Source organism: Thermalbibacter longus, from assembly GCF_023806485.1.
Lineage (GTDB): Bacteria > Chloroflexota > Chloroflexia > Thermomicrobiales > Thermomicrobiaceae > Thermalbibacter > Thermalbibacter longus.
The window spans coordinates 343,788-574,473 of the sequence record NZ_JAMSLR010000001.1; the positions used below are offsets into that span (position 1 = coordinate 343,788).

195 protein-coding genes, 3 tRNA genes, 1 other RNA gene and 1 CRISPR repeat array (1 of these 200 running past the window's edge) are annotated in these 230,686 nt (G+C 66.4%); of the genes, 102 read left to right on the plus strand and 97 right to left on the minus strand.

Features of this window, described 5'->3' with window-relative positions:
• The 3 genes in view from dmpG to NET02_RS01540 are tightly spaced (each overlapping or abutting the next) and all read right to left on the minus strand, a layout consistent with a single transcriptional unit that may run on beyond the window.
• Positions 1-323, minus strand: the beginning of a protein-coding gene (dmpG, locus tag NET02_RS01530) for a 4-hydroxy-2-oxovalerate aldolase (RefSeq protein ID WP_284055606.1). The gene continues 691 nt to the left of window position 1, outside the view; only the first 323 of its 1,014 coding nucleotides appear in the window; the start codon lies at positions 321-323; its stop codon lies beyond the left edge, outside the window.
• Positions 320-1,243 (minus strand): acetaldehyde dehydrogenase (acetylating), encoded by a 924-nt coding sequence (locus NET02_RS01535; protein ID WP_284055607.1) that lies wholly within the window; start codon positions 1,241-1,243, stop codon positions 320-322. Before NET02_RS01535 ends, dmpG begins: the two co-directional genes overlap by 4 nt.
• Entirely contained in the window at positions 1,180-1,998 is an 819-nt protein-coding gene (locus NET02_RS01540) for an IclR family transcriptional regulator (RefSeq protein WP_284055608.1), read from the minus strand. The genes NET02_RS01535 and NET02_RS01540 overlap by 64 nt, the downstream gene beginning before the upstream one ends.
• Before the next feature lie 884 nt (positions 1,999-2,882).
• Here NET02_RS01540 and NET02_RS01545 point away from each other — a divergent pair.
• Together NET02_RS01545 and NET02_RS01550 are read left to right on the plus strand one after the other, a co-directional pair.
• Positions 2,883-4,448 (plus strand): 4-hydroxyphenylacetate 3-hydroxylase N-terminal domain-containing protein, encoded by a 1,566-nt coding sequence (locus NET02_RS01545; protein WP_284055609.1) that lies wholly within the window; start codon positions 2,883-2,885, stop codon positions 4,446-4,448.
• Positions 4,449-4,586: 138 nt separating this feature from the next.
• Positions 4,587-5,582 carry a catechol 2,3-dioxygenase gene (locus NET02_RS01550; RefSeq protein WP_284055610.1) on the plus strand — a complete coding sequence of 332 codons (996 nt, stop codon included), beginning with the start codon at positions 4,587-4,589 and terminating at the stop codon, positions 5,580-5,582.
• 140 nt (positions 5,583-5,722) lie between these two features.
• On the opposite strand, the gene NET02_RS01555 is transcribed toward NET02_RS01550, so the two are convergent.
• On the minus strand, positions 5,723-6,538 hold the full coding sequence (locus tag NET02_RS01555; RefSeq protein WP_284055611.1) for an IclR family transcriptional regulator: 816 nt from the start codon (positions 6,536-6,538) through the stop codon (positions 5,723-5,725).
• 617 nt (positions 6,539-7,155) lie between these two features.
• On the opposite strand from NET02_RS01555, the gene NET02_RS01560 reads away from it, so the two are divergent.
• The 8 genes from NET02_RS01560 (at position 7,156) to NET02_RS01595 (ending at position 16,065) form a co-directional block, all read left to right on the plus strand.
• Positions 7,156-8,688, plus strand: coding sequence for a 4-hydroxyphenylacetate 3-hydroxylase family protein (locus tag NET02_RS01560; protein ID WP_284055612.1), 1,533 nt, complete (start codon positions 7,156-7,158; stop codon positions 8,686-8,688).
• Positions 8,689-8,708: 20 nt separating this feature from the next.
• A complete protein-coding gene (locus NET02_RS01565) occupies positions 8,709-9,689 on the plus strand; it encodes a VOC family protein (protein WP_284055613.1) in 981 nt (326 codons plus the stop codon).
• A 59-nt stretch (positions 9,690-9,748) separates the two neighbouring features.
• Positions 9,749-11,107: an ABC transporter substrate-binding protein gene (locus NET02_RS01570; RefSeq protein ID WP_284055614.1), complete on the plus strand. Its 1,359-nt coding sequence runs from the start codon at positions 9,749-9,751 to the stop codon at positions 11,105-11,107.
• Between the two features lie 169 nt (positions 11,108-11,276).
• Positions 11,277-12,221 (plus strand): amidohydrolase family protein, encoded by a 945-nt coding sequence (locus NET02_RS01575; RefSeq protein ID WP_284055615.1) that lies wholly within the window; start codon positions 11,277-11,279, stop codon positions 12,219-12,221.
• 108 nt (positions 12,222-12,329) lie between these two features.
• Positions 12,330-12,554, plus strand: a complete 225-nt coding sequence (locus NET02_RS01580; RefSeq protein WP_284055616.1) for a tautomerase family protein — start codon at positions 12,330-12,332, stop codon at positions 12,552-12,554.
• Positions 12,555-12,666: 112 nt separating this feature from the next.
• Entirely contained in the window at positions 12,667-13,620 is a 954-nt protein-coding gene (locus tag NET02_RS01585; RefSeq protein ID WP_284055617.1) for a phosphoglycerate dehydrogenase, read from the plus strand.
• 141 nt (positions 13,621-13,761) lie between these two features.
• Entirely contained in the window at positions 13,762-14,820 is a 1,059-nt protein-coding gene (locus NET02_RS01590; protein ID WP_284055618.1) for a M42 family metallopeptidase, read from the plus strand.
• 12 nt (positions 14,821-14,832) lie between these two features.
• A complete protein-coding gene (locus NET02_RS01595; protein WP_284055619.1) occupies positions 14,833-16,065 on the plus strand; it encodes an MFS transporter in 1,233 nt (410 codons plus the stop codon).
• A 177-nt stretch (positions 16,066-16,242) separates the two neighbouring features.
• Here NET02_RS01595 and NET02_RS01600 read toward each other — a convergent pair whose 3' ends face one another.
• The 5 genes from NET02_RS01600 to NET02_RS01620 form a co-directional block, all read right to left on the minus strand.
• Positions 16,243-17,568: an ABC transporter substrate-binding protein gene (locus NET02_RS01600; RefSeq protein ID WP_347710985.1), complete on the minus strand. Its 1,326-nt coding sequence runs from the start codon at positions 17,566-17,568 to the stop codon at positions 16,243-16,245.
• 475 nt (positions 17,569-18,043) lie between these two features.
• On the minus strand, positions 18,044-19,219 hold the full coding sequence (locus NET02_RS01605) for a site-2 protease family protein (RefSeq protein ID WP_284055620.1): 1,176 nt from the start codon (positions 19,217-19,219) through the stop codon (positions 18,044-18,046).
• A 174-nt stretch (positions 19,220-19,393) separates the two neighbouring features.
• A complete protein-coding gene (locus NET02_RS01610) occupies positions 19,394-20,011 on the minus strand; it encodes a DsbA family protein (protein WP_264297359.1) in 618 nt (205 codons plus the stop codon).
• A 107-nt stretch (positions 20,012-20,118) separates the two neighbouring features.
• A complete protein-coding gene (gene coaE / locus NET02_RS01615) occupies positions 20,119-20,721 on the minus strand; it encodes a dephospho-CoA kinase (RefSeq protein ID WP_284055621.1) in 603 nt (200 codons plus the stop codon).
• Positions 20,718-22,667, minus strand: coding sequence for an ABC-F family ATP-binding cassette domain-containing protein (locus NET02_RS01620; protein ID WP_284055622.1), 1,950 nt, complete (start codon positions 22,665-22,667; stop codon positions 20,718-20,720). Before NET02_RS01620 ends, coaE begins: the two co-directional genes overlap by 4 nt.
• A gap of 290 nt (positions 22,668-22,957) precedes the next feature.
• Here NET02_RS01620 and lysA point away from each other — a divergent pair, with 290 nt between their 5' ends.
• From lysA to NET02_RS01635, 3 genes are all read left to right on the plus strand, one after another.
• Entirely contained in the window at positions 22,958-24,307 is a 1,350-nt protein-coding gene (gene lysA / locus NET02_RS01625) for a diaminopimelate decarboxylase (RefSeq protein ID WP_284055623.1), read from the plus strand.
• Between the two features lie 67 nt (positions 24,308-24,374).
• On the plus strand, positions 24,375-25,955 hold the full coding sequence (gene rpoD / locus NET02_RS01630) for an RNA polymerase sigma factor RpoD (RefSeq protein ID WP_284055624.1): 1,581 nt from the start codon (positions 24,375-24,377) through the stop codon (positions 25,953-25,955).
• Between the two features lie 180 nt (positions 25,956-26,135).
• On the plus strand, positions 26,136-27,302 hold the full coding sequence (locus tag NET02_RS01635) for an acyl-CoA dehydrogenase family protein (protein WP_284055625.1): 1,167 nt from the start codon (positions 26,136-26,138) through the stop codon (positions 27,300-27,302).
• A gap of 659 nt (positions 27,303-27,961) precedes the next feature.
• Here NET02_RS01635 and moeB read toward each other — a convergent pair.
• Positions 27,962-29,155: a molybdopterin-synthase adenylyltransferase MoeB gene (moeB, locus tag NET02_RS01640; protein WP_284055626.1), complete on the minus strand. Its 1,194-nt coding sequence runs from the start codon at positions 29,153-29,155 to the stop codon at positions 27,962-27,964.
• A 236-nt stretch (positions 29,156-29,391) separates the two neighbouring features.
• Between moeB and NET02_RS01645 the strand changes: the two genes are divergently transcribed.
• A complete protein-coding gene (locus tag NET02_RS01645) occupies positions 29,392-29,847 on the plus strand; it encodes a PaaI family thioesterase (protein WP_284055627.1) in 456 nt (151 codons plus the stop codon).
• A 16-nt stretch (positions 29,848-29,863) separates the two neighbouring features.
• Here the strand turns inward: NET02_RS01645 and ispE are convergent, their stop codons facing one another.
• From ispE to lysW, 11 genes are all read right to left on the minus strand, one after another.
• A complete protein-coding gene (gene ispE, locus NET02_RS01650; protein ID WP_284055628.1) occupies positions 29,864-30,748 on the minus strand; it encodes a 4-(cytidine 5'-diphospho)-2-C-methyl-D-erythritol kinase in 885 nt (294 codons plus the stop codon).
• Complete coding sequence (gene rsmA, locus NET02_RS01655; protein WP_284055629.1) at positions 30,738-31,577, minus strand: 16S rRNA (adenine(1518)-N(6)/adenine(1519)-N(6))-dimethyltransferase RsmA; 840 nt, start codon at positions 31,575-31,577, stop codon at positions 30,738-30,740. The genes ispE and rsmA overlap by 11 nt, the downstream gene beginning before the upstream one ends.
• A 110-nt stretch (positions 31,578-31,687) precedes the next feature.
• The gene (selD, locus tag NET02_RS01660) at positions 31,688-32,752 is read right to left on the minus strand and encodes a selenide, water dikinase SelD (RefSeq protein WP_284055630.1); all 1,065 of its coding nucleotides are present in this window, start codon (positions 32,750-32,752) and stop codon (positions 31,688-31,690) included.
• A 174-nt stretch (positions 32,753-32,926) separates the two neighbouring features.
• Complete coding sequence (locus NET02_RS01665) at positions 32,927-33,334, minus strand: hypothetical protein (RefSeq protein WP_284055631.1); 408 nt, start codon at positions 33,332-33,334, stop codon at positions 32,927-32,929.
• 74 nt (positions 33,335-33,408) lie between these two features.
• A complete protein-coding gene (locus NET02_RS01670; protein WP_284055632.1) occupies positions 33,409-34,587 on the minus strand; it encodes an aspartate aminotransferase family protein in 1,179 nt (392 codons plus the stop codon).
• Positions 34,584-35,420, minus strand: coding sequence for a [LysW]-aminoadipate kinase (locus NET02_RS01675; protein ID WP_284055633.1), 837 nt, complete (start codon positions 35,418-35,420; stop codon positions 34,584-34,586). The genes NET02_RS01670 and NET02_RS01675 overlap by 4 nt, the downstream gene beginning before the upstream one ends.
• A 64-nt stretch (positions 35,421-35,484) precedes the next feature.
• Positions 35,485-36,540 (minus strand): N-acetyl-gamma-glutamyl-phosphate reductase, encoded by a 1,056-nt coding sequence (gene argC / locus NET02_RS01680; RefSeq protein WP_284055634.1) that lies wholly within the window; start codon positions 36,538-36,540, stop codon positions 35,485-35,487.
• Positions 36,541-36,565: 25 nt separating this feature from the next.
• Positions 36,566-37,456, minus strand: coding sequence for a lysine biosynthesis protein LysX (gene lysX, locus NET02_RS01685; RefSeq protein ID WP_284055635.1), 891 nt, complete (start codon positions 37,454-37,456; stop codon positions 36,566-36,568).
• Between the two features lie 2 nt (positions 37,457-37,458).
• Entirely contained in the window at positions 37,459-38,547 is a 1,089-nt protein-coding gene (locus NET02_RS01690; RefSeq protein WP_284055636.1) for a [LysW]-lysine hydrolase, read from the minus strand.
• Positions 38,548-39,405, minus strand: a complete 858-nt coding sequence (locus NET02_RS01695; RefSeq protein ID WP_284055637.1) for an ATP-grasp domain-containing protein — start codon at positions 39,403-39,405, stop codon at positions 38,548-38,550.
• A 4-nt stretch (positions 39,406-39,409) separates the two neighbouring features.
• Entirely contained in the window at positions 39,410-39,565 is a 156-nt protein-coding gene (gene lysW / locus NET02_RS01700; protein WP_284055638.1) for a lysine biosynthesis protein LysW, read from the minus strand.
• Between the two features lie 783 nt (positions 39,566-40,348).
• On the opposite strand from lysW, the gene NET02_RS01705 reads away from it, so the two are divergent.
• Positions 40,349-42,499 (plus strand): heavy metal translocating P-type ATPase, encoded by a 2,151-nt coding sequence (locus NET02_RS01705; RefSeq protein ID WP_284055639.1) that lies wholly within the window; start codon positions 40,349-40,351, stop codon positions 42,497-42,499.
• Between the two features lie 107 nt (positions 42,500-42,606).
• On the opposite strand, the gene NET02_RS01710 is transcribed toward NET02_RS01705, so the two are convergent.
• The 8 genes from NET02_RS01710 to NET02_RS01745 all read right to left on the minus strand — a co-directional run bounded on the left by NET02_RS01710 (position 42,607) and on the right by NET02_RS01745 (position 47,398).
• On the minus strand, positions 42,607-42,813 hold the full coding sequence (locus NET02_RS01710) for a hypothetical protein (RefSeq protein WP_284055640.1): 207 nt from the start codon (positions 42,811-42,813) through the stop codon (positions 42,607-42,609).
• Positions 42,814-43,018: 205 nt separating this feature from the next.
• Positions 43,019-43,321, minus strand: coding sequence for a MoaD/ThiS family protein (locus NET02_RS01715; RefSeq protein WP_284055641.1), 303 nt, complete (start codon positions 43,319-43,321; stop codon positions 43,019-43,021).
• Positions 43,318-44,433: a WD40/YVTN/BNR-like repeat-containing protein gene (locus tag NET02_RS01720; protein WP_284055642.1), complete on the minus strand. Its 1,116-nt coding sequence runs from the start codon at positions 44,431-44,433 to the stop codon at positions 43,318-43,320. Before NET02_RS01720 ends, NET02_RS01715 begins: the two co-directional genes overlap by 4 nt.
• Before the next feature lie 241 nt (positions 44,434-44,674).
• Positions 44,675-45,151, minus strand: a complete 477-nt coding sequence (locus NET02_RS01725) for a DUF1579 domain-containing protein (protein ID WP_284055910.1) — start codon at positions 45,149-45,151, stop codon at positions 44,675-44,677.
• Positions 45,152-45,237: 86 nt separating this feature from the next.
• Positions 45,238-45,714, minus strand: coding sequence for a hypothetical protein (locus tag NET02_RS01730; protein ID WP_284055643.1), 477 nt, complete (start codon positions 45,712-45,714; stop codon positions 45,238-45,240).
• 145 nt (positions 45,715-45,859) lie between these two features.
• Positions 45,860-46,267 (minus strand): VOC family protein, encoded by a 408-nt coding sequence (locus tag NET02_RS01735; protein ID WP_284055644.1) that lies wholly within the window; start codon positions 46,265-46,267, stop codon positions 45,860-45,862.
• Positions 46,268-46,556: 289 nt separating this feature from the next.
• Positions 46,557-47,036: a c-type cytochrome gene (locus NET02_RS01740; RefSeq protein ID WP_284055645.1), complete on the minus strand. Its 480-nt coding sequence runs from the start codon at positions 47,034-47,036 to the stop codon at positions 46,557-46,559.
• On the minus strand, positions 47,033-47,398 hold the full coding sequence (locus NET02_RS01745) for an SHOCT domain-containing protein (RefSeq protein ID WP_284055646.1): 366 nt from the start codon (positions 47,396-47,398) through the stop codon (positions 47,033-47,035). Before NET02_RS01745 ends, NET02_RS01740 begins: the two co-directional genes overlap by 4 nt.
• A gap of 214 nt (positions 47,399-47,612) precedes the next feature.
• On the opposite strand from NET02_RS01745, the gene NET02_RS01750 reads away from it, so the two are divergent.
• From NET02_RS01750 to NET02_RS01765, 4 genes are all read left to right on the plus strand, one after another.
• Positions 47,613-48,314, plus strand: coding sequence for an RraA family protein (locus tag NET02_RS01750; protein ID WP_284055647.1), 702 nt, complete (start codon positions 47,613-47,615; stop codon positions 48,312-48,314).
• A gap of 23 nt (positions 48,315-48,337) precedes the next feature.
• Complete coding sequence (locus NET02_RS01755) at positions 48,338-48,622, plus strand: hypothetical protein (RefSeq protein ID WP_284055648.1); 285 nt, start codon at positions 48,338-48,340, stop codon at positions 48,620-48,622.
• Between the two features lie 331 nt (positions 48,623-48,953).
• The gene (locus tag NET02_RS01760; RefSeq protein WP_284055649.1) at positions 48,954-51,632 is read left to right on the plus strand and encodes a valine--tRNA ligase; all 2,679 of its coding nucleotides are present in this window, start codon (positions 48,954-48,956) and stop codon (positions 51,630-51,632) included.
• A 50-nt stretch (positions 51,633-51,682) separates the two neighbouring features.
• Entirely contained in the window at positions 51,683-52,330 is a 648-nt protein-coding gene (locus NET02_RS01765) for a DNA-3-methyladenine glycosylase (protein WP_284055650.1), read from the plus strand.
• A 45-nt stretch (positions 52,331-52,375) separates the two neighbouring features.
• Here the strand turns inward: NET02_RS01765 and nhaA are convergent, their stop codons facing one another.
• On the minus strand, positions 52,376-53,671 hold the full coding sequence (nhaA, locus tag NET02_RS01770) for a Na+/H+ antiporter NhaA (protein ID WP_284055651.1): 1,296 nt from the start codon (positions 53,669-53,671) through the stop codon (positions 52,376-52,378).
• A 283-nt stretch (positions 53,672-53,954) separates the two neighbouring features.
• Between nhaA and mutL the strand changes: the two genes are divergently transcribed.
• Positions 53,955-55,715 carry a DNA mismatch repair endonuclease MutL gene (gene mutL / locus NET02_RS01775; RefSeq protein WP_284055652.1) on the plus strand — a complete coding sequence of 587 codons (1,761 nt, stop codon included), beginning with the start codon at positions 53,955-53,957 and terminating at the stop codon, positions 55,713-55,715.
• Between the two features lie 41 nt (positions 55,716-55,756).
• On the opposite strand, the gene NET02_RS01780 is transcribed toward mutL, so the two are convergent.
• A complete protein-coding gene (locus NET02_RS01780; RefSeq protein WP_284055653.1) occupies positions 55,757-56,503 on the minus strand; it encodes a response regulator in 747 nt (248 codons plus the stop codon).
• The gene (locus NET02_RS01785) at positions 56,500-57,588 is read right to left on the minus strand and encodes a sensor histidine kinase (protein WP_284055654.1); all 1,089 of its coding nucleotides are present in this window, start codon (positions 57,586-57,588) and stop codon (positions 56,500-56,502) included. Before NET02_RS01785 ends, NET02_RS01780 begins: the two co-directional genes overlap by 4 nt.
• A gap of 163 nt (positions 57,589-57,751) precedes the next feature.
• Here NET02_RS01785 and NET02_RS01790 point away from each other — a divergent pair, with 163 nt between their 5' ends.
• Positions 57,752-58,441 (plus strand): AroM family protein, encoded by a 690-nt coding sequence (locus NET02_RS01790; RefSeq protein WP_284055655.1) that lies wholly within the window; start codon positions 57,752-57,754, stop codon positions 58,439-58,441.
• Here NET02_RS01790 and dacB read toward each other — a convergent pair.
• The 3 genes from dacB to NET02_RS01805 all read right to left on the minus strand — a co-directional run bounded on the left by dacB (position 58,404) and on the right by NET02_RS01805 (position 61,691).
• Entirely contained in the window at positions 58,404-59,960 is a 1,557-nt protein-coding gene (dacB, locus tag NET02_RS01795; RefSeq protein ID WP_284055656.1) for a D-alanyl-D-alanine carboxypeptidase/D-alanyl-D-alanine endopeptidase, read from the minus strand. The genes NET02_RS01790 and dacB overlap by 38 nt on opposite strands.
• 129 nt (positions 59,961-60,089) lie before the next feature.
• Positions 60,090-60,890, minus strand: coding sequence for a dolichyl-phosphate beta-glucosyltransferase (locus NET02_RS01800; RefSeq protein WP_284055657.1), 801 nt, complete (start codon positions 60,888-60,890; stop codon positions 60,090-60,092).
• Between the two features lie 363 nt (positions 60,891-61,253).
• Positions 61,254-61,691, minus strand: coding sequence for an ester cyclase (locus NET02_RS01805; RefSeq protein ID WP_284055658.1), 438 nt, complete (start codon positions 61,689-61,691; stop codon positions 61,254-61,256).
• A gap of 584 nt (positions 61,692-62,275) precedes the next feature.
• On the opposite strand from NET02_RS01805, the gene cas6 reads away from it, so the two are divergent.
• From cas6 to cas2, 8 genes are all read left to right on the plus strand, one after another.
• Positions 62,276-63,043, plus strand: a complete 768-nt coding sequence (gene cas6, locus NET02_RS01810) for a CRISPR-associated endoribonuclease Cas6 (RefSeq protein ID WP_284055659.1) — start codon at positions 62,276-62,278, stop codon at positions 63,041-63,043.
• Positions 63,040-65,121, plus strand: coding sequence for a type I-B CRISPR-associated protein Cas8b/Csh1 (cas8b, locus tag NET02_RS01815; RefSeq protein ID WP_284055660.1), 2,082 nt, complete (start codon positions 63,040-63,042; stop codon positions 65,119-65,121). Before cas6 ends, cas8b begins: the two co-directional genes overlap by 4 nt.
• Positions 65,122-65,172: 51 nt before the next feature.
• Positions 65,173-66,150 carry a type I-B CRISPR-associated protein Cas7/Csh2 gene (gene cas7b, locus NET02_RS01820; protein WP_284055661.1) on the plus strand — a complete coding sequence of 326 codons (978 nt, stop codon included), beginning with the start codon at positions 65,173-65,175 and terminating at the stop codon, positions 66,148-66,150.
• Positions 66,151-66,158: 8 nt separating this feature from the next.
• Positions 66,159-66,884, plus strand: coding sequence for a CRISPR-associated protein Cas5 (cas5, locus tag NET02_RS01825; protein WP_284055662.1), 726 nt, complete (start codon positions 66,159-66,161; stop codon positions 66,882-66,884).
• Positions 66,885-66,886: 2 nt separating this feature from the next.
• The gene (locus tag NET02_RS01830) at positions 66,887-69,277 is read left to right on the plus strand and encodes a CRISPR-associated endonuclease Cas3'' (protein ID WP_284055663.1); all 2,391 of its coding nucleotides are present in this window, start codon (positions 66,887-66,889) and stop codon (positions 69,275-69,277) included.
• Positions 69,253-69,849, plus strand: coding sequence for a CRISPR-associated protein Cas4 (cas4, locus tag NET02_RS01835; RefSeq protein ID WP_284055664.1), 597 nt, complete (start codon positions 69,253-69,255; stop codon positions 69,847-69,849). Before NET02_RS01830 ends, cas4 begins: the two co-directional genes overlap by 25 nt.
• A complete protein-coding gene (gene cas1b, locus NET02_RS01840; protein ID WP_284055665.1) occupies positions 69,846-70,832 on the plus strand; it encodes a type I-B CRISPR-associated endonuclease Cas1b in 987 nt (328 codons plus the stop codon). The genes cas4 and cas1b overlap by 4 nt, the downstream gene beginning before the upstream one ends.
• 185 nt (positions 70,833-71,017) lie before the next feature.
• A complete protein-coding gene (cas2, locus tag NET02_RS01845) occupies positions 71,018-71,281 on the plus strand; it encodes a CRISPR-associated endonuclease Cas2 (protein WP_284055666.1) in 264 nt (87 codons plus the stop codon).
• A gap of 207 nt (positions 71,282-71,488) precedes the next feature.
• Positions 71,489-75,723: a CRISPR direct-repeat array (repeat unit 30 nt; unit sequence GTTTCGACAGTACCTATGAGGGCTTGAAAC).
• 1,184 nt (positions 75,724-76,907) lie between these two features.
• Here cas2 and NET02_RS01850 read toward each other — a convergent pair.
• Positions 76,908-78,410 (minus strand): aldehyde dehydrogenase family protein, encoded by a 1,503-nt coding sequence (locus NET02_RS01850; protein WP_284055667.1) that lies wholly within the window; start codon positions 78,408-78,410, stop codon positions 76,908-76,910.
• Between the two features lie 151 nt (positions 78,411-78,561).
• Between NET02_RS01850 and NET02_RS01855 the strand changes: the two genes are divergently transcribed.
• Together NET02_RS01855 and NET02_RS01860 are read left to right on the plus strand one after the other, a co-directional pair.
• Positions 78,562-79,068, plus strand: coding sequence for an SH3 domain-containing protein (locus NET02_RS01855; RefSeq protein ID WP_284055668.1), 507 nt, complete (start codon positions 78,562-78,564; stop codon positions 79,066-79,068).
• Between the two features lie 70 nt (positions 79,069-79,138).
• Positions 79,139-80,188 carry a prephenate dehydrogenase gene (locus tag NET02_RS01860; RefSeq protein WP_284055669.1) on the plus strand — a complete coding sequence of 350 codons (1,050 nt, stop codon included), beginning with the start codon at positions 79,139-79,141 and terminating at the stop codon, positions 80,186-80,188.
• A 190-nt stretch (positions 80,189-80,378) separates the two neighbouring features.
• Here NET02_RS01860 and NET02_RS01865 read toward each other — a convergent pair whose 3' ends face one another.
• Together NET02_RS01865 and NET02_RS01870 are read right to left on the minus strand one after the other, a co-directional pair.
• Entirely contained in the window at positions 80,379-81,221 is an 843-nt protein-coding gene (locus tag NET02_RS01865) for a sulfite exporter TauE/SafE family protein (protein WP_284055670.1), read from the minus strand.
• Entirely contained in the window at positions 81,222-81,671 is a 450-nt protein-coding gene (locus NET02_RS01870; protein ID WP_284055671.1) for a DUF1634 domain-containing protein, read from the minus strand. It lies immediately after the preceding gene.
• 294 nt (positions 81,672-81,965) lie between these two features.
• On the opposite strand from NET02_RS01870, the gene aroF reads away from it, so the two are divergent.
• Positions 81,966-82,991 (plus strand): 3-deoxy-7-phosphoheptulonate synthase, encoded by a 1,026-nt coding sequence (gene aroF, locus NET02_RS01875; protein ID WP_284055672.1) that lies wholly within the window; start codon positions 81,966-81,968, stop codon positions 82,989-82,991.
• 47 nt (positions 82,992-83,038) lie between these two features.
• On the opposite strand, the gene NET02_RS01880 is transcribed toward aroF, so the two are convergent.
• Both NET02_RS01880 and NET02_RS01885 read right to left on the minus strand, forming a co-directional pair.
• Positions 83,039-84,085 (minus strand): hypothetical protein, encoded by a 1,047-nt coding sequence (locus NET02_RS01880; RefSeq protein ID WP_284055673.1) that lies wholly within the window; start codon positions 84,083-84,085, stop codon positions 83,039-83,041.
• A 75-nt stretch (positions 84,086-84,160) separates the two neighbouring features.
• The gene (locus NET02_RS01885; RefSeq protein WP_284055674.1) at positions 84,161-85,168 is read right to left on the minus strand and encodes a phosphotransferase; all 1,008 of its coding nucleotides are present in this window, start codon (positions 85,166-85,168) and stop codon (positions 84,161-84,163) included.
• A gap of 200 nt (positions 85,169-85,368) precedes the next feature.
• Between NET02_RS01885 and NET02_RS01890 the strand changes: the two genes are divergently transcribed.
• The 3 genes from NET02_RS01890 (at position 85,369) to NET02_RS01900 (ending at position 89,045) form a co-directional block, all read left to right on the plus strand.
• Positions 85,369-86,787, plus strand: a complete 1,419-nt coding sequence (locus NET02_RS01890) for a M28 family peptidase (protein ID WP_284055675.1) — start codon at positions 85,369-85,371, stop codon at positions 86,785-86,787.
• Positions 86,788-87,036: 249 nt separating this feature from the next.
• Entirely contained in the window at positions 87,037-87,546 is a 510-nt protein-coding gene (locus NET02_RS01895) for a YciE/YciF ferroxidase family protein (RefSeq protein WP_284055676.1), read from the plus strand.
• Positions 87,547-87,806: 260 nt separating this feature from the next.
• On the plus strand, positions 87,807-89,045 hold the full coding sequence (locus NET02_RS01900; protein ID WP_284055677.1) for a glycosyltransferase family 4 protein: 1,239 nt from the start codon (positions 87,807-87,809) through the stop codon (positions 89,043-89,045).
• 7 nt (positions 89,046-89,052) lie between these two features.
• On the opposite strand, the gene NET02_RS01905 is transcribed toward NET02_RS01900, so the two are convergent.
• Together NET02_RS01905 and NET02_RS01910 are read right to left on the minus strand one after the other, a co-directional pair.
• Entirely contained in the window at positions 89,053-89,910 is an 858-nt protein-coding gene (locus tag NET02_RS01905; RefSeq protein ID WP_284055678.1) for a DUF429 domain-containing protein, read from the minus strand.
• On the minus strand, positions 89,907-90,335 hold the full coding sequence (locus tag NET02_RS01910) for a hypothetical protein (RefSeq protein WP_284055679.1): 429 nt from the start codon (positions 90,333-90,335) through the stop codon (positions 89,907-89,909). The genes NET02_RS01905 and NET02_RS01910 overlap by 4 nt, the downstream gene beginning before the upstream one ends.
• Before the next feature lie 243 nt (positions 90,336-90,578).
• Between NET02_RS01910 and NET02_RS01915 the strand changes: the two genes are divergently transcribed.
• Positions 90,579-91,499: an HpcH/HpaI aldolase/citrate lyase family protein gene (locus NET02_RS01915; protein WP_284055680.1), complete on the plus strand. Its 921-nt coding sequence runs from the start codon at positions 90,579-90,581 to the stop codon at positions 91,497-91,499.
• Positions 91,500-91,621: 122 nt separating this feature from the next.
• Entirely contained in the window at positions 91,622-92,077 is a 456-nt protein-coding gene (locus NET02_RS01920; RefSeq protein WP_284055681.1) for a hypothetical protein, read from the plus strand.
• Positions 92,078-92,084: 7 nt separating this feature from the next.
• On the opposite strand, the gene NET02_RS01925 is transcribed toward NET02_RS01920, so the two are convergent.
• The 6 genes from NET02_RS01925 to NET02_RS01950 form a co-directional block, all read right to left on the minus strand.
• Positions 92,085-92,843 (minus strand): redox-sensing transcriptional repressor Rex, encoded by a 759-nt coding sequence (locus tag NET02_RS01925; protein WP_430981063.1) that lies wholly within the window; start codon positions 92,841-92,843, stop codon positions 92,085-92,087.
• Between the two features lie 110 nt (positions 92,844-92,953).
• Positions 92,954-94,711, minus strand: coding sequence for an NAD+ synthase (locus tag NET02_RS01930; protein ID WP_284055683.1), 1,758 nt, complete (start codon positions 94,709-94,711; stop codon positions 92,954-92,956).
• A gap of 478 nt (positions 94,712-95,189) precedes the next feature.
• Positions 95,190-97,445, minus strand: a complete 2,256-nt coding sequence (locus NET02_RS01935) for a RelA/SpoT family protein (RefSeq protein WP_284055684.1) — start codon at positions 97,443-97,445, stop codon at positions 95,190-95,192.
• Positions 97,446-97,724: 279 nt separating this feature from the next.
• Positions 97,725-98,534 (minus strand): LppM family (lipo)protein, encoded by an 810-nt coding sequence (locus tag NET02_RS01940; RefSeq protein ID WP_284055685.1) that lies wholly within the window; start codon positions 98,532-98,534, stop codon positions 97,725-97,727.
• A 210-nt stretch (positions 98,535-98,744) separates the two neighbouring features.
• Positions 98,745-100,532, minus strand: a complete 1,788-nt coding sequence (gene thrS, locus NET02_RS01945) for a threonine--tRNA ligase (RefSeq protein WP_284055686.1) — start codon at positions 100,530-100,532, stop codon at positions 98,745-98,747.
• 404 nt (positions 100,533-100,936) lie between these two features.
• A tRNA-Val gene (locus NET02_RS01950) sits at positions 100,937-101,010 on the minus strand.
• Between the two features lie 213 nt (positions 101,011-101,223).
• On the opposite strand from NET02_RS01950, the gene mutS reads away from it, so the two are divergent.
• The gene (gene mutS / locus NET02_RS01955; RefSeq protein ID WP_284055687.1) at positions 101,224-103,833 is read left to right on the plus strand and encodes a DNA mismatch repair protein MutS; all 2,610 of its coding nucleotides are present in this window, start codon (positions 101,224-101,226) and stop codon (positions 103,831-103,833) included.
• Here the strand turns inward: mutS and NET02_RS01960 are convergent.
• Positions 103,828-105,042, minus strand: coding sequence for an MFS transporter (locus NET02_RS01960; protein ID WP_284055688.1), 1,215 nt, complete (start codon positions 105,040-105,042; stop codon positions 103,828-103,830). The genes mutS and NET02_RS01960 overlap by 6 nt on opposite strands.
• 376 nt (positions 105,043-105,418) lie before the next feature.
• On the opposite strand from NET02_RS01960, the gene NET02_RS01965 reads away from it, so the two are divergent.
• Positions 105,419-106,717 carry an ammonium transporter gene (locus tag NET02_RS01965; RefSeq protein ID WP_284055689.1) on the plus strand — a complete coding sequence of 433 codons (1,299 nt, stop codon included), beginning with the start codon at positions 105,419-105,421 and terminating at the stop codon, positions 106,715-106,717.
• Positions 106,714-107,064, plus strand: coding sequence for a P-II family nitrogen regulator (locus tag NET02_RS01970; RefSeq protein ID WP_284055690.1), 351 nt, complete (start codon positions 106,714-106,716; stop codon positions 107,062-107,064). The genes NET02_RS01965 and NET02_RS01970 overlap by 4 nt, the downstream gene beginning before the upstream one ends.
• A 132-nt stretch (positions 107,065-107,196) precedes the next feature.
• On the opposite strand, the gene gltB is transcribed toward NET02_RS01970, so the two are convergent.
• Entirely contained in the window at positions 107,197-111,729 is a 4,533-nt protein-coding gene (gltB, locus tag NET02_RS01975) for a glutamate synthase large subunit (RefSeq protein ID WP_284055691.1), read from the minus strand.
• A 1,176-nt stretch (positions 111,730-112,905) separates the two neighbouring features.
• On the opposite strand from gltB, the gene NET02_RS01980 reads away from it, so the two are divergent.
• From NET02_RS01980 to NET02_RS01990, 3 genes are all read left to right on the plus strand, one after another.
• Positions 112,906-114,063 (plus strand): AI-2E family transporter, encoded by a 1,158-nt coding sequence (locus NET02_RS01980; RefSeq protein ID WP_284055692.1) that lies wholly within the window; start codon positions 112,906-112,908, stop codon positions 114,061-114,063.
• Between the two features lie 75 nt (positions 114,064-114,138).
• Positions 114,139-114,879: a DsbA family protein gene (locus NET02_RS01985; protein WP_284055693.1), complete on the plus strand. Its 741-nt coding sequence runs from the start codon at positions 114,139-114,141 to the stop codon at positions 114,877-114,879.
• Positions 114,876-115,388, plus strand: coding sequence for a vitamin K epoxide reductase family protein (locus tag NET02_RS01990; RefSeq protein ID WP_284055694.1), 513 nt, complete (start codon positions 114,876-114,878; stop codon positions 115,386-115,388). The genes NET02_RS01985 and NET02_RS01990 overlap by 4 nt, the downstream gene beginning before the upstream one ends.
• Positions 115,389-115,425: 37 nt before the next feature.
• Here NET02_RS01990 and NET02_RS01995 read toward each other — a convergent pair whose 3' ends face one another.
• Genes NET02_RS01995 through NET02_RS02005 form a run of 3 tightly spaced genes read right to left on the minus strand, consistent with a single transcriptional unit; the run spans position 115,426 to position 117,501 of the window.
• Positions 115,426-115,998, minus strand: coding sequence for a YkoP family protein (locus NET02_RS01995; RefSeq protein WP_284055695.1), 573 nt, complete (start codon positions 115,996-115,998; stop codon positions 115,426-115,428).
• A gap of 59 nt (positions 115,999-116,057) precedes the next feature.
• A complete protein-coding gene (locus NET02_RS02000) occupies positions 116,058-116,774 on the minus strand; it encodes a glycosyltransferase (RefSeq protein WP_284055696.1) in 717 nt (238 codons plus the stop codon).
• On the minus strand, positions 116,746-117,501 hold the full coding sequence (locus tag NET02_RS02005; RefSeq protein ID WP_284055697.1) for a polysaccharide deacetylase family protein: 756 nt from the start codon (positions 117,499-117,501) through the stop codon (positions 116,746-116,748). Before NET02_RS02005 ends, NET02_RS02000 begins: the two co-directional genes overlap by 29 nt.
• A 271-nt stretch (positions 117,502-117,772) precedes the next feature.
• On the opposite strand from NET02_RS02005, the gene NET02_RS02010 reads away from it, so the two are divergent.
• The 11 genes from NET02_RS02010 (at position 117,773) to NET02_RS02060 (ending at position 128,116) form a co-directional block, all read left to right on the plus strand.
• On the plus strand, positions 117,773-118,246 hold the full coding sequence (locus NET02_RS02010) for an Hsp20/alpha crystallin family protein (protein WP_284055698.1): 474 nt from the start codon (positions 117,773-117,775) through the stop codon (positions 118,244-118,246).
• Between the two features lie 169 nt (positions 118,247-118,415).
• Positions 118,416-118,931, plus strand: coding sequence for a DinB family protein (locus tag NET02_RS02015; RefSeq protein WP_284055699.1), 516 nt, complete (start codon positions 118,416-118,418; stop codon positions 118,929-118,931).
• 92 nt (positions 118,932-119,023) lie between these two features.
• The gene (locus NET02_RS02020; protein WP_284055700.1) at positions 119,024-119,899 is read left to right on the plus strand and encodes an LLM class F420-dependent oxidoreductase; all 876 of its coding nucleotides are present in this window, start codon (positions 119,024-119,026) and stop codon (positions 119,897-119,899) included.
• 51 nt (positions 119,900-119,950) lie between these two features.
• Positions 119,951-120,151 (plus strand): hypothetical protein, encoded by a 201-nt coding sequence (locus NET02_RS02025; RefSeq protein ID WP_284055701.1) that lies wholly within the window; start codon positions 119,951-119,953, stop codon positions 120,149-120,151.
• A gap of 146 nt (positions 120,152-120,297) precedes the next feature.
• On the plus strand, positions 120,298-120,828 hold the full coding sequence (locus tag NET02_RS02030; RefSeq protein WP_284055702.1) for a PH domain-containing protein: 531 nt from the start codon (positions 120,298-120,300) through the stop codon (positions 120,826-120,828).
• Entirely contained in the window at positions 120,821-122,308 is a 1,488-nt protein-coding gene (locus tag NET02_RS02035; protein WP_284055703.1) for a PH domain-containing protein, read from the plus strand. The genes NET02_RS02030 and NET02_RS02035 overlap by 8 nt, the downstream gene beginning before the upstream one ends.
• A gap of 491 nt (positions 122,309-122,799) precedes the next feature.
• Positions 122,800-124,152 carry a magnesium transporter gene (mgtE, locus tag NET02_RS02040; protein ID WP_284055704.1) on the plus strand — a complete coding sequence of 451 codons (1,353 nt, stop codon included), beginning with the start codon at positions 122,800-122,802 and terminating at the stop codon, positions 124,150-124,152.
• An 83-nt stretch (positions 124,153-124,235) separates the two neighbouring features.
• Positions 124,236-125,183 carry an MBL fold metallo-hydrolase gene (locus tag NET02_RS02045; RefSeq protein ID WP_284055705.1) on the plus strand — a complete coding sequence of 316 codons (948 nt, stop codon included), beginning with the start codon at positions 124,236-124,238 and terminating at the stop codon, positions 125,181-125,183.
• 24 nt (positions 125,184-125,207) lie between these two features.
• Positions 125,208-126,419: an MFS transporter gene (locus tag NET02_RS02050; protein WP_284055706.1), complete on the plus strand. Its 1,212-nt coding sequence runs from the start codon at positions 125,208-125,210 to the stop codon at positions 126,417-126,419.
• A 24-nt stretch (positions 126,420-126,443) separates the two neighbouring features.
• Positions 126,444-127,190, plus strand: a complete 747-nt coding sequence (locus NET02_RS02055) for a hypothetical protein (RefSeq protein ID WP_284055707.1) — start codon at positions 126,444-126,446, stop codon at positions 127,188-127,190.
• A gap of 74 nt (positions 127,191-127,264) precedes the next feature.
• Complete coding sequence (locus NET02_RS02060; protein ID WP_284055708.1) at positions 127,265-128,116, plus strand: M55 family metallopeptidase; 852 nt, start codon at positions 127,265-127,267, stop codon at positions 128,114-128,116.
• A 37-nt stretch (positions 128,117-128,153) separates the two neighbouring features.
• Here NET02_RS02060 and polX read toward each other — a convergent pair whose 3' ends face one another.
• Both polX and NET02_RS02070 read right to left on the minus strand, forming a co-directional pair.
• A complete protein-coding gene (gene polX / locus NET02_RS02065; protein ID WP_284055709.1) occupies positions 128,154-129,926 on the minus strand; it encodes a DNA polymerase/3'-5' exonuclease PolX in 1,773 nt (590 codons plus the stop codon).
• A gap of 111 nt (positions 129,927-130,037) precedes the next feature.
• On the minus strand, positions 130,038-131,258 hold the full coding sequence (locus NET02_RS02070; RefSeq protein WP_284055710.1) for an MFS transporter: 1,221 nt from the start codon (positions 131,256-131,258) through the stop codon (positions 130,038-130,040).
• A gap of 253 nt (positions 131,259-131,511) precedes the next feature.
• Here NET02_RS02070 and NET02_RS02075 point away from each other — a divergent pair, with 253 nt between their 5' ends.
• A complete protein-coding gene (locus NET02_RS02075) occupies positions 131,512-133,302 on the plus strand; it encodes a cellulase family glycosylhydrolase (protein WP_284055711.1) in 1,791 nt (596 codons plus the stop codon).
• On the opposite strand, the gene NET02_RS02080 is transcribed toward NET02_RS02075, so the two are convergent.
• Positions 133,299-133,646 carry an MGMT family protein gene (locus tag NET02_RS02080; protein WP_284055712.1) on the minus strand — a complete coding sequence of 116 codons (348 nt, stop codon included), beginning with the start codon at positions 133,644-133,646 and terminating at the stop codon, positions 133,299-133,301. The two genes, NET02_RS02075 and NET02_RS02080, sit on opposite strands and share 4 nt — an antisense overlap.
• A 1,167-nt stretch (positions 133,647-134,813) precedes the next feature.
• Here NET02_RS02080 and secA point away from each other — a divergent pair.
• The 6 genes from secA (at position 134,814) to NET02_RS02110 (ending at position 144,842) form a co-directional block, all read left to right on the plus strand.
• The gene (gene secA, locus NET02_RS02085) at positions 134,814-137,423 is read left to right on the plus strand and encodes a preprotein translocase subunit SecA (RefSeq protein WP_284055713.1); all 2,610 of its coding nucleotides are present in this window, start codon (positions 134,814-134,816) and stop codon (positions 137,421-137,423) included.
• Positions 137,424-137,654: 231 nt separating this feature from the next.
• Positions 137,655-138,365, plus strand: a complete 711-nt coding sequence (locus NET02_RS02090) for a response regulator transcription factor (RefSeq protein WP_284055714.1) — start codon at positions 137,655-137,657, stop codon at positions 138,363-138,365.
• A 129-nt stretch (positions 138,366-138,494) separates the two neighbouring features.
• On the plus strand, positions 138,495-139,634 hold the full coding sequence (locus tag NET02_RS02095) for a sensor histidine kinase (protein ID WP_284055715.1): 1,140 nt from the start codon (positions 138,495-138,497) through the stop codon (positions 139,632-139,634).
• Positions 139,635-139,819: 185 nt separating this feature from the next.
• Positions 139,820-140,575 carry an ABC transporter ATP-binding protein gene (locus tag NET02_RS02100; RefSeq protein ID WP_284055716.1) on the plus strand — a complete coding sequence of 252 codons (756 nt, stop codon included), beginning with the start codon at positions 139,820-139,822 and terminating at the stop codon, positions 140,573-140,575.
• A complete protein-coding gene (locus tag NET02_RS02105; RefSeq protein WP_284055717.1) occupies positions 140,572-142,779 on the plus strand; it encodes an ABC transporter permease in 2,208 nt (735 codons plus the stop codon). Before NET02_RS02100 ends, NET02_RS02105 begins: the two co-directional genes overlap by 4 nt.
• 995 nt (positions 142,780-143,774) lie before the next feature.
• Positions 143,775-144,842, plus strand: a complete 1,068-nt coding sequence (locus NET02_RS02110; protein ID WP_284055718.1) for an SIS domain-containing protein — start codon at positions 143,775-143,777, stop codon at positions 144,840-144,842.
• Positions 144,843-144,845: 3 nt separating this feature from the next.
• Here the strand turns inward: NET02_RS02110 and NET02_RS02115 are convergent, their stop codons facing one another.
• From NET02_RS02115 to dapA, 3 genes are all read right to left on the minus strand, one after another.
• The gene (locus NET02_RS02115; RefSeq protein WP_284055719.1) at positions 144,846-145,781 is read right to left on the minus strand and encodes an LLM class flavin-dependent oxidoreductase; all 936 of its coding nucleotides are present in this window, start codon (positions 145,779-145,781) and stop codon (positions 144,846-144,848) included.
• Between the two features lie 321 nt (positions 145,782-146,102).
• Positions 146,103-146,894, minus strand: a complete 792-nt coding sequence (gene dapB / locus NET02_RS02120; RefSeq protein WP_284055720.1) for a 4-hydroxy-tetrahydrodipicolinate reductase — start codon at positions 146,892-146,894, stop codon at positions 146,103-146,105.
• On the minus strand, positions 146,894-147,799 hold the full coding sequence (gene dapA, locus NET02_RS02125) for a 4-hydroxy-tetrahydrodipicolinate synthase (RefSeq protein ID WP_284055721.1): 906 nt from the start codon (positions 147,797-147,799) through the stop codon (positions 146,894-146,896). The genes dapB and dapA overlap by 1 nt, the downstream gene beginning before the upstream one ends.
• Positions 147,800-148,529: 730 nt before the next feature.
• Between dapA and NET02_RS02130 the strand changes: the two genes are divergently transcribed.
• The 3 genes from NET02_RS02130 to NET02_RS02140 are packed head-to-tail and all read left to right on the plus strand — an operon-like array spanning position 148,530 to position 153,163.
• The gene (locus NET02_RS02130; protein ID WP_284055722.1) at positions 148,530-150,122 is read left to right on the plus strand and encodes a long-chain-fatty-acid--CoA ligase; all 1,593 of its coding nucleotides are present in this window, start codon (positions 148,530-148,532) and stop codon (positions 150,120-150,122) included.
• Positions 150,119-152,371 carry a 3-hydroxyacyl-CoA dehydrogenase NAD-binding domain-containing protein gene (locus NET02_RS02135; RefSeq protein WP_284055723.1) on the plus strand — a complete coding sequence of 751 codons (2,253 nt, stop codon included), beginning with the start codon at positions 150,119-150,121 and terminating at the stop codon, positions 152,369-152,371. Before NET02_RS02130 ends, NET02_RS02135 begins: the two co-directional genes overlap by 4 nt.
• A 9-nt stretch (positions 152,372-152,380) precedes the next feature.
• Entirely contained in the window at positions 152,381-153,163 is a 783-nt protein-coding gene (locus NET02_RS02140) for an enoyl-CoA hydratase/isomerase family protein (RefSeq protein ID WP_284055724.1), read from the plus strand.
• A gap of 62 nt (positions 153,164-153,225) precedes the next feature.
• Here NET02_RS02140 and NET02_RS02145 read toward each other — a convergent pair whose 3' ends face one another.
• From NET02_RS02145 to NET02_RS02170, 6 genes are all read right to left on the minus strand, one after another.
• Positions 153,226-153,930, minus strand: coding sequence for a B3/B4 domain-containing protein (locus NET02_RS02145; RefSeq protein WP_284055725.1), 705 nt, complete (start codon positions 153,928-153,930; stop codon positions 153,226-153,228).
• Positions 153,931-154,052: 122 nt separating this feature from the next.
• Positions 154,053-155,360 (minus strand): glycosyltransferase, encoded by a 1,308-nt coding sequence (locus NET02_RS02150; protein WP_284055726.1) that lies wholly within the window; start codon positions 155,358-155,360, stop codon positions 154,053-154,055.
• Between the two features lie 201 nt (positions 155,361-155,561).
• Positions 155,562-156,146 carry a ribosome hibernation-promoting factor, HPF/YfiA family gene (gene hpf / locus NET02_RS02155; RefSeq protein ID WP_284055727.1) on the minus strand — a complete coding sequence of 195 codons (585 nt, stop codon included), beginning with the start codon at positions 156,144-156,146 and terminating at the stop codon, positions 155,562-155,564.
• A 58-nt stretch (positions 156,147-156,204) separates the two neighbouring features.
• Positions 156,205-156,278 (minus strand) — tRNA-Arg (locus NET02_RS02160).
• Between the two features lie 71 nt (positions 156,279-156,349).
• Positions 156,350-157,618 (minus strand): metallophosphoesterase family protein, encoded by a 1,269-nt coding sequence (locus NET02_RS02165; RefSeq protein WP_284055728.1) that lies wholly within the window; start codon positions 157,616-157,618, stop codon positions 156,350-156,352.
• Positions 157,615-159,234 carry a helicase HerA domain-containing protein gene (locus tag NET02_RS02170; protein ID WP_284055729.1) on the minus strand — a complete coding sequence of 540 codons (1,620 nt, stop codon included), beginning with the start codon at positions 159,232-159,234 and terminating at the stop codon, positions 157,615-157,617. Before NET02_RS02170 ends, NET02_RS02165 begins: the two co-directional genes overlap by 4 nt.
• A gap of 128 nt (positions 159,235-159,362) precedes the next feature.
• Here NET02_RS02170 and NET02_RS02175 point away from each other — a divergent pair, with 128 nt between their 5' ends.
• From NET02_RS02175 to ffs, 3 genes are all read left to right on the plus strand, one after another.
• Positions 159,363-161,123, plus strand: coding sequence for a sensor histidine kinase (locus NET02_RS02175; RefSeq protein WP_284055730.1), 1,761 nt, complete (start codon positions 159,363-159,365; stop codon positions 161,121-161,123).
• A 30-nt stretch (positions 161,124-161,153) separates the two neighbouring features.
• Positions 161,154-161,951, plus strand: a complete 798-nt coding sequence (locus tag NET02_RS02180; RefSeq protein ID WP_284055731.1) for an enoyl-ACP reductase FabI — start codon at positions 161,154-161,156, stop codon at positions 161,949-161,951.
• 138 nt (positions 161,952-162,089) lie between these two features.
• Positions 162,090-162,353, plus strand: an RNA gene (gene ffs / locus NET02_RS02185) — signal recognition particle sRNA large type.
• Positions 162,354-162,430: 77 nt separating this feature from the next.
• Here the strand turns inward: ffs and NET02_RS02190 are convergent.
• The 5 genes from NET02_RS02190 to sdhC form a co-directional block, all read right to left on the minus strand.
• Positions 162,431-162,931, minus strand: coding sequence for a hypothetical protein (locus NET02_RS02190; protein ID WP_284055732.1), 501 nt, complete (start codon positions 162,929-162,931; stop codon positions 162,431-162,433).
• Between the two features lie 144 nt (positions 162,932-163,075).
• Entirely contained in the window at positions 163,076-163,771 is a 696-nt protein-coding gene (locus NET02_RS02195; protein ID WP_284055733.1) for a succinate dehydrogenase iron-sulfur subunit, read from the minus strand.
• Positions 163,771-165,498 (minus strand): succinate dehydrogenase flavoprotein subunit, encoded by a 1,728-nt coding sequence (gene sdhA, locus NET02_RS02200; RefSeq protein WP_284055734.1) that lies wholly within the window; start codon positions 165,496-165,498, stop codon positions 163,771-163,773. The genes NET02_RS02195 and sdhA overlap by 1 nt, the downstream gene beginning before the upstream one ends.
• A 3-nt stretch (positions 165,499-165,501) precedes the next feature.
• Positions 165,502-165,918, minus strand: coding sequence for a succinate dehydrogenase hydrophobic membrane anchor subunit (locus tag NET02_RS02205; RefSeq protein ID WP_284055735.1), 417 nt, complete (start codon positions 165,916-165,918; stop codon positions 165,502-165,504).
• A gap of 63 nt (positions 165,919-165,981) precedes the next feature.
• Positions 165,982-166,407 carry a succinate dehydrogenase, cytochrome b556 subunit gene (gene sdhC, locus NET02_RS02210; RefSeq protein WP_284055736.1) on the minus strand — a complete coding sequence of 142 codons (426 nt, stop codon included), beginning with the start codon at positions 166,405-166,407 and terminating at the stop codon, positions 165,982-165,984.
• Between the two features lie 352 nt (positions 166,408-166,759).
• Between sdhC and NET02_RS02215 the strand changes: the two genes are divergently transcribed.
• The 6 genes from NET02_RS02215 (at position 166,760) to NET02_RS02240 (ending at position 172,893) form a co-directional block, all read left to right on the plus strand.
• Positions 166,760-167,347, plus strand: coding sequence for a protoglobin domain-containing protein (locus NET02_RS02215; protein WP_284055737.1), 588 nt, complete (start codon positions 166,760-166,762; stop codon positions 167,345-167,347).
• A 136-nt stretch (positions 167,348-167,483) separates the two neighbouring features.
• Positions 167,484-168,107 (plus strand): MarR family winged helix-turn-helix transcriptional regulator, encoded by a 624-nt coding sequence (locus tag NET02_RS02220; RefSeq protein ID WP_284055738.1) that lies wholly within the window; start codon positions 167,484-167,486, stop codon positions 168,105-168,107.
• A 188-nt stretch (positions 168,108-168,295) separates the two neighbouring features.
• Positions 168,296-169,717 (plus strand): alpha/beta fold hydrolase, encoded by a 1,422-nt coding sequence (locus NET02_RS02225; protein ID WP_284055739.1) that lies wholly within the window; start codon positions 168,296-168,298, stop codon positions 169,715-169,717.
• A gap of 101 nt (positions 169,718-169,818) precedes the next feature.
• On the plus strand, positions 169,819-170,811 hold the full coding sequence (locus NET02_RS02230; protein WP_284055740.1) for a thiamine pyrophosphate-dependent dehydrogenase E1 component subunit alpha: 993 nt from the start codon (positions 169,819-169,821) through the stop codon (positions 170,809-170,811).
• 43 nt (positions 170,812-170,854) lie between these two features.
• The gene (locus NET02_RS02235) at positions 170,855-171,874 is read left to right on the plus strand and encodes an alpha-ketoacid dehydrogenase subunit beta (RefSeq protein ID WP_284055741.1); all 1,020 of its coding nucleotides are present in this window, start codon (positions 170,855-170,857) and stop codon (positions 171,872-171,874) included.
• 29 nt (positions 171,875-171,903) lie between these two features.
• A complete protein-coding gene (locus tag NET02_RS02240; protein ID WP_284055911.1) occupies positions 171,904-172,893 on the plus strand; it encodes an ATP-NAD kinase family protein in 990 nt (329 codons plus the stop codon).
• Here the strand turns inward: NET02_RS02240 and NET02_RS02245 are convergent.
• On the minus strand, positions 172,872-175,160 hold the full coding sequence (locus tag NET02_RS02245) for a lytic transglycosylase domain-containing protein (RefSeq protein ID WP_284055742.1): 2,289 nt from the start codon (positions 175,158-175,160) through the stop codon (positions 172,872-172,874). The two genes, NET02_RS02240 and NET02_RS02245, sit on opposite strands and share 22 nt — an antisense overlap.
• A 288-nt stretch (positions 175,161-175,448) precedes the next feature.
• Between NET02_RS02245 and NET02_RS02250 the strand changes: the two genes are divergently transcribed.
• Positions 175,449-176,000, plus strand: a complete 552-nt coding sequence (locus tag NET02_RS02250) for a DoxX family protein (protein ID WP_284055743.1) — start codon at positions 175,449-175,451, stop codon at positions 175,998-176,000.
• A gap of 16 nt (positions 176,001-176,016) precedes the next feature.
• On the opposite strand, the gene ppdK is transcribed toward NET02_RS02250, so the two are convergent.
• Both ppdK and NET02_RS02260 read right to left on the minus strand, forming a co-directional pair.
• Positions 176,017-178,656 carry a pyruvate, phosphate dikinase gene (gene ppdK, locus NET02_RS02255; protein ID WP_284055744.1) on the minus strand — a complete coding sequence of 880 codons (2,640 nt, stop codon included), beginning with the start codon at positions 178,654-178,656 and terminating at the stop codon, positions 176,017-176,019.
• A gap of 66 nt (positions 178,657-178,722) precedes the next feature.
• Positions 178,723-180,927, minus strand: a complete 2,205-nt coding sequence (locus NET02_RS02260; protein ID WP_284055912.1) for an ATP-dependent helicase — start codon at positions 180,925-180,927, stop codon at positions 178,723-178,725.
• Between the two features lie 823 nt (positions 180,928-181,750).
• On the opposite strand from NET02_RS02260, the gene NET02_RS02265 reads away from it, so the two are divergent.
• The 9 genes from NET02_RS02265 to NET02_RS02305 all read left to right on the plus strand — a co-directional run bounded on the left by NET02_RS02265 (position 181,751) and on the right by NET02_RS02305 (position 187,811).
• On the plus strand, positions 181,751-182,119 hold the full coding sequence (locus NET02_RS02265) for a hypothetical protein (RefSeq protein WP_284055745.1): 369 nt from the start codon (positions 181,751-181,753) through the stop codon (positions 182,117-182,119).
• Positions 182,120-183,085 carry a VPS10 domain-containing protein gene (locus NET02_RS02270; protein WP_284055746.1) on the plus strand — a complete coding sequence of 322 codons (966 nt, stop codon included), beginning with the start codon at positions 182,120-182,122 and terminating at the stop codon, positions 183,083-183,085.
• A 7-nt stretch (positions 183,086-183,092) separates the two neighbouring features.
• Positions 183,093-183,500: a BlaI/MecI/CopY family transcriptional regulator gene (locus tag NET02_RS02275; protein ID WP_284055747.1), complete on the plus strand. Its 408-nt coding sequence runs from the start codon at positions 183,093-183,095 to the stop codon at positions 183,498-183,500.
• Positions 183,501-183,502: 2 nt separating this feature from the next.
• The gene (locus tag NET02_RS02280; RefSeq protein WP_284055748.1) at positions 183,503-184,390 is read left to right on the plus strand and encodes a M56 family metallopeptidase; all 888 of its coding nucleotides are present in this window, start codon (positions 183,503-183,505) and stop codon (positions 184,388-184,390) included.
• A gap of 37 nt (positions 184,391-184,427) precedes the next feature.
• Complete coding sequence (locus NET02_RS02285) at positions 184,428-185,096, plus strand: SCO family protein (protein ID WP_284055749.1); 669 nt, start codon at positions 184,428-184,430, stop codon at positions 185,094-185,096.
• A gap of 631 nt (positions 185,097-185,727) precedes the next feature.
• Positions 185,728-185,970 carry a hypothetical protein gene (locus tag NET02_RS02290; protein WP_284055750.1) on the plus strand — a complete coding sequence of 81 codons (243 nt, stop codon included), beginning with the start codon at positions 185,728-185,730 and terminating at the stop codon, positions 185,968-185,970.
• A 156-nt stretch (positions 185,971-186,126) separates the two neighbouring features.
• A complete protein-coding gene (locus NET02_RS02295; protein ID WP_284055751.1) occupies positions 186,127-186,309 on the plus strand; it encodes a carboxymuconolactone decarboxylase family protein in 183 nt (60 codons plus the stop codon).
• 102 nt (positions 186,310-186,411) lie between these two features.
• Positions 186,412-187,572 carry a thiolase domain-containing protein gene (locus tag NET02_RS02300; RefSeq protein WP_284055752.1) on the plus strand — a complete coding sequence of 387 codons (1,161 nt, stop codon included), beginning with the start codon at positions 186,412-186,414 and terminating at the stop codon, positions 187,570-187,572.
• Positions 187,572-187,811: a Zn-ribbon domain-containing OB-fold protein gene (locus tag NET02_RS02305; protein WP_284055753.1), complete on the plus strand. Its 240-nt coding sequence runs from the start codon at positions 187,572-187,574 to the stop codon at positions 187,809-187,811. The genes NET02_RS02300 and NET02_RS02305 overlap by 1 nt, the downstream gene beginning before the upstream one ends.
• 8 nt (positions 187,812-187,819) lie before the next feature.
• On the opposite strand, the gene merB is transcribed toward NET02_RS02305, so the two are convergent.
• Positions 187,820-188,455 carry an organomercurial lyase gene (gene merB / locus NET02_RS02310; protein WP_284055754.1) on the minus strand — a complete coding sequence of 212 codons (636 nt, stop codon included), beginning with the start codon at positions 188,453-188,455 and terminating at the stop codon, positions 187,820-187,822.
• Between the two features lie 523 nt (positions 188,456-188,978).
• On the opposite strand from merB, the gene NET02_RS02315 reads away from it, so the two are divergent.
• The 7 genes from NET02_RS02315 to NET02_RS02345 all read left to right on the plus strand — a co-directional run bounded on the left by NET02_RS02315 (position 188,979) and on the right by NET02_RS02345 (position 194,102).
• Positions 188,979-189,560, plus strand: coding sequence for a hypothetical protein (locus NET02_RS02315; RefSeq protein WP_284055755.1), 582 nt, complete (start codon positions 188,979-188,981; stop codon positions 189,558-189,560).
• Positions 189,523-191,181 carry a mercury(II) reductase gene (gene merA, locus NET02_RS02320; RefSeq protein ID WP_284055756.1) on the plus strand — a complete coding sequence of 553 codons (1,659 nt, stop codon included), beginning with the start codon at positions 189,523-189,525 and terminating at the stop codon, positions 191,179-191,181. The genes NET02_RS02315 and merA overlap by 38 nt, the downstream gene beginning before the upstream one ends.
• Positions 191,182-191,219: 38 nt before the next feature.
• On the plus strand, positions 191,220-191,657 hold the full coding sequence (locus tag NET02_RS02325; RefSeq protein WP_284055757.1) for an ArsR/SmtB family transcription factor: 438 nt from the start codon (positions 191,220-191,222) through the stop codon (positions 191,655-191,657).
• A gap of 17 nt (positions 191,658-191,674) precedes the next feature.
• Complete coding sequence (locus NET02_RS02330; protein WP_284055758.1) at positions 191,675-191,914, plus strand: hypothetical protein; 240 nt, start codon at positions 191,675-191,677, stop codon at positions 191,912-191,914.
• 37 nt (positions 191,915-191,951) lie between these two features.
• Positions 191,952-192,308, plus strand: a complete 357-nt coding sequence (locus tag NET02_RS02335) for a peroxiredoxin family protein (protein WP_284055759.1) — start codon at positions 191,952-191,954, stop codon at positions 192,306-192,308.
• A complete protein-coding gene (locus NET02_RS02340; RefSeq protein WP_284055760.1) occupies positions 192,305-193,057 on the plus strand; it encodes a cytochrome c biogenesis CcdA family protein in 753 nt (250 codons plus the stop codon). The genes NET02_RS02335 and NET02_RS02340 overlap by 4 nt, the downstream gene beginning before the upstream one ends.
• Positions 193,058-193,298: 241 nt before the next feature.
• Positions 193,299-194,102, plus strand: coding sequence for a cysteinyl-tRNA synthetase (locus NET02_RS02345; RefSeq protein ID WP_284055761.1), 804 nt, complete (start codon positions 193,299-193,301; stop codon positions 194,100-194,102).
• Between the two features lie 159 nt (positions 194,103-194,261).
• Here the strand turns inward: NET02_RS02345 and NET02_RS02350 are convergent, their stop codons facing one another.
• Positions 194,262-195,572 (minus strand): MFS transporter, encoded by a 1,311-nt coding sequence (locus tag NET02_RS02350; protein ID WP_284055762.1) that lies wholly within the window; start codon positions 195,570-195,572, stop codon positions 194,262-194,264.
• A 92-nt stretch (positions 195,573-195,664) separates the two neighbouring features.
• On the opposite strand from NET02_RS02350, the gene NET02_RS02355 reads away from it, so the two are divergent.
• Positions 195,665-196,003 carry a cupin domain-containing protein gene (locus NET02_RS02355; protein WP_284055763.1) on the plus strand — a complete coding sequence of 113 codons (339 nt, stop codon included), beginning with the start codon at positions 195,665-195,667 and terminating at the stop codon, positions 196,001-196,003.
• Positions 196,004-196,076: 73 nt separating this feature from the next.
• Here NET02_RS02355 and xseB read toward each other — a convergent pair whose 3' ends face one another.
• The 17 genes from xseB to NET02_RS02440 form a co-directional block, all read right to left on the minus strand.
• A complete protein-coding gene (gene xseB / locus NET02_RS02360) occupies positions 196,077-196,427 on the minus strand; it encodes an exodeoxyribonuclease VII small subunit (RefSeq protein WP_284055764.1) in 351 nt (116 codons plus the stop codon).
• Positions 196,420-197,667 (minus strand): exodeoxyribonuclease VII large subunit, encoded by a 1,248-nt coding sequence (xseA, locus tag NET02_RS02365; protein ID WP_284055765.1) that lies wholly within the window; start codon positions 197,665-197,667, stop codon positions 196,420-196,422. Before xseA ends, xseB begins: the two co-directional genes overlap by 8 nt.
• Positions 197,664-198,158, minus strand: a complete 495-nt coding sequence (gene accB, locus NET02_RS02370) for an acetyl-CoA carboxylase biotin carboxyl carrier protein (protein ID WP_284055766.1) — start codon at positions 198,156-198,158, stop codon at positions 197,664-197,666. The genes xseA and accB overlap by 4 nt, the downstream gene beginning before the upstream one ends.
• A 6-nt stretch (positions 198,159-198,164) precedes the next feature.
• Positions 198,165-198,725 (minus strand): elongation factor P, encoded by a 561-nt coding sequence (gene efp, locus NET02_RS02375; RefSeq protein ID WP_284055767.1) that lies wholly within the window; start codon positions 198,723-198,725, stop codon positions 198,165-198,167.
• A gap of 216 nt (positions 198,726-198,941) precedes the next feature.
• Positions 198,942-200,042, minus strand: coding sequence for a M24 family metallopeptidase (locus tag NET02_RS02380; RefSeq protein WP_284055768.1), 1,101 nt, complete (start codon positions 200,040-200,042; stop codon positions 198,942-198,944).
• The gene (gene aroQ / locus NET02_RS02385; RefSeq protein ID WP_430981064.1) at positions 200,039-200,518 is read right to left on the minus strand and encodes a type II 3-dehydroquinate dehydratase; all 480 of its coding nucleotides are present in this window, start codon (positions 200,516-200,518) and stop codon (positions 200,039-200,041) included. The genes NET02_RS02380 and aroQ overlap by 4 nt, the downstream gene beginning before the upstream one ends.
• Entirely contained in the window at positions 200,506-202,242 is a 1,737-nt protein-coding gene (locus NET02_RS02390; protein WP_284055770.1) for a glycosyl hydrolase family 18 protein, read from the minus strand. Before NET02_RS02390 ends, aroQ begins: the two co-directional genes overlap by 13 nt.
• Positions 202,243-202,357: 115 nt before the next feature.
• Positions 202,358-203,509, minus strand: coding sequence for a hypothetical protein (locus NET02_RS02395; protein WP_284055771.1), 1,152 nt, complete (start codon positions 203,507-203,509; stop codon positions 202,358-202,360).
• Positions 203,510-203,647: 138 nt separating this feature from the next.
• Positions 203,648-205,651, minus strand: coding sequence for an excinuclease ABC subunit UvrB (gene uvrB, locus NET02_RS02400; RefSeq protein ID WP_284055772.1), 2,004 nt, complete (start codon positions 205,649-205,651; stop codon positions 203,648-203,650).
• Positions 205,652-205,964: 313 nt separating this feature from the next.
• The gene (locus tag NET02_RS02405) at positions 205,965-206,840 is read right to left on the minus strand and encodes a VOC family protein (protein WP_284055773.1); all 876 of its coding nucleotides are present in this window, start codon (positions 206,838-206,840) and stop codon (positions 205,965-205,967) included.
• 16 nt (positions 206,841-206,856) lie between these two features.
• The gene (locus tag NET02_RS02410; RefSeq protein ID WP_284055774.1) at positions 206,857-207,846 is read right to left on the minus strand and encodes an LLM class flavin-dependent oxidoreductase; all 990 of its coding nucleotides are present in this window, start codon (positions 207,844-207,846) and stop codon (positions 206,857-206,859) included.
• A gap of 22 nt (positions 207,847-207,868) precedes the next feature.
• Positions 207,869-208,642 (minus strand): ABC transporter ATP-binding protein, encoded by a 774-nt coding sequence (locus NET02_RS02415; RefSeq protein WP_284055775.1) that lies wholly within the window; start codon positions 208,640-208,642, stop codon positions 207,869-207,871.
• Positions 208,639-209,409 (minus strand): ABC transporter ATP-binding protein, encoded by a 771-nt coding sequence (locus NET02_RS02420; RefSeq protein ID WP_284055776.1) that lies wholly within the window; start codon positions 209,407-209,409, stop codon positions 208,639-208,641. The genes NET02_RS02415 and NET02_RS02420 overlap by 4 nt, the downstream gene beginning before the upstream one ends.
• Positions 209,406-210,449, minus strand: a complete 1,044-nt coding sequence (locus tag NET02_RS02425; protein WP_284055777.1) for a branched-chain amino acid ABC transporter permease — start codon at positions 210,447-210,449, stop codon at positions 209,406-209,408. Before NET02_RS02425 ends, NET02_RS02420 begins: the two co-directional genes overlap by 4 nt.
• 1 nt (position 210,450) lies before the next feature.
• A complete protein-coding gene (locus tag NET02_RS02430) occupies positions 210,451-211,356 on the minus strand; it encodes a branched-chain amino acid ABC transporter permease (RefSeq protein WP_284055778.1) in 906 nt (301 codons plus the stop codon).
• Positions 211,344-212,474 carry an ABC transporter substrate-binding protein gene (locus NET02_RS02435; RefSeq protein WP_284055779.1) on the minus strand — a complete coding sequence of 377 codons (1,131 nt, stop codon included), beginning with the start codon at positions 212,472-212,474 and terminating at the stop codon, positions 211,344-211,346. The genes NET02_RS02430 and NET02_RS02435 overlap by 13 nt, the downstream gene beginning before the upstream one ends.
• Positions 212,475-213,013: 539 nt before the next feature.
• Positions 213,014-213,496: a hypothetical protein gene (locus NET02_RS02440; RefSeq protein ID WP_284055780.1), complete on the minus strand. Its 483-nt coding sequence runs from the start codon at positions 213,494-213,496 to the stop codon at positions 213,014-213,016.
• 136 nt (positions 213,497-213,632) lie between these two features.
• Between NET02_RS02440 and NET02_RS02445 the strand changes: the two genes are divergently transcribed.
• From NET02_RS02445 to NET02_RS02460, 4 genes are all read left to right on the plus strand, one after another.
• Complete coding sequence (locus NET02_RS02445; protein ID WP_284055781.1) at positions 213,633-214,670, plus strand: ThiF family adenylyltransferase; 1,038 nt, start codon at positions 213,633-213,635, stop codon at positions 214,668-214,670.
• A gap of 3 nt (positions 214,671-214,673) precedes the next feature.
• Positions 214,674-215,837 (plus strand): aminotransferase class V-fold PLP-dependent enzyme, encoded by a 1,164-nt coding sequence (locus NET02_RS02450; protein ID WP_284055782.1) that lies wholly within the window; start codon positions 214,674-214,676, stop codon positions 215,835-215,837.
• Between the two features lie 12 nt (positions 215,838-215,849).
• Positions 215,850-216,284 carry a hypothetical protein gene (locus tag NET02_RS02455; protein WP_284055783.1) on the plus strand — a complete coding sequence of 145 codons (435 nt, stop codon included), beginning with the start codon at positions 215,850-215,852 and terminating at the stop codon, positions 216,282-216,284.
• 89 nt (positions 216,285-216,373) lie between these two features.
• Entirely contained in the window at positions 216,374-216,835 is a 462-nt protein-coding gene (locus NET02_RS02460; RefSeq protein WP_284055784.1) for an NUDIX domain-containing protein, read from the plus strand.
• Positions 216,836-216,900: 65 nt separating this feature from the next.
• On the opposite strand, the gene NET02_RS02465 is transcribed toward NET02_RS02460, so the two are convergent.
• From NET02_RS02465 to NET02_RS02480, 4 genes are all read right to left on the minus strand, one after another.
• Positions 216,901-217,230: a heavy metal-binding domain-containing protein gene (locus NET02_RS02465; RefSeq protein ID WP_284055785.1), complete on the minus strand. Its 330-nt coding sequence runs from the start codon at positions 217,228-217,230 to the stop codon at positions 216,901-216,903.
• A 259-nt stretch (positions 217,231-217,489) separates the two neighbouring features.
• Positions 217,490-218,722, minus strand: coding sequence for an ABC transporter substrate-binding protein (locus NET02_RS02470; RefSeq protein ID WP_284055786.1), 1,233 nt, complete (start codon positions 218,720-218,722; stop codon positions 217,490-217,492).
• A gap of 109 nt (positions 218,723-218,831) precedes the next feature.
• Positions 218,832-219,998, minus strand: coding sequence for an NAD(P)/FAD-dependent oxidoreductase (locus tag NET02_RS02475; protein WP_284055787.1), 1,167 nt, complete (start codon positions 219,996-219,998; stop codon positions 218,832-218,834).
• 48 nt (positions 219,999-220,046) lie between these two features.
• A complete protein-coding gene (locus NET02_RS02480) occupies positions 220,047-221,177 on the minus strand; it encodes an aromatic ring-hydroxylating oxygenase subunit alpha (protein ID WP_284055788.1) in 1,131 nt (376 codons plus the stop codon).
• A gap of 281 nt (positions 221,178-221,458) precedes the next feature.
• Here NET02_RS02480 and NET02_RS02485 point away from each other — a divergent pair, with 281 nt between their 5' ends.
• Entirely contained in the window at positions 221,459-223,027 is a 1,569-nt protein-coding gene (locus tag NET02_RS02485; RefSeq protein WP_284055789.1) for a PucR family transcriptional regulator, read from the plus strand.
• Between the two features lie 843 nt (positions 223,028-223,870).
• Positions 223,871-223,955: transfer RNA gene (locus NET02_RS02490), tRNA-Leu, on the plus strand.
• Between the two features lie 26 nt (positions 223,956-223,981).
• Here NET02_RS02490 and NET02_RS02495 read toward each other — a convergent pair.
• A complete protein-coding gene (locus NET02_RS02495) occupies positions 223,982-224,332 on the minus strand; it encodes a tyrosine-type recombinase/integrase (protein ID WP_284055790.1) in 351 nt (116 codons plus the stop codon).
• Positions 224,333-224,346: 14 nt separating this feature from the next.
• Between NET02_RS02495 and NET02_RS02500 the strand changes: the two genes are divergently transcribed.
• The 5 genes from NET02_RS02500 (at position 224,347) to NET02_RS02520 (ending at position 230,632) form a co-directional block, all read left to right on the plus strand.
• Positions 224,347-227,397 carry an ATP-binding protein gene (locus NET02_RS02500; RefSeq protein WP_284055791.1) on the plus strand — a complete coding sequence of 1,017 codons (3,051 nt, stop codon included), beginning with the start codon at positions 224,347-224,349 and terminating at the stop codon, positions 227,395-227,397.
• Entirely contained in the window at positions 227,394-227,912 is a 519-nt protein-coding gene (locus NET02_RS02505) for a DUF7680 family protein (protein WP_284055792.1), read from the plus strand. The genes NET02_RS02500 and NET02_RS02505 overlap by 4 nt, the downstream gene beginning before the upstream one ends.
• 388 nt (positions 227,913-228,300) lie before the next feature.
• The gene (locus NET02_RS02510; protein ID WP_284055793.1) at positions 228,301-228,948 is read left to right on the plus strand and encodes a winged helix-turn-helix domain-containing protein; all 648 of its coding nucleotides are present in this window, start codon (positions 228,301-228,303) and stop codon (positions 228,946-228,948) included.
• A gap of 128 nt (positions 228,949-229,076) precedes the next feature.
• The gene (locus NET02_RS02515) at positions 229,077-229,697 is read left to right on the plus strand and encodes a hypothetical protein (protein ID WP_284055794.1); all 621 of its coding nucleotides are present in this window, start codon (positions 229,077-229,079) and stop codon (positions 229,695-229,697) included.
• 428 nt (positions 229,698-230,125) lie between these two features.
• A complete protein-coding gene (locus tag NET02_RS02520; protein WP_284055795.1) occupies positions 230,126-230,632 on the plus strand; it encodes a hypothetical protein in 507 nt (168 codons plus the stop codon).
• Positions 230,633-230,686 lie beyond the last annotated feature (54 nt).

Consider the following 230,686-nt stretch of genomic DNA (forward strand, 5'->3'; position numbering starts at 1 on the left):
GCGATCCGGACCACCTGGACACCGCGCTGGGCAGCCTCCCGTAGCTCCTGCCGGGTGCCGATGCCGGGGATGAGCAGGGCGGCGATCTTGGCACGGGTGGCGGATTGCCGCGCGGTCTCGATCAAATCCATCTCCGAGGTGCCGGAGAAACCGTACTGGATCGAGCTCCCCGCGAGCCCGTCACCGTGGGTCACCTCGATTACCGGGACGCCAGCGGCGTCCAGCGCCTGGACGATCTGCTGCACCTGCTCGCGGGTAAACTGGTGCTTCATCGCGTGCGAGCCATCGCGCAGGGTCGTATCGGTCACCCGTGGCGCTTTCATGCCACCACCTCCTCGCGCACGCCGAGCAGGTGCCGGGCGAACAGCTCGCCGACCTGCCGCGCGGCCGCCGTCATAATGTCGAGGTTGCCGGAGTAGGGCGGGAGGAAGTCGCCGGCACCCGTCACCTCGAGCAGCATCGCGATGACGACCCGCTCGCCCCAGGGGGTCGAGCGCCGGTCGAAGACCGGTGCGCTCTTGAGCCGGTAACCGGGGACGTAGCGCTGCACATCGGCGACCATCTGCTCAACCGACGCGACGACGGCGTCCTTGTCGAAATCGCCCGCAGGGATCACATAGATCGTGTTGCGCATCAAGATCGGGGGCTCGGCTGGGTTGAGGATGATGATCGCCTTCCCCTGCTGGGCGCCGCCGAGGGCTTCCAGGCCGCGGGCGGTGGTGAATGTGAACTCGTCTATGTTCTGGCGCGTGCCGGGCCCGGCTGATCTGCTGGCCACCGTGCTGACGATCTCGGCGTAGCGCACCGGAGTGACCCGGCTAACCGCGTAGACCAGCGGGATCGTTGCCTGCCCGCCGCAGGTGATCAGGTTGACGTTGGGCTCGTCGAGGTGCTGGCCGAGATTGACCGGCGGGACTACATAGGGACCTCGGGCGGCCGGCGTGAGGTCCACCGCGATCTTGCCGGCCTCGCGCAGCAGCTTGGCATGACGCACATGCGCCTTGGCGCTGGTGGCGTCGAAGACGATCTTGATCTCCGGATCAGCGAGGACCGCTGCGATACCCTCGTGGCTGGCCGGAATGCCGAGCGAGCGGGCCCGGGCCAGTCCCTCTGACTGGGGATCGATCCCGGCCACCAGCGCGAGCTCCATGTGGCCGGGATCGCGCAGGATCTTGTACATCAAGTCGGTGCCGATGTTGCCCGAGCCGAGAATCGCGACTTTAACTCTATCCGACTCCGCCATAGCTGTTCCTCCTCGTACGACTCGACTGATTCTGAGACCCTCCTTGCCGCGCCGGTGATCGCTGTTATCAGTCGTTGCTGGTTGGGATAGAAGCGATGCGCCGGAACCGACAGGCTCATGGCCGCGATGACCTGCCGGCGACGGTCGGTAATCGGAGCCGCCACGCAGCAGAGGCCGATCATGGCCTCCTCTTGATCCAGCGCGTAGCCTTCGAGACGCACGCGCTCGAGCTCGCGCGTGAGCCGCCGGATATCCGTGATGGTATTCGGCGTGAAGGCTCGCAGACCTCTCGCGCGGACGATCGCCTCCACCTCCTCCTGGGGGCGATGCGCCAGCAGTACCTTCCCCACGCCGCTGCAGTGGGCGGGGAGTCGCTTGCCCACGCCTGAGAGCACGATCTCCAATGCGCGGTCGCCCTGCACCTTCTCGACATAGAGCACCTCGCCGTCGATGAGCACGGCGAGGTGCGTCGTTTCGCCCCAGCCAGCCACGAGCTGCTGCATTACGGGCCGCGCGGCCTTGAGCAAGCAGCTCGTGTCGAGCAGCATCTGCGACCGCTCGAAGAGTATCCAGCCGAGCTGGTACCGGCGATTGCTCGTGCGCCGGAGCAAACCTTCTTCAGCGAGGCTGGAGAGGAGCTCGTGCGCAGAGGAGGGCGCGATGCCGAGCGCGTGCGCGACCTCCGTCACGCCGATCTCGGACTGCTCGAGTGTGAACAGTCGTAGGATCTGGGCCAGACGCCGAACGGTGAGCACGCGCGGTTGTCTCCCCTCGTCCTTGCAGTCATGATAGACTGGCCAGTTCGGCTGGGCAAGTCGCTTTTTCGGTTCAGCCGAATTTCGTGGCGTGCTCCATCGAGAAATCTGGAGTATGCTCGGCAGCAAGCAGATATGTTGCACACATCTATCGAACGTCTCTGTCAAGGGAGGAATCAAGATAGTCCTGGTATTGACTCAATAGTAGCCACGGACATGTGTATACTTTTCAGAATGAAGTCCTCTCCTATGCCTGGAGCGAAAATTTCCATATCCCGTAGCCATCCGCCGAAGGGCCAGGGGTTTTCGCCGTCGATCCGTTCGGCGCGCCCGCATCCTATCTCCGCCGGTCGATCGCGGTGCTCCTGGATGTCGTTTCAGGTGCTCCGGCCACTCAGCGCCGTGGTCGCGTAACTGGCAGCGTGCTCCCGAATGCGCGCTCTCCCGGACAATGTTCCCGCTTGAACGACAACGAATGGAGAACCTTCGCTCTGGGCCGAAGGGGTGGGCGAGCAGGCCAAGGCCGCGCGCCGGTGATCGGGTCGGCCTCCGCGTACTCGAGCGTTGTCCGCCAGGCTCAGCTAGCTACCGTGGGCTCTACCGCGCTCGTTCAGGCGCTCGACCGGCAGCCGGACTGGCCGCGAGAGAAAGCCGCCTCCAGCCCGGTTACGGTAGCCCTGCCCGCTCTCGGCGATCGACTGTGCGTGAGCGAGAGGGCACCGGGCTCCCGCGGAATTACCGAAGCCATCTGGCCGGCCCGCCCGTGAAACAGGGGAGGAAATCCCCCAGCAAATTCGCTTCATCCGAATTCCGCTATTGAAGTGTCTCGAGGGCGTTCAGTATAGTGGAACAAATAGGCCGGCACAAGGAATAGGGGGCAGGAGATGGCAGTTACACAGACTGCAGTGCGCCCGTTCACTGGAGCAGAGTACCTCGAGAGCCTTCGAGACGGCCGCGAGGTCTACGTCTACGGCGAGCGGGTCAAGGACGTGACGACCCACCCGGCCTTCCGGAATGCCGCGCGCATGGTTGCTCGGCTGTACGACTCGCTGCACGATCCGGCGAAGCAGGGCGTGCTCACGGTGGAGACCGACACCGGTAACGGTGGCTTCACGCACCCGTTTTTCCGCGCGCCGCGCTCGGCAGAGGATCTGGTCAAGGCCCGGGACGCGATCGCCGAGTGGGCGAGGATGACCTACGGGTGGCTCGGCCGCAGCCCGGACTATAAGGCGAGCTTCCTCGGCACGCTCGGCGCCAACGCCGCCTTCTACGATCCGTACTCGGAGAACGCCCGGCGCTGGTACCAGTTCGGCCAGGAGCGCGTCCTCTACTGGAACCACGCGATCGTAAACCCGCCAGTCGACCGGAATCGCCCGCCGGATGAGGTGGGCGATGTCTATATGCACGTCGAGCGCGAGACCGATGCCGGAATCGTGGTGAGCGGGGCCAAGGTGGTCGCGACCGGCTCGGTTCTGACTCACTACAACTTCATCGCCCACTACGGGCCGCTGCCGATCAAAGACAAGAGGTTCGCTCTCATCTTCACCGTGCCGATGGATGCTCCTGGGGTGAAGTTGATCAGCCGGCCTTCCTATGAGTACGCCGCAGCCGTCATGGGCAGCCCGTTCGACTACCCGCTCTCCAGCCGGCTCGACGAAAACGACGCAGTCTTCATCTTCGACAACGTGCTGGTGCCGTGGGAGAACATCTTCGTCTACGGCGACGTGGACAAGGTGAACAACTTCTTCCCGCTCTCCGGCTTCATTCCGCGCTTCACGCTCCACGGCTGCACGCGCTTCGCGGTCAAGCTCGACTTCATCGCTGGAGTGCTGCTCAAGGCGATCGAGGCCGCCGGCACCAAGGACTTCCGCGGTGTGCAGGCGCGGGTCGGCGAGGTGCTCGCATGGCGCAATCTCTTCTGGGCGATCACCGAGGCGATGTGCCGCAACCCGATCCCGTGGGTGGACGGCTTTGTCCTGCCGAACCTCGAGTACGGCCTGGCCTACCGGGTGCTGGCGCCGACAGCCTGGTCGCGAGTGCGACAGATCGTGCTGGACGACGTGTCCAGCTCGCTGATCTACCTGCCGTCTCACGCGGCTGATCTGCTCAATCCGGACGAGCGGCCGTACCTGGAGAAGTATGTCCGCGGCTCAAACGGCTACGACGCGCACGACCGGATCAAGGTGATGAAGCTGCTCTACGACTCGGTCATCAGCGAGTTCGGCGGTCGTCACGAGCTGTACGAGCGGAACTACGCCGGCAACCACGAGAACATCCGGCTCGAGGTGCTGCTGGCGGAGACCGCGATCGGTGGCGTCGATCGGCTCAAGGCGTTTGCCGAACAGTGCTTGAGCGAATACGACCTGGAAGGTTGGCGCGCTCCCGATCTGATCAACAACGACGACGTGAGCTGGGTGTGGAAGCGCGTGCGCGAGGCAGGGCAGTCCTGAGATGGGGTCTCGTTCGCTACGGACGCATCGAAAGGCCACAGCGTCGACTGGGAACGGAGGCACGGCCCGAGCGCCGGGGTGGGCGCCCCAGCGGCACGCAGTACTAGGCGATGGTTCGGTCATCAGGGAGGTGAGCCCATGACCGCTGGAAACGGCGCGGAGCCGATCTTCGACGTGGCGCAGCTCGCGCATGCCGAGATCCTCACTCCAGATATGGAGGGGACGCTCTGGTTCTTCAAGGAGCTCATCGGATTGGAGGAGACCGAGCGACGTGGCGACTCGGTGTACCTTCGGGCCTACGAGGACTGGTACCACCACACGTTGAAGGTCACGAAGGCCTCCAGGCCGGGCCTCGGCCACGTGGCCTGGCGGACGACCTCACCGCAGGCGCTCGAGCGGCGCGTGCAGGCGATCGAGGCGGCCGGGCTGGGTGAAGGCTGGCACGAGGGTGACCTCGGGCACGGTCGCGCCTATCGCTTCCGCACTCCCGATGGCCACCCGATGGAGCTGCTCTGGGAGGTCGAGTACTACCGCACGCCAGCGGAGGCCAAGACGAAACTGATCAACCGCCCGCAGCGGCGTCCGCTGCGCGGGGTACCGGTACGCCGGATCGACCACGTGAATCTGCTGGCGTCCGATGTCACGCAGAATCGGCAGTTCCTGACGGATGTGCTCGGCTTCCGGCTGCGCGAGAACATCCAGCTCAACAACGGCAAGGAGGCCGGCGCCTGGCTGAGCGTCAGCCCGCTGGTGCACGAGATCGCCTTCATGATGGACCAGACCGGCAGCCGGGGCAGGCTGCATCACGTGTGCTACTGGTACGGTTACCCGCAACACCTCAGCGACATCGCCGACATCTTCAGCGAGGTGGGGATCAAGATCGAGGCTGGCCCCGGCAAGCACGGGATTAGCCAGGCGATGTTCATGTACGTCATCGAGCCGGGCGGCAACCGCGTCGAGCTCTTCGGCGATGCGGGGTACCTGATCTTCGATCCCGACTGGAAGCCGATCACCTGGCATGAGGAGGAGCTCGACAAGGGCATCATCTGGTTCGGCTCGCCGCTGCCCGCCGAGTTCTTCCTGTACGGGACGCCACCGGTGGAGGTCGCAGAGCCGGCCCATGCCGATGACTGAGCGAGGGCTCATCTCAGCAGCGTACTCGATCGACTGTGGGGTTGCGTTCTGGCAGCCCCACAGTCGCTTGTCCGGACACCCCGCTCCAGGCTCGCTTCGCGATGCTGGTCTCCGGGCCTATCACGTCTCGCATGCCAGGTTCAAGCTCGTGTCGCCCAGGCTGCAGATCGCGACCCGGACCGCTTGGGCCTGGTCCATTCCGGCGTCTCCACGTAGTACCCGAGCTGCATCGAGACATGCTGCGCAGCTTCGATGACGGCCGTCGTCAGTCGCTGACGGTAGGGATAGAACCGGTAGGCCGGAACGGACAGGCTCAGGGCCGCGATGACCTCGCCGGTCTCGTCGCGAATCGGGGCGGCGGCACAACAGAGGTCGACCATGACCTCTTCCTGGTCGTAGGCGAACCCCTGCAGTCGCACTTCTTCCAGCTCGATACGCAGGCGATCGATGCTCGTGATCGTGTTCGGGGTAAGGGATGGCAGGCCCTGACGCTTGACGATAGCCAGGACCTCTTCCCAGGGCCGGTGTGCAAGCAGGACTTTCCCCACACCGCTGCAGTGAGCGGGGAGGCGCTTGCCAACGCGCGAGAGAACGATCTCGAGCGCTCGGTCTCCTTGGAGCTTTTCAACGTAAAGCACCTGGCCGTCGATGAGCACCGCAAGGTGCGTCGTTTCGCCCCAGCCGGCGACGAGCTGCTCCATCACCCGGCGGGCGATGAGCAGGAAGTCGGTCGTTTCCAGCAGGGTCTGCGAGTGCTCGAAGAGGCTCCAGCCGAGGCGGTAGCGGCCTCCTGGAATACGCTGGAGCAGCCCCTCGCTCGCCAGGGTACTGAGGAGCGAGTGAGCGCCTGACTTCGGTAGCCCGAGCGCCGCTGCCACCTCGGTTACACCCCACTCCGCCTGCTCTGGGGTGAACAAGCGCAACACCTGCGCCGCGCGCTGGACCGTCTGCAGCATCACCGACCTCCGTCGATTACCTTAGCGCGAGGGCCAACCGGGACAGCTCAGAAGTTCATGATAATCGGACGCCTTCCTGTGCGACTTCCTAATTTGGCCTTCATTCGCCAGGCTCGCAAGATCTGTGTTCAGAATAGATGAACAACTGCCTTGACGCTGGCCAGTTGACCTCGTTAGGGTAGAGAGAAGCATGGATCGGACAGCGTTATAGAGCGAATATAGCACGACCGTCGGGACGAAGATAACTCGAGGCGGAGCACGCGCGGAGAGGAGCTGGTACATCGACCGAGACGCTTCGAGGCGCGACGTGCGGCGCCGGTAGCTCTCCGTTCCAGGGTCGACCGCACGCATGGCGTTGTTCCGGAGAGTACAGGACCGAATGCGACTTCCCCAGGTCACTGATTCGATCTTCACGTTGCGAGCCTTTACCTCAACCGACCACATCCAGCAGACATCGTCCAGCCGGACAGCGAGAGCTGTAGCCGGTGATGCTGTCTCCGGGAGGTCATTCTCCTCGTTCGCGGGTGTGGTTCCTCCAACGCCACAGCCCGGTAGCCGCGGTTATGATGAGTCGGCGCGGACATGTCTCCCGCCGTTCGAGACAGAGGAGGGACGGTATGGAACGCCTTGCGAAGCCGGTTACCAGGCCGTTAACCGGCGAAGAGTACTTGGAGAGCCTGCGCGACGGGCGGCGCGTGCTCTTCCAGGGTGAGTGGGTCAAGGATGTGACCACTCATCCTGCCTTCCGGAACGCGGCCCGCTCGATCGCCCGCCTCTACGATGCTCTGCACGCGGCGGAGACCAGGGATACGCTCCTCACCACCGACCGCCTGGGAATCTCCACCCACAAGTTTTTTACGCCAGCCTATTCACCAGCCGACCTGCTCGGCGCCCGGGACGCCATCGCGCTCTGGCAGCGGATGAGCTTCGGCTGGATGGGCCGCACGCCGGAGTACAAGGCGGCCTTTATGGCCACGCTCGGGGCCGACCCCGACTACTACGCGCCCTTCGCCGACACCGCCCGCAACTGGTACCGGGAGTGTGCCTCCAAGGTCCTCTTCATGAACCACGTGATCGTCGACCCGCCGGTCGACCGCAACCGTCCGCCCAGTGAAGCTCGCGATGTCTATGTCCACGTGGTGAGGGAGACCGACGGCGGAATCGTGGTGAGCGGCGCCAAGCAGGTGGCGACGGCCTCGGCCCTGACGCACGCGACTTTCGTCGGAGTCAACAGCGGTAGCGCTGCCCGCCTGCAGGAGGGGCGCGATGACGACCTGGCGCTAGTCTTCTTCGTGCGGATGGACAACCCGCGGCAGATCCTGATCTCACGGGCCTCCTACGAGTTGAAAGCCGAGAGCCCGTTCGATAGCCCGCTGGCTAGCCGGTTCGACGAGAACGACGCGTTTCTCGTCCTGGACGAGGCTTTCATCCCCTGGGAAGATGTGCTGGTCTACCGCGACGTGCCCAAGGCCAAGCGCTTCTACGCCGACTCCGGGTTCTTCAACCGATTCAACTTCCAGACCACGATCCGGATGGCGATCAAGACCGAGTTCATGCTGGGGCTCCTGCAGAAGAGCCTGGAGTGCAACGGCACGGCCGACTTCCGCGGTAACCAAGTGATGGTGGGTGAGATCGTGGCGATGCGCCATCTCTTCTGGAGCATCGTGACGGCGATGGCCCATGACCCCGAGCCGAGCCTAGGAGGGTCGGTGGTGCCGCGGTTGGAGTACGCCGCAGCGGCACGAATCTATACCAACTTCGCCTGGGATCGAATCCGGCAGATCTACGAGCGGCTGCTCGGCGGCGCGCCGATCATCAACGTGTCGAACTATCGTGACCTGCTGAACCCGGAGGTGCAGCCGATCCTCGAGCGCTACCTGCGAGGGACCGGCATGCCGGCCAAGGAGCGGAGCAAGCTCTACAAGCTGGTCTGGGATGCGATGTACTCCGAGTTCGCGGGCCGGCACGGGCTGTATGAGCTGAACTACGCTGGGAACCACGAGCAGAAGTACCTCGATGCCCTGAGCTGGGCGGAGAGGCGCGGCTTGATGGACCAGTTCGAGGCACTGGTGGACGAGTGCCTGGCGCAGTACGACCTGGATGGATGGAAAGATCTGGCCTGGTCGTGGTCGCCGGATGGCTCCGCTTAGTTGTAGGGAGGGTTGGGCTGATGGGCGAAGCGCAGGTGCCGGTCGTCGCGCAGCTTGCGCACGTTGAGCTGCTGACACCGAAGCCGGTGGAGAGCCTCTGGTTCTTTACCGAGGTGCTCGGGATGACCGAGGTCGCGCGCGAAGGACAATCGGTTTACCTTCGCGCTTATGAGGACTGGTACCTCTACACGCTCAAGCTGACTGAAGCGCCGGATGCGGGGCTCGGGCATGTCGCCTGGCGCGTCTCGGCGCCGGAGCTGTTGCAGGCCGGCGCCGAGGAGATCGAGCGGCGCGGTCTCGGCCTGGGCTGGAGCGAGGGCGAACTCGGCCAGGGGGCGAGCTTCCGTTTCCAGATGCCCGACGGTCACCGGATGGAGTTGGTCTGGGAACTCGAGTATTACCAGGCGCCCGAGGAGCAGCGCAGCCCGCTGAAGAACCGGCCCCAGCGCCGGCCGCTACGGGGCGTTCCTGTCCGGCGACTCGACCACGTCAACTGCTTTGTTAGCCAGGTGGAACCGCATGAGGCGTTTCTGCGGGAGGCGCTAGGCTTCAAGCTGCGCGAGACCAAGATCGGCGGCGATCGGCAGAAGGTCGGGTCGTGGCTCAGCGTCAGTCCGATGGTGCACGAGATCGCGGTCATGCGCGACGGCACTGGGCAAGGCAACCGGCTGCACCACGTCGCCTACTGGCATGGTTACCCGCAGCACCTGTACGACGTTGCCGAGCTCTGCATGGACTGGGGCGTGCGCATCGAGGCTGGGCCCGGAAAGCATGGGACGACCCAGGCCTTCTTCCTGTACCTGTTCGAGCCGGGCGGCAACCGTGTGGAGCTCTTCGGCGATGCGGGCTATCTGATCTTCGACCCAGATTGGAAGACGGTGGTCTGGGATGTGGCTAACGAATCGGACCTCTACCACAGCACGATCTGGATCGGGGCACCGACGATGCCGGAGTCGTTCTACACCTACGGCACGCCGGAGCGGGTACCGGTCGTGAAGTAGCGGCCAGCGTCTCTAGCGGCCTTTTGGATCAGCGGGCCATTGTTCGGGGAGGAGAGACGATGAGCGAGAAGCGGGAGCTGCTGGGTTCAACCGTCCTCGGTGCGCGCTGCTCGCGACGGCTGCTCCTGCGCGGGGCGTTTGCGGCCGCGCTCGCCCCGTCGCTGGGCGCCCTCTTGGCAGCTTGTGGTGGAGAGGCCGCTCCCACCCCGGCCGCTCCGGCACCGGCCGCGAGCCCCACCCCGCCGGCGGCGACGCCGACCCCCGCCGCGGCCAGCCCGACGGTGGCTGCAACGCCGACTGGTCAGGCGGGAGGCGAGCCGGTCCGTCTCGGCGTGTTGCTGCCGTACTCGGGGGTCTACACCGCGCTGGGTGAGAACATCACCCGGGGGTTGGAGCTGTACCTCGAGGAGATCGGGTATCAGGCCGGTGGGCGCACGATAGAGGTCTATAAGGAAGATGACGCGGCCAACCCGGAAGTGGGCTTGACCAAAGCTCGCCAACTCGTCGAGCGGGATGGGGTGCATCTCCTGGCCGGGATCGTCCACAGCGGGGTGGCAACCGCGCTGCGCGACTTCGTCGATAGCCAGCAGATCCCGCTCATCATCGCGAATGCCGGAGCGGCCGCGCTGACCCGCGATCCAGCCCAGCGCAGCCCCTACATCTTCCGCGTCTCGTTCGCCAATGGCCAGTACGAGTGGCCGCTCGGGCCCTACGCGCACGACTCGCTCGGGTATGCCCGTGTCGCCGTGACCGCGCCAGACTACTCGGCTGGGCACGAGAAGGCGAACGCGTTCAAAGCGGCTTTCCAGAAGGCTGGCGGCCAGATCGTGGACGAGGTTTATCCGCCGTTGGACACTGCCGACTTCGGGCCGTTCCTGCAGCGCCTCCAGCAAGCACAGGTCGATGCCGTCTGGGCCTTCTTCGCCGGGGCGGACGCGGTTCGCTTCGTCCAGCAGTACAACGACTTCGGGCTGAAGGATCAGTTCCCGCTGATCGGAGCGGGAGACCTGGTAGACGAGGCGTATCTGGAACAACAGGGTGAGGCTGCCCTCGATGCCGTCACTTCCCTGCACTACACGCCGCAATACGACTCGTCGGAGAATCAGGCCTTCGTCCAGGCGTTCCGGGGAAAGCATGGCCAGGTGCCGAACCAGTTCGCCTACCAGGGTTACCTGTGTGCCCGAGTCATCGCGGAGGCGCTCGACGCGGTCGAGGGGCAGGTGGAAGAGCGGGAGGCCTTCCTGAGCGCGCTGAAGCAGGTGCAGTTCACCGGGCCGACTGGACAGTTCCGCTTCCACCCGGAGACGCAGAACGTCGTGTTTACAGTGTTCTTCCGTCGGGTGGAGCGCTTGGACGACGGCAGCCTGGGTAACGTGGTGCTCGACAAAGTCGAAGGCATCGACGACCTCTCGTTCTAGCTCAGGTATCGGTGCAGGGATCCCGGGATCACCGATCGATTCTGGCAGGTCCTGGTCGCTACTCTGCTTGATGCCGGGTGTCCAGTGAGCTCATTGGACGTTTCGCCTTCGGGGTTTCGGTTCGACGCTGCGGAGCGGGCTCGCCTGAGATATTGCGAGAGGAGCCAGCATGATCGATGTCCACGCGCATTTCATCCCGCCAGCCGTTCTGGACTGGGTGCGACAGCACGCGGATGCCCTGGATGCGCGCTGGGAGCAGCGTGACCCGTCGAAGGCACCGTTCCTCACAGTCGGCGGGAAGTGGTCCTTCGAGCTGAAACCGGCATTCCACGACGCAGACCTCTTCCTGGCCGATCAGCAGCGAGCCGGCGTGCGGCACAGCCTGGTATCGCCTGTCCCGCAGCTATTCCTCTACGATGCGCACCCTGCACTCACGACGGAACTCGCCCGGCTGTACAATAACGAGCTCGCTGCCTGGTGCGAGGAGCAGGCTGATCGTCTCTCGGGCCTCGCTACATTGCCGCTCAACGTGCCCGAGGACGCGGCCGCCGAGCTGTCGCGGGCCCGCGAGCGCGGCATGCTCGGGGCCATCATCGGCCCTGGCTGCGGCGACCGGTTGCTCAGCGATCCGTCGTTCGCCCCGCTGTGGGAAACCGCCGATCGGCTGGAGGCCGTGCTCTTTCTTCACCCGCTCTTGAGCCAGGATCCTCGCCTGCGCCGCCCGCAGATGCCCAACCTGATCGGTGTGCTCTGGGAAACGACGGTATCGCTGGCCGACCTCATCTTGAGCGGGTTGCTGGATCGCTATCCCAGGGTCAAACTGCTGGTGGCGCACGGCGGTGGCTTTCTGCCGTACCAGATCGGGCGTCTCGACCAGGGTTATCAGGTCTGGCCTGCTGTACGAAGCGCGCTCGACTCGCCGCCGAGCGCCTGCTTGCGGCGCCTCTGGTTCGACTCAGTGGTGTGGACTCGGCAGTCGCTCCAGCTCCTGCTGGATCTCGTCGGCCCGGAGCGCGTGGCGCCAGGTTCCGATTACCCCTTCGACCTCTCCGTCTGGCCGCCGATCGGCGAGGGGGCCCGAGGAGCCGAGACGCTGCTTGGCCGTGCGCCGTAGCGTCCCACACCGTGGCACAATGCTCCAGGCAACGGCCAGCCAGCGGTTCGCTCGCTCTGGCCAAAGCGTTTCGAGCCGGACCAGTCGGGAAGACCGGAGGAGGAGGGGATGCCGCTGCTCGAGATCCTCTACTCGCGAGAAGAGCCGCTGCTGGTCGAACGGCGACGCGCGTTCGCGCGCGAGGCCGTGGAGATCTTTCGCGAGGTGCTCGGCACGCCGCCGGGTCGCCTGCGGCTCGCGTTCTACTACCTCGACCCGGAGGACAGCCTGGGTCTTCTCGATGATTCGCCGCCAGAGCCGCACGTCGAGCACGCCAGCGAGCCGACAGCCTGACACGGTAGCGGCGGGGTGCGCGTTGCGGCAAGCACCAGAGCTCCGGTTGATAGCGTAGAATGGCGCGAGCAGCCGGTCGCTCGAACGTGTCCGGAAAGGAGCGGGGGTTCCGATGGCGAAAGAGGTGCTGGTGTTGACCTGGAAGTACGGGGGGGTGCGCGAGGAGATCGCGCGGTTCCTCGACTCTCGCGGCTGCCGGTTGGCGGAGCGTGAGATCATCTACCCGATCACCGAGGACCACCTCTGCGAGCTGGTCCGCGATGTGGACGGGTTGATCGTCGGCCTGGAGCCGGTGACGAAGAAGGTGCTCGAGCACGCTAACCGTCTGAAGGTGATCAGCACCAGCGGGGTCGGCTACAACCACATCGACGTGGAGGAGGCGACCCGAAAGGGCATCGCGGTCTGTATCTGCGCCGGGTGCAACAACCATTCGGTGGCGGAGCTGACATTCGCCATGATGCTCGGGCTCTCCCGAAGAGTCCTCGAAGCGGACCGGTCGATGCGTCGTGGCCAGTGGGGACGGTTCTTCGGCCAGGAACTCTGGGGCAAGACGCTCGGCATCGTCGGATTGGGGCGAGTCGGCAAGAGCGTGGCGCTGCTGGCCAGGGCCTTCAACATGCAGGTGCTCGCGCACGACATTGTCTGGGACATCACCTTTGCCAACGAGCACGGCATCAGCTACGTGCCACTGGATCGGCTGCTCCGGGAGTCCGACTATGTCTCGCTTCATGTACCGCTGACGCCGGAGACGTACTACCTGATCGATGAGCGGGCGCTCAGCCTGATGAAGCCAACCGCCTATCTGATCAACCTGGCCCGCGGGCCAGTGGTCAAGCAATCGGCGCTGGTCGAAGCGCTGCGAGCGGGTAAGATCGCTGGCGCGGGGCTCGACGTCTTCGAGGTCGAGCCGATCGAGGAGAATCCGTTCATCGAATTCGAGAACGTGATCATGACGCCGCACCTCGGCGGCTCGACGCAGGAGGCGCTGGAGCGAACGCTGTACCTCTCGTTGACCAACGTGACGAACGTCCTGAACGGGCTGCCGGCGCATTGCCAGGTGAACTAGATTCGAGCGCATGGCTCCGGCGCTATAGCGAACAGTGGGTACGAATGCCTCTCGCGCGCGATGCCTGCGAATCTGGTGAGTAGTCACGGGCGGCATCGGAGCCAGCGAGGTTCGTGGGAATCATCCCGGAAGGAACTCGCCGTGGAGCAACAACAGAGAGACTTCCTCATCAAGCTACTGGAAGCGCCCAGCCCCTCGGGATTCGAGGAGCCTGCGGCTCGTGTCTGGCGGCAGGAGGCGGAGTCGTTCGCTGACGAGGTCACGGTCGACCGGAACGGCAACAGTTTTGCCCGGCTGCGCGGCGAAGGGCCGGTGGTCGTGATCGAAGGGCACGTCGATGAGATCGGCCTGATGATTACCCATATCGATGACGACGGCTACCTCTGGTTCCGGGGTATCGGCGGTTGGGATGATCAGGTCCTGACCGGCCAGCGGGTACGTATACTCGGCCGGAGCGGGCAGGTGCTGGGAGTTATCGGTCGCAAGCCGATTCACCTCCTCAGCGAAGAGGAGCGAGGTAAAGCCAGCCGCATCAAGGATCTGTGGATCGATATCGGCGCGCGCAGCGGCGATGAGGCCCGCGAGCTCGTCTCGGTGGGCGATCCGGCGGTGCTGGAGCAGGCTCCGGTTGAGCTGCGCAATAACCGGCTGGTTGCGCGCGGCATCGACAACCGCATGGGAGCCTTCGTGGCGCTGGAGGTCCTGCGCGCGCTGTCGACCGATCGCCCGCGGGCCGATGTGTACGCCATCGCGGCCACGCAGGAGGAGATCAGCTTCCTGGGGGCGCGGACCAGCGCGTTTGCGTTGAACCCCAGTGTGGCGATTGTCCTCGACGTCACCCACGCGACCGACCACCCGGACGCCGACAAGCGCGGTGGGGGAAATGTCAAGATCGGTGGCGGGCCGGTGCTGGATCGCGGCTCGATGGTGCATCCGCTCGTCTTCGACCGCCTGGTGGCTGCAGCTCAGGCCGAGGACATCCCGATACAGCTCTCGGCAGCACCCGCCCGGACCGGGACGGACGCCGACGCCATCGCGCCAGCGCGTGCAGGTATCCCGTGCGGGCTCGTTTCCGTGCCAAACCGCTACATGCACTCGCCGAACGAGCTGATCAGCCTGGATGACCTCGACGCAGCCATCCGATTGATCGCCCGGTTCGTTCGAGATCTCGGCCCGTCGCCGGACTTCGCGCGGAGATAGGGGCAACTCGCCATGCGGCTGGCACGGCTCTGGGCCTGGCGCGGGCTCCTGACCTTCATGCTGGGCCACTTCACCGTGGACCTCTACAGCGGGCTGCTGCCTATCCTCTACGCCCTCACCGCGCAGCGGCTGAACCTCGATAACCGCGATATCGGGCTCCTGGCGCTGTGCTACACCGCGGCCTCTTCGCTCTCGCAGCCGCTCTTCGGCTACGTCGCCGACCGCTGGGGTGGGCAGCTCCTGGCTCCGCTCAGCCTGGCCTGGTCGTCGGTCTTCGTCAGCGCGCTCGGCCTGATCGACGCGCCGGCTCTGCTCTATGCCGGCGCGTTGCTGGCCGGGCTCGGATCGGGGGCCTATCACCCAGTCGGCGCGTCGAACGCTTCGATGCTGGTGGACGATCGCCGCCGCAACACGGCGATGTCCGTCTACACGGTGAGCGGAACGTTTGGCTACGCGCTCGGGCCGCTGATTGCGGCCTTCTTGTTCGGCGTGCTCGGGACGCGCGGCTCCCTCGCGATGTTGCCGCTCGGATTGAGTGTGGCAGTCTCGCTGCGGTTGGCGCTGCGGCAGTTCCAGCTCGGCCTGCCGACCGTGCGCTCTCGGGAGCGGGCTCGCCGCGAGCCGATTCGCTGGGGTGCCCTGGCACCGGTGATGGCAGTTGTGATGTTGCGAAGCTGGGTGTTCATGGCTGTCGTCACCTTCGCACCCGTGTGGTATCGCGACCTGGGGTACGATGTTCGCTTCTACGGCTTGCTGGCCAGCGTCGTCATCGCCAGCGGATCGCTCGGCACGCTGCTAGGTGGCCTGCTCGCCGACCGGATCGGCCAGCGTGTGGTGCTGGTTGGCTCCCTAGCGCTCGCGATACCAGCTCTGCTGCTCTTCGCCGGTCTCCCAGGGCCACTGGCCCTGATGACTGGGGCGCTCTTCGGCGCGCTGGCTGATGCCTCCATCTCGGTGACGCTGGTCGCGGCACAGCGGCTACTGCCTGGTCGCATCGGGGTCGCGTCCGGGTTCATCCTGGGGATGGGATTCGTAACAGGTGGCATCGGAGCGCCGGTGACCGGGGCGATCGCCGATCACGTGGGGATCCAGCAAGCCCTGCTGTTCACGTCGGCTCTCCTGCTGGTAGCGCTGGCCGCCTGCTGGCTTATTCCGCGACAGGTGCTCAGCGCAGAGACCGTGCGACCGGCTCCTGGCCCCTCGGTCGCCGTGACGACGTCACTCCCGCAGCGAGAGAGTGACTGACAGCTCGGTCGCGTGCCGATAGGCCCGCGTCCCGCCGGGCCCCGGTCGCTCGCTGATCCGTCGCGCAGCGGGGTCGATCCGTAAAGGAACCCGGTCTATCTCGACACTGCTTCCGACTGCGGCGCTGCCTCGGGTCAAATGCCCGAGGCAGCGCGCGCATCGGAGCGGTAGCACTCGTCAGAACGCGAGGTCATCGATGTTGGGGAAGACGTCGAGGACGACGTTCCCGAGTGAGCCGTCCGTCAATTGCTGGACTTCACGGATCACGACGGTGTTGATGACTCCCTGGGTCTCTGGGTGGAAACGAACCTCGCCCATCGGCCCGTTGAAGCGCACATTGCGGATAGCTTCCAGGAACGCCGCAGTGTCCGACGTGTCGCCATCGAGCGCATCCAGCGCTCGCGCGATAATCTGAATGGTGATGTACCCCCAGTACTCCAGATGTCCTGGCGGATTCCCGAACTTCTGCTGGAACCGCTCAGTGAACTCGCGGTTCTCGGGGGTGTCGTAGCGAGCGGCATAGCAGATCGAGCTCACGATGCCGAGAGCGGCCTCCCCGACCTCTGGGAGGTAGGGATCGTCCCCGATCTCGCCGCCTCCGAGCAGCGCGTACTGATCCTTCAAGCCGAACTCGGTGAACTGTGTCATGAACCGGATCGCGTCCGCTCCGATGAACCACGCCCAAACAGCTTCGGCGCCGGCAGCTTCTTGCAAGACGCGCTGGAGATAGGGACCGAAGTCCTGCGTATTGAGCGGGGGGAACACCTCGCTGAGTACCTGGCCGCCACCTTGCTGGAAGTAGTTTCGGAAGATCTCGACCACGGTATGCCCAGTTACGTAGTCCGGCGCCAGGAGCGCGATCGATCGCAGTCCACGCTTCTCGGCTGCCCATTTCGCCTGCACGAACTCGAACTGGCCCTGGGTGAACGAGGTGCGGAAGATGTACTCGCTACGCACGTTCGGGTCGCGCGTCAGCGGTGGCCAGCCGTTGATCGAGGCGATAAACGGGACTTGCTGGTTGACGATATAGTCGCGGATGGCAGCCATCTCGTTACTGAGCGTAATGCCAGTAACGATATCGACGTTGTCACTCTCGACGAGCTTCCGTAGCTTCGTCAGGGCTTGCTCGGGGTTCCCAGGGGAGTCCTCAGGAAGGAGTTCCAGCTTCCGCCCACCGGCCGTTTCGCCGATCTCCTCGAGCGCGAGCTGCATGCCCTGGAGATGCCGCTGTCCCGAAGCGGATAGACCGCCGGATAGGGCCGTTATCAGACCGATCTTGAAGGGAGCACCAGCCTGGGCAGCGGTCGGCGTCGCGGCGGGCGCCGCGGTGGGCGTGGCCGCAGGTTGTGGCGAGGGCATGGCCGTTGCCGTAGGCGAAGGCGCCGGCGTGCCTGCCCCTGGCGATGCGGAACTGGTCGGCGGGGTCGAATCCCCCCCACACGCTGCTATGAGCGCGCTGACCGCGGCACCGCCGACGGCTGCCAGGAACTGTCTTCGTCTCATGCTTCGCATTCCATCTCCCCTCTTTTTCGATACACTTTCGCCGCCTGCGCCACTCCCCGGGGAAGCTGTGCCAGTGTCTACTCGGTGCCTCCTCGATTGCTCTCCTTTCTGATAGCACTGAAGCGATGACGCGCCGTAGCTGCACGACGCGTTAAGTGTGGCATCTACCAGTTAGCTACTACTGTGCTAACTTAGCGGGGAAGCTGTACTGGATCAAGTCAAGTGTTCAAGATAGTCGAACACCTGCGATTACTATGAAGTCTCAACGCGTGGAAGGAAGTGGGTCGGGGGCCCAGTGGGTGTAAGCAGGTCGCGGCCGCATCAGCCATGACGGCGTGGCACATGGCACGGGAACCTCTGGGCAAACTCTGATCGGGTGACAGGAGGGCAGGTTACGCTCGCTGAGCGCTTCACCGTGCTCCCGCGCCGCCTGCCCTATTCACAAAGGCATCGGCCCGACACGTGTCAACAGCGGTCAGTCACCAGGCAGGTCCGAGGGACGGCTACGCTTCTCGACCATTTGGGCGATCTCTTCAGGACTCCGCATGAGCTCTTGGCGGAGCTGGAGGTAGCGGAGCAAGGCGTTGCGAGTCAGCAGGCCCAGCAGCGCGCTGTCTCGTACGACCGGTACTTGATGGATGTCATGCGCCACCATCTTTCTGAGCACGCTCTCGATGTCGGATTCCGGTGTCGCCGTGACCAGCCGTTCGAACGGGGTCATGAGATCGCGTACGCGCCGGGTGGGCCATTCGCTACGGGGAGTGTTGCGCACGTCGGTCAAGGTGACGATCCCAACCAGGCGGCCATCCTCGATCACCGGAAAGCTCCGCACGTTGTGGCCGAGCAGCGCGTCGACCAGCTCGTCGACTGGGACGTCCGGCGAGATAGTGACCGGACGCGCGTCCATAAGCTGTCCGACGCGGACACCCTCGAAGAGACGCTTCAGCATCAGTTGCTGGTACGACTGCTGTGCGGCGCTCTGGAGAAACCAGCCGATCGCGACCAGCCAGATGCCGGAGAGTGGCGCCCGGAAGACCAGGAAGATCCCACCGGCGATGAACAGAAACCCGATGACGACGCCGACGGCTGAGGCGATGCGCGTCGCCCGGTACACGCTATCGAGGGCTCCCCAGAGGAACGCTCGCAGCACGCGGCCGCCGTCCAGCGGGTAGGCTGGGATGAGGTTGAAGGCGACCAGGATCAGGTTCGCGTAACCAAGATAGTGGAGAATTGCCCCGAGCGGCTCGTTGACCTGATCAGCTAGAGGCCAGAGCACGAGCGAACCGGCGCCGATGACGAGGCTGACGATCGGCCCCGCAACCGCGATGAGAAACTCGTCGATCGCGCGGCGCGCCTCCTCGACGATCTGCGCGACCCCGCCGAAGATGAACAGGACTATACTGGCGACCGGGATACCCCGCGACTGCGCGACCACCGCGTGCCCCAGCTCGTGAGCGAGCACCGAGGCGAAAAGCAGCAGGCTCGCTAGCGCTCCGACTGCCCAGTATGTGCCCGATGTCCATCCCGGGTACCACTCAGGAAAGATCCCGACAGCGAGCGAGTAGGTCAGCAGCGCAAACACGACCAGCCAGGTGTAGTGAATGCCAATCTCGATTCCGCGGATCTTGCCCAGACGTACTGACGCGTCCATTCGCTTCTTCCTCTCTGGAACAGGGTTAGCGGCACGCTGCTCTTGTGGTGCCTAATCAAGAATATAGCGTACTGGGCGACGTGCCCGGTCAGGGCAAGTATAACGGCCCGTCAACCTAACTCGCTCCAGGCGAACTCGGTTCGACGGGCCTTGGGCAAAGTGGGGCCACAAGAATCAATGCGCTGGCGGCACTGGCCGCTTGATCTCCTCGATGTACGGGCGGTCGGCAATAATATCTCTCAGGCGCTCCCAGACGGCCAGGTATTCAGACTCTGGCGGGAGCGGGCGTAGCTTGAGGTAGGCCGCCCGGCCGTTCTCGAAGACCAGCGTCGGCGTGCCGAAGACGCCGTACCGCTGCACGCCCTCTTCATGGTCCCGGGCGAGACCGTCCAGCGTCGCCTGCTCGAAATCGCGCTGGAAGCGGTCGAGGTCCAGTTCGGCGCGCCGAGCCGCCTCCAGGATCGTCTCTGCCTTGGTCAGCTCCCAGTTCTCCTCGTGCCGTAGCCGGAGCAAAGCGAGGTGGAAGCGCTCGAAGGCCTCCGGGCCCTGTCGCCGTGCCGCTTCGGCGCCCTTCCAGGCCAGCCGGCCCCGGCTCGGGTACGTCTCCGGCTGCTCCCAGAGCTTCCAGTCCGGCCCGTGCTTCTGGTTCACCTGCTCGAGGGAGAAGTAGCGCCAGTGGAGGTCGAGTTGGCCGTTCGTATGGCTCTTGACCCAGTGCAGCAAGACCGCTGCCGTGTAGACGTACGGTCAAGCGTAGTCGTACCAGATCTCGACGCGAATGGGTTCGCTCATCTCGCCCGCCTTTCCGACTCCCTGAGGAGGGACGCGTCCCGACCGCCTATATCTCGCCTTTGTACAGTTCAACGCGGCGAGGGTACGACGCTATTCCCGGCCTCACCTCAGTGGATCGGCAGAGCCTCCCAAGCCGCCCGCACCTGGGCGATGGTCTCCTCGATCGCGCCGCTGTTGTCGATGACACGGTCGGCGCGGCGCACCTTCTCTTCTTGCGGTGGCTGGGCACGGATGCGAAGGAGCGCCTCGTCCTCGCCGATCCGGTCGCGGGCCATCAGCCGGGCGAGTTGCTGCTCCGGCTTGCAGGTCACCACCCAGACCTCGTCGCAGTCTCCGGCCAGCCCGGCCTCGAAGAGCTTGATCGCATCGATGACGACCACCGGGCTGCGGCTCTCGGCTACGCGCCGGCGAATCAGCTCGACAACCGGCGGGTGGACGATCGACTCCAGCCGCGCGAGCTGCTCGGGGTCGCTGAAGACGATCCTGGCGAGGGCACGCCGGTCGAGGCTGCCGTCGGGGTTCATGACCTCCGGCCCGAATGCCAGTACCACGTCCTCCAGTACCGGGCTACCCCGGCTCATCACCTCCCGGGCCACCTGGTCGGCGTCAATCGTCTCGGCGCCGAGTTCGGCCAGCGCGCGCAGCACGAGCGACTTGCCGCAGGCGATATTGCCAGTCAGCCCGATGACGTATGGCCGCGTCCGGCTCACCGCTCCACGCCTCCGGTCACGGCGTCCAGCTCCTCCTGAAGCGCTTCCCAGCGCCGGTAGGCCGCGTCCAGCTCTTGCTGCGTCGCCTCGTAATCCGCGCCCAGCTCGGCGATCGCTTCGATGTCCTGCCGGGCCGTTGCCTCGGCCAGGTCATCCGCTAACGCGTTCAGCCGCTCCTCCAGCTCACCGATGCGCTCCTCCGTGGCCCGCAGCTCGCGCTCGACCTGGCGCGGGGAGCGCCGGGCAATCCCCGGCACCATCGCGGGCGGGCGCGGTTGGCTATCCAAAGTGCCACTCGCCGGGCTCGCTGCGGACCCTGCGCCTGATGTAGCTGTCCGCTGGCGCTGGTAGTCGGTGTAGTTGCCCAGCCAGGTCCGCAGGACGCCGTCCTCGACCGACCAGACGCGGGTCGCTAGCCGGTCGATCAGATAGCGGTCGTGGGAGACGAAGATGATCGTGCCATCGAAGCTCGCAAGCACCGTTTCCAGCGCCTCGCGACTGGCGATGTCGAGGTGGTTGGTCGGCTCGTCCAGGATCAGAAGATTGCCTCGCTCGAGGGTCAGCAGCGCCAGCGCCAGCCGGCTGCGCTCTCCACCGCTGAGGGCGCTGACCGGCTTGGTGACATCATCGCCGCTGAAGAGAAAGCGGCCGGCCAGGTTGCGCGCCGCCTCCTCGCTCATCGGCTGCTGGCGCAGGATAGTACCGAGCACGGTCAGCTTCGGGTCGAGCTGCTCGTGCCCCTGAGCGTAGTAGGCCGGGCGCACGGAAGTGCCGTAGCGGATCTGCCCGGAGAGCGGCGGGTGCCCGCCCAGCAACGTGCGGATGAGGGTCGTCTTCCCTGAGCCGTTCGGGCCGATGATGGCGACACGTTCACCGCGCTCGACGATGAGTTCCGGTGTTCGGCAGAGCACGATCGGCTCCGACCCGTCGCTGGCTGGATAGCCGATAACCAGCTCGCTGGTGGTCAGGACGATGCGCCCGCTGCGCAGCCCAGTGGTGAGCTGGAGGCGGAGAGTCTCGTGCTCGCGCGGGCGTTCGATCCGCTCGAGCCGGGCCAGCCGGGTTGCCCGGCCGCGCGCTTCGCGGGCACGCTGGCCTGCCTTGTAACGCCGGATGAATTCCTCCTGCTTGCGGATGAACTCCTGCTGGGCCTCGTACTCGGCCAAGCGCCGGGCGAGCCGTTCGTTGCGCAGCTCGAGGTAGCGCGAGTAGTTGCCCGGGTAATCCTCCAGGTGACCGAAGCTGAGCTCCAGAGTGCGCTCGGTCACCTGGTCGAGGAAGTAGCGGTCGTGCGAGACGACCACGAAGCTGCCTCTCCACGTGCGGAGGAACGTTTCCAGCCAGGTCAGCGCCCGCAGGTCCAGGTGGTTCGTCGGTTCGTCGAGGAGCAGGAGATCGGGGTCGGCGAGGAGCGCGCGGGCCAGAGCCAGCCGCGTGCGCTGGCCTCCACTGAGCTGCCCTGCGGCCCGGCTGAACTCGACCTCCTCGAATCCGAGTCCGGCCAGGACTTGCGTTGCGCGGTGCTCCAGATCGTAGCCGCCGGCCGCCTCGAAGCGGAGGCTCTTCTGCTCGTACTCGGCGAGCAGCCGCTCTAGCGTCTCTCCGCTCGCGTCCGCAATGGCCGCAGCGAGGCGCTCGATTTCCTGGCCGAGTTGACGCAGGTCCTCCATCGCCTCGAGTGCGGCATCGAGTACTGTTCGACCTGGATCGATGGCTGCCTCCTGCGCCAGATAGCCGAGGCGCAGGCCACGCTGGGCGATGAGCGTGCCGCTATCGGGCTGCTCGAGGCCGGCCAGGATGCGCAGCAGGGTGCTTTTGCCAGCGCCGTTGACGCCGACGAGCCCGATGCGATCGCGCTCACGGATCTGAAAGGTCACGCCGGAGAAGATCTCCTCGGCGCCGAATCGCTTGCTGAGGTTTTCGACAGAAAGGATCGTCGTCGGCACGATACGTCTGCTCTCCTGGTCCGAGCAGCGCCGCCACCCGCGCTGAGCGCTCACCTGTTGTCACCTGGGTGGGGTGGGCTGGCACTGTTCAGAACCTGACAGCCGGGCATCCTCCCCGAGGGGAGGATGCGACGCTGGGGCAAGCTTACCCGCTTATCGGCTCTCGACCAAGCGCTACCAGCCGAAACGGGATGCCCGTTGCGAAGGGGCGGTATATAATGCGGGCATTCCGGCATGCTGGAGGGGGAGCCCCGAAGCCGGGCAGCAGATGGACTCGAGCGTGATCGACGATGCCGTGGCCGAAGACAACGACGCGTGATGCCACTGGCCAGCTCGTGATCGGTGGTATCCCGGTCCCGCAGCTCGTCGCCGAGTTCGGCACTCCGCTCTACATCTACGATGAGGCGACGATCCGCGCGCAATGCGGTGCCTACCGGGAGGCACTCGCCCGTCACTACCCTGGTCCTTGGCGGCTCGTCTACGCGGGCAAGGCGTATCTCAGCGTCGGCCTGCTACAACTCCTGGCCGAGGAAGGGATGTGGCTCGACGTCGTGTCCGGCGGAGAGCTGCAGCTCGCGCTGGCGGCCGGGTTCCCGCCCGGCCGGATCATCTTGCATGGGAACAACAAGAGCGAGGACGAGTTGCGCCTGGCGCTGCAAGCACGGATCGGCGCAGTCGTGGTCGACAACCACTACGAGCTCGATCTCCTAGAACGCCTTCATCGCGACACCGAGCAACAGCTCTCCGTGCTCGTGCGAGTGAATCCCGGGGTAGACGCGCACACGCACGCTTACCGGAAGACGGGCCACCTGGACTCCAAGTTCGGCCTGCTGATCGAGACGGGTGACGCGAGCCGGGCCGTGCAGCGCATTTTGGGGATGCCTGGCCTGCGCTTGCGCGGCTACCACGCCCACATCGGTTCACAGGTGTTCGAGGTCGAGCCCTACGCGCTGGCCGTTGAGCGGTTGTTCGATTTTGCGCGCGAGATGGCTGCGCAGTTCGGCGTGGTGCCGGAAGAGATCAGCCCGGGCGGAGGGCTCGCGATCCAATATCTGCCAGAAGACCCGGTGCCGGACATCGACCTCTTCGTGCGAACGGTGGCTGATACGGTACAGCGGGCAGCTCGAGAAGCGGGCTTCCCGCTGCCGCTGCTAGGGTTGGAGCCGGGCCGATCCATCATCGGGCCGGCGGGCATCGCTGTGTACCGGGTCGGCGCGATCAAGGAGATTCCGGGTGTCCGCCGCTATGTCAGCGTGGACGGCGGCATGGCGGACAACATCCGTCCAGCGCTCTATCAAGCTCGCTACACCGCCGCGCTGGCCAACCGCGACGGTCCCGCGGTGACCCGCGTCACGATCGTCGGGAAGTACTGTGAATCCGGCGACGTTCTGGTGAACGATGCGACTCTGCCGGAGCCTCGTCCCGGTGACCTCGTCGCTATCGCGGCCGCTGGCGCATACTGTCTGGCCATGGCCAGCAACTACAACCTTGCGCTGCGGCCAGCCGTAATACTGGTGAGGGAGGGACAGGCGCTACTGCTGCAGCGCCGCGAACGGATCGAGGATGTGCTGCGGCGGGAGTTCGGCCTGCACAGCTCGGCAGCGACGGTCGCGCCAGTTGAATTGCCGGCGTCCCCGTAGTATCACTTGCGTACCGCCGGTGTGGGATGGTTTACCCCCCAGTGACCAGTAAGTAGGGGTTTAGCGGGTGGGCAGAGCGAAGCGACGTGGTAATCACGAGAGCCACGATCAGGGCGCCCAATCCAATAACGGCCAGCTAGCGCCGTCGCGGGAGACGGCCGAGGCGATCGAGGCTGAAGCGCGGCGGCAGGGGTTCCTGAGTGGAGAGCAACTCAGCCAGCTCGGGGCGCTCCTCGACCCGCACGAGCTGGATGCCGCGCTGGCGCGCCTGTCTTCCCACGGGGTGGTTCTCGAGTTCGATGACCGGGTACAGGAACCTGTGGACGCCGCCGAGCTCGAACTCGAGTTGGCCGAACTGAGCGACGTGAGCGGCTCATGGGAACCTGACGGTCTGCCCGATCTGGTCGTCGATGACCCGGTAAGACTCTATCTGGCCGAGATCGGGCGTGTCCCGCTGCTGAGCGCCGAGCAGGAGGTCGCGCTCGCCCAAGCGGTGGAGCTCAAAGAGTATCTCGTTGAGACGCAACGAGCGTGCCGCGAGGCCGGGCGGGATTCCGCGCTCGCGGTGCTGGAGGAGATCTGGGGCCGCTTCCTTGCCCGCTGGCCGTTGACGCTCGCCTTCTACCAGGCAGTGAATCCAGGTTCTCTGCCTTCGAATAAGCGCGCAGTGCTTGCAGCCGTGTTGCCGCTTACCCAGATCCCGACGGAGGCGCTCGCGCGTTTCGCGGCCGAGCGTGGCCTGACCATCGAGGAGCTGGAGGAGCACCTGCGACGGAGCCGGCTCGAGTTCGAGCTGCTGCCTCCCGAAGCGCAGCGCCTGGTCAACCCGCTGGAAGAGCAGCCGGTATCCCCACCGGCGCTGGAATCGATCGGCCTCGACCTCGGCCAGTTGGAACATCGCTGGCGCGTCGTCACCATGCAGGGAGATCTGGCCCGCCAGCGGCTGGCGGAAGCGAACCTGCGTCTCGTCGTCAGCATCGCCAAGCGCTACCTGGGCCGGGGGATGAGCCTGCTCGACCTTATCCAGGAGGGCAACCTCGGCCTGATCCGGGCGGTCGAGAAGTTCCAATCGCACAAGGGGTACAAGTTCTCGACCTACGCGACGTGGTGGATCCGCCAGGCGATTACCCGGGCGATCGCCGATCAAGCGCGCACCATCCGGATCCCGGTGCACCTCGTAGATACCATCAACCGGCTCGCCCGGGTGTCGCGGCGACTCGCGCAGGAACTCGGCCGCGACCCGACGACCGCCGAGATCGCGGCTGTCGCCGGGATCCCTGCCGAGCGCGTGCGTGAGATCCTGCGGATCTCACAGGAGCCGGTCTCGCTCGAGATGCCGGTGGGCCAAGAAGAGGACAGCACGCTCGGCGAGTTCATCGAGGACGAGCGAGCCCTGGCGCCGGTCGATGCGGCAGCGACGACGCTGCTGCGCGAGCAGGTGCTGGAGGTACTCTGGACGCTCAACGAGCGGGAACGGCGAGTAATCGAGCTGCGTTTCGGTCTGGACGACGGCCGTATCCACACCTTAGAGGAGGTCGGTAAAGCCTTCGGCGTCACCCGTGAGCGGATCCGCCAGATCGAAGCCAAGGCGCTACGCAAGCTGCGCCACCCTAACCGGAGCCGCAAGCTTCGCGATTTTCTGGACTAGCTTCGAGGTCTAGCATTCTCGGCGTCTATCTGTCCGAGCGTGTCGATCTCCTCCCTAGTGCGTCAGCACGACCGAATCGATGGTGTCGAATGGCCAGTCAGTCGCGCGGTCGTTGAAATCGCGCCGGTTCGATGGGCGGCAGCGATCTCAGGCGAAGCGCCGGTCGAAGGGAGGCACGCGATGGATTTTCTCCTGACTGATAAGCAACGGGCGCTGCGTGACCGGGCGCGGGCGTTCGCTGAGCGCGAAGTGCTGCCGGTCGCCGCTGAGCTGGACCGCGAGGAGCGTCACCCGCGCGAGCTGATCGCCCGCGCTCGGGCCGAGGGGTTGGTCGAGCTGAATATCCCGTGCGAGTACGGCGGGCCGGGGCTCGGGATCCTCGACAGCGCGCTCGTATGCGAGCAGTTCGCTTGGGCCTGCGCCGGATTCGGCACCGCGGCCTTGCTGAACGGCCTGGCTGCCGAGCCGATCATCCTGGCAGGAACCGAGGAGCAGAAGCGCAGGTGGCTTCCTCGCCTCCTCAACGGCGAGTACGCCAGCTTCGCGCTGACCGAGCCGCACGCTGGCTCTGACGTTGCCGCGATCCAGACGCGCGCCGAGCGCCGGGGTGACCGGTACGTGCTGACCGGTCAGAAGCGATGGATCGGCAACGCGCCGATCGCCAGCTTCTTCGTTCTGTTCGCCAAGACCGACCCGGAGGCTGGCCGCCGCGGCATCAGTGCCTTCCTCGTCGATCGCGCGACGCCGGGCATCGAGGTGCGCACGCTGCGCAAACTGGGTCATCGCTGTGCTCCCACCGGCGAGATCACCTTCAGCGCGGTCGAAGTGCCTGCGGAGAGTCGTCTCGGCCGGGAGGGCGACGGCTTCCTACTGGCGATGCAGGTGTTCGACCGTACCAGGCCGCTGATCGCGGCTTTCGGCGTCGGCGTCATCCAGCGGAGCCTCGACGAGGCGCTGGCCTACGCCATGCAGCGCCAGACGATGGGGCACCCGATTATCGAGCATCAGGCTGTAGGCCACAAGCTGGCAGAGATGCGTATCCGGCTCGAGGCTGCCCGCTGGCTCACCTACCACGCGGCGTGGCTCGCCGACCAGGGGCGGCGCAACACGCTCGAAGCGGCAGCCGCCAAGGCGTTCGCGGCCGACAGCGCGATGTGGGCAGCGACGGAGGCAGTGCAAATCTTCGGCGGTAACGGGTACGGGATCGACTTCCCGGTAGAGAAGCTTCTCCGCGATGCCAAACTTCTGCAGATCTACGAGGGGACGAGCGAGATCCAGCGCAACATCGTCGTCCGCGAGCTGGCGAAAGCGTTCGCGGGGGCGTCAGCCGAGCATGGTCAGAGCTGAATGCGACCGGGATAGAGCCGAGTCAGCGACGACAGACGGCTTCGTGTCCCGATACCTGATTCGCGCGGTACGCTGTCGAGCTTGACTGAGCATCAGGCGTGCGCGCTGGTCCGCAGGTGATCCTTCCCTCGCGTAGCGTGGCTAGACCTCGGACGCACCGGATCGTGGCGACGCGGCGCGCCTTCGACTGTTCGACATCGAGCCTGCGGGCGATTTCCTCGCACAGAGCAGACAAGGGGTCATAGTGATGGGGCGACGGAGTCGCGGCTGCCCAGCTTGGCGGCTAGCGGGCTGTCCGATCATGAGTCCTGGCCCCGAGGGGTCTACGACACCGCCAGGGTGGCTGTACAGCGGGCGGCTTGGGAATGGCGAGGGCGACCTGGACGGATCCGGAGTCGTCAGCACGTTGAAACCGAGTCGCCGCCACGCCAGCGCTGCATGCGCCGTCGCGGAGACCGCGTCGCTGGTTTCCCGCGGCGGGCGAGGCGCCTGAGCGCAGTGGCGTGCGGGTCGTAGGAAACCAGGTCGAGACCCGGCGATGCCGAGTCTGCGCTGACCAAGAACAGGGGCGCCTCGACTGGGCGCCCCCGTAACGTTCCATCCAGAACGACGGCCAGAAACGTCGCCGGGATGTTGAGGCCGGCTTCGGCTGGCTGGCCCTAGTCCGCGACGCTGCGCGTCGGTAGCAAGCAGGACTGCTGGTAGTCGATCTCGCCGATATTCTCCGGCGTCAAGGTCGAGCTGGGGCTGCACGCCGCGCACTCAGGGTCGCGCTGCACATGCAGCTCGCGGAACGTCGCGGTCAGCGCGTCGTACAGCAGCACGCGGCCGACGAGCGGTTCGCCGATGCTCAAGAGCAGCTTGATCGCTTCGACAGCCTGGAGCATGCCGATCACTCCAGGGAGCACGCCGAGAACGCCGGCCTGGTCACAGCTCGGCGCCAGCTCCGCCGGGGGCGGCTCCGGGTAGAGGCAGCGGTAGCACGGGCCTTCGCCGGGCTTGTAGACCGTCACCTGGCCGTCGAAGCGGAAGATGCTGCCATCGACCACCGGCTTGCCCAGCAGCACGGCAGCGTCGTTTACCAGGTAGCGCGTCGGGAAGTTGTCGGCACCGTTGACGATCACGTCGTAGTCCGCGAGCACGTCCATGATCGACTGGCTCGTGAGCCAGACATCGTGGGTGATGACTTTGACATCGGGATTGAGCGCGGTAAGTGCCTCGCGCGCCGACTCTGTCTTGGGGCGGCCGACCCGATCGGTAGTGTGCAGCACCTGTCGCTGCAGGTTACTGAGATCGACCACATCGGCATCGACGATTCCGATGGTGCCGACGCCGGCCGCTGCCAGGTACAGACCAGCCGGAGAGCCGAGCCCACCGGCACCGATGAGCAACACCCTGGAGTCGAGCAGCTTGGCCTGGCCCTCCTCGCCGACCTCCGGGATGAGGAAGTGGCGGCTGTAGCGCTGGAGCTGCTCGCGTGTCCACTGGCGCGGGGTCACGAACGGGTAGCCGGCGTGCTTCCAGGCGCTGAACCCGCCGGCAACCGAGTAGACGTTGCGGTAGCCCATCTCTTCGAGCGTCTTGGCCGCGAAGGCCGAGCGCACTCCACCGGCGCAGTAGACGTAGACCGGCGTGTCCTTATCGGGCACCTTGTCCTCGATCTGCATCTCGAGGTAGCCGCGCGGGATGAACAGCGCCCCTGGGACGTATCCCTGCTCCCACTCCTCGCGCTCGCGGACGTCGACGATTACTGGCCGCCGGCCGGAGCGTAGCTCCTGGTAGAGCGCGTTGACGTCGACCTCACGGATCGAGCGCTTGATGTCCTGAAACAACCGGTCGTAGAGCTTTACCATCGATGTTCCTCCGGGTTTGGCGCCTGGTTCGTGCAAGCGTGCGATCCTTTCTATTCTACCTGAACGCGCAAGCTGCATAGCTATTCCGCTCGCGGCATGCATCGCCCCGGAGCGAGACCGGCGTGTCGCTCGCCCAGCTCTGTTTTCGACGGCAGGCGCCGAGAGACCATCTGGGCGGCTAGAATCGGGTGCGCTGGCCACCTGGCGACGGCTTGGGGAAGACCACGGGAGGAACGATGAGCGAACGGGCGCGCGTGAACACGATCACCGATCACGGCTGCTTCGGCTGTGGCGAGCAGAACCCGATCGGGCTCAGGCTCGCCTTCTTCCGCGATCGCGATGCAGTAGAGGCGGAGTTCACGCCGCGGCCCGAGCACGAGGGCTATGCCGGATTGGTGCACGGCGGCATCATCAGCGCACTGCTCGATGAGGCGATGAGCTGGGCGGTGATCGCGGACGGCCGGCTAGCCGTCACGGCCCAGATGTCGCTTAGCTTTCGCCGGCCGGTCGAGGTGGGGATGCCGCTGCGGGTGCGCGGGTGGGTCGTCGGGGAGCGCGGGCGGATCGTCGAGGCCCAGGGCGAGCTCGTGGACAGCGACGGCGCCGTCCTGGCCGAGGCCAGCGGCACCTTCGTGCGGGTCAGCCAGGCCCAGCAGCGCGCCTGGGAGGAGCGATATCTGCGGCGCGGCTGACCGACGGAATGCGTGGTCAGCCTCGGATGTGGACGAACCGCCTCACCCGCTCGTCATTGATCCGGCCGCTAACAGTTGTGCAGACGAATGCCCGAGTCACAGGTGGTACCAGACGAGCCACGTCTCGGGCAGACGAGAAGTCGCCCGTCACGGCGAACAGCGCGGGGCCGGCGCCGGTAGGCCAGATCCAGTGCGCACCGGCTTCGCGCAGCGCCTCGGCCGCCTGGCGTACCTCCGGGTATGCTTCGAGCGCGCGGATGAAGGGGTTGCGAACCAGCTCAGGGTCGAGCGGGAGCCCCTGGCGCAGCCGCTCGGCTTGCGCTCGCGTCGCCGAGCCGTCGCTGAAGTCGCCCGGTTCGAGCGCTTGGTACAGCCGCCGCGTCTTATCCGGCAGGTGTAACCTCGGTACCACGACGACGAACCAGCCGGAGGATGTCGGGAGCGGCTCCAGCTCGGTGCCGCGGCCGGTGGCCAGCGCGGTTCCGCCCCGCACGAAGAAGGGGACATCCGAACCGAGCCCGGACGCGATCTCGTCGATGAGCGCACGCGGGACTCCGGCGATGGCCAACGCGCCGAGCAGCGTACCGGCGTCGCTGCTGCCGCCGCCCAGCCCAGCGGCGATCGGGATCTGCTTATCCAGCCTGATCCGCGCCGCGATCTCGATTCCCCGGCGTGAGAGCTCATCCAGGGCCCGCGCCACGAGGTCGTCGGCGATGCCCGGCGGCGGCTGATACTCCAGTCCTGCGGACGGAGTCAGCTCGATCCGGTCGAACAGGCTCACTGTCTGGAGGATCGTGACCACCTCGTGGTAGCCGTCGGGACGCCTACCGATCACTTCCAGCCCGAGGTTCAGCTTGGCCGGGGCGAACAGCGTGAGCGGCCAGCACAGCTCAATCCGCATGGTGCACCTGCTTTCGCAGCGCCTGGTACACGTTCAGCCACTCCTCGAGCGAGAGGGTCTCGGCACGGCGTCCGGGGTCGATACCGGCCGCTACCAGCGCTGCCTCGACAGTCTGTTTCGGCAACCCGAGGCCGGCGGCCAGCGCGTTCGCCAGTTGCTTGCGCCGTTGGGCGAAACCTGCCCGCACCATCTGGAAGAAAGGAGCGTGCTCCTCGCGGGGCAGCGGCGTCTCCGCGCGGCGCTCCAGAACGATCACCGCTGACTCGACCTTCGGTGGCGGCACGAAGGCGCCGGTGCCGATTCGGAAGGCGATGCGCGGCGTAGCGTAGAACTGTGCCGCCACCGAGAGCAGAGCCATGTCAGGCGGGCGAGCAGCCAGGCGTTCCGCTACCTCGCGCTGTACCATCACCACCAGCCGCGCGGGCGGGTGCTCGCCTGTCAGTAGTCGCTCGATGATGGCCGTGGCCACCGAATACGGAAGGTTGGCGACGACCTGGTACGGCTGTCCTCCGGTCAGTTCGGCGTAGTCGACCGCGAGCGCGTCGCCGTGGACGATCTCGACATTCGTGCCTGCGAACTGTCGGCGCAGGTATTCGGCTAGCCTCGCATCCAGCTCGATGGCGATGACCCTTCCGGCGCGAGCCGCCAGCGCCCGGGTCAGCACGCCGAGGCCCGGGCCGATCTCGACGACGAGGTCACCGTGGCCCAAGCCGGCCAGCTCGGCGATCCGGTGCACGATCTTCTGGTCATGCAGGAAATGCTGGCCGAGTGCCTTGCTGGGCCGGAGATCCAGGTCGCGCAGCAGCTCACGGATCGGAACGACGTCCACTGTGGCGATCCTCGCTGTTCGGGCCGCGCCGCGCGGTTGCTGGCGACGAGCTCCCGAGCCGCCGGGGCCCAGCGTTGTCCGGCGACCGGCCAGGCTCTCGCCGAGCTGGATCACCCGGCGAGCTTGGGGAGAATTACCAGCCCGAGCCCCTCTTCGACTCTCCCGATGCGCCAGAGCGTCTCGCCTGCCTGGTGGAACGCGGCTTCGAGGGCCGATGCGCGTTCCCGTGGGATCGTGAAGAGCAGCCCACCTGACGTGACTGGGTCGAAGAGCAGATCCCAGAGCGCTGCCGGAACCTCCGGCGACGAGGTCAGCACGCTCGCCGGCCCCTCGCCGTAGTACGCGCGGTTGCGCCGCGCACCGCCAGGAAGCAGTCCCTCGCGGGCGTAGCGCTCGGCTCCCTCGAGAAGCGGCACTTCGGCAGCGCCGATGACCAGCCTGACCTGGCTTTTGACAGCAACTTCAGTCGAGTGGCCGATCAGGCCGAAACCGGTCACATCGGTGCAGGCGTGTGCGCCGTGCTCCACCACCAGCTCGGAAGCCCGGCGATTGAGGCGGAGCATCGAGGCTACCGCGCCCTCCAGGTGAGCGCGGTCGACCTTACCGGCCTTGTGCGCGGTGGTGATCACCCCAGTGCCGATCGGCTTGGTCAGGTAGATCAGGTCGCCAGGCTGGGCGCCCGCCTTCGTCAGGATGCGCTGGGGGTGAATCTTCCCGGTGACCACCAGCCCGTACTTCGGTTCGTCATCAGTCACGGTGTGGCCGCCAGCGATGACGATCCCGGCCTCGGCCGCCTTATCGGAGCCCCCCTCGAACACCCGGGTCAGGTAGTCGAGCGGCTGATCCTCCGGCCAGGCGGCTATGTTCAGCGCCAGCAGCGGCTGCCCGCCCATCGCGTAGATATCGCTCAGCGCGTTGGCCGCCGCGATGGCCCCGTAGGTGTACGGATCGTCCACGACCGGCGGGAAGAAGTCGACCGTCTGCACCAGCGCGAGCTCGTCGCTCAAACGGTAGACGGCAGCATCGTCGCTGGTCTGGAGACCAACGAGCACGTTCGGGTCGACACGCTGCTCGAGCGGGCGCAGAACCTGCGCCAGGGCCGCTGGGCCCAGTTTGCCCGCTCAACCGGCGCAGCTTGCGAGTGTGGTGAGCCGGATCTCGTCGCGCGTGTGCACGAGCAACCCTCGAACACGCCGAGGCCACCGTTCGGCGGCCAGGCCGATCTCTCGTTGAATTGTACGCTCCCTACCTCGCAGGGTCAAACCGAGGGATCAGAGCTGGTCAGGGACCCACAGGACGCAACATGACATAAGCCAAATCGCGATCTGCTCCCTCCGAGTCGTTACACGCTAAGGCGAGGTCCGCAATCGCCAGACGATACTGCCGGCGAGAAGCGTCTCAGTGACCAGGAATACAGCCCACACCAGCGCCAGTTTCCCGGTATCCCACCGGTAGGAGCTTTGGTGCTGGGTGACAGTCGTTTCTCCCACCACTACACCGAAGAGCGAGCGCCAGACGACACGGCCTTCTACATGGTATGGGGTAGGGCCAACCATGCGAGCATCGACCACCTGGGGTGACAGCAGCCAGGCTATCTCGACTCCCGCCGCCGCTTGTGTTCGTAGCCGCCGCAGCGCCTCATTCGAGACCTCAGGTGCCTGGTCTGGGAAGACCAGAATCGGGATGGCGAAGGCGGCGAAAGACAGCCCAAGCATCGCCATGAAGGCAAGCTGGAGGAGGCTGGCCCGTGGGCTCACCCGTTTGCTCCCTCGACGGAGCGAGCATCGGACGCGCGGCGTGGAGCGAACACCGCGATCGGTCAGGTGTCGCGTCACGCCGCGTCGAGCGCCGCGGCGATGCCGGCAACGGCTTCGTCTACCTGCTCGCGGGTGATGATCAGCGGCGGCAACAGGCGCACTACCACTGTGCCCGCGGGGAGAGCGAGCAGGCCGCGCTCCTGCATCGCCTTGAGCACCGGGGTCGATCGGCTCTTCAGCTCGATGCCCAGCATCAGTCCCCGGCCGCGAACCTCGCGCACGGCCGGATGTTCGAGCTCGCGCAGCCGGCGCAGAAAGTGGGCACCCACGTCGGCGCTATGCGGGATCAGGCTGTCGACGGCGAGCGTCTCGAGCGTGGCCAGCCCGGCCGCGCAGGCCAGCGGGTTCCCGCCGAAGGTACTGCCATGCACGCCGGCTGGCAGCGCTGCGGCGATCTCCTCGGTCATCAGCGTCGCGCCGATGGGCACTCCGTTGGCTAGTCCCTTGGCGACGCACAGCAGGTCGGGTGTGACGCCCGCGTGCTGGCAGGCGAACCAGGCGCCGGTGCGGAAGGCTGTCTGCACCTCGTCGAAGATCAAGAGCGCGCCTGCCTGGCGCGTCAACTCGCGAGCCGCGCGCAGGTACTCGTCGGGAGCCGGGTAGATGCCGCTTTCGCCCTGCACCGGCTCGAGGATCACCGCAGCCGTGTGCTCGTCGAGCGCCGCTGTAAGGGTCCCGATGTCGCCGTACGGGACGTGCTCGGCCTCAGCCAGCAGTCCCGCAAACGGCTCACGGTACTTTTTCTCGGCGGTCGCCGCTAGCGCGCCTAGCGTACGTCCGTGATAGCCGCGCCGCGCAGCCACGATCCTGCGCCGGCCGGTGGCTGCCCAGGCGAACTTGAGCGCCGCCTCGACTGCTTCCGTCCCCGAGTTCGAGAGGAACGCTCGGGTCAGCCCTGCCGGCGCGACCGCCAGCAGTCGCTCCAGGAACGCCGCGCGCACGTCACTGGCGAACGACTGGTGGCAGCTCAGCAACCGGCTCGCCTGCTCGATGATGGCGGCGGTGACACGAGGGTGGGCGTGACCGAGGATGTTCACCCCGTAGTTGCTCATCAGGTCGAGGTAGCGACGGCCATCGGCGTCCCAGAGCCAGATCCCCTCGCCGCGAACCAGTGCCAGGCCGCGCTTGGCGTACAGGGGCGGCTGCAGCTCGCGGTCGAGCGCGACGATCACCTCAGTGCTTCGGGCAATCATGAGCGTACCCCGATCGGGCTGCGCGCGAGCAGTACCGTGCCCTCGCCGGCCAGCGCCCGGCGGATCGGCTGCGGTACCCGCGCGTCGGCGAAGACAACCTGACCGATACCGGCGCGCACCGCCCGGCAGCCGGCCTCGACCTTCTTCTTCATCCGCCCGCGCGCGGCCGCCATGGCCGCTTGGATGCTCATCTCGTCGGCGACGTCGATCTCGCGGATGAGCGATGCTGGGTCGCTCAGGTCGCGGAGCAGCCCCGGCGTGTTCGAGAGGATGACCAGCGCGTCGGCTTGGAGGGCCAGCGCGAGCTGCAGCGAGAGCTTGTCGCCGTCGACGTTGATCGCCTCGCCGCCGTAGCTCAGCGCCGGAGGGGTGAGGACTGGCAAGTAGCCGTGATCGAGGAGGAGCAGGAGCAGCGAGGGGTCGACTTCCTCGATGCTCCCGGCGTAGTCGCCGCGCAGCACCTTCGGCTTGCCGTTCTCGATCGCTCTCAAGGTGTCCTTGCGCGGCCCGCGGGCGATCCGGCCGTCCAGTGCCGCCAGGCCGACCGCGTTGACGCCGCGCGCCTGCAAGCCCTCCACCAGCCGCTTGTTGACCAGGCCGGCGTACACCGCCAGCATCAGATCCATCGTCTCGCGGTCGGTGAAGCGGCTCACCTGCCCAGTCGACGACTCGACCAGCCGTGGCTCGCGGCCGAGCCGCCTCGTCCACTCGTCCAGCACGGCGTTGGCCCCGTGGACGAAGACGATCTTCTCTTCCTGGCTCAGCTCGGCCAGGTCGTCGAGCGTGAAAGCCGGGTCGATCCCGGCGCTGCCTCCGAGCTTGACGACGAGCACTTGCGCTCCCTCCCGTGCCAATCGATCGGTACGTCCGGGTCCTGGCTCTGGCGACGATGCTGTCTCACAGCGGATGCAGGCCGGGGAACTCCAAACCGAGCGTCTCCGGGAAGCCCAGCCGGATGTTCATCGCCTGTACCGCCTGCCCGGCCGCCCCCTTCATCAGGTTGTCGATCGCGGACATCACCACGATCCGCTGGCGGCCGTTCAAGTCCTCCAGCTCCCAGCCGACGTCGCAATAGTTGGAGCCGGTCAGGATCTTCGGCTCAGGATACCGGTGGATGCCGGTAACCTCCTTGACGATGCGGACGAACGGCTCCTGGCCGTACATCGCGCGGTAGATCTGCCACAGATCCTTGTCGGTCAGCTCGCGGTTCGGGAAGACGTGCGCGGTGGCGAGGATGCCACGCACCGCCTCGACGCTCGTCACGCTCAGCCCGATCTGCGGTGCTCTCCCACAGACGGCCAGCTCCTGCAGTACCTCGGCCGTATGCCGGTGGCCGCTCGGCTTGAAGGGCCGGATCACGCCGCTGCGCTCCGGATGGTGGCTGGCCGGCCCGGCTTCGCCTCCGGCTCCGGATGAACCGACCTTGGCTTCTATCACGATCGGCATGTCGAGGTCGATGACGCCGGCCCGCGCGAGCGGGGCCAGCCCCAGGATCGCCGCGGTGGAGTTGCAACCCGGCGAGGCGATGTACCGCGCCGCGCGGATCTCCTCGCGGTGCAGCTCTGGCAGGCCGTAGACTGCCTGCGCAAGCAGGTCGGGCCGGGGATGCGTCCAGCGGTACCAGGTCTCGTAGGCGGCCGGATCCCGGAGCCGGAAGTCGGCGCTCAGGTCGATGACGATAGAACCGAGTTCGAGCAGCCGGTCGACCTGCGGCGCGGTCTCGCCGTGCGGGAGGCAGGCGAAGAGAACGTCGACGCGCTCCAGCTCGTCGGGCGAGACGAACTTGAGCTGGGTGCGCTTGCGGAGGTTCGGGTGGACGGTGTGGACGAACTTGCCGGCTCGCGAGCGAGAAGTGACCTGCTTCACCCGCACTTCGGGGTGGCCCAGCAGTAGCCGCAGGAGCTCGCCACCGGTGTAGCCTGACCCTCCGAGAATAGAGACCTCGATCGTCATGAAGTCGTCCTGCCCTCGCTTCCCGTCATGCCACAGATGCCCGCATGGCTGGTGCCAGCACCGACCCGCGGGCTCGCTGGATCACGTAGTCCGCGATCGCTCCGGCGATGTCGATGTGCGTGGTCTGCATCAGTCCTTTGAACTCCACCCCGCCGTTGACTTCGATCACCTTGAGACCGTCCGGCGTCTCCACGAGATCGACCCCGGCGATCTCGAGCCGGACGACCCGGGCCGCGCGGCAGGCGAGCTGGGCGATCTCCGGCGTCACCGGGCACGGTCGCGAGACCGCGCCGCGGGCGACGTTGGTAACCCAGTGCTCGGCTTCACGGTACGACGCGGCGATCACGTCATCGCCGACCACGAAGACACGCAGATCGCGTCCGGGTTTGTCGACGTACTCCTGGATGTAAAAGATCCCGTGGTGGAAGGAGCCGAGCGCCCGTTTATGCTCGAGCAGGCTGCGGGCAGCCTGCGGCGAGTTGACGCGAGCCAGCAGCCGGCCCCAAGAGCCGGTCACCGGCTTGATCACGGCCGGGTAGCCGATCCGCTCCAGCGCCGCGAGCGCTGATTCGGTGTCGAAGGCGACCGCGGAGTGCAGGGTGGGCAGTCCCGCAGCAGCCAGCACTCGCGTAGTCGCGACTTTGTCATCGGCAGTCGCCATCGCCTGGCTGGTGTTGACCGTAGGGATGCCTACCGATTCGAAGAGGCGCAGTGCCGTGGCACCCCGGCTGTGTGCCATGCAGCGATCGAGCACCAGGTCGGGCTTCGGCAAGTCCGCGGGGTCGGTGAGATCGAACACGAGGAACCGGTCGTACAGGCGGATCGGCTCCACTCCACGGTCCGACAGCGCCCGGAGGAGCAGCTTCTCCTCCTCACGTACCTGCGACAGCAGGACCCCGATGCAGACCTCGCTCACCGCTACCGCTCCCATCGACCGCTACTCATCTGGCCGGCGACCCGCTCGATCGCCAGCCGCAGAACCGATACCGCTCGCTCGAACTCCTCGATCGACACGTGCTCGTTGGGCGTATGGTCGAGGCGCGAGTCGCCCGGCCCGTAGGCCACGATCGGACATCCCCAAGCTGGGCCGACGATGTTCATATCCGACGTTCCGGTCTTCACCTTCAGCCGCGGCTCGCCCCCTGCTTCGCGGATCGCCGCAAGGAAGGCGCGGACGAGCGGCGACCGCTTGTCGACCCGGAAGGCCGGAGCGTTCACCGTGACGTTGACCTCACCGGGGCCGGCCAGCCGGCGGGCTGCGGCCACGGCCTCCTCCGGCGGGACTCCGGGCGGCAACCGGAGACTGGCCCGGAGCCAGGCCTGTTCGGTCAACCCGTCGCTGGCAGTGTTCAGCGCGAGGAGCGTCGGGGTGACCTGGTCGAATGATCGAGCCTGGCCGTCACTGCGGGCGAGAGCCCAGTCTCGCAGGGCCAGCCAGTAGCGGACGGCCAGCTCGGCGGCAGTCGTCTCTGGGCCAGCGGAATGGCCCATGGGGCGGGCGACCCCGTATTCGATCGCGACCGAGCCCTTGTAGCCCAGGACGACGCCGTCCCAGCCACTCGGCTCACCGATCACCACCGCAGCGGGCGCCGGCCGGTTCTCGATCAGCCAGTGAGCGCCGCGCGAGCTCATGACCTCTTCCTCGACCGCGCCGACGACGGTGAGCCGCACGCCGGGCGGCAGCGCTGCCTGGGCCCCCGCCAGCACGAACGCGGCCAGGGGCCCCTTGGCATCGACAGCACCCCGGCCGTAGAGCACGCCGTCGACCCGCCGCACCGGTACCCAGCCGGGCACCGTGTCGATGTGGCCGAGCAGCATGAGTTCCTGCGGCCCCTCGCCACGGGTACCGACGGCGTTCCCCGCGCCGTCGGGGCCAGCCTGATAGCCGAGCTCGCGCATCCGCTCGCACAGCCACTCCACCGCGGCCGCCTCCTGGCACGAGAGGCTGGGAATGCGGAGGAACGCTTCGAGAAATCCGGCTGTGTCGATCGCCGCGAATGCTGCCATCTAGGCCGACACCCCCTCGCTCGGGATCGCGCTCACCTCGGCCCCCTCCGTCACCACCTCGAGGAGATGCTCCACGATCGCCTCAGCGACCGGTACGCCCAGCTCGGCCAGCGAGCGAAACTCGACCAGGTTGCCCGCTGAGATGACCACCTGGCCAGCATCCATCTCCGCGGCTTCGATCTCGTAGACGCCGCTCCCCAGCCGCTGTGTCACTGCGGCGGCCAGTCGCTCCCACGTTCCGGTCTCGACGAGTTGCCAGCGCTCGTCCACCAGGCGAGCTGCCGCGATCAGCCGCTGCCCGGCGACGACCAGCCGCACGGTTTGGCTCGGGTCAGCCACTGCTTTCTGCACTAGCACCGCTCGCTCGTCACCGAGTACCGACCGGTGCTCGACCAGCGCCTCGGCGGCGTCCCGATCCTCGACCAGCGCCACTGGCATCGGCGGGCCGGCACTCAACGATTTGAGGTAGACCGGATACCCGAGCGTCTCGATCGCCCGGAGGGTCGACTCCGGGCCGAAGCTCGCAACTGTTGGTGGGACGGCGATCTGGCCAGCGAGCATATGCCGGAGAAAGGCGAGCCGATCGGCCAGCAGCCGGGTCGTCGCGGTTCGGTTGACGACGGTCGTTCCCGTCGATGACAGCAAGGCGGAGAGCGCCACGCTCTCCGGCGTGGCCAAGGTCCGATCCAGGACTGCCGGCGGCAGGTCGGGTGTATCCACTGCCTGTAGCGCCTGGAGGGGCAGGGCGAGATCGGCTGGCCGCAGCAGCGTCGCCTCCCAACCGTGGCGAGCCAGAGCGGCGGTGAGTAGCCGCTCTTCGACCCGAAGCCGCTCTGCCAGCAGCGCCACCCGGCTCATCGCGCTACTCGCCCCAATCCTCTTCCTCCGCTGGGGCGAGACCTAGCTCCAGCGGATCCACTGACAGCACCTCGAGGTCGGCGCCGCAGTCCGCGCACTGCACGATCTCACCGACCTCGACGTCCGATAGGTTCAGCTCGGCACCGCACTCTGGGCACATCGTTGAAACCGCTCCTCTCTACTGCGCCTGTTCCGGCGCCATCTTCGGTCAATGAAAAACGGCGGTGAGTCTCGAAGGCTCACCGCCGCCGGGGATCTGCGTTACGCTGCGGAGTCTCAGGCTATGCCGGTTACAGCCATCGACCTCCCGCTCCCCCGAATGCGGCAGGAGCCCCCAGGCGCCTGGGGGCAGGGATAGGTGCGGGGGTAGCCAGAACGGCACAGACCCCGGCACGAGTCGCGCCAGGTTTCTCTACCGTCCAGATGAGCGTTTCTCGATTCCGCATCGTAACCGTTCCCTGGTCTCCTGCCACTCGGGACCAGCAGGGACACTCTAGCACAAGCTGGTACAACGCGCAAGCACGTTTCGAGCTCAGGGGCGATCAGAATGCACGCGTTGGCGGCGCGTGCGCTCGCCTGGCCCGGCGCTGAAACACCGGGCTCATTTCCCCAAGCCCCCTCGAAGGGGGCTCATTCTCCTGCACACCGAGCCGGCTTCCTGCCGGCTGTGGCCGGTGAACGCGGGGCTTCAGCCCCGTGCTCGACGGTGCCGGGAGACCAGCACGGCAGGTGAAGAGGCAGTGGATCGAGCTATCTCGATCAGTCCGGCGTCGCTCGATCAATCCATAAAGGCCGGAAAGCACGCCACTGCCGCGTGCTGACAGGTGGTTGAGCAGACAGGAGGGTAACCCTTGGTGTATATACCCCTAGGGGGTATAATCCTGGTCGAGCAGTGATGCCCCGGCAGCGATGCCGAGGTCGAAGGTAGTCCGAAGGAGCTGTCATGCACGCAGAGCATCACACCCACGGCGGGGAGCAGCCGGAAGCAGGCGCCACTCGCCATGAGGCATCCCCGACGGAGCACGCTCATCACCACCACCCGATGCCGCCGCATGGGGTAGCGCACGCCGTCCATCTCGCCGGTTCAGCCGAGGGCCAGCGCGTGCCCCACGCGGAGCACGCCGAGCACGCGATGCATAGCCCGGAGGTCTTCCGGCGCCAGTTCTGGGTCTCGCTGATCCTCAGCGTCCCGGTGATCCTCTACGCCGAGACGGTGCAGAGCCTGCTGGGCTATCGCGCGCCCGAGTTTCCCGGCTCGACGTGGATCTCGCCGTTGCTCAGCGCAGTCGTCTTCCTTTACGGTGGCAGCGTCTTCTTGCGCGGCGCGGCCGACGAGCTGCGGTCCCGGCTGCCGGGGATGATGACGCTCGTCGGACTGGCCATCAGCGTCGCCTTCGCTTACAGCCTGGCGACCACGCTCGGTCTACCTGGCGAGCCGTTCTACTGGGAGCTTGTGACGTTGATCGATGTCATGCTGCTGGGGCACTGGCTCGAGATGCGGGCGGTGGGGCGCGCTCGCGGCGCGCTGGCCGAGCTGGCCAAGCTCCTCCCTAGCACCGCCGAGCGGATCGTCGATGGCAGAACTGAAGAGATCCCGGTAAGCGAGCTGCGGCCTGGCGACCTGGTGCTGGTGCGGCCCGGCGCCAAGGTGCCGGCCGACGGAGTGGTGGAGAGCGGGGAGTCCGAGGTCAACGAGGCGATGGTGACCGGCGAGTCGCGGCCGGTCGCCAAGAGGCCGGGTGACCGCGTCATCGGTGGGACAGTAAACGGGAACGGTTCTCTGCGGGTCCGAGTAACGAACATCGGAGAAGAGTCGTTCCTCGGGGAGGTAATGCGGATCGTCGAGCAGGCGCAGCAGTCGCGCACCCGGATGCAGCGGCTCGCCGATCGGGTGGCGTTCTGGTTGGTGCTGGTGGCGCTCTCGGTCGGCGCGATCAGCTTCGTCGCCTGGCTGGTGACGACAGGTTCGCTGACCGAGGCAGTCGCCCGCGCGGTCACCGTCATGGTGATCGCCTGCCCGCACGCGCTGGGGCTGGCCATTCCGCTGGTCATCGCCATCTCGACCGCGCTCTCGGCTCAACGCGGCATTCTGGTGCGCGACCGTACCGCCTTCGAGCGTGCCCGGCTCGTCACGACGGTGGTCTTCGACAAGACCGGGACGCTCACTCGTGGGGAGCTGGGAGTCACCGATGTCGCTGTCGAGCCGGCATGGGACGAGCAAGAAGCGGTTCGGCTCGCAGCCTCGATCGAGGCCGAGTCGGAGCATCACATCGCGCGGGCCATCCGGCGACTGGCCGAGGAGCGCCGGCTGGATCTCGTGCCTGCCGTGAAGGTCGAGGCGCTGCCCGGGCGTGGCATCCAGGCTCAGGTGGACGGTCGCCCGATGCAGGTAGGGGGCCCACAGCTCCTCAGAGAGTTGAATCTGGCACTCCCTCGTGCGCTGGACGAGCAAGTGCGCCGCTGGGGCGAGGAGGGGAAGTCGATCGTCTACCTGATTGCCGACGGCAGCGTGGCAGCAGCCTTCGCGCTGGCCGACCAGATCCGGCCTGAGTCGTACGAGGCGGTGCGACAGCTCAAGCACATCGGTGTGCGGGTGGCGATGTTGACCGGGGACAGCGAGGACGTGGCTCGCTGGGTGGCACGGGAGCTCGGCATCGATGAGTACTTCGCGCAGGTGCTGCCGGCGGAGAAGGCGGACGTGGTCGAGAAGCTGCAAGGCCGGGGTGAGTCCGTGGCGATGGTGGGTGACGGCATCAACGACGCGCCGGCTCTGGTGACCGCCGACGTCGGAATCGCCATCGGCGCCGGGACGGACGTGGCCATCGAGAGCGCCGACATCGTGCTCGTCCGCAACGACCCGCGGGATGTTGTCACGGTGCTGGCGCTGAGCCGGACCAGCTACCGGAAGATGGTACAAAACCTGCTCTGGGCCACCGGCTACAACGCGGTCGCGATCCCTCTGGCCGCCGGCGTGCTGGCGCCGGTCGGAGTAGTCCTGGCACCAGCGGTCGGCGCGCTCTTGATGTCAGTAAGCACGATTATCGTTGCGATCAACGCGCTGCTGCTGCGCCGGGGAACCATGTCCGCAGCCTGAGGGCCGTTGGCTACAGGGTTTCCCCTTGGTGTGCGCTTGCTCAGGTAACGAGGCGGCGGGGGTTAGCCCCCCACCGCCTCTGCTCGACGGGCGTCAACTCGAACGGCTCAGGTGGTGGCTGTGAGGCTGTCCGCGGCCGAGAGGCCAGCGACGCGGGCGCCCAGCCGCATCAGTGCTAGCCCGAACGAACGCCGCAGCGAGCGACGCTGCCGGTTGATCGCGAGCGCCCGCAGGGCACGTTCCTGCTCCGCCTGGAGCAGGCGTTCGCGGCGTATCGTCTCCGCGACGAGTTCGGACAAGGGCGTCATGATCATCGTGGTCGGTCCTTCCGGGTTAGCAGGCCGGTGGAGCGAAATTATGGTTGCCCGCGCCTGCGCGCGGGGAGAGGGCAACCTTGGCCACCGGACGACCAGGTGGCCGGGGCACGACAGCCCGGTCGACACACTCCCCGTCCGCTAGGGGGCAAAAGCCGCTGTGGCCAGGGCTGCCAGGCGGGGCTCGCGAGCGAGCCCCGCTGTTTCAGCGTCGCCCGCCGGCGACGGCTGCCATGATCACCAGCGGCTCCAGGCCCGTGGCGACGGCATCGGGAAGCGGGTCGTCAGGCGGCTGGTGGGACAGATCCTGCTGGCACGCGAAGAACCGCAAGAACGGCCTCCGCCGCTGCGTGGCCTGGTCGCGGATGGTGCCGCGCAGCACCGGGTAGGCAGCTTCGAGGGCGTCGAGCACTGAGCCCAGGGTCACAGCTCCGTCAACCTCGACCTGGAGTTCACCTTCTATCCGCACCAGTGATCGCAGGTGAGGAGGAAGCACGACTCGAATCATGGCAGTGTCTGCACTTCCACGGATAGGACGGCGGGAAGATCGCGCACGATGGGCTGCCAGCTTTCGCCAGCGTCAGCGGACACGTAGACCTGGCCACCGGTCGTGCCGAAGTAGATCCCGCACGGGTCGAGCGTGTCCACGGCCATCGCCTCGCGGAGGACATTGACGTAACAGTGGCTCTGCGGCAGGCCGTTCGTCAGCGGTTCCCACTCGTGTCCACCCGTCCGGCTCCGGTAGACGCGCAGCTTGCCCTCGGGAGGGTAGTGCTCCTCGTCGTTCTTGAGCGGGATGACGTAGATCATTTCCGGCTCGTGGGCGTGCACGGCGAGCGGGAAGCCGAAATCGCTCGGCAGGTTCCCGCTGATGTCGTACCAGGACTCGCCAGCATCGTCGCTGCGCATCACCCCCGGGTGCTTTTGCATGAACAGGACGTCAGGGCGCGATGGGTGGAACGCGATGCGGTGCACGCAGTGTCCGACCTCTGCCTCTGGATCGGGGAGGTAGTCGGAGCGCAGGCCACGGTTCATCGCCCGCCAGGTCTGGCCGTAGTCATCGCTGCGGAAGACACCTGCGGACGAGATGGCCACGAAGATCCGGCCCTGGTTGACCGGATCGAGGAGGACAGTATGGAGGCAGATCCCACCGGCGCCGGGGTGCCAGAGATGCCCGGAGGTGCCCTGGCGTAGCCCGGAGAGTTCGTGCCAGGTGTGCCCGCCGTCGGTGGATCGGAACAGCGCCGCGTCTTCCACGCCGGCGTAGACGGTGTCTGGATCATCAGGCGACGGCTCGAAGTGCCAGACTCTGGCGAACTCCCAGGGGTGCTGGGTGCCGTCGAACCACTGGTGCGTCCCCAGCTCTCCCTCGTACTCGAAGCGGTTGCCCACCGGTTGCCAGGTCTGACCGCCGTCATCGGATCGCTGGACGATTTGGCCGAACCAGCTCACCGTTTGCGAGACGTAGATGCGATCCGGATCGGACGGCGAGCCGTTGATGTGGTAAATCTGCCAGCCAGAGAAGTAAGGGCCGTCGATCGTCCAGTTGTCACGCTTACCATCTGCAGTGAGGATGAAGGCCCCCTTGCGCGTCCCGACGAGCACCCGTACGCGGCTCATTCGTTCCCCCTTCGGTTCCCCTGCTAGTACGCCGCCTCAGGTATCACGCTCGTTCCCTGATTTCTGCTGGTCGAGAGAGCGAGGGGGCACTCAGTGCCAGTCCTCGCTCTCCATCGTCTGCCTGGCGGACGAGATCCGATGGCCGCTCCGCCTGTCGTCCGCGACCAATCTTCAGGAGCGTACGTACGCGAACCAGTGTACCATGTCGCGCCCTGTCGACGAAGGCTGTCTACCCGCTGTGTCAACGCACCCGGCGGTACTCGACGGTCATGAAGCGAATCCACTGGCCGTCTTCACCGAGCACGTACGAGGACAGCTTCCGGTGGTCGTCGTCGACGATCTCGTACACGTCCCGGTAGCGCGCGGAGGACCCCGGGGCCATGCCCGGCCCCTCGGCTTCCAGTGGGAGTGACTTGCCCGACTCGTCGAGCTGGCCCTCGTAGAGCCAGAGATGCGTCATCATCGACCCGATCCAGGTCCCGACGTACCGCTGCTTCTCGGGATCGTAGCCGAGCGTCATCATCCAGGTGTCCGGGCCACCGCCGGCCATTTCACCCTCCCCCTCGACCACGATCCACAGGTCGCCGAGTGGTCGGACGCGTTCCCTGCCGGCGTGTCGCATCACCTGCTGGTCCGGGCCGATCGACTCGCCCTCGAACGTCCATTCGCCGACGAGTTTCTGCAACCACTGGTGCTCCTGCTGGGGCTGTGCGAATATTCTTGACTCCTCTCGGTCGTCGTCGACTTATTCACCCCGCTTGGGAGTTGGGCCGCTGGCCCGCACCCCTATCCGGTCGCCCCGCCCTACCGGGCCCTCCGGTAGCTCATGTCGAAGTCGTGCTCCCACGTCGCGCCGCCCTCGGACTTCTCCCAGCGGCCGCTTATGAGCTGACCGCTCTCGCTCAGGACGCCGGTGAAGCGCTGGGAAAACCCGGGCGAGTCTCGCCAGATGGCCCACTGGCTGTCGCGGAAGCTCGTCGCATAGACCCGGTGGACGCCGCGCGAATCGAAGAAGTGCATGGCCCACTCACTACCAGAATCGCCGCGGCCGATGACGGCGATGCCGTCCGGGAAGTCCGGGTGCTCCACCTCCCAGCGGTGGATGAGGAAACTCCGGTCCCCCAGCCACTCGAAGTTCGCCTTCCCGCGGATCGTGCTCCCGGGTGCGAGTGGGTGAACGATCTCTGTCGTCCAGGTGCCAACGAGTGCGTCGAGCAGGTGGGCTGTCTCATTGGGTCGTGGCTCTCCGGGGAAACCGGATTCACTCGAACCGTTCGGCATAGCGATGCTCTCTTCTCGCTTCAGCACTCGGTGAGATTCCCGAGCTGCTGCTCTTACCTTCAGTGACAGGTCCCCGGCGACGGGCAGGCGACAAGGTGTGTCGCCGGGGACGCCAACGGCTGGGAGGGGCGAACCGGCCAGCGGCCTACGATCTGGATGGTGGTTCGAAAGGCCGAACGTTCTTGGCGAACATCAAGTGATATCCGTCAGGATCTTGCACCGTGAACGTCCGATCTCCCCACTCCTGGTCCTGGATCGGATCGACGATCCGCGCTCCGGCCGCGCGCACCCGCTGGTAGAACGCGTCGATGTCATCGTCGTTGTCGGTGATGTAGAGGGTCACACCGGCGCCGAGGAGCGAGCGGGCTGCTTCCGAGAGTCCCGACGCCGGGCCGAGCATCAGCGCCGCGCCGTTGCGACTGAGCTCGGCATGTACGAGCTGGCCCGTGTCATCGGGGACGGTCAGACTGACCGAGAACTCTAGGACATCCCGGTAAAAGGCGATCGACGCCTCCATGTTCGCGACCTGCAGAATCGGTTGGAGTGTTGCCATCCGGAACTCCTCTCTCCACTTCCCGAGCGAGTGGTCCCGCAGCGGGCGCGCCCCGGCGGCGCAACGGATCCTCGCTTCGGGTCGTGTACCCAGTCCCTGTCTCTCCGGCGCCGGAACAGGCCTCGGTGGATGATCGATCATCTGTTCTAGAGTATACGTACAGGTGACCGCCTGTCAATAGGCGCGGTGCACAATTTTGGAACTCGTGTTCGCATTGACGGCTGGAGTTGTTCTCACCCTTCGGTGCCCTGCACAAGGGCAAGGATGTGGGGCAGTATTCGCCCGCTCGCTATGGCAGGGCCTTGAGATAGGCAAGGAGGTCGTTCAACTGCCGCTCCGTCATCTGCCAGCGGGGCATCGGCCAGGCGAGCGGCCGCCCTTCGGCGTCGATCCCCTGCGTGATGGCGCGCTCGATCAGCTCATCCGTGTAGGTATGCCCGCGCGAGCCGTCCGACTCCACCATCCCGGCCGGATCGGTCAGATTGCGGTAGCGGATATCCGGGCTGACGAACATCGGCGTGCGCAGGCCGCGGCCGTCCGGCCCGTGGCAGTCGGCGCAGCTCATGTGCATCATCATGCCACCGCTGGCGGGGATAGGGATTCCGGTGTCAGGATCGGTGCCGGTTCGGTAGATCCATGCGCCGCGCGCTTCAGCGCCTTCTGGGCGAGAGCGGACCGCCGGCACAATGGCTCCGACTACGAGCAGTCCGGTGAGCCCTATGCCGATAAGGGCCAGGGAGAGGATGAGGAGACGCCAGGAGCTCGTCATGGTTGGGTCGGCGCTTCGAGGTCGCGCCGCATCTGCTCGTACTGCTCCCGGGTAATCTCCCCGCGGGCATAGCGCTCCTGCAGGATCTCGATCGCTCGGGATCGGCCGCCTCCGCCAGCGCCGGCCGCGAGCTGGCGGATGCCCCAGGCCACCAGCAGCACGATCCCGATAATGAAGAAGACCCAGAAGATCAGCATGACGAGGCCCCACCAGCCGAAGCCGGGTCCCCAGCCGCCCATCATCCCGCCGCCCATCATCGGCCACCACCCTCCCATCATCCCCATGCCGAGCATCGGCAGGAAGAAGAGTGCGCCCAGGACGATCATGGTCGCTGCCACAATCCATACGACGCTGTCCCGCATGGGATCTCTCCTGAAGGTTGCCAGTGTCACTGAAGTAAAGTGTAGCACAGTGTATCGAGCCTGAACCCAGTGAACGCAGCGACCGATGCTACGGTTCTTCCATCGCCACCCAGGCATGGCAAGTCGGCGGCTCCCATGCGACCATAGTCCCAGTCCTGCGGTGGTGGGATCCACCGGGTAGAGGATGGGCAGTTCACAGGTCAGGGAGGGAGCCATGACGGTGAACCAGCGCCCGTGGCGGGACGACGACGAGCTGTTCACCACGATCCGTGCCGAGCTCTTCACGGCCGTCGTGGGCGATGTTCTCGATCTGATGGGGCTGACGCATCAGTTCTTGCCGCCGGAAATTCGGCCCCTGCACCAGGACATGACCCTGGTGGGCCGCGCTATGCCGGTGCTGGAAGCGGATGTCTTCGCTGGCGAGAGCGAAGGCCCCGGCCCGCTCTCCGCCAAGACCTTCGGATTGATGCTGGAGGCGCTCGATGACCTGAGACCCGGCGAGGTTTACCTGGCCACCGGCGGATCCCCGCGCTACGCGCTCTGGGGCGAGCTGATGTCGACGCGGGCCCAGCGCCTCGGTTGCGCCGGCGCGGTCCTCGACGGCTACACCCGCGATACCCGCGGTATCCTGCGCCTCGGCTTCCCGGTCTTCTGCTACGGCTCCTACGCACAGGACGAGCGCGTGCGTGGCAAAGTGATCGACTTCCGCGTCCCGGTGGAGGTGGGTGGGGTACGAGTGGAGCCTGGCGACCTCGTCCTCGGCGACGTCGATGGAGTGCTGGTCGTGCCGCGCGCTGCCGAGGAGGAGGCGATCCGCCGGGCACTAGAGAAGGTGCGCACGGAGAACCTGGTGCGCAAGGCAATCGAGGAGGGGATGAGCGCGACCGAGGCCTTTCGAACCTTCGGGGTGATGTGAGCGATCAAGGCGCGGGAGGAGCCATGAGCGAGGAGCGACAGCCACTCGACCCGACCCGCCGGCTGCTGCGGGTCTTCGGGGTCAGCGTGACCAACTATGAGGAGCGCACCGCTCGCCTGCTCGAACGCGCAGCGGACCCCAGCGTCACGCTCGAGGAGCTCGCAGACGTCGTCGCGCAGGCACTGCAGCTCACCGTCGACCTGGACCAGCGCCTGCGCGACATAACCGGACACGTGCTGGAGTGCCAGATGGACACGCTATCCCGTCTGCAGGAGATCATCGCCCGGCGCCGAGCGAGCGGAAGCTGAACCCGGGACACGCTTGTGCCCACCGCGTGGGCTGGAATTGACGGCATTCCGCTCGGCGTGTAGGCTTGATGCGGAACGTGCACGTGCTGGGTGCGACGAGCGAGAGAGCGTCTGCGTGCGCGGATTCATAGTCGACGACAGCAGAGATCCGTTGAATCGCCCGGAGCGATGGGCTGCGCTGCCCGACCTGCCGAGTGGTCAGGTAGTAGGCCCGTAGCCGGGCGACCGTTGCCGTAATCCGGCACAGAGCGGGCGCCCGTCCTCAGATGCGAGGACGGTCTTTTGTCATTCGGCGCTCGTCGCATCTGGCCCGCGCGGTGGAGGGGTATCGATGAGCCAGAGAGCGCGATCGGGAGAGCTGGCACCGACGTATCAGCCCCGCGACGTCGAGTCTCACTGGTACGACTGGTGGGAGTCGAGCGGCTATTTCACGCCCGAGATCGACCACACGAGGAAGCCTTTCGTTATCATCATGCCGCCCCCCAACGTCACTGGTGAGCTGCATATGGGCCACGCGCTATTCGTCGCGGTCGAGGACCTGCTGATCCGGTGGCGGCGCATGCAGGGATATCCCACGTTGTGGCTGCCAGGAGCCGACCACGCTGGCATAGCCGGCCAGTGGGTCGTCGAGCGCGAGCTGCTGGCCGAGGGGCTGACCCGGCATGATCTCGGGCGCGAGAAGTTCCTGGAGCGCGTGTGGGACTGGATGAACCGTTACCGTGGCCGCATCCGGGAGCAGCTCCGGATTCTCGGCGCGTCCTGCGACTGGACTCGCTTCCGCTTCACGATGGACCCCGGCCCCTCCCGCGCCGTTCGGACGGCGTTCAAGCGGCTCTACGATAAGGGGCTCATCTACCGGGGCGAGCGGTTGATCAACTGGTGCCCGCGGTGCATGACCGCACTCTCCGACCTCGAAGTCGACCACGAGGAGATCGACTCGAAGCTCTGGTTTATCCGCTATCCGATCGAGGGTTCGGATCGCTTCATCGAGGTCGCGACGACCCGGCCGGAGACGATGCTCGGTGACACCGGGGTGGCGGTCCATCCCGACGACCGGCGCTACGGGGATCTTGTCGGTAAGACGGCGATCCTGCCGATCCTGGGGCGGCGGCTCGCAATCGTCGCTGATGAGGCGGTGGATCCGGAGTTCGGCACCGGGGCGGTCAAGGTGACCCCGGCTCACGACTTCAACGACTTCGAGATTGCCCAGCGCCACGGCTTGCCGGCGGTCAATATCTTGAATCTCGATGGCACGCTCAACGAGAACGCCGGTCCCTACGCCAGCCTGCCCAACTTCGAGGCGCGCAAGCGGATCGTCGAGCAGCTCGACCGCGAGGGGTATCTGTCGCGGGTCGAGGACCACCGGCACTCGGTCGGACGCTGCCAGCGCTGCGGCACTGTCGTCGAGCCGATCATCAGCAAGCAGTGGTTCGTGAAGATGGAGCCACTGGCCCGGCCGGCCATCGAGGTGGTGAAGAACGGCACCGTGCGCTTCGTGCCCGACCGCTTCACCGGCGTCTACCTGCACTGGATGGAGAACGTCCGCGACTGGTGCATCTCGCGGCAGCTCTGGTGGGGTCACCGGATTCCGGTCTGGTATTGCCGTGACTGCGGCGAGGTGACGGTCACGGACGAGGAGACGCTGGAGCGGTGCGGGCACTGCGGCAGCACGAAGATCGAGCAGGATCCCGACGTGCTCGATACCTGGTTCAGTTCCGGGCTGTGGCCCTTCAGCACGCTGGGCTGGCCGGAAGACACCGAAGATCTCCGGTACTTCTACCCCAGCTCGGTGATGGAGACTGGCTACGACATCCTCTTCTTCTGGGTCGCCCGGATGGTCTTCCTCGGACTCGAGTTCATGGGCGACGTGCCCTTCTATACCGTCTACTTGCACGGTACCGTCCGCGACGAGACCGGGCAGCGCATGAGCAAGACCAAGGGCAACGTGATCGACCCGACCGACGTGACCGAGCAGTACGGCAGCGATGCCCTGCGCTTCACGCTGCTCACCCTCGCCGGGCCGGGGACCGACATGAAGCTGAGCCTGCCGCGGGTGGAGTCGAACCGGAACTTCGCGAACAAGATCTGGAACGCGACCCGTTATACCCTGCGCGCGCTCAACAGTGGACCGCTCGCAACCGCCTCCGATGGCGCGCCGCTGCCACCTGACCGGGAGAGCATGAGCCTGGCCGACCGCTGGGTTCTCAGCCGGCTGCACCGTGTGATCGGCGAGGTGACCGATCTCATGGAGCGCTACCAGTTCCACGAGGCCGGCCGGCAGCTCTACGAGTTCCTCTGGTCGGAGTTCTGCGACTGGTACATTGAAGCGAGCAAGGTGGCCATCGCTGAGGAAGGCGTTGGCGCGCCGGCTGCTCGCCAGACGCTCGCGACCGTGCTGGAGCAGGCGCTGCGGCTGCTGCACCCGTTCATGCCCTTCGTGACCGAGGAGCTGTGGCAGCGGCTGCCGCATGCCGGCGACAGCATTATGGTCGCTCCGTGGCCGGCTGTCGATCCGGCCTGGATCGACGAGGAGGCGGAGCGCGAGTTCGGCTTCCTGATGGAAGCCATCCGGGCAATCCGCAACGCCCGGGCCGAGGTGGGCGTCGAGCCAGCGCGGTGGATCCACGCCACGATCTACCCGGGTTCGCATCGCGTCACCCTAGAGCAGAGCGAGCCGGTCTTCCGCTTCTTGGCGCGGGTGGCCGAAGGTGGCGTGCAGTACCTGGACGAGCTGCTGGAGGCTCCGGAGCAGGTGGTTACACTGGTGGTCGATGATGCCGTGATCTATTTGCCGCTGCGTGGCATGATCGACCTCGATGCTGAACGGGAGCGGCTGCGCCGGGAGATCGATGAGGCGCTGGTCGAGGTCGACCGGGCTCGCCAGCTTCTAACGAACGAGCAGTTCATCACCCGCGCTCCCGCCCATGTGGTGGAACGGCAGCGTGCCCGGCTGGCCGAGGCGGAGGAGCGAGTGAGCTTGCTCCAGGCGCGTCTGGCTGAACTGGGGTGAGTTGAGCCGTGCCCATCGCAGCCAGTGAGACGCGTATAGGCAGCGAGCAGATGGTGACTGCCAGCGAGCCCATCATCTCGCCGGAGCGTGCCCTGGGGCTGGACTGGTATGCGCGGCCGGCCGAGCAGGTTGCGATCGACCTGCTCGGCTGTCTCCTGGTGACTGCGATTGGGGGGCACGTCACAGCGGGTTGGGTCGTGGAGACCGAGGCCTACGGCGGTCCGGAGGATCCGGCGTCGCACGCCTCTTTCCGCCGCCACGGCCTCGTCCGGGCGATGTGGGGCCCGCCGGGGCGCGCCTACGTCTACCGGGCCTATGGGGTGTTCCCCTGCTTCAACGTGGTTACCGGCCAGCCCGGTGAAGCGAGCGCCGTGCTGGTCCGCGCCATCGAGCCGGTCATGGGTATAGAGGAGATGGCCCGGCGGCGCGGCGTGCCTGCCGGCCCGCGCATCGCTGCCGGACCGGGCAAGCTCGGCCGCGCGCTGGGGTTAGCCGTGGAGTACAACGGTCTGGCGTTGGACCGACCGCCGGTCTGGATCCAACCCGGGCGGCTGGTCGAACAGATGGCCTGTGGGCAACGGATCGGCGTGCGCCGGGGCGCCGATCGGCCCTGGCGTTTCGGCATCGCCGGCCACCCGGCTCTCTCGCGCCCCTTTCCCGTCGTCACGCCGCCGTACCCGGCACCTGCGACGCGGTGACTGTCCTGTATGGCTGCCGGCGGGAGACCTAAACCGGCTCGCCGGTCAGCCCTCGACAATCTCTGCGGAAGCCGGGCGGGATGCGACACGGTAGCCCAGGATCCGTAGCACGGCGAACCCGACAGCTCCGGCGACAGCCGAGGCAGCGATGATTCCCACTTTGGCGATATTGAGGCGTTCGGCGTCGGGGAACGCCAGACCGGCGATGAAGATCGACATCGTGAAGCCGATGCCCGCCAACCAGCTCACGCCGTAGACGTGGAGGAGCCCGAGCCCGGTGGGCAGGTCACCGAGTCCTAAGCGGGTGACCAGCCAGGCCGCAAGGGTGATCCCGATCTGCTTGCCCACGATGAGGCCGGCGACGATGCCGAGCGCGATGCGGTCTCCCAGCGTGGAGAGCAGGCCAGCTTCGATCGTGACGCCCGCGTTCGCCAGGGCGAAGATCGGCATGATCCCGAATGCGACCCAGGGATTCAGCGCATGCTCGATCCGCTCCAGCAGCGATCCTCCACCGTGGCCGTCGACGGTTACCTCCTGGGGTTGCTCCTGACGGACCTCCGGGCCGCCGCGGGCGGGAATCGTCATCGCGAGAAGGACGCCGGCTACGGTAGGGTGGACACCCGATTCGAGGAAACTCGCCCACAGGGCCAGCCCGAGCGCGAGGTACACGCTGACCCGGCAAACGCCCAACAGGTTGGCCACAACCAGGGCCGCGAAGACGAGCGCTCCTGCAGCCAGGCTGGCCCACGACAGCGCTCCACTGTAGAAGAGCGCGATCACCAGCACGGCGATCAGGTCGTCGACGATGGCCAGAGCAGCCAGGAAGATCCGAAGTAGCAGGGCGGCCGGGCCGCCCACGAGAGAGAGAACCCCGAGAGCGAAGGCGATATCGGTCGCCATCGGTATGCCCCAGCCGGAGGATCCGGGAGTGCCGGCGTTGAGCAGGGTGTAGATGACGGCTGGTGCGAGCGCGCCACCGACCGCGGCAGCCGCGGGTAATGCGGCACGGCGAGGAGAGGCGAGCTCGCCGAGCAGCAGCTCGCGCTTGATCTCCAGGCCGACCAGGAAGAAGAAGCCGACCATCAGCGCGTCCTTCACCCAGCTCTGCAGCGATTTGGCCAGCTCGAGGTCGCCGAGCCGGATACCCAGCGTGGTCGCCCACAGGCGATGGTAGCTCTCGCTCCAAGGCGAGTTGGCCCAGATGAGCGCGAGCGCGGCGCATCCCAGGAGCACGACCCCGCCGGCCGCCTCGGTCCTGAAGAACTCCAGGAATGGCAGGGAAAGGGTGGCGTTGCCACGCTGGCGCTGCGAGAAGCGCCTGTTGCTTGCTGGCTGAGGCATCGTTAGTCCCTTCCTGTCGTGGGACGGAAACGGGCGCACTCGGGTGTTACCCGTTAAGGGCAACGCTGCCCGTCGCGGAGCTGAAACCGGTCGCTCACCTTCTCACACGACCAGCCCGTCCTGGCTCAGCAGGGTGGGCTGTGACCCGGCGGATCTGCATGCTCTCCCGAGCCTACCAATCGGGTACGCCAGCGGCAAGCGCTCTCGCCAGCGCTAAGGCGCAGACCCGCACGCTGGTCTTCGTCGGGCGCTGCTATACTCGCGCCCAGGAGGCGCAGCGGCGATGGCGATTCAGGTGCTCGACGAGGCGACGATCGGCAAGATCGCGGCCGGCGAGGTCATCGAGCGGCCAGCCTCGGTCGTCAAAGAGCTGGTAGAGAATGCGCTCGATGCCAGTGCCCGCTCAATAGTGGTAGAGATTGCGGCTGGTGGTCGCGAGTGCATCCGGGTGCGCGATGACGGTCTCGGCATCTCCGCCGCGGATCTGCCGCTCGCGATCGAGCGGCATGCCACATCGAAGCTTCGCCGGTTCGAGGATCTGGCCAGCCTGCGCACGTTCGGCTTCCGCGGCGAGGCGCTGGCCAGCATCGCGGCCGTGAGTGACCTCGAGATCATCAGCCGCCCACCTGACGCCGTGCATGGCGTGCGGCTGCGTTCCGTCTTCGGGCGGCGCACCGCCCTCGAGCCGGTCGCCGCGGCGCCGGGAACGGTCGTCACCGTGCGCGACCTGTTCGCCAACGTGCCTGCCAGGCGGAGCTTCCTGCGGCAGGAGAGTACCGAGACGGCGTACATCCAGCGGGTGGTCGGTGCCTGCGCGCTGGCTCACCCGGAAGTGCGCTTCGAGCTCGTGGTCGACGGGCGCACCGTTCTCGCCACCGATGGGAGCGGCAGTCTGGAGAACGTGCTCGTCGGGGTCTTCGGCGCGGAGGCGGCCGCACAGATGGTACCGATTCAGCCGACCGATGACCTCGGGGATCAGGCCAGGCCTCTTCGGCTAGAGGTGCACGGCTGCGTCGGCCTGCCGACTCTCACGCGCAGCAACCGCCTGGGGATGCTCTTCTTCGTCAACCGCCGCTGGATCGAAAGCCGGCCGCTGGGGGTGGCCGTGGAGCAGGCGTACCACACGTTGATCATGGTCGGGCGTTATCCAGTGGCAGTCATCCACCTCGAGCTCCCGCCGGGTTCCGTGGACGTCAATGTCCATCCCACGAAGCGAGAGGTTCGCTTCTCCGACGAGCGCGCGGTGTTCAACGCGGTTCAAGCGGCTGTCCGCCGCACGCTCGCGCAGCATGTCCCGGCGCAGAGCGTGCCTTCGGTCAGCTTCAGCCCGCTTTCCCCGCCGGCAGTACAGCGCCGGCTCGTGCTGGCAGACCCCACCCGCGTCTCGCGGCCGGTCATCAGGGTCGAAGCCGAAGAGAAGCTACATACTGATGCTTCGCCAACCCCATCTTCCAGCGCGAGCGGTGAGCGGCTGCTGCCTGTGCTGCGGGTACTGGGCCAGTTGCACGGCACGTACATCATCGCCGAGGGGCCGGACGGCCTGTATCTGATCGACCAGCATGCTGCCCACGAGCGCGTGCTGCTCGAACAGCTCATGGTGCAGTACGAGCGAGCGGCGGTGGACGCCCAGGTGCTCCTAGAGCCGCTGGTTGTCGAGCTCACTTCGGCCCAGCTCGCCGTGCTCGAGGACTACCAGGAGGAGTTGCGGCAGCTCGGCTTCCAGCTCGAGCCGTTCGGGGGGAGCGCGGTCGCCATCCGAGCTGTTCCGGCAGTGATGCATCGCCGGTCGCCGAACACGACGCTGCTCGCCATTCTGGATGAGCTGGCCAGCGGTGGTCGCGGCACGAGCCGGCTGGAGGCGCTGGCGATCAGCACGGCGTGTCACTCGGCCATCCGGGCGGGCCAGGAGCTAACGTTAGCCGAGATGCGGGAGCTGGTCAGACAGCTCGAGGAGTGCACCGCGCCGCGGGCCTGTGGCCATGGCCGTCCCACGATGCTGCACCTCAGCCAGCAGGAGCTGGAACGGCAGTTCGCCCGGCGCTAGCGCCGGGCGATGCTATCAGAGTACCTCGCCTCGTGGAGGAACTAGCTCCGCCCGTTACGCTCTCGCGAGAGCGTGCCGAGCGTGGAGGTGTCGGAGCCGGACTCGGTCTCCTCGTCCAGGCGGATCCAGCCGTGGCGCAAGGCATAGATGACTGCCTGCGTACGATCGTTGACTGCCAGCTTGCGCAGGATCGAGGTGATGTGATTTTTCACCGTCTGATCGCTGATGTTCAGGAGTTGGGCAATCTCCTTGTTGCTGTGCCCGCGAGCCACGCAGTCCAGGATCTCGATCTCCCGTGGGGTCAGCGGGGAGAAGAAGCCGGTCGAGGAGCGATCCATCCGTGAGAGCTCGCGGAACTGATCGAGCACGCGCGAGGCGACGAACGGCCTGGAGAGGACCATCTCGTTGATCAGGTACTCGCCGCGGGCGACCCGGGTGATGACCTCGATCAGGTCCGATGGCTCGATATCCTTAGTACAGTAGGCCGAAGCTCCCGCCCGGATCGCGTTGAAGAGTTGCTCGTCGTCCTGGTGCATCGTGAGGATGATGACACCGGCCTGGGGCTGGCGCCGCTTCAGCGCCCGGGCCACCTCCAGCCCGTTCATGCCTGGCAGGCTGAGGTCCACGAGAATCACATCGGGCGATCGCTCGTCGGCTAGCCGAATCGCCTCGCCCCCGTCACCTGCCTCGCCCACGATCCGGAAATTAGGCACCTGCTCGAGGCTCCAGCGAATGCCGCTGCGAAACAGCGGGTGATCGTCGACGATGAGGATGTCGATTCGGTTCATCCAACCCGCTCCTTCTCCGCGTGCTCCGCGTGCGGGAGTTCCCGCGCCGCTGCCTGCGACTTTTCCCTTGCCGATCCGAGCGGAACCACCAGCGTTATGGTCGTTCCCTGACCCGGCTCGCTCCGTATCGTCAACTGGGCCCCGATAACCTCTGCGCGCTCCCGCATGCCATGCAGGCCAAAGCCTCCGGCGGAGGTCGAGGCGACAGCGGACGGGCGGAATCCCTGACCATCGTCCTCCACCATGATAACCATTTCGGCAGGACCGACAGAAATCCTTAGCCCGATTCTCCTAGCCCGCGCGTGGCGCTGCACGTTGTGCAGGGCTTCCTGGATAATCCGGAAGATCGCCAATTCTTGCTCCGGCGTCAGTGGCGGGAGCGAGTCCGGCAGATCGAGTTCGATTTGCCCAGGGAAGAGCCGCCGGTACGACTCGATATAGCTGCGCAGCGTGACCAGCAGGCCTTGCTCTTTCAGCATAGTGGGTTGGAGGTCGACGATGAAGCGGCGGGTCTCGCTGAGGCCATCACGCAGCACCTGCTCGATCCGTTCCAGCTCCTCGCGCAGCGAGTCTGGGATTCCCTGGGGGGTTCGGGCCAGGACGCGTGCCGCGAACTGAACACTGAGGATGGCGTTGGCGAGTACCTGAGCGGGGCCATCGTGGATCTCGCGGGCGAGCCTTCGACGCTCATCTTCTTGAGCGCGAATCATCGCTTGGCGGACAGTGAGTCGCTGCGCGGCCTCCAGCCCCGGTAGCGACCCAGCCTCGCCCCATTGCTGCCGGGTAATGCTGAGGAGCTGGAGAAAGTCACTCAATTGCCGGCTCACCGTCGATGCGCGGGTCAGGTTCTCCGTAAGCCGGTCCTCCGTTGTGCGCAAGCGCTGCAGCTCGTCCTCGCCGCCCTCTGGCTGGTCGATCAAAAGCTCCTCGATACGCGTCTGGACGCGCGTTCGTTCGCGCTCGATCTCTTCGAGCAGGGCAGCGGCATGCTGGCGCAGCTCCCCGATCTGAGTCTCGAACGATGAGATCGCATCCTTTATCTTTCGATCGATCTCGTCGAGTCGCTTGGCAGCGTGCTCGCTCACCCGTCACCCCGTTTGCTGCCCGTCAAGGTACTACGGCTAGGAGTCGGTATCCGACTCTACCATGACCTTTCTCCCGCACTGGCAGTCTCATGATACCATGCATTTGTATGCGAGTTGGCAAGCGTAAGGCGAACCTGACAATGCCAGGCTGGGAGAGTTGCACATGGCTACGATCGGCTTCCTCACGATCGGACAATCTCCGCGCCCCGACATCCTCGACTCGATGTTCGGGGCGAGCCCAGCGTGGGCGCGGCAATACGGTGCTCTCGATGAGCTCAACCGTGCCGAGATCGCTGCGCTCGAGCCGGCTGCTGGTGAGCATCCCCTGGTGACCAGGTTGAGATCCGGTGAGGAAGTCACCGTTGCAAAGGAACGGCTCTTACCGTATTTGCACCGTGCGGCCGATGACGCCGTGCGTGCGGGTGCGGCGTTCCTTGTCGTCCTCTGTACCGGGACATTCTCCAACTTGCATGCTCCGGTGCCGATCCTCTACCCGGATCGTATTCTGGTGAACACCGTGAACGCGCTCCTGCCCGAGGGGACGCTCGGTGTCGTGATGCCCCATCCGGGCCAGTACGAGGCTATGCAGCGCAAATGGGCGCTTCCGGGTCGGCGTTTCGTGGGCGCGTCCGCCTCGCCCTATACCGGGCAAGCGGAGCTAGCCAGTATTGCCGGGACGCTTGCCGAAGAGGGGGTCGACCTGATCGTCCTCGATTGCATGGGCTTTACTCGAGCCATGAAGCGGATCATGGCGGAGGCCAGCGGGCGGCCAGTGGTGCTGGCGAACCGGCTCGTGGGGCGCCTGATCGAGGAACTCATCGATGCCGAGATTTCGTCCCCGGTGACGGCCTGAATTCGGCCAACGTCACCGCGACGGCGTCTTCAATGCTCTTCGGTGGCTCTCCCACATAGTTGTTGATCAGTAGTGTAAAGACCAGGCGCTGCCCACCTTCACTCGTCACGTAGCCACTGAGCGTCGAAACTCCGGGCGCAGTCCCGCTCATGGCGCGCAGGTTGCCCTGCGCGGCGGTGAACCGCAAGCGCGTGCTCAGCGTTCCCCCCTCCATGCGGTCGGGTGGTCCGGCTACCGGCAACGCTTCATAGAATGCGGGAAACCAATCCTCGCGCTGAACGGCGAACAGCAACCACGTGAGCTCGCCAGCGGTCTGCAGGTTGAGCCGCGAGACTCCCGAACCGTCGCGCAGGCGGAGCGTGGCCACGTTGACGCCGACTGAGGCGAGGTACTGCTCAACAACCTCGAGCCCGGCTTCCCAGCTCCCCTCGCCGCGTCGCTCGCGGCCCATCGTCTTCACCAGGATCTCGGCGATCCCGTTGTTTCCGAGCTTCAAAAAGGGAATGACGATATCGGCGAGCCGCGGTGATTCGAGCTGCGCCAGCACACGAGCACCGGCGGGCGTCGGACCGAAGCTCGTTTCTCCCTGGACAGCGATACCCTGGCGAGCCAGCGCATCGCGGAAGATGGCGGTCGCGTAGCCGGTGGGCTCGCGAACTGCGACCCACTCTGCGGTACCGTCGCTATCCTGGGGAAGGCGGCCGCTGACCACGATGACATTCGTCCCCCGGCGTCGCTCGACAGCAATGCTCTCCTGGGTTCCGCCTGGCGCAGTGATGGCTCGGTTCTCGACGGTGACGTAGCCCGTCTGCGGCACGAGAGCGACATCGACCGGAGCCCCGGGCTCGGCGCCAGGCCGTACTTCCACGATCACCGTGCCGATGTCGAGGTCCTGGCCGGGGGCGACCGTCAGCGCGGAGATCTCGACAGCGTTCGATGAGCTACCGTCTGTCCAGGACCAGTCGGGATGCAGGCGTTCGTCGTCGAACCAGGTGTCGTCAGCGATCAACTTTCCCTCGACCGAACGGATGCCGTGACCGGCCAGCACCGCGGCGAGCTCCTCGTAGCGTCGCGGAAGCATCGTAGGGTCACCGGTACCCTTCAAGTAGAGGTTGCCGGCCAAAATCTCGCCCCGCTGCTCTCCGTCGGTCAGCACGGTCGTCTGGAAGCGGTAGTCCGGACCGAGGATCTCCAGCGCCGCGGCGGCGACCAGGAGCTTTTGAGTCGAGCCCGGAACCAGACGAGCTTCGTCTCCCCTCGCGTAGAGCACCTCCCCGGTCTCGGCGTCGCGCACCGTGATCCCGATCTGCGCTCCGGCCAACCGCGAACTACGGAGGATGCGGTCCAGGCACTCCGAAAGCGCGTCGCCTTCTTGCGCGGGGTCGACCCGCGTCGACTGCCACGCGCCTCGTTCCAGATCGAACTCGCCGGGCGCTGCCATCGCGGTGCCCGGCGTAACCAGGAGCATGATCGCGAGCAAGAGCGGTAGGACCAGCCGGTCGCGTTCGCTGATCGCCATGCCGTCCTCCTCCACTGACCCCCAACATGCCTCCGGGACGGCTCTCACCATTCGGGTGAACCGGTTTTCATCGCTGGAAAAGGTGCTGGGAACCAAACGCTCGCCGAGCTCGGGCAGCCCGTGCCCGTTCTATCGATCGTAGCGGCCACGCAGGCTGTTCAGTCGCACCATGACGACGTCGCGCAGCATGATGAGCGCGTCGATGCCCGGGCGCACTTTGCTGCCCTCGACGTGGCGCCAGACGACCGGGAGCACGGCCAGTCGATATCCGCGACGGCGCGCCAGGTAGAGGATCTCGACGTCGAAGCCGGTCACCAGCGGCCCGCGCACCGGTCGAGCTCCATTGTGGTAGAGCCGCGAGCGACTGAAGAGATCACGCGCCACGTCGGCCCGGAAACCTTTGAAACCGCACTGCGTATCCTGAACACCGGGCAGCGCCAGGAGCTGGACGATCCGGTTGAAGACGCGCCCCATCAAGTGACGGTGCAGTGGTTCTCCGATCCGGCGTGCCTCGGCTCCCTCGCGCGACCCGATCACGATATCCCATCCGTCATGGAGCAGCGCGCTGGCAGGCTCGAGGTACTCGATCGGAGTGGAGAGGTCGGCGTCAGTGAAGATGACGATGCGGCCTCGAGATGCGAGGATCGCTTCCCGAACAGCCACGGCTTTACCCTGGTGCGGCAGGCGGAGATGGCGCACGCGCCCCTCGCGACGGCTCCAGTCGGCCGCGATGAGCGGTGTCCGATCTTCGCTGCCATCGTCAGCGATAATTACTTCCCACGAGTACGGCTGTGATGAGAGATAGGTAACGACGGTTTCCAGAGTGGCAGGTAGTCGAGCCTCCTCGTTGTACGCCGGGATGACCAGGCTGAGTTCGACTGCCGCCGCTCGCTGCGGGTCCAGGCCCGACTGTGGAGACCGGGAGAACACCGTGCCCTCCGCCGTGCCGCTCGGCTGCCCTGCCGTACGATTGTAGCAGCGGCTACGACTCTCGTATCCCGCCGAGCTGCGTCTCTGTCCCACACGCTCGCCAGGGACATCGTAACCGGTTACGAAGCGAGGGATGAGTCGCGCCGGGGCGAACAGCCTCGCCCCGGCGCTTGCTCGGTCGCGCGCATGCAAGACGGCGTGCTGGTTCGAGCCGCGAGGCTTCAGCGGGTTGGTGTCGAGCGCGAGAGGGCGCGCTCAGCAGGGAGATCGGAGACCAACTTCAGCGGCCACACAAGCGGAACATCGAGCTCGATGCTGGACGACCTCCACCGGATTCAGCCCCCTCCCCTGCTGACTGGGCAGCTACGATCGGCTCCCGGCGGGGCTCGGGATAGCACCGATTTGCTGGAGCAGACCGAGCTCATCCCATTCGCTCCATCGCTCCACGATCTTTCCGCCCTCGACACGGGCTATGTGTATCTCGGTGAAGCGGACGCGCCGGCCGCTAGCTGGTATGCCCATCATCTCGCCCTGGTGAGTGGCGTGCACGGTTATGCGATCTGCGACCACATCGCCCTCGGCGATCATCTCCTCGAACGTGACGCGCATGTCGGGGAAGGCGGCGCGAAACATCGGAAGCACCTGCTTGAGGCCGGCCATGTCCGAAGGCAACCCGGGACCGTGGTGGACGACTGACGGCGAAACGACCTCGTCGAAGAGATCGACGTTTCCTGTGCGCCAGTACTCTTTCAGAAGCTCGTAGAAGCGACGAATGACCGCCTTGCTCTCCTCCGCTGGCATGGTGTACTCCTTTCTGTGCCTGGCGATTCGATCATCGCGCGGTCGGGCTGCCGGATGACCGTTGCCCGCGGTGACGGAATGGCCACATGCCTCGTGGCCAGGTCGGAGACGCGTGCCCACCGCCATCTGGGCTGTGACTCTCGATCGCCGGCTTGCGCCTAACCTCCGCGAGTGCCCAGCCTGTGCAGCGTACCGCGTGCATCGGGTTCGGCCCCAGCGTCGACCACCGTCTTCAGGCTAGCGAGTCATCGTCAAAACAACGTGAAAGCGGGCATGTGCCGCCAGAGTGCGAGCGGCGTGCCTGCCACTCGCCGCGAGCGGCTACATGGCCTGCTGGGCACCACTCACCCAGATGGCGTCCGGCTTCTGCTTTTCGAGCACGGGCCGAGACTGGGGAACCCCTGTCTTCCCGTCGACGGGCTAGGCTGTGATCGCGGGGTATCCGGGCGGGCTGCCCAGTGCGGGTCACAGGCCGTCTTGCGCCTGCCGGGAGCCGATTTATACTCAGGCAGTGTGACCATCGAGCGTGGAGCATCAGGTTCGGTGCCGTACCGCTGCGGCACCGATCGTGGAGGGTGCATCCCATGCGGCTCGAGATTCGCCTGGAACCGGTCGAAGTCGGGACGCTGCCGCCGAACTATCGAGAGGCGCTGCAAGCGGTGATCTACCGCAACCTGCCGTCGCCCCTGGCGGACGCCCTGCACGATGGCCGCTACTGGGAAGGGCGACGGCCCGTGAAGCCGTTCGTCTTCTCCCAGCTCAGCGGCTCGATCACCTACCAGCGAGCTGACGGCTTCAGCGTCGGTGGGCCAGTCTGGTTTCGCTTCGCGTCACCTGCGGCGGATCTCGTGCAGGCGCTGGCCGAAGGCCTGCTGCGTAACGGAGCGACCCAGATCGCGACGCTGCGGTTTGCCGTGCAAGAGGTTGCTGCGCTGTCTGACCCTCCACTTAAACCGCCGCTCGTAGTACGCACGCTCTCCCCCATCACCGTCTACCGCACCGTCGAGCAGGACGGGCGTCGGCGGACGCAGTACTACAACCCGCTCGCCCGCGAGTTCGCGGAGCTCGTCTCCGCCAACCTTGCGCGCAAGGCGGAGATCCTTCGTCTGCCCTGCTCAGAGCCGATCCAGATCCGCCCGCTCGGGATCGGGCCGCGGAACCGTCGTCTGGAGCAGTACAAGGGCACCTGGATCGAAGCCTGGGCAGGAAGTTTCCGGCTGGAGGGGCCCGAGCCGATGCTCTGGCTCGCGCTCCATGCCGGGCTAGGCGCCAAGAACAGCCAGGGCTTCGGCTTCGTCGACGTCGAACCCCAGCGCGAGTCACGACACACGCACGAGGAGAAGCAGCGATGATCCAGAGCATCCGCGCGCTCGGCCAGTCTGTCCGACGGGCACTGCCGGACGACCCAGCGGAGGTCGTGGAGCAACTTGCCCTGGCCTCCGACGACGAGGAGCCCGGCGACGGTGTGGAGCAGCAGCGCTACCTGGCCGTCCTCGACGTCTACCCCGCTCAGCGCCTGCTCCGCCACGTGCTCGTCGAGGCGTCGAGCGCCGCGTTGCGACGGTTCCTCTATCTCAACCTGATGAAGTCAGAACCGGGTGGGGACGTGCGGGACGTCACCGTGCGCGACTTGCGGCACCTGCTCGGGCTGGTGTTCGTCGGCCTCGCTCACGGCCTTCTCCTAGGCGAGCGCGCCGGCGTTCCGGCTCGGCTAGCCGAGCTCGAACCCGTCCTCACTCCTATGAAGCCAGCACTCCGTGACTTCGGGCAGGGGACTGACCGGCGAGCGCGCTTCCTGCTCGACCTAGACGGCTTCCGACTGGAGCCACCGCCGGCAGTCGCGACCACCGAGTACCTCACGTCCGACGCGGCCGGCAGGCTCAGCGTCTCCTGGCAGGCACTCGAGCGCCTCGAGCCGAAGAAGCGCTCGGACGCGCTCGCGCGGTCGCTGCGCTCGCTCCTCTCCTGGGGCCGCGACGTCGCCTACTTCACGCTGGCGCTCGACGGTCGCCCGCTGGCGGAAGAACCGGCGTATCGCCGCTACGTGTTTTGGTACCTCGTGGAGCGTCCCTTCGCTGAGGCAACGCTGGGTCACTGCCACCTCTGCGCTCGAGAGCGCCCGGTGACCAGCGACTTCCGCCGCTTCCGCATCAAGACTTATATCATCGACAAGACCAGTTTCGCCTCCGGGCTCGTCCAGGCCGGCTTCACCCGCTGCTACGTGGTCTGCCAGGACTGCTACCTCGACCTGCTGCTCGGCGACCGGCTGCTGGAACAGCAGCTCGAGACGAGGTTGCTTCAGACGCCGGTGTTCGTCATCCCTGAGTTCGCGGTCGACGCCCCGATGAACTACGAGGCGGTCGTCCGACGGCTTGCCCTCGTGCGACAGGAAGCGACGGAACTCGATAGGTTGCGGGAGCTGCGCCGCGCGCCCGAAGACCTGGCGCGCGCCGGCCGCGAGCGCTCCCAGCTCTACGCCTACCTCACCCTGCTCTTCCACGAGAAGCAGAACATGGCGGTCAAAGTCCGCGAGGTGGTGGCGGAGGTGCCGCCCTCGCGCGTCCAGGCGGTGATCGTCGCCATGAACCGGCTCAACGATATCGCGCAGCGCGAAGAGTGGGCGAGGCCCTTTGCACATGAGCGAGATGGCTGGATCGGTGGATTGCGCGACCTGCTGTACGTCCTCCCGCTCCGCCGCCAGCGCGGCGCTCCCGAAGTCCGCCCGGCCCTCACGCTCGTGCGCCAGCTCCTCCAGCAGGAGCCGGTCGACGAGCGCAGCCTCGTGGCGAGCTTCCTGGAAGCAGCGCGCGCGATCGCGAGCCAGCACGTCGGCTACTGGCTCGTGCCCGAGCGCTGGGGAAGACAGACGGCGTCCCAGCGAGAGGTGGACGCGGCCTTGAGACAGTTCCTGAACCGGACGCTCGCTCTTCGACTGTTGTTGGCGGATCTCGGCTGTGTCACGAGAGGGGGTGTGGCCGTGGATCACCAGATACCCGAACCGTATCGCAGTGCCGTGGAAGGACTCCAACTCAACGCCCAAGAGCGGGCCCTCTTCCTGCTGGGCGTCCTGCTGGGCCGGGTGGCCCATCGGCAGTTCGTGGACTCGGACGGCGGCACTAAACCGGTGCTGGAGAAGCTCAACTACAGTGGCATGTCGCTACCGCGAGTCCTCACCTTCGCCACCGAGCTCTTCGACAAGATGCGCCAGTACCGGCTCCTAACGGAGCACAACCCGGCCGAGAACGAGCTCCTGTACTCGATCGCCAGCCTCCTGCTGGCCGCCGAGCGAACGAAGTGGAGGTTGACCGATCAGGAGAACGTCTACTATCTGCTCACCGGATACGCATACGAGACCGGGCGGATCATCCAGCGCGGCGGGCAACGGGATGCCACGGCGGCCGACTCGAGACCTCAACCGGCTGCCTCGTGAGATGTGCGAGTGAACGAGCACGGATCGGCTGGAGAGATGGGAGGTAGTGTCATGGACGACGGCGTCATCCGAAACGCAGACATCGTGTTCCTGTACGATGCCAAGCTCACTAACCCGAACGGCGACCCGGACGACGAGAACCGGCCGCGGATGGATCCGTTCACGCGACGCGCTCTGGTGAGCGATGTGCGGCTGAAGCGTTACCTGCGCGACTACTGGATCGGGCAAGGGCTCGACGTGTGGGTGCGCACGCGCGAGGACGGGACTCGGCTGGACGCCTCCACCCGGCTAGAAGACCTGCGCCAGGCGTATGCGCAGGAAACCGGGCAACAGGCCGGGCGCCGTACCCGCGACGAGGCCGGGTTCCGCGACTGGTTCCTCGATCGCCTGATCGACGTGCGGCTGTTCGGAGCGACGCTCCCGATCAAAGCCGAGGACGGCGGCCGTGGTCTCTCCGAGCAGTACACGGGGCCGGTGCAGTTCGCCTGGGGCTACTCGCTCCACGAAGTCGAGCTCAACCCGTCGAACAGCATCACCTCGACCTTCGCTGGCCGCGGTGGCGAGAAGGGCGAATACGGCACGATCGGCAAGGACTGGCGGCTCTTGTACGCGCTGATCGGCTTCTGGGGGCACGTGGCTTCCCAGCGGGCCCGCCACACGCGCATGACGCCAGCGGACCTAACTACCCTCGAACAGGGGCTACTGCGCTGCTTGACCAGCGAGGCGACGACGCGCAGCAAGGTGGGGCAGACGCCGCGGCTGTACGTCAGGGTCGACTGGCGCGACCACTCGCCGCCCTTCGGCGACCCCCGGGACGGGTTGAAGCTGCTCCCAGTCAGCGAAGAGCTCCCGGTCGAGCGGTGGCGCAGCATCGAAGAGTACGTGCTCGATCTCCAGCCGCTGGTCGACCGTCTGATGCGCTATCGCGACCAGATCGCCGGTATCCGGTACTGGCGGCACGACGAGCTGAACGTCCGCGGCGAGGAACTGCTGCGCGCGCTCGATGGCTTCTCGATGGTACGCGCGTGAGGTCGGCCATGGAGCAGGTCGTCCGGTTCACCCTGCGGGGGAAGTTCGCGCACTTCCGCCGCTTCTACACGAACTCGTCGTCGCTCACCTACCCGATCCCGCCGCCGACCGTCATCCGGGGGATCGTCGGGGCTGCTTTGGGCCTCTCCCGTGCCGAATACCCGGCTGTGCTGGCTGACCTCCGCGTGGCCGTGCGGCCGAGGGGGCAGGCGCGCACGGTCTTTCAGGGCATCAACGCGCTGAAAGTGGTCAACAGTACCGACCGCGAGCTGCGTGGCCTAGAACCGCGGACACAGATTCCGACCCAGTTCCTGCTGCCTCGCACTCTAGACGACGCCTTGGGGTTCGAGGTCGTGCTCCTGCCGGGTCGGCAGGCAAGTGCCGGAGAGCTGGCTGCCGGGCTCCGCGCTCCGGTCTATCCGCCGACGCTCGGGACCGCGTACTGTCTCGGCTGGATCGAGGACGTCCAGGTGATCGACGCTCGCTACCACGAGCAGGGTACTGAGGAGAGGGCACTGTACTGCGGCGCGCTCTACGCGGACGCGGTTGCCGCGCTGAGCGTGGTCGACGGTCAACGGCTCTCCCGCGACCGTTACCCGATCAGGCTGAGCGCGGAGCGCCGGCTCGAAGCCGCGCGCGACTTGCTCGTCGAGCTGAGCGGGACGCCGATCGCTTGTCAGTATCGCGGCGCCTGGCTGGAACTGGGAGAGGAGCGTTGGGGGCTGATCGGGTAAGGATGGCGGTCGAAGGCTGGTTGGCGCACGAAGGTGAGCTGCTGGTCGACCACCTCCGGGGGGTCGGGGCGCTCGCGCGTCGGTTCGCTCCTTTAGCCCTAGCGGACGCGGCGGAGCTGGCGGGGCGCGTCCATGACCTCGGCAAGGCGACCCCCTTCTTCCAGGCGCGACTTCGGGGCCAGGACGGAGGCGGGGCCGAGGCGAACCATGCCTACCTCGGGGCCCTCTACGGGGCGTGGGTGGCCGAGGCGCGCGACTGGGACGCGCTGGCCGTCTTCGTCGCGGTCGCGCGGCACCACGGCCCCCTCCGCACGCCACGCGAGCTCTTGCCCCACCCGAGCGATATCGACCCGCCGGACTTCCCGTCGGTCGAGCGGTTCGGTTTGCGCCGCACCTTGCGTGCCTTGCCGGCCCAGTTGTCGGCCGCGCGGGAGAGCTGGCCAGCGCTGTGCCGGGCACTCGCGCTGCCGGATCCGGCCTCGTTCCTCGACGGGGAGGTGTGGGACACGCTGCGGCACCTGGCTCAGGAGGCGCTCGACCTGAGCTACCTGGGGGAATACGATGGCCTCGACCCGGCCGCGCGCCAGCGGTATTGGGAGACCAACATCCTCTTCTCGGCCCTTATCGACGCGGACAAGAAGCTGGCTGCCCGCTACCAGGAGCCTCCCCGGCGCGCGCTCGCGCCCGACCTCGTGGATCGGTTCGTCCTGGGCCTGCCGCAGGATAGCCCGCTGGCCAGCTTTCGCCAGGCGCTCTACCGCGCGGTCGACGACCGGATCCGCAGCGAGCCCCTCAGCCGGCTCTATCCCGCGCTGCTGACGCTCACCGCGCCGACCGGCGCTGGGAAGACGCTCGCCGTCCTCAACGCCGCACTCAAGCTGCGCGGGCGGGTCGAGCGAGAGCTCGGCGTGAGCCCGCGCATCGTCTACGCGCTGCCGTTCATCAACTTGGTCGAGCAGACGGCCGAGGTCGTGCGCGACGTCTTGACGGGCGCGGGGATCGACCCGGCGGACGTGATGGTGGCCCACCACCACCTCGCGCCGCTCGCATCACCCGCGAGCGCCGCCCCGCCGTCGAGCGCGTCGTCCAGCCTCCCAGTGGCCCTAGGCGAGGAAGACCTGGACGTCGACGAGGCGCTGCTCCTGGTCGAATCGTGGGACGCCGAGATCGTGCTCACGACGTTCGTCCAGGTCTTCCACACGCTCATCGGTTACCAGAACCGGATGCTCAAGAAGCTCCACACCCTCGCACAGGGAGCCATCCTCGTCCTGGACGAGGTGCAGGCCCTCGACGCTCGCTACTGGCCGCTCGTCCGCGCTGTCCTCGACGACCTGCCGCAGTGGGGTGTGACGGTCGTCCTGATGACGGCCACTCAGCCGGCGCTCGTCGACCGCGAGCGGGCGCTCGAGCTGGCGCCGGAGCTGCACGGCTACCCGCCCCGCGTCGTCCTGACGCCCGCCGAGCCGCGGACGGTGGCTGAGCTGAGCGAAGCCGTGGCGGCGGAGGCCGGGCAGAGCCAGCTCATCGTGGTCAACAGCGTGCGGCTGTCGCTCGAGCTCTTCGATGCGCTGCGACGCCTGGGGTTGCCGCACCTGTTCTACCTCTCCACCAACGTCACGCCCCGAGACCGGAAGGCTCGGCTCGAACAGATCAGGGAGCTCCTGGATCGCGGAGCGCCGGTCGTGCTCGTGGCCACCCAGGTGGTCGAAGCCGGGGTCGACGTGGACTTCGACTCCGGATGGCGGGAGTGGGGCCCGCTGGAAGCCCTCGTGCAAGTCGCCGGGCGGATCAACCGCAACGCGCTCGAGGCCACAGGGCCGCGCCCTCTCCGTATCGTCGGACTCGACGAGGGGCAGGGGCACCTGGTCTACGGCCGCGTCTTGCTGGACGCGGCTCGAGAAGTCCTCCGCCAGCCGCTCGTCGACCGGGAGGTCGAGCGGATCCTGGAGGCGTACTTCGGCACGATCGAGCAGCGCGTCGCCCAGGAGCGGGCCCAGCGCCTCCTGGGGGCTTTCCCGCGGCTCGACTACGACCGTGACGGCGTCGACTGCCGGCGCGGCAGCAGCCTGCCCATCCGGTGCTTCCAGTTGATCGAGGAGCCACCGACGCTAAGCATCTTCGTCGAGCAGGACGAGCAGGCGACCGCGGTGCTCGAGTCCTTCCGCGCGGCGTACCGCTTGCCCGACCCGAACGAGCGGCGTCTCGCGCTGCGTCGCCTGCGGCCGTCCGTCGAACTGTACACGGTCACGCCGCTCTTGCGTCGTGCCCTGGGCAACTTGCCACGACCGCTCTTCCACGACCGCGAAGACCCGCGGCTCGTCAGGAGGGAGGAACTGGAATCGTTCTACGACGCGCAGACGGGGTTCAAATGGGAGATCAGCCAGTTCCTGTAAGTGGCACGCTGATCTGGTACGTCGCGATCTGCCGGCGGCAGGCCTGGCTCATGGGGCATGCGATCGAGCCGTACCGCGATCACGAGCTGCTGGCGCTGGGGCGCCTGCTCCAAGAGACGGCGTACCAGCGGCAGCGCAGAGAGCTCAGTCTGCCGGGCATGAAGGTCGACTTGATCACTCCGCGTGAGGGCGACGCCCTGCTCGTCGGTGAGGTCAAGCGTTCGCCGCGGATGCAACACGCCCAGCGGCTCCAGCTCGGCTACTACCTGCTGCGCCTGCGCGAGGCGGGCGTGGCGGCGCGTGGCGAGCTTCGCTATCCCGAACAGCGGATCGTCGAGCCCGTCGAGCTGACCCCAGAGCTCGAGTCGGCGGTGCAAGCCGCGGTCAGCGAGGTGGAGTCACTGCTGAGGTTGCCGGTTCCCCCGCCGGCAGTGCCCATTCCGGCCTGCGCCAACTGCGCGTACTACGAGTTCTGCTGGGTAGACGAGCCAGCGGACGGAGAAGCGGGGTCGGGTCAGCAACGACGGTCTCGGCGGCGAGACAGGCGAGAGGGCGGATCGGAGGGCGCGTGAAACCCGTGTATCTGTTCTCCTCGGGCACGCTCGGACGGAGCCAGAACACGATCGTGCTCGAGACCGAGTCCGGCAAACGCTACGTGCCGGTCGAACAAGTGTCCGAGCTGTACTGCTTCAGCGAGGTCGACCTGAACAAGCGGTTTCTGGAGTTCCTCACCGCGCACGGCATCCTGCTGCACGTCTTCAACCGGTACGGCTTCTACGCGGGCACCTATTACCCGCGCGAGCACCTCATGAGCGGGTACCTCGTCCTGCGCCAGGCCGAGCACTACCTGGACGTCGAGCGGCGGCTCGCCCTCGCGCGCGCCTTCGTCCACGGGTCGCTGCGCAACCTGCGGAGCGTCTTGAGGTACTACCGCCGGCGCGGTGTTCCAGTGGAGGGGCCGCTCACCGAAATCGAGCGCCTAGCAGCCGGGATCGATCTGGCCACCAGCCCGGCCGGGCTGATGGCGATCGAGGGCAACGCGCGCGAGGCGTACTACGCGGCATGGCCGGCGATCATGGAGGCGGAGTTCCCGTTCGGCCCGCGCAGCCGGCGTCCGCCGCGCGACGAGACCAACGCGCTGATCAGCTTCGGCAACTCGCTGCTCTACACGGCGGTTCTCGGCCAGATCTACCAGACTCACCTCGACCCTCGCATCGGCTACTTGCACGAGACGAACTTTCGCCGGCATACGCTGAACCTCGACGTCGCCGAGGTGTTCAAGCCGGTCTTGGTCGACCGGCTGATCTTCCGTCTGGTCAACCGGGGACAACTACAGCGCCGCCACTTCGTCACCGGAGCTGAGGGCGTCTTCCTCGACGACGATGGGCGCCGGCTGTTCGTCGAGGAGTGGGAAAAGACGCTGCAGGAGACCTACCGTCACCCCGTGCTCAAGCGCTCCGTGTCGTACCGCACGACGATCCGCCTGGAGCTATACAAGATCGAGAAGCACCTGCTGGGCGACCGGCCCTACTCGCCGTTCGTGCTCCGCAGCTAGTCGGCGCGGAGACCCGCTACGGCCTAGATGCCGGCATCAGTCCTCCCGTGGGGAGCGGTCGACCGCTGGCCGAGCGAGCGGTCGACGACTGTGACCCCGAAGCGACGCGTGCCGGGCGCGGCGGCCCGCGCGGACGGCACAGCGCCCAGCCGAGGAGGAGGGACACCAACTGGAAAGGGGCGTCGATGTACGTCATCCTCGCGTACGACGTGGCGGTCGAACGCAACGGGCGAGTGTTGAAGACCGCGCGGCGGTACTTGACCTGGGTGCAGAACTCCTTGCTGGAAGGGGAGTTGAGTCCGGCGCAGCTCAGGCGCCTGCAGCACGAGCTCGAGCGCGCGATCGATCCTCAGAGCGACAGCGTGCAGATCTACGTCCTGCCGCAGGCGTCGGCTGCGCGGCGGGTCTGTCTCGGGGTCGTGAAAAACGAGCCGAGCCAGTTCGTGTGACAGGTCACGCGGGGGACGGCGAATGGGGGCACGTGCGGCTGCGTCGACCTCCAATCGTGCACAAACCCCGGGGGGTCGACGCACGGCGGAGGGGAGCCTGGATCGCCGTCGGCACGCGAAAAACGGCTGAAGAGGGGCTTGCGCGCGCCGGGATTTCCCGCTATACTGCGGGTGACGAGACCCCGATGCTGGCGCGGATCTGGCTGGGTTTCGACAGTACCTATGAGGGCTTGAAACCATGGGGACAGGCGTCAAGGTGCGCCCGCTCCCGTTCGTTTCGACAGTACCTATGAGGGCTTGAAACGACAGCGGGATCAGGTGATCGGGACAAGCCCACCCTTGTTTCGACAGTACCTATGAGGGCTTGAAACTCTCTTCCCGCAGTGTAACTGCCATCCGGGGATCAACGTTTCGACAGTACCTATGAGGGCTTGAAACGCCGCCCTGCTCGACATGGTTCCTCCTCTCTCAGAGTTTCGACAGTACCTATGAGGGCTTGAAACCGAGTTTTGCGAACGCAGGGGCGAAATGATTTGCGGTTTCGACAGTACCTATGAGGGCTTGAAACTCATTGGGTCACCTCCCATGTGAGCTGTCCAACCGTGTTTCGACAGTACCTATGAGGGCTTGAAACCTCTCCGGTCGTCCGAACGGCCGTTCGCCTACCTGGCCGTGTTTCGACAGTACCTATGAGGGCTTGAAACCTACTATCGACGGCCGCCAGCCGACGGCGGCTACAGTTTCGACAGTACCTATGAGGGCTTGAAACTTGCAACGGCGCGCGGAGTGACCAAAGCATGCCTGTTTCGACAGTACCTATGAGGGCTTGAAACGCATCACCAAGAACGTGAAGTCGAAGTTCCGGAACCCGAGTTTCGACAGTACCTATGAGGGCTTGAAACCGACCCGGCAGACCTGGACACGGCGCTGCCGCAGCGTTTCGACAGTACCTATGAGGGCTTGAAACTCGCGTCTTCCGCTGCGGGAGCGAGAGCGACCCGAAGGTACGGTTTCGACAGTACCTATGAGGGCTTGAAACGCGGATAATTTCGAAGTTCAATCCGAAAAGTCTACCTGTTTCGACAGTACCTATGAGGGCTTGAAACCTGGCATGAGGGGAGCGAACGCCATGATCCAGAGCGTGTTTCGACAGTACCTATGAGGGCTTGAAACCAACAAGTTCAACGTCTTCTCGGAGGATCTCATCAAGTTTCGACAGTACCTATGAGGGCTTGAAACGGGTTGACGTTGTCCTCGCTGGAGAACGCGACCGCCCACTGGTTTCGACAGTACCTATGAGGGCTTGAAACCAGTCATGGACAGAGGAGATGGTCATGAGACCACCAGTTTCGACAGTACCTATGAGGGCTTGAAACGGAGATGAAGCTCGCTGAGAACTGGTTCGTCCCGGTTTCGACAGTACCTATGAGGGCTTGAAACATCGAGTTGCCTGTCTCGTCAGTCGCCTGCGCCGTGGGTTTCGACAGTACCTATGAGGGCTTGAAACACACCACGGTCACGTGCCACCGCTGCGGGGTGGTGGACCGTTTCGACAGTACCTATGAGGGCTTGAAACCAGTCACGGCCTGGGCGTGGTGCCCAAGGCGGTGATCGCGAGTTTCGACAGTACCTATGAGGGCTTGAAACAATGCCGCCGCGGTAGTACTGATAGCCACGGGAGAGGTTTCGACAGTACCTATGAGGGCTTGAAACAGGCGCTGCCGGTCGAGCTGGCGCGGCAGCATCCGGGTTTCGACAGTACCTATGAGGGCTTGAAACTTTCGCGAGAGCCCGCCAGAGTCAGTCGATTCCGAGGTTTCGACAGTACCTATGAGGGCTTGAAACGCACCTCCACATCGACTACCCGGGCCCACTCCGGGTTTCGACAGTACCTATGAGGGCTTGAAACTTACACAGCCTTCGTCACGCAGGCAGGATCGTTCCGGGGTTTCGACAGTACCTATGAGGGCTTGAAACCGACATGTGGCCGCACCACCGGCACAACGTCACCGCAGTTTCGACAGTACCTATGAGGGCTTGAAACAACGTCACGAACGCGTCTGCGCCACTGATCAGAATTCGTTTCGACAGTACCTATGAGGGCTTGAAACTCGTCGACGCCCAGCCGGCGCGTGAGGCGCTGCCGGTGTTTCGACAGTACCTATGAGGGCTTGAAACGGACTAGGACAGCAGGATGTACCCCCATCTCGAATACCCGTTTCGACAGTACCTATGAGGGCTTGAAACCGGCGATCCCCGGGAGTCGTTCATGCGGCACTCAGGTTTCGACAGTACCTATGAGGGCTTGAAACCGTCCCAGGCGGTGAGATTAGCGCGGAAATAGGTAACCGTTTCGACAGTACCTATGAGGGCTTGAAACCCGGATCGCTAGCTCCTCGGAACCTAGTAGCTATACGGTTTCGACAGTACCTATGAGGGCTTGAAACTGAAGTCGTCATGCCTGACAACGTGACCCTCCGATTGTTTCGACAGTACCTATGAGGGCTTGAAACATCTCGGCGAGATCCGCCTTGACCAGGTCGAGCGCGTTTCGACAGTACCTATGAGGGCTTGAAACATCCTGTGCCGTTCACGCTCACGGTCGGCTCGCCCCAGTTTCGACAGTACCTATGAGGGCTTGAAACATCACCTTCCCAGAGACAGGAAAGCGTCTCGGCGGAGGTTTCGACAGTACCTATGAGGGCTTGAAACCCGGCAGCCCGCCGTATCCGGCCATCCTCTTCCGGCGGTTTCGACAGTACCTATGAGGGCTTGAAACTTCTTGGTGAGCGCGATCTGCCCGTACGGCTGGCCGGTTTCGACAGTACCTATGAGGGCTTGAAACTCGTCAGCACCGGCCTGCCCCTCTCCCAACAGCCGCGTTTCGACAGTACCTATGAGGGCTTGAAACCCATGTCGTGCCTCCTCTCTCTCACCGTCACCCGTGTTTCGACAGTACCTATGAGGGCTTGAAACCGGTGCTGCGCCGCGACAGGCCGCAGCCCGCGCACACCGTTTCGACAGTACCTATGAGGGCTTGAAACCCACGTCTGGGCGATCGGGGGGCGGGCGCTGAAGCGGTTTCGACAGTACCTATGAGGGCTTGAAACCAAGCGAGCGAAGACGATATCGCGAATCGTTTCGCGTTTCGACAGTACCTATGAGGGCTTGAAACCGACCATCCGAGCTGCACGGCTCTCGCAACCTATCGTTTCGACAGTACCTATGAGGGCTTGAAACCAGCATGGCTGAACAGTGGACGTCCCACGACCTCGCAGTTTCGACAGTACCTATGAGGGCTTGAAACCTGTCTACGCGTACAGAGCACGCGTAGCGTAGGCGCGCGTTTCGACAGTACCTATGAGGGCTTGAAACCTCTCTCGCTCCGCTAGTGCCTCTCGTCGCCTGCTGTTTCGACAGTACCTATGAGGGCTTGAAACGCTATCAGCGCCGCTGGGCAGGCGTTGCAAAGCAGGTTTCGACAGTACCTATGAGGGCTTGAAACTCGGCTGGCTGCACGCCCCAGAGGGCCCCATCGCCATGTTTCGACAGTACCTATGAGGGCTTGAAACATTGGTTGCCAACGCTGTGATGGTCGCCCAGGTCGTGGTTTCGACAGTACCTATGAGGGCTTGAAACTGAGGGCCAGCCCGAGCCGCTGGCGCAGGCCCCGGTGGGTTTCGACAGTACCTATGAGGGCTTGAAACCCGCCTCGTCTGGTGTCTCGCCCTCTGCGAACGTGAAGTTTCGACAGTACCTATGAGGGCTTGAAACTACTGCGTCGCGAGGAGAGGAGGCGCGCGATGTCAAGGTTTCGACAGTACCTATGAGGGCTTGAAACCGGGGAGAACCGGAGCGAACGATGCCCTGCAGTGTGTTGTTTCGACAGTACCTATGAGGGCTTGAAACAACGGAGAAGGCGCTGGACCGAGCCGTGCCGAACGGTTTCGACAGTACCTATGAGGGCTTGAAACCTACCGAGGGCGTGGAAGCGGATCACCCAGGGGTAACCCGTTTCGACAGTACCTATGAGGGCTTGAAACCGAGATGACCCGCACGAGCGACAATGGGCGACGCGAGTTTCGACAGTACCTATGAGGGCTTGAAACTTGCGCCGCCACCTGGCGCTCCTCCTCCGGGAGCTGGTTTCGACAGTACCTATCAGGGCTTGAAACCACGACGACGATGGGTTTCCAGTCCATGAGCCCATGTTTCGACAGTACCTATGAGGGATTGAAACATCGTCCCGCCGCGTCTCCCGGAGCTGCCGCACGAGGCTTTGACAGTACCTATGAGGGCTTGAAACCCGCCTCGCCGCCAGGAGGAGTTCCTGGACGCCTAGTTTCGACAGTACCCATGAGGGCTTGAAATTAGGGAGGGAGGGATTGGGATAAGCGAGGTCAGCGCGCTGCGTTTCCACAGTGCGGATGAGGGCTTGAAGCTCTGTCTTCCACGAGAGTTCGGGGGGCAGCCCGGTTGGTTCCGATTGTACCTGGGTGGGCGCAAGACTGCCCTCATCGTCTGGCCTATCGCGTCGACAGTCTGGACGACCACCGTGTGAGGCGGCTGCCCAGTAGTGGAGCCCGCATCGAATCGGGAAATAGTGCGAATGATGGGCAGCGTGCCAAACACTTTGAGGGGGACGTCGTGCTCTGGGGAGAGCGATTGGCATGACAGCGTCGCCGATTGCAAGGCTGGTCAATTGGGAGACGCCGGTCCGAACAGGCCGAATATGCGGTCGCTGATCGTCGACGACTTCATGTCACGGTATGGAGACGCGAAGAGTTTGCGACCTCGCTGATCCGTCGCTAGGGCAGAAGGGAGGGGAGCGAAATGCCGACCGGCGTCTGAGATCGCGGGAGCCTCGCCAAGAGGAAAGACGTGGAGAGGGAGGTTGAAAGTGCGAGTAGGTTGGAGAAGGTGGTGGCGACTTCTCGTTCCCCTTCTGGTTACGCTGGCACTTTTGATGGTGCCGATGGCCAACGTTGCGGCCAAACCGCCGTCCGATAGGCCAGCGGAGGCTTGTGTTGGGGCGGTCACGTCTCTATCGGCTTCCTACTACAAGTTTCCTCCTTCAAGTATGGCTAATATGTACCCCGATTTATGGGGAAACGCGGGTGATTTTCTCCAGGATGTAAGACGTGGCCATTTTCTCTTATATGATCCGTACAATGAGGGGAATCTCATCTCGTGTCCTTTCCAGCTCTAGTATCGTGTCCCGAGTGCATCCGCTCTCGGTGAAATGACGGGCGCCTCGGTCCACAGCGAAGTCAAGGTAGGAACGGCGGCCGATTCAGTCGGCCGCCGCGCGGTCGCATCATAAAATCGAAACGGCTTAGCCTGCGCAAGCCTAGCAGTCGGCGCAGGGCAACACTCTGGCTCGCGCGAATGACGATAGCGCTCCAGAAACGTGGCCTGCGCGAAGACGTAAGCGGTTCAATCGCGCCGTGCGTGTCGCCCTAACGGTTCGATGCGTTTAGGCGGGCGATCCGCTGGCCAGGCATTCTCTCACCCCGGGCTCGGAGCTCGCGCGCAGGGCAGGCTAGCTACGCCCGACCCGCTCGCAGCGCCAGCCGGTCGGGGCCGCGTGCTCGTTCTGGCGACGTGCGCCGGACGCGCCCTGCCGTCAGTCGTTGCCGATCGGCAGGTGCTCGACGTCGATCTGGGCGCGCTGCAGCCGCCCGCTGTAGTCGATATAGATCGACTGCCACTCGCTGAACACGTCCAGCGCCGCCTGACCCGCCTCCCGGTGCCCGTTGCCGGTCGCCTTGGTGCCGCCGAACGGCAGGTGTACCTCGGCGCCGATGGTGCCGGCATTGACGTACAGGATGCCGGTGTACACGTCCTCGATCGCCCGGAAGGCCTTGTTGATGTCGCGCGTGTAGATCGACGCGGAGAGTCCGTAGCGCACGCCGTTGCAGACCTGGATCGCCTCCTCGAGGCTCCGCACGGTGATCAGCGCCGTGACCGGGCCGAAGATCTCCTCCTGGGCGATCCGCATGTCGGGCCGCACGTTGATGAAGACCGTCGGCTCGTGGAAGTGCCCGCGGGCGAGCTCGCCCTGCGTGGCGATCTTCCCGCCGACCAGGATCTCGGCTCCCTCCTGCTGCCCGATCTCTACGTAGCGGTGCACGCGCTGGAGCTGCGAGTCGCTAACCACCGGGCCGACGTCGGTCTGCGGATCGAGCCCGTTGCCGAGACGCAGCGCGCTCACCCGGGCGTCGAGCTGGTCGGCGAGCTCACGGAAGACGCCCTCGTGCACGATCACGCGGCTGGCTGCGGTGCAGCGCTGGCCCGAGGTGCCGAACGCGCTCCAGACGATGCCGTCGAGCGCGAGCTTCAGGTCAGCGTCGTCCATCACGATGATCGCGTTCTTGCCACCCATTTCGAGTGAAACCCGCTTGCCCAGGCGGGCACATTCGACGGCGACCTGCTGGCCGACGTCGTTCGACCCGGTGAACGAGATGAGCGCCACGTCGGGGTGCTGCACCAGCGCGTTGCCGACCGTCTCGCCGCTGCCGAGCACGAGGTTCAGTACCCCGGGCGGAAGGCCAGCCTCCTCGAAGAGCTCGACCAGCCGGACGGCCGACCGCGAGGTGTAGCTCGCTGGCTTGAAGACGACCGTGTTGCCGCAGATGAGTGCCGGCATGATCTTCCAGGTCGGGATGGCCAGCGGGAAGTTCCAGGGTGTGATCAGGCCAACGACGCCGAGCGGCTTGCGCACCGACATGTTCCACTTGCTCGGCAGCTCCGAGGGCGTCGTCTGGCCCCAGAGGCGGCGACCCTCTCCGGCCATGTAGAAGGTCATGTCGATGCCTTCCTGGACGTCGCCGCGGGTCTCTGCGAGAACCTTCCCCATCTCCTCCGTCATCTCCCGGGCGAGCTGCTCCTTGCGCTCGATCAGCATCTGCCCCACCCGGAAGAGGATCTCACCCCGCTTCGGCGCCGGAGTCTTGCGCCAGCGGTCGAAGGCAGCCTTGGCCGCCGCGACCGCGGCATCGACATCGGCCGAGCCGCTCTTGGCGAAGGTGCCGATTAGCTCGCCCGTCGCCGGGTTGCGGCGCTCGAACTCCTCTCCGCTCTGGGCGTCGACCCACTCCCCGTTGATGTAGTTCTTGAACTGAGCCATACGACCCTCCCTCAGCGTGACCAGCCTCAGCTCTCTAGTGTCCTCGGCGCGCTCGAATCGAGCTTGTCGCCACCAGTCTAGCATGCGCGCCTGCTATACTCGCTTCTCTGGAAAGAAGAGAGCGCTTGTCCGATCCCAGAGTGGGAGCACGATGATCGAGCACGATCTCAGCGCGCGCCTCCGCCAGCGCTCCCGAACATCGGGGATACTGGTCGGCCTGAGCATGGCCCTGACCATCATCATCGCGCTCACGGCGTTCATCTGGCTCTATGTCCGGCTCGGTCCCTACCTCGGCGATTTCATCCCCCGGGCGACAGAGGTCACGACGCCGACGCCGGGCCCTGCTGCCGCCGGTGCCGAGACCCCCGCGAGCGAGGAAGCCAATGCCAGTAAGTCGCAACCGACGCCGACTCCGCTGCCTTCGCCCACCCCGGTCTGGCAACCGACGCACCGGGTTGCCGAGGGCACTCCGGTCAATTTCCGATCGGGTCCCGGCACCGACACCGAGGTCGTCCAGGTGCTCGAGCCGGGAACGCCGCTGATGTTCCTGGGGGAGCAGGAGCAGGCGGCCGGCGCGACCTGGCTGCACCTCGCGCTCGAGGACGGAACCGATGGCTGGATCCGCACGATCGACCTGGAGCCGCTCGAAGCGCCGTGAGATCCCTACGGCGGTGCTATACTCGCGGCAATGCGTGCACCGGGCTTGTCAGTGAGGTAGGGTTCGTGCCATGCAGCAGGTTTCCATCATCGGCCTCGGCTTGATCGGCGCCTCGATCGGGCTCGGCCTCCGACGCTGGGCGACCGATGACGGCAAGCGTTCCCCCGTGGTCGAGCTAACGGGGTTCGATATCGACCTGGCGCACCAGAACTACGCCAAGAAGATCAAGGCGGTCGACCGCACGGAGTGGAACCTCCGCGGCGCTGTCGAGCGTGCCGACTTCATCATCATCGCCACCCCTGTGGGCTCGGTGCGCGAGATCTTCGAGGCCATCGCCGAGTACGGCAAGCAGGGCGTGGTCGTCACCGATACGTGCAGCACGAAGGCGGCAGTATTGGCCTGGGCCCGCGAGCTCCTGCCAGCGAGCGTCCACTTCGTCGGTGGCCACCCGATGGCCGGCAAGGCGCAGAGCATCGAAGGTGCCGAAGCTGACCTGTTCCAAGGCGCGACCTGGTGCGTCACGCCGCTCGTCTCCGCCAGCGAGGAGGCGGTCCAGACTGTTCTCGGCATGATCTCCGCGCTCGGCGCCGAGCCACTCTTTATCGACGCGGACGAGCACGACAGCTATGTGGCTGGAATAAGCCACCTGCCCTTCCTGCTCTCGGTGGCGCTGATGCGCGTTGTCAGCCGGGACGCGTCCTGGCGGGAGATGCGCAAGTTGACCGCGAGCGGCTTCCGGGACGCAACGAGGCTGGCGGCCGGCAGCCCCGAGATGCATCGCGATATCTGCGTGACCAACAGCGCGAACATCGTTCGCTGGCTGGACACGACGCTGGCCGAACTGCACCACCTGCGGGACCTGATCGCGGCCGGGAACGAAGAGACGATCGCGACGCTGCTCCAGGCCTTCGAGCAGGCGCGCGACGCGCGCGCGGAGTGGGCGACTCAGGAACGTCGCCCAGGCGAGCTGGTACAGGATACCGCCACCGAACTAGTGAATATCTCGTTCGGCCAGCAGATGCAGCAGCTCTTCTTCGGCAACCTGCTCCGCCGCCCGCGCCCAGGCACGCGAGAGCCGCGCGAGGAGGGGCGGGACCGGCGGCCGCCCTCATCTCGCTGACGCCAGTGCCCACATCTTTCCTCGTTGGACTTCGACTTAGCCGCGCTCGCCTCCGCGAGCAGACGTGCCGGCTCGGCGCGTGGTCTTCCCGTCAAGATGTGCCACGCACAGCGACGGTATCGCCCACGCGGTTGGCAGGCCCTCTGCCCAGGCAGCGGGTTTACGTGAGCGCCGTACGCTGGCCAATCGCTCAGCGTGCTCCTGGAACCTGGATCCCGAACGCCTGGAGCAGGATCGTGGTGGCCAGGTAGAGCAAGATCACGATGAGGATCCGGCTGAGGACGCGTCCTCGAACCCGCCTGGCAAGCCGCGAGCCGGTCTGCGATCCGAGGAAGACGCCCATGATGGCGGGGGCGGCCACCTCCGGGCTGATCAGGCCGGCGGTGTAGTAGAGCAGCGCGCTCGCAACAACCGTGATTCCGACCATGAACACGCTCGTGGCCGCGGCAGCCTTGACTGGCACGCGCATGATGGTGTTCATCAAGGGTACCTGCACGGCACCCCCACCGATCCCGAGGAGCCCCGAGACGACGCCGGCGATCGTGCTCAGACCCATGCCCGGCAGCACGCGCATCGGGACATAGGTGACCTCTTCGCCGCGAGCCGGATCGTAGTAGCTCGCCCGCAGGCCCAGCGGGTCGTCAGTCAGTTCGGCTCCCTCGGCAGTCGCGCGTTGGCGGAGCATCATCGCAACCATGGCGTAGAGTGTGACGGCGAAGACCACGCGCAGCGCGTCGACCGGAGCACTGAGCACCAGTAGACCACCGAGGATCGCGCCGAGTGTCGTCGAGATCAGCAGCAGGAGCCCGAGCTTGAGGTTGACCATTCGGTGTCGCAGGTAGACCGCCGCGCCGCCGAGCGAGTTGACGACCACGCTCACGGCGCTGGCCGCGATGGCCGTCTTCAGCGGGATGCCCAGGAAGGCGGAGAAGATCGGTACCATGAAGACGCCACCGCCTAGCCCCACCATCGAGCCCAGGATGCCGGCTCCCAACGCCACCAGGAGAATGGCGAGCTCGACTCCGACCGTCACTCATCCACCTCGCAGCAGCCGAATCAGCGGGACACTGCCGACGATGACGAGTACCAGCAGCGCCAATAGTCCCGATCGCCGGTCGCCGGAGCGGAAGTAGGAGATGGCCAGTGCCAGCACCCCGAGCACCGGGCCAGCGAGGAATACGAGGATGCCTAGCGTCAATAACGCGTTGCCATCGCCCTCGAGCAGTAGTCGAGGTACCTCGCTTGCCGGGATTGTCTGCTCGGGCAACCGGCCATCGCTCGCGATCTCCAGCAGGCTGCCGGCGACCACGAGCAGGAGTCCCAACCCGAGCATAACCTGGAAGATTCTTGCAAGCAGGGTAACGATCGCCGTTTCGCCGGCGAGAGTCGCCGCGGGCTCCTCGCGCTCGCGCCGCAATCGGGTTACCGCACGCACCATGACCTCGTACTTCAGTTTTGGTGTCGCCTGCCCAGTCGAGGGCACGGCTCCCACCATACCATGCTGGTGGCATATTGTCAGCACAGGCTCTTGACAGCGCGCGAGCCGGCGGCTATTCTAGGGGCGGTATGGACGCGATGACTGCTCAGCACCAGTACTGGTTCGCGTATTACTTTAGCCCGCCGGCGTTGCTGGTGGGCCGCGAGGTGCTGAGCGGCTGATCGCGTAGCCCACAAACCAGCAACGCCGGCGAGCAGAGGTTTCGGCCTCTGCTCTTTTGTTTAGAGGGAAGCGCGGCTAAGGGATCGGGTGGTTGGCGCGGTGGAAAGGGGCAGCGCGATGATCGTGCGGATGAGTCCAGAAGCGGATGACCGGCAGCGGGAGCGTATCCTGCACCTGCTCCGCGAGCGTGGCTACGAGGTGATGGCCCTCGGGCGCGGCGGCTCGCCGGTCATCGGCGTCAACGGCAAGCCGCTCGCCGAAGACCTGCCGGCCTTCCTGAGCGGGCAGCCAGGCGTGGAGCAGGTCGTCCAGACCGACCGGGCCTACAAGCTGGCTGCGCGCGAGGTTCGTCCGGCCGGCACGGTCGTCCGGGTGGGTGAGGTTGCCTTCGGTGGCCCGGAGCCGGTCATCATCGCTGGGCCGTGCACGGTCGAGGATCGCGACCAGCTCCTGCGAACCGCTGAAGCGGTGCGCCGCGCCGGCGCGTCGATGTTGCGGGGAGGTGCTTTCAAGCCGCGCACCTCCCCCTACAGTTTCCAGGGGCTCGGTGAGACCGGTCTCGAGCTACTGGCCGAGGCCCGGGCCCTGACGGGCCTGCCGGTCGTGACCGAGGTGCTGGATACCGAGCACGTCGAGCTCGTCGCCGAGTATGCCGACATGCTCCAGATCGGCAGTCGCAACATGATGAACTTTGCGCTGCTCCGCCGCGTGGCCGCCACCGGAAAGCCGGTCTTGCTCAAGCGTGGCTTCGCCGCGACGATCGAAGAGTGGCTTCTCTCCGCCGAGTATCTCCTGGCCGGCGGGAACGACCAGATCGTCCTCTGCGAGCGCGGCGTCCGCGGCTTCGACACGGCCACGCGCTTCACCCTCGACTTGAACGCTGTCCCCCTGGTGCGCCAGCTCAGCCACCTGCCGGTCATCGTCGATCCCAGCCACGGCACCGGGCGCCGCGAGCTGGTTCCCCCGATGTCGCTCGCCGCGGTCGCCGCTGGCGCGCACGGCTTGATCATCGAGGTTCACCCTGAACCAGAGCAGGCGCTGGTCGACGGTCGCCAGACGATCACACCGGAGACGCTGGCCGATCTGGTGCGTCGCGTGCGCGCGCTCAACGCGGTGACTGCGGGAGTCCTAGCCGGAGTCTGACGTTTACATCGCATCCTCACGTGCGGCGCGAGCCCCTGGCAGTTCGGTCAGGGGCTCGCTGTAAGGCGAAGGGGGCGCTCCTCGCGCAGCCGCTCGTCGATCTCGGCACGGTGCTGCTCGACGAACTGCAGGCACTGGGGGCAGCGCGACGCGATCCGCTGCAGGCCCTCTTGAGCTCGACCGATCCTGGCGTAATGCGCGTAGACGCCGATCGCGGCTGCCTGGCGGACGATCTCGTCGCTCTCGGGGTGACTCAGCATGTCCTCGTAGTGCGTGGCCGACTGCTCGACGACAACCGGGAACCTCGTGGTGCAATCTTCCAGCGTTCTGTCCCCAACCAGGCAGAGCACCAGGGGCAGGTAGGGGGCTAATGCCAGGGGAATCTCCCCGAACATCAGCAGGCGGTCGTCGACGGCCAGGATCTCGGCCGTTCCGTCGCCATCGAGGTCGCCGATCCCCTGGATTCCCCCGTTGCCGAGCGCGATGGCATCCAGCGTGGTGATTCCCGATGCGTCGCTCGCAAGGATGTAGTAGTTACTGCAACAGTGCGCGCCACCGGTGAAGTCGTGGACGATCGCTTCATCTCGCCAGTCGCCGTCGAGGTCGTGTACGTACCCGATGCCGATGAAATGGAACAGGGCGAAGGGCATCGGGTCGTTGACCGGCAGTTCGGTCGACTCGAGGCCATCGCTCACCAACACTCGTAGTGCGTACCGGTCGGGCTCGCGACCGACCTCGGGCTCGTAGCTGGCGAGCTCATGGGATGTAGCCCCTTCAGCGATGACCTGGCCATCGCGTAGGAGCTGGAGGAGCAAGCTCCAGCGCGGCGCGGGGAGAACCGTCGCGGTTGGAGAGGGGGCCACTGTCGGGGTCGGAGGCGACTGGGTCGGAGCCGGTGGGGGCGCTGTGGGCGCTGCGGTGGGCGTCGCTGCTGGAGGCGAGGGGGTGCTCGCGGGCGGGGGCGTCTCGATGGGCTCGGTCGCGGTCGCCAGGTCGTCCGCCAGCCTGGTGACTGTCGAGTCGGCTTCCGACCTCCCCGGGACGCAGGCAAAGAGGATGAAGACCAGCAATAGGAGAGCGCAACGTCTCGTCACGGTATTCCCTCGCACTGGCGACGGTCGTTCATTCTTGGCGGTGACGCCTGCCCGCTGCGACAGTAAACACGTGACTCAGCCAGACCGCCAAGGGGCTCGATCGGCGAGTTGCGTTGCCCGGTGCAGGGCTGCCAGGACCTCCGTGACCTGCGTTGCGGCTTCGAGAGTCGCCGTGGAGTCCCAGGCCAGCGCGGCGTCGGCCGTGTCGAGCGCGAGCGCGGCAAGCTGAGCGACTACGTAGAAGGGCAGGTTCTCGAGCGAGTGCGGCGAGAGCTGAAGGTAACTAGCGAGCAGCGTCTGCAGGAAGAGGTCGGCGTCGTCCGGCGAAAGCCCGAGGTGGCGCGCCTGGTACGGCAGCAGGGCCAGATCGGTGGCGGGGTCGGAGACATGAGCGCGCTCCCATCCATAGAGACCGCTGATCTCGTCGTGATCCAGGAAAACCGTGTCGAGGCTGAAGCCCCCGTGGCAGAGACAGAGCGACGACATCACTGGTCGCCGGAGATCGAGCCAGGCGAGTGCCCGGACGACGGCCTCGCGCCAGGACGAGGGCAAGCGCTCGGATCGGGTCGCGAGGCCCTCTATGAGCGTGTCGACCTGCTCGTCGATCACGTCTTCCGGAGGCGTGTCCTGATCTGCGAGCCAGGGGGCGATGCTGTGCCAGTCGAGCCGGTGGAGGCTGGCCAGGGCTCGGGCCAGCGTGACTGCCAGCGCGCTGATTTCCCATCGCAGCCTCGTATGAGCGAGCACGCGGGCGGCTGGCTGGCCGGGGGCTGTTTCGAAGAGGAGCAGGCTCTGGGTCGGATCCGCCGAAACGCCTACCAGCGCGGGCACCCGGATGCCGGTCGCATCCAGACGGTGTCCGAGTTCGGACAGGCGGGACGGGTCGGCCGCGCCTGGGACCGTTCGCGCGACGAACGTGTCGAGATACCGCATCCCCCCAGCTAGCCAGGTGAGCCGAACGCTCCACTGCCTGTAGCTGGGCTGCCCTCCCATCTCCTCCAGGCCCACGATCCGGACTTGCTCGAGAGCAGGGTTGTCTCGCCTTAGGCTCTCTGCCGCGAGTTCGGTGAGCCGGTCGAGCATGATTCTCCTCCGCTCCTGCCGGGCGGCCAGGTCCCTGCAACGATAGCGCACCAGGAAAGCGCTCGGCAGGGGCCGGCAGTCCGGAGGTCGTGCTGAGCATTGCTCAGTGGCCATTGTTCGCGAAATGGAGGGCCGCTGCCGGAAGCCGGTTGGTACAATCGCCACGATCGACGGGTGATACAGGTAGAAGGGATCCGGTGATGGCCGCGGCGCATGGTGAGATCGAGCGGCAGGTGCTGGGCGAGATCTGGACTTCCGACGAGCCGTATCGGAACCTGCTGCAGCTTTGTGATGGCATCGGCCATCGCTTTGGTGGCAGCGCCAGCGAGCACGCGGCGGCCGAGTTCCTCCAGCGCACGCTGCGCGAGTACGGCCTGGAGCGGGTTCGACTGGAGGAGTTCCCAGTCTATAGCTGGGAGCGCGGCGAGTGTTTCTTCGCCCTGTCCACGCCGGTCGAGCGGAGCTTCAGCGCGCTCGCCATGCCGTACTCCGGCACGGCTGATATCGAAGGGGTGATCGTGGACGTCGGCGCGGGGGAGGCGTCGGACTTCGCCGAGGCCGGCGACCGCGTGCGCGGCTCGATCGTCCTCACGGACGCAGAGACGGACTTGCCTGGAGTCGAGGGGAGTCACCGTACCGAAAAGTATCGCCGGGCGGTCGAAGGCGGCGCGATCGCCTGTGTCTTCACCAACCGCAATCCGGGGATGCTGCGCATAACCGGAGCGCTCTACGCTCGTAACCCGGGTGGATCGAGCGCGCTCGACTACACCGCTCCGATCCCAGGCCTCGGGATCAGCTACGAGGCTGGGGAGATGATCCGACGCCTGGCAGCGCACGGCGAGCTCCGAGGGCGAATCAGGCTGCGTAACCGGGTCTTTCGCTCTCATGCCTACAATGTCGTGGCCGATGTCCCGGGCAAAGACGGGACCTCGGAGCTGGTGCTCGCTGGCGCCCACTACGACGGGCACGACATCGCGCAGGGAGCGACCGACAATGCGGCTGGGGCTGTCGTTGCCCTCGAGTTGGCCCGAGTCCTTGCCCCGCATGCCGGGCGACTGCGGCGCACGATCCGGCTACTCTGGTTTGCCTGTGAAGAGCTCGGCTTGCTCGGGTCCTGGCATCACTGCGACCGCTACGCTCAGGGGGACGAGCAGGAGACGGTCGGCTTCATGCTCAACCTGGATGGCGCAGGTCGAGGCCAGGGCGGGAACGAGCAGGTGACGGTCACTGGCCACCCGGATCTCGCACGCTACTTCCGCGAGCTTGCCGGGCAGTTGCGCTACCCATTCGGCGTTCGTGACCGCATCTCGCCACACTCGGATCATTTCCCCTTTTTCCTGGCTGGCTATCCCACTGCCACACTCCAGAGCCGCGACGCGACGCAAGGGATGATCGGTCGTGGCTGGGGGCACACCGAGGCTGATACCGTGGACAAGGTGACGCGGCGTGGCTTGCAGATGGGAACGGCGCTGGCTGCTCGGCTGCTGCTGCGCCTGGCCAGCGATGACCGGCTCCCGGTTGCGCGCCGTAGCCCGGACGAGATTCGGCAGGTGCTGGACGCCGCTGGGCTGGCCGATGTTCTCGAGCACCACTGGGGTCGTGCCAATAGGGTCGCCTGAGACATACACCCATCACCGGAGTCGCTCTCAGCCCGTCTCGGCTTGTGCCGGCGAGGCGAGTGTGGTAGACATAACTTCATCCCGGCGTTGAGCCTGGCGGTGATGCCCGGGGTAGGGAGCCAGAGCGTACCGGTACCGGCAGGGCCAAATAGCTGTCGGAAGGGCGGCAGCGGTGTCGAGGCTCGGTGCGGCTCCCGCGCGTCGAGTGGTCGAGACGAGGTTGGCGATAACCCGGAAGGAGACACGATCATGGCGACCCAGGCGATTCGAAGCCCACAGGATCTCTTCGTCCATGAGCTCGCGACGACGTACGACGCCGAGCAACGCATCCTGCAGATGCTGAACCAGACGGCTGGCATGGAGCAGAACGCTCAGGTGAAGCAGGCACTGGAGCATCACCGGCAGGAAACGCAGCAGCAGATCCAGAACCTCGAGCAAGCCTTTCATGCCCTGGGCATCCCGCCACAGCGGGTTCCGTGCTATGCGGTCGAGGGACTGCACCAGGATCACCAGCAGTTTGCCCAGCAAAGCGTCCCGGCGAATCTCATGACCCTATACCATCTGGGCGCGGCAGCGAAGACCGAGCACTTCGAGGTCGCCACGTACCAGGGCCTGATCGAGCAGGCGAAGCGGATGGGACATCCACAGGTTGCCCAACTCCTGCAAGAGAATCTGCGCCACGAGCAGGAGATGGCGCGGAAGGTCGAGCAGATGGAGCAGCAGCTCGGACAACAGATGTCGCAACAGACCGGACCGTAACGGCTGGCTGGCGCTCGCCTCGGGCGTCTCCGCACGCAGGCTCACGATTCTCGCTCGATACCCGCGAGACCCTGGCTGTAAGCGGCGGAGGTATCGTCGAGACCAGCTCTCGCCAGAGACTGAGCTCTTCGAGCAGATCGGGTAGACTCCCGGCTGGCCTCCCTCGCCGGCCGGGAGTGCTCTATGCCATGATGCGCATTGAGGCAAACGGCGACGAGCTCGCGGCAGTCCTCGGGGGAGCAAAGGGGCGTCTGGGACACATGCGGGTATTGTTCGTAACACCATACCTCCCGGCGCCACCGGATTTCGGCGGCGCAATCCGCATGTATGCTCTAATCCGCGAGGTTGCCAAGGCGCACGAGGTGACGATCCTCAGCCTGGCTGGGCCAGGCGATGACCCTGCTCTCACTGAGCGCGAGCTCGGCACCACAATTGCGGTGCGAGTCCCGTGGACTGGCCGGCAACCGCCGAGCGCGGCCAAGCGTCTCGGACAGCTTCGCGCGCTCTTCTCCCCCCGCTCGGCCCAGCACCGGCAGATGATTCATCCAGCGCTCCAGTCGGCGCTCGATCGGCTGCTGCGCGAACAGCCGGTCGACCTCGTCCACTTCGAGTTCTCGCTCACCGCCCTCTACCGCCTGCCAAGCGATCTTCCAGTCGTACTCGACGTGCACAACGTGGAGCACGACCTGGTGAGGCAGATCGGCAGGCACGGCTCGGTCATACGCCGGTGGTTCAACGGGATCGAATGGCGTAAGCTGCGACGCGACGAGATCGAAGCCTGGCGTCGCGCATCTCTCTGCCTGGCGACCTCGGTGGCCGATAGCCAGGTCATCGAGGCGGCCACCGGTCGCACCGCCATCGTTATCCCGAATGGGATCGACCTTGAGCGTGTGCCACGTCGCCCGCTCACGCTGGGCCGGCCCGAGCGCCTCGTGTTCGTCGGCACGCTCCGGTACTGGCCCAATGCTGAAGGCGTGCGATTCTTCGTCTCACGAGTCTTACCGCTCCTCCGAAACAAGATCCCCGACGTCGAATTCGTCGCGGTCGGAGCGGACCCACCGGCTGAACTGGCAGCGATGGCGAGAGCGGCAGGGGTACGCCTGGTCGGACGCGTGCCTGATCCCCAGCCTTGGTTGGAGCGAGCGGGGATCGTTGTCGTGCCGCTGCTCAGCGGCGGCGGCACCAGGCTCAAGATACTGGAGGCGTTCGCCGCTGGCCGGCCAGTCGTGTCGACCCGGCTGGGTGCGGCTGGACTGGAGGTCGAGGACGGCGTCCACCTGTTGCTCGCCGATTCCCCGGAAGAGTTCGCGCAGGCAGTGACTCGCCTAGTGGAGTCGCCCCAGCTACGAGAGAGCCTGGTCGAGAACGCCTGGCGACTGGTGAATCAACGTTACCGGTGGACGACGATCGGCCAGCGCCTGCTCGATACCTACGACCGTCTCATTTCGGGGCCACGACCGGGCGACGAGCGGGTTGAGGCGGCGGTTCACACGGACTGAACTGGTCTCACCGAGCGGCTGCGCGCGCCGCAGAGGGGCCGGGGAGCTGCTTCGGGGCATAGATGTGCCCCTCGGTAGCGAGCGGCGGTTCGACTTCGAGCGCGTTGCGGACAGCCCAGGCGGTATAGAGCGCGATCAAGCTGTCGAGCGCGTCGCCGCCAGCATCGTGCAACGCCCGCTCGCCCACCAGTGCCGGCAGTTGCATCCCCAGCTCTTGCAAGAGCTCGACGAGGCGCCGTCGCTCGAGGCGCTGGCGCTCCCCTGGCCCCTTGTAGTGCCAGTTGTGCAGCCCGAGCCGGCGCAGAGTGACGGCCGGACAGACCTCGATCAGCCAGGGGCGGCCACGGCTCGGGCGCTGGAACGGCAGGACAGATGCAGCGCCCGCCTGGATGAGCGGCGACAGCACGTCCCGGATGCCGTAGTAGGTCTGCCGGTAGAGTCGGAGGTTGCCAGGCGCGAGCGGAGCGCGAGTTTCGCGGTCTGTCTGCCGTCGGCGCTCCCGACCGCTCTGGTCATGGCAGGCTGATCTCAGCTCCTCGGCCGTCGGGAAGCGCCGGAGGAAGGCACGGACGAGTGTCTCCCAACCCTCGCCGCCCGTCACCCCTCGTGGCAAGCTGAACGGGAAATCGCAGCCGATCAAGCATTGGCCTCGCTGGCTGATCCAGTGCGCGAGGGCGGGGAGACAGACGTCACGCCCGACCCCAGACCCCGGTAGCTCGGCGACCGGCCGGCAATCCCACACCTCCAGCCGCCGGAGACGGCGTCGACCCTGGCTGACCCAGGCGTGCCTGCCGGCGTCGCGCGCGCCGCTGAAATCGAGACCGGCGAATGAGTTCGGCCTGGGCAGACCGCTGTCGCTCTTCACGGATCGACGTCGCTCTCCGGCCGAGGCTGCCGCTCCAGCTCCCGCTCGATGGCCTGGTACAGGTCCCAGAGCGAGGGTGGTGACGCCCGGCGGTAGAAACGCTCTACGAGCTGGACGACATCTAGTCGAAACCTGCCGGCGAGAACGAGATGGGGCGGAGCACTCGGCGCTTCGCTGATGTACCACTCGCCGCCGAGCGCGCGGCGGAACACTTCACCGGCGTAGGCGGCCGTGGGCAGGGCATAGGCGCTGAGATCCAGTGCCTCGGCTCCGGCGTACACCTCGGCCAGGTGGAGCCACTGATCGACCAGGCTGTCGAGGGCAGCGAGCGAGGCTGGCGAGAAGTCTAAGTGTTCACCGCTCAGATCGCTGATGCTCGACGCGAACGTCTCGGCGAGACGTACCAGATCCTCAGCAGACTCCATCTCCTTGGTCTCCCGGTGGGCAGTCGCGGTCGCCCGGTAACCGCAGCCAGCGTCGACTTCTCTCGCGCCTGAAGGATACCCGAGCCTCGTCGGGGGCCGGGCACTCTGCCCTCGATCGAGACGGCTGAGTTCGGTGCACCGCGCTGGATGCTGGCGACCGGTCTATCGATCACCTGGAGCAGGATCGGCTCCCCTCCTGGTATGCTGTGGCGGCTGAACGGATAGCTGGATCCGGAGGGGGAAATGGTCGCGTATCCCCAGCGGAGCGTGCTCTCGGTGCCGGGCTCGCGGCCGAATATGATCGAGAAGGCGCTACGGAGCGAGGCGGATCTGGTGTTCATCGACCTCGAGGATGCGGTGGCTCCCGAGGCCAAGGCCAGCAGCCGGGACAACGTCATTCGTGCCCTGCGAGAGCTGGACTGGCGCGGCCGCCCACGCGCCTTCCGCGTGAATGCCCTCGACACGCCCTATTTCTACCGAGACCTGATCGAGGTCGTCGAAGCGGTGGGGGAACAGGTCGATCTGGTGATCCTGCCCAAGATCGAGCGGGGGGCCGATGTCTACCTGGTTGCCACGCTGCTCGGCCAGCTCGAGGCTGTCGTCGGGAGAGACCAGCCCGTCCGTCTCCAGGCGCAGATCGAGACCGCCCGGGGTCTCCTGAATTGTGGCGAGATCGCGATGGCGCGCGAGCGGCTCGATGCCCTCGTCTTCGGACCGGGCGACTATGCGGCTTCCGTTCAGATCCCATCGACTGCGATCGGCACGCCCGACGAGTGGGATCAACACTACCCTGGTCACCGGTTCGGATACGCCATGCATCAGATCCTAGTGGTGAGCCGAGCGGCCGGCCTTCAAGTCATCGACGGCCCGTACGCCGACTTCCGGGATCTTGAGGGGTTGCGTGCTTCCTGCCTGCGGGCGCGAGCGCTCGGTTACGATGGCAAGTGGTGTATTCACCCCGCCCAGATCCCGGTGATCAACCAGGTCTTCACCCCCACGATGGAGGAGGTGCGTTGGGCGCAGGAGGTGCTGGCGGCGTATGAGCAAGCTCGCTCCAGTGGGCAGGGCGCTCTGGCGATCGGCACCACGATGATCGATGCCGCCAGCATACGCGTGGCCGAGCGCACCATCGCTCGCGCGCGCGTCGCTAGGCTGATCGAGTAGGAGATCTGGCTGCCCAGTCCATCGCTCGTCCGCGGGCAGAATTGCTTTGTCCATTCACTGAATTCGTGCTACGGTTGCACCGGTGCCCGTGAGCGAAGAACGCGCCGCAACGGAGGGCTACTGTGCCGCTCGACATCCGGCTAGGCTTGCTCATCGTCCTGTGTGTCATCATGCTGCTGACCATCGAAGTCACCGAGGACTACGTCGAGCAGGATTGGCCGCGGCTGCGTCGGCCGCCGGATGGCTGGAGCCACGCGGAAGCTCTTCGCATGTTCTGGACCGGGGTGGGGTTACTGGTCTTCCCCGGGCTGGTCCTGGTGATTCTCAACCTGGCGCTGCTGATCGCGCAGGACCTGCCGCAGACGCCGGTGCAGGTGCTCGGGGGGTTCCTGGTCTTGCTCGGCTGGGCGATCTTCGTAGCCGTGGTTAGCCAGTTCGGTGCGCTCAGCGACTACATCGAGGATCTCGGCCCGGTGGCGCCGCTGGCCGTGTCAGCGTTGCTGGTGATGGGTGATCTCTTGCTCCTGATCGAGCTGTTAGGGTTGATCCCGAACGACCTGCGCGCGCTCCTCCCGTAGCACCAGCCTAGGCGCGGAAACTGCCAGGAGTTCGCCCGCCGTTGCTGCCTGGCCACGACGTGGTGAACGAGCCTGGCGACAGGACCGAATCAGGTATCGGTGCCGGCTCGAGGTAATAGGTCAGGCTCTGGAGCGCGCTGGTCGGGTCGATCTCGCGCATCCAGATGCCGGGTGGAAGCCGCAGGATCACCGGGGCGTAGTTGAGGATCGCGCGTACCCCGCCGGCAATCAGTTGATCCGCGGCCTGCTGCGCGGCATCGGCCGGAACGGCGATGATTCCGATCTTGATGCCGGACTCTCGGACGACCGATTCGATCTGGTAGTCGGGTAGGACGACGACCCCGTTGACGACCTGTCCGATATGGTCGGGATTGTGGTCGAAGATCGCAGCGATGCGGAACCCGTCCTCTTCGAAGCCACGGTAGTGGGCAATGGCCTGGCCCAGGCGCCCGAAGCCGACGAGCGCGACATCCCAAGTGCGATCGAGGTGGAGGATACGCGTAATCTCCTCGATTAGGTGGCGGACGTCGTAGCCCTTCCCCTGTTTGCCGAAGCGGCCGAAGAACGAGAGATCACGACGGATCTGCGCAGCGGTGACGCCGAGATGGGTCGCCAGCTCCTCGGAGGAGACGCTGTCGATTCCGGCAGCAGCGAGCCGTCGCAGTGTCCGAACGTAGATCGGCAGCCGGCGGATGACGATGTCCGGGATAGCGCCGTTCCTCACCGAAACAACTCCTCGGTGGGTATGGAATACCGGGTACGGCATAGGCGATGAAGCACGACCCGGCCAGAGAATCCGCACAAACGCTGAAGCTTCGGCGCAATGCTACCACTCGCGCCGATCAGCGTCAACGTGACCGGATGCGCTGCTCTTCTCTAGCCGTGATAGCGGTTCGCGATCGGCAATCGCCGGTCACGGCCGAAGGCCCGTGGTGTGAGCTTTACGCCCGGCGGGGCCTGGCGCCGCTTGTACTCCGCGCGGTCGACCATGCGGATGACGCGCTCAACGGTCGCCGGGTCGAACCCCTCGCGCACCAGGTCGTCCACGCTTGCGTCCCGCTCGACGTAACGTTCCAGCAGCGGATCGAGGATCTCGAACGGCGGCAGCGTGTCGACGTCTTTCTGATTGGGGCGCAGCTCTGCCGAGGGCGGCTTGGTGAACACCCGCTCCGGGATGACCGGGGAGAGGCTGTTGCGATACCGTGCCAGCTCGTAGACCAGGAGCTTGGGCACGTCCTTCAACACCGCGAAGCCACCGGCCATATCGCCGTAGAGCGTGGCGTAACCGCATGCCATCTCCGACTTGTTCCCCGTGGTCAGGACGATCGGCCCGAAGCGGTTCGAGTAGGTCATCAGGATGGTGCCGCGGATACGCGCTTGCAGGTTCTCGTCGGCTACGTCGGGTAGTTCCGGCTGGTTGCCGAGCGGGGCGAGCACCTGCCGGAACGCCTGGTGCACCGGCTCGATCGGCACGACGTGGAAGCGAATTCCCAGCGCCGATGCGAGTTGCTGGGCATCCTCCAAGCTCGCGGCAGAGGAGTAGCGGCTGGGCATGGCCAGCCCGGTGACGTTCTCCGGCCCCAGGGCATCGGCCGCGATGCAGGCAGTCAACGACGAGTCGATGCCGCCGGAGAGGCCGATCACCGCTGTTCGGAACCCGGTCTTACGCACGTAGTCCCGCACACCAGTCACGAGCGCGGCGTAGATCTCGGCCGGCCCGTCGAGCGGTACCCGGAGCTGGCGAAGCTCTTCCGGGATAGGCGGGAGCGTCTGGTCAGGGAGCGGCAGTCTCACCTCGCGGTCGTGGACCACCATCGTCGCCGTGTCGTCGCTAGTGGCCAGCCAGCGCCGTCGGGGGTCGTGTAGCCAGCTCGAGAGCACAGCGTCCACGGCGATATCGACGACGAGGAGATCTTCGTCGAAGGATGCCGCGTGGGCGAGCACCTCACCGTCGGGGCCGAGCACCAGGCTGTTGCCGTCGAAGACGAGCTCGTCTTGGCCCCCCACCATATTCACGTAAGCCAGGTAGCAACCGGCGTCGCTGGCCCGGGTCTGGAGCATGGTCTGGCGCTGCATCCACTTGCCGCGGTGGTAGGGTGAGCCATTGATGTTGATAATGAGATCGATGCCGGTCGCGGCCAGGCTACTGGCCGGGCCCACCGGGTACCAGATATCCTCGCAGATCGTCACTCCGAAGCGCAGCGGGCCCCACAGAAAGCGATAGGTGAGATCGCCCCGGGCAAAGTAGCGATCCTCGTCGAAGACGCCGTAGGTGGGCAGGTGGTGCTTGGGAACTACCGCGACGACCTCACCTCCGGCGAGTACCGCCGCGCCGTTGTAGAGCACGCCGTTGTCCACCCACGGGATTCCCACCACCAGGACGATCTCCGGCGCGACGTCCAGCAGGTCGAGCAGCGCGTCACGAGCGGCTTCGATGAAGCTGACCTTCAGCAAGAGGTCCTCCGGCGGGTAGCCCGTGACCGCGAGCTCGGGAAAGGCGACGAGGGACGCGCCGGCCTGGCGAGCGCAGAGCGTAGCCTTCCGTATACGGTCGACGTTACCGTCGAGGTCGCCGACCGTGGGATCGATCTGGGCGAGGGCGATCCGCCACACATCGATATTGCTCGGTGTCATGCCCGGATTCCTCCTGCTGCCTGCTCCCCAATCCAGCAGAGTGTAGCAAGGATCGGGCAGAGGTGGCCCCTCGGCGCGAGCGATGCATCACGCATATTCCAGATGTTTCGGATCTGCAACGGCTCATGTCCTGGGGTGGCGCAGCCGGTAGGATAGGCGGGTCCCAGGAGGCAGGACGGTGCAAGCGATGGCCCCGACAGCTTCCCAGAGCTGGAGACGCGCGCCATCCTGACCCGGCCAAACTAAGGCAGAAGACCAACTCGCTCGGCTCGAGGGAACGCTGAGCTACGGAACGAACGCGGCACGCTCGCCTCCGAGGCGAGTGGCGCGGGCGACTCGTGCGGTGCACGAGGCGTGGTGAGAGATGCACGAAGTACGGTTGGGGCACGTGCTCGTGCCCGGACTGTCGTCGTATCGACCGTGGACGCTGCTTCTGCGACGCGACCAGCGCCTCGCGATTTCGCTAGCGCGTGTCAACTCACCCACTGTCGTCGGAAACCGGTGTGGGGGTAGCCAGGGGCTCGCGGCGGACGTCGTAGACGTCGCGGACGCCTTCGAGCTTCTGCAGCACCCGGCTGAGCTGCTGGACGTTGGCGACCTCCAGCGTCATCAGGATCGTGACGGTCCGATCCGGGTGGACGTTGGTCATCACCGAGAGGGCGTTGACCCCCTCGTCGGCGACTAGCGTCGTCACGTCGCGCAGCAGGCCGACTCGATCCCAGCCCTCGATGCGGATCGTCACCGGGTAGCGCTGGGGAGTCTCGCCCCAGGTGACCTGGATGATGCGCTCCGGCTCGCTCGCGTGCAGGATATTGTGGCAGTCGGCCCGGTGGACCGTGACGCCGCGGCCGCGAGTGACGTACCCGACGATCGGGTCGCCGAAGACCGGCTTGCAGCAGTTGGCCAAGCGGGTATAGAGATCGCCGATACCGGTCACTCGCAGGCTTGGAGCTGGCGTCGGAGACGAGACCGGCCCGCTGAGTGCCTTGCGGTCTTCGTGCTCGGCAATCCTCGCCGCAATCTGTTGCAGGCTCACAGCCCCGTAGCCGATTGCGGCCAAAAAGTCCTCGAGCTTCTGATAACGGGGAAAGAGCTTGAGCAGGTCTTCGGGCTTGAGCTCGACTCCCAGCCGGCGCAGTTCTTGCTCCAGGAGATGGCGCCCTTGAGCGATGTTCTCCTCACGCTGCTGCCGTCTGAACCACTGGCGAATCTTCTCCCGGGCGGAGGCCGTGGTGACATAGCCGTTGCTCGGGATGAGCCAGTCACGGCTGGGGCCGACCCGTGACTTGGAGGTCATGATCTGGACCACTTGGCCACTCTGAAGCTTGTAGTTGAGCGGCACGATCTGCCCGTTGACCTTTGCCCCGACGCACTGGTGACCGACCTCGGTGTGGATCCGGTAGGCGAAGTCCACCGGGGTAGCTCCGGCCGGCAGTTCGATGATGTCGCCCTTGGGCGTGAAGACGTAGATCATCTCCGGGAAGATGTCGGTCTTGATCGACTCGACAAACTCCTGGGCATCGACGATCTCGTCGCGCCACTCGAGCAGTTGCCGGAACCAGGCGATCTTGGCCTCAAGCGTAGGATCAGGCCGAGCCCCCTCCTTGTAGCGCCAGTGGGCTGCGATACCGTACTCGGCGAGCTGGTGCATCTCGTGGGTGCGGATTTGCACTTCGAGCGGGATGCCCTGCGGACCGATCACCGCGGTGTGGATGGACTGATAGAGATTCTCCTTGGGAGTTGCGATGTAGTCATCGAATTCGCCAGGGATCGGGTGCCACATACTGTGGATCACGCCGAGAGCGCCGTAACAGTCCTTCTTCTCGTCGACGATGACGCGAATGCCCAGTACATCGTAGATCTCGTCGAAGCTACGGTTCTTCTGGCGCATCTTGTGCACGATCGAGGCGATGTGCTTCTCCCGGCCGGTGACCTCGGCACGGATGCCGGCTTCCTCCAGCGCCTGCTTGACCTGGGCAATGATCTGCTGCAAGTACTGCTCGCGGTGATGACCCCGGCGCAAGAGCGCCTGCTCGATGCTCTCGTAGGTCTGTGGCTCGAGATACTTGAGCGCCAGGTCCTCGAGCTCAGCTTTGAACTGGCCAATCCCGAGCCGGTTGGCGAGCGGCGCGTAGATGTCCACCGTCTCTCGGGCGATCCGGAGCTGCTTAGAGCGCGGTAGGTGCTCGAGCGTGCGCATGTTGTGCAGGCGGTCGGCGAGCTTGATCAGTACCACGCGCACGTCCTCGGCCATCGCCAGCAGCATCTTGCGCAGGCTCTCGGCCTGGCGAGCCTTCTCCCGCTCGGTCGGTCCCCCTTCAGAGGCCCATCGGATCTGGCTCAACTTGGTGACGCCGTCGACCAGGTGAGCGATTCGCTCGCCGAACTGTGCCCTGAGATCGTCGATCGTAACGTCGGTATCCTCGAGGACGTCATGGAGAAGGGCAGCGGCGATCGTCTCCTGGTCGAGCTGAAGGCCAGCCAGGATCTCTGCTACCGCGAGTGGGTGGGTAATGTACGGCTCGCCCGAGCGGCGAAGCTTACCAGCATGGGCGCGCGCGGCAAACTCGTAAGCCCGGCGGACCAGTGAGAGATCGGCTCCCGGAAGGAAATTGCGGAAGACAGGCTCGACCTCTTCCCACGACGGCGCGCTCAACACCGTGGCCGTGGGGGCGTCTGGCTCTGCGTTCGCCGGAGTGTCCGCCGGCGATTCCTGGGGTATCGGCGCCGACATGTTCCTGGAACCCTGCATTGCATCGTTGTGAGTGGCAGCCTAGGCAAGGCCGATCGGAGTATCCCTCTAACTATACCGGTGGGCACCAACGCGGTCAACTTCGATCGCCGAACCGTCGCGGAGCGGAGCCGGCCTGGACGCGGTCGGGCGCGCGAAGGTTTACGCCGTCAGGCGTGGCCCCGTGGCGGTTCTGGCTGGCAAGAATCACGCCGTGACGAGTTACAGGGCGATGGGGCGGCTCGCTTGCCGCCCCACGAGCCTACCCTCTACACAGGTGCGCTATTCGATCGTTCCACCTGATGGAGGTGGTGAAACGTCGCCCTCCGGCGTGACCTGTGATGTCGTTGTAGCCGTCGCCGGCTGCGGACGTCGTCGGGTCATCAGCACGATGCCCGCTCCGATCAGCAGGATGGCGACAATCACCGCCGCGACGATCAGAACCAGCAACCCGCCGAACGCGCTCGGTGTTTCCGAACGCGCACTGATCGTCATCGTGCCGCTGTACGGCAGCGTCCACTGGATGCGGCCGTCCTCCAGCAGCGTGCCGTTATGTTCCTTGATCTCTCCGGGAAGGCGGGCAGTGTAGGTAATCGTGAGCATCTGGCTCATCATCTGCGTGGGGACTTGCTCGCCCGCCGCTTGGCCCGCGTTGTTGAAGAAGGCATCCGCATCGAAGGTGAGATCGAGCGTATAGGAGTTGCCGTCACGCCGGAACGAGCCACTGAAGCTGTTGATGGGAGTGCCCTCGCTGCCGGTCGACAGAAGCTGGTTCAGTTGCGCGCCGAGGTCGGTGGCATCGTCAACCTCGCTCCGCATCAGGAACCCGGCCTCCTGCTCGGTGTTGATCTGCTCGATGGTGACGCCTGGGGGCGGGGTCGCCTGTGGTTGGAGCTGTTCCTCCAAATCTTGCTCGGAGACTCCCATTGACTGCAAAGCCTGTTTGGAAATGGTAAAGCGGATACTGTGCGTGGCGCTACCGTCCTCGGCGAAGTCGCTCTGGACATCCATCTGCATACAGGCGCCGGTCACAGTCGCGAGAACCAGGGACAGCACGACGAACCTGAACACACGGAAGGAGCGCGCGTTCATTCTTCGCACCTCGCACTTAGAGCGGCACGAACAAGCGCAGCATAGCACAGACATTACACTGCGAGAATAGCCTACGAGTCCTGCTTTCGGGCAAGCTCCCTCGGCTTTGCGTAAGCAAATTGTATGGGCCCGCTGGCAGATGAGAGTGCCGCCCAAGAGCTCAGGACCCCTGGGCGGCTGCTCTGTATCGGATCTGTGCCGGCTCAAGTGTCAGCCGGTCGTCAGGGCCAGCGACTTCGTCTCCACTACCTGCCGTGCCATCGCCGTGAAGTCATCGAGTGGCATCGGTCCGAGGTTCTCGTTCGTGCGCAGGCGCACCGCCACGTTGTCCGACGCCGCCTCCTTGTCACCCACGACGAGCATGTAGGGGATTTTCTGGATTTGTGCATTGCGGATCTTTGCTTGCATCCGCTCATCGCCCGCGTCGAGCTCGGCACGTAGACCGGCCGACTGCAGTCGCTCGACTACCTGCTGGGCGTAGGGCAGGTGGCGATCCGCGATCGGTATGACCACTGCCTGCACCGGGGCGAGCCAGACCGGGAAGGCACCTGCGAAGTGCTCGATGAGGATGCCAATGAACCGCTCCAGCGACCCGTAAATCACGCGGTGGATGACCACTGGCGTCTTCTCCGACCCGTCGCGGTCGGTGTAGGTGCAGTCGAATCGTCGTGGGAGCTGGAAATCGAGCTGGATCGTGCCGGTCTGCCAGGAGCGGCCGATTGCGTCCTCCATCAGGATGTCGATCTTCGGCCCGTAGAAGGCGCCCTCGCCCTCGCCGAGCAGGTAGTTACCCGGGCCAGCGTGCTTGTCGAGAATGCGCTTGAGGGCGTCCTCGGCTTTGTTCCAGGTCTCGGGGTCGCCCAGGTAGCTCTCCGGTCGCGTGCCCAGCCGTAGCGTGTACTTGAGGCCGAAGATGCCGTAGAACAGGTTGGCGATCTCGAGAATCCGGTCGAACTCCTCCTCGATCTGGTCCTCCGTGACGAAGATGTGGGCATCATCCTGCTGGAACTTCCGCACCCGCAACAAGCCGTGCAGCGTGCCCGACCGCTCGTAGCGGTGGAGGATGTCGCAGTCGGAGAGGCGGAGCGGCAGATCCCGGTAGCTGCGCTTCTTGAGGTTATAGACCACCATGGCGTTCGGGCAGTTCATGGGCTTGACGCCGTAGGTGAGGTGTTCTTCGACCGGGATGACGAACATGTTCTCCCGGTAGTGCTCCCAGTGCCCGGAGGTTTCCCACAAGCTCTTGTCGTTGATCAGCGGGGCAGCGATCTCCTGGTAACCGCGCCGCTCGTGCTCCTCTCGCCAGAAAGCGAGCAGCGTGTTGAGGATCTTCAGCCCCTTCGGCAGCCAGTAGGGCATGCCGGGCGCTGTCTGGTCGAAGTGGAACAGCTCCAGCTCGCGTCCCAGGCGGCGATGATCTCGGCGCTCGGCTTCCTCCAGCCGGTGCAGGTATCGCTCCAGCTCCTCCCGCGTGGGGAAGGATGTGCCGTAGATCCGTTGGAGCTGCGGCCGGCGCTCATCGCCACGCCAGTAGGCGCCGGCGATCTTGAGCAGCTTGAAGACTCCGATCTTGGACGTGTCCTCGACGTGCGGCCCTCGACAGAGGTCGACGAAGCTGTCGTGCGTGTAGGTCGAGATAACTTCTCCTTCGGGAAACTCGTCGATGAGCTCCAGCTTGTATGGCTGATCCTCGAAGATCTGGCGCGCCTCTTGGCGACTGACGACACTCCGCACGAAGGGGTAGGCCGCCTCTTTGATCTCGGCCATGCGCCGCTCGATCGTCGCCAGATCCTCCGGTGTCAGCGGCCGGGGAAGATCGAAGTCGTAGTAGAACCCATCGGCAATGGCTGGGCCGATGCCGAGCTTGGCGCCCGGGAACATCTCGAGCACTGCCTGGGCCATCACGTGCGCGCAGGAGTGCCGCATCCTCGCCAGCTCGAGCTCGGCTTTGCTCTCTGCGGCGACCTGAAGATCCATCTCCTCCGTAATCTGTGGCATCGCTGCACCTCCCTCGTCGGGTGATACTAGCCCTCGCTAACGATCCGGGCCTGCCGCCCCGGAGGGACGACAGGCCCGGCCTGACGTGGTTCCACCCTCATTTCGCCGCGTCGCCACGAGCCGAACGACACGGCGCTCGTTACTGCCCGGTAACGGGGGCCTCCGGGTCTGGCTACTAGCCTCGCATTCGCCAGCCGGCTCGCGGGGGGTTTTCACCGGGTGGTTTCCCGACGAGGCTCGCAGCCACGGGCCTCGTCTCTCTGGAGGGGCCTGACCCGGCTACTCGTCCCGGTCGACGCCTTTCCGCATCCATTATCGCACATGCTGGTCGAACGTGCGGAGGGAAGCTGCGCGGTCCCAAAAGAAAAGCCGCCGGTGAAACCGGCGGGTCGATCAGAACGGGGTGGGCGGTAGTAGACTCGAACTACTGACCTCCACGATGTCAACGTGGCGCTCTAACCTGCTGAGCTAACCGCCCCCGTTGCATGAACGAGTATAGCGTCTCCCTGGGTGCCTGGCAAGGGGCGCCGCCGGTCCTGTTGGGCCCGTGAACAGGCAGAGCGTACCTGGTCGGCCGCGTCGGGCTTTCACCCAGAAAGTGAACCGAACGGTGCATCGCTGGGGTTTCGTCCGTACACTATGACCGGTGCGCATGTGGACGGGCGGCAACTGACTCGAGGGCGTTGGCTGCATGAGTACGCCGATCCGGCGCCAGTACCTCGCCATTAAGCGACAGTATCCCGACATCATCGTCTTCTTCCGGTTGGGCGACTTCTACGAGACCTTCGACGACGATGCCCGGCTGGCCGCCTCGGTGCTCGACATCACCCTCACATCGCGCGAGATGGGACGCGGCCAGCGCGTTCCGATGGCGGGCATCCCCTGTCACGCCGCTGAGAGCTACATCGCCCGCCTGGTGGCCGCCGGCTACAAGGTCGCGGTCTGTGACCAGATCGGCGAGCCGAATGGCCGGCAGCTCGTCGAGCGCCGGGTGACCCGGGTGGTCACACCTGGGACGGTAACTGATCCCGCGATGCTCGAGGCCAGCCGCAACACCTATATCGCGGCTGCGCTGTTGGAAGGCGAGCGAGCGGGATTGGCGGTCGCCGACCTCTCGACGGGCGAGTTCGTCACTACCGAGATCGTGGCCGAGCGGTCAGAGGAGGCAGTGGCGGCGTTGCAGCGCGAGTTGCTGCGTCTCGCTCCCGCCGAAATCATCCGCCCGCCAGCCGTCGGGGACCAGCCTGACCTCTTGGGCCAGGCCATCCCCGAAGGTGCCTACGTAACGCCGACCGAGCCAGCGAGCTGGCGCTTCCACTCGGCCGAGCAGGCGCTGAAGGAGCACTTCGAGGTCGAGACTCTCGAGGGGTTCGGCTGTGCCGGGAAACCGCTGGCGGTACGCGCGGCCGGCGCGCTGCTCCAGTACCTCACCGAGACCCAGATGGGGAGCCTGGCGCAGATCGTCGAGCTGAGCACGTACAGCCTGGATCGCTATATGACACTCGACGCTCAGACGCGCCGCAACCTCGAGTTGACCGAGAGCAGCCGCGGCGAGCGCCGCCACTCGCTGATCGCCGTGCTCGACCAGACGAGGACGCCGATGGGGGCGCGGCTACTCCGGCGGTGGGTCGGCCAGCCGCTGCTCGACCTGGAGGAGATCCGGGAACGGCAGCGTGGGGTAAGCGCGCTGGTGCGCAACGCGCTCGCGCGGGCTCGTCTACGGGAGCTGCTCGGACAGGTTGCCGATCTGGAGCGACTCATCAACCGTGTCGTTACCGGCGCGGCTGGTCCGCGCGAGCTCGCGAGCCTGGGGCGTTCACTCGCCACGTTGCCGTCGATCCGCGAGGCGCTGGCGCCAGCGCCAGAACTGGCAGGGCTGGCCACCCTCCCAGAGTGCGATGACCTGGTGCGGTTGATCGACACGGCGCTCGTCGATGACCCACCGGCAGCGCTGGGCCAGGCGCCGGCTATTCGGCCCGGCTTCAGTCCGGAGCTCGACGGGCTTCGTACGGCCTCACGCGAGGCGCGCGAGTGGATCGCGGGGTTGGAGCAGGCTGAGCGTGAGCGCACCGGTATCAAGTCGCTCAAGGTGGGATACAACAAAGTCTTCGGCTACTACATCGAGGTCAGCAACGCCAACCGGGCGCTCGTCCCGCCCCATTACCAGCGGAAGCAGACGCTCGTCGGAGCCGAGCGCTACATCACGCCGGAGCTGAAGGAGTACGAGAGCCGGGTGCTCCACGCCGAGGAGCGGATCGCAGAGCTGGAGGCTGAGGTCTACCGGCGACTGCTCGCCGAGGTCGCGGCAGCGGCCGACCGAGTGCGGCGCATCGCTCGCCAGCTCGCGCAGCTCGATACGCTGGCCAGCTTGGCTGAAGTGGCAGTGCGCCGCCGCTATGTGTGCCCGGAGGTGGACGAGAGCACGGTCATCGAGATCGCCGGGGGCCGGCACCCAGTGGTAGAGGCTGCCCTGGATGCTGGGAGCTTCGTGCCCAACGATACCCTGCTCGACACCGAAGACCAGCAGATCGTCATCCTGACCGGCCCCAATATGGCGGGCAAGTCCACGTACCTGCGGCAGGTCGCCCTGATCGTTCTCCTGGCGCAGATCGGATCCTTCGTCCCGGCCGAGCGGGCGCGCATCGGGCTAGTCGATCGCATCTTCACTCGCATCGGCGCTCAGGACGACATCGCTAGCGGCCAGAGCACCTTCATGGTCGAGATGATCGAGACGGCGACGATTCTGCACCACGCGACGCGCCGCTCGCTGGTGGTGCTCGACGAGATCGGCCGGGGCACCAGCACCTACGACGGCCTGGCAATCGCCCGCGCGGTGGTGGAGCACCTGCACAACAGCAGCCGGCTCGGTTGCCGCACCCTCTTCGCGACCCACTATCACGAGCTGACCGCTCTGGAGCGCGTGTTGCCGCGCGTGAGAAACTACCGGGTGGACGTGCTCGAGGAGGGCGAGCGTGTCGTCTTCCTGCACCGCGTCGTTCCGGGCGGTGCTGACAAGAGCTACGGGATCCATGTGGCACAGCTCGCTGGGCTGCCACGAGCAGTCCTGCGGCGGGCACGGGAGATTCTGGCCGAGCTCGAAGCTGGCAATCGCAGCGAGCGACGGCGGCGTCGCGAGGCCATGGAGCGCGTTCCAGCCGCGGCGCTGCAGCTCACGCTGTTCGCGCCGCCGCACCCGGTACTCGAGGAGCTGAAGCAGCTCGATATCGAAGCCCTCTCGCCGATCGAGGCGTTGACGACTCTCTACGAGCTGCAGCGCCGCCTGCGGGAAGACGGGTCATGACGGGGCAGGGGCGGTCTCGCGGCTCGGTTCGGGCACACGAGAGCGCAGCGCGACCAGCGGCGCGAGCAGCACCACGGCCATAAGCGCGGAGGCGAAGAAAATCGAGCGGGGGCCAGCCAGTTCGTAGAGGGTGGTGAACCACAGCGGCGAGACCCCGCGCACCAGGAACTTAGCCGCGCCGAAGTAGGCCGAGACGGTACCTCGGATCTCGGGGATAGCGCGGATTGCCAGCGTGTTGAGTGCCGCCCAGGTGCCGATTCCGAAGCCGCCGAGCAGAAAGTTTCCGATGGCAAAGGCGAGAGGCGACGGCGCCATCCCCATCCAAACCAAGGAGAGTGCCATGCCGCCAGCGCCGAGCGCGGCGCCACGGTAGACGCCGATGCGTTCGATGATGTAGCCGCCGGCCGGGCCGAGGAAGAGCCCGGCTAGCCCGTTTACTGCCAGGATGGCTCCTGTAGAGCCAGTGGCGATACCCCAGAGATCGCGCAGAACCTCGCCGTAGAGGTACTGGGCTCCTTGCATCGCGCCGCTCGCCAGGAAGGAGAGGCTGGCCAGCAGCAGGACGGTGGTGCCGATAGACCGGTAAATCGCTGCGAGCTCGCCGCGCAGATCCGTTGAGCGGCGCCGCGCCGGAACCTCCCGCCCGTAGCTCCGGAACCAGGCCAGGAACCAGAATGCCAGAGCCCAGGTCAGCATAGCTGCCAGGAGGTAGTACGCTTGCCAGCCTAGAGGCGCGACCAGACCGGCTACTACCGCGCCCATCATCGTGCCGGCGAGGTTCGTGCTCGAGAAGATACCCATCGCGCGGCCGTAGCGGTGGGGAGGAAGCACATCGCCGAGCGTCGCCATCAGGATCGGTGTCATGAAGGCATTGGTGATCCCCTGCAGCACCTGGCCGAGGAGGAAGACCGGAAAGCTGGGCGCCAGCCCACAGAGGAGCGTCGCGGCGCCATAGCTCGCGAACCCGAGCAGGATGGACGAGCGCCGCGACGTCAGGTCGGAAATGCTGCCGGAGACGAGCTGCACTCCGGCATAGGCAATCATGTAGGCCGGTACGCTCAGCGAGAAGGTGGCCCGGTCGACGTCGAACGCGTCCATCATCATATGGAAGTAGACCGGGATGGCCCCGCTGCCGAACGGGCCTGCCGCCGCCCCGAGGTAGAACGGGGCGAGCCTCCACTGGTTGATCCCCTCCAGGCGTGTGGTCACCGGTGCGCTCTCGCTTCCCGCCGGGCAGTATAGCAACCGGCCGGGCGTTGGGAGCGATGGCGCTCTCTCTGGCGGCTGCGCGCTCGCCTCCCCGCATCATAATTGTGCGTTCAGCACAAAAGAGCCTCCTCACTTTGGTCGTTCAAACCTGGTTGCATGCTCTGGCGGTCACTATAGTGGCGTCAGCTATCGGTGACGCCTTCAGCGTTTTGGGGAGATGCACAAGTGACGGCGCTAAATTCGATCCGTCGAGCGCGTCCTCCATAGGGCCACTCGTGCTGGTTGCACGCCGGGGAGTGCCGTGCAGCCGGCTACCTGTTTCGCTCGAGTAGGCGTGGCTGCCGTGAAGCAGCCGCAGGTGGAGGGATGCTCGACGATGAGCGAGGGACACATCGCCTGGATGCTCGTTTCGACGGCGCTGGTCTTGCTGATGACTCCGGCCCTGGGGTTTTTCTACGGCGGGCTGGTGCGCGCGAAGAACGCGCTCAACACCCTGATGATGAGCTTCGCTGCGCTTGGCTTCGTGGGGTTAGGATGGGCGCTTCTCGGCTATTCGCTCGCATTTACCACCGGCACGCCGCTGATCGGTGGTTTCTCGCACGCGCTGCTGCGCGGGGTGGGCCTGGAGGCCCAGGGTGAGATCCCGCAGATCTTGTTCATGGCATTCCAGGGGACGTTCGCCATCATCACAGCGGCACTCATCTCCGGCGCTATCGTGGAGCGGATGCGCTTCGGCTCGTACCTCGCGTTCCTGGCGCTGTGGGGACTGCTCATCTATGCCCCGGTAGCGCACTGGGTCTGGGGCGGCGGCTGGCTGGCGGACCTCGGCGCGCTCGACTTCGCAGGCGGCACGGTGGTGCATGTCAACGCGGGCGTTGCGGCACTGGCCGCGGCCCTGGCGGTCAAGCAGCGCCGGGACTACGGCCGGCAAGCGATCCTGCCGCATCACATCCCATTCACGCTGCTCGGCGCGGCACTGCTCTGGCTCGGCTGGTTCGGCTTTAACGGTGGCAGCGCTCTGGCGGCCAACGCGTCGGCGTCGCTGGCCTTCGTCAACACGATGCTGGCGCCGATGGCGACGCTAGTCGCTTGGATGGCGCTCGATGTGCTGCGCACCGGCAAGTCGACGGCCGTCGGCATGGCGACGGCGATCGTCGTAGGCCTGGTCGCAATCACACCGGCGGCTGGCTTCGTGGCGCCGATCTCGGCAGTGATCCTCGGCGGCCTGGCCGCGGTGCCGAGCTACTATGCATTGCTCTGGAGAGCCCGCACCCGGCTCGACGACTCGCTCGACGTCTTCGCCGCCCACGGCGTCGGCGGCATCAGCGGCGCCCTGTTGACCGGGGTGTTCGCGCAGCAGTCGTGGAACGGGGTAGCTGATGGGCTGTTGTTCGGCAACCCGCAACAGCTCGTGGTGCAGGCGATCGCGGTCTTAGCCGTGATGGCCTACAGCGGGATCGGCAGCTTCCTGATCCTCAAGCTCGTCGGCCTGGTAGCGACGCTGCGCGTGACGCCGGCAACCGAGAGCATCGGCCTGGATGTCTCTGAGCACGGTGAAGAGGCGTACGGGAGTGGCGAGGGGGCCATCTTGGTGCCGTCGTCCGACCTGCTTGCTGCTGGGAGCGCTGTGGCGCCAGCGCCACGCTCGCTGCAGGCTTCGGGAGGTGATGCATGAAGCTCGTCGTCGCGATCGTCCGCACCGAGAAGCTGAACGACGTGCTGGAGGCGCTGTTCCGGGCCGAGGTGCGCGGGTTGACTATCACGCCGGCCCGCGGGCACGGTGGAGAGACCGAGCAGGTCGAGACCTACCGGGGAACGACCATCAAGATGGAGCTCTCACAGAAGGTGCGGCTGGAGATCGGTGTCTCGGATCATTTCGTGGAGCCGACCGTCGAGGCGATCATGAGCGCGGCCCGCACCGGCGAGGTCGGTGACGGCAAGATCTTCGTGCTACCAGTCGAGCGTGTCTATCGGATTCGTACCGGCGAGCGGGACGAGGCGGCGGTGACGCCGGTCGCCTAGATCACCATGCCTACCCACCCACCGACCGCCCGCGGGGGCTGACCCCGCGGGCGGCACCTCGTCGAATATCCCCGATTTCTCACTCGCGTTGTCGCGAGCCCGGTGCCGTCGGCGAGCGGCGGAGCTTGGTTCTCAGTCCGCTGCCGAGGCCGCGGCCACAGCCTGGCGCGCGCGGCGCACCGGCTGCTCAGCCGGCGCCTCGATCGCCGGGTGCGGGACGACCTTCCAGAAGCGCGGCAGATACTCCTGCCAGTGGGCCAGGATCTGCTGCCCGCGCCGGCTCCCCGTCCAGGCGACGTGCCGCTCGATGAGCGAGTGCAGCCGCTCGGCGTCCTCAGGCTCGGTCACGCGCTCCAACCCGACATACTCGGAGTTGTACCGTGCAGGGAAGGTGCCGTGCAGGTCGAGCACGTAGGCGATGCCGTTGGTCATGCCCGAAGCGAAGTTGCGTCCGGTCTCGCCCAGGACGACCACGGTTCCGGCGGTCATGTACTCGCAGCCATGGTCGCCGACGCCCTCGACGACGGCGACCGCACCGGAGTTGCGCACCGCAAAGCGCTCTCCGGCCTGGCCGGCGACGTACAGCTCACCGCCGGTCGCCCCGTAGAGCACCGTGTTGCCGACGATCACGTGCGGGCGCGACTCATCTACTGGTTCCTCTCGCGGCCGAACGATGATCTCGCCGCCGGCCATTCCCTTGCCGACGTAGTCGTTGGCGTCGCCGTCGAGGATCAGCCGCAAGCCGTGCGTGCACCAGGCACCGAAGCTCTGGCCCGCCTGTCCGGTTAGCTGCAGCTCAATTAGACCTGCTGGCGGCCGCTCGCGGCCGTAGCGCAGGCTGAGCGTGCCGGCCAGCCGCGCGCCGACTGCCCGGTGGTGGTTCCGTACCTGGGCCGTGATCCGCACCGGCCGGGCCTCCTCGATCGCCGGCAGTGCCTGCTCGAGGATCTGGTCATCGAGCGGAGGGCCGCTGACGTCGTCGAAGTCGTTCCGCTCTCGGAGGCAGCGGCGTGGAGCGTCTGGCCCGCCTGGCACCGCGAGGATCGGCGAGAGGTCGAGGGTAGCGCCGGGCCCGTCGATGTTCTTCGCCTGCTCGAGCAGCTCTACCCGGCCGACGATCTCGTCCAGCCGGCGGGCGCCGAGCTGGGCGAGATAGTGACGGACGTCCTCTGCGAGCTGGGTGAAGAAGTTGATCACCTGCTCGGGCGTGCCCTTGAAGCGGGCGCGCAGATCCTCGCGCTGGGTGGCGATGCCGGTGGGGCAGGTATTCAGGTGGCACTGCCGGGCCATGTCGCAGCCGATCGCGACGAGCGCGGCGGTGCCGAAGCCGAACTCCTCCGCGCCGAGGAGCGCGGCGATGACGACGTCGCGAGCGGTCTGCAGACCGCCGTCCGTCCGCAGCCGCACCCGGCTGCGGAGGTCGTTGAGTACCAGTGTCTGCTGGGTCTCAGCCAGGCCCAGCTCCCAGGGGACACCGGCGTACTTGATCGACGAGAGCGGGGAAGCGCCGGTGCCGCCCGAGTGGCCGCTGATCAGAATGTAGTCGGCATGAGCCTTGGCGACGCCGGCCGCGATGGTGCCCACCCCGGCCTCAGCCACGAGCTTGACACCGACGCGGGCCCGGGGGTTGACCTGCTTGAGGTCGTAGATGAGCTGCGCCAGGTCTTCGATACTGTAGATGTCGTGGTGCGGCGGAGGCGAGATCAAGGAGATGCCGGGGATCGCGTGGCGCAGTCGCGCGATCAACGCGGTCACCTTGTGCGCTGGAAGCTGCCCGCCCTCACCCGGCTTGGAGCCCTGGGCAATCTTGATCTCCAATTCGTCTGCCCGGGTGAGGTACTCAGTGGTCACGCCGAAGCGTGCCGAGGCCACCTGCTTGATCCGGCTGTGCGGGGTGTCCGGGCCCGGCTCGTAATACCAGTCAGGATCCTCCCCGCCCTCACCACTGTTGCTCCGGGCGCCGATGCGGTTCATCGCGATGGCGAGCGTGCGGAAGGCCTCGGGGCTGAGGGCTCCCAGGGACATCGCGGTGACCACGAAGCGGCGCCGGATTTCCTCGGCCGGCTCGACCTCTTCGAGCGGGACTGGCGTCGTCGGCTTGAAAGCGAGCAGGTCACGCAGCGTGGCCGGCTCGCGTTCTTCGACCAAGCGGACGTAGGCGCGGTAGCGCTCGCGATCGCCGCTCTCGGCTACCTGCTGGAGCGCGCGCACGTTGGTCGGGCTGTAGGCGTGGTATTCCCCATCCTTGCGGAAGCGCACCATGCCGTAGTCGGGTAGCTTGGTGGCCTCGCCGCAGTAGGCCTCGCGGTGGCGCTGCAACACCCGCTCGGCGATGCCGGCGAGATCCAGGCCGGCCAGGCGCGCCGGCGTGCCGGTGAAGAAGCGTTCCACGACCTCCGGGGCCAGGCCGATAATCTCGAAGAGCTGGGCACCTTGGTAGCTGGCTAGCGTGGAGATGCCCATCTTGGACATCACCTTCAGCAGGCCGGCGTCCAGTGACTTCTTGTAGCGGATGGCCAGATCGTCGGCGCTGAGCTCCTCGCACCCGCGCGTCCCGGCCAGGGCGCGTGCAGCCTCCAGTGCCAGGTAGGGGTGGATCGCGCTCGCGCCGTAGCCGATCAGCACCGCGGCTTGGTGGACATCCCAGACGTCGCCGGTATCGCAGACGATGGAGGCGCGCATGCGCTTCCCGGCGCGGATCAAGTGGTGGTGGATCCCGCCGACCGCCAGTGGCATCGGTATCGGCGCGTGCTCCGAGTCGACGTCGCGGTCGCTCACGATCAGAATGGTCGCGCCGGCGTCGACCGCGCGCTCGGCCTCCGCGAGAAGGGTCTCGAGCGCGGCCTGTAGCCCTGCTGGCCCAGCGGCGACGGGAAAGACGGCCCGCAGCGTGACCGGTTGCAGTTCGGCCCTGTCGAGCGACTGGAGCGCGGCGAAATCAGGCTCGAGTAGCACCGGGCTGGGCAGGTGCAGCAGCCGGGCGTGCTCCGGGGTCTCGGCCAGCATGCTCTTGCGCGGTCCGAGATAGACGTCGAGCGACATGACCAGCTTCTCGCGGAGCGGGTCGATCGGCGGGTTGGTGACCTGGGCGAAGCGCTGGCGGAAGAAGTGGGCGAGCGGCCGCGGGAAGCGGGAGAGCACGGCCAGCGGCGCGTCGTCGCCCATGGACCAGAGCGGCTCCTTGGCCTCGGCTGCCATGGGGTGGATCACCAGCCGCTGGTCCTCGGCGCTGAAGCCGAAGGCGATCTGCCGGGCGAGCTGGCCGTTCCCGTCATGCTCGTGCCCGTTGGCGTGGGACCGGGCCGGTGAGAGCCGGTAGAATCCGGATCGCACCCACTCCCGGTATGGCCGCCGGGCGGCGAGCTGTGCCTTGATCTCCTCGTTGCGCCAGAGCTGCCCGGTCTCGACATCGACGGCGAGCATCTGCCCTGGTCCAAGCCGTCCGCGCTCGATGACCTGCCGACCGCTGAGGTCGATGACGCCGGTCTCGCTGGCCAGCACCACCAACCCGTCCTCGGTCACCGAGTAGCGGGCCGGACGCAGGCCGTTGCGGTCGAGCACGGCGCCAGCGATCCGACCATCGGTGAAGGCGATCGCGGCCGGGCCGTCCCAAGGCTCCATTAGGCCGGCGTGGTAGGCATAGAAGCCGCGCAAGTCCTCGTCCATCGCTGGCATGTTCTCCCAGGCCTCGGGGATCAGCATGGCGACGGCGTGGAGGATATCGCGCCCAGAAAGCTCGATCAGCTCGAGCACGTTGTCGAGGCTCATCGAGTCGCTGCCCGTGGGATCGATGAGCGGCAGCACGTCAGCGATACGCTCGCCCCAGACCTCGGACGCGAGTTCTGGCTCGCGAGCTCGCATCCAGTTGCGGTTGCCTTGCAAGGTGTTGATCTCGCCGTTGTGAGCTAGCCGGCGGAAGGGTTGGGCAAGGTGCCAGGTCGGGAACGTGTTGGTGCTGTACCGCTGGTGGAAGAGCGCCAGCGCGCTCTCGAACTCAGGATCGCGCAGGTCGAGGTAGAAGTCCCCGAGGTCGCGGGCGACGAACAGGCCCTTGTAGACCAGCGTGCGGCAGGAGAGCGACGGGACGAAGAAGCCCGCGATGCTCTGTTCCTTCGCGAAGCGCTCGGCAAGCCGGCGGGCTAAGTAGAGCCGCCGTTCGAACTCGAGGGTGTCGAGCCCGCTCGGCCGAGCGGTGATCACCTGCCAGATGGCCGGCATCGTCTCGCGCGCCTTGAGGCCGAGCACTTCCGGTCGCACCGGCACCGGGCGCCAGACCAGGGCCGGCGACCCCTGCGCGGCCAGGGCCTGTTCGAGCGCAGCCTGGCAGGCGTCCGCACCCGCTGAGTCGTGGGCGGGCAAGAAGACCACCCCGGCTGCGAGGTCAGCGGGGTCGAGGTGGAGGCCAGTCAGCCGGGCCAGCTCGCGGGCCAGCAGCCGGCGCGGAAGCTGGATCGTGATCCCGGCTCCGTCGCCGGTCTTGGCATCGGCGTCTACCGCGCCCCGGTGGGTCAGGTTGACCACGGCCTCGAGGGCATATTGGACAATCTGGTGACTGGGCTTGCCGGAGAGGTCGGCCACGAAGCCTGTTCCGCAGGCATCGTGCTCGTACTCCGGGCGATAGAGCGGCGCCTGTGCCGCGCGTGCGTCCCACGCTGATCGCTGCATCGCGGTCTACTCCCTTCCCTCGTCGTCGAGGTCGCAGCTCCGCTCCGTCGCGGTCTGCGTTACTGCTGGGCCAGTCCCGGTTCTGCACGTCGTGCGCGTGTTCGTCCGGTCTGCTGTCGTCCCCCTTCGCTTCAGACCATTCCCTGAATCGCCGGCTCCCGGCCTGCATTTCGCCCGTGCTTGGCCTCAATCGAAATCCTTGAGAAGCCTGCTAGCCGCAGGCGTGCGGGCGCTTGCGCCCCTTAGTTGAATGTGTGGTTTGGCGATCAGTGAACTCGGCCGGCCTGGGATCTAGCGCCTAAGCCGGCCGCTGGTAGTGCCGGCGTGACCGTTACGGCATACGCCGCGACGTCCCGGCGTACTCGGCAGTGAGTAGGCTTTCGTGTGGCGGAGAGGCGTGCCTAGCAACCGGCCCGGCATCATGGGGCACGGTGAGAGGGAGAAGCGCAATTCGCTCGAGTGCAGCGCTGCTTCCACGAGTCCTCCTTCGCTGGCCCGCGCGCCGTTGCGCGGCCACCCCGAGCGGATAACTGTTAGCACCGTAGCATAGCGTATCCGCCACCTCGATGCAAGAACTCGAATGTGCGCGGCTATCAGATTTTTTCATGAGGCCATAAGGAGTCCTTGACCGTTCACGGCCATCTGCTCGTTCCGGCGACGAGTTCCTGAGCTGTCGGCCGGTCGAGTAATCAGGCCGGGTCGGGGCTCCCGTAGCGCGCGAACGTGCAGAACCCGCCGGGCGGCCGAGATTCATCAGCGTATCGCGCTCGAGCAGGCGGAAGGCAACAACGTGCGGCCCCGACGGGCCTCGCTCTCCCGGCTTCTCCGCCGGCCTCGGAGTTCACCTCCCCTCTGGCTTTCGCCAGGCGGAGCTGACCTGTACCGGTGCCGCTTCCCCTTGCGGGTAGGCGGTCAACTCTTCCGGCTTCCCGGTCGAGTCGGATGTCTTAGCCGGTCCGAGCTCAACTCCTCGGGACCGCACCACTAGTACAGCACATGTTTGCCCCTGTGTCAAGACCTGAATCGATATGGTCCCCAGGCTGCTCGTCCATGGATCAACGACGTTCCCATTTCGCGAAACTTGCGCGCTGGTTCGGGCCTTGGGCCACCATGGCCGCGTCTGCGACAATCGGACAGTCGTACTGAACTCGCGGCGTGTGGGGAGCGCTGTCGCAGGTGGAAGAGAAGACTCCAGATCCAACGATTGCCGAGCCCGCGCCGGCCGTCTCGCCACCGACCGTGCCGCCGGGGCCAAGGCCAGGAAAGGCGGCCGAGTGGTGGCCTCAGGCCCTCGCCGTCGCCGCTGGTATCTGTCTCGCGGCGGTCGCAGTCGGCGTCGTGCTCCTCATCCTGCGACTGGTCAACGTGCTCGTTATCCTGTTCCTGAGCGTGCTGATCGCTGCGACCGTCGCCCGGCCGGTGCGCGCGCTCGAGCGTCGACGGGTTCCGCCAATAGTCGCCATCAGCGTGGTCTATCTGCTGGTGCTCGTCGCGCTCGGGCTCGTGATCGTGCTCATCATCCCGCCCTTGATAAGCCAGATTGCCAGCGTCGGACGACAATTTCCGGAACTGCTCGACCGCTACCAGGAACTCCGTCGGCTTTACGAGGGCCTGCGGCAGCAGTATCCCGAGCTTCGCCAGTTCGAGCAGGAGGCCAGCGGTTTGGGTGGACAATTTCTCTCCGGCCTCGGAGCCTCGCTCTCGCGCTTGCCCCAGCGACTCTTCGGGCTACTGTTCGACGCTCTGAGCGTTATGGTCATCTCGACGCTCCTGGTGGCACGGCGCAGGGAACTACTGCTGGCTGTCCTCGATCTCACTCCACCCGACCACCGCGAGCGGGTACGCGTGGTGCTGACGGCTGTTTGGGTACGGTTGGGGCAGTACCTGGGCGCGAAACTCACGGTCATGGTGATCGTGGGGGCCCTGACCTACCTGGCGCTCCGGCTGATCGGAATTCCGTCGCCGCTCCTTCTGGCGGTAATCGTCGCCCTCTGTGAGATCATCCCGCGGGTCGGGACCTGGTTGGCGCGCATACCGCTGTTCGTCCTGGCGGCGACAGCGGGCTGGTTCGCGCTCGGGCTCACGATTGTGACCTCGATTGCTATCCAGAACCTCAAGGGCCTGGTGATCTCTCCCTTCATCGAGGGCTCACAGCTCGATCTTCACCCGCTGCTGGCTTTCCTCTCGGTCCTGATCGGCGCAGCCCTCCTCGGTCTCGCCGGCGCCGCGCTGGCGATCCCGGCAGCGGCGGCCCTCCAGGTGATCGCCGAGGAGGTCGTACTGCCGTGGTACCGCCGCCGGCTGGCGGGGGCGAGCTCCGACCGGCGTGCCTGAGTGCGTCCCGAGCCGAGCGAGCCTGATACCATTGCTCCGGTGTGGTGGAATCGGGGTCAGGAGGAACTGTTCAGTATGGCGACGGGAGCGAGAGAACAGGTGCCTGGGCGGCCCTCGCGCCGGGCGCAACGCCGGTTGGCCGAGCAGCAGGCCGCGCGCCGGCGACGCTTGATGCTGCTCGGCGGCGCCGTGGCCATCGCCGTGGCCGCGGTAGTGGTTCTGATCCTAGCCAACCGGCCATCGACTGGTGACGAGGTCGCCCCGGTGCAGGCGGTCACTTCGGACTATGGCGATATCCCGCGTGATGGGCGCGTGCTCGGTGATCCGAACGCGCCTGTCCTCGTCGTCGAGTGGGGCGATTACCAGTGCCCGGCCTGTCTCCAGTTCAAGCAAGTCCTGTTCCCGCAGCTCGTGCAGGACTACATCGCGACCGGCAAGATCCGGTTCGAGTACCGCGATTTCGCGTTCATCGGCGAAGAGTCGACGCTGGCGGCCGAGGCTGCGCTGTGCGCGCAGGAACAAGGAAAGTTCTGGGAATACCACGACACGCTCTTCGCCAACCAGCGCGGCGAGAACGTCGGCTCGTTCACGTCGGCGCGTCTGAAGCGGATGGCCGAAATCGTCGGGCTCGACATGGGTCAGTTCAACTCGTGCCTCGATAGCCGCCGGCACCAGGGTGAGGTCGAGGCGATGCGACAGGAGGGGCAGAGCCTCGGGGTGAACGCGACTCCGACCTTTTTCGTGAACGGACAGAAGCTGCAGATCCGATATTACCAAGACCTCCTGAACGCGATCGAGGCGGAGCTGAACCGATGAACCGGATGGCGCGCTGGCAGCTACTCTCGCTCGTGCTCGCGCTGGCCGGAATCGGCGTCGCCGGGTACCTGACCACTGCGCACTACCGGCAGGAAATCCTGGTCTGCGGGGTCGGCGACTGCCAGACGGTGCAGAATAGCCCCTACGCTGAGATTGGGGGCGTGCCCATCGCGCTGCTCGGCGCCGGGATGTACGTAACGTTGGTTGCGGTCGGGCTAGCCCGCTGGCGGTGGCCGGAACGGCATGAGTTGCTGACGGCGGGGGCCTTCGCGATCGCGCTGGCAGGCACGCTCTATGCCGCCTATCTCACCTATCTCGAGATCTGGGTTATCAGAGCGATCTGCCAGTGGTGCGTCGTGTCGGCGCTCTTGACGCTCGGGATCCTGCTCGTGGAGTCGTTCGGGCTCAGCCGGCTCCTGAGTCCAGAGACAGACCAGGCGTTGTCCCGTTCGCAGTCCCAACCAGGTCGACGCGAAGCTGCATCCGAGCGTGGTCTGAGCCGCCGGTGAGTGCTGCGGGAGCGCGTGTATCTGCGGATACTGCAGGTCAGGCGTCAGACTCGCTCGTCCCTCGAGCAGTGGTCTCGCGCCTCGCTGCGTAGAGGTCCAGCAATCGCTCCCGGCTCATCCAGGCCTCGCCGGGCCAGCCGCGCTCCCGGAAGCGTTCGGCCGCCTGCCAGCCGCGCGGGTGGTAGACCGCGAGCAGCCCCACGAAGAAGTACCGCTGGAGACGAGCGGTGCCGGTCACTGGGAGCGGGCGTGCCTCGAACCCGAGACGCCGGCCGGCACGCGCGAATAGGGTGACGCCGCGAAGCGCGCGCACCTCGCCCAGTTCGCCCGCGCCCACGAGGGACGCCAGCGTCTGGAGGTCTTCGCGTGCCGCCCGCAGCAAGCTCCACGGTTTGTCCCTCGCCTCGACGGCAGCTCGGAGCAGTCGTCGGTTATCGAAATGGAGGTCGATGATCCTGTGCCCGGGGCGTACGGTGCAGCCGTCCCGGAGCGTTACCGGCAGGCCCGTATAGACCAGCAGCCGGTAGCGGAAGATCCCACCGGGTCCGAGCGGCCGCGTGTGCCACCACCAGTGCGTTAAGCGTTCCCAGCCGAGCCAGACGCTGAGCACGCCCACTGCGCGCCCGCCGCCGGCTCGGCCCAGCCGCAGCAGTGCCCAGGGGAGCCAGCTCAGTACGGCCAGGAGCGACCGATGCCGAGATGAGCCAGCAGCCAGCGAACGAACGTGGTCAACAGGCCCAGCCGGAGCGGCAGCCGGCGCAGCCTGCGGGGTGAGGTGGCGATCCAGCTCGCGCTCAGGTGGCAGACCTGTACTCCCGATCGTTCCGCGCGCTGGAGGAACTCGCGATCCTCCGCGATCTGCAGACGCTCGTCGAAGCCGCCGAGAGCCAGGAACAGCTCGCGCGAACAATAAAACATCTGAGCCCGGATGTGGAAGCGTCGCTTGCCGAGCTCCATCAACCAGAAAAATGCGCGGTCGAGGAGATCGCGCGAGTCGGCGACGATCCGGATGCTGCCGGCTGGGTATCCGCCGCGGTACGTCTCGATGACCCGCATAACGAGGTCAGTCGCCATAGCGGAATCAGCGTCCAAGAAGATCAGGATCTCCCCGGTAGCCTCTCGAGCGCCTAGGTTTTTCGCTCGGGCTCGGCTGGGGAGAGGCTCGTGCAGGAGGCGCACCTGAAGTCTCGGAGTGTTGCTGGCGAACTCCCGCACCACCGTGGCAGTGCGATCGTGTGAACCGTTGTCGACCACGACCACCTCGAGTCGCTCTAGCGGCCATGACTGGCTGGCGATCGACTCGAGAGTCCGCCCGATGAAGGTCTCCTCGTTGCGGGCCGGGATGACGATGCTGACCTCAGGTCGGCCAGTCGAGCAGCTCGCCATAGGTCACCGGTCTCCGCTCGCGCAGCAACAGGGCGAGCTCGCGCAGCACGCGCGCGCAGGCGGGGGATCGGGAAGCGCCCTGAGGATGGAGAAACACCGACACGGCTGGCGCGTGCGCCCGCCAGGGGCGCAGCAGCGCCGCTCCGGCCCGGACGAGAGCCTCGTTCAGCGGCCCGGCGCCGAGGTAGCCCAGCCAAGGTACTGCTATGCGTCGCCTAGACCTGAGATCGTGCACCCAGAGCATCTCGACCAGATAGCGGAAACCCAGCTCTCGCAGGAGGTCTGGTAGCTCCGGGGTGGATAGCCAGGCGGGCGGGCAAAAGCCGCTGACCTCGAACCCGAGATCTCGCAGGAGCTTGCGTCCCGACTGAAGACGGGCCCGCTGGTCGGGCCACGCCAGGCTGGCGAACTCCGCGTCCTCGCGCGCAAAGGCGGCGGCGCGCACGCGAGTCGCGAGCGAGCCGCGCCAGGGGCCTTCCCTCCGATGGGTGAAGCCGTGCAGCACGATCTCCGACCCGCTTCGCACCTCCGCCTGGAGCATATTGACTAGGTCGGGGGAGCGACCGAGGTCGCCGTCCCTGCGGTCGGAAGAGATCACGAGGAGGCTGCGCGGCCGAGCCCCGAGCTCGTCCAGCCGTCCGAGGAGCCAGCGCACCTCAACTAGATTGGCAGGCGCGACATCGTGGATCGAGACGATGACGGCCTGTTCGCGTTTCCTGGCTGCCATGTCGAGCCTGTTTCAGGTGCCATTAAGCCATCCACCCCACATGGTAGCGAGCGCCGGACTGCACTGGAAGGAGGGTATGGCTGCCTGCGAAAACCCGTCGCCCGTGACGGCCGCCGTGGTCGCCTACTCGCTGTGCTGTTTGTCGCTCAGCATCTCTCACTCGTGCGAGGGATAAGACTTGACACAATTCGTGTAGATGAGTATATATATCGTCGGAAAGCGCCGGTGACGGCGCTGGTAAAGGAGCGCTGAGGAAGGAGGGTGATGAGCAATGTTGGAGCGCTGGAGCCCGTTTGCGGAGATGGAGCGGATGTGGAGCGAGCTGGATCGGGTCTTCAACGAGGCCTTCGGTCGCACGCGGCCGCTGGCAGCCCGTTCGTGGACGTATCGCCCGCTGACGGACATCTACGACACGGGCGACGCGCTGGTTGTGAAGGTGGCGGTGCCGGGCGCGAGCCCTGAGGACATCGAGGTCAGCGTCGAGCAGAACGCGCTGACGATCCGGGGTCATTACGGGTACCAGCTCAGCGAGGAGGACGCGAAGAAGGTGACCTGGTACCGCCGCGAGATCGGTATGGGCGAGTTTGCTGAGACCTTCACGCTGCCGGCGCCCGTGGATGCCGATCACGCCGAGGCGAGCTTCGCGGACGGCATCCTGACGCTGACGCTGCCGAAGGCCGAGCAGGCTCGGATCAAGCGGATCCCGGTCCAGGCGCACAAGGCGCTCGCGGGCTCGCTCAACTAGTCGCGCGCGTCGAGTCCACCCCGGCGGCATCGCCGGGGCGTTTTTCTTTTATCCCCGAGATCCGGTGAAAAGCGGAACGATCCTGACCGCATTCCGTGCTACGCTCGTCCTGGATGGGCCCATTGACGGTTGCACAGCCAGGATCGAAGCGAAGGGACGGTTGGGAGGCATGCTCGTAGAGGTGATCCGCACGCTGTATTCCTACAACCGCTGGGCGACCGAGCGCGTGCTCGACGCGGCGGGGCGGCTGACACCGGAACAGCTCCATGCTCCCGGCGAAGCCGGGCATGGTTCGATCCACAACACGTTGCTGCACATCATCAGCACCCAGCGGAGCTGGCTCTCCTGGTGGGACGGGTCGTTGTCGCCGGAAGAGGCCTACCGTTTCCGGCTGAATCCCACCGATTACCCCGACCTGCTATCGTTGCGGCGAGCCTGGGAAGAACTGGAGCGGGACACCGCTGCGTTCGTCTCGCGGCTCAGCGACGATGACCTCCAAGGTATCCGCGAGATGCCCCTCCCTGACGGAAACGTGTTCCGGCCGGCGCTGTGGCAAATGATGCTTCACGTGGCCAATCACGGGACACAGCACCGCAGCGAGGTCGCGGCGATGCTCACCCATTTCGATTGTTCGCCGGGCGGGCTCGATCTGCTCTTCTATCTCTGGCCCCGCGGGGCGAGCTGAGTCCAGGATCCACCTCTGCTCCGCTCCGGTGACGACGTGCCATACTGGAGGAGAAGGTCGATTCGGGCACTCAGAGCGGTGGGAGGGGCGGGATGCGCATCGGGGTCGTGTTTCCGCAGACCGAGATCGGGCCAGACCCGGCCGTGATCCGCGAGTACGCTCAGGTAGCAGAGGAGCTGGGGTACAGCCATATCCTGGTCTATGACCATGTGGTGGGTGTCGACGTCTCGCAGTATCCCGGTTGGACCGGTCCGTACACGTCGAAGAGCCAGTTCCACGAGCCATTCGTGCTCTTCGGTTACCTGGCCGCGATCACCCGAAGGCTGGAACTGGTTACCGGGGTGATAATCCTGCCCCAGCGCCAGACCGTGCTGGTGGCGAAGCAGGCCGCCGAGGTCGACGTGCTGTCAGGTGGGCGGCTGCGCCTCGGTGTCGGGGTCGGCTGGAACCAGGCCGAGTACATCGCGCTGAACGAGAACTTCCACAACCGTGGCAAGCGGGAAGAGGAGCAGATCGAGGTCATGCGGCTCCTCTGGACACAGGAGACGGTGACCTTCGAGGGGCGCTGGCACCGGTTGCCTGCCGTCGGCATTAACCCGCTGCCGGTCCAGCGGCCTATCCCAGTGTGGCTCGGCGGCATGTCGGAGGCGGCGCAGCGCCGGGCTGCCAGGATCGCCGATGGCTGGATGCCGCAGTTCCGGCCCGACGCGCGGCTGCGTGAGATGGTGGAGCGCCTCCGAGGATGGGTACAGGAGGCTGGCCGCGACCCGTCCGGCTTCGGGATCGAGGGCCGGTTGACGCTGGCACAAGTCCCGCGCGACGAATGGCTGCGCGATGTCGATGCCTGGCGGGAGCTCGGCGCGAGCCATCTCTGCATCAATACGATGGGCCTGGGCTTGCCGCATCCGCGCGCGCACATCGACATGATCCGGCAGATAGCCCAGGAGCTCGGCCTGCGCCCGAGCTGACAGCCGATCGACCACCGAAGTTCTCGTACCTGGGGAGCTCGAGCGCTGAGCGTGTACCGCTTCTGGCGCGACCCCGACTACGCCGTGGGCGCGCTGGTGGCCGGGCTGATGGCCGACGCCCTCGGGCTCCGCTGGGCGATTCTCGGGGCCGGCGTGCTGACCGCTCTGTCCGGTCTGGTGGTCATGCAGCCGATGGAAAACTTTGGAGTAGATCGAGCGCGTATCTTACCCGCCTTCGATCCCCGTCGTTGACGCACTCTACGCTAGAGATGTCCAGAACGGCTGATTACGTAGCGGGCTGGCACCGGGGAGATCGGTAGCCTAAGCTTCTTCCGGTACAGGAAGCGACGGCCCTGCCTGGCGCGGGCTGGATCTACGTAGCCCGGGAGGAGCGTTGGATGAGCTCATCGCCTGTTGCTGGCGGGGATGGGAGATTGGCGCTGGACATCGCCCCGCGACCGGAACCGCCCGAGCGCATCGATCCTCGCGCCCTGCGGGCCTGGCAGGTCTCTGGAGCGATCTCAGCCATGACGACTCTGGTCGTAGCTCTGGCCGTCGCGGCGGTGGCCTGGCGCCTCGGATTGCCCTGGCCGCTCGCCTGTCTGCCACCGCTGCTCGCGATCGTGGCAGTCCCTTTCTGGGTCTGGTTCATTCCACGGGTGCGGTGGCGTCGCTGGCAGTATGCGGTGAGCGATCGGGACATCGAGCTGCAGCAAGGAGTCTTGATCGTTACCCGCACGTTGATCCCGATGTCCCGAGTCCAGCACGTCGACACGCGGCAGGGGCCGATCCTGAGACACTACGGCCTCGCCAGTGTCGCGATCGCGACGGCCGCGGGGACGAAGGAGATCCCGGCGCTGGCGGTCGAGGTCGCCGACGCGCTACGTGATCGTATCGCTGCGCTTGCTGGGGTTGCCGAAGATGTCTGAGCCGCGCAGGCTGCACCCGGTGGGCATCGTGCTCCGCGCGCTACGGCAGTTGCGAGAACTCGCTGTCCCTGCACTGCTTCCGGGCCTAGTTACGCTGCTACGAGAGGGCTTCGACCTATCCAGCCTGCGCGCGGCTTCGTGGGTACTCGTACTCCCAGCAGGCGTGCTCGTCTTTTCGGTGCTCTACGGTATCCTGGCGTGGTACCGGCATACCTACTGGGTGGCGGGCGCCGAACTCCGGGTCGAGCAAGGGATCCTGAACCGCAAGCAGCGAATCATCCCGATCGAGCGCATCCAGGCGGTCGACGTGTCGCAGGGAGTGCTCCAGCGTCTGCTCGGTCTCGCCAAAGTCGAGATCCAGACCGCCGGCGGAACGGCACCGGAAGTCGTCCTGACCGCTGTGTCCGTTCGCGCGGCCGAGGAGTTGCGTCTGGCACTTCGCCGACCAGGGGTGCTCGGCCCGGTAGAGGCCGGGAGGGCGGGACAGGAGCCGGCGCGGCGCCTGTCCACTCAGGACTTGCTCTTGGCCGGTGCGACATCTGGACGCGCTGGCGTGGCGCTTTCGCTCGTCGGTTCGGTCATGTCCCTGTTCGATGAGGCGATTCCCTGGGAAAAGGTTCCCTTGCTCCCGGGCCATCTGGGCGGGCCGTGGACAGTACTGGGCATCGGGGTCTGCGTTATTGCCCTGGCCTGGCTACTGAGCGTGCTGGGCATGGTGCTGGCGCATGCCGGCTTCACTCTGCGGCGCGAGGGAGAGACACTCCTAATCGAGCGGGGCCTCCTGGAGCGGCGAGTGGCATCGCTGCCGGTGGATCGGATCCAGGCAGTGCGGATCGTCGAAGGGCCCTTCCGGCAGCCGTTCGGACTCGTGGAGCTACGGGTCGAGAGCGCCGCCTATGGACTCACAGCTAGCGAATCCACGGTGCTCTTCCCGCTCCTTCGCCGCCGGGAGGTGTTGCCGTTCCTGCGGGCCTTCCTTCCGGAATATGCGGTGGAAGCGAACCTGATTTCGCTCCCGGCCCGCGCTCGTCCCCGCTATGCACTGCGGACCGATCTGATGGGGCTCGCAATGGCCGGGGCGAGCCTTCTCCTCTGGTTGCAGTTTCCTATGGGCTTTCTGGGGTTCGGCTTGCCACTAGCAGCCGCGCTGCTCGGTCTCTGGCAATACCGTGATGCGGGGTGGGCCGTCATTGGCGGGTCGCTCGTGCTGCGGTGGCGCACGCTCTCGCGCGTGACCGCGATCGTGCGCCGGCGGCGCGTCCAGATGGCGGAGATCATACGCTCGCCGCTCCAGCGGAGATCAGGACTAGCCACGTTCGTTGTCCGTGTCACCTCTGGAGCGAGCGGTCGGGCATTCGCCCTGCGTCATCTCGATGCCCGTGACGCTGCAGCGCTGCTCACCTGGATCGGCGAGCAGAGCCGCAAGGTAGCTGCGACCGGGACTGCCGTGTCGGAAGACACCCGCGTTTCCTGGCATTGATCCGGTATCACCAGTTGCTGGTTGCCGCATCGTTTGCATTGTCTCTCTACGGCAACGTGCAGTAGACTGGCGGGGCGAATGCGGATCCGTGTTCGTGGCCCCGTCTTGCAGGATGTAGGGCCTGAGCCCGATCCGCGTCGCGGTTCGAGGGATAACAGCGTGGAAGCAGGTAGCTCACCAGCTCAATCACTTGTCCCCGCTGGCTGACCGGCTGCAGTGTGGGCTTCGGCATCGGCTCCTCGCCCCCGGTCAGTCCGGGGGCGTGTCGTGTGAAGGGCTCTGGAGACGGAGGTTGCCGATGCCGATCGCTGGTCGTGTCCGGCACCTGCTCGACGTGCCCGAACAGCGTTTTCCGTACCACCCCCTAACGACGAGAGAGGGTAGACCCCTCTCCAGATCATCGCGCCTCCGCCACTTGACCCAAGCACGCCTCTGGACCGGGACTCGCGCGCTGGCTCCACTCGAGGTCACCTCCGGGAGGAGGAATGCCGATGGCAACTGAGATGGATCTCCGTGCCCTGCTGGCCGATGCCATCGAGCGTCGTGACCGTGAGGCGGCCGAGGAGACGCTCTGGCAGCTCTCTGAGCAGGACGAGCTCGGGCGAGCGCTGCAAGAACTCGACCCCCCGCGATTGACCCGGCTGGCGCAACTGCTCGGCGACGAGCATTTCGGTGAGTTCCTCGCTGAGCTGGAGCCGTCGGAGGCCGCCGACGTGCTGGAGCGGTTGAGCTGGGGCGAGGCGGCCGACGTGCTGGAGGCGATGGCGCCGGACGATGCTGCGGACGTCTTCGCCGAGCTGGAGCCCGAAGAGGCTGGACGTATCCTGGTGGCGATGGAGCCGCTGGAGGCTCAGGAGTTGCAGGAGCTCCTGAGCTATCCGCCGGACACGGCGGGCGGGCGGATGACGCCGGCCTACGTGGCGCTCTCACCCAGCGTGCGCGTCGACCAGGCGATCGTCGCGTTGCGGCAGCTCGCCCAGGCGGCCGAGACGATCTACTACGTCTACGTGACTGACGAGGAGGGGCACCTGCTCGGCGTCGTTTCGATGCGCGACCTCGTCCTCAGCCCGCCTGATCGAACCGTCGGAGACGTGATGGAGACCGACCTAGTCAGGGTAGCGGCTAAAGCTGACCAGGAGGAGGCCGCGCGCATCCTCATCGAAGAGGGGTTGCTCGCGATCCCAGTCGTGGACGAGGACAACCGACTGCTCGGGATCATCACCGTCGACGATGTGGCCGACATTCTCGAGCGCGAGGCGACGGAAGACATCGAACGGCTGGGCGGTTCACAGCCGCTCGAAGTGCCGTACATGCGGGCCAGCCCGCTCTTGCTCTGGCGCAAGCGGGTCGGCTGGCTGCTCCTCCTGTTCGTCGGATCCGCCTACACGGTCAGCGTGACGAACTACTACGAGGACCTGATCGCCCAGGTCACTGCCTTGGCGCTCTTTATCCCGCTGCTGATCGGGACAGGGGGCAACGCCGGCTCCCAAGTAGTGACAACGCTCGTCCGGGCGATCGCGCTCGAGGGGATCGGCCTGCGCGACATCCCGCGCATTCTCCCGAAAGAGATCGTGACGGCCCTGATGCTCGGCCTGGTGATGGCGATCGTCGCGTTCGGCCGGGCCGAGATCGAAGGCCTGGGTCGCGACCTCAGCCTCGCGGTCGCCTGCGCGATCTTCGCGATCGTGCTCTGGGCGGTGACGGTCGCTGCCGTGCTGCCGCCGGTTCTGAAGCGGCTGCGCATCGATCCGGCCGTGGTCTCGGCACCGCTTATCGCCACGCTCGTCGACGGGACCGGGTTGATCATCTACTTCAACATCGCCCGGCTGATCCTCGGGCTGTGACGGTCTCCGTCGCACCCCTCGCTAACGGCAGGGCGTCGTATCCTTGAGCCGAACACGCGACTGCTCTAGGGAAGGGAGTGGCGATGGCCTCGATGGTACAGGAGCTGGAGCCGGGATTGTTCCAGATCGATCTCCAGTTCCAGGGTGTGCCCAACGTGATCGCGGCCTATCTCCTGGAAGGGCGTCATGGCCTGACGCTGGTCGAGACCGGCCCGACGACGACGCTGGCGGCCTTGCTCGAGGGTATCCGCACGGCCGGGTACGACCCGGAGCAGATTACCCAGCTCGTGGTCACGCATATCCATCTCGATCATGCGGGCGCAGCCGGCGTGCTGCTCGACCAACTGCCTCGAGCGCGGCTGCTCGTTCACCGCGTCGGGCTCCCTCATCTGATCGACCCCTCGCGGCTCCTGGCCAGCGCCGGTCGCATCTACGGTGACCGGATGGAGGAGCTGTGGGGCGAGGTACGGCCTTGCCCAGCCGAGCGCGTGGTGGCGGTGGACGATGGCGATGTCATCGAGACCGGAGCGCGGACGCTGCGAGCGGTCGCGACGCCCGGGCACGCGTCGCATCACCACGCCTTCCACGATCTCAGCACCGGGGCTCTCTTCACTGGCGACGTGGCCGGGATTCGGATCAACGGCCGGCCGTACGTCTACCCTCCGACCCCACCGCCTGACATCGACCTGTCGCAGTGGCGGCAGAGCGTGGCCCGCCTGCGTGCGCTGCGGCCCAGGCGGCTCTACCTGACGCACTTCGGTGCCGCGGACGACCCTGACTGGCACTTCGACGACCTGCTGTGCCGCCTCTTCATCTGGGCCGGCTGGTCTGCTGCTCGCTTGGCGGCCGAAACCGACACAACGACCCTGTCCGGCGAGCTACAAGCGCTCGCCGACGCCGAGCTAGTGGAGGTCACGGGTGACGAGGCACCTCTGCAGCCGTACTGGCTTGCCTCGGGCAGCTACCAGATGACGGTCGACGGATTGGCGCGCTACTTTCGTCGTCACCGGCCGACCGCGACCGGCCGGTAACCGTGCCGGAGCGGGAGCTTCATCATGACTGATGCATCGACGCGCCGCCGCGCCCTCAACCTGATTTTGCTCCTCGGCCTCGTTAGCCTGCTCGGCGACATCACCTACGAGGGAGCCCGCAGCATCAGCGGCCCGTACCTGGCCCTGCTCGGTGCTGGGGCCGGCGTGGTCGGTCTCGTCGCCGGCCTGGGTGAATTCTTCGGCTACGCCTTCCGAACTGTTGCTGGCTACTTGGCGGACAGGCTCCGAAGCTACTGGCTCTTCACCTTTCTCGGCTACGCCTCTCTACTCGCGATTCCGGCCTTGGCGCTGACCGGGCACTGGCTCGCGGCGGCCGTGCTGCTCACGGTGGAGCGGCTGGGCAAGGGCCTCCGCACTCCGGCACGGGACGCGATCCTCTCGCACGCGACAGCCCACGTGGGTCGCGGGTTCGGGTTCGGCCTGCACGAGGCGATGGACCAGGTGGGAGCGATCATCGGCCCGCTGCTCTTCACGGTAGCGCTGGTCTTCGATGGCGAACGAGGCTACCGGCTGGGATTCTTGATGCTTCTGGTTCCGGCGACCCTGACCCTTCTCGTGCTCGGTAGCGCCTGGCGGCGGGAACCTGAGCCGGCTCGCCTGGAAGCGCGGGCCGCTGACGGGCACCCGGGCTCTGGCTGGCGCAGCTTGCCGCCGGTGTTCTGGCGCTACACGGTCTTCTCAGCGCTGGCGGTCGCCGGGCTGGCTCAGTTCCCTTTGATCGCCTATCATCTCGGCCACCGGCAGGTGGTGGCTGAGCTCTGGATCCCGCTGCTGTATGCCGTGGCTATGGGAGTCGACGGGCTAGTGGCCATCGCCGCGGGATTGGCCTATGACCGCGCCGGGCTGGCGTCGCTGCTGCTGGTGCCGGTCCTGACCGCGGCAGCGGCCGCGCTCGCCTTCACTGCGGCGGTGCTGCCGGTGGTGATCGGCGTCGTCCTGTGGGGCATCGTGATGGGGCTGGTCGAGACGAATATGCGGGCGGCTGTCGGTGACCTCTCACCGCGGGACGCGCGCGGTCTGGCCTACGGCGTCTTCAACACCGTGTTCGGCCTCTCCTGGCTGGCTGGGGGCGTCACCATGGGACTGCTCTACCGGTTCGGAGCCTCGCGGGTTATCGTCTTTGCAGTCGCGCTCGAGCTGCTGGCGCTGGCGAGCTTCCGCTGGCTGAGGCCGGCGCTCTTCCGGCGGCCGGCCGGTTCCGGCGCCACATACTGAGCAGTCTGGTGAGGATCCAGAGCGATGATGGAACGGGAGCTCGATGCAGATGCCCTGTTGGCGGCGGTGAAGAGGCTGCGGCGGGAGCACCCGGAGACGCGGATCGTAACCGAACTCGTGGCGCCGCCAGGTGAGCATGTCGTCGTCCGGGTGACAGTCGAACTTCCCGGTCACGGCAGCGTCTCAGCTCTCGGCAGCGCAGAGGCTGGGGAATCGCCCAGGTGGGTCGAGCTGGCTGAAGACCGGGCACTCCAGCGTGCCTTGGACCGGCTCGGCTCCGCAACACTGGATGCGCTCGCACCGGCCGGGGCCGGAACGCCGACCTCCCCGGTTACTGCGGGTGATCGGCGGAGTTGGGACCAGGGAAGCGAATCGCTGAAGTCGGCACGTGCTGAGGGGCTGTCCACGCAACCGGCGGAGCTGGTCGGCGTGATGTCCTCGCCAGGGAAGGCCGACGTTGCCGGGCAGGCCTCAACCGACATTGGGCCGGCAGGAGGAATCGGCCGTGAGCCTGGGACGCCCCCGGCTTCTGCTGCCCAGGCACGATACACAGTTGCCGGGCCGGAAGAGCTATCGCGGCGCGAGAGCAGGGAGCCGCGCCCGGCGACGCGCGCGGAGTATGGGTGGGACGAGTTCTGGCGCTGGGCCCGCGCACGCGGCTTCTCTCGCAAGGACCAGATCGCCGAGGCGTTGGGTTATTCCGTGACCGACCTGACCCCACGCGAGCTGCGCGCGGCGCTCGAGGCGCATCTGCGCCAGCGCAGGCAGTAGCGCTGGCGGCCGGGCTGCTCCTGCACCCGATGAGACCCGTGGCTTCAGAGAGCAGACCAGGGAAGGAGGTGGCGATGAAGGTTCTGATCTCGGCAGATATGGAGGGTACGGCCGGCATCGTGGCGTGGGAACAGGTGATCCCGCCCGAGCTCGCGGTATGGTCGCGCCCGGCCCCCTCGGAGTACGAGTGGGCCCGCCGGCTGATGCTGGCTGAGGTCAACGCCGCCGTCCGCGGGGCCCGGGCGGCTGGGGCGACCGAGATCATCGTCAACGAGGCCCATGATGGGATGCGCAACTTGCGGCCGGATGAGCTGGATCCGGACGCCTGGTTGATCAGCGGATCGCGCAAGCCGCTCTCCATGATGGCTGGCCTGGATGAGAGCGTCGACGCGGTGATCTTCACTGGCTATCACGCTCGTGCTGGGACGCCCAACGGGGTGCTGGCGCATACATGGACGACCTGGGTACGCGATGTGCAGTTCGGCGATGTCTCGGTGGGCGAGTACGGGCTGAACGCGGCGGTGGCCGGCCATTTCGGCGTGCCGGTGGTCATGGTGGCCGGCGACGAGCAGGCGGTGCGCCAGACTCAGGAGCTGCTCGGTGAGGCCGTCGTCGGGGTAATCGTCAAGTACGGCCTGGGTATGACGGCGGCGCGGCATCTCCACCCGGCGCGGGCCTGCGCCGCGATCGAGCAGGGGGCCCGGCTGGCAGTCAGCCGGGCGAGGGAGATCCCGCCCTATCGACCAGCGTATCCCCTGCCAGTCACGGTCACGCTCGATAATGCCGAGGCGGCGGACCTGGCCTGCAACGTTCCCGGTGTCGAGCGAGCCGGAGACACGAGCGTGCGTTACCTGGCCGAGGACGGCCTGAAGCTGTACCGGCGCTGGCAGGCAGTGATGCAGGCGGCTGCCGGGGCCACGCGCTGACGGGTATCGGGCTGCCGTCGACCGCTCGCCGCCTGGCTTACCGGTAGGCTGCGCGCCGCTTCAACCAGGCGAGGAGGTCGGGGAGCGGTCGCGTGTTCACTACGTGCCGGGCCTCGACCCAGCCGCGCCGCGCGGTTGCAACGGCATAGCGCATGTTCTCCAGTTGCCGAACGGAGTGGGCGTCGCTGTTCGTTGCGAGGGGCACGCCCAGTTCCGTCGCGCGTCGAGACCAGACATCGTCGAGGTCGAGCCGGTCAGGTTGCCCGTTGATCTCGACCGCGACTCCGTGCTCGGCAGCGGCCTTTAGAACCGGCTCCAGGTCGATGTCGTACGGGGGCAGGCTCGGCAGCAAGCGACCAGTCGGATGGCCGAGGATATCCACGGCCGGATGCTCGATCGCCCGGAGCACACGCGCGGTCATCCGCTCGCGCGAGAGCTCGAACGCGCTGTGGATCGACGCGGTAACGATGTCGAACAGCTCGAGTACCTCGTCCGGGTAGTCGAGCGTGCCGTCGGGCAGGATGTTTACCTCGGCGCCGTGCAGGACGCGGAACGGGGCGTACCGCTCGTTCAGCTCGTCGACGAGTTGGCGCTGCTTCCGTACCTGTTCGGGGGAGAGCCCGCGGGCAACGGCCAGCGACTGGGAGTGGTCCGAGAAGGCGAGGTACTCGTAGCCACGCGCGATGGCGGCTTCGACCATCCGCTCGGGCGCGTCGTGGCCGTCGCTCCAGTCGGTGTGGGCGTGGAGGTCGCCCCGGATCTGCGACAGCTCGACGAGCTGCGGCAGGCGATGCTCTCGCGCTGCCTCGATCTCGCCGCGGTTCTCACGCAGTTCCGGTGGAACCCATTGGAGCGCGAGCGCCTGGTAGATCTCCTCTTCGGTGCGACTGGCAAGCCGTTGGCCGCCCTTATCGAACAGCCCGTATTCCGAAAGCTTCCACCCACGCTCGGCGGCAAGCCCACGCAGGGCGATGTTGTGCTCTTTCGAGCCGGTGAAGTACTGGAGGGCCGCGCCGTAACAGTCCGGCTCCACGATCCGCAGATCGACCTGGAGACCCTCGCGAGTGAGAATCGAGGGGCGTGTCGGGCCGGTGGCCAGGACTTCCCGTGCGATCGGGAGCTGGGCGAAAGCGTGGCTGACCTCCGGTGGCTGTCGTGAGGAGACAAGAATGTCGATATCTCCGATCGTCTCCTTCATGCGGCGAAGACTGCCGGCCGGCTCGATCGCCTCCACTGCGGGGTGCCTCCTGAGCAGCGCTGCGACCTCTTCGGCGATCGGGAGCGCCACCCCCAGTAGCAGCCTTCGGGTGCGCTGGGCCAGCCGGGCCGCCTCGCGGGCGATGCGCTCCTCGACCTTTGGGCCGAAGCCGGGGAGGTCGCGGAGCCGGTGCTCCTGTGCCGCCCGCAACAGCTCGGAGATGGTGGTGATTCCGAGCGTCTCGTAGAGACGGTGAGCGCGAGCCGGACCGATGCCGGGCACCTCTAGGAGGTCGACTGCTACCTCCGGTACCTCCTGCTTGAGCTCCTCGTAATAGCGCAGGCGTCCGGTCTCCAGGTATTCCTGGATCTTGGCGGCCAGGGCTTCGCCAATGCCCGGGATATCGTCGAGCCGGCCCTGCCGCGCGATCTCCTCGATATCCTCGGAGAGAGCGCGGATGTTCTGCGCCGCGGTGGTGTACGCGCGGATGCGGTACGGGTTCTCGTCTTTGAGCATCAACAGCTCGGCGATGGTCTCCAGGAGCTGGGCGACTTCCTCGTTGCGCCGCATGGCCGTGCCTCCCTGCTGGCCCAGCGTCTCGCATCCATACATAACTATGCTCCAGGCGCTCGCGGCGCAGGCATCATCGGCGAAGGGAGTACCCGACCGTGCTGTCCAGCGTGCGGTGGACGCAATCTATGCGCGCTCAGTTGCGGGGCTGCCTTACTTGCCCGATACCGGTGGGATCAGCGGGATGAAGAGGAGCCCTAGAAGCGAGACCCAGGCCGACCACCAGAAGGCCGGCTCGATGCCGATCAGGTCTGCCAGCGCGCCGAAGCCGAGGGCAGCCAAGCTCTGCGCGACGAAGCTGGTAGCCAGCGTGAGGCCAGCGACCGGGCCTCGAGCCTCGGGCATGATGTCGTTAGCCAGCGCCAGGGTCACCGAGCGGGGCGGCATCGCGGCTAGGCCGATCAAGACGATGAGCCCGAGCACTGCCCACGAGCCGTTTTCGAGCGCCAGGTAAACGAGCGTCAGCGGCGCGGTCAGAAGAGCCGACAGCGCCAGCGTTGGCCGGCGTCCCAGCCGGTCGGAAAGCGTGCCGCCGATCAATCCACCGATGATACCGCTAGCATAGAGCGTCGAGAGCGCGACACCTCCGTAGAGGTCGCTGTGGCCGCGGGTTTGCAAGAGTTTCACCAGGAAGAACGTCATTGGCGTGACCGAGACGGTGTTGAGCGCTGTGACTCCCAGTAACCCCGTCATCGGCAGCCAGCGCCGGCGCAGTAGTCGCCGAAGAGGCTGCTCCCCTCGTCGCTGCCTGGATGCCTCGTCGCCGGCTCGCGTGTCGAGCGTCAAGTAGAGAGTGACGGCGGCGACGAGGCCGACAGCCATCACGACGGCCGTGTCTTCGAGGGTGAGGAACGCGATGGCAGCGGTGATCAGTAGCGGCCCGAGCGTGCGGGCTAGCTCGCCTCCCGTCATGAAGATCGCCATCGCGCGACCGGTGTGTCTCCCGCCGAACTCGCCGACCAGCGCGACCGCCGGAGCGTGGAACGCGGCTGAAGAGATGCCCGAACAAAGAAGGAGCAGCACGACCACGGCGAAGTGTGGTGCCAGCCCGACGAGCGAGAGCGACACAGCCGCAGTCGCTGGGGCCAGGATCACGAACCAGCGCCGGCTGGTGCGGTCGGCCAGGTAGCCGATGAAGGGCTGGAGGATGGACGGCATCTGTTGGGCCGGCACCATGAGGCTGGCGACCGCGAGGGGGATGGACAGTTTCGTCTGCACGGCCGGTACCAGCACGCCGAGGAAAGAGGGGTAGAGGTCGTGGGCGAAGTGTGCCCAGGCCATCAGCGCGACTCCCTTGCGGTCGTAGACCGTGCCGTACTCGTCGCGCGCGGCCAGTCTGCCGGTAGCCGCTCGCGGAATCGCGCTGTGGTTCATACCGATCCCTCCCCGGGGCGCCGCTCCTCGCTGCCTGGACCCAGAGCTGCGAGCGGGCGGCCGCGTGCCCAGAGTATAAGTCACATCGGGGTATCGAGGGTCAGCTCGCTGGCCGGGTTCGATTTCGCCAGTCTACGATTACGCCGATCGCGCGTCCGGGCGAGGTTAGGGGCGCTGCCGCTCAGGACGGTGCGTTCTATCGGATCGCAGTGAGTGCGAGCAGGCGAGGGTGTGGCGCGGTAGAGGAGAGCCGTTGCGAAGCGAACTGGCGGGAGTAACGAACGCCACGCCGCCACGTCAGCGGCCTGAAGCGGGCCGAGCCAGGCCGACGATGCGGGGGCTGGTCGAACACCGTCTGCTGCTCGCCGGCCTGCATCTGCTGGTGATCCTCGGTCTGCTCGCCTCGTTCGCCGCGAGCGTCGTGGCAAGCCGCTACTTCACCCGAGGCGTCGAGACAGGCGAGGCTGGGCCGGCGATTCCCTATACCGATTTGAATCCCCTGGGCATCAACACGTTCCTGCAAGACGAGCCCGACCCCGAGATGGTGCGCCGCTCGCTCGACATGATCGCAGCCGCTGGCTTCACCTATATCCGCCAGCCGTTCTTCTGGTACGAGATCGAACCCCAGCCCGATGTGTACTGGGATTACAAGTGGAACGTCAGCACTTGGGAGAAGTACGACCGCATCGTCGAATTGGCCAATGCACGCGGTCTGGAGATCATTGCCCGGCTGGACAAGCCGCCGCGCTGGGCACGGGAGGGCCAGCCGAACCTCGATCAGTTCCCGGACGGCCCTCCGACCCGGATCGAGGACTACGCGGACTTCGTCGCGACGGTGGTGAGCCGTTACCGCGGCAAGATACGTTACGTCCAGATCTGGAATGAGCCGAACCTGCAGGGGGAGTGGGGCGGCCAGCCGATCGACCCTGCCGCTTTCACGGAACTCCTCAAAGCGGCGTATCTCGCAGCCAAGCAGGCCAACCCCGACGTGGTCGTGTTGATGCCCGGCCTCGCTCCGACCGATCAGACCGGCCCGGCAAACCTGAGCGACCTGCTCTTCCTTCAGGGCATGTACGATGCCGGGGCGGCGGACTACTTCGACATCGCCACCGCGATGGTCTACGGCTACGGGTACAGCCCGTACGACCGTCGAGTGGGCTTCGAGCGCAACAATTTCTCCCGAGTGATCCAGCTCCGGGAGATCATGGTTCGGAACGGCGATGCCGACAAGCCGATCTGGGCTGTCGAATACGCTTGGGTATCGCTGCCTGAAGGCTGGCAGGGACGCCCATCGGTGTGGGGCGAGCCCGTCAGCGAGGAGGACCAAGCGCGCTATCTCTACCAGGGGTATCTGCGTGCCCAGCGCGAGTGGCCCTGGATGGGCGTGATGTGCGTTTGGTACTTCCGCTGGCCGATCCCCCCTGATGACCCTGTCAACTGGCCCGATCCGACCCGCGGCTTCGCCATCGTCAACTGGGACTTCACCCCGAGGCTGGCCTACGATGTCCTGGCCCGCGCGCGGCCGGTGCTCGACCGCGCCTGGACAGGTCTCTACCTCGCCGGCAGCCGCTACCTGCACCACGACGGGGGCTGGCGCTCGGACGAAGGGGACACCGGGCCGCTGCTGCGGCCGCAGCAGGCTGGGGAGACGCTCCGCATTCCATTCGCTGGGCCACGGCTGGACCTGCTGATCAGCGGCCCTGGTCAGGGCTTCGCGGTCACGATCGACGGCGTGCCACCCGCCGGTCTCCCCCGCGATGAGCAGGGGCGAGCCGTGGTGCGCGCGGACGCGGCCGGGCTCGCGCGGGTCACGGTCGCCAGCGGGCTGGACGATGGCCCGCACGTCGCCGAGCTGACCGCGCTGGCTGGCGGTGACAGTTCGGCGGCGCTGGCCGGCTTCGCCGTTGTAAGGCGTTCACCGGTGGCCCAGGCGCTTCCGCTCGTGTTCGGGGCGATCGGGGTCGCGCTCGCGCTGAATCTGGCCTCGCTCGGCCTGAACCTGCGGCATCCGCCCGCGCCCCCTGTCGGACGCGGCAGCCGCTAGCCGGACTGATCGAGCTCGTCGAGCGGATCCCACAGGTGCTTCTCCAAGTCGACCTGGTACTCGTCGACGAAGGTGACTCCTTCGTCCTCGAGCAGCGCGCGCATGACCGCCGGGTGGCCCCAGGCCCAGCCGCCGGTCAGCTCGCCGTTGCGGTTCACCACCCGGTGGGCAACGTCGGAGACTTCGGGTGGGCTGTGGTGCAGGAGCCAGCCGACCATGCGAGCCGAGCGAGCGGCTCCGGCGGCCCGGGCGATCCGGCCATAGGTGGTCACCCGGCCTGGCGGGATGCGGCGCACCAGGGCGTAGACGCGCTCGGCGAAGTCTGGCGGCTCTCCCCCGCTCATCGCTCGTCCCCTCTCTGCGGGCCGCTTCAAGCAGCCCAGCCCGTTACGAGGAAAAACCAGGCGGGCTGTACCTCTGCAGTCCGCCTGTCCTTTCGTCGGCGGGCCGCAACCTGCCAGCCCGCACGGTACATTGCGGCCCGCTGGCTCCTGACCGGATCAACGACCGCAGTGTGTGTTGCACTGGTCACGAATTCCGGCCGCTGAGTGCCCCGTCTGTGGGATCTCGTATGGACGGGGGCTGCCGAAGAGTGGTTCCCAGAGGAAGAGCAGCACCCATGTTATGATCGGCAGCATGGCGAGGAAATACCATCGCCGATCCAGATCTGTGCGCGTGAGGACATACAATGGAATCAGCACGGTTAACAGAAAGCCTGCCCAACTGAACAGCAGCGGCGCAAGGAGAGCAAGAGCCAAAAGCAGGCTATAGAGTGTGCTCTGGCCATCGCGTGAGTTTACCATCTGCCCACTCCATTCCGGATGGTGCGGTGCGTTCTGAGCGTACGTAACCTAGCGCTGCCCCACATGTGCCTCGATCGACGGCGGTCAGTACCAACGCCATGTCGTGTTGTAGTCAGTTCGATACTGAGCCGATCCGTTAGCATACACACGCTGCTCAAGCCATGGATACTGATAAGTCCAACATTCTGAACCGAGGCATTGAGAGAAGCTGCCTTGGGTGAATGCCGTGTATGACCATGAGTCGATTCCTCCTGATGTTGAATCACCGATGTGGCCGTGGAATACCCAGGTGAAGTCGTGGATCTCTGCCCAGCGGTTGCGATAGAGCGACGTAATCGTGGACCCGTTCCAACACCACTCAATCGTCTGATGGTAACTCCACAATTTGCTACCGAACACACTGCTGTAACCGGTTCTCGTGATTCCGACAGACCAGCATCCGCTAACCTGAACTGAACCCCCTCCCGTTTGGGCCGGCAGAAGTCGGCGTTCGATTGTCTCGATAGTATAGACTTGGCGCAGTCCTTCGAGGATCGCACGCCGGTCTTCTGCGGGGAGCAGGGAATATAGCTATGCAGGTCAGGGTCGATGATCGCTCAACCCTGAAACATCGGCCGAGTCGCCGCGGGCTGGATGCGGGGAGTAGACTTGAGAGGCATGGATGCCAATGCATCCGCGAGAGATCACGATGCCTGGGGGACGACACCGATGCGAGGCTTGTTGACCAAGGTCTTCGGAGACCCGAACGAGCGAGAGCTGAAGCGGCTTCGCAAGGAAGTCGAAGAGATCAACGCGCTGGAGCCGTACGTTCAGAGCTTGAGCGACGAGCAGCTCCGGGCCAAGACCGACGAGTTCAAGGAGCGGCTGGCCGCCGGGGAGACGCTCGACGACTTGCTGCCCGAGGCCTTCGCCGTGGTGCGCGAGGCGGCCAGGCGAACCATCGGCATGCGGCACTTCGACGTGCAGCTCATGGCCGGCATCGTGCTGCACGAGGGCAAGATCGCCGAGATGAAGACCGGTGAGGGGAAGACGCTGGTCGCGACGCTGCCGCTCTACCTCAACGCGCTCGAGGGTCGCGGCTGCCACCTGGTGACGCCCAACGACTACCTCTCGCGGGTCGGCGGCGGCTGGATGGGCCCGATCTACCACTTCCTCGGTGTCTCGGTGGGCGTGATCACCCACGAGTTCGCTGGTATCTACGACCCCAGCTATATCGATCCGAACCCCAGCCCGGACGACCGGCTCAACCACTGGCGGCCTGTCTCGCGGCGCGAGGCCTACCTCGCTGACATCACCTACGGGACCAACAACGAGTTCGGGTTCGACTACCTGCGAGACAACCTGGTCTACCGGCCCGAGGACATCGTCCAGCGCGAGCTGAATTACGCCATCGTGGACGAGGTAGACAACATCCTGATCGACGAGGCGCGCACCCCGCTGATCATCTCCGGGCCAGCGCAGGAGACGGTGGACCGCTACTACCAGTTCGCCCAGATTGCCCGCCAGCTCCGCAAGGACGTGCACTACACCGTCGACCTCAAGCACCGGAACGTCACGCTTACCGAGGCGGGTATCGACAGAGTGGAGCGGTTGCTCGGCATTCCCGAGGGGCAGAGCCTCTACGACGACCGCTACTCCGAGCTGGTGCACTACCTAGAGCAGGCCCTCAAGGCCAAGGAGCTGTTCCACCGCGACAAGGACTACATCGTCCGCGACGGCGAGGTGATCATCGTCGACGAGTTCACCGGGCGTCAGATGCTCGGGCGGCGCTACAGCGAGGGCCTGCACCAGGCGATCGAGGCCAAGGAGGGTGTGCGGGTCCAGCGCGAGACGGTCACCCAGGCCACCATCACGTTCCAGAACTACTTCCGGATGTACCGGAAACTGGCCGGCATGACCGGAACTGCGGCGACGGAGGCGGAAGAGTTCGCGACGATCTACAACCTCGACGTCGTCGTGATCCCGACGCACAAGCCGATGATTCGAGTCGACCACCCGGATCAGGTCTACCGCACGGAAGAGGCCAAGTTCCGGGCGGTGGTGCGCGAGATCAAGGAGATGCACGCAATAGGCCGGCCGGTTCTGGTCGGCACGACCTCGATCGAGAAGAGCGAGTACCTCAGCATGCTGCTCAAGCGGGAGGGCATCCCGCACGAGGTGCTGAACGCCAAGCACCACGAGCGCGAGGCGCTGATCGTCGCCAAGGCCGGACAGCCCGGCGCGGTGACCATCGCGACCAACATGGCGGGCCGCGGCACCGACATCGTGCTGGGGCCCGGCGTGGCCGAGAAGGGTGGACTGCACGTCATCGGCACTGAGCGGCACGAGGCCCGCCGGATCGACAACCAGCTCCGCGGCCGCGCCGGCCGCCAGGGTGACCCTGGTTCCAGCCGGTTTTTCCTCTCGCTGGAGGACGAGCTGCTGCGGCGCTTCGGCTCCGACCGCATCACCGGGATCATGGACCGGCTCGGCATGGAAGACGACACGCCGATCGAGCACCCGTTGATCACCAAGACGATCGAGAGTGCCCAGACCAAGGTCGAGGGTTACAACTTCGACCTGCGCAAGCACCTGGTCGAGTACGACGACGTGGTGAACAAGCACCGCGAGGTGATCTACGCCGAGCGGCGCAAGATCATCCGGGGCGAGAACCTGCGCGAGAACGTGCTCGACATGGTGCGGCGGCAGATCGAGCACATCGTCGAGAGCAGCACCGAGTCAGAGCGGTTCGGCGAGTTCGACCACGAGGAGATGCTACGAGGCTTCGCTGGCCTGCTCGGTGACACCGACGGCCTGACGCCGCGAGATCTCGAGGGCCGTGCGAAGCCGGAGCTGATCGAGTTCCTCTACGGCCGGGCGCTGGCGCGCTACGAGAAGCGCGAGCGCGAGATGGGCGAAGAGACGATGCGCACGCTCGAGCGCCTGGTGATGCTACGGGTACTGGACCAGCTCTGGGTCGAGCACCTGACCGAGATGGACCACATGCGGCACGGCATCGGGCTGCAGGCGTACGGGCAGCGCGACCCGCTGGTGGCCTACAAGACCGAGGGGTACCGGATGTTCCAGCAGTTGCTGCAGAACATCGAGTACGACGTGACGCACATGATCTACAAGGTGCAGATCCAGCCGGCGCTGGCGCGCCCGGTGATGCAGGCCGGCGTGGAGAACCGGTCTGGCGACGGGACGGCCCCAGCGCGCAAGAAGCAGAAGGTGGGCCGCAACGATCCCTGCCCTTGCGGGAGTGGAAAGAAGTTTAAGCATTGCTGTGGTGCCAGCGTTGGCCGGCCGGCAGGCGTGGCTCCCAGCCGGGGCGGCTGATACCACACCTCGCCTCGAAGCAGCCGAGATTGTGTCGCGCTCTCGGCCGGCCGGACCAAGTCCCCACCGGACGGGAGCGTCGCTGCCACCTGAACGAACGCGCCTACCCGCGAGCCTTGGGGCTACAATTGCTCTGCCGAGCAGGGGGGTGGGTCTGAGGCCACTGAGGAGATCGAGGCAGGTGGTGGACTCGCCCGTGCACGCTCGGCTCAGCGGCGAGACGGTAGCGTCATGTATGTGCTCTATGTCGTCGAGGACGATGCGGCGCTGCGAGAGCTCCTGAGCGAGGCACTCGCGCGCTACGGCTATGCCGTGCGCTCTGCGACAGGTGACGCCTTCACTCGGATCGCAACCGAGGTCGAGGAGATCAAGCCGCACCTCGTCCTGCTCGACGTGAACCTGCCAGTCTACGATGGTTTCTACTGGGCTCGACGCATCCGTGTGGTCAGCAAGCTGCCCATCCTCTTCATCTCGGTGCGTGGCGAGCCGCTGGATCAAGTGCGGGCGCTGGAGCAGGGCGGGGATGATTACATCGTCAAGCCGTTCCACCTGGAAGTACTGCTCGCCAAGGTCGAGGCCCTGCTCCGCCGCGCCTACGGCGAGCTGGCGGACGCCGGCGAGATGCTCGTGACCTATGCTGGGCTGCGAGTTGACCAGAGGCGGGGCGAACTGGTTTACGGCGAGCGTCATGTTTCGTTGACACCTACCGAGTTACGGCTGGCGACCCGGCTGGTCCAGGCCCGGGGGAAGCCCGTCTCGCGGGAAGATCTACTCGTCGTCGCCTGGAATGACGAGACGTTCGTAGATGACAACACGCTGACCGTCAACATCGCGCGGCTACGGCGCAAGCTCGGCGAGCTCGGCCTGGCAGATGCCCTGCAAACGATCCGCGGTGTCGGGTACCGCCTAGTTATGCCCAGTGATCTGATGGCTTCCGCTTAGCTTCGGCTGATCGCTCGTCCTGATCGCCGGAGCGGGGCTGTCCCAGGCAAGCATGAAGTTCTCCTTTGCGGCGAGACGATGAGGTCGTCCGACGCTCTCTCTCGACGAGCGATCTGGAAGGGGTGCGCCGTGGGTCAGGTGAGGATTCGGAAGAGTCGCGCTGCTGCGACCCGCTTCGTGTTTGGCTACGCGCTCGATCACTGGCGCTACGTTCTTCCGACGTTACTCGGGCTCGCGCTGTCCCTTTCAGTGTTCGCGCTGGCCGCTACCCTGAGTAGCCCGCCATACCATGCATGGGACGTGACCTATGCTGCACTACTTGCCCTCATCGGGCTCGTTTTCGGCTTGAGTTGGGATGCTCTCGCGCGCTACCAGGACCGGATGCGACTGGAACGGATCGCCAGTGTTGAGGATGTGGAACAGGTCACGCGATGGCTCCCGCCGGCGCATGCGACGACCGCCGATGCCGAACAGTGCTTCGCTGCTATCCGGGCCTGTGACAGGGCCTGGCGGAATCACCAGGCGAGCACCCAAGAGCGGGTCTTCTTCTACACCACCCTAGCCGCCCGCGCGGTCCACAGCATGAAGACTCCGCTCCAGGCACTGGCGCTCCTGGTGCAGGCGGGCGAGCACGCGGCGCAGGACGGCCGGCTCGAGCGCGAGTGGCCGGAGCTGGCGCGCCGTGCCTGGGCCGAGCTGCGCCGGCTCGATGGTCTCGTGTCACAGGTCCTGCACAGCGTTCGCCTGGAAGACTTCGCCCGCGATCTTGTGCCCGAACGAGTCTCGTTGCCCGCGCTCGCGCGCGAGGTCATCAACGCCTTCAAGCACGACTGGGTGATCCGTGGGATCTATCCTCGCCTGGAAATAGACGGAGATCCAGAGACCTACACCGTGTTCACCGACCGCAAGTGGTTGCGGCTGATCCTGGAACAGGTCACGCGTAACGCATTGCAGTATGGCCGGTCGAGCTTTACCGTCCGCCTGGCGAGGGATGGAGAAGATGCAGGCTTCCGGTTGGAGATGCGCGACGACGGCGAGGGGATGCCTCCGGAAGACCTGGCTCGGGCCTGTGAGCCGTTCTACACCGGAGCCCAGGGGCGCAAGGTTGCTACGGCCACCGGCATCGGACTCTACCTCGCGCGTGAGGCCGCGAACCGCCTGGGCTTGCGTCTGTCCCTGTCTTCCTGGCCAGGTGGTGGGACGACGGTAACGCTCACTTTTCCCCGGGCGCAGTACTTTGCCCCGGAGCATGCACGACTGCCCGGCTAGACATCGCGTGGCCCCATCGCTCCGATTTCGCTCCCAGATGACGAAACTGTAAGCCAGCGTCTCGCGATCGTCACATCCATAGCATGCTGCTCCAGTAACTCTCCGCTACGCTGGAGCAGAGGCTAGGTTCGCGGCGTGTCGTTGGCATGGAATGCCGGGATCCGCCTTGGAGAGGAGCGTGCGGGTTGGAGATTCTGCGTGTGGAGCATCTGCAGAAGGTGTATCAATCTCGTGGCGGGGCAGCGCATCTAGCGCTGGACGACGTCAGTTTTGCGGTCGAAGCTGGAACATTCCTCGCCGTAATGGGGCCATCGGGGAGCGGCAAGACGACGCTGCTCAATCTGGTTGCCGGGCTCGACCGGCCGACCGGAGGCTCGGTGATCCTGGCCGATCAGCGCCTCGACCGGCTCTCTGAGGAACAACTCGCGCGCGTTCGGCGGCGTTATCTCGGGTTCGTCTTTCAAGATTTCCACCTCCTGGATCCGCTGACGGTGGAGGAGAACGTGCTCCTGCCCCTCACGTTGGAGCGCGCGGCGCGGGAGCCGGAGATTGCTCGTGTGCGGGAGGTGCTCGCTCGGCTTGGCCTGGCGGACAAGCGAGATCGATTTCCTTTCGAACTGTCCGGCGGCGAGCAACAGCGTGTCGCCATCGCTCGGGCAATTGTCCATCGCCCGGCGCTGCTCCTGGCCGACGAGCCGACCGGAAACCTCGACTCGGCAACGAGCCGCATCATCCTCGAGACATTCGCTGATCTTCACCGTGCCGACGGCGCTACCATGCTGATGGTGACGCATGACCCATTCGCGGCCAGCTACGCCGAGCGGATCCTGATGCTCAAGGACGGTCGGCTCTATGCCGAGCTGCTGCGTGGCGCGGATGACCGACCGGCATTCTACCAACGCATCATCGATGCCCTTTCGGCGCTGGAGGTGGCGGCATGAGCTGGCGCGTGCTCTGGCGACGGCTGATGTTCAGGAACTTCCGCGCCTATGCTGGATACGTGCTCATCTTCTCGGTGGCGGTGACGATCTTCTATCTCTTCCAGACACTCTCCACGGGACTGGGCAGCGCGAGCGCGATCCAGCGGCGAGACTACCTTACCGACGTGATCGGGGTCATGCGAGGCATCGTCTTCGTTTTCGCGCTCTTCTTCGTGGCCTACTTCCACCGGCTGCTCCTCCTCGGCGAGAGCCGGGCGCTGGGGCTCTTAGGCACGTTCGGGATGTCGCGACACACGCGGCGGGGATTGGTGCTGTGGGAGAGCATCCTGCTCGGCACGGCCGGCCTGACGCTGGGCCTTGCCCTCGGCCTGCTCCTCGAGCCGCTGTTCCTGCTCGCGGCAGGCGTATTCCTGCGGCTGCCCTGGCGGCTTGCCTACGAGTTTCGGCCGCAGTTGCTCCTGTTGACAGCCCTCGCGTTCGCCGTACTGGTGTTGCTCGAAGGAGGCATTTCAGCCGAACTGGCAGTGCGCCGCTGGCCGCGGCAGCTCCTCTCGGCCTCAAGGGCTGTGGAAGAGGTTCGCCAACCATCTAGGGTGCGGGCAATACTCGGCCTCATCCTTCTCGCCGCTGCCTATCTTCTGGCCGCAGTGATCCATCCGCGCATACTTGAACGCTACACAGAGGAGCAGGCGGAGGTTGGCTGGCTGGGCCTTTGGCTACTTCTTACCCCGATCATTCTGCTGCTCACGCTCCTTGGCAGCTACTGGCTGCTGGCCGAGGGGCTACGACTGCTCCTACGTCACCGGCTCGTGGCTCCTGGAAGCCGTGCCGAGTCCCTCCTGGCCAGAGCTCGGCTCGGTGCCCGTCTTCGCGCGCACGCAGGTTCCGGAGCAATCATCGCCGGACTCTTGGCGTTCGTGGTTACGGATACCTGCATGCTGATCGGGGTACAGGCCCAGGTTCTGAGATCCACGCTCCTGCTCAACCCTGTCGTGGTCCAGATCACGCACCCGGAGAACGATGAGGCAGCGATCGACGCCGAGGCTCAGCGGATCGCCAGTAGCCTGAGCGAGGCTGGGTTTGGCCCGGTTCAGGCGGTTCGTCTTCGCCTGGTGCTCGGCGCGACTCCGTTGCTGCCGTTTGACGAGGACGGGCTCGCTCATTTCGGGCACCCGAGGGGCGGCTGGTACACCGATCGGATCAAGGGTGTCAACATCATCGCCCACAGCGCCTATACCCACCTAATCGGGGCAATCGAGGTAGCTCATCCAAGCCTGACCGGGATCTTCCCGGCAGTGCCGGAGCTGCAGCCGGGTCAAGCGTTCGCCATCCGAACCAGGTTCGAGGAGGAGCGACGAGGCTGGAACGACCCGGCGGTCCAATGGCTTTCGGTCGGCCGGACGTTCAATGTGCTCGGCTACGACGTGTTCCGCGTCGCGCCGGAGGAGGTAACGCCAGACGAGCTCGCACGGGCACCACTCCTGGAGGTCACGCTTGTCGGCCGCGCGAGTACTGCCGGGCTTCCGACGAACATGGCTGCTGGCTTCGTGAACCAGACGTTCTTGGTGGTCGACGATGCCACGTTCTCGGCCCTGGAGACGAGCGTGCGGGAGTTTGATCCCGAGTCAATCTATTCCTTTACCGGCCTCTTCTACCCGCGCTGGCGCGACAGCCAGGCTGTGCTGATGCGACTGCTGCCGGATTACCCGGTCAGGATGACGTCCGAACTCAACGTCCAGCCGCTGCCGTTGATCTATGCGGAGCAGTACCGCGAATTCGGTGTGCTGCTGTTCACCTTGTCGGCAATCGCGTTGCTGTTCCTGTTCGCCTCAGGAGCGGTCATCCACTTCAAGGTGAGCGAGCGCCTGGAGAGCGATGTTCGCCAGGTGACGGCGCTGCGTCGAGTGGGAGCGACGAAGTGGCATGTCCGAGGCATTTTCGTGCGCGAAGCGGCAGTTTTGCTGCTTGCTCCGTTCCTTCTGGGGATGGTGCACAGCGCTGTCGCGCTGATCGATTGGGTGAGCATGCTGGACATGGAAGCGGTCTTCGACCGCAACTTCGACATCTGGGGTTTCACGTATCGCACCTTTCTAGGCATGGCTCTCGGGATCGGGCTGGTAGTGGCCGTCTACGGAGGCGCGGTGATCTACCGGTACGCGGGCCGAATCTGGGATCGTTCCGGCCCGGCTGCGCGTGGCTGGTGATCGCCTGAAAGGCAAATCTGATTCCACACTCGGTGTGTTATCGCCGCCTGCAGGTGTGGTGCAGGCACTCTTACAACAGGCTCGCGTGCCCGCCTTCCTCAGGTACGTTTGCGATACGACACGGTCGGCGCTGGAGCTTCATCGTGTTCGAGCGGTTCCGAGGGGAGGCAAGGTGCTCAAGGATCCGGTCCCGCCGCGGTAGCCGTAACCGATGCTCCTGATTGGCGTCGCGATCTCGATCGGGATGGCGTGTGGGTCAGCGGTGCAGAGCCGTTTACGTGTCCCCACATCGGGCTCCGCCGTTGTGGGAACTGAGAAGGGTTCCACTGTCTTCCCTTCACGTGCACCGTGCCGGTCGACAGAAATGGCGCTGGCACCCGCCGACTCCATGTCCGGGCCCACCGGCCATCACAGCCTGGCGCTCGCGTTGACCAATAGCAGGACGAGATGGTGTTCCTTCTTTGGATACCCAGCTATCCGATTGCTCGATCCCGAAGGGCGCGAACTGCCCTTCGGTTACCAGCAGAGCGGCGAGTCACCTCGCGACCGCCGATCCGCGTCACTTTCGCCCCTGGCGACGTCGCCTACGTGACGATCAGCACGTATCGGTGCGATCTCGAGGATCGAGGAACGACGACGACGGTCGCGCTGGTGCTGCCTGGGGACACGAGTGCGTTGGCGACAAGCATTCCGCTGTCGCTCAACCTCGGCTACCGCGGCTCCAGCGATCCTGGCTCGACGGTCTCCATCTTTCCCTTCGGCGCCTCGCTCGACGATATCCTGGCACGAGAGCTTCTAGTAGCGGGGCGCTGCCAGCCTGAAGGGCGAGTCAGCACGCTGTCACAGCCGAGCAGGCCGTTCGCCGAGCGGTTGGCCCAACGGGCATCCGATTGGCTCTTTCCAGTAGGGCCGGCATCGGGCAGCATAGGGGAGTGCGTCTCTGGCTGGCACGGGCTGGGTGCGGGCGCGCGAGGCGAGGGAGGGGAGAGAGGGCGATGACCGTTCCAACCACCAACTCGGCGATGTACCAGACCATCCACCGGCAACCGGCGGAGCTGCGTCGGCTGCTCTCGGACGGCTGGGAGCAGGCGGCCGAAGCGGCCGAGCGGCTCCAGGGCGCCCGTCGTGTCTACACCGTCGGCATCGGGACCAGCTACCACGCGGCGCTAGTCGGCTCCTGGCTGCTGCGCGCGGCCGGCTGCGACGCCCGCGCCGTCAACTCCTTCGATTTCGCGGTCTACCCAGAGGCGGTCGACCTGGGGCCGGAGGACGCCGTGGTCGTACTCGCTCACACCGGCGTCAAGCGCTACTCCAGCGAGGCCCTGGCGAGGGCGCGCGCCGCCGGGGCGATCACGCTCTCGGTCGGGAGCCTCACCGCCGAGCACCCCGGCTCGCAGCTTGTGCTGCGCACCGTCGATCGGGAACGCTCGGCCGCCTACACCGCATCGCACACGGCCGCGATGACGGTGCTGGCTCAGGTTGCGACCGAGCTGGGCGAGCGGCGCCGGGCTCCGGCAGTCGCCAGCTTCCGCGAGGCACTGATGAACCTGCCGGACCAGGTGGCAGAGGTGCTGGCCAGGGAGGACGAAGTCTGGCCGATCGCCCGCCTTGCTGCCGAGCGGCGGGTGTACGTGACCGGAGCCGGGCCGAACGAGGCGACGGCTCTCGAGGCGGTGATCAAGGTTCGCGAAGCAGCCTATGGCCAGATCGACGCGCTGGCGCTGGAGCAGTTTCTCCACGGGCCGATCGTCGCGGTCAACGCCGGTGACCAGGCAATCCTGGTCCACGTGCCCGGCCGGGCGACGGAGCGCGTGCGGGAGATCGCGCTGGTGCTCGACGCGATCGGCGCCGAGCTCTGGGTCATCGGCCGGCCGGTGGAGGGATTGACAGGCGCGGCTGTCTTTATGCTGCCCGAGACGCCGGAGCTGCTCTCGCCGCTGCTGGCGGTGGTGCCGGTCCAGCTCCTGGCCTGCCAGATGGCCGCAGTGAAGGGGGTCAACCCGGATACCTTCCGCCGGGATGACTCGCGCTATGCCGCCGCCTTCGGCCTGCTGAAGCTGTGATGCCTACCGGAACTGCGGCATTACCTGATCGACGAAGATCTCCAGCGCCTGCCAGTCCACGGGCGGGCGGATCGCCAGGTTGAGGCTCCGCACGCCGGCCTCGCTGTAGGCCGCGATCTGCTCGGCCACTGCCGCCGGCCCGCCGATCAGGTAGCCGGGCTGCTCCGGCGCCTGCGGGCCCACCTGCCGCACCAGCCGCTCGCGGGCTGCCGACACCGCTCGCTGGTCATCGCTCCGCGCCATGTAGAAACCCACCTGCACTGCATCGCGCACCGTCGCGGGGTCACGACCCTCCACCTCGCACCAGTGCTCCAGTGCGGCCCGCTTGCGGCGGTAGTCCTCCGGTGAGATGTAAGGGATGTTCCAGCCGTCGGCGTAGCGCGCCGCGATTCGGGCGGTGCGCCGCTCCCCAGCACCGCCGATCCACAAGGGCAGGCGCTCCTGGAGCGGCTTGGGCAGGATGCGCGCGTTCGCTAGTTGGACGTCTCGTCCCTGGAAGGTCACCGCGTCTTCGGTGAGGAGCCGCCGCAGGGCCTGGATCCCCTCTTCGAGCTGATCCAGCCGCTCCTTCGCCGTGAGGAACGGGTAGCCGAAGGCCCGGTACTCTGGCTCGTGCCAGCCGGCGCCGAGTCCGATCTCCAGCCGGCCGCCGCTGAGATGGTCGATAGTGACGATCGACTTGGCCAGCAGGCCCAAATTGCGGAACTGGACGGCGAAGACCATGCAGCCGAAGCGGAGGCGCCGCGTCTCGCAGGCGATCGCCGCGAGCAACGCCACGGCCTCGTAGTGGGGGATGAGGTCGGAGGTACGGGCGTAGAAGTGGTCCCAGACCGAGAGCCAATCGAAGCCGTGGTCATCGGCGAAGCGCCACAGCCGGCGCAGCTCGTCGATCGTCGTATCTTGCGGGCCGACGTGGATGCCGAACGACAGCCCTGGCATGCGTCACCCTCCTCGTGATCGGCCGAAACGGGGGCCAGCGACCTCGCCCGCATCCTACCGAATCGATGCGCGATCGACCAAGCCCGGCCTCGCATATCCCACGCCGCCGGACGGACGTTACCGGGGCGTGTGCCCTGTTGCAGAGTAGGGGTGCATGATCATGCGCCCCTACTCTCTTGTGTGACAGAGTCGGCGGCCCCTCGGGGGCCAACCACCCGGGTACCGGTCCACGGCTGTGCCGCAAGCCTCACGGTCCAGAATGTGAATGCGACTGCGCTCGCCAGCCTGGCAGAGTTCCAAGCGTGCTCAGGCACCGCCCGCCTAGGCGAGATGCCCAAGACGCTCGGCCAGCAGGTCGTCGAGCACATACCACCCGGGCGGCCGGCCCGCAAGCCACTTCGCGGCGGCGAGTGCTCCGGCTGCGTAGGCGCGCCGGCTGTGGACCCGATGGGAGAGCTCGAGCAGCTCGTCCTCGCTCCCGAACAGGACGCAGTGCCGGCCCGGCTCACCACCGCCACGAATCGCATGCATCCCGATCTCGCCTGGGCGGCGTGGCGCGATCCCCTGGCGTCCGTTGATGACCGGCGAGCTCGTCTCCGGCTGGCCGGCGCGGATAGCCTCCAGTAGCGCCAGCGCAGTGCCGGAAGGGGCGTCGCGCTTGTGCCGGTGGTGGTGCTCGATGATCTCGATATCCCAGTCGCCTAACGCTCGAGCCAAGAGCGGGAGGAGGGCCCGTACCACCGCGATCCCGAGACTGAAATTGCTAGCGTGGAGGACGGGCACGCACGCTGACGCTGCTCTCAACTCCTCGAGGTGGCCCTCGCTGAGCCCGGTTGTCCCGGTTGCCAGCGCGCAGCCCGCCTCGGCACAGGCGCGCGCGTAGTGAGCCGTCGCCGAAGGCTGGGTGAAGTCGATGAGCACGTCGCTCTCGCGGAGCACCGACTGGGCGTCGGCGGTGATCCGGATGCCGCCTTGCAGGCAGAGATCGCTGGCGTGTTCCCGCTCCGGCCGGATCAAGCCGCCAGTGAGGGCAATCCCCGGGTCGGCGAGGGCGAGCTCGGCTACCTCGCGTCCCATCCGTCCAGTGATGCCGGCGATGGCGAGACGCAGCATCACTGCACCTCCGTCGCCGCGGCCAGCCGGGCCGCCGTGTGGGGGCATCCAGCCAGCGCCTGAGACAGCCGCTGACGGTTCGTCGACGACATCGGGGCGAGCGGCAGGCGCACCTCGGAGCGGCAGAGCCCGAGCAGCTCGGCGGCTGCCTTGACCGGCACCGGGTTGGTCTCGAGGAACAGCGCCCGGACCAGCGGGAACAGTTCATGTTGGAGCCGTCGCGCCCGAGCGAGGTCGCCCGCGAGCGCGGCATGGACGAGGTCGCGTGTCGCCGCCGGCACGATGTTGGCGAGCACCGATACGACGCCGGCCCCACCCACGGTGATGATCGGCAGCGTGAGCGAGTCGTCACCGGAGAGGACGGCGGCTCGGCCTTCGAGCGCGAGCACCAGCTCGCTGGCCTGATCGAGCGAGCCGCTCGACTCCTTCACCCCGATGACCGTGGCCAGGTCGAGGAGCCGGACCACAGTGTCAGGCAGTAGATTGACGCCGGTGCGGCCCGGGACGTTGTAGAGCACGAGCGGGAGGTCGACCGCGTCGGCGATTGCGACCACGTGCCGGAGGATACCGTCTTGCTGCGGGCGGTTGTAGTAGGGCGTGACGATCATGGCGGCGGTCGCGCCGAGCTCGCGGGCAATGCGTGTGCGCTCGATGCTAACCGCGGTCGAATTGGTGCCGGTGTTGGCGATGACGGGTACGCGGCCGGCTGCCTGGTCGATCACCGTCTCGATCACCAGGCGCCACTCACGCTCGCTGAGCGCTGGCGTCTCGCCGGTGGTGCCGCACGGGACGAGGCCGTCAGTGCCCTCACGGATCTGCCACTCTACCAGATGTCGTAGGGTTCGCAGATCCAGCTCACCATCGATGAACGGAGTCACGAGCGCGACGAAACTTCCACGCAGCATGGCAAACGCTCCCCTCTTCCATCTCTTACCGATGCGAACGGTTAGGCCGGGCGGCCGGGCGCGAGGCGGCTCTGCCGGTCAAAATCGCGATGGCAGTGCCGAGCGATTCGGCTCGCCGGGCTCTCGGACAGTCTTCGCTGTGCTGGGAACCAGGGGTCAGCGTTTGCGTTTCGCGGAGTGGGGGAAACGGCGGATGCTCGCGTGGAGCGCGCGAGCGAACTCAGTGGCGACAGTGCCCGCACGATACGCGTGGCAGGTGACGACGTGAGAGTCCGGGCTGGTCACTGCTCCTCCCGTCGTCGACGGACGGCTTCTCAGCCTCTGGGCACGCATCCTAGCAGGGGGTACATGGGTTGTCAATACTGAGCATGTGCCGGAACTGACGACCGATGCGCCATCGCTCACGCAAGAGGTAGTCCCGCCGTGGCAATCTGGCAAGCCAGCGCCAGGCGGCGGGTTCTCGGAGCTGGCGGTCGCGGGCTGTACCTGCAGGAGCGCTTGCGGCGCGCGGTCACAATAGCCGAACGCTCTCCTTGACAGGCGCAAGACTGCTCTCTACGCTGGCGGTGTGACCTGTATTCTATTAGGATGCAGGTATGTCACGAGCATGGCTGCGGAGCCGCTCGATGGGATCGACGTGAAGCTGCCCGCGTCACTAGCGAGAAGCGCGTGCCTCGACATACCATGAGCGATAGAGGTTGTCCAGCCGGGGACCGAGGGAGGATGGCGCATGGTGAGCCCGACGTTGACTGTCAACGCGATGCTCCGTCGCGCGATGCGGCTCTTCCCGACGAGGGAGATCCTCGAGCGAATGGACGATGGCAGCGTCCGCGAGGTGCGTTATCAGGACATCTCGCGTCGGGCTATCCGGTTGGCCGATGGTTTGCGCCGCATCGGTCTCCAGCCGGGCGACCGCGTCGCGACTCTGCTCTGGAATCGTGCTGCCCACCTCGAGGCGTATCTCGCCATCCCGGCAGCCGGCGGCATCATCCACACGCTGAACCTGCGGCTCAACCCCCAGGATCTTGCCTACATCGTCAACCACGCCGAGGACCGCTTCCTACTGCTCGATGCCAGCCTGCTTCCGGTGTTCGAGGCGTTCCGTGACTCGGTCCAGCTCGAGCGTGTGTTCGTGGTGGGTGAGCCCCCGGCCGGCGCTGGCCTGGAGCGGTATGAGGATCTGCTTGCCTCCGGAAACCCTGATGAGGTGGTGCCGGAGATAGATCCCGAGACTCCAGCATTTCTTTGCTATACGTCAGGCACGACCGGGCGGCCCAAGGGGGCGCTGTGGACGCATGCTCAGCTCGCCATAGCCGCGCTCGCGTTGACCTCATCGATCACGTTCTCGATCAGCCGGGACGACAGCGTCTTGATGACGGTGCCGATGTTCCACGTGGTCGGGTGGGCGTTACCGTACGCCGCTCTGCTCGTGGGCTCGCGCATCGTGTTTCCCGGTCCACGGCCGCATGCGCAAGACATTCTGGACTTGCTGTCCGGTCAGCAGGCGACCTTTGCCGCTGGCGTTCCGACTGTCTGGCACGATATCGCGAACCTGATGGAGTCCAACCCTGGGCGCTGGGAACTCTCGCCGCGGTTGCGGGTCGTGCTGGGCGGGAGTGCGGCTCCCGAGGCGCTGTTACGCCGGCTCGAAAAGCTGGGAATGACCGCGATTCACGGCTGGGGAATGACCGAGGTCTTGCTGGGCCTGCAGGCCCATGTCAAGCTCGACCAGTTCCAAACCGAAGAGCGCTATTCGTGGCTGGCCAAGCAGGGGATACCCGCACCGTTCGTCGAAGCGCGGGTCGTTGGGGAAGATGGGCGCGAGGTGGCCTGCGACGGCAAGACGCCTGGCGAGCTACAGGTTCGAGGTCCTTGGGTGGCCACCAGCTATTACCGCAACGAGAGTCCGGAGGCATTCGATGGCGGCTGGCTGCGGACCGGAGATATCGCAGTTGTGGATGGGGAGGGGTACATCAAGATCGTTGATCGGGCCAAAGACCTGATCAAGTCGGGCGGCGAGTGGATCAGCACGATAGAGCTCGAAGGTGCGCTGATGGGGCATCCCGCGGTCGAAGAGGCAGCGGTCATCGGCGTGCGGCACGAGCGATGGCAGGAGCGTCCCCTCGCTGTCGTCGTCCTCCGGGCGGGCCAGCAGGCGACGGCTGAAGAGTTGCGCGCGTACCTCGCCGAGCGGTTCGTTCGCTGGTGGCTACCGGATGCGTTCGTCTTCGTCGATGCGCTGCCCAAGACATCGACCGGCAAGCTCGCGAAGGCGGAGCTTCGCGAGCGGTTCAAGAACTGGGAATGGGAGGGGGACGCGTGATTCGCCGGATCGGGATCGTCGGTGCGGGGTCGATGGGCGGCGCGATTGCCGGCCTGGCTGCCTCTGCCGGCCTGGAAGTCGTGCTTCTCGACGTCAGGGGCGAGGACGACCCGAGCGCCCCGGCGCGGCGCGGGCTGGAACGTGCGATCGCCAGCCGCGCTTTCCTGGATCCGGAGGCAGTGCGCCGGGTAACAGTGGGGAATATCGACGACCACCTCGCCCTGCTCGCGGAGTGCGACTGGATTCTGGAAGCGATCGTAGAAGACCGCGAGCTCAAGCGAGACCTGTTCCGAGCGCTGGTCTCGATCGCCCGCGAGGATGCGATCATCACGACCAATACCTCCACATTCACGCTCGGCTCGCTCCTGCCGCGCGATGCCATGGCGGTTCGTAACCGCTTCTTCGCGACGCACTTCTTTAACCCGCCTCGAGCACTCCTCCTGGTCGAGGTTGCCTGCCTGCCGGAAGCTGATCAGCGACGTTTCGACCGGTTCGTGCGCTTCCTCGAGCGCCGGCTGGGGCGACGCGCGCTCGTCGTGCGCGACACGCCTGGGTTCGTCGCCAACCGCTTCGGCATTTACGCGCTCGTCCTGGCGATTCGGTACACTGGCGACCTCGGGCTGGCGCTGGAAGAGGTCGATGCGCTGACTGGCCCGCTGCTGGGGCGCCCTCGCTCGGCGACGTTCCGCACCGTGGATCTGACCGGCCTGGACATTCTCGTGCTGGGTACCGGGAGCTTGCGGGCCTCGACCGGCGATGACTACACGCTGCCTTCTTGGGTCGAACGGCTATATGCCGCCGGCCACCTGGGGGACAAGACCGGCGGAGGCTTTTTCCGGCGGGAAGGTGAGCGGAACCTGGCGCTCGATGCCAGCAGCGGCGACTACCGGCCGTATCGCGACCCGGCTATTCCTGGCCTGGCGGAATTGCTCGGCCAGCCGTTTCCGCAGCGCTTGCGCGGGGCGATCGAGCTTCCGGATCCGTACGGAGCATACGTCCGCGCTCTGCTCGGTGGGACCTACCGGTATGTCCTGGAGAGAACGCCCGAAGTGGCGCCTGACCTTCCCACGGTCGACCGGGCATTGGAATGGGGGTTCGGCTGGGCCGCCGGACCGTACCGGCAGATGGATGCGCTGGGGCTCGATCTGGTGCGCGAGCTGGTGACGATCGCCGGTGGAGACGAGCCGGAACTGCTGTCCCGCGCACGTCGCCGGGAAGGCTTCTATTCCACAGACGGCGTGCTCGACATCGCGAGTGACGCGGTCGTGCCATTGAGCTCGTTGCCGACCGCCAGACGGACGAATCAGGCGAATGCCTGGTCAGCTCTCGATCGCCATGGCATGCGGGAGGTCGCCGATGGGGTCGTGGCCCTGCTCGTGCGCGAAATCGGCGAGTTTCCCGCAATGGTCGAAGCGGCCACGCGGGAGGCGGGTCTGCAGGCGCTCGTCGTGGTGCCGCGGCTCGACAGTCTCGGTTACCCCTACGAGCAGTTGCTGCGGTATGCGGAGAGCGGTGAGTGGCAGGCGCTCGACGAGCTCCTCGCGCGCGTGCAGGGTGCGTTCACGGCTATCGCCGGATTGGGCGTGCCGCTGGTGGTGGTGCTCGACGGGGCGGCGCGGGGCGCAGCGACGACCTTGGCGCTCTGGGCCGACCGAACGGTTGCCTATGTTACGACCACCTTCGGCTTCCCCGAAGTCGCGGCCGGCCTGCTGCCGTTCGGAACGATCACGGGTGTGCTGGCTCGGAGAACCGGTGACGCCGTGCTGTTCGACGAGAACGCGACGCTGGAGCCCGAGGGGACATCGGGCACAGTGGAGCCGGCGATTGCCTCTTGGCCGGCGCTTGCAAAGAGCGCTTCCATCGACTCAGCCCCGAGGGCCCGCCGCCTCGGTTTCCTGTCGCCAGGCGACGTCATCACGCTGGATCGTGACGGGATGCTGGAGATCGCCGGCACGATGCCGTCGACCCTTGCAGGTAGTATTCTGGCGCGCAACTCGAGCCTTCCGAAACTGGCGCCGATGATGCGCGATCGCTTGACCGCCGAAACCGCGGAGCTTGCCGAGAGAGCTGGTCTTCCGTCGCATCTGGCCGAGATGTGGGACCAGCTTATGGCTCAACTCGGCAGTGGAGCGGCGATCGCAGACGCCCTGGCTCGAGAGCGCAAGGCGTGGGCGCGCCTCTTGCGAGCCAGTGAAGCTCGCGAGCGGCTTCGGACGGTGCTGCAGCAGGCGAGCGCGGGAAGACGATAGGGTAGGCAGATGGAGCAAGGACAGCAGGCTACGACGGTCATCACTGAGCGGGTGGGGCAGGTCCTGGTTCTCCGGCTGAACCGGCCGGAGAAGCTCAACGCTATCAGCCCGCAGATGATGCGGGAGATCGCGAGCACTCTCCATGAGGCGCGAGTCGACGAATCCGTGCGTGTCGTTGCCCTGACGGGAAACGAGCGGGCGTTCTCCGTGGGAGCTGATATCGACGTCTTCGCGGGTGCTACAGCGCGGGACCTGTCGGGCCCGCAGTCCGATGCTCACTTGTGGTCGACGATCTGGCGTTTCGAGAAGCCGCTCGTCGCCGCGGTATCGGGCTATGCCTTCGGGGGCGGCTTCGAGCTAGCTCTCGCCTGCGATCTGATCGTGGCCTCGGAGACGGCGCGCTTCGCCAGCCCGGAGATCCGCCTGGGGCTGATCCCCGGCGCCGGCGGGACGCAGCACCTGGCCAGAAGGCTCGGCAAGTACCTCGCGATGGAGCTGGTGCTCACCGGGCGCGAGCTATCTGCTCGGGAGGCGCAGCAACTCGGACTGGTGAACCGCGTCGTCCCGGTGGATCAGTATCTCACCGAGGCGCTGGAGCTTGCCGCAAATATTGCGAGCTACTCGCCGGAGGCGGCACGGGCAGCCAAAGCCGCTATCGCGCTCGGACCGGAGATGCCCTGGGATGCCGCTGTGGCCTTCGAGCGCGAGCTCTTCCTCCGCGTCTTCGAGAGCGAGGAGGCGCGCCGAGCCGTGCGCGAGTTCCTCGAGCGGCGGCAGCGTCGCTCCTCGTGAAGGAAGGCTAGCCGGCGCCTGGAAGCTGCCCCTTCCTACACCGAGAGGCCGTGGTTGGCGTCTCATGCCGGGGCACGCGGCGAGGCAGGATCCAGCCACCAGACCCGAACCTCTCCACCCAGCAGGTCTTCGACAAGGGTAGCCAGTTCGGCCGCAGCCAGGTGCAGGGCGCTCTCGGTCACGTGTGCGAAGCCGTCGATCGGGAACAGAAGATCGGTCGTATCCGGAGTGACCAGGCCGGTGCGGCTCTGGCGCCAGACCCACCGGCGGGTGCGAACGTCCGAAGCGTGGGCGTAGACGATCTCGCCGGGTTCCGGTACCTCCGCCGGACCGTCGCCCATCGGCAGGAAGCAATCGCCTGGCCGGGCCAGCCGAACGGTGATCCCCAGCGGCGCGGTTCCCAAGTCGTGGGCGCCGATCGGCACGAGGTAGCGCAGCGAGACGCTGTTCGCCAGATCGACCGCTGAGTTGATGCTCGGAGGCGGCTTACCTTTCAGCGTGCGCCGGACCAGGGCTTCGACCGAGCTCTGATAGGTGCTCGGCGACCAGCCAAGGTCGCGGAATGTCTCCCGCCAGGCGGCGATCGCCGGATGCAGCTTGGGGTCACGCTCGCCGAAATTAGCCGCGACGGCGTCGATTGCCAGTGCGAGCCGTTCGGCGGCCAACGGCGCGCTTCGCCGGTTGTCGACACCGAGTGCTACCACAGCCGCGAAGCGCGCTTCCCACACTCGCTCGAACACCTCGCTGGCGATCTCGAGGAACGCCACCGGCCCATCTCCTCGTAGCGCCGGATGATTACGCCGCTCGCTGGATCGTAGCAGGCTCGGGGCGCCGTGAACAGGTCACATCGTTCGCTGGGGAGGCGCGGAGCCTGCACTGAACGCGGTGGTTACGGGCAGGGTAGCAGCTCGCGGCGCTGAGCTACTTGCTGGTAAACCTGGAGAACGGCGTTAGTGACCCCGTGCCAGGAGTAGCGGACGGCCGCCTGGCGGGCACCGACCTGCATGCGGGTGCGCAAGCGGTGATCGGCGAGCGCCCGGCGAATCGCCGCGGCTAGCGCCACGGGGTCGTCCGGTGGCACCAGCAGGCCAGAGACCTCGTCCTCGACCGTGAAGCGTAAGCCACCGACACGGCTTGCCACCACCGGCGTGCCGCACGCCATCGCCTCGACCGCGACGAGGCCGAACGACTCGTAGCGGGACGGCATCACGCAGAGATCTGCCGCATTGTAGAAGAGCGGCAGGATCGCTCGCGGCTGGGAGCCGAGGAATAGAATCGATCCCTCGATGCCTAGCCGTCTGGCCTCCCCGATGACCCGCTCGAGCGCGGGTTCGAACTGCGGCCCGGCAGCGCTCTCCGTGCGCCGGCCTCCGAGGAAGATCAGCAGCGGCACGGTGTCGCCGGGCTCGAGCGAGTCGAGCAGCCGGCGCCAGCCCTCGAACAGCGTGTCGATCCCTTTGACGGGGTCGATGCGTCCCACGAAGAGGACGAGTGGCCGGTCAGGCAGACCGAGCTGGTCACGGGCGGCATGCCGGTCAGCGGGGCGGAAGTGGTCGAGATCGACGCCGGGGGGAACTGTGCAGATCTTGGCGGGGTCCGCTTGGAGATCCCAGATCATCACCTCGCGCTCGTCTGGATTGGCGGCGATCACAGCGTCGGCCAATCGCAGTAATCCGCGTTCGACCTGCAGGCGCAGTACCGGCTCGATCGAGCCTCTCGGAGAGAGTAGGTTCTTCAGGTCGCCCAGCGTGTGGAACATCTGGACGAGGGGAATGTCCCAGTAGCGTTTGAGCAGGTAACCGGCCCACCCGGAGAGCCAGTAGTGCGCGTGGATCAGCTCGTAGGGGTGGCCGTTACGGCTGATCTGGAAGGCCAGTTCCGTCACGAATTCCGGGAGGTGGCAGAAGATCTGGTCTTTGGGGATCGGAGCGAGTGGGCCGGCTTCCAGCGCGAAGACACGCACGCCGTAATCGGCTTCGACTACCGGCGGCTGCTCGGGGTCGGCCCGCCGGGTAAAGATGTCGACTTCAACGCCTCGGTGGGCCAGGTTTCGGCTCAGCTCCCGGATGTACACGTTCATTCCACCCGCCTCGCCGCTGCCTGGTTGGGCCAGCGGGGAGGTGTGGACGCTAATCATGGCGATGCGGCTCACGACCGGCGGGGCGAAAAACGCGCGCTGCTCCTCCAGGGGTGCCACGAGTTCGTGTATCCTCCCTCCCTGCCGCCCAGGTCGTGAGCGCGAGTGGAATGGGCTTGCGGCACAGGCCAGCCCGTCACCGAGCCGGCCAGACGCACGGTAGTACTACCTGCTGCTCACAACTATACTCGAGCAGCATCGCACTTTCGCAAACGCTGGCGGGGCCGCGCTTATTCCGGAGATGCGCTCCAGAGCACGCGCTCAGCCGAGCACCGGCTGAATTAGACCGTAGCGGCCGTCCTTCCTCCGGTAGAGGACGTTGATCTGATCGTCGGCGGGATTGAAGAAGACGAAGAAGTCGTGCCCGAGGAGCTCCATCTGCTCGATCGCTTCTTCCTCGCTCATCGGGTAGACCGTGAACCGTTTGCGGCGCACGACCGAAGGAGACAGCTCGTCCTCTTCCATCTCAGGACCAGACAGGTCCTCGGCCGTCGCCTCGATCGCCGCGGTACCGTCTGCCTGGGTGGTAGCCCGGGAGCGGCGGCGGCTCAGGATCTGCTTCTTGCGGAACCGTTTGATCTGGCCCGTCATATGGTCGATTGCCCCATCGATGGCCAGGTGGATGTCACGGTTCCGGTGCTCGGCACGGAGGATGGCCGAGCTCGTGGTGATGGTGAACTGGGCGACGAACTGCTCGCCCCCGCTGCGCTGCCGCTCGCTGCGCAGCTCGAAGCGGGCATCCGCCACGCGGGCGTGGATCCGGTCGAGCTTGGCGATCTTGGCACGGATGTATTGCTCGAGCGCGGGAGTAAGCGGGACGTCCAGGGTGCGAAGCCGAACCTCCATCTGTCCCCCCTTTCGGCAGGAGACGGCGGTGCACCTCGTCGAAGTTGAACGCACGCGGCGCCCGCGGAGGGACTCGAACCCCCGACCACAGGGCTTAGGACGCCCCGGCTCTATCCGCTGAGCTACGCGGGCAGAATGCGACCTCGAGCGAAGTATACCCGAATTCACCTGGCGGCTTCCACGGCCATGCGAGCCGGGGCGTGCTAGCTACTGCTCGCGCTGGTCTCACGGGCGCGCTGGATGAGTTCGCGTCCCCGCTCGATGATCTGCCGCTTGCGGTCGTCGGGGAGATCGTGCAGGTCTACCCATCGCTGCAGCATGGTGACCGGGTCGGTCGCCTCCTCAGGCCGGATCTCGACCCGTGGTCGAGTCATCCGGTCGGTCTCGCGCACGATTGCCGCCACGTGCGCCGCACCGTGTTCCTGCAGCGCGCGGCGGACGTCGTTCAACCGGATCTGATCGACCTGCTCGGGCTCCAGCTCGAGGAAGACCCGCACGATGGCGCCGGAGATCGCCCGCGCGTTGCGCTCGATCGCGCGCGCGATCGAGGCCATCGGTTCTTCGCCGCTCACCTTGACCCGGAGGGTGTAAAAGCTGCGGGCCGGCACGGGCCGGAATTCCCACTTCACCTCTCGCTCCGGGTAGCGTCCGGGGCCGATCTCGACGACCACGAATCCTTTGGGCTCGTCTTCCTCACCGAAGTCGACCCGCTCCAAGCTGCCGGCGTACACCACCGGCGGCCGGCCGGCGACGACCTGGTGCCGGTGGATATGCCCCAAAGCGACGTAGTCGAGCGGGCTCTCGTGGAGTCCGAGCTCGACGGTGCTGAAGAAGGGGTCGAGCCCGAGCATGATGCTGCGCTCACCGCCCACCTTTGCTCCCTCGAGACTGAGATGGCCGAGGAAGACGGCGGGGATCGCGGGGTCGAGCTCCTTCAACGCCTCCTGCACTCCCAGGCTGACCGCCAGGCGAAACCTCCGCTCGATCTCTTCCCGATCCAGCGAGCGGATCTCGTCGTTCGCCAGCGACCGGTTGAGTGGGATCCACGGGAGCGTAACCACCTGAAGCTGCCCCTCGCGCAGGGGAATGAGCAGGCGCCGGATATCCCTCGCGACATAGATGCCGGGGATGCCGAGCGCTTGATAGATATCCATCGGGGTGGCACGAGACTGGGCTATCGGCAGGTCATGGTTGCCGACGAGCAGTACCGTGGGGATGGCGGCTTCGGTCAGCCGGCGGATCCGCTCGGCGAAAGCGCGCTGCAGCGTGGGGTTCGGGTCGCGGTTCTTGAAGGCGTCGCCAGCGAAGAGGACGGCGTCCACGCGCTCCGACACCGCGTAGTCGATCACTGCATCGAACGCACGCAGGAAATCCTGCACGCGGGAAGAGAGACCGGTCGCCGGGTCGGGACTACCGTGCAGCTCGATGCCCAGGTGCAGGTCGGCGAAGTGGACGAGGCGAAGAGCGGTCACGAGTCCTCCCCGATCAGATTCTTGAGCAGCGCGCGGGCCGCGTCATCGCCCGCGCGTGCCTCCTTCAACAGTGTATCGCGGTGATATGGACGCGTGCGGAGCAGGATCGGCATCGGCACCGCGTGGCCGACGACCAGGCACTCCTGCTGAGGGCTCAAGTTAGCCAGCAAGTTGCGCAGGTGGTTTCGGTCGGAGACGCCGGTAAGGACGGCCTCGATATCGTGCTGGTCGGTGAGCGGGCCGATAATCTTGGTACCGAGCTGGGAGAGCACTTCAGTGTCGATCCCTGATGGTCGCTGATCGACGACGAGCAAGGTGACCCAGTACTTGCGCATCTCGCGCGCGATGGTGCCGAAGATGGATTGCCGGGCGGCCTCCGGTGCCAGGAACTTGTGCGCCTCCTCCAGCACGATGACCAGGCGCCGGCGGTGCGCATCCGACGCTCCAATCTGCGACTGCCGCAACGCCTGGTCGACGTACCGCTGGTGGATGCGCCGGGTCACGAGATTGGCGACCAGCATGTAGTCCAGCATCGAGTCGAAGCGCCCGAACTGGAGGATGACGTGGGTGCCGCGCTCCAAATGGCGAAGCATGTCGTCGAGCGTGGAGTTGTCGGCTCGGGTAACGATATAGTCCCGCTCGGGGAGCCGGCTGAGCTTGCTGCGCAGCGCATCCACGGCCTGGGGATGAGCGCCCGTCTCGCCGCAGAACTCTTTTACCTGCTCCTCGGTGAACGCCAGCGCTTTCGAGATCCAATCATCACCGAACTGGCGCTTGAGCAGGCGGGACACCGTGGCGAAGGTCGGTGTCAGGTTGAGCTCTTGTGCTAGCAGCTCGATGTCCTCCGGCTCGATATGGTTGAGCCCGATCTGGACGACCCGGCTGCTGGCGGCATCGTCCGTCAGTGGGTCGAGCGTGTAGACGCGGACGCGGGTGTGGCCGAAGATCTCCGCCAGGCCGGCGATGTGCGGCTGGTCGGCCGGGGCGCGCGCATATTCGCTGTGCATGTCGAAGATCAATGCTGAGGCGATGTCGGCCCGGATAAGGCCATAGAGGATGAGCCGGGTCAGCACGCTCTTGCCGCTGCCGCTCTGGCCGAAGATGCCATTGCTACGCTGGACGAGCAGCTCGAGATCGATCGGGATCGGGATGTCCATCGTCGGCGGGGTGCCGAGGGCGAAGCGATACCGGTCTTCCTTGCCGAAGACGACCTCGAAGTCGATCGGAGTCGCCTGGCGAAGGGTGGCGAAGTGTGCCGGAATGGTCCGCGCGGGTCTCGGCTTGCTGCCGGCCGGGCTGGCCGGATCTTCGAGTACTAGCGAGGGGCGTACCTCGACGGTGACGTAGGCGTGCGTGCCGCGAATGATGCGCCGGACGAAGGCCGAGCCGTGCGCCGGAGGATCGGCGGTCAGCGCAGTGTCGGTGGCCCGCAGGCGGATATCGGTGATCGTACCGAAGTACCAGTGGCGCTGCCCCTCGAGCACCACGAAGCTGCCGACCCGCAACGCCTCGGCCTCGCAGTCGGGGAACAGCCGGACGATCAATCCGCCGCTGTAGCTCCCTTCAGTGACGACGCCGAGCCAGGAGAGATCGTTTTGCCCCGTCAGGGTGGGCAACTGGGGCTCCTCGCGTCGCTCCATTCCCTACCACCGTTTCCCATCGTACGTCCGCGCTGGTTTGACCCGTTCGCCAGCGATTGTACCATCAGTGATATGAGCGATCGTCACCCACAGAGGAGCGACCGGTGCTCGACAATGAATGGGAAGCGCTCGCCAAACTTTTGAAACCGGCCACCGGAGACGAAGGGACGGGCGGGCCGGAGACTCTGGCCGGCCCAGTCGGTCGCCTGCACGCGCTGCACCGCATCAGCCGGGCGGCTACCCGAAGCCTCGATCTCGAGGAGATGCTGGCGACCGTCGCCAAGGTCCTGCGCGAGACGATCCGTGCCGACCGCTGTGCCATATTTCTCTACGACCAGTCGACGGGTACCCTGACTCTACGGGCGAGCGAGGGAATCAATACCGACCCGCCGGGGTCAGTCACGCTACCGCTCGGGGTGGGCATTACTGGCCAGGCAGCCCTCACGCGCCAGCTCCAGGCTGTGCCGGACGCGACGAGCCACCCGGCCTATCTCGATTACCCCCACGTGAACGATCGACCGTTCGCTAGCCAGGTCTCGGTACCGCTCATCGCACGCTCGCCCGGCGGCCTGCTCGGGGTGCTCAATATCATGAGCCTGGAGCGCCGGGTGTTTCTCCCTGAAGAGCTGGACTTCCTGGAGACCGCGGCCGGTGAGATCAGTATCGCCATCGAGAACGCCCAGCTCTACAGCGAGACCGACGCCGAGCTACGACGGCGCATCGCGCAGCTCGAGCTGCTGCAGCAGCTCTGGCGGGCCATCGCCTCGACGCTCGATCTCCCCGCGCTGCTGGAGCTGATCAGCACCAAGGCGATCGATCTCTCGGGTGCCCGCGCTGCCCTGATCTATCGCCAGCCGCGCGCTCGTCGCGGCCAGCTCGAGTTACTGGCCCAACATCCGAGTGACTGGATGGCGCAAATAGGCGCCGAGTTCGACCCGGCGCTGCGACCCCTGGTCGGCGAGGTCCTGGAATCGTGCTGGGCCATCTGGAGGCCGCTGTCAGGCTCCACCGAGAGCGTCGCGGTCTATGCCATGCCGATGATCACCGGTCGCCGGGCGGTCGGTGCGATCTGCCTCGTCTTCGATGCGAATGCTGGACAGCCTGCGCAGCCGGGCTTGCTCCACGCGTTCACCGACACCGCGGCAATCGCCATCGAGAACGCCGAGCTGTACGACGAGGCGCGCCGGGGACTCGCGCGGGCGTCGGCGCTCCTTCAGGAGATGCACCACCGGGTTCGGAACAATCTGCAAACCGTGGCCGCGCTCCTCTCGCTCCAGATGAGGCATGCCAGTCCGCAGGTGCGCGCGCCGCTCCAGGAGGCGGTGAGCCGGATCCGGAGCCTGACGGTGGTGCACGACCTCTTCAGCGGGAAACACCTCCAGGAGATGGACCTGGAGACGCTCTGCCGAACGGTGGTCGAGGAGGCGGTGGCGACGCTCTGCGGCGAGGACAGCGGGGTGTTATGGACAGTGGAAGCAGACGAGGTTTGGGTATCGTCTCGCCAGGCCACGATCCTGGCGCTGCTGCTGAACGAGTTCGTCGCGAACGCGGTCCGGCACGGGTTCAAGGATCGCAGCGGTGGGCGGATTCACGTGCTCGTACGGCGTGAAGCCGGGCAGGCGCTGCTCGAGGTCGCCGACGACGGCTGGGGGCTGCCCCCCGGGTTCGACGCGCGCTACAGCCGTGGGCTGGGGCTCCAGATCGCGCGCACGCTCGTCGAGGTCGACCTCCGTGGCCGGCTCGAGGTGTCGCCGCGGTCAGGCAACGGGACTGTGGTGCGGATATGGTTCAGCCCCGACGCTCTGCCTAATGGCCGTGGGACAGGGGAAGGGCAGCTTGACCCGGCCGAACGTGGACGCCGATAATCGGCGGGAGTTGGCCGATGGAGGGTGAACATGGCTGTGGAGCACGACATGATCGCGGGCAAGTGGGCGCTGATTCTGGGCGCGTCGAGCGGGTTCGGGGCGGCGACCGCGCGGGAGCTGGCGCAGGCTGGTATGCATATCTGCGGTGTCCACCTCGATCGCCGCAGCACGCTGCCGATGGCCGAGGCGGTTATCCGCGACGTCGAATCTCACGGCGTGCAGGCGCTCTTCTTCAATGCGAACGCCGCTGATCCGGAGACGCGCCAGGCAGTGGTCCAGGCACTGCGCGAGCGGGATGCCAAGGTGCGAGTGCTGATGCACTCGCTGGCGTTCGGCACCTTGCGCAATTACATCGAAGAAGACCCGGCTCAGGAGGTGACCCAGAAGCAGATGGAGATGACGCTCGATGTCATGGCCAACTCGCTGGTCTACTGGACGCAGGACGTGTTCCATGCCGGACTCTTCGATCAGGATGCGCGGATTTTCGCGATGACCAGCGAGGGCTCGACGCGGGTCTGGAAGGGGTACGGCCCGGTCTCGGCTGCCAAGGCGGCCCTGGAGGCTCACGTTCGGCAGCTTGCCGTGGAGCTTGCGCCGTACGGCATCGCCGCGAATTCAATACAAGCCGGAGTTACCAACACGCCAGCCCAGAACCGCATCCCGGGCGCTGAGGAGATGCTGCGCCACGCGGCGACACGCAACCCCGGTGGCCGGTTGACCACGCCCGAGGACGTCGCGCGGGCGATCCGGGCGCTGAGCCAGCCGGGGCTGGGCTGGATCACCGGGAACGTCATTCGCGTGGACGGCGGCGAGGCGCTCGTACCGTAGCGGGGGAATCGCAGGCCAGAGACCGCGCGCGGGCCGGCCATAGTGGCCACGCGTGCCTGGCGGGGCTGACCGTTCGGCGCCGGCTGGCTAACACGGCCCTGGCAGTCTCTGACGAAATCGGGTATCCTTCATGAGTGGCCGTGCTAGGCGGGGAGATAGCGGTGCCCTGTACCCGCAATCCGCTGTAGCGGGGCTGAACTCCCTCCCGAGGTCTGGCCCTGTGGGACTGCCCGGGTCACGTGGCGTGGATGGTTGGGTCCCACGCGGCGAGGAGCCGTGAACCCGGTCAGGTCCGGAAGGAAGCAGCCGTAAGCGGTGAACCTCGGGTGACGTGGGGGCGCCTGGCCGGAGCTAACGAGCCCGGCGCAAGCCGGAGGACCGTGATCGACGGAGGGTGCACGGCCATCCCACGCAACGAGACCAGGCCGCCTCAGCGGGCGGCCTGGTTGCTTTTTCGGGGAACGGCCTTCGTTTCACGCTTAGGTTCGAGATCCCTGACGGGAGCGGCGCTTGCGCTCCCGCCCGCTCCTGCTTGCCCGCTGCCGCCGGCCGCCGGAGCGCACGGCCTGGCCCGTGAGGTATTGCCGGCGAAGGCGCTCTTCCTCCCGGGCTCTGACCAGAGACCGGTAAGTCGTCCTCACGTAGTAGACAAAATAGGCGACCATTGCCAGCGCAGCCAGGGCGCAGAGGTAGAGCCAAAGGCGCATGTAGAGACCGAAGGCACTGAGCCGGAGCAGGCGAAACGAGAAGAAGAACAACCCAATCCCGAAAACGATGAGCGCGATGCCGCCGAAGCGACGCAACATCGCCGCGAGGAGGGGGTCGCGACGCCGTAGGCGCCCGCCGAAGTCGTTGTACAGGTAGAGCGCGACAAGAAAGCCGAGGCCGAAGATCGTGAGGTAGGCGATCGAGAACGGCCCCCAGGTCGGGGTCTCGCTGAGCGGAGCCGTGAGGTAGTCCCAACTGAACGGATTCTGCATGTCGACGGCCCGATCCCCTCTTGTGCCTCGCTACCCTTTCCCTCTGTGTGCCGCAACTAGGAAACTGCCCATCGGCGGCCCTACCGGTGAGACCTCAAGCACGGATCATCGACGAGGCCGACCACGTGTCCCGCACCCGAGTGCCTAACTCTGCTCGAAGAGAATGCGGCGCTTCACCTGCTCGATCGCGTGCGTCACCTGGATGCCCCGAGGACACGCCTCTGTGCAGTTGAAGATGGTGCGGCACCGCCAGACACCGAATCGCTGGTTCAGGACGGCCAGCCGCTCCTCGGTCGCGCGGTCGCGCGAGTCGAAGAGGAAGCGATGACCATTGACGATAGCTGCCGGGCCGAGCCATTCAGTCGTCCAGAAGATCGGACAGGCGGAGGTACAACAGGCACAGAGGATACACTTACTGGTGTCTTCGATGAGCTCGCGCTCCTCCGGGGTTTGCAGGCGCTCGCGCGTGGGTGGAGGCTCATCGTTGATCAGGTAGGGCATCACGGTCCGGTACTGGGCGAAGAACGGTTCCAGATCGACGACGAGGTCTTTGATTACCTTGAAGCCGAGCAATGGCTCAATGGTGATCTTCGGCCCCAGATCCTTGATCAACACCTTGCACGCCAGGCGGTTGCGCCCGTTGATCCGCATGGCATCCGAGCCGCAGATGCCGTGGGCGCAGCTCCGCCGGTAGGTCAGTGAACCGTCCTGGTACCACTTGACCTGGTTCAGCGCGTCGAGTACCCGGTCGGTCGGCTCGACCTCAACCGTGTATTCCTGGTAATGCGGCTTGGTATCCGTTTCCGGATTAAAGCGCTGGATCCGCAGTGTAACCTGCATCAGTATGTTCGCTCCTTCGGCTGGAACCGCGTGATGATTACCGGCTTGTAGGACAGCTCGAGGCCACCGGAGGTGCGGGTGACCAGCGTGTGCTTGAGCCAGTTCGCGTCGTCCCGCTGCGGGAAGTCCTCGCGGTAGTGCGCGCCCCGGCTCTCTTCGCGGGCCAGTGCGCAGGCGACGATCGCCTCGGCGCAGTCGAGCAGATACCCGAGCTCGATCGCCTCGACCAGGTCAGTGTTGAACGTCCGGCTGCGATCGTCGATCGTGATGCGGGTAAAGCGGTTGCGCAGCTCGACGAGCTTGTCCTGCATCCGGCGAAGGCCGTCGCCGGTGCGGAAGACGCTGGCGTCGGCCATCATCGCCTCTTGTAGCTCGGCACGGATGGTGGCCACCTTCTCCTGGCCCTCGTTCTCGAGGATCCATTCGACCTCCGCCCGAGCCCGGTAGTCAGGTTCCTTCGGCAGCGGGTGCAGATCGTTTTCCTGCACGAACTGCAGCATGTGCTTGCCGGCCCGCCGGCCGAACACCACGAGGTCGACGAGCGAGTTGGTCCCGAGCCGGTTGGCTCCGTGGACGCTCACGCACGCGCACTCGCCAGCGGCGTAGAGCCCTGGTACCGGCGTATTCTGGGCATCCACCGTGACGCGGCCGTCGACATCCGTCGGGATGCCGCCCATCGCGTAGTGCGCCGTCGGCTGGATCGGGATCGGGTCGACCACCGGGTCGAGACCGAGATAGGTGCGGACGAAGTCAGTGTTATCGGCCAGCTTGGTCTCGATGACCTCCTTGGGCAGGTGCGTCAGATCGAGATAGACGTAGTCCTTGCCCTCAACGCCCCGCCCTTCACGGATCTCGTGGTAAATGCTCCGGGAGACGACGTCGCGCGGCGCCAGGTCGAGCAGGGTGGGCGCGTAGCGTTCCATGAAGCGCTCTCCCAACCCGTTGCGCAGGATGCCCCCTTCGCCGCGGCACGCTTCCGAGAGCAGGATGCCGAGCTTGTAGATCCCGGTCGGGTGGAACTGGTAGAACTCCATGTCCTCGAGCGGTAGACCCCGCCGGAAGACGATGGCCACGCCGTCGCCCGTCAGCGAGAGCGCATTACTGGTGACCTTGAATACCCGGCCGTATCCGCCGGTAGCGAGCAGAACAGCCTTGGCGTGGAAGACGTGGAATTCGCCGGTCTCGACATCGAGCGCGACGACGCCGGTGCAGACGCCATCATCGGTGAGCAACAGGTCGAGCATCATGAACTCGTCGAAAAAGACCACCTGGTTCTTGATGCTCTGCTGGTACAGGGTCTGCAGGATCATGTGGCCGGTGCGGTCGGCTGCATAGCAGGAGCGACGAACCGGCGCTTCCCCGAAGTTGCGCGTGTGCCCGCCGAAGCGTCGCTGGTCGATCCGCCCGTCGGGCAGCCGGTTGAAGGGGAAGCCCCAGTGCTCCAACTCGATGATGGCATCGATCGCTTCGCGCGCCAGGACTTCGGCGGCATCCTGATCGACCAGGTAGTCGCCACCCTTGACCGTGTCGAACATGTGCCAGATCCAGTGGTCCTCCTCGACGTTCGCGAGGGCGGCGGCGATACCGCCTTGGGCGGCGCCGGTATGCGAGCGCACCGGGTACAGCTTGGTGATCACGGCGACATTGCACTTGCCGGCAAGCTGGGCGGCAGCCATCAGTCCCGCGCCGCCAGCTCCCACGATGACTGCGTCGAACCGGTGGTACATGGCTCAACTCCCCGCTGCCGTAGCCGCTGCCTGGAATGCATCCGGGTTGAAGGTCAGGACCGCGATCGAGCCGATGATCAAAAAGATTACCGCCGCGCTCCAGAGGATCGAATGGGCGAAGATGCGCCAGCCGCGGGAGCGCACGTAGTCGTCCACGGCGAGCCGCGCGCCGTTCAGGCCGTGAAGAAGCGCCAGGAAGAGCATCAGCCAGTCGAAGGCGCGCCAGAACGGTGAGCCCCAGCGATCGGCGACGAAGCGCCAATCGATCTCATCGACGGTATTGATCACGTGCATGATCACGACGTGCGTAATCGCGAGGAAGATCAGCAGCAACCCGCTGATCCGGAAGAAGTACCAGGAGTAGAGCTCGAATCCCCCCGCTGGCCGTTCGCGACCGACTCGCAGGCGTGGGGCGCTCATCTGGCTCACCTCCCGATCGACTCCGACCCTCTTGGCGTCGCTGGCATCATCGCGCTCGACCTGTTACCGAACCATAGCCCGGATCATGAGGAATGCAGTTGGGATAAAGCCGGCGAGAAACACGACGATCACTCCGTAGAAGAGCTGGCGCTCGAACTGGTATGCCTTGTCCCAGAAGTCGATGAGGATGATGCGTACGCCATTGGCCGCATGATAGTACAGCCCTGCCACCAGGATAATCTCGCCGATCCGGAACACCGGATGGCGGTAGAGGAAGAGAAGCTCGTTGAACGTCTCGGGCCCGTAACCGACGAGAAAGATATCGACGATGTGCAGCAGCAAGAAGAGGAGCACACCCAGACCGGTAATCCGGTGCAAGGCCCAGGACAACATCCCCACCGGGGGACGATAACCCCGGTAGGCGGCGATCCCGCGGGTACCGGCAGTTACCGGACCGCGCTCCTGCGTTGGGACTGTACCGGTGGTCACGATTCGAACTCCTCGGTGCTGCTATCCAGTCGCCGACGGGCCGTCCAGGCGCAGCGCGAGGTCAGAGGGGCGACCGGGCTAAGTGTACGGGATTGGGAAAATTTGAACAAGCAGGCGAATTGCGCCGGATCATCACTTCCTCGAGCATCTTTTGCTTGCACGGCATAAATCGTCCACCAGTAACAGGATCAAGCGGGCCTCGAGCGAGTGGCCTTCGATCGGGTCGGTGCGAGGCCAACTCGGATCGATCGACCCCGCCGCGTTCGGGGCTTGACACTCGCCATGACGCGGCCTACTATGTAGGTATCCTACATAGTAGGCCGGAGGCCGCTCGCGAGAAAGGAGCTTCGCCATGGCAAGGGACCAGATCCCCGGCTACCGGTATGGTGATCCTGCTCTACCACGGGCGCCCTATAGCGTGCAGGATCTCGAACTTCTCAAGCAGGCGCTCCTCTTCTCCGAAGAGGACGCGCAGGCACTGCGTCGCGCTGGCCAGATCCTCGAGCCCTACGTGGAGGAGATCCTCGATGTGTGGTACGGCTTCGTGGGCAGCCATCCGTTTCTCCTCCGCTACTTCGCGAACGAGCAGGGGCCGGTACCTGCGTACCTCGAGCGGGTGCGCAAGCGTTTCGGCCAATGGATCCTCGATACGTGTCGCGCCGAGTACGACCAGGCGTGGCTCGACTACCAGTACGAGATCGCTCGCCGTCATTTCGATCGCAAGAACCAGACTGACGAGGTCTCCGGCGCACCGCCGATCGTTCATTTCCGCTACGTCAACGCGCTCGTCTATCCGATCTACGCCACGATCCGTCCCTTCCTCGAACGTGGTGAGTCCGAGCCGAGGAAGGTCGACGCGATGCATCAGGCCTGGCTGAAAGCGGTCCTGCTCCAGTCAACTCTCTGGTCCTATCCCTACCTGAAGGAGAGCGCGTTCTAGAGTCTGCACAGCGTGCCGGCCGGCGGGCGCCGTAGATGCAAAAGTTTTTGCTACAATGCCGACTACGGCGCTCGCTGCACGTTTCTTTTTCCAGGAGCAACCTTGCAGCGATCTAACAGCGAGGAGTCGGGAGAAGGTGACCATCTACGATCCACTCTACCGGCGCACGTCGCGCGCGGCCCGGGTGGGAATGACGCTGTTACGGCTGAGCCAGGCAGTGAAGGTGATCACCGCGTCCGAGGTGTCCGGAACCGGGCTTACGCCGGTTCAGGCGCAGGCTCTGCTCTTCGTCCGCTACACTAAACCCTTCCTCGCTTCGGTGGGGCGGTTGGCCGAGGCGCTCGGCGTCACCCACGTGACTGCCATTGGCGTGCTCGATGGGCTGGTGCGGCATGGCCTCGTTCAGAAGGCGCCGAGCCCGTTCGACAGGCGGGTAACACTTCTGCGTCTCACTCCGGCTGGCGAGGACGTTTGCCAGCGGCTGAGCCGATTCGGGCACACGCTCGAAGAGGCGCTCGCGCAGCTCGACGAGCTTGAGCTCGAAGCTCTGGAGCGCAGCCTGGGGGCTGTGGTCTGGAGCCTACGGGAGGCCGGCGTGCTTCAGGTGGCCGAGCCGTGCCGCGGCTGTATCCATTTCCAGGAGAACGCCGTCCCGGGCAGCCCCGAGCCACACCGCTGCAGGCTCATCCAGCGATACCTCAGCGAGGCTGACGCGCGGCTGGCTTGCCCCGATTTCACGCCGGCGCCTCTGCCTCGGTAAGCTGCGACGAGCTCGTCGCGCTCCCCTACCATCCGAGCGCTGCCTTAACCGGTTGTCCTCCTGCCTCATCTCTGACCGGGTTGACAGGAGTGCCCGGCGCTCCTACGATGGAGACGATCCTCAGTGCAATGCCGATCAGCGGCTCTCCTGCGCGGGCAGGATCGGGTACCCGGAGGGGGGAGGCTGCAGTGGCGACTGTCGTTGTCATGCCCAAGCTCGGCCTGACGATGACCGAGGGCAGGGTCGGCAAGTGGCTGAAGCAGCCGGGAGAGCCGGTGAGGCAGGGCGAACCGCTCCTCGAAGTCGAAACCGAGAAGATCACGATCGAGCTAGAGGCTCCGGAAACGGGCGTGCTGAAGCACGTGCTCGCGCCGGAGGGCGCGACGCTTCCGGTCGCGGCGCCGGTAGCGGTGGTAGCCGCGCCGGAGGAGGAGGTCGACCTCTCGCTTCTCACTTCTGGGGCGACCTTCGCGGCTGAGCCGGTCGCGGCGGAGGCCACTGCCATCTCGGCGCCGGCGTCGATCCCCACCGTTCCCTCGGGCGGAGCACAGGTGGTGGCCACGCCGGCGGCACGCAAGCTGGCTCGGGAGCACGGCATCGACCTGGCGCGGGTACGCGGCACCGGCCCAGGTGGGCGGATCACCTACGAGGATGTCGAGCGGGCGATCGCTGACCGGGGACAAGCGGCGGCCTTCCCGCGCGGCCAACTCGTGACGTTCTACAGCGACGGCTTGCGGCTGGCCGGCGAGCTTTTCCTGCCCAGGGGCGAACCCAGGGCGGCACGCCTGCCCGGCGTGGTGCTGTGCACGGGTATCCAGGGCGTCAAGGAGCTGGCAATGCCGCTCCTGGCGCAGGCACTGGCCGACGCCGGCTTTGCGGCCCTGACCTTCGACTATCGTGGCTTCGGGAGTAGCGAGGGCGCGCGCTGGCGACCGCTGCCGTACGAGCAGGTGCGCGATGTCCGAGCCGCTATCACCTACCTCTCCCGGCACCCGCTAGTCGATGGTCAGCGCGTCGGGTTGCTGGGCATGAGCTTCGGCGGGGCGCATGCGCTGGTGGCTGCGGCCGAGGACGAGCGCGCCCGCTGCGTAGTCGCGCTCGAGCCGGTCACCGACGGGCGACGGTGGCTGCGTAGCCTGCGCTCGGAGTGGGAGTGGCGGGTCTTCCTGGAGGAGCTGGCCCAGGATCGCTCCGCGAGGGTGGTTCACGGCACGCCGCGGCGGGTATCGCTCTACGAGATCATGCCTCCGGATCCTGAATCCAGGGCTATCCTTCAGGAGGTGGCGCGGCAATTCCCGGAACTCGACGTCCACCCCGAATTCCCGCTGGACTCAGCCGAAGCGTTCATAGAGTACCACCCGGAAGCGGTCGTGGACCGGATCGCTCCGCGCGCGGTGCTGTTCCTGCATGGCGAGGTGGACGTGCTGGTGTCACCGGAGGAGTCGATTCTGGCCGCGGCGCGTGCCGGCGAGCCGAAGCGGCTGGTGCTCCTGCCCGGGATGGGGCATCTCAACTGGCTCAACCCCAAGCATCCGGTCTTCTCGCGGGTTGTGGCCGAGGTCACCGCCTGGTTGGAGCAGCATTTGGCCGCCTCGCAGCCCAGATCGTAGGCAGTGCGTCGTTGACGTTCGGGTGGGTTCGATCGCGAAAGGAGGAGATCGTAGAGACGGGAGGTTAGAGATTCGGAGTGGCTGCTCTGGGAGGTGTCGCGATGGACATCCCGAAAGAGAAGCTTCGCTGGATCTATGAGCGGATGGTCATGATTCGTCGGTTCGAGGACCGGGTGGCGCAGGAGTTCGCGGCGGGCAAGCTCCCTGGCTTCGTCCACCTGTATGCCGGTGAGGAGGCCATCGCGGTCGGGGTCTGCGCGCACTTGACTGACCGTGACTACATCACCAGCACGCACCGCGGCCACGGGCACTGCATTGCCAAGGGCGTGGATGTCCGCAGCATGATGGCTGAGCTCTTCGGGCGGAGTACCGGCGCCTGCAAGGGTAAGGGCGGCTCCATGCACATCGCCGACGTCGACAAGGGCATGCTCGGGGCCAACGGGATCGTCGGGGGTGGCCCGCCGCTGGCCTGCGGGGCCGGACTGATGGCAAAGGTGAAGGGAACCGACCAGGTGGCGGCCTGCTTCTTCGGCGATGGCGCGGCCGAGCAAGGCACCACGCACGAGGCGATGAACCTGGCAGCAATCTGGAAACTGCCGGTCATCTTCGTGTGCGAGAACAACCTGTATGCCGAGTCAACGCCCTGGACATACCACTGCGCGGCCTCGGACATCGCGAGCCGGGCGGCGGCCTACGACATGCCCGGCGTGCTGGTCGACGGTACCGATGTCTTCGCCGTCTACGAGGCGGCTGGCGAGGCGGTGGCCCGGGCACGCCGAGGAGAGGGGCCGAGCCTGTTGGAGTGCCGTGGATTCCGCTACTACGGGCACTTCCAGGGGGATGCAGTGACGTACCGCACGAGCGAAGAGGAAGAAGAGTGCCGGCGGCGCGACCCGATCGAGCGCTTTCGGCAGACGGTGCTCTCGCAAGGGCTCCTGACCGAGGACGAGCTCAACGCGATCGACGAGTCGGTGGCCCGCGAGATCGAGGAGGCGGTGCGGGACGCCGAATCGAGCCCGATGCCGTCTCCAGCGGAGTGCCTGACCGACGTCTATGTCGACTACCCGGCGGCGCAGCTCGCCTTCCGTCACTGAACGGCGCCGGCCCGGTGGGAATGACGAGAGGAGGGAAGGCGAGGTGGTCGTCGCAACGCGCGTCATCAGCTACCGCGAGGCCCTGAACGAGGCGATCCGCCTGGAGACGCGCCGTGACCCCACAGTGGTGATCATGGGCGAGGACATCGCGGGTGGGGCCGGCATCGGGCATATCGAGAGCGTCGGCGCCTGGGGTGGCGTGCTGGGCGTCACTAAAAGCCTGGTCAGCGAGTTCGGGCGCCAGCGCGTGCTCGACACGCCGATCAGCGAGGCGGGCTTCATCGGCGCGGCGGTAGGGGCCGCGGTCACCGGGCTGAGACCGATCGCCGAGCTGATGTTCGTCGACTTCTTCGGTGTCTGCATGGATCAGATCTTCAACCAGGGCGCCAAGCTGCGCTACATGTTCGGCGGCAAGGCCAAGGTGCCGATGGTTATCCGGACGATGATCGGGGCCGGCTTCGGGGCAGCCGGACAACATTCAGGTTGTCACTACTCGGTGTTCACTCATATGCCCGGGCTGAAGACAGTGGCTCCGGCAACGCCTTACGATGCGAAGGGCCTGCTGATCGCAGCGATTCGGGATGACGACCCGGTCATCTTCTTCGAGCACAAGCTGCTCTACGACACCACCGGCGAAGTAGCGGAGGGGGAGTACGTCATCCCGCTGGGCAAGGCAGACGTCAAGCGCGAGGGCAGTGCCGTGACGGTCGTCGCCATCGCTCGCATGGTGCACGTGGCAATGGAGGCGGCGGCGAGGCTGGCCGGTGAGGGAATCGATGTCGAGGTGATCGACCTGCGCACGCTGTCGCCGCTCGATGAGGAGGCGATTCTGGAATCGCTGGCCAAGACGCGCCGGCTCGTGGTGGTCGACGAGGACAACCCGCGCTGCAGCGTCGCGGCCGACATCGCCGCGCTGGCGGTGGACCAGGGCTTCGACTACCTGGATGCGCCGGTGAAAATGGTGACGGCGCCGCACACACCGGTGCCGTTCAGCCCGAGCATGGAGCAGTTCTATATCCCGAGTCCGCAGCGCGTGATCGACGCCATCCGGGAGGTCGTCTAATCGCCGGTCAAGAGGCCGTCGTCGGGATCATCGCCAACCCGGCTGCCGGCAAGGACATCCGGCGGCTGGTCGCCCCGGCGTCAGCGTTCGATAACAACGAGAAGGTCAAGATCGTCCGCCGGGTGCTGGCCGGGTTGGCGTTTACCGGGATCCGGCGCGTGCGCTTCCTTCCCGACTCCTACCAGATCGTCGGGCGTGCAGCAGATGGCTTGCACTCGGATGTCGAGATCGAGCCGCTGCAGCTCGCTGTTCACTTTACTGTCGAAGACACGGTCCGGGCGGCTGGCCTGCTAGCGGAGAGCGGGGCCGCCTGTATCGTCACGCTCGGGGGAGACGGGACGAACCGAGCCGTCGCCAAGGCGTGCGGTGATGTGCCGCTGATCGCTATCGCGACCGGTACGAACAACGTCTTCCCGCAGATGGTGGATGGCACGCTCGCCGGGATCGCCGCTGGGTTGATCGCCTGCGGGCACGTGCCGTCGACGCTGGCGCGCCGCACGAAGCGGCTGGAGATCTGGCTCGACGGCGAGCTGGCCGATATCGCGCTGGTGGACGTGGCGATCTCGCAACACCCCTTCATCGGAACACGGGCGATCTGGGATCTCTCGACCCTACACGAGCTGGTGCTGGCTCGTACCGAGCCCGGTTGCATTGGACTCTCTTCCATCGGCGCGCACCTGTGCCCGCTGGCTCGCGAGGATGAGCGAGGGTTGCACATCCACCTCGGCGACCAAGGCCAGCCAGTCTCGGCGATCCTGGCGCCGGGCATGATCCGGACGGTTCGGGTACAGCGGTGGCGCGCGCTACGGTGCGGTGATGCGGTGGAGATCGCGCTCCGACCCTGCACGGTGGCGGTGGATGGCGAGCGCGAGCTGCACCTCGAGCGCGGCGGATCGCTGGAGGTGCGCCTCACCGGCCGTGGTCCGCGCCTCGTCGATGTGCGGGAAGTCCTCTGGCACGCCGCGCGCGCTGGTCTTCTCCGCTCGCCGATCGGTGCTCAAGGGGAGGACGACCGGTAGAGGCGCTGGTAGTTCAGGTAGTTGGCGTATACATGCTGAACGTAGTCGTGCGTCTCCGGAAAGGGGATGCGCTCGACGAAGAGGTCCGGATCCGCGAGCCCGAATGCATCCACCCAGTTAGCCGCGTTCCCCTCGCCCGCGTTGTATCCGGCCAGGGCAGGGTAGAGCTGCTGCTCGTAACGGGCGAGTCGCTGAGCGAGGTAATACGCTCCGAACTCGATGCTCACCACTGGCCGGTAGAGGTCGCTAGGCTGCCAGTCAGACTGGCCGAGGGCCGCGGCGATGCCTTGCCCCGTGCTCGGCAAGACCTGCGTGAGACCGCGGGCGTCGGCGGGCGAGCGGGCCTGTGGCTCGAACGCGCTCTCCTGCCGGATCAGCGCGGCCAGCAAGAGCGGGTCGACCCCGCGCGCGCTGGCCAGGGGGAGCAGCAGATCTGGATACGGGACGGGGTATAGTAGACGCTCGAGCGTCCTCGGTAGCTCGGTCGCACCCGAAAATGACAGCAACTGGCTTGCAGCGCGATAGGCGTAGGCGACCTCACCCTGCTCACCGAGCAGCAGGGCGAGTGCGGCGAGCGCGGCCAGGTCGCGGGCGTACTGTTCGAGCAGGGCATCGACTTCCCAACCGGCCTCCATTCGCAGGTCCAGGGCGAGAAGGTCGCGGATACGCCGGTAACCGGGGTCAGTCTCGACCCGCCGGCGGGCACCCTCGAGGTCGGTGCCCAGCGCGACGAACCAGCGGACGAGCTGCTGGTCATCCGGCGGGGTCGCTTCGAGCGCCTCGAGGTCGAGTGTCGCGGGGGTCGCCCGAACGTCCTGTTGACCAGCGAGCAGCTCGCCGGCGCGCAGCCCGTAGAAGCCGGACGGGTCCTGCCGGCGTGCCTCCTCCCAGGCCGCCCTGGCGCTGTCGCGATTCCCGCTCGCTGCGAACGCCTTGCCCAGCCACAGCGCGTCACGCGCCGGGTTGCCACTGGCCGTATCGGTAGCTCCCTCGCGCCAGCGGCGTTCGGCCTCGGCGAGGTCTCCGCCCAGGTAGGCGAGGAGACCGAGCCGGAAGCGCGCCTCGGATGCCTGGGGCGTGTCGGAGAACTGGTCCAGGAGCCGCTGGTAGGCCAGGCGCGCCTCGGCGAGACGCCCGTCGTGCTCGTGTAGCTTGCCCGCGGTGAGGAGCGCTTCGGCGCTGAAGGGGCTGTTCGGGAACTGATCCACTAGGCTGGCGAGTTCCTGCGCGCTCCCGGCCGAATCGCCCGCGCGTAGCCGGGCCTGTGCGCGGTAGTACCAGGCGAGGTCGTTGCCCGGATTGATGGCGAGCGCCTGGGAGAAGATATCGATCGCGGCCGCGTACTGGCCGCTGTTGAAGTAGACCAGCCCCCGCTGCTCCAACAGCACGGCGTCACCGCGCCCCAGCTCGTCCAGCGCGGCCAAGGCGGGCGCCGCGAACGGGCTGTCCGGAGCCGCGGTAACCACTGCGATAAACCCGTCGACCGCCTCGGATTGACCCAGCGCACGTTGGGCCGCCGCTCGCGCGTACAGTAACTCGGCCCGGTAGAGCCGGAGGGTGGCGAGGTCGAGCAGGCGCGAAGTGACCTGCACGACGCCGGCATGATCGCCCCGTTGCTGGGCAATGGCGCGGACCAGCTCCAGGGCGGCGACTGCCGTGCGCCGGATTGGTGCCTGAACAGCGACGCTCTCGGCGACTGCTGAAGCCTCCTCTAGTTCGCCCGCCTGTTGCAGGTTGGAGGCGACTCGCAGGTCGACATATGGCCGGATTTCGGGATGCCGCTGCGCATAGGAGCGAAGGGTGTCGGCCGCCTGACGGTGGTCGCCCAGCGCTTCCCAGGCCAGGCCGCCAAAGAACTCCGCCTGGTCCGCTGCCTCGCTGTCCGGATATCGCCGCTGGAGGTCGGTGAGCACGTCGAGCGCCGCCCGTGCCTGGCCATCCTCGAGCAGTGCCCGTCCCAGCGCGAGCCGAGCTGCGGCGTCGAGGCTGCGATCCTGTGCGCCGAGCAGGGGTCCCAGCAGGCTGGCTGCGCCGGAAAAGTCGCCGCCATGAAGCAGACGCTGGGCGCGGGCTAGGCGCTCTCGCGGATCGAGCAGTTCAACTGTTGCCTGAGGGCCTGTCGGGGTCGCAACCGGCGGGACAAGCGACGGCTGGCTCTTCTCGGCCAGTTCGAGCTGGCGCCCGTCCCCGCGCCAGCCCCAGTAGATGCTCGCCAGGACGACGAGCGCCAGTAGGAGGTGGAGCCAGCGGTTGGGAAAGCCACGCATCGCCTCGCTCGTCTCGCCTCGCGGGTGCCCCAGGATGGTCTGGCCGACCGATCGCTACGACCTCATCCTGCTCTGCCGTAGCTCGTCCACGTGTGAGGGCTCGATCTCACATGGCAGCGCGATGTCGACGCTACTAACGGTAGCAGACATCCTGGCTGAGGTGTCGAGAGGGTTACATAAATCGTCTCAAGGAGGACGTCGTACTACAATACTCCTCGAACCCTCGATGCCGGGGAGCGGAGGGTCTAGTCACACCAGGGCGCTGCTCGGTCACCGAAGGAGGCGGCGATGGTGGATCTCGCAATCCTCGTGTTGCGGTTGACACTCGGGGCGCTGCTTACCGGGCACGGCTTCCAGAAGCTCTCCCGCCGGTTCGGGGGCGGAGGCTTGGTTGGCACGGCTGCCTGGCTAGAGTCGATCGGCCTCCGCCCGGGCAAGCGCTGGGCGCCGCTCGCGGCTAGTGCCGAATTCGGCGGCGGCCTGCTCACGCTGCTGGGCTTCTTGAATCCACTCGGCCCGCTGGCAATTGTCAGCACCATGACGATGGCAACGGCGACCGTGCACTGGGGCAAGCCGATCTGGGTAACAGCAGGCGGGGCCGAGCTGCCGCTGACGAACATGGCCATCGCGTCCGCACTCGCGCTAGCCGGACCTGGTCGCTACTCGCTCGACCATGCGCTCGGTATCCGTCTGCCTCGCTGGCTCTTCCCCCTCGGCATGGCGGTGATCGTCACCGTCGCAGCGCTGGCGCGCGCCGGTGTGCCGCCGATCGTGTCGCCGCCCGCGCCCAGCGAGCCGGAGCGGCCGGGCGAGCAGGCATCCGCTGGGACCCAGGGTTAGAGTCCACGCCCGGCGCTCAGACATCGCCCTCACGCTCGCCCAGCGCAGCCTGCGCCGCTGCCAGCCGGGCGACCGGTACCCGGTAAGGCGAGGCGCTCACGTAGTCCAGCCCAGCCCCGTGACAGAACCAGACGCTCTTCGGATCGCCGCCGTGCTCGCCGCAGATGCCGAGCTTGAGATCCGGGCGGGTCGAGCGGCCACCATCGCGGGCGATCTCGATCAGCCGCCCGACCCCCTTGCGGTCGAGCGTCTGGAAGGGGTCGGCCGGGAAAATACCCTGCTCGATGTAGAACGGCAGAAAACGCCCGGAATCGTCGCGGCTGAGCCCGAAGGTGGTCTGGGTCAGATCGTTGGTGCCGAAACTGAAGAACTCGGCCTCCTGGGCGATCTCGTCGGCGGTGAGCGCTGCCCGCGGTAGCTCGATCATCGTGCCGACCGAGTACGGAATCTCGCGGCCGGCCTCGGCGAACAGCTCGCGCGCGACGCGGTCGATCACCTCGCGCTGCCGGCGTAGCTCCTGCACATCGGCCACCAGTGGGATCATGATCTCCGGGTGCACCTCGATGCCCTCGGCCGCGCAATGCAGGGCCGCGCTGAAGATGGCCCGTGCCTGCATCTCGGTGATCTCCGGTGCGGTGATGCCGAGCCGGCAGCCGCGATGCCCGAGCATCGGGTTGGCCTCGTGCAGCGCTTCGACCTTCGCCCGGATGAGGTCGGGACTGACGCCGAGGTCACGGGCGACGGCCTCGATCTCCTCCTCGCTGCGCGGCAGGAACTCGTGCAGTGGCGGGTCGAGCGTGCGGATAGTGACCGGGAAGCCAGCCATCGCCTTGAAGATACCGATGAAGTCCTCGCGCTGCATCGGCTCCAGCTTGGCCAGGGCCGCTCGCCGCTCCTCTACGGTCTGCGCGAGAATCATCTCGCGCATGGCAGTAATCCGGTCCCCTTGGAAGAACATGTGCTCGGTGCGGCACAGGCCGATGCCTTCGGCGCCCAGCTCGCGCGCCTTGGCGGCGTCCTCCGGCGTGTCGGCGTTAGCGCGCACGCCCAGCCGGCGAATCTCGTCAGCCCAGCTCAGGAGCACCGAGAGATCGCCCCCGACAGCCGGCGCGACGGTAGGGATCTGGCCGAGCATGACCGCGCCGGTGGAGCCGTCGACGGTGATGAAGTCGCCCTTGCGCACGACGGTGGAGTCGACGCGGAACTCCTGCCGCTCGTAGTCGACCTCGAGCGCGGAGCAGCCGACCACCGCCGGCTTGCCGATGCCTCGCGCCACCACGGCAGCGTGCGAGGTCATGCCGCCGCGCGCGGTCAGCACGGCCTGAGCAGCCAGCATGCCGTGGAAGTCGTCCGGCGAGGTCTCGAGCCGGACCAGGATGACTGGCTCGCCGCGCTCAGCCCAGGCCTTCGCCTCGTCGGCGTCGAAGACGACTTTGCCGTAGGCCGCTCCTGGGCTGGCCGGCAGCCCACGTGCCAGCGGCTCACCCTTCCAGTTGAGGTCGATCATCGGGTGTAGGAGCTGCTCGACCTGGTCCGGCGAGACCCGCTGCACGGCCTCGCGTGGCTCGATCAGGCCCTCGCGCACCATGTCGACGGCGATCTTGACCGCAGCGCGGCCGGTGCGCTTGCCCGTCCGGGCCTGCAGCATGTACAGCTTGCCGTGCTCGACTGTAAACTCCAAGTCCTGCATGTCTCGGTAGTGGCGCTCCAGCCGTTCGGCTACCTCCAGCAGTTGCTCGTATGCCGGCCGCAGGAGCGGGTCGTCGCGCATCGCGTGGATCGGCTGCGGCGTGCGGATGCCGGCGACGACGTCTTCGCCCTGCGCGTTGATGAGATACTCGCCGAAGATCCCCTTCTCGCCGGTGCTGGGGTTGCGGGTGAAGGCCACGCCGGTGGCGGAGTCAGGGCCCATGTTGCCGAAGACCATCGCCTGGACGTTGACGGCCGTGCCCAAGTTGTGCGGGATGCCGTGTGCGTTACGGTAGTCGATGGCCCGGCGGTTATTCCAGGAGTCGAATACGGCGATGATGGCCAGCCGCAACTGCTCGTGACAATCCTGCGGGAAAGAGCGCCCCGCTTTCCGCTCGACGATCGCCTTGAACTCCTCGACCATCCGCTGGAGGTGCTCGGCCGGGATCTCGTGGTCGTGCTGGATACCGAGCTCGCGCTTGTGCTCATCGATCACGTCCTCGAACAGCTCGGCGTCGATATCGAGCACCACTTTGCCGAACATCTGGATCAGGCGACGGTAGCAGTCGAAAGCGAAGCGCTGGTCACCGGTCCTGGCTGCCAGGCCCTCGACTGTCTGGTCGTTCAGGCCCAAGTTCAAAATGGTGTCCATCATCCCGGGCATGGAGAACTTGGCGCCCGAGCGCACGGAGACCAGAAGCGGGTCGCGCGCGTCCCCGAAGCGCCTGCCCATCTGCTGCTCGATATCGCGGAGCCCCTCCAAAACCTCATCCCACAGCCCCTCGGGGAACTGCCGGCCGCCCTCGAGGAAGGCCACGCACGCCTGTGTGGTGATCGTGAAGCCGGGTGGAACCGGCAGACCGATTCGGGTCATCTCGGCCAGGTTGGCGCCCTTACCGCCGAGCAGGTCGCGCATCTGCGCGTTGCCGTCACGGAAGCGGTATACCCATTGCGTCGCGATGACCATGACAGAACTCCTCTCTCGTGGCGCGAGCAGTGCGTTGACCAGTGCCCCGCCAGGGCGAGGCAGGGTTCAATCGACGGTCAAATTCGCCAGGCTGGCGAGCAGCGTCTTGCGCCCATGGCGCTTGAAGTCGACCACGACCTCCTGATCGCTCTGCACCGGGCGGACCTCGGCGACGACCCCGTCTCCGAAGCGGGCGTGGAACACTCGCATCCCGACGGCCAGCGGCGGCGAGGACGCGCCGTCACTGGGGGTGGTACGCCTGTCGACCGGTCGTGCAGGTGAGGTGTCTGGCCGAGCCGGGCCATCTCCCCGGTCTATCAGGTGAACCGGGATGTCGTCGACGAAGCGGGAGCGCACGCTGAGATCAGCGGCCCCGAACCGTGCCCGTCGGAAGGTGTAGGTAATGTACAACCGCTGCCTGGCCCGCGTCATGCCGACGTAGAACAGTCGCCGCTCCTCCTCGAGCTGGGCTTCGCTCTCGAGCGAGCGGGCGTGCGGTAGCAACCCCTCCTCGACGCCAGTCAGGAAGACCACCGGAAATTCCAGTCCTTTGGCCGCGTGCAGGGTAATCAGGGTCACCTGGTCGCTCGCGTCGTCCAGCGTGTCCGCGTCGGTCACCAGCGCTGACTCCTCCAGGAAGGCACGCAGGGCACCGTCACCCACGCTGTCGTAGCTTGCAAGTACCGAGCGGAGCTGGAGCAGGTTCTCCCAGCGCTCGATCTGCTCCGGGTCGCCGGCGTCGTGGTAGAGCTGAGCGAGGCCGCTGCGCTCGAGCGCGAGGTCGAACAGCTCGCTCGGGAGGAGCCGCTCGCTCGCCTCCCAGAGCTGCTGGAGAGTGCCCCACGCCTCCGCTAGCAGGCGGGCGGGCCGCCCGGAGATCTGCGGAGGAGCCACATCGCTCTGGCCGGCCAGCGCGGCGATGCCCCGCGCGACAGGCTGGCGCGTGAGTGCCGCCCAGCGTTCGAGCTCTTGCCAGGTGCGATCGCCGATGCCAGCGCCGAGCGGCGTGTTGGCGAGCACGCGCTGAAGGCTGACCGAGTCGTTGGGGTTGGCGATGACCCGGAGGAGGGCGAGCGCGTCCTTGATCTCCTTGCGCTCGTAGAAGCGGAGGCCGCCGATGAGCTGGTAGGGGATGTCGGCCCGGATGAGCGCCTCCTCGAGCGGCCGGCTCTGGGCGTTGGTGCGGTACATCACGGCAATGTCACGGTAGCGCAGGTCACCGCGGAGGGTGAGCCGTCGGATCTCACTGGCCACGAACTGGGCCTCGTGCCCCTCGTCGTAGCACTCGCGGAGACGAATCGGCTCGCCGCGCGGGTTCTCAGTGCGCAGCCGGCGCTCGATGCGCAGGCGGTTGGCGCGGATGACAGCGTCGGCTGCCTCGACGATGGAGCGGGTGGAGCGGTAGTTGAGCTCCAGGTGGATCTCGGTGGCATCCGGGTAATCCCGCTTGAAGTCTAGGATGTTGCGGATATCGGCCTGGCGCCAGCCGTAGATTGACTGGTCGGGGTCGCCGACCACGCAGAGGTTACGGTGGGCGCCGCTGATCGAGCGGACCAGCAGGTACTGGACACGGTTGGTGTCCTGGTACTCGTCGACGAGCACGTAGCGGTACCAGTCCTGGTAGCGCGCGAGCACGTCGGGATGCTCGTGGAAGAGCCGCAACGTCTCGGTGAGCAGATCTTCGAAGTCGAGGGCCTGGTTGCGGCGGAGGATCTCTTCGTAGCGCGGGTAGACGCGGCTGACCACCTCATCCCAGTAGCTCTGCACCTGCTCGGCGAACTGCTGCGGGCTCTGGAACTGGCTCTTGGCGGCGGAGATGCGGCTGAGGATGGAGCGGGGGCTGAACTGCTTGGGGTCGAGGCCGAGCGCCTTGAGCGCCTGGCGGACCGCCTCGAGCTGGTCGGCATCGTCGTAGATCGTAAAGCGGGGATCGATGCCGATGCGGCCGCCGTCTCGACGTAGAATGCGCGCGCAGGTGGCGTGGAAAGTCCCGACGGTCAGCCGCTGTGCCTGCTCGAGACCGATCAGCGCCTCCAGCCGGGTGCGCATCTCGCGGGCGGCCTTGTTGGTGAAGGTGACGGCCAGGATGTGCCAGGGGGAGGCGTAGCCGGCCTCGATCAGGTAACCCACCCGGTGGGTGAGCACGCGGGTCTTGCCGCTGCCCGGACCGGCGACGATCAGCACCGGGCCCGCCACCGTGGTGACGGCCCGGACCTGCTCCTCGTTGAGCCCGGTTAGGATATCCCGCTTGCCGGGCTGGCGCTGCACCACCGCCAACACTGCCCTCCTGTCCTCTGTCGAAGCGATTCTACACCCGCGAGCGGAGACCGCCGCGAGAGGGATAGTACCTGACAAGCCACCGCGCGCGGGAGCTCCGAGCGGACAGCGAAGCTGTGGGCTGTTGGCTAGGTCTTGACGTGAGTAATGATCTCAGGCGGTGGAGCGCCGCGCCGTGAGGGGCGCCGAGCGATGCAGAGCTGAGGAGCCGCCGTCGTTGCCGTAGCTGGAAGCTCGACAGCCTGGGTTGCGGGTGGCTCAGCGCGCTTCAGCCTGACTGTGACGGTGCATCCCCAGATCCAGGTCGCTCGCGCTCTCGTGCAGTGTTCGGGCTGCGGTCAAATCCGCGCGCCCGAGGCACGGGGCCGAGTGGCGGGCGTCTGGCTCGACTGCTGGGCTGAGGCGATCGCGGCCGGCGACGGTGTCGAGGTGGGAACCATTGTTGCTGTCTCTGAGCCAGATGGTGTGCCGGTGCCCGAGCCACCGGCGGCGGAGCCGGCCAGGAAGGTGGTCCCGGCGGTTCCGAGCAGGGCCAGCACCTCGCGCCGGCTCCAGATTCGCCCAAGCTGGCGATCGTCGTTGTCAACGGTTCGCTCCCTCCCGATGTGATGATCGTCTCGTTCGCGGTAGCGCGAGCAGCTACGGCGATGGTTACAGCACAGCAGTGCTGGCTGAGGATAGTCTGAGAAGTGCCTGAGCTTTGGCCGAGATGCGCGCTGTCCGGGGTGGAGGCTCCGGCTTCTTTGACAGCGGTCAGGCGATCGGTTACACTTACGCTGCGTAAGCAAATTCGCGCGTCGTGCGCAAGGGGGGACGCATGCGAAGCAACTGGTTACTGATCGCTAGCCTCGGCCTGATCGCGGCCGGACTCCTCGGGCTCAGCGTGCTGGGCTCGGTCCCCGAGGTGCAAGCTCAGGGAGACGAGCCCGCTGCAGACCGAGCTGCCGAACTCCACGAGCAGATGCATCGCATGATGGACGCGATGATGGGCGAGGGGTTCAGCCAGGCGATGCATGAAGCCATGCCCGGCTCGGAGGAGATGATGGATGCCTGCGCCCGGGCGATGGCGGAGCGCGAGCGCTCCGGGCAACCTGGGGTCATGCCGGGCATGATGAGTGGCATGGACGGGATGATGCGCGGCGACATGATGGGCGGGATGTACGACCCCATGGGAAGGGGACACTAGATGGCCAAGACAGCGCCACCGAGGAGCCCGCGAGCCCAGCGGCGAGAGGAGGCGCGCCGGCAGGCCCAGCGGCAGAGACAGCAGCACCTGCTCCTCCGGGGCGGGCTGGCGGCGATTGCGGTCGTCGTCGTGGCGGTTGCGGCGTGGTGGCTGATCGTCCGAGCCGGGTCGTCCGACACGCAGGTGCTCTACCGGTTCCAGACCGAGGATTTCCACTCGCTGGCCATCGATCCGGCCGACCCGAAGACGATCTACTTCGGCCACCACGGCGGCCTGCTGGTTAGCCAGGATGGAGGACGGAATTGGCAGGTAGGCACGCTGTCTGGCGTCGATGCGATGCAGCTCGCTCTTCCAGCCGCCGATCCCGACCGGATCTACGCTAGTGGGCACGGCGTGTTCGTGGTGAGCCAGGACGGCGGCCAGACCTGGGCTTCCCCTGCCCACAACCTGCCGGCTCTGGACCTCCACGGCTTTGCGGTCGCTCCCTCCGATCCGAATCGCGTCTACGCCTTCGAGCTCGGCACCTTCAGCCTCTACGCGAGCAGCGACGGCGGCGTGACCTGGGAGACGAGGACGCTCCCGCCGGACCTGAACCAGGGGATCCTCCCGCTGGCCGTCGCAGCGGACGATCCCCAGCACCTCTATGCTGGAGTCGGGGGACAGATCTGGGAGAGCCTGGACGGTGGGCAGAGCTGGCGGCAGGCAGGGCCAGGCCTCGGCGGGACGATCACAGCGCTCGCGTTTTCAGCGAGCAGCCAGGCCCTGCTCTACGCCGGAACCGACCAGGGGCTCTGGAAGCTCGACAGCAGCGGCAACTGGCAGAAGCTGCCGGTGGAGCCACGCGAGGCGGTGCTGGCCGTCGCAGTCGCGCCGCTCGCGGGCGGCGCCGAGCGGGTCGTTCTGGTCGACGCTCAGGGGAACTTCTATCGCAGCGATGACGGTGGTCAAACGTGGCTGAGCAGGTGAGGAGGCTATGAAGATCAACCGGTTCGCTCTCGATAGTCGGGGGCTGGCCCGTGTGCTCGGCGAGCTCGAGGCCAGGATTCTCGAGGTGGTCTGGACGCTGGGCCAGGCCACGGTGAAGGACGTGGCGGCAGCGCTCGGACCGGAGGCGCACGTGAAGACCGTTATGACCGTCATGAACCGGATGGTCGAGAAGGGCGTCCTGCAGCGCGAGGCCCGAGGACGGAGCTTCGTCTACTCCGCGGTACTGGACCGCGAGCGCTTCGCCCAGCAGGTCGCCAGCCGCGTCCTCTCCGGCTTGCTCGCCGACTTCGGCAAGCCGACGCTGGCGCACTTCGTCCAGGAGATCCCGCCGGAGCAACTCGCCGAGCTGGAGCGGCTGATCGCCGAGCGGCGACGCCTGCAGGGGGGAGAGTAGGCATGTGCCGGCAGGTGAAGGGGATGCTTCGGCAGTACACCGCCTCGCTCGTCGTCGTGCTGGTGGCGGCGCTGGTGGCGCGGTACCCGAGCCTCCTGGACCCGCTGGCGGAGACCTACGTGCGCGCCTGTGCTCGTCTCGCCGGATACTGGCGATATCATCACGTCCCGCCGTACGTGGTCGCCGCCATCGCCCTAATCCTGCTCATGTCGGCCTCGTTTCTCGGTGTGGCGCTGCTGCGCGAGCTCGCCGGGCTCTACCGGATCGGGCGGCGATATACCCGGCCGGGTGGCCTGGCTGTCGAGGACTGGTCGCATCTCGCCGAGACAGTAGGGATCGGCGAGCGGCTGCGGGTCCTGGACGGGGCTGCGGCCTGCGCCTTCTGTGCCGGCCTGCTGCGGCCGCGGGTCTACGTCAGCCAGGGGCTGCTGAGCGCGCTCACCCCGCGGGAGGTGGAGGCCGTGCTGCGGCATGAGGCCCATCATCTCCGGCGGCGGGATCCGTTGCGGCTGTTCTTCCTGGATCTGGCCCGGCGACTGGCGGCACCGCTCCCGGTCGCCAGGGTCCTGCTCGATCGTGCCCGGGTAGAGATCGAGCTGGCGGCAGATCGCGCTGTGCTCCAGCAGGTACCGGTCGAGGTCCTGGCGAGCGCGCTGATCAAGGTGGCCGGCGCGCGGCCGGCCGTCCCACCGCTGGCCGCGGCGGCTGGCCTGACGCCGGATCAGGCGCGGGTGGCGGCGCTCCTCGGCCGGCCGGTCGCGATCCGGTTCGACGTGCGGGACGCGCTGGTGAGCGTGCTCGTGCAGGTGATCATCGGAGCGGTGATCGGCCACCTCGCGGCGCAGCCGTTCCTGATGACGCCAATCTGCGACGCCTGCCCGTCGTTCTGAGGGCTGCAACGGTGTCGCATGGGATGGCCTGAGCACTATGGTCTCGCGTCGGCGTTGGATCCTGCTCGCGATCGGGTTGGTCTCAGGGCTCGCGATCTCGCTGGCGCTGGCTCTGGCGCCCAGCCGGGCAATCCCCGGGGACGAACCGGCGGATCCGACCGGTTCGCAGACCTACACAGGGATGGCACTCGATGGCCCGGCGCCCGACTTTCAGCTCGTGGATCAGCGGGGTGAGCTGGTGAAGCTCTCCGATTTTCGCGGCCGGATCGTCGTCCTCTCGTTCCTAGATCCATACTGCGACGACGTGTGCCCGTTGACCGTCCTGCATCTCCGGCGCGCCCAGCAGGCTCTGGGGGAGGAGGCGGATGGCGCCGTCTTCCTGGCAGTCAACGCGAATCCCCGAGCCACTGCGTTGCACGATGTAGCCGAGGCTACCCGGCACTGGGGCCTGGAGAGCATGCCCAACTGGTATTTTCTCACCGGCGAGGAGCACGAGCTGCGCGCGGTCTGGCAGGCATACTGGGTGGAGGTGAGCGTTGGCGCCGACGGCGACGCGACCCATACCCCTGGGGTTTTCCTGGTCGACCCGGCCGGGCGACTGCGGCATTACCTCTCGACGCCGTTCGAGGATGAGCGGTGGTCGGGGCCGCTGCTAAGTGAGCTCCTCGTGGATCACATCCGTCAGCTCCGCGAGGCTGAGGACTGAGAGCCGACCACGTTCTGCCACCACCACCGCATCTTCGAAGGGGATGGCAAATAGGGATGTCCCTGGTCGGTTGAGAGCAGGTCCACCACTCAACCGAAGGGGGGCGTCCCGATGCCGAAGCAGACCACAGCCACTACCAGTCTGCGCCGACAGCTCGTTGCGTTCCTCCTGGCTCACCTCGAGTCCTGAGCTCCCGAAGCGCCCCGGTGACCAGTTACTCATCCCTCAGGCCGGGCAACGCGGGTGGACGGGCTGGCAGGCGGTGCACCTGCCAGTACGGACGGCTGCTGCCGGTAACCTGACGGATGATGGGCCGCCGCTGGTGGCTGGGGTAACACTGGGCTGGAGTGCCGCCTGGGCCAACGCAATGCTGGCTGACCGGCGGGCGCGCCGCTAGTGCCGTTCTGGCCACCCTCACACCGGTCGATTCGCTGCCGGCGAGGCTCAGAAAAGGACCAAACCCCAAGGCCTTGCGCTGCACTACGTGTTTGAGGGGCAGCGAAGCCAGCAGGTCACGCTCAGGCAGTGTTGCTCAATTCGGAATCCGGGGACTGTGCAATACTGGCGGCGGCAACGCGTTCGACAGCGCTGGCATGAGTTATGGCTGATCGCTCAGTGAGGAGGACAAGCGGTGGCCCGTCTGCCAGGTGTGCCGGACTCCGAGATCCCCCAGGAGATGCGCGAGATCGTCGAGGCGCAGCGGAAACATTACGGCTGCGTGTTGAACTCGGCGAGGCAACTCGCCTATGCTCCGCGCGTCGCGATCGGCGCCGCCGCGATGACGCGCGAGCTGGCTCGCTCGCGCCAGATCGAGCCTCGTTTGAGCGCGCTCCTCAACTTGCGGATAGCCGCCATCGTCGGCTGTGGCTTCTGACAAGACCTGCACGCTGCCGGCGGCAGTGCACTGGGAATTCCGGACGAGATCATCCTGGCGGTACGCGATGGTCACTGACGGAATCTGGAGGCGCTGACTGAGGCGGAGCGGGTCGCCCTGGAGCTGGCGGAGCGCGTAACGGACACGCCCGCGACGGTGAACGACGAGCTCTTCGAGCGCCTTCGCCATCACTTCACGGAGGCGCAGATCGTCGAGCTGGCGGCGATCTGTGCCTGGGAGAACTACCGCGCGCGCTTCAACCGCGTGCTGGACATCGAGCCGCACGGCTTTTACCGGGTGGGTGATTCGAGTCGCGGGGAGGGCGGCCACTCGACGTGATCGGAAACTGTGCCAGCGGGTGTACCATTGCGTGGAGGAGGCGACCTGACAGACCGGGTCATGCCTGGTAGCAGGATATCAGGCTCCAACGAGGGGGTGAGCATGCGCGAGGTCGCTATCGTCGGCGCTGCAGAGACTCGATTTGGCAAGAGCGAGCTTTCGTACCGTGAGCTGGCGGTCGAGGCGGCCAGGGGGGCCCTGGAGGACGCCGGGGCGGAGCCGGGGCAGGTCGAGGCGCTCTTTCTCGGCAGCTACTCGCCCGGCACGTTCGTTCACCAGGAGCACGTGGCGCCGTTGATCGCCTCGGAGCTCGGGCTGTCGCATATTCCCAGCACCAGGGTAGAGAACGCCTGCGCCTCGGGAGCCACGGCGTTCGTCAGTGGAATGATGGCGATCGCGGCTGGGCTCTACGACGTGGTGCTGGTAGTGGGTGCCGAGAAGATGACGTCCACGCCGGTCGCCGAGACCACCCGGATCCTGGCCGAGGCGGCGGACTGGGAGAACGAGAGCAAGGTCGGCCTGACCTTCCCCGGCGCCTTCGCGCTGATGGCCCAAGCCTACCTGCACAAGTACGGCTATGGCCGTGAGATCCTCGATGCAGTCGCAATCAAGAATCACGCTAACGCCCTGGCCAACCCCTACGCCCAGTTCCACAAGGCGATCACCGCCGAGGACATCGCGAACTCTCCGATGGTGGCAGATCCCTTGACCCTCTACGACTGCTCGCCGATCAGCGACGGGGCAGCCGCCATCCTGCTGGTGGCCGGCGACGCGGCCCGCAACTTCGCCAAGCCGGCGGTGCGGGTGCTCGGCTTCGGGCAGGCCTCCGACTCGCTGGCGCTCTACCGGCGGCCGGATCTGACGACGCTGCCGGCAGCTCGGCAGGCGGCCCAGCGCGCCTACCGGATGGCCGGCGTGTCGCCCCGGGACATTAGCCTGGCTGAAGTGCACGACTGCTTCACCATCGCCGAGATCATCGCGACCGAAGACCTCGGCTTCTTCGAGCCCGGCGAAGGCGGGGAAGCGGCCAGAGCCGGCGCCACCAGCCGCGACGGCCAGATCCCGGTCAACCCCAGCGGCGGACTGAAGGCGAAGGGTCACCCGGTAGGCGCCACCGGAGTCGGCCAGCTCGTCGAGGCCACCTTCCAGTTGCGGGGCGAGGCGGGCGGCCGCCAGATCGACGGCGTGGAGCTGGCGTTGACCCACAACGTGGGCGGTTCCGGTGCGACCTGTGTGGTCACGATCCTGGGAAGGGCAGCCTGATGGCGACAGTGCAGCTTGCGCCGGGGACGCCCGGCACGGTCGTCAGCTACACCGTCATCTATGTCCCCACGCCGGAGTTCGCCGACCTGGCCCCCTACGCGCTGGCGGTGATCGAGACGAGCGACGGCGAGCGGCTGCTCGGGCGAGTCGAAGACTGGCAGGAACGGCCGCTGGCGGTCGGCGCGCGCGTTATCTTCGAGCGCGCCGATGAGCGGGGTCCGGTCTTCCGCCTGGCGTGAGGGCGGGCTCAGATCGGCGGGCCGCTCAGGCAGAGCTCGCGCCCAAGCTGCACGGCGGCTGCCAGTGAGAGCAAGCCGCGGGCGTCCGCCTCGTCCCCTGCCCGGCAGCAGTAGAAGCCGATCTCCGCGCAGACCCCATCGCGCAGCGAGCGGCTGAGGTCGGGTGCCACGAGCGAGAGGGAGAGATCGGGGTGGGAAGCGCTCCGGAGCTCGCCGGCCTCGATCTCCAGCCAGATCGGCGCCCCACAGGCGGCGCAGCGACTCTCGACGCGGGCGTCTGCCCGGAGTCCGGCCGGGATGCCCACGGCATCCAGCGCGCACCAGGTGTAGAGCTGCCGGCCGTTGAGGAGCAGGCGGTGCCTGGACGGGATCAGCGACAGCCCGCCGGCTGCCACGATGGCCTCCCTGCGCTCGTCGAGCGTGAGACGCCCCTGCCCGGCCATGCGCTCGATGAGCTCTCGGACGTCCTCGCGCGTCATGCCGAGCGCGACCTGCGCCTCGGCGAGCGGCAGGGAGCGCCCAGCCGCGATTGCCTCGAACGCGAGGCAGGTCAACCGGTATTCGACCGTCTGGCGCTGCTGGGCCGCGCAGACCAGCCAGCGCTGCGCGAGAGCGCCCTGAGCGCCGGGATCCGCATGCGTCATGTCGTCCCCCTTCCGTTCGAGCCCGGGATACTACCGCCCTGCGAGGTCACGCCCGCAGCAGCGCAACAGGGCACATAGTCCAGAGAAGCTGGGGAGAGGCGCCACTGGCCGCGCGAGCGGCGGCACAAGTATACGCCGCTTCCGATGTGTCTGCCTGCGTGGCGCGTGATGAAGGTAACCAGGCTGGAGCAAGAGCTCCTCGCCGGCGCCGGCTTCCGAATAGCTTACGCGGGGCTTCTGCCCCGTGCTGACGTTAGAAAATGGAATAATCATTCGCCCCTACCTTTCAGGGACTAGCCGGCGGCTCGGCTGCCGAGCCTGGGCTGGCAACCCAGGGCCAGCCCGCCACGACGCCATCATCTGCAGCCTGTACGAAATCGCCACTGGAGTGCATCGGTTCGATGTCGCCATCCTTGCAGTTTAAGCGAGCCCCTGAACGTGATCGCTCTTGGAATAGATATACGGATGTGAGAATATAAATGTCGACGAACCTGCGGGACGCGGTGCCGGAGGAGCCAGGCAGGTGACGCGCTCGATCGGCAACCAAGGACACCGAAAGTACCAGCACTGGACGGTCCCGCTCGACGCGGCGGCCGCGCTCGGGTTCGCGGCGCTCAGCGCCCTCGCCTGCTGCGGCTGGCTGGTGATCCAGTGGCTCTCCCTCGCGCTCTACGCCGTCGGCGGCGCGGCGGCGTTTCGCGTCCTCATCCGGTACGAGGTGGAGATCCTGCTCGCGCTCGGCGGGGAGCAACTCGTCGCCGCGCGCCTCGCCCGCGACCAGATCGGCCGGCTCGTGAACGTGGCTCTCGGAGCGCTCGCCATCGCCCTCGGCGCGCTCCGGCTGCTGTGGGAGTTTCGCAGGAGTTCCGTTCTGGGAGCGTATCCGCTGTACGTTGTGTTCGTGCACCGGCAGCAGATTCTGCTCGTGGCCCTCGGACTAGCCCTTGCGCTGCGGGTAGCCGGCCCGCTCGTCGCCCGGCGGCAGTCCGCGACCAGTGAGTGCTGCGTTCCCGAACGGGGTAAGGCGGCATCGATGGGCGTGCAGCGTTTCGTGACGGAAGGCGATTATGAAGAAGCAAGCACGAGCCTATCGCATGGCCATTGACGGCATGACCTGTTCGCACTGCGAAGAGACCGTCGAGCGGGCGCTGCGAGCCCAGGGCGCTCAGGGCGTCCGGGCTGACTGGAGGCACGGCGAAGTCACGTTCACCCTGGTCGACGGCGTCGACCTCTCTACCCTGCGGAGCGCCGTGCGCGCCACCGGCTATAGACCGGGCGAGGTCACCGAGCAGCCCAGCCCTGAGCGGGCGCCGATCACGTTCTCCTCCTCCGAGGCGGATACTGACCTGGTGATTATCGGCGGCGGGTCAGCGGCGTTCAGCGCGGCAATCACGGCCACCGAGCTCGGCGCGCGCGTCATCATGATCGAGGAGGGCACGATCGGTGGCACCTGCGTCAACGTGGGCTGCGTGCCCAGCAAGTTCCTGCTCCGGGCGGCGGAGGTCTACCATGAGGCGGGCCACCACGGCTACGCTGGCGTGCAAACGGCGGCGCTCGGCGTGGAGCTCGACCGGCTAGTCGCGCAGAAGCGCGAGCTGTCCGGCGAGCTGCGGCGCGAGAAGTACGAGGAACTGATCGAGTACTACGGCTGGGAGCTGATCCGTGGCCGCGCTCGCTTCATCGGCCCCGATGCGGTGGCGGTCGGTGACCGGGTGGTACGGGCCCGCGCTTTCTTGATCGCCACTGGAGCCAGGCCAACTGTGCCGGCGATCCCCGGCCTCGAGGAGGCTGGCTATCTGACGAGCACGAGCGCCATGGAGCTGGACCGGCCGCCGAGCTCGCTCGGCGTGATCGGGGCCGGCTACGTGGCGCTGGAGCTGGGGCAGGTCGTCCGCTCGCTGGGCAGCGAGGTCACGCTCGTGCAACGCCGGCCGCGCCTGCTCCCGGACTACGAGCCCGAGGTCGCCGAGGCGATGGGCGCAGCCCTCGGCCGGCTGGGGACGACCGTGCTGACCGGGTCGCGGGTCCTGCGGGTCGAGCGCACGCGGCAGGGCCGCCGGCTGGTGGTGCTCCGGGACGGGCGCGAGGAGATGCTCGAGGTCGAGCAGATCCTCGTGGCGGCCGGCCGCCGACCGAACACCGAAGGGCTTGACCTGGAGCGCGCCGGCGTCGCCGTGGACGAGCGCGGCGTCCCGGTGCTGGACGAGGCGCTGCGCACGACCAACCCCCGGGTCTGGGTAGCCGGCGATGTCACGCTCGCGCCGCAGTTCGTGTACGTGGCCGCCTACCAGGGGCGGCTCGCCGCGCGGAACGCCGTGCTGGACCTGGAAGAGCCGGCCGACCTCTCGGCGGTGCCGGGGGTGATCTTCACCGACCCGCAGGTGGCCACGGTCGGGCTGACGCGAGCGGAGGCGGGCCGACAGGGCTACCGCGTCGAGAGCGCCTTCGTGCCGGCCCAAGCAATCGCCCGGGCGCGCGTCGACCTGGCTCCCGAGGGCGGAGTGGTGATGGTGACCGACGGGGAGAGCGGACGCGTCCTTGGAGTCCAGGCGATCGGGAGGCATGCCGGCGAGATGATCTACGCCGCCACGCTGGCGGTGAAGCACCGGCTGACGGCCGGCGATCTGGTCGAGAGCTTCGCGCCCTACCTGACGATGGCCGAAGGCCTGCGGCTGGCGGCGCTGGCGTTCGAGCGAGACGTGGCGAAGCTCTCCTGCTGCGCGTGAGTCGCCAGGTGGGGCAAGAGCTGGTGAGGAGCTGAGCTATGGGAACGCATGAGGAGATGGATCTGATCACCGGGGAGACGCCGCGGGGCGGCGAGGTCGACCAGGGCGCCCTGCACCCCCGGTTGGGACGCCGCTTCGCGCGCCGGGTCGAGCCACAGGAGGCGCGCCGGCAGGCCGAGTTACTGGCGAAGTACTTTCGCGGGCTTACCGACGTGACCCGGCTGCGCATCCTCGACCTGCTGATCCGGGAGGGCGAGCTGAACGTGAGCGAGCTCGTCGAGCGGTTGGATCAGCCGCAGGGGCGCGTCTCGTCGCACCTCGCCTGCTTGCGGGACTGCGGCTACGTGTCGGCCCGCCGCGAGGGGAAGTTCGTCTATTACCGGGTCGCCGACCAGCGGGTGCCGCTGCTCCTGGCGCTGGCCAAGGACATGCTGGCCGACCACGCTGAAGCGATCATCGCGTGCACGCGGATGTAGCGCGAGGGTGAAGGCCTATGAAGCGATGGGCCCTCGCTATCATCGGCGCCCTTACCTGCCCCTGTCACCTGCCGCTCTACCTCGCCCTTCTCGGTGGCACGGCCATCGGGGGAGCGCTGGCGGCTCACCAGCTCTGGCTCTTCGCAGCGATGAGCCTCATCTTCACCGGGGCGATCGCTGGGTTGCTGCGCGGCCGCCTATATCCTGCCGGAGCCAGCCGGCGCGGGCCTCGGATTCACCGCCCGGCTCGTCGATGACACGGGGTTCCACTTTCACGAGCACCGAGGCCCGGTGGTGGCGATCTACACGATGGCGGGCTGGTGCCTCTCCTGTATCCCTGAAGCCCAGGCATGGGCGAAGCTTTATCCGGAGTATCACCAGCGCGGGGTTGACGTGCTCCTGCTCTCGATCGATCCATCCGACACGCCCGCCACGCTGGCGAACTTTTCGAATCTGGCAGGTCGCGAGGTGGCGACCTTGCCCTGGGCCGTCGACAAGGACCAGGCCCTCACGCGGCTACTCGACGTGCGCACGCTCGACCAGACGATTATCATCGACCGGCGGGGGCGAGTCGCCTACGTGGACTACGGGCCGACGTCGCCTGATCAGTTACGGCGGGTACTCGATCAGTTGCTGCAGGGGGAACTGTGAGTGAGTTGCAGGCTCAGGCCGCGCAGTGGCTCTCGACTCTGATCACCTGGCTGCCGGTGGGCTATGCCTTCGGCGCGGGGATGATCGCGGCGGTGAACCCCTGCGGCTTCGCCATGCTGCCGGCCTACCTGGCGCTCTACCTCGGCGCGGGCGGGCAGGCCGACCAGCGCAGTGGCGCGCGGCGGCTGGCGGAAGCCGTGGTCGTCGGCGGAACGGTGTCCGCCGGCTTCGTCGTCCTGTTTGCGGCTGCCGGCGCGGTGATCTCGGCCGGGGGCCGCTTCCTGCTGCCGGTCATGCCGTGGGTCGGGCTGGCGATCGGGGTGGGGTTGGTGCTGCTTGGCCTGGCCATGCTGGCCGGGCGCACGTTCAACCCGGCGCTCTTCGAGCAGCTCGCCGATCGCATCGGCCGCTCCCGCGAGCGAAGCCTCCGTGGCTTCTTTCTCTTCGGGCTGGCGTACGGGCTGGCCTCGCTCAGCTGCACGCTGCCGGTCTTTATGATCGCGGCCGGCAGCGCGCTGATCAGCGGCAGCCTGGGCCGGGGCTTCGTCCAGCTCCTCAGCTACGGGTTGGGCATGGCTAGCGTCGTCATCGCGCTCACGCTCGCCATCGCGCTGGTCAAGGCCGGCTTCGTTACCCTGCTGCGACGGGCAGTCCCGTACGTGCAGACGGTCGCTGCCATGCTGCTGGTGGTCGCCGGCGGTTCGATCGTGCTCTACTGGTCGCCGTACGTGCTCCAGACCGTGCGCTGAACGATCCCCCGCAGTCGGTGCCGCGGAGCGTCTCGGTGCACTGAATCAGGCGCAAGCTGCCCCTCATGCCGTTCGGGCGAAGGAATCGACATCCCCGTAAGCACCCTGACGCCTGATCGTTTGCCGCTTCGTACTATCATTGGAGCGTCCGGGTTCCAGCCGGCCGCCGCGCCGTCGTGGGCAGCACTGGGCTCTAAGCACGGGAGCGCGGCTGGAGGATCCGCATGCCAGGAGAAGCACGATGGCACTCGGCCCTGTCGCCCTGTTCGGTTCCGGCGAGACCTCGAAGCAAGGCCGCCAGGTGCACGAGCGCCTGCTCAGCCGCTTCTCCCCGCCGGTACGGATCGCCATCATCGAGACCCCAGCCGGGTTCCAGCCCAACGCTGGTCTGGTCGCGGCCAAGATCCGGGACTTCTTCCTCCAAAGCCTGGTCAACCTCCGCCCCGAGGTGCGCTTCGTCCCAGCTCGCCGGCGTGACGGCGTGTACAATCCCGACTCGCCGATCGTCACCGAGCCGTTGCTGTGGGCCGATTACCTCTTCGCCGGGCCCGGTAGCCCGACGTACATGGTCAAGCACCTTCGCGGCACGCGGACGCTGTCGTTGCTGCTCGAGCGCTGGCGCTCCGGGGCCGCGGTCGCTTTTGCCAGCGCCGCGGCTATCGCGACCGGCCGCTACACGCTACCCGTGTACGAGATCTACAAAGCAGGGTTCGACCCATACTGGAGCGAGGGGTTGGATCTATTGTCCGAACTCGGGCTCTGCGTGGCGGTGATGCCGCACTGGAACAATGCCGAGGGTGGGCGGGAGCTCGACACCAGTCGCTGCTTCATGAGCGTCGAGCGCTTTCGCTATCTCCGGCGCATGCTGCCGCGAGAGGCGGTCATTCTCGGTATCGACGAGCACACGGCGTGCATCATCGAGCCCGAGTCGCACAGCGCCCTCGTGCACGGTGCGGGGACGATCACCATCGTCGCCGGCCATCGCGAGGTGGTGGTACCGAGTGGCGAGCGGTTTCCGCTCGGCTGGCTCCGCGACGATCCATAAAGCTAACCAGTTGAGGCTGTGCGCCAGCGCTCGTGATCGTCGCTGGTCCGTCGCTTCTGGTGCCTGACCTCTGCCGGTAGTCGACCCTGCAATGCGGATGAGATGGGCGTGTCCCCCTGAGTGTTCATGGACAGGCGATCCTGCCAGGGGGCACGCGGCTCAGTCGTCGGGTGGCGTTTCGACGATCCTCGTCTGCTCGTGCGCGGAGGCGGCTTCCCGCGAAGCCCGGCGGCGGTAGGTCTCCGGCGCGAAGAGCCCGAAGAGCACGCCGGTGGTCACCACCAGCGCTGCCGTGCAAGTCAGCGCGGTCGTCGTTCCAGCTAGATCGCTCAGCCAGCCGAGCAACGCCGGGCCGATGACATAGCCGGAGTCGGCGAGCATCCGGTAGGTGCTCATAGCCGCGGCGTTCATCCCCCGAGGAGCGATGTCTGCCGCGTAGGCGGCCGGAGCCGCGCCGCTGATCCCGCTCGCGAGTGCCCAGAGCAGGCAGGCGATCAGGAACCAGGTGTAGTTCGGCGCCAGCGCGAAGCTGACTAACCCGGCTCCACTGAGAAGGGTAGAGGGAACGATGACCGCCTTCCTGCCGAAGGTATCGACGAGTACACCAGACGGGTAGGCGCCGAGCAAGGCGAGCACGCTGATGAGCGCGAGGCCGAGACCGATCTGCGCCGGATCGAGACCGATCGACTGTTGGGCGCGGACGGGTACCAGGTTGAACAGCGCGCCGGTGCGGGCGAAGAACGATGCGAAGGAGAGCAGGCTCACCAAGAGGAACGGGCGGCGACGGAGCACGGATCCGATCTGCCCGAAATACTGAAGCTGCTTCGCCTCCCCGGTAGCGCGTGCTGGCAAGGCTGGCCGTGTCTCCGGCACGCGCCAGAGGGCCAGCAAGGCAACGACGGAGCCAAAAGCAGCGTATGCAAAGAACGGGAAGGCCAGGCCGCCCAGGTCGGCCAGGATACCTCCGGGCAGCGGGCCGATGCCGACGGCGAAGAGGAAGACCGACATGTAGAGCGCCATCGTCCGGCCGCGAGTCTCCGCCGTCGTGATGTCGGCGAGGATCACCTGGCCGCTGGTCAATACCATCGCCGCGCCGCTTCCAGCGACGAAACGGCCCAGCAGGAAGACCTCATAGGTCGGAGCCAGTCCGCAGATGAGATTTCCGACCACCGTGATTGCCCCACCGGTCGCGAGCGACCAGCGGCGGCCGGCACGGTCGGCTAACCAACCGGCGGGGACGGAGGCGGTGAAGCGAGCAAGCCCGTACACGGCGATCGTGAGCCCGATCAGCGCCTGGGAGACGCCGAAGGCCGCGGCGTAGAGCGGGACTACCGGCACGATGCTGCCGAAGCCGAGCTGGTTCACCGCGATGACTACGCAGATCCAAGCCAGCACTCGATTCCGCCGGTACCAGGCCGGCAGGTTGCGCAGCCGTGCCGCGATGTTCCTGTGAGAACGCCAGCCTGCCACCGCGCCTCCCGAGATCCAGCGGCCCGCTCGATCTTACCGCCGCGCGCTATCCTAGATCCTGCGAGGCAGACGCGCACGAGGTGAGGTGCGGGATGACCGAGTTGTTCGGGCAAGTGAAGGTGTCGTCCTGGGACGGGTCAGAGAAACCGACCGAGGACTCGATCGTACAGCGGATGATCGATGAGGGACTCATGCCCTACCGCTGGGCTAACGGGCCGGGCGATGTCTACCCACCTCACCGGCACCCGTACCACAAGGTGCTCTACGTCGCCCGCGGCTCCATTCGCTTCGAGCTCCACCCAGGTGGTGCGATCGACCTCTACCCTGGTGACCGGCTGGATCTGCCGCCCGGCCTTGAGCACAGCGCGGTGGTGGGCCCAGAGGGGGTAGTCTGCCTGGAAGCACAAGTGTTGGCGCGCAGCGGGAAGTGAGCTGGTGGCTCGAGGATCGGTTTACCGCTGGTCGTTGTGGGCTTACCTTAACCTGGTTAAGAGGCGATCACCTTTAATGCGAGCGGAAAGGCTCTTCGTCGTCTTCGTCCTCCTCTTCGTCCGTCTCGCCCAGCGGGCTGAAGTAGCGCCGGTAGTCGCCACGGTAGGCAGGTTCGCCTTCGCGACCTAGACGCAACCCACCGGCCAGCTCGCTGATACGCAGCTCTGCCTGATCCAGCAGGTCATTGCACAGCCGGATGAGTTCGACACCGCGCTGGTACTCCAGCAGTGCTTCAGCGAGCGGCAGATCGCCCGACTCGAGCCGCTCGACGATTGCTTCGATCTGACTGACCAGCCGGTCGTACTCCTCGATCGGTGCCGGCTTCGATTCCTGGTCAGGTGGCACGATCGGTTCGTCAGCCACACTCGGCTCCTCTCGCTCGGGTGAGATGCACTTCGTTCACCTGCGTCGCCGCCGCGCCGTCGATGAACTCTAAGAGCAGGTGCTGCCCGATCTCCAGATCATGGGCCGACCGCTGGCGTTGCCCAGTGAAGCGGTCGGTCACCAGGGCATAGCCGCGCTCCAGCGGTCCGTGGGGGTGCAGGAGCTGGATCTGCCGCCCGAGCGCCCCCAGCCGTTGCCGCTTCTCTTGGACTGTCCGCGCGATTTGCCTTCGCAGCCGGCCCTCGAGTCCATCGAGGCGCAGCCGCTCCTGGCCGATCCGGCGCCGGGGGCTTCCGTGCTCGAGACGAGCTCGCCGCCGGTCGAGCCGGTCGCGCTCGTCCTGCACACGCTCGTCCAGCGCCGTACGCAACCGGCTGGCGAATTCGGCCAGCTCGCTCAACAGTTCACGGATGTCAGGCGCCACGATTTCGGCAGCGGCCGATGGCGTCGGTGCCCGGCAGTCGGCGACCAGGTCGCAGAGCGTGACATCGGTCTCGTGGCCGATCGCGGAGATGACCGGGATGTGGGAGGCGAAGACCGCGCGGGCCAATGTCTCGCTGTTGAAGCACCACAAGTCTTCGAGCGACCCGCCGCCTCTGGCGATGATGATGACCTCGGCTCGACCATCGTGGTTCAACTCCTCCAGCGCGGCGATGACGGATTGCGGTGCCTCTTCTCCCTGCACCTGGGCCGGCGCCAGCAGGAGGTGGGCGAGAGGATAGCGGCGCCGGAGCACGGTCTGGATATCGTGCCAGACAGCACCAGTGGGTGAGGTGATCACGCCGATACAGCGTGGCCGTCGTGGCAGCGGTCTCTTGCGCGTCTCGTCGAACAGTCCCTCAGCTTCCAGCTTGCGGCAAAGCTCCTGAAATGCGAGCCTGAGCCGCCCGTCTCCGACTGGCTGGATCTCATCGACGTAGAGCTGGTAGGCTCCAGCGACCTCGTAGACCGAGACGTTGCCGTGCACGAGCACGGCATCTCCGTTCGCCGGGATGAAACGCTGCTGGCGCACGTAAGATCGAAAGAGCACGCACTTGATCTGCGACTTGTCGTCCCGGAGCGAGAAGTACACGTGGCCGGCAGTGGAGCGCACCACATTGGTCGCTTCGCCGGTGACCCAGACACTGCCGAGTACTGGGTCACGTTCGAGCACATCCCGAATGTAGGTCGTTAACTCGCCCACGCTGAGGATGGTGAACATGCCGTCGCTATTGTTCATAACCCCGTCGTTACCGGGCGCAATCGCATCAGCGGCTGGCCGTACTCGACCGCCTGGCCGTTCTCGACCAGGAGGGCGACGACCTCCCCGCCTTGTTCGGCCACGATCTCGTTCATGATCTTCATCGCCTCGATGATCGCGACCGTTTGGCCCGGCTCGACGACATCTCCGACCCGGACGAACGGGTCGGCATCGGGCGCCGGCGCGGCGTAGAAGGTGCCGACCATCGGGGCATCGATCGTGAATGTGCCGGCTTCCTCGGCGAGAGGTGGGACTGGAAGTGGTGTCGCTACCGGTAAGGGGTTGTGACTCGGGGTTGCGGCCTTCGCTGAAGCCGGGGTCGCCCCTGCTTCGAGCTCGATCCGCAGGTCGCCGTGCGCCACCTCGAGCCGCAGCAGGCCGGCCTCCTGCATGACCTCGACGAGCTCGCGGACAGCCTGCGTCAGAGCGGCGTAGTCACCTGCCTGGTCTCGACGATCTCGCGGCGCCATCGGCAACTAGCTCACTCGCTCGATGTACTCGCCGGTGCGAGTGTCTACCTTCACGACGTCGTCAATGCTCACGAAGAGCGGCACGTTGACCACCAAGCCGGTCTCGAGCCGCGCTGGCTTGGTGCCGCCAGTGGCGGTATCGCCGCGCACGCCTGGGTCGGTCTCGACGACGCGGAGGTCGACCGTGACGGGCAGCTCGACTTCGACTGCCTGCCCCTCGTAGGTGAGGAGATCCAGCGTCATGTTCTCCTTGAGGTAGTTGACGGCGTCACCCAGGGCCTCACGATCGAGCGCGAACTGCTCGAAGCTCTCGAGGTCCATGAAGTGATACTGCCCCTCCTCCTCGTACAGGAACTGCACGCGGTGGCGCTCCAGCGGCGCAACCTGGAAGCGAGAGCCCGCCTGAACGGTCGTCGTCGTGGTGGCTCCGGTTCGCAGGTTACGCAGCGTCAGCCGGACGAAGGCGCTACCCCGGCCCTGCTTGACGTGCTGGAAATCGAGCACCCGGACGAGGTCGCCGTCGATCTGTAACGTAAGCCCCTTGCGGAGGTCTCCAGTCTCGATCATCCTGTCCTCTCCTGAACGTCACGACCTCGACGAAGACGAATACGGCCAGCAGTTCAGTATACGCGCTGACCCGCTCCGGCCGTACAGCCCGAGCCGGTCGATTCACGCTTCCCTATCCCCCTGCGCACAGCCCACTCACCTCGCGCCCGCTTGCCCGTACGTTGCCAGCCAACCTGCCCCCGGGGACGCGGGCGACGCGGCGGAGGAAGGGAATGGTCAGGGCGTGACCACAATCCGCTTCGGGACCGTGGTCAGGATTCGGATGCCATCGGGCTCAACCACGGCCAGATCTTCGATCCGCACGCCGCCCCAGCCCGAGATATAGATGCCCGGCTCGATCGTGACCACGTGGCCGGCCTCGAGCGGCCTATCCCCGCGAGGAGACAGGTAGGGCGCCTCGTGTACCCGCACGCCGACACCGTGGCCCAGCGAGTGGGTAAACGCCTCGCCGTAGCCTGCCGCTGCGATGACGTCGCGGGCGAGCGCGTCGACCTCCTTGCCGGTCATGCCGGCACGCATCCCGGCCTCGGCGGCGTCCAGTGCCGCTAGCACGACGCTGAACACGTGCTCGAGCTGCTCGCCGGCCTGGCCGATCCAGACCGTGCGGGTCAGATCCGCGCAATAGCCATCAAGCATCGCGCCCATATCGATCACGACCGGCTCTCCGGCCTGTACGCGCCGGTCAGTAGGCCGGTAGTGGGGCAGGGCACCGTTCGGGCCGGAGGCGACGGCGATGGGGAATGCCGGCCCATCGGCGCCGAGCTCGCGCATGGCCTGTTCGAGCCGCCAGGCGATCTCGCGCTCGGACTGGCCGGGACGCATGGTGGCCACAACCTGCATGAATGCCTGGTCGGTCAGGGCCTGCGCGCGGGCGATCAGCTCGATCTCTTCGGGGGTCTTGACGGCCCGGAGGTCGTCGACCAGTGTATCCAGTGGCACCAGCTCGACGTCTTCGCCCAGCTCATCGCGGAGCGTCCGGTAGTCACGGTATAGCGTCGCCTGGTCTTCGAAACCGACGCGCTGAGCGCCCAGCTCGCGGATTACGGCGGCATCCGCCTTGGCGAAGTCGCGCTCCTTGTCGTAGATCGTGAACCCGGCCGCCTCTTGCCGGGCCTGCTCGGCATTGAGACGGCTGGTCACGAGGTAGGCGGCGTCGAGCCCGATCACGAGGTGGCCGCCGGACTCGTTGGGTGGGATATCCTCTCCGGTGTAGCCACTCAGCCAGAACCGGTTCGAAGGATGGGTGATGACGGCGGCGTCCAGCGCTCGCTCGCGCAGTCGCTCGCGCAGCGCCGCGATCCGTTCAGTCGTGCTCACGGTAGCTCCTCCTCCGCGCGATCCATCAAATACTGCAGAGCCAGCTCGTAGCTAGCCGGCCCGAGACCGGCGATCTGGCCAACGGTCACCGGCGCGATCACCGAACGGTGCCGGAACGGCTCACGGGCGTGCACGTTCGAGAGGTGCACCTCGACCGTGGGGGTGGATACGGCAGCGATTGCGTCACGCAGGGCGATGCTGTAGTGCGTCAGCGCCCCTGGGTTGATCACGATGCCGCAGGCAATCGGGCCGTAGCGCTGGATCTGGTCGATGAGCGCGCCCTCGTAGTTGGACTGCACGATCACCAGTTCGAATCCGCGGGCTTCGGCAAGGCGACGCAGCCGCTCGTTGATCTCGTCCAGCGTGGTAGCCCCGTAGATGTGTGGCTCGCGCTGCCCCAGCAGGTTCAGGTTGGGGCCGTGGAGCACCAGGATCAAGCGCTGGACGACCGGTGATCGCTCACTCATCGGATCCATCCTTTTGCACGTACCTCCTCGGCTCCCAGGAGGCCCAGCAGCACCCGGTATGGCTCCGGGTTCTCCGGATGGTATTCGAAGCGGGCGCGCTCGAAGTACTGCACGGTCGATCCGGTGGCGGGATCGGTGAATTCCTCGCTGATGGGATAGCCGAAGAGTGCCAGCGACTCCCGGAACGAGACACCCGGGTCGCCGAACTCCAGCCCGTGAGATTGCCAGTATGTGCGGAAGCCGTTACAGAGCCGGTGGCCGGTCTCCGGGAAATAGTCGCAACTGGCATCGCTGACAGCATCCACGCGCCGGAAGGGGGCAGTGGCGAGGAGGTCTCGCCGCTCGGCGTCCTGCACCCCCAAACGCCCGAGTTGCACCTCGTACGGCGTCCCAGCGAGCTCTGGGTGGTACTCGAACCGCTGGCGCTCGAAGTACTGCACCGTCCGGTTCTTTCCCAGATCAGGGTTCAGCTCATCGAACTCCTCCGTGAGGGGATAGCCGAAGACCATCAGGCCACCGCTGCGTTCCCAGAACTGCTTGAAGCCAAAAGCTAGCGAGTGTCCGGTTTCCGGGAAATAGAGCCGATCGCGGGTCGACGTAAACGCAGGGATGCGGGTGGCTGGCGTATTGAGACGGGCAATCTCGTCCCAGACGGCTGGGTCTTCATGCCCGAGCCGCCAGACTGCGAAGCCGCCCAGCCCGTCGTCCAGCACCAGACGGAGACGGGCAGCGACGCTGGCCGCGTTGGCGTGCCAGACCTCGTGAGTGTGCCCCTCGTCGTCGGTGTAGCGCACCCAGGCCTCCTGCTCGAATGAGTCGTAGCCGCTGGTCGCGCCGGGCCGGGAAGCGAGCTGCATGGCCTGATCGTACCGAACCGAGCTGGCCGGTGGCCCCTCGACGGTGTCCCAGTCATAGCCGTAGAGGGGGATACCGAGCAGGATCGTCGAGGCGGGCATCCTGCTCTGCGCATACGCCACCACACGCTCGACCCAGGTGACCGGAGCGACCGGCCCGGGGCTACCGCCGCTGTAATGGAAATCGTAAGCCATAATCACGACGAAGTCGTTGATCTGCCCCAGCGCGGCATAGTCGTAGGCACCCCCCCAAGCCGTTGGGGTGTCCGAGGTGCGGGCAGCGATGGCCTGCGTTACCAGCTTCCCGCGAGGTCGGAGCGCGTCGGCGAGCTCCCGCATGAAGGCGGTCAGCAGCGGTGCGTCAGCGGCGTTGATCGCCTCGAAGTCGATGTGAATGCCGTCGTATCGTCCATCTTCGACGAGCCGTACCAGCCGCTCGATGATCCGTGCACGCTTCTCCTGGGTGTCGATCGTCGCATGAAACTCGTCCCAGCGCGGCACATTCTTGATCATCGGCACGATCCGAACCCCCGATCGCCGCATCAGATCGAGCGCCCGGGAATCGCTGAAATCCGTGATCGTGCCGTCGGCGTTGAGGTGGTAGAAGTACGGCGAGACGATATCGAGCTGGCCGATGTGCGCCCGCAGCGAGTGCCATGACGTCTCATCGTTGGTGATGTAGTACCCCCACCGTATCACTACCGGCTGTGCGGCATGGGCAGGAGTCGTCCAGGTCAGCGGCGCCACCACAGTCAGCAGCCACGCGGCCCACATCCAGCTCGCGAGGCGGCTGCGACTACGCTCCGGCGGCGTGTTGCGAGTCCTGTGGCGTCCCTCGGCGCTGCCGATGAGTGAGCGCCAGGCTGCTCCCCGCGGCATCGATCTCTCCCTTCTCTTCCCTCGTTCCCCCACCTACTGGTGGGGCCAGCGCGCTACCGCGGCGCGGTTGAAGCCCCTGGAAGAATGGCGGAAGTCGCGCAGTGTGTCCGGCGCTCTAGCCCCGCGGCGCCGCCTGTGCGCCGACAGCGGGCACCGAGACGCGAATCGGCACTGGACCGTCGACACCTGCAATCGTCGCTTCTCCGGTGAAGCGCACCAGCGGTGTCAGGTAGCGGTCGCTTTCCCCTCCCGCATCAGTGTAAGCGATCTCAACGCCGGTGATCGTCACGTCGGCGGGCAGCGGGTCGTTCCCTGGGGGGAGACTCTCCACATCGACTTCCAGGTAGCCTCTGCCCTCGAGCACGTCCTGCCAGAGCGATTCAGCGTCGCGCAGGCCATAGATCGACGACTCGAAGCCAGCAGGCCAATTGATGAACGCCTGGCGGATCTCACCGTCCGCTGAGACGGTTACCGTCGCTCGTGGTACGGCTGACAGAACAGGTGACGGTTCTGCTGGCTGGAAGACGACGATCGCTAGGCCGGTATCCTCGAGGCGATCGCTCACTGTGCCAGCCCCCAACCCCTCGCCGACCAGGTCATGCGTCATCAGCCAGTCACGCGCTGCCGCAATCAAGGTGGTGTCGTCCGGCAACGTGGCAGCTTGCTGGCTTGCCGCCAGTCGCTGGTACTGGACCTGATTGCCGGAGATGTAGAGTTCCTGGGCACCGTCAGCGATATGGAAACCGCCCGTCGACTCCGTGACCTCGCCCTCGATCCCGAGCGATTCGGCGATCGCCACTACGCGTTCCCGATCCCAGGCTCTCGGAAGCATTCGATAGACCGGTGCCTCGGTCGGCACTTGCTCCAGGCTGATCCCGAGGGTGTACTGTGGCTGCAGGCGAGCGAGATCCGGCCGTGCTTGCGGCATGTTGGGGCGAGGCAGTTCACCGAACTCGCCGATGATCACGGTCGGAACTGGTGTGGGAGGCGGTGCAACGGTCGGTGTGCTCTCCAGCGTGGGAGTCGCCGTGTCCTCAGGCGACGGCGTTTGCTCGGCGGGGACCGGCGTTGCCGTCTCGACTGCGAGCGGGGCTGCGGGTGTGGGCGTTGCTAGCTCCGTGCCGGCCAGCAGTCCCCCCGTCTCATCACCCAGGCCGAGCGCGAGCCAGACGGCGAGAACCACCATCGCGATCAGGGCGAGTGCGGCTGGCAACACCCACCGCTGTGGGTGGCTCGCCTGTCGTCCTCTCGAGCGCCGTTTCGCCATCGTATTCGGCATTCCCTCCCAGTCTAGCGCAGCGGCCGCCTTGCGCCGCGAAGGCCGCCTGCGCGGCCTCCTGACCTTACCCGGCTCGAGCTGAACCGGCCCAGCGCGCTCTCGCGCCGGTCGTCCGCAGCAAGCCTATCAGGTCAGGACCTCCTGGATACGGCGAAGCTCGATGATCTGGTCGCGGATGAGGGCTGCCTTTTCGAACTCGAGCTGCTTGGCAGCTTCCTTCATTTGCTTCTCCAGGTCGCGGATCATGCGAGCCAGCTCGTCCGGCGGTAGCTCGGTAATGATGCCCGGCTTGCCATCGGCTTCTGCACGGTAGCCGGCCCGCTCTTCGGCGACGGCTTTGACCCGGTCGGTTAGATCTCGCACCTGCTTGACGATGCCGCGTGGGACGATACCGTGCGCTTCGTTGTACGCGAGCTGGATCGCGCGGCGGCGGTAGGTCTCGTCGATCGCGCGTCGCATCGAGTCGGTCACCGTGTCGGCATACATGATCACCAGGCCGTTGACATGGCGCGCTGCCCGGCCGATCGTCTGGATCAGCGACGTCTCGGAGCGCAGGTAGCCTTCCTTGTCGGCGTCGAGGATCGCGACCAGCGAGACCTCGGGGAGATCCAGTCCTTCTCGGAGCAGGTTGATCCCGACCACTACGTCGTAGACGCCGAGCCGCAGGTCGCGCAGGATCTCGACGCGCTCAAGCGTGTCGATCTCGCTGTGCAGGTAGTGCGTGCGGACGCCGACCTCTTTGAGATAGTCGGCCAGGTCTTCCGCCATCTTCTTGGTGAGCGTCGTCACCAGCGCCCGCTCGCCACGCGCCACCCGCTGCCTGATCTCGTGGATCAGATCGTCGATCTGGCCTCGGGTCGGCCGGACGCTGATCTCCGGATCGACGAGGCCGGTCGGGCGGATCACCTGCTCGACGACCTGCTGGCTCACATCCAGCTCGAATGGCCCGGGCGTCGCCGAGACATAGATCACCTGGTTGATGCGGTCGAGGAACTCCTCGAAGGTGAGCGGACGATTGTCGCGCGCGGAGGGAAGCCGGAACCCGTACTCGACCAGCACGTCCTTGCGGGAGCGATCTCCGTGGTACATCCCGCGTACCTGCGGAATGGCCATGTGCGACTCATCAATGAACATCAGGTAGTCTTCGGGGAAGTAGTCGAGCAGAGTCCAGGGCGGCTCGCCCGGCGCTCGCCGCGAGAGATGCCGGGAGTAGTTCTCGATCCCGGAGCAGTAGCCGACCTCGCGCAGCATCTCCAGGTCGTAGAGCGTTCGCTGCTTGAGGCGGGCGGCCTCGAGTACCTTGCCCTCTGCTTCCAGCTCGCGCACCCGCTCTTCCAGCTCGGCCTCGATATCCTGGATGGCGAGCAGGAGCTTGTCCTGGCTAGTGACCCAGTGCTTAGCCGGGTAGATGTCGATCTCGGTGCGCTCGGCTAGGATCTCTCCGGTCAAGGGATCGATCTCGACGATCCGCTCGATCTCGTCGCCCCAGAGCTCGACCCGCACGGCGATCTCCTCGTAGGCCGGGAAGATCTCGATGACATCGCCGCGGGCGCGGAAGGTGCCGCGCACCAGGGTTAGGTCGTTGCGGTCGTACTGGATATCGACCAGATGACGGAGCAGCTTGTCCCGGCGAATTTTGCCGCCGCGCCGGAGCGAGATGACAGTCTTACCATACTCCTCCGGCGAGCCCAGCCCGTAGATGCAGGAGACGCTGGCGACGATGATCACGTCGCGCCGGGTGAGGAGGGCACGGGTGGCCGCGTGGCGTAACTTGTCGATCTCGTCGTTGATCTCCGTCTCTTTCTCGATGTAAGTGTCCGTGCGCGGGACATAGGCCTCTGGCTGGTAGTAGTCGTAGTAGCTGACGAAGTACTCCACCGCGTTGTGCGGGAAGAACTCGCGGAACTCGCTATAGAGCTGTGCGGCCAGCGTCTTGTTCGGCGCGAGCACCAGCGTAGGACGCTGTACCTGCGCGATGACATTGGCCATCGTGAAGGTCTTGCCTGATCCGGTCACTCCTAGCAGGGTCTGGTGCCGGTAGCCGCGACGCAGTCCATCGACGAGCTTCTCGATCGCTTGCGGTTGATCTCCGGTGGGCTGGAAGTCGGTCACGAGCTGGAACTCTGGCATGGCACACCTTCAGCGGGGCGGTAGCGACCTCGACAGCGCCAGAGAAGTATACCCGAACCGGTTGTCCGGACACCCGCGCTCTGGTCGTTACTCCAGGCATCGATTGCTTCGGCCTCTGTACAACGAACCGCAGGGGCGAATAGACGTCCGACCCTACCGCGTTCACACATCGTGCGAGGGCAGGCCGCGTACGTGTTCCTGAAGTAGGCCACAGATGCGGAGCTGCGCCGGCTGGTCTGTCTACTGCATGCGGCACCGCGAACGATTTCGCAAGGCCGGGATCTCCTGCCGAACCGGATCGGCCCTCAACTGGCTAACTGCGGGCAGGAACCAGTGTCAGGCGCGCGCCGAAGGCCTGATCCGGAGCGATAAGGAGGCCAGACCAGGCCGGGGCGGGCTCCAGCGCGACCCCGGACTGCTCCAGGTATCTTCGCGTCTCATCCAGATCCCTAACTTGGAGCACCACTTCGAATGGGTGCTCGCCGTCCTGCTCGAGCGCTTGCTGCACTGGCCCGTCTCCGGTCGGAGCCAGCAAATCGATCGCGAATTCGCCGAGCTGGAACCGCGCGCGTCGAGCGGCGAGCTCTGGCACCTCGTCCTGGGCCTGCACCGCTAGGCCGAGCTGTCGCTCGTACAGGTGGAGCCCGCGCTCCAGGTCAGTTACAGCAATCGATATCCCGACCACACCGGTCGTGCCGTTCGGGTGGTTGCCCGGCCGTTCCCACGTAAGCCGCTCGTCGTCGGGGATGTCCCACTGGATCAGGAATGGCCAGGGCCGTAGCCAGGACACACCACTCGGGACCAGCAGGCGCCACGAGAGGAGCCGGCCGTCGGGGCGAAGCCGTTCCATCGGGAAGGGGCCGACCGCCTCGAGGCCGGTCTGCCGGAACCGCTCGGCATCGGCCTCGATGTCGGACGTCGCCAAGGCGTATCCTACCAGCCCGCCATCGCGCTGGTCGAACAGCGCGACCAGCGTCTGCCCGCTCGTGCCACCGGCGATGGCTTCTTCCCGGTCGGCCACGGAGAGTAGTTCCAGGTAATCGAGCCCGAAGCGGATGATGGCGTTGTAGGTTCCCAGACCGGTGTGGCGACCGCCGGGGTGAACATCGAACCCAAGGTGGCGGAAACGAGCAATCGCCGCGTCGAGGTCGCGCACCGCGATGACGGCATGGTCGAACCGGCTGATCATTCGTCACGTCCTCTCGTTATGCGAACGCGGGGAGCACCTCTCGGGTGACCCGCTCGAACTGCCCCTGCTGGTCGTAGCTAGCCAGGCGCAGCGTGATCGTCGTCGCGCCGGCCTCGACAAATGCCCGGATCTGCTCGATGCATTCCTCTGGCGTGCCGAGCGCCACCCAGCGTTCGACTAAGGCCCGGTCGTAGTCGACACCATAGTAGGCATCCAGGTATCGCTTGGCCTCCTGGAAGGCCGCCTCACGGTCCTCATTGACGTTGATGTTGTAGTAGAGGCAGGCCTCGAAGTCAGGACCGAGCTCGCGCCCCTCCTCACGCGCGTACTGCTCGATCGCCTGAAGGTTGGCCGCGAACGATTCCGGCGTGTTCATCGTCGTCATCCAGCCGTCACCGAGACGGGCCACGCGCCGGAGTGCTCGCTCGCGCATCTTCGGCTTGTCGACCGGCGGGTTGGCGGTGACCCAGATCGGGATCGGTTGCTGGACGGGGCGCGGGAGAATCGTGACGCCGTCGAAGGAGTTGTACTCGCCGTGGTAGCTGACGTTCTCCTGGCTGGAGGTCAGGCGCAGGATCTCGATTGCCTCCTCCATGCGCCGCATGCGGCTCGAGGGATCGATCCGGAACGCGGCGAACTCCTCTTCGAACTGGCCGCCGCCAGGTCCCGGCTGTCCCTGGCAGGCGACAAAGATGGTTCGTCCTCCGGAGAGAAAGTCCAGGCTCGCCCACTGGTACGCGAGCAACAACGCGTCTCGCAGCGGTGTGCTCGCCATGCAAGCCGGGCCGAGCTTGACCCGTTCGGTGATCGCGGCGAGCGCGCCAAGGAGTACCAGCGCGTCCAACCGCGGCTTGGCGAGGATCGAGTCGCCGACCCACACGGAGTCCCAGGCCGGCTCCTGGTCGGCTAGCCGTGCCAGGCTGTACAGGTCTTCCAACGTAGCCGCTCCGGTGATCACTCCTCTGTTCGAGAGCGTCAGGCCGAAGCGCACCTTCGATCGCGCCATCGGGCAATCCCTCCTTCGTGTATCACGCAGAGTCTCCCGCAGTTAACTCGGGTGCTCTCTCGGGGTTGGATTTGGAACCGCGCGCCGTGCCGAAGTAGCGCTCGCGTACCTCGGGGTTCTTGGCCAGCTCTCGGGCCGGCCCGCTCAGCACGATGCGGCCCGTGTGCATGATGTATCCACGCTCGGCTGCCTCGAGCGCCAGCCGCGCGTTCTGCTCCACGAGCAGGATCGTGACGCCCCGCTCGCGCAGGTGGCGCAGCAGGCTGAACACTTGCTGGACGATCACTGGCGCCAGGCCGAGGCTCGGCTCGTCGAGCAGCAGGATGCGCGGTCTGGACATCAGCGCTCGGGCAATCGCCAGCATCTGCTGTTCGCCGCCGGACAGCGTACCAGCGGCTTGATGCGACCGCTCACGCAGGATCGGGAAGAGCTCATAGACCTGGCGCAGGTCGCCGGCGATCTCCTCGCGCGGACGGCTGTATCCCCCGAGATAGAGGTTATCGAGCACGGAGAGGTCGGCGAACACCCGCCGGCCCTCCGGTATCAGCGCGAGCCCGCGTCGCGGTAGTTCGTGGGCCGGCACTCCCCGGATCGACACGCCGTCGAGCAGGATATCTCCCCCAGCGACAGGGGCCAACCCGGCAATCGCGCGCAGCGTGCTGCTCTTCCCCGCGCCGTTCGCCCCGATGATCGCGACCAGCTCGCCCTCAGCTACCTGGAACGAGGCGCCGTCTACCGCGCGGATGCCGCCGTACTGCACAGTGAGTTCGGTAATTGCCAGTACTGGTTCCCTCATGCCGCCTCCCCGAGATAGGCACGAATGACCTCGGGGTGCTGGGTCACTTCCTCGGGAGTGCCGCTTACGATGATCGCCCCCTGGTCCATCACGATGACCCGCTGGCAGAGCCGTTCCACCACGTCCAGGTGATGCTCGATCAGCACGAGCGAGAGCCCGTACCGTCCTTGCGCCCACTCGAGGAAGTCGCTCAACGCGGCCGCTTCGCTCTCGTTCATGCCGGCCGCCGGTTCGTCGAGCAGCAGCGCTCGTGGTTGTGTGGCCAGCGCGCGGATGATCTCGACCCGCCGCTGGTCGCCGTAGGGGAGGACGCCGGCCGGCCGGTCCTGTATCGCCATGAGCCCGGAAGCCTCCAGCAGCTCGTCGACCTCCTGGCGCCAGCGCTCGACTTCCCGCCGGTAGCGTCTCGTGCGGAGCGCCACGTCAATCGTGGAGATCTGCAGCCTTGGAGCCGCCGCCACCTCGACGTTCTGCCGAACCGTCAGCTCGCTGAACAGGCGGATGTGCTGGAAGGTGCGCACGAGCCCCAGTTGAGCGATCCGGTCCGGACGAGCCTGGCTAATGTCGTGGCCGGCGAACGTGATGCGGCCGCGTGACGGACGGTGGAAGCCAGACAACAGGTTAACGACCGTGCTCTTGCCGGCGCCGTTGGGCCCGATCAAGCCGACGACCTCGCCGGGATAGAGATCCAGCTCGAAGCCCCGCACCGCTTGGATGCCGTCGAACTCTTTCCACAGATCACGGACAGTGAGCAGCGCCTCGGTCATCGGGCTCCTGCCTCCTCTCGAGGCGACGGCTGAGTCCGTCGCTCTTCCGCGTTCGGTTCTGCGCTGACTCGCTGGGGCACCAGAGACGCTGGCGGCCGGCCACGCCAGCCCGCGAACAGCCTGCCCTGGCCGAGCAGGCCCTGTGGGCGTAACCAGATGACCAGCATCAGCAGGACGCCGTACAAGACCATGCGTAGATCAGCCAACCCGCGCAGTACCTCGGGCAAGAGCGTCAACAAGACGGCGCCCACGATGGGCCCCGGAATGGTGGCGATGCCACCGACTGCCACCATCGCCAGGAGCGCGATGGTGTGCGTGAGCTGGAACGGTTCCACACTCACGAACGTGATGTAGTGCGCGTAGAGTGCCCCGGCTGCTCCCGCAAAGAAAGCGGCCAGGGCGAACGCCATCGTGCGGACTCCCGCTACGTCCGTCCCGATACTAGCCGCCGCCTGATCGTCTCCACGCGTCGCGATCAGGCTCAGGCCGAAGGGGGAGTCGACGAAGCGGCGGATGACCACGATGGCGAGAACCAGGAGGGCCAACCCCAGATAGTAGTTGTCCCGGTGAGTCGTTGCGACCCAGCCGAAGAGTTCCGCTCGGGGTATCCCGGGTAGACCGCTCGGGCCGCGGGTGACCGCGTCCCAGTTGTAGGCGACGAGTACCAGGATCTCTCCGAGGGCGAGCGTGGCCATGGCGAAATAGTGCCCGCGAAGGTGCAGGATCGGCCGCGCGAAGATCCAGCCGGTGATGGCTGCTGCCAGCGCCGCGACCGGGAGGGTGACAAGGAAGGGCGCGCCGAGATGGAGCGCGAGCAGAGCCGTCACATACGCGCCGATGCCGTAGAAGCCGGCGTGGCCGAGCGAGATGAGCCCGCCATAGCCCAGAACGAGGTTCAGGCTGACCGCCAGTACCGCTTCGAGGGCCGCGACTGCTAGCAGCCGGTGTAGGAACGGGTTCTGAACCAGAAGCGGCAGCAGGATGGCCAGAACTAGGAACGGCCAGCCTGGTCGGATGCGTGTGGGTCGCCACCGGCGCATGCTACAACCTCTCCGGTATGGCTCGGCCCAGGAGCCCCTGTGGCCGGAGCACGAGCACCCCGATAAGCAGCGCGAAGATGATCGCGTCCGACCACTTGGGCGACACGTAGCTCTCCAGCAAGACTTCGAAGACGCCGAGCAGTAGCCCACTGATCACGGCGCCAACCAGGTTGCCCACGCCACCGATCACCGTGGCGGTATACCCTTTGACCAGTGCCGCAATCCCCATGCTCGAGTAGACGACACCGTAGAGGGCAGCTACGAGCACGCCAGCCGCGCCGGCGAACGCCGAGCCGACCGCGAACGCAGCAGCGATGATGCGTATGGTGTTGATCCCCATCAGCCGGGCTGTCTCGGGGTCACTCGCGGTTGCCCGGATAGCTCGCCCAAGCTGGGTGCGCCGCAGCACGAGCTGTAGCCCAGCAAGCAACGCCAGCGCGGTGACGAAGATGACGACCTTGAATGCCGGAATCGTGGCCGGTCCCAGAGTCAGGTTCCCAGGTGCCCAATTGAGCACGAAGGGGTGCAGTTCCGCGCCCCATAGGAAAGCTGCGAGGTACTGGAGGGCGATCGAGAGTCCGATAGCGCTAATGATCGCCGCGATATGCGGGGCTGCCATCAGGGGCCGGAACACCACGCGCTCGACCGCCAACCCGATCGCGGCGCCGAGGAACAGAGCAAGAACCAGTACCAGACCGAACTGGCTAAAGCCACCGAGCGGTAACGCCGGGAGCGCCGTCAGGACCAAGAACGCCACCAGCATGTAGACCTCGCCGTGGGCGAACTGGGCGACGCGGAGCACGCCGAAGATCAGCGCGAAGCCCAGCGCGACGAGCCCGTAGACGCCTCCGATTGCCAGCCCGCTGACGAGCTGATCGACCAGGACAGGAATCGTCACGGAGTCCATGGCTTGAACTGCCCGTCCTGAACGATCAGGAACTCGAACTCGGTATAGATTGCCTGGCGATTCTGGTCGAAGCTCAGCGGGCCGATGGCGGTATCCAGATTCTCGATCGCCTCCAGGCCCTGGCGGATACCGTCGCGCGTCGCGCCGCCCTGGCGCGCGGCTTCAGCGATTGCCTGGGTGGCGGCATAGGCATAGATGACGAACGGGGTCGGCTCGGCTCCGTACTTCTGCCGGTATTCGGCGGCCACGGCCTCCCAGTTTTCGCCTTGCGCCACTCGGGCCGTGATCACCCCTTCGACAGCCTCACCGCCGACCTCCGGGAACTGGTTGGAAATGATGGCTGCCGATGCGAACCAGCGGGTCTGCACCCCTGATGCGACGGCCTGCTTAATCAGGAGCGCCGCGTCGTTGTAATAGCTGCTCAGGTAGACCGCCTCAGCGCCAGCGTTCTTCAGCTTGATGATCCCGCTGGTGAAGTCCTTGGTATCTGGCTGGTAAGGCTCGTCGAGCACGATGGTGCCGCCGTTTTGTTGCACTCGCTCGACGAAGTACTGGTGCTCCGACTTGCCGAAGTCCGTGTTCAGATAGAACGTGGCAATACGCGTGAGACCGAGCTGCTGGACGAGCAAATCAGCCGTGGCCTGCGCGCCGAGATCGTTGGTCGGGCTTACGCGGAAGACCCATTCGTTCCCTTGCTGCGTGATCTTAGGGTCGGAGGCGGAGATTACGACCAGCGGCAACCCGTTCGCCTTGTAGATCGGCATTGCGGCGTAGACCGTGCTGCTGGTGAAGTGGCCCATGCTGGCAAGGATGCTGGAGTCGGAGCCGATCCGCTGAGCGATGTTTGCGGTCTCGGTAGTATCGTTCCGGTCGTCGAACTGCTCGATGACGATCTCCTTACCGTCGACTCCACCAGCCGCGTTGATCTTCTCAGCCGCCATCTGGGCGCCACGAACGAAGTCCTGCCCGTAGGTAGCCGCGTCACCGGACATCGGCCCGACGACCGCGATCTTGATCTGGTCTCCACCGGCTCCGGCGAGCCCGCCGATATCGCAGCCGACGAGGATGAACGCGGCTGCCAGAACCAGGGCAAGCAGGCGACTGCGCACGATGTTCATCCGACAACACCCTCCTCGATCCAGCCCACGGAAGGTTGGCCTGTCAAATCCATGGACCGGCACTCAACCCATTTGGGGACAGGGACTCCGGCTTGCTTCCGCTCTCGAGCCATCACCGATCACCGCGTGCGAGGCCGTAGCGGAGGCTCGTCCACCACGACCGTGCGCCACGGGGATTCTTCCCAGCGGCGTCGGAGCGCCTCGATTGCTCGGGCAAAGAGGGGACTAGTTACAGTTGCAGATTCGCGGCCAGTAGGCCAGCACGAGGATCGTCAGCGGGCACGGCGGTACCGGCCGGGCCAGGACTGGATATGCAGCCTTCAGGTCGATCTCCATCGCATCACCCAAAGCGAGTACCTGATACCGCCAGCCGCCATGCGGCAGTCTCAGCAGCGCAAGTATCCGGATTTCCGCGCCCGCTGTCAAGTCCGCGTGGAATACGAGCGACTATCAGGAGCCATGCTCCCGTGGCGTCCAATGCCTGCCTCACGCGGACAACGGACGCCGCAGAGCACGGGCGTGCTGCCGGAGAGCCAGCGTCAGGGCACGATTGCCCACTCATCTGGCAGGCGATAGTGGTAGAGCATGCGCGTCGGTTGGCCGGATCGGCGGATTCGCCCTCGGTCCTCCCGCTGTAGCTCGCCGTAGCTATTCACTACCTGGACGATTCGCCGCGCGCCGAGGTTGTAGAGAATCAGCCCGGACTCTACCGGTTGCAAGCTGAGGTCCCTCGTGACCTCGTCTAGGACGCGGAAGGGGGGCAAGGTCGAGGGAGACGCGTGCTCGATTATCGAGTGAAAGGCTGATGGATCGTCAGGAGTGTTGTGCTCATCGAACACCGCCAGGCCGTTGCGAACTTCGGTAATGAAGTCAGCATCGTAAGGCCGCGTGAACTCCAGGAGTTCCGCGAGCGACCGCGGGTTGCGGCTACAGGCGGCTGCGAACATTTTGATGGCGTGACCAGGTCCAACGAAGCTCGCTGCTCCTTGCGCGTCGATCACGGTAAACCGAACCAGCGTCACGGTCTCACCTTTACCCTTCAGAAGGAATTCGGCACTTCGAAACGAACTCGGCTCGGTTCGGAGCCGAGAGTGCCTTGGGAAGAGCCTCCGGCAACTGTACCATAGAGGTCAAGCGATCACTGGTGAGGAGTTCTCCGTGAGCAGCTCGCTCGTCGTCTCTCAGCGGTACCACCGGCAGGAGTTGATCCCCGAGATCGGCCGCGAGGGTCAACGGCGTCTCCGGGAGGCTCGCGTCTGCATCATCGGCATCGGCGCGCTCGGCACGCATGTGGCCGACCAACTCGCCCGAGCGGGTGCCGGCTTCCTGCGGCTGGTCGACCGCGATGTTCCGGAGCTGACGAATTTGCAACGCCAGGTGCTCTTCGACGAGGCGGATGTCGAATCTGCAACCCCCAAGGCGATCGCAGCCGCTAGACGCTTGGGAGCGATCAACCACGAGGTCGAGCTGGAGCCGGTCGTCGACGACGTCAATCCGTACAACGTCGAGCGGCTGATCTCCGACGTCGACGTCGTGATCGACGGGAGCGACAACTTCGAGCTGCGCTATTTGCTGAACGATGCGTCGGTCAAGCTGGGCCGGCCGTGGATCTACGGCGGTGTCATCGCGACGCACGGGACGACGATGACGATCATCCCCGGAGAGACCCCTTGCCTGCGCTGCGTCTTCCCGGAGCCGCCTCCACCGGGCGCCGCGCCAACCTGCGACACGGCGGGGGTGCTCGGCCCCGCCGTGGCCGTCATCGGCGCGTTGCAGGCCGTTGAGGCGATCAAGTTGCTGACCGGCAACCGCGACGCGCGGAGCCGATGGTTGACCAGCTTCGATGTCTGGACGCACGAGCTCGTTCGCATCGATCTCCCGGCGCGCAATCCGGAGTGCCCGACTTGTGGCCTCGGCCGGTACGAGTTTCTCGATCGAACGCTGCCGACCCAGACGATCCAGCTCTGTGGACGCGATGCGGTGCAGGTCGTGGTTCACCCCCGCGCCAGCCTCTCGTTCCCTGCGCTCGCTGAGCGACTAAGTCGATCCGGTGAGGTAAGCTATAACCGTTACCTGATGCGGTTCCGGGCAGGAGCTTATGAGTTGACGATCTTCCCGGACGGACGCGCGATCGTACGGGGTACGACCGATCCCGCCGAGGCGAGGTCAATCTACGCTCGCTATATCGGGATGTAACAAATGATCTACCTCGATAACGCTGCTGCGAGCTGGCCCAAGCCGGAGGTCGTCTACCGGACACTCGGCGACTTCCTGCGCGGGACGGGAGCCAGCCCCGGCCGCCATGTCCATCGGATGGGCGTCGAGGCTGCTCGCGCCGTCGAGGAGACTCGACAGAAGTTGGCCCGGCTGCTCGGTCTCGAGGACGCCTGGCGGATCGTCTTCACCGCCAACGCGACCGACGCGCTGAATCTCGCGATCAAGGGCGTGCTCTCGGCGAACGACCATGCCGTGACGACGGTCATGGAGCACAACGCGGTACGGCGGCCGCTACGGGCGCTGGAGGCGATCGGTGTCGCCATGACCAAGGTGCGAGCAGACGGGCAGGGGTTTGTCGATCCGACCGCCGTACGGGCAGCGCTTCGCCCGAATACCCGCCTGGTCGTGGTCACGCATGCCTCGAACGTGAACGGAGCGCTACAACCGGTCCGCGAGGTGGCGGAGATCGTCCATGAGCACGGTGCGCTCCTGCTGGTCGATGGCGCGCAGACGGTGGGTGCTTTACCGTTTACACTCGCGGACCTCGACGCTGACTTACTCGCGTTCGGCGGCTATCGGGCCCTTTTGGGTCCGCCGGGCACAGGAGCGCTGGTCATCGGGCCCCGGGTCGATCCTTCCGAACTCTCACCGCTTCGTGAGGGAGAAACCGGGGTAAACTCGGAGAGGGATATCCAGCCAGCCGAGCTACCACACCGGTACGAGGCCGGTATGCTCAATACCGTCGGCATCGCCGCGTTGGGGGCGGCGCTGGACTTCCTCCGCGAGGTCGGAATCGACCGGGTTGCGGCGCATCTGCGAGTCCTGACCGACCGGCTGATCGAGGGATTAGGAGGCATTCCGGGCGTGCGAGTTCTCTCACCGGACGACCCGAATCGCCGGGTTGCGGTCGTCTCCTTCGTTGTCGAGGGGTGGGATCCGGTTGACTTCGGTGACGTGCTGGACCGGACCTTCGGTATCGCCTGCCGGGCTGGTCTACATGGTGCGCCGGAGGCATGCCGGGCGCTGGATGCCTTCCCGCGCGGAACTGTACGGTTTTCGCCGGGGTTCTTCACCACCGAACAGGAGATCGACCAGGCTGTTGCCGCCGTGCGCGAGCTTGCCCGCACGCCGCTCCACTTAGCCTGAAGGGGCGTGTCCATGCCTGAGAATCGACGCTCGACTCGCCTCGAGGAGCAGATCCGAGAAATCCTGGAGCAGGCAGATCGCGAGCCGGCCTGGCGGCGCTGGCTCCGGCGGCTTCGACGCCCACGGCCACACCTGGAAGCTTTTCCACCTCGCCCGAGGCGCCGAGCTTGGTCGATCGAGCCGACCTGGGTTTGGATCGGCGCGACGTTCGGCCTCGCGCTTCTTGCGATCCTCGTCTCGGACTGGTCCCGCACGCTCGCTCTGGCCGTGGCCATCACTAGCCTCGTCGTCTTCTTCGCGCCGATCGTCGCGCGCTTTCGCCGGGGCCCAGTGGAGGTGTCCGGCTCGCGCCGCTGGCGAGGGCGAGATATCGATCTTCCTCCGCCCCGCATCGGCCTGGTTGGGCGGCTCCGCTACTGGCTCTGGCGACTGCGCCAGCGCCGGTGACGGCGATGACGGCGCGTTTCTCTCGGCTGGGTTATGCTTCCGACCGAGGGAAGGGGAGCCGCTTCTGGTACAGGGATGTGGGTTGGGGGATGCCGAAGATAGTCAGCGATATCGTCGACGTCTACGTCTTTCGCCACTACCGCAAGACGGCCCAGTTCTTGCTCCTGCATCGACGCCCCGACGTGCCGCTCGGCAATACCTGGCAAGCCGTCCACGGGAAGATCCTGCCGCACGAGCGAGCGGTAGACGCCGCGCTCCGCGAGCTACGGGAGCAGACGGGACTCGTCCCGGAGAAGCTCTACTCGGCCGATTTCATCAACCAATTTTACGATCACACGACCGATTCGATCGTGCTCGCGCCATCGTTCGCGGCACTCGTGGAGACGAGAGCGAAGCTCGAGCTCGCGAGCGAGTACAACGACTATGCCTGGTGTGACCTCGAGGAGACGGTCGCCAGGCTGCCCTGGACCGGGCAGCGCTGGGCTGTCCGGCACATCTACGATGTGATTGCCCTCGGTGGCGAGGAAGCCGAGTTCTATGCCCTCACATGAGCCCGCGCGCGATTACGGGCGACGCCCAGGCCAGCCTGGCGGCGCGTTCGCGGCCTTGGGGACCGCTAGATTCGGACCGCCGTGCCTGATGCCGTCACCATCAGCATCCCGCCGCCTCCGCCCATCTCGATCGTCTCGTAGTCCAGGTCCACGCCGATGATCGCATTCGCGCCGAGTTGCTCGGCGGCCTGGCGCATCTCGTCGAGCGCGATCTCCCGCGCCCGGCGTAGCTCCTTCTCGTAGGCGCCGGAGCGGCCGCCCACGATGTCGCGGATACCGGCGAACAGATCGCGAAAGAGATTGGCTCCGAGGATGGCCTCGCCGGTCACGATGCCCAGATATTCCTTAACCGGCTTCCCCTCGATCGTGTTCGTGGTGGTGATAATCGTTGCCATAGCCGTCCCCCTGTCCGAAGCTTGCTCCAGCACTCCGGCGCTTCCACCGGCCTCCTGCTCAGCCACACGAGGTCCTTGCCGGACTGGTGGCTCGCCATCCAAGAGGATAGCTGGATCCGTGCGGCAGTGCGAGCCTCACGGGACATCCCGGCTATAGCGGATGCATGCACCTTGCCGGGGGCCGAGACTGGTACCGGCAAGGTCGTCCAGTCAGGACCTGCCGCCTGTCGGCACGCGCGAGCGTATCCTCGCCGGACCGCTAGCCCACCACCCAGGCGTTGAAGCGCTCTACGACCTCTTCGAGGTGGTCTGCCCACCACTCGTAGTCAGGATAGACCTGGAGCTCCTTGTTCTGGGGGGAGCTGGGCAGGAGTGGCAGCCGCTCCGGTGGGAGAGAGTCGAAGGCGCGGCTGTTCGCCGGGCCGTCCGGGTACATCATCGCGAAACGGCTTTGGATCTCTGGCCGGAGCGCGAAGTTGATGAAGTCGTGTGCCACGTCCACATTCTTCGAGCCACGCGGGATCACCAGCGAGTCACTGGACAGCCGGCCCTCGTTCCAGGTGTAGCCGAGCGGCGCACCCTGCTCGATCACGACCTGTACCCTGGCGATCCAGGCATCGGTCAGGTCGACCTCCCCATCGGACAAGAGCTGTGCGGGCTGCGCGCCAGCCTCCCACCAGACGGTGATATGCGGCTTGATCCGATCCAGCGAGCGGAATGCGCGGTCGATGTCGAGCGGGTAGAGCTGATCCATCGGCACGCCGTCGGCGAGGAGCGCCGCCTCGATCGGCCCCCACTGCGCGTACTTCTGAAAGGCTCGGGCACCCGGGAAACTCTCCACGTCCCAGAAATCCGCCCAACCGGCCGGAGGGTTGTCACCGAACTTATCCGTTCGGTACGCCAGGCACGTTGAGTAGTAGTAATAGCCGACGCCGTGCTCGAGGATCAGCTCAGGGAAAATGTCTTTCGTGTCAACCTTGCTGTAGTCGATCGGCTCGAGCAAGTTCAGCCGGCCCATCGGGATCACGGCTTCGGTGCCAACGTCGACGACGTCCCACTCGACGTTGCCCGCCTCGACCATGGCGCGGAGCTTGGCTTCATCGCTGGCATCCTCGACGATCTGGCATCCCGTCAGACGTATAAACGGCTCGTACATCGCGGCACGCAAGGCGTCCTGGAGCGCGCCGCCCCAGGAGGTGACGACGATGGTGCGTCCCCTCCAGCGGTTGGGATCATCGTATCCTGGGATCGCGAGCTCTTCGGGCGCCACGGTCGGCGTCGCTTGTGGTGCGGTCGTCGCTGTTGCGGTTGGTGACGTCGCGGGCGAGCTTTGTGGCGCCGCCGGTGTGCCGGCGACTGGCGCTTCCTCACGACAGGCGATCCCCGCCGCGAGACTCGCCGATGCCAAACCGGCAACCCGGAGGAAATCGCGCCGGCGGAAGCGTCGCTGCGCTCTGAGGAGATCGAGCAGACGTGGAGAACGATCGGACATGGCGAGCTCCTCCTCTCACGTGGCGAACGGCCGAACGTCGAGTGACCGTGCAGTCACGTCGCGTATCGGTCCAGTCGCCGAATGCTGGCCCTGATCCCGACCGGGCAGCTCACCGGGTAGGGAACGGCAGCGCGATCGCGTCGCGGACGCGGCGTGGCTCGCTGAAGCGACTGAGCCGGATCTCCTCATCGGGCAGCTCCGTGACACGCTCGTCGAGGATCAGCTCGGCGAGCTTCATGCCGAGTGCTGGCCCCCACATCATCCCGTGACCCCCGGCAGCGACGACGTAGAAGCCGAAGCGCGGCTCGTCGATGATCGGCAGGTGGTCGGGCGTGTAGTCGATCGATCCGGTCCATGCCCGGCCGATCGGTTGCCCGGCGAGCGACGGGATCGTCGCTTCCCACTCCGGCTTCAGCCGCTCGAAGTAGGCCCAGTCGAACTCGAGCAAGAATCGCTCAGTCGGATCCGCCTGCTCCTCCGGGTTGCTCATGCCGAGCAGCACCCCCTGCTCGTCGGGGCGGAGGTAGTAGCCCTGGCTGAGCACGAAGACCATCGGAAAGTTCGCTGGCATGGCGGCCGGGCGCTCGGGGAACGTAACGATCTGGTGCCGGGCTGCCGAGACCGGAACCTCGATACCGAGCATCGCGCCGATCCGCCTGGCGCCCCGCGGCCCAGCGGCATCGACCACGCGCTCCGCCTCGAACGTCCCACGCGTCGTCTGGACGCGGTAACCGCTGCTCAGCGGCTCGATCGCCTGTACCTCGCACTCCTCGAAGAGGGAAACGCCGGCCTTGAGCACGGCGTGGGTGATGTTGCGCGCGACGATCGCCGGGTAGACGAACCCGTCGTCCGGCGTGTAGGTCGCGCCGAGGAAGCGATCCCAGTCAACGAACGGGACGCGCCGCTTCAGCTCAGGGGGGTCCAGCCACTCGTTGGCAATCCCACACCGCTGGCGAAGCTCGACCAGATCGTGGAATGCGGCACGCTCCTCCTCGCTCGAGGCTGCGACATAGTACCCAACTTCGGTGAACCCGCTCCCGATCCCGAGCTCTTGACCGAGCTGGCGGTAGAGCTCGCGCGACCACTTGCCGAGCTTGACGGCGGTCTCCGAGCCACCCTGCTGCCGGACGATCCCAGCGGAGCGCGTCGTCGCGCCGAAGCCGGCCCAGTACCGCTCGCACACGGCGATTCGGCGGGTACCGCGCTTCGCCAGGTGGTACGCCGTCCAAAGCCCGAGGTTCCCTCCCCCGACGATCAGCACATCAAAGGATGCCATTGCTCTCCCTTTCTTCCATCGGAGCCTGTCTCACGGTGCTTACTGCACTCACGCCCCGGTCCCCTCTAGCCGGGCGAGCACGAAGTCGTTGAAGCGGCGAATATGTGCCTCAGTTGGCGCATAGATGCCACCCTCCCGATAGGCCCGCGAGTCCACGTTGGCCTGGCACAATTCGCAGGCCTCCCAGTCTTGGCGGTTCACCAGATCCCAGAACTCGACCGCGTCCGAAGGGTCGAAGCCTGGCTGCTCGATCACTGGCGGGTCGAAGAGCCAGTCGCACACGATGAGCGTACGGCCTGGCCCCTTAGGCTCGAGCCGGTGGATGAGGACGTAGTCCGGGTGGAGATTCACGAAGACGTTGGGCAGCAAGACGATCCCGTAGTAGGTGCGCTCGTCCTGCGGGAGCAAGCCAGGTAGCAGCGGGCGCGTCGTCTTGCCGGTGACAGTCAGCGATTCGACCCCGTCGGCGAACCTGGCCCCGATACCTTGCTGGTAGGCTAAGCCTTCGCGGAAGCTCGGTACCAGGCTGCTCAACTCAGGGTGGACGACCGCGCAGTGGTAGCACTCCATGAAGTTTTCGACGATTAGCTTCCAGTTGGCAGCGACATCGTAGACGATGGTCTTGCCGACGCCGAGTGTGCCGATCCTGTATCGCGAGAATGTCTCGCGCTCGCCGAATCGCTCGACGATGGCCCGGTCGAGCTGTGCCTCGATCGGTTCCGGCTGGGAAGCTAGGTTGACCCAGAGCAGCCCTTCCCAGACCTCGAGCGGGACGCGGTGCAGCCCGAACGATTCGCGCTCGAAGCCGGGCAGATCGCGCATGTTCGGGGCGCCGATGAGCTGGCCTTCGAGGTTATAGCTCCAGGCGTGGTACCGGCACTGGATCACCCCGCCACGGAGGGAGCCCTGGAGCTCCGCGCACAATCGCGCACCGCGGTGGCGGCAGACGTTGAGGAACGCGTGCACCGAGCCGCTGCGGCTGCGGACGATCAGCAGGTTCTCGCCCGCGACGTCGCAGGTCAGAATGTCCCCCGGGTTCGGGAGGGCATCGGCCCTCCCGACGCAGAACCAGAGCTGGGAGAAGATACGCTCCTGCTCGAGGCGATAGACCTCGGGGTCGACGTAGTAGCGCCCGGGGAGCGTGCGGACGAGGGTGTACTCCGCTGCTGGAGTCGTCATCGATGCTGGCCCTCCCGTTCCATCGGAGACGGACGTCCGTATCGGTAGCAACCTGTGCCACGCCGGTTCAGATTCCTGTCGGATACTGCGAAGACGGTTCGAGTAATCCGGTCCTACCTCGCGCCCGGCGAGCACCACAACGGCGACGGGCCACTTCATGCCCTGATGCTCCCCTTATACGCCGAGTGGTGGGCGTTGGCAATGCGCCGCGCGTCAGAATGCTGAAGGATTGTCTCATACACTTGTATGAACCCCTGCGAGGATGGTACGATGCGAGCGCTATGGTCATCACGGTCCGCGATCTTCTGGAACGGCCGGATCTGCGAACCCGCCTGATCGCGGGAGAGTCCGGCATCGACCGGCCGGTGACCTGGGCACATGTGTGCGAGCTCGAGGACCCGACAGCCTGGCTCGCTGGCGGCGAGCTGGTAATGACCGTCGGGATCGGCATTCCACGTGACCCGGCGAGCCAAGTCACCTATATCGAGCGGCTGGCGAAGGCACAGCTCAGTGGCGTGATGATCTGCGAGGGGATGCGTGCTCCTGAGCTGTCGGACGCCATGCTCGAGGCCGCCGATCGCTGGGGCTTGCCGGTGATGCTCACAGCGTACGAAGTGCCGTTCGTCGCCGTATCGCGCGTGGTGGCGGATGCCAACCTGGAGGAAGAGCACGCGCGGTTGAGGAGAACCCTCCAGGTCTACGAGGTCGCCCGCCTGGTGGTCCACTCGAGCAAGCTGCCAGCGTCGGATTTCATCGCTCGCCTGGAACGGATCGTCGATGGCCGGCTAATTGTCGTCGATCCGGCAGTGGGGCGCGTGGTGTTGCCCCCGGAGGCACCGATGCCCCCATCGCTCGGGCGGGCGCTCCGTGTGGCGCTGGAGCGCTATCCGAGTGACCATGTGCCGGCGGTGATCCAGCTCCCGGAGGTCGGCCCATCGACGATCGCTCTCGCAGTGCCGGCGCGGCGACGGGCATTCCTGGTCGTCAGCGGGGGGCGTCACCGCGCGGCTCACGATGTCGTCGTGCTGCGCCACGTCGCCACGGTCGTCGCCCTGGCCCTCGAGCGGATGACGGCAGACCTCGAGCGCAAGCATCGGTTGGGGGCCGAGCTGTTAGCCCACCTTGCCGACCGCCGGATCACGGCGGACCTGGGGCTGGAGCTGCTCATGCGAGAGCAGGGTTTCCCGTCACCGCCGTACGCGGTCGCGGCGATTGCCGAGGATGCAGTCGCGTTGGGCGAGTTGCAAGCATGGCTGGAGTCCCATTGCCTGCCGCACACGACGCTGCGGAGAGAGGGCTACATCTTCCTGCTCCTGCCGGATTCTGATGAAGCCATCGCGTGTTTGAGCGAGTGCCTCAGCTCGACTCCGGTCGGCTGGAGCGAGCGCGTATTGACGCTGGCGCGTGTCCCGGAGGCGATGCTGGAAGCGCGTTGGGCGCTCCAGCATGCGCGCGAGGTGGGCAGGGGATTCGTCCGGTACGGGGAGCAGGGACTCGGCTCGTCCAGCCTGCCCATGAGCGTGGAGGCTGCGCGCAACCTCGTCGAGCGCGTACTGGGCACGGTGCTAGCGTACGATGCCTCTCACGAGGGCCAGTTGTTCCACTCGCTGCGCTGTTTCCTAGAGCAGGATTGCTCGTGGAGCGAGACAGCGCGGGCTTTGGGGATCCATCGTCAGACGCTCGTCTATCGGTTGCGCAAGGTGGAGTCGCTTACCGGGCTGAAGGTCGACCGGACCAGCGACCTGGTCACACTCTGGCTGGCAGTCCGGGCTGCCTCAGCCCTCGGACTGGAGCGCGACGGGCTGAAGGGGCGGGCGACTCCTGGCCATTCGCTCAACAAGGGAATCTGAAGCCTCGAGGGAGCTCGAGGGGAACGAGGCGCGAGGGTTCCTGTATCGTCTGCCTCACTGGTTCTGGCGCTTTCGCGCGCTCGTGCCCGGAAGCGAGCCGTGAGCCGGGCTCAGTCGCCATATCGAGCCGGCACGAGGCGGTGTGCGGCCCATCCCCTCGCCTGGGCGCAGTTGACGCTGGCGAAGTAGATGACGATTTCGACGGCGCGGGCAACCATCGTCTTTTCGTAGAAGGGAGCATCCGGATTACCCCAGTAGGGTGGTTTGGTGCCCCGGCCCTTTTCCCCCGTGATATGAGGATGAAAGACCACGCGCCCGCCGCGTCGTGCTGCCCAGCGTACTGACTCCGGGTAGCGCCACCTCGCGTGGCAGATGGTGATGCCGAATGGTAACCCGGGAAGTATGTCTGCGGAAACAGACAATCGCCACCGCCTGTTCCGCAGCGTGGGCCAAGAAGCGCCCGACGGTGGAGATGCCCTCCTCTCGCGTCACTGCGGTTCGAGGCGCAGCCAGCCCGATCCGCCAGGTTCTCGGTCCCATCTTCCGGTCCCGCCCTTCGTTCCAGACGACCGCCTAGGCCGAGATGCTAGCACCTGCAGGTCTGGAAACCGCTGTGTCGCGGATGAGTCCAGACGAGGGCGTTGCGGCGGGGCCCGAAGACTGGAGAGCCGCGCTTTCGTTGCTGTCCTCCGTGCTGCGTCCTCCGAGAGACCCGTGTGGGTTGGGTGCCGGCCCGCCAGGTCTGATCAGGTGAGTACCTGCGGCCGGCTGGCGAGCGCGTCGGGGAGCGAGCGTCGATGCCTGCCGCGACGGGCGGAAAGCGGCTATACTTGGGACGAGTTGGCCGGAGTGGCGGAACGGCAGACGCGGCGGTCTCAAAAACCGCTGGGGGGCGACCCCCGTGTGGGTTCGAGTCCCTCCTCCGGCACCGATGTAGAAGCGGAAACCAGGCTCTCAACGCATGTGGTCTGGGCCCACAGCGGCGGTGTTGCTAGCAATTTTGCTAGCAACCAGCTTGTCGAGGGTGGCGGCCGCGTCCCGCGCCAGCCCCGGCGTCACGTGGCTGTAGGTGTCGAGCGTGATCTGGATCGTGCTGTGGCCGAGCAGGCTCGCCACCACCTTCGGGTGCACCCCCTCGCCTAGGAGCAGGCTCGCCGTGGCATGCCGCAGGTCGTGGAACCGCACCCGCGGCGTACCCCTTGCCTGCGGTCTCGCCTGCCTTATACTGGGGTCACTCTTACGAGGCGGGCGGGGTATCCCACCGCACCGCCATCCCAACCGGCATACGACCTCAAACCTGCTCATCACGAGGGGGAGACATGCGCTCGCTGTACGAGACCTGCGAGCCGCGGGCAGAAGTCCTGCACGGCGAGCTGCGCGAGGAGCTGTTCGCCGCTCGCCTCAAGGACGTGCTCGATGGCACCGCAGACCCCGTCTACCAGGATCCGGCCGTCTTCTTCGACAACACCTATCCGACTAAGGGCCTAAGCACGATCGTCCGCGAGGTGCTCGGCCGGCTCACCGGCCGCGACCCCGGCGCCAACGCCGTGCTCCGCCTGGAGACGCCCTTCGGCGGTGGCAAGACGCACGCGCTCATCGCGCTGTACCACGCGGCCTGCGGGAGCCCGGCGGCAGCCGCCCTGGTCGCCCCGGAGCTGATCCCGCAGCCGGGCGCCGTGCGCGTCGCGGGCATCGTCGGCTCCGACCTCGACCCGACCGGCGGCCTCCTCCATCGCGACGTGACGACCTACACGCTGTGGGGCGAGCTCGCCTACCAGATCGGCGGCCTGGCCGGCTACCAGCTCGTAGCCGAGTCGGATCGGCACACCAAGGCCGCCCCCGGGAGCGGCCTCCTCGACCAGCTCATCGGTGACCGGCCGACGCTGATCCTGCTCGACGAGATCGCACGTTACCTGCGGGCCGCTGGCGCCGTGCCGACTGCGACGGGGCGCGGCGACCTGGCCGAGCAGACCGTTGCCTTCCTGCTGTCGCTGCTCGACTTCGCCGCCAGCCGGGAGCGGGTGGTCGTGGTGCTCACGCTGGCCGACCCGGCCGACGCCTTCGGACGCGAGAGCGAGGAGCTGCGCGAGCGGCTGGCCGAGACGAGGCGGGTCGCCGCCCGTTCCGAGCGCGTGATCACGCCTGCGGGCGACGACGAGACCGCGCCGATCGTCGCCCACCGGCTGTTCCGGCGCATCGACCGTGAGGCTGCCCGCGAGACGGCGGAGACCTACCTTGCCTTCTACCGACGTCTCGCCGAGCAGGGGACGCCGCTGCCACACGAGGTGACCACGACCGAGTACGCCGAGCGCACCGCCCTCACCTACCCGTTCCACCCGGAGCTTCTCCGGGTGCTGAGCCTGCGGATCGCCACCATCCCCAACTTCCAGCGGACGCGCGGCGCGCTCCGGCTCCTCGCCCTCGTCGTCCGCCGCCTCTGGGAGCGTCGCCCGCAGCCGCTCGCGCTGATCCACCCGCACCACGTCGACCTGAGCCTGCCGGCGATCGTCGAAGACCTGACCAGCCGCCTGGACAGGGCATCGTTCAAGCAGGTGATCGAGGCTGACATCGCCTCCCGGGTAGCCGGCCAGCCGGCCCACGCGCAGGCGATCGACGCCGAGTTCACCGCTCCCGGGCGCCCGCCCTACGCCCAGCGGCTGGCCACGGCCATCCTGCTCAACAGCCTAGTCCAGGCCCAGGCTGCCGGGATCGAGGAGCCTGCCCTGCTCTCCGCCGTGCTCGAGCCAGGCGACGACCCGGTGCCGCTCCGGCGGGCGCTCGACCAGCTCCTCGAGCGCTGCTGGTACCTCGCCGACGACGGCCGCCGCTTCCGCTTCGGCACCGAGGTGCAGCTCCCCAAGCTCATCGCCGACGAGATCGCCGTGGTCGCGGTCACGCTCGCCAAGGCGAAGCTCGAAGAGCGCATCCGGCAGATCTGGCAGCGGGGCGCGCTGGAGCCGGTCTTCTTCCCCGGTGAGCCCGCCGACGTGCCCGACGACGCCGGGGTACCCAAGCTGGTGATCGTCCACTTCGACGCCGCCACCGCCACCTCGGCCGTGCCCGACCCGCCCGAGCTGGTGCGCACGCTCTTCGAGCAGGCCGGCGTGGCCGGCGGCTTCCGCCGCTACCGCAACAACCTCGTCTTCCTGGTGGCCGACCACGAGCAGCGGGAGGGCTTGGTGGAGCTCGCTCGCCGCTACCTCGCGATCGATCGACTGGCTGGCGACTCGGCCCGGCTGCGCGACTTCAGCTCTGAGCAGCAGCGACGACTCCGCGAGATGCGCGACCAGGCCGAACTGGAGCTGCGCGTCGGCATCACCCGGGCCTACCGCTTCCTCTACTACCCGAGCGGCGACGCGCCCCACGGCGCCGTGCCGCTGGCCCGCGAGGTCTTGCCGGCCCAGGATCAGGGGGCGGTCAAGGGCAACCAGACCGAAGTGGTGGTCAAGATCCTCCGCCAGCTCGAGAAGCTGCGGCTGGCCGACGACAGCCCGCTGCCGGCCGCCTTCGTGCGCGCCCGGGCCTGGGACGGCCAGCGGGGCCAGGTGAGCACGGAGGATCTGCGCCGTGCCTTCGCCCAGCGCGTCAATCTGCCGATGCTGGCCGACCTCAACCTGCTCAAGCGGACGATCCGCGAGGGCATCCGCAGCGGCCAGTGGGTCTACTATGCCGCGTCCCGGGGCGAGGCCTACGACGCCGGCTCGCCCGAACCCCCGATCGAGATCGCCGAGGAGACCTTCCTCTACACGCCGGAGGAGGCGTCCCGCCAGAACCTGCCCCGCGCTGGCCGGCCCGAGCGCGAGCCAGGTGGCGACGTCGAGCGCTGTCCCGTCTGCGGCAACCCGGTTGACGCCTGTGCCTGTGGGGGCGACGGGCCTGGCTCGGGGGTAGACAAGGTCATCGACCTGCGGGCGTCCGGCCCGCCTGCCCAGGCGTTCCAGTCGATCGCCGACCGCTGCCGCGACCACCAGGTGGCGCGGCTGGCCCGCCTGCGGGTGAGGCTCGAAGGAGCTGGCCAGGCGGCGGTGCAGGAGGTACGGTCGCTAGGCATCGCGCTGGGCCAGCTCGGGCGCGGCCGCGCGCGCATCGCGCTCAAGGCCGTGGCCGAGTTCGGCGAGGGCGAGCTGCTCGACCTCCGCTTCCAGGGGGAGGAGAGCCGCTCGCGGCCCGTTCGGCAGGTACTGGAAAGCCTCGGGCCCCAGGCGCAGGCCCTGACCGCCTGGGCCCAGGCCGAGCTGGAGTTCGGGCCGGAGGGCCTCGCGGTCGACGACGAGCTCGGCCGGCTCGCGGAGATGTTCGCGAATCTCCCCTTCGGCAAGCTGGAGCTGGAGGCGGAGCCGGCGAACGAGCGCGAGGAGGTCGCCTCGTGACGGAGGAGTCGACGCGGACGTTCCGCCTGCGCGTCGAGCCACAGGCCGGCGAGGCAGTGCGGCTGACGCTGTGGCAGCAGCGGCCCCCTGCTCGATCCGGCAGCGCGGGGACAGCCGGGCCGTCTCCGGCCGCGAACGGCCGAGGGCCGGGGTACCGTCGGCTGGCCACGCTAGAGGGTACGCCGCTCGTCGTCGCGCTCGACCAGGTGCTGGAACTATTGCGCCGCGAGGGCTACCGGGGACTCCGCGGAGGGGAGCGGCTGCGGGCGGGAGCGGGGCGCGCCGCGGATAACGGGGCGCACGAGTTGCCGCTGGGCGAGACGACCGGCGTGCGACTGGGGCTGCTGTTCCTGGCGCTCCGGCCCTTGCGGCGGGTCGAGCGGATGGAGCGCGTGGCCGCCGGGGTGCGGTCGATGACGGACGAGGAGGCGTACTACTGGTTCAGCAAGTGCCTGGCCGCCGGCACCGGCCGCCGGGCGCGGCGGGCCCTCCGGCTCCTGCTCGCTGGGGAGTGAGTAGGCGTCACTCGGATCTTGACACCAAGTCAGAGGGGGCGTATCGTCGACCCGCTCACCGATACAGTCCTAGGTAGAAATGCGTTGGAACCGTGGCCAGTCTGTATCGGCACGAACCTCAAGGCGATGTCGTCGACCTTTGCCTCGATTGTGCTGAGGAGTCGTAGTCTTTGTCTCGACAGTGCTCCAGCATTGGATAGCTTGGGAGAGCCGTCTCCGGCTCAGCCTCCGGTCGAGAGCTCGTCGATTCGATGCAGAGTCAGAAGGACAGAAAAACCGATGCTTTAGATGCACGTGAGCGAACGCGTATCGCACGACGAAGCAACGACGCTCGGGCGAACTGGCCTTCGACCCGGCGAGTAACCGTTCCTATGGACGTATCGAGGATGTGCAGCGAACTGTCGTCGAGGACGTGGACGCTCTGCTGACCGACCACTTCATTGCTCATCGAGGGGCACTCATGGAGCGTAATGAAGTGCTTGTCGCATTCGAGATCTTGTTGGAAGAGATTGAGCAGGTCGCGAATGCGGTTCAGGAGTCTGGGGCTTCTGCTTTGCGTTCGGGCCGCTACGACGAAGCGGAGGCAGCGATCGAGCATGCCAGACGCTTGGCTGAGTTTCGGGAGCGCGTTAAATCGCTGCAGGCTGAGTGGACTCGTCTCACCGGCGCAGCGCCAGTAAAAGTGGCGCGCAGGGCCCCGAGAAGGCGCCTACAGAAGTATCAGCCGCTTTCGCGTGGACTGAGGACGCCTGAGGCCAGTTTCCGTCGTCCAATTCTCGAATCCCTGGTCGAACTCGGGGGAAGTGCACCGATGGATGTCGTCCTGCAAAAGGTCGAGGAGAAAATGCGGTCGGTTCTCAACGAGTACGACTATCAGCCGCTTGCCTCAATGCCGAGGGAGCTCCGCTGGAAGAATACCGCTGCTTGGTGCCGGCTGACGCTCGTCAGAGAAGGACTGCTGAACGGCGATTCACCACGCGGCATCTGGGAGATATCGGACGCTGGACGTCGCGCGCTGGAATCCGGGGAAGTGTAGTAACCGCGTCTCGCTATCAACGAACTTTCTCGTTCTTGTCCTCGTGGAGAGCAGGTGATAGCTGTGCGGTATCGAGTGATCAGAGCAGCGCCTCACCGAGACTAGTTCACTCTCGCGTGGAATGACGCGTGGCTATGATGCTCAAACTGCCGCTTCTCCGCCGTGACGACGTCCTCGTCGCGCCCGGCCCGTCGCCCTGGGGTGAGGACGGGGTGTGGCTGGGCCGGCGACACCTGGCCGTCTGGTGGCCCGGCGCGGGCCCGTGGCCCGAAGGCGTCTTCGCCGCCTCCAGTTCGCAGGAGGACTGGTTCGAGGTCGACCGTGTCCGACCCAGGCGCGCGACCCGGCTCGTCGGCCGGCAGCGCAGGCCGAGCGCGCTCCTGCTCCGGGGCGTCTGCACCGAATTCGCGCTCCCGTTTCGGCTCGAGGTGCCGGTGAAGCCCTGCCCGGACGCCGCCGAGGAACTGCGCTTCGACCTCGGGCCGGCTGTCGCGGTGCTCGACGCCGCAGCGTTCTACGAGGCGGCCCGCCGGGCGATCCTGGCGCAGGGCGGGCGGCAGGCCCGCGGGGTCTTCCTCACCCTCGCGCCTGGCGACGCGGGGCTGCAGGCGCGCGTCCGGGCGAAGGACGGCGGCGTCGAGGTCGTCCCGCTGCTAGGGGAGCTGCGCACGGGGGGCCGGTGGAGGTGCCGGCGGCGCTGCCCCGCTGGCTCTGGTGGGCCGGCTACCGCGACGACGTCTACACGCTGACGCGCCCGGCGGTGGGCGGCTGGGGGCTGTGGTGGGGCGGCCCCGAGGTGGGGCTGGCCGCCCGCGCCTGGGTGGACGACAAGGGGACAGTCGTCCAGCGGCGCCGGCGTCAGGGCAGGTGAAATCTTCATCGAAGCGCCTGACACCTGGGCGGACACGCAACGCGTCAGAGAGGGCTGTCACGCAGCCGGGCGAGATCGGCCAGCAGGGTAGGCTGGTGACCTTGCCCGCAGTGCGACAGCGATTCGGGATCGCCGTACCTCGTCGGCCGAGTCGGAGGGGATCGAAAAGGGCGTTCTGAGCCGACGGCGAGTGAGCGAGGGAACGACTCCAGCAGGAGGGGTCGGAGCGAAGCTCGGAGTGCTCTGCGGGAGGTCAGGAGGCGGCGGTAGCGGTCGACTGGCTCGAGGAGGACGAGGAGGTAGACGATGACCATGTCCAGGCGCCCCCGTCGAACGTTCACTGAGACAGATCTCCTCGATGGCCTACGAGAGGCATGCTCGCCGGAGTGCTACCGGGCGCTGCTGCCACTCTACAACTGGCTCAAGGGACGCGCTCTCCGGTACTGGTTCGGCGGAAGCGAGATTCCCACGGCCAACTTCGCTTTCCTGATCCAGGGGAAAGAGGTCAGAGTGCTCAACCTGAGCCCCTGGGGATCAGAGGGACAGAAGAAAACGCCTCTGCTCGAGGTGAACTTCAAGAACCTGGTCAACGCGAGCGTCTCGCACGATGTCCTGCGGCGGTTCGCCGAGCGGCTCGCAGACATCCCGGATCCCGAATTCCAGAAGCGACTCAACCAAACGGGAGAATCTGAATTCCCGAAGGAGCCGAGCATCTGGCTCAACACGGCGCTGCCGCAGCCCGGGGCCGTCGAGACGATCCAGCGCGCGATCGACGAGCTTCTCTCGTCGGCCTCCGGCACGTCGCGGGCTTGAGCCGGGCGGGCGCGGGGTAACGGGCCTCGCATCGCGGGGGACGGCCGGGCGCCC

Coding starts and splice junctions, on each gene's coding strand:
- NET02_RS01670 (WP_284055632.1), bottom strand. CDS start 34,587: ATGATTGCCCGAAGCACTGAGGTGATCGTCGCGCTCGACCGCGAGCTG.
- NET02_RS02000 (WP_284055696.1), bottom strand. CDS start 116,774: ATGGCGAGCTGCTCGACTGGCCGACCTGAGGTCAGCATCGTCATCCCG.
- NET02_RS01535 (WP_284055607.1), bottom strand. CDS start 1,243: ATGGCGGAGTCGGATAGAGTTAAAGTCGCGATTCTCGGCTCGGGCAAC.
- NET02_RS01585 (WP_284055617.1), top strand. CDS start 12,667: ATGGCGAAAGAGGTGCTGGTGTTGACCTGGAAGTACGGGGGGGTGCGC.
- NET02_RS02410 (WP_284055774.1), bottom strand. CDS start 207,846: ATGGCGCGATCGAAGGTGCGCTTCGGCCTGACGCTCTCGAACAGAGGA.
- NET02_RS02140 (WP_284055724.1), top strand. CDS start 152,381: ATGGAGCAAGGACAGCAGGCTACGACGGTCATCACTGAGCGGGTGGGG.
- NET02_RS02500 (WP_284055791.1), top strand. CDS start 224,347: ATGCGCTCGCTGTACGAGACCTGCGAGCCGCGGGCAGAAGTCCTGCAC.
- dapB (WP_284055720.1), bottom strand. CDS start 146,894: ATGCTGCGTCTCGCCATCGCCGGCATCACTGGACGGATGGGACGCGAG.
- NET02_RS02035 (WP_284055703.1), top strand. CDS start 120,821: ATGTCTGAGCCGCGCAGGCTGCACCCGGTGGGCATCGTGCTCCGCGCG.
- NET02_RS02390 (WP_284055770.1), bottom strand. CDS start 202,242: ATGCCGCGGGGAGCAGCCTGGCGCTCACTCATCGGCAGCGCCGAGGGA.
- argC (WP_284055634.1), bottom strand. CDS start 36,540: ATGACGATCGAGGTCTCTATTCTCGGAGGGTCAGGCTACACCGGTGGC.
- NET02_RS01855 (WP_284055668.1), top strand. CDS start 78,562: ATGATCGAGCACGATCTCAGCGCGCGCCTCCGCCAGCGCTCCCGAACA.
- NET02_RS02470 (WP_284055786.1), bottom strand. CDS start 218,722: ATGTCCGATCGTTCTCCACGTCTGCTCGATCTCCTCAGAGCGCAGCGA.
- NET02_RS02450 (WP_284055782.1), top strand. CDS start 214,674: ATGATCTACCTCGATAACGCTGCTGCGAGCTGGCCCAAGCCGGAGGTC.
- NET02_RS01850 (WP_284055667.1), bottom strand. CDS start 78,410: ATGGCTCAGTTCAAGAACTACATCAACGGGGAGTGGGTCGACGCCCAG.
- NET02_RS01970 (WP_284055690.1), top strand. CDS start 106,714: ATGAAGCTCGTCGTCGCGATCGTCCGCACCGAGAAGCTGAACGACGTG.
- NET02_RS02405 (WP_284055773.1), bottom strand. CDS start 206,840: ATGATCAGCCGGTTCGACCATGCCGTCATCGCGGTGCGCGACCTCGAC.
- NET02_RS02480 (WP_284055788.1), bottom strand. CDS start 221,177: ATGACGACTCCAGCAGCGGAGTACACCCTCGTCCGCACGCTCCCCGGG.
- NET02_RS02425 (WP_284055777.1), bottom strand. CDS start 210,449: ATGCGCCGGTGGCGACCCACACGCATCCGACCAGGCTGGCCGTTCCTA.
- NET02_RS01545 (WP_284055609.1), top strand. CDS start 2,883: ATGGCAGTTACACAGACTGCAGTGCGCCCGTTCACTGGAGCAGAGTAC.
- NET02_RS02055 (WP_284055707.1), top strand. CDS start 126,444: ATGATGGAACGGGAGCTCGATGCAGATGCCCTGTTGGCGGCGGTGAAG.
- NET02_RS01575 (WP_284055615.1), top strand. CDS start 11,277: ATGATCGATGTCCACGCGCATTTCATCCCGCCAGCCGTTCTGGACTGG.
- NET02_RS02465 (WP_284055785.1), bottom strand. CDS start 217,230: ATGGCAACGATTATCACCACCACGAACACGATCGAGGGGAAGCCGGTT.
- NET02_RS02180 (WP_284055731.1), top strand. CDS start 161,154: ATGGCTGTGGAGCACGACATGATCGCGGGCAAGTGGGCGCTGATTCTG.
- NET02_RS01990 (WP_284055694.1), top strand. CDS start 114,876: ATGAACCGGATGGCGCGCTGGCAGCTACTCTCGCTCGTGCTCGCGCTG.
- hpf (WP_284055727.1), bottom strand. CDS start 156,146: ATGGAGGTTCGGCTTCGCACCCTGGACGTCCCGCTTACTCCCGCGCTC.
- NET02_RS01690 (WP_284055636.1), bottom strand. CDS start 38,547: ATGGCAGCATTCGCGGCGATCGACACAGCCGGATTTCTCGAAGCGTTC.
- NET02_RS02070 (WP_284055710.1), bottom strand. CDS start 131,258: ATGAACCACAGCGCGATTCCGCGAGCGGCTACCGGCAGACTGGCCGCG.
- ppdK (WP_284055744.1), bottom strand. CDS start 178,656: ATGGTCATCGCGACGCAATGGGTATACCGCTTCCGTGACGGCAACGCG.
- NET02_RS02015 (WP_284055699.1), top strand. CDS start 118,416: ATGCTCGTAGAGGTGATCCGCACGCTGTATTCCTACAACCGCTGGGCG.
- NET02_RS02130 (WP_284055722.1), top strand. CDS start 148,530: ATGGTGAGCCCGACGTTGACTGTCAACGCGATGCTCCGTCGCGCGATG.
- NET02_RS02245 (WP_284055742.1), bottom strand. CDS start 175,160: ATGCGTGGCTTTCCCAACCGCTGGCTCCACCTCCTACTGGCGCTCGTC.
- efp (WP_284055767.1), bottom strand. CDS start 198,725: ATGATCGAGACTGGAGACCTCCGCAAGGGGCTTACGTTACAGATCGAC.
- cas2 (WP_284055666.1), top strand. CDS start 71,018: ATGTACGTCATCCTCGCGTACGACGTGGCGGTCGAACGCAACGGGCGA.
- uvrB (WP_284055772.1), bottom strand. CDS start 205,651: ATGCCAGAGTTCCAGCTCGTGACCGACTTCCAGCCCACCGGAGATCAA.
- NET02_RS02325 (WP_284055757.1), top strand. CDS start 191,220: ATGGGAACGCATGAGGAGATGGATCTGATCACCGGGGAGACGCCGCGG.
- NET02_RS01760 (WP_284055649.1), top strand. CDS start 48,954: ATGAGCCAGAGAGCGCGATCGGGAGAGCTGGCACCGACGTATCAGCCC.
- NET02_RS02495 (WP_284055790.1), bottom strand. CDS start 224,332: ATGAGCAGGTTTGAGGTCGTATGCCGGTTGGGATGGCGGTGCGGTGGG.
- NET02_RS02030 (WP_284055702.1), top strand. CDS start 120,298: ATGAGCTCATCGCCTGTTGCTGGCGGGGATGGGAGATTGGCGCTGGAC.
- NET02_RS01925 (WP_430981063.1), bottom strand. CDS start 92,843: ATGCCGTACCCGGTATTCCATACCCACCGAGGAGTTGTTTCGGTGAGG.
- NET02_RS01940 (WP_284055685.1), bottom strand. CDS start 98,534: ATGAACGCGCGCTCCTTCCGTGTGTTCAGGTTCGTCGTGCTGTCCCTG.
- NET02_RS01605 (WP_284055620.1), bottom strand. CDS start 19,219: ATGGACGCGTCAGTACGTCTGGGCAAGATCCGCGGAATCGAGATTGGC.
- NET02_RS02430 (WP_284055778.1), bottom strand. CDS start 211,356: ATGGACTCCGTGACGATTCCTGTCCTGGTCGATCAGCTCGTCAGCGGG.
- NET02_RS01915 (WP_284055680.1), top strand. CDS start 90,579: ATGGTCGCGTATCCCCAGCGGAGCGTGCTCTCGGTGCCGGGCTCGCGG.
- merB (WP_284055754.1), bottom strand. CDS start 188,455: ATGACGCATGCGGATCCCGGCGCTCAGGGCGCTCTCGCGCAGCGCTGG.
- NET02_RS02475 (WP_284055787.1), bottom strand. CDS start 219,998: ATGGCATCCTTTGATGTGCTGATCGTCGGGGGAGGGAACCTCGGGCTT.
- NET02_RS01730 (WP_284055643.1), bottom strand. CDS start 45,714: ATGCCGAACGGTTCGAGTGAATCCGGTTTCCCCGGAGAGCCACGACCC.
- secA (WP_284055713.1), top strand. CDS start 134,814: ATGCGAGGCTTGTTGACCAAGGTCTTCGGAGACCCGAACGAGCGAGAG.
- NET02_RS01930 (WP_284055683.1), bottom strand. CDS start 94,711: ATGACACCGAGCAATATCGATGTGTGGCGGATCGCCCTCGCCCAGATC.
- NET02_RS02250 (WP_284055743.1), top strand. CDS start 175,449: ATGGTGGATCTCGCAATCCTCGTGTTGCGGTTGACACTCGGGGCGCTG.
- NET02_RS01805 (WP_284055658.1), bottom strand. CDS start 61,691: ATGCCAGCGGAGGAGAGCAAGGCGGTCATTCGTCGCTTCTACGAGCTT.
- NET02_RS02285 (WP_284055749.1), top strand. CDS start 184,428: ATGGTCTCGCGTCGGCGTTGGATCCTGCTCGCGATCGGGTTGGTCTCA.
- xseA (WP_284055765.1), bottom strand. CDS start 197,667: ATGAACAATAGCGACGGCATGTTCACCATCCTCAGCGTGGGCGAGTTA.
- NET02_RS02190 (WP_284055732.1), bottom strand. CDS start 162,931: ATGCAGAATCCGTTCAGTTGGGACTACCTCACGGCTCCGCTCAGCGAG.
- NET02_RS02305 (WP_284055753.1), top strand. CDS start 187,572: ATGGCGACAGTGCAGCTTGCGCCGGGGACGCCCGGCACGGTCGTCAGC.
- NET02_RS01635 (WP_284055625.1), top strand. CDS start 26,136: ATGGATTTTCTCCTGACTGATAAGCAACGGGCGCTGCGTGACCGGGCG.
- mutS (WP_284055687.1), top strand. CDS start 101,224: ATGAGTACGCCGATCCGGCGCCAGTACCTCGCCATTAAGCGACAGTAT.
- NET02_RS01560 (WP_284055612.1), top strand. CDS start 7,156: ATGGAACGCCTTGCGAAGCCGGTTACCAGGCCGTTAACCGGCGAAGAG.
- NET02_RS01550 (WP_284055610.1), top strand. CDS start 4,587: ATGACCGCTGGAAACGGCGCGGAGCCGATCTTCGACGTGGCGCAGCTC.
- NET02_RS01890 (WP_284055675.1), top strand. CDS start 85,369: ATGGCCGCGGCGCATGGTGAGATCGAGCGGCAGGTGCTGGGCGAGATC.
- NET02_RS02265 (WP_284055745.1), top strand. CDS start 181,751: ATGCGAAGCAACTGGTTACTGATCGCTAGCCTCGGCCTGATCGCGGCC.
- NET02_RS01830 (WP_284055663.1), top strand. CDS start 66,887: ATGGCGGTCGAAGGCTGGTTGGCGCACGAAGGTGAGCTGCTGGTCGAC.
- NET02_RS01860 (WP_284055669.1), top strand. CDS start 79,139: ATGCAGCAGGTTTCCATCATCGGCCTCGGCTTGATCGGCGCCTCGATC.
- NET02_RS02270 (WP_284055746.1), top strand. CDS start 182,120: ATGGCCAAGACAGCGCCACCGAGGAGCCCGCGAGCCCAGCGGCGAGAG.
- aroF (WP_284055672.1), top strand. CDS start 81,966: ATGATCGTGCGGATGAGTCCAGAAGCGGATGACCGGCAGCGGGAGCGT.
- NET02_RS02045 (WP_284055705.1), top strand. CDS start 124,236: ATGGCCTCGATGGTACAGGAGCTGGAGCCGGGATTGTTCCAGATCGAT.
- NET02_RS02115 (WP_284055719.1), bottom strand. CDS start 145,781: ATGCCAGGGCTGTCGTTCGGCATCCACGTCGGCCCGCAAGATACGACG.
- lysA (WP_284055623.1), top strand. CDS start 22,958: ATGCCGTGGCCGAAGACAACGACGCGTGATGCCACTGGCCAGCTCGTG.
- cas7b (WP_284055661.1), top strand. CDS start 65,173: ATGGACGACGGCGTCATCCGAAACGCAGACATCGTGTTCCTGTACGAT.
- NET02_RS02455 (WP_284055783.1), top strand. CDS start 215,850: ATGCCTGAGAATCGACGCTCGACTCGCCTCGAGGAGCAGATCCGAGAA.
- lysW (WP_284055638.1), bottom strand. CDS start 39,565: ATGTGCCCAGAGTGCGGTGCCGAGCTGAACCTATCGGACGTCGAGGTC.
- NET02_RS02330 (WP_284055758.1), top strand. CDS start 191,675: ATGAAGCGATGGGCCCTCGCTATCATCGGCGCCCTTACCTGCCCCTGT.
- NET02_RS02230 (WP_284055740.1), top strand. CDS start 169,819: ATGGACATCCCGAAAGAGAAGCTTCGCTGGATCTATGAGCGGATGGTC.
- mutL (WP_284055652.1), top strand. CDS start 53,955: ATGGCGATTCAGGTGCTCGACGAGGCGACGATCGGCAAGATCGCGGCC.
- NET02_RS02420 (WP_284055776.1), bottom strand. CDS start 209,409: ATGACCGAGGCGCTGCTCACTGTCCGTGATCTGTGGAAAGAGTTCGAC.
- merA (WP_284055756.1), top strand. CDS start 189,523: ATGAAGAAGCAAGCACGAGCCTATCGCATGGCCATTGACGGCATGACC.
- cas5 (WP_284055662.1), top strand. CDS start 66,159: ATGGAGCAGGTCGTCCGGTTCACCCTGCGGGGGAAGTTCGCGCACTTC.
- NET02_RS01720 (WP_284055642.1), bottom strand. CDS start 44,433: ATGAGCCGCGTACGGGTGCTCGTCGGGACGCGCAAGGGGGCCTTCATC.
- cas6 (WP_284055659.1), top strand. CDS start 62,276: ATGCGGCTCGAGATTCGCCTGGAACCGGTCGAAGTCGGGACGCTGCCG.
- NET02_RS01900 (WP_284055677.1), top strand. CDS start 87,807: ATGCGGGTATTGTTCGTAACACCATACCTCCCGGCGCCACCGGATTTC.
- NET02_RS01595 (WP_284055619.1), top strand. CDS start 14,833: ATGCGGCTGGCACGGCTCTGGGCCTGGCGCGGGCTCCTGACCTTCATG.
- NET02_RS01715 (WP_284055641.1), bottom strand. CDS start 43,321: ATGATTCGAGTCGTGCTTCCTCCTCACCTGCGATCACTGGTGCGGATA.
- NET02_RS02010 (WP_284055698.1), top strand. CDS start 117,773: ATGTTGGAGCGCTGGAGCCCGTTTGCGGAGATGGAGCGGATGTGGAGC.
- NET02_RS02080 (WP_284055712.1), bottom strand. CDS start 133,646: ATGAGCGGGGGAGAGCCGCCAGACTTCGCCGAGCGCGTCTACGCCCTG.
- moeB (WP_284055626.1), bottom strand. CDS start 29,155: ATGGTAAAGCTCTACGACCGGTTGTTTCAGGACATCAAGCGCTCGATC.
- cas8b (WP_284055660.1), top strand. CDS start 63,040: ATGATCCAGAGCATCCGCGCGCTCGGCCAGTCTGTCCGACGGGCACTG.
- mgtE (WP_284055704.1), top strand. CDS start 122,800: ATGGCAACTGAGATGGATCTCCGTGCCCTGCTGGCCGATGCCATCGAG.
- NET02_RS01555 (WP_284055611.1), bottom strand. CDS start 6,538: ATGCTGCAGACGGTCCAGCGCGCGGCGCAGGTGTTGCGCTTGTTCACC.
- polX (WP_284055709.1), bottom strand. CDS start 129,926: ATGTATGGATGCGAGACGCTGGGCCAGCAGGGAGGCACGGCCATGCGG.
- NET02_RS01885 (WP_284055674.1), bottom strand. CDS start 85,168: ATGCTCGACCGGCTCACCGAACTCGCGGCAGAGAGCCTAAGGCGAGAC.
- accB (WP_284055766.1), bottom strand. CDS start 198,158: ATGGCGCCGCGAGATCGTCGAGACCAGGCAGGTGACTACGCCGCTCTG.
- NET02_RS02195 (WP_284055733.1), bottom strand. CDS start 163,771: ATGCAGGTTACACTGCGGATCCAGCGCTTTAATCCGGAAACGGATACC.
- NET02_RS01745 (WP_284055646.1), bottom strand. CDS start 47,398: ATGCGGGACAGCGTCGTATGGATTGTGGCAGCGACCATGATCGTCCTG.
- NET02_RS02300 (WP_284055752.1), top strand. CDS start 186,412: ATGCGCGAGGTCGCTATCGTCGGCGCTGCAGAGACTCGATTTGGCAAG.
- NET02_RS01705 (WP_284055639.1), top strand. CDS start 40,349: ATGCACGCAGAGCATCACACCCACGGCGGGGAGCAGCCGGAAGCAGGC.
- NET02_RS01695 (WP_284055637.1), bottom strand. CDS start 39,405: ATGAGCCGGGTGGCGCTGCTGGCAGAGCGGCTTCGGGTCGAAGAGCGG.
- NET02_RS02415 (WP_284055775.1), bottom strand. CDS start 208,642: ATGAGGGAACCAGTACTGGCAATTACCGAACTCACTGTGCAGTACGGC.
- NET02_RS01565 (WP_284055613.1), top strand. CDS start 8,709: ATGGGCGAAGCGCAGGTGCCGGTCGTCGCGCAGCTTGCGCACGTTGAG.
- NET02_RS01755 (WP_284055648.1), top strand. CDS start 48,338: ATGAGCGAGGAGCGACAGCCACTCGACCCGACCCGCCGGCTGCTGCGG.
- NET02_RS02050 (WP_284055706.1), top strand. CDS start 125,208: ATGACTGATGCATCGACGCGCCGCCGCGCCCTCAACCTGATTTTGCTC.
- NET02_RS01580 (WP_284055616.1), top strand. CDS start 12,330: ATGCCGCTGCTCGAGATCCTCTACTCGCGAGAAGAGCCGCTGCTGGTC.
- NET02_RS02205 (WP_284055735.1), bottom strand. CDS start 165,918: ATGAGCGCCCCACGCCTGCGAGTCGGTCGCGAACGGCCAGCGGGGGGA.
- NET02_RS02275 (WP_284055747.1), top strand. CDS start 183,093: ATGAAGATCAACCGGTTCGCTCTCGATAGTCGGGGGCTGGCCCGTGTG.
- aroQ (WP_430981064.1), bottom strand. CDS start 200,518: ATGGATCCGATGAGTGAGCGATCACCGGTCGTCCAGCGCTTGATCCTG.
- NET02_RS02105 (WP_284055717.1), top strand. CDS start 140,572: ATGAGCTGGCGCGTGCTCTGGCGACGGCTGATGTTCAGGAACTTCCGC.
- NET02_RS01740 (WP_284055645.1), bottom strand. CDS start 47,036: ATGACGAGCTCCTGGCGTCTCCTCATCCTCTCCCTGGCCCTTATCGGC.
- dacB (WP_284055656.1), bottom strand. CDS start 59,960: ATGGCGATCAGCGAACGCGACCGGCTGGTCCTACCGCTCTTGCTCGCG.
- NET02_RS02395 (WP_284055771.1), bottom strand. CDS start 203,509: ATGGCGAAACGGCGCTCGAGAGGACGACAGGCGAGCCACCCACAGCGG.
- sdhA (WP_284055734.1), bottom strand. CDS start 165,498: ATGTACCACCGGTTCGACGCAGTCATCGTGGGAGCTGGCGGCGCGGGA.
- NET02_RS02280 (WP_284055748.1), top strand. CDS start 183,503: ATGTGCCGGCAGGTGAAGGGGATGCTTCGGCAGTACACCGCCTCGCTC.
- thrS (WP_284055686.1), bottom strand. CDS start 100,532: ATGCCACAGATTACGGAGGAGATGGATCTTCAGGTCGCCGCAGAGAGC.
- NET02_RS01645 (WP_284055627.1), top strand. CDS start 29,392: ATGAGCGAACGGGCGCGCGTGAACACGATCACCGATCACGGCTGCTTC.
- gltB (WP_284055691.1), bottom strand. CDS start 111,729: ATGCAGCGATCAGCGTGGGACGCACGCGCGGCACAGGCGCCGCTCTAT.
- NET02_RS01985 (WP_284055693.1), top strand. CDS start 114,139: ATGGCGACGGGAGCGAGAGAACAGGTGCCTGGGCGGCCCTCGCGCCGG.
- NET02_RS01780 (WP_284055653.1), bottom strand. CDS start 56,503: ATGAACCGAATCGACATCCTCATCGTCGACGATCACCCGCTGTTTCGC.
- NET02_RS01600 (WP_347710985.1), bottom strand. CDS start 17,568: ATGAGACGAAGACAGTTCCTGGCAGCCGTCGGCGGTGCCGCGGTCAGC.
- NET02_RS02005 (WP_284055697.1), bottom strand. CDS start 117,501: ATGGCAGCCAGGAAACGCGAACAGGCCGTCATCGTCTCGATCCACGAT.
- dapA (WP_284055721.1), bottom strand. CDS start 147,799: ATGCTGCGTGGAAGTTTCGTCGCGCTCGTGACTCCGTTCATCGATGGT.
- NET02_RS01765 (WP_284055650.1), top strand. CDS start 51,683: ATGGTGACTGCCAGCGAGCCCATCATCTCGCCGGAGCGTGCCCTGGGG.
- NET02_RS01710 (WP_284055640.1), bottom strand. CDS start 42,813: ATGATCATGACGCCCTTGTCCGAACTCGTCGCGGAGACGATACGCCGC.
- NET02_RS02060 (WP_284055708.1), top strand. CDS start 127,265: ATGAAGGTTCTGATCTCGGCAGATATGGAGGGTACGGCCGGCATCGTG.
- cas4 (WP_284055664.1), top strand. CDS start 69,253: ATGGGAGATCAGCCAGTTCCTGTAAGTGGCACGCTGATCTGGTACGTC.
- NET02_RS02485 (WP_284055789.1), top strand. CDS start 221,459: ATGGTCATCACGGTCCGCGATCTTCTGGAACGGCCGGATCTGCGAACC.
- nhaA (WP_284055651.1), bottom strand. CDS start 53,671: ATGCCTCAGCCAGCAAGCAACAGGCGCTTCTCGCAGCGCCAGCGTGGC.
- ispE (WP_284055628.1), bottom strand. CDS start 30,748: ATGCGGATTGAGCTGTGCTGGCCGCTCACGCTGTTCGCCCCGGCCAAG.
- NET02_RS02110 (WP_284055718.1), top strand. CDS start 143,775: ATGACCGTTCCAACCACCAACTCGGCGATGTACCAGACCATCCACCGG.
- NET02_RS01935 (WP_284055684.1), bottom strand. CDS start 97,445: ATGTCGGCGCCGATACCCCAGGAATCGCCGGCGGACACTCCGGCGAAC.
- NET02_RS01965 (WP_284055689.1), top strand. CDS start 105,419: ATGAGCGAGGGACACATCGCCTGGATGCTCGTTTCGACGGCGCTGGTC.
- NET02_RS02090 (WP_284055714.1), top strand. CDS start 137,655: ATGTATGTGCTCTATGTCGTCGAGGACGATGCGGCGCTGCGAGAGCTC.
- NET02_RS01735 (WP_284055644.1), bottom strand. CDS start 46,267: ATGGCAACACTCCAACCGATTCTGCAGGTCGCGAACATGGAGGCGTCG.
- NET02_RS02520 (WP_284055795.1), top strand. CDS start 230,126: ATGACCATGTCCAGGCGCCCCCGTCGAACGTTCACTGAGACAGATCTC.
- NET02_RS01790 (WP_284055655.1), top strand. CDS start 57,752: ATGGCTACGATCGGCTTCCTCACGATCGGACAATCTCCGCGCCCCGAC.
- NET02_RS01910 (WP_284055679.1), bottom strand. CDS start 90,335: ATGGAGTCTGCTGAGGATCTGGTACGTCTCGCCGAGACGTTCGCGTCG.
- NET02_RS02355 (WP_284055763.1), top strand. CDS start 195,665: ATGACCGAGTTGTTCGGGCAAGTGAAGGTGTCGTCCTGGGACGGGTCA.
- NET02_RS02215 (WP_284055737.1), top strand. CDS start 166,760: ATGGCAAGGGACCAGATCCCCGGCTACCGGTATGGTGATCCTGCTCTA.
- NET02_RS02435 (WP_284055779.1), bottom strand. CDS start 212,474: ATGAACATCGTGCGCAGTCGCCTGCTTGCCCTGGTTCTGGCAGCCGCG.
- NET02_RS02020 (WP_284055700.1), top strand. CDS start 119,024: ATGCGCATCGGGGTCGTGTTTCCGCAGACCGAGATCGGGCCAGACCCG.
- NET02_RS02345 (WP_284055761.1), top strand. CDS start 193,299: ATGGCACTCGGCCCTGTCGCCCTGTTCGGTTCCGGCGAGACCTCGAAG.
- NET02_RS01570 (WP_284055614.1), top strand. CDS start 9,749: ATGAGCGAGAAGCGGGAGCTGCTGGGTTCAACCGTCCTCGGTGCGCGC.
- NET02_RS02460 (WP_284055784.1), top strand. CDS start 216,374: ATGCCGAAGATAGTCAGCGATATCGTCGACGTCTACGTCTTTCGCCAC.
- NET02_RS01895 (WP_284055676.1), top strand. CDS start 87,037: ATGGCGACCCAGGCGATTCGAAGCCCACAGGATCTCTTCGTCCATGAG.
- NET02_RS01750 (WP_284055647.1), top strand. CDS start 47,613: ATGACGGTGAACCAGCGCCCGTGGCGGGACGACGACGAGCTGTTCACC.